197 protein-coding genes and 2 pseudogenes (1 of these 199 running past the window's edge) are annotated in these 191401 nt (G+C 72.6%); 102 read left to right on the forward strand and 97 right to left on the reverse strand.

The window, feature by feature from the left end:
- Positions 1–1424, forward strand: partial view of an alpha-L-fucosidase gene (locus ACH4RC_RS04930; protein ID WP_398195165.1) — the 3' portion only. Its footprint begins 73 nt before the window's first position; the window shows 1424 of its 1497 coding nt (coding positions 74–1497); the start codon falls outside the window, past its left edge; it ends in the stop codon at positions 1422–1424.
- Between the two features lie 103 nt (positions 1425–1527).
- Complete coding sequence (locus ACH4RC_RS04935) at positions 1528–2487, forward strand: formylglycine-generating enzyme family protein (RefSeq protein WP_398195168.1); 960 nt, start codon at positions 1528–1530, stop codon at positions 2485–2487.
- Between the two features lie 218 nt (positions 2488–2705).
- Here the strand turns inward: ACH4RC_RS04935 and ACH4RC_RS04940 are convergent, their stop codons facing one another.
- Positions 2706–3404 (reverse strand): FadR/GntR family transcriptional regulator, encoded by a 699-nt coding sequence (locus tag ACH4RC_RS04940; protein WP_398195170.1) that lies wholly within the window; start codon positions 3402–3404, stop codon positions 2706–2708.
- A gap of 130 nt (positions 3405–3534) precedes the next feature.
- On the opposite strand from ACH4RC_RS04940, the pseudogene ACH4RC_RS04945 reads away from it, so the two are divergent.
- From ACH4RC_RS04945 to ACH4RC_RS04970, 6 genes and pseudogenes are all read left to right on the forward strand, one after another.
- A pseudogene (locus ACH4RC_RS04945) lies at positions 3535–3855 on the forward strand (sugar ABC transporter substrate-binding protein); the annotation flags it as partial.
- 87 nt (positions 3856–3942) lie between these two features.
- Entirely contained in the window at positions 3943–5298 is a 1356-nt protein-coding gene (locus ACH4RC_RS04950) for an enolase C-terminal domain-like protein (RefSeq protein WP_398195173.1), read from the forward strand.
- Positions 5295–6068: an SDR family NAD(P)-dependent oxidoreductase gene (locus ACH4RC_RS04955; protein ID WP_398195176.1), complete on the forward strand. Its 774-nt coding sequence runs from the start codon at positions 5295–5297 to the stop codon at positions 6066–6068. Before ACH4RC_RS04950 ends, ACH4RC_RS04955 begins: the two co-directional genes overlap by 4 nt.
- 5 nt (positions 6069–6073) lie before the next feature.
- The gene (locus tag ACH4RC_RS04960) at positions 6074–7069 is read left to right on the forward strand and encodes an aldo/keto reductase (protein WP_398195178.1); all 996 of its coding nucleotides are present in this window, start codon (positions 6074–6076) and stop codon (positions 7067–7069) included.
- Complete coding sequence (locus ACH4RC_RS04965; protein WP_398195181.1) at positions 7066–7269, forward strand: hypothetical protein; 204 nt, start codon at positions 7066–7068, stop codon at positions 7267–7269. The genes ACH4RC_RS04960 and ACH4RC_RS04965 overlap by 4 nt, the downstream gene beginning before the upstream one ends.
- Positions 7266–8138, forward strand: coding sequence for an amidohydrolase family protein (locus tag ACH4RC_RS04970; protein ID WP_398195184.1), 873 nt, complete (start codon positions 7266–7268; stop codon positions 8136–8138). The genes ACH4RC_RS04965 and ACH4RC_RS04970 overlap by 4 nt, the downstream gene beginning before the upstream one ends.
- On the opposite strand, the gene ACH4RC_RS04975 is transcribed toward ACH4RC_RS04970, so the two are convergent.
- Positions 8099–9508 carry a lipase maturation factor family protein gene (locus tag ACH4RC_RS04975; protein ID WP_398195187.1) on the reverse strand — a complete coding sequence of 470 codons (1410 nt, stop codon included), beginning with the start codon at positions 9506–9508 and terminating at the stop codon, positions 8099–8101. The genes ACH4RC_RS04970 and ACH4RC_RS04975 overlap by 40 nt on opposite strands.
- A gap of 122 nt (positions 9509–9630) precedes the next feature.
- Here ACH4RC_RS04975 and ACH4RC_RS04980 point away from each other — a divergent pair, with 122 nt between their 5' ends.
- The 3 genes from ACH4RC_RS04980 to ACH4RC_RS04990 all read left to right on the forward strand — a co-directional run bounded on the left by ACH4RC_RS04980 (position 9631) and on the right by ACH4RC_RS04990 (position 13795).
- Positions 9631–11745, forward strand: coding sequence for a SpoIIE family protein phosphatase (locus tag ACH4RC_RS04980; protein ID WP_398195189.1), 2115 nt, complete (start codon positions 9631–9633; stop codon positions 11743–11745).
- A 191-nt stretch (positions 11746–11936) separates the two neighbouring features.
- Entirely contained in the window at positions 11937–12854 is a 918-nt protein-coding gene (locus ACH4RC_RS04985) for a DUF2382 domain-containing protein (RefSeq protein ID WP_398195190.1), read from the forward strand.
- Between the two features lie 80 nt (positions 12855–12934).
- A complete protein-coding gene (locus ACH4RC_RS04990) occupies positions 12935–13795 on the forward strand; it encodes an Fpg/Nei family DNA glycosylase (protein WP_398195193.1) in 861 nt (286 codons plus the stop codon).
- Positions 13796–13880: 85 nt separating this feature from the next.
- Here the strand turns inward: ACH4RC_RS04990 and ACH4RC_RS04995 are convergent, their stop codons facing one another.
- The gene (locus tag ACH4RC_RS04995) at positions 13881–14540 is read right to left on the reverse strand and encodes a zf-HC2 domain-containing protein (RefSeq protein WP_398195194.1); all 660 of its coding nucleotides are present in this window, start codon (positions 14538–14540) and stop codon (positions 13881–13883) included.
- 79 nt (positions 14541–14619) lie between these two features.
- On the opposite strand from ACH4RC_RS04995, the gene ACH4RC_RS05000 reads away from it, so the two are divergent.
- From ACH4RC_RS05000 to ACH4RC_RS05015, 4 genes are all read left to right on the forward strand, one after another.
- The gene (locus tag ACH4RC_RS05000) at positions 14620–15369 is read left to right on the forward strand and encodes a LytR/AlgR family response regulator transcription factor (protein WP_398195197.1); all 750 of its coding nucleotides are present in this window, start codon (positions 14620–14622) and stop codon (positions 15367–15369) included.
- Between the two features lie 64 nt (positions 15370–15433).
- Positions 15434–15802 (forward strand): hypothetical protein, encoded by a 369-nt coding sequence (locus ACH4RC_RS05005; RefSeq protein WP_398195199.1) that lies wholly within the window; start codon positions 15434–15436, stop codon positions 15800–15802.
- Positions 15799–17565: a cation acetate symporter gene (locus ACH4RC_RS05010; RefSeq protein ID WP_398195202.1), complete on the forward strand. Its 1767-nt coding sequence runs from the start codon at positions 15799–15801 to the stop codon at positions 17563–17565. Before ACH4RC_RS05005 ends, ACH4RC_RS05010 begins: the two co-directional genes overlap by 4 nt.
- Entirely contained in the window at positions 17562–18755 is a 1194-nt protein-coding gene (locus ACH4RC_RS05015; RefSeq protein ID WP_398195205.1) for a sensor histidine kinase, read from the forward strand. Before ACH4RC_RS05010 ends, ACH4RC_RS05015 begins: the two co-directional genes overlap by 4 nt.
- Before the next feature lie 11 nt (positions 18756–18766).
- Here the strand turns inward: ACH4RC_RS05015 and ACH4RC_RS05020 are convergent, their stop codons facing one another.
- Together ACH4RC_RS05020 and ACH4RC_RS05025 are read right to left on the reverse strand one after the other, a co-directional pair.
- Complete coding sequence (locus tag ACH4RC_RS05020) at positions 18767–19252, reverse strand: hypothetical protein (protein WP_398195208.1); 486 nt, start codon at positions 19250–19252, stop codon at positions 18767–18769.
- Positions 19253–19407: 155 nt separating this feature from the next.
- On the reverse strand, positions 19408–19944 hold the full coding sequence (locus ACH4RC_RS05025; protein WP_398195210.1) for a sigma-70 family RNA polymerase sigma factor: 537 nt from the start codon (positions 19942–19944) through the stop codon (positions 19408–19410).
- Between the two features lie 222 nt (positions 19945–20166).
- On the opposite strand from ACH4RC_RS05025, the gene ACH4RC_RS05030 reads away from it, so the two are divergent.
- Together ACH4RC_RS05030 and ACH4RC_RS05035 are read left to right on the forward strand one after the other, a co-directional pair.
- Positions 20167–21354, forward strand: a complete 1188-nt coding sequence (locus ACH4RC_RS05030; RefSeq protein WP_398195213.1) for a CapA family protein — start codon at positions 20167–20169, stop codon at positions 21352–21354.
- A gap of 64 nt (positions 21355–21418) precedes the next feature.
- Entirely contained in the window at positions 21419–21790 is a 372-nt protein-coding gene (locus ACH4RC_RS05035; RefSeq protein WP_398195215.1) for a VOC family protein, read from the forward strand.
- On the opposite strand, the gene ACH4RC_RS05040 is transcribed toward ACH4RC_RS05035, so the two are convergent.
- The 3 genes from ACH4RC_RS05040 to ACH4RC_RS05050 all read right to left on the reverse strand — a co-directional run bounded on the left by ACH4RC_RS05040 (position 21787) and on the right by ACH4RC_RS05050 (position 24532).
- On the reverse strand, positions 21787–23235 hold the full coding sequence (locus ACH4RC_RS05040; protein WP_398195218.1) for an amino acid permease: 1449 nt from the start codon (positions 23233–23235) through the stop codon (positions 21787–21789). The genes ACH4RC_RS05035 and ACH4RC_RS05040 overlap by 4 nt on opposite strands.
- Before the next feature lie 97 nt (positions 23236–23332).
- Entirely contained in the window at positions 23333–23794 is a 462-nt protein-coding gene (locus ACH4RC_RS05045) for a universal stress protein (protein WP_398195221.1), read from the reverse strand.
- A 75-nt stretch (positions 23795–23869) separates the two neighbouring features.
- Complete coding sequence (locus tag ACH4RC_RS05050; protein WP_398195223.1) at positions 23870–24532, reverse strand: class F sortase; 663 nt, start codon at positions 24530–24532, stop codon at positions 23870–23872.
- Between the two features lie 182 nt (positions 24533–24714).
- On the opposite strand from ACH4RC_RS05050, the gene ACH4RC_RS05055 reads away from it, so the two are divergent.
- Positions 24715–24975: a hypothetical protein gene (locus ACH4RC_RS05055; RefSeq protein ID WP_398195226.1), complete on the forward strand. Its 261-nt coding sequence runs from the start codon at positions 24715–24717 to the stop codon at positions 24973–24975.
- 62 nt (positions 24976–25037) lie between these two features.
- Here the strand turns inward: ACH4RC_RS05055 and ACH4RC_RS05060 are convergent, their stop codons facing one another.
- The 3 genes from ACH4RC_RS05060 to ACH4RC_RS05070 form a co-directional block, all read right to left on the reverse strand.
- Complete coding sequence (locus tag ACH4RC_RS05060) at positions 25038–25547, reverse strand: hypothetical protein (RefSeq protein ID WP_398195229.1); 510 nt, start codon at positions 25545–25547, stop codon at positions 25038–25040.
- Between the two features lie 143 nt (positions 25548–25690).
- Positions 25691–26452, reverse strand: coding sequence for a hypothetical protein (locus ACH4RC_RS05065; protein WP_398195232.1), 762 nt, complete (start codon positions 26450–26452; stop codon positions 25691–25693).
- A gap of 17 nt (positions 26453–26469) precedes the next feature.
- Entirely contained in the window at positions 26470–27069 is a 600-nt protein-coding gene (locus ACH4RC_RS05070; RefSeq protein WP_398195234.1) for a hypothetical protein, read from the reverse strand.
- Between the two features lie 250 nt (positions 27070–27319).
- On the opposite strand from ACH4RC_RS05070, the gene ACH4RC_RS05075 reads away from it, so the two are divergent.
- From ACH4RC_RS05075 to ACH4RC_RS05085, 3 genes are all read left to right on the forward strand, one after another.
- Positions 27320–28300, forward strand: a complete 981-nt coding sequence (locus ACH4RC_RS05075; protein WP_398195236.1) for an SCO0930 family lipoprotein — start codon at positions 27320–27322, stop codon at positions 28298–28300.
- Positions 28301–28623: 323 nt separating this feature from the next.
- Positions 28624–29439 (forward strand): SAM-dependent methyltransferase, encoded by an 816-nt coding sequence (locus ACH4RC_RS05080; RefSeq protein WP_398195238.1) that lies wholly within the window; start codon positions 28624–28626, stop codon positions 29437–29439.
- A complete protein-coding gene (locus ACH4RC_RS05085) occupies positions 29436–31583 on the forward strand; it encodes a putative bifunctional diguanylate cyclase/phosphodiesterase (RefSeq protein ID WP_398195240.1) in 2148 nt (715 codons plus the stop codon). The genes ACH4RC_RS05080 and ACH4RC_RS05085 overlap by 4 nt, the downstream gene beginning before the upstream one ends.
- Before the next feature lie 186 nt (positions 31584–31769).
- Here the strand turns inward: ACH4RC_RS05085 and ACH4RC_RS05090 are convergent, their stop codons facing one another.
- Positions 31770–32669 (reverse strand): LysR family transcriptional regulator, encoded by a 900-nt coding sequence (locus ACH4RC_RS05090; protein ID WP_398195243.1) that lies wholly within the window; start codon positions 32667–32669, stop codon positions 31770–31772.
- Positions 32670–32802: 133 nt separating this feature from the next.
- Here ACH4RC_RS05090 and ACH4RC_RS05095 point away from each other — a divergent pair, with 133 nt between their 5' ends.
- From ACH4RC_RS05095 to ACH4RC_RS05110, 4 genes are all read left to right on the forward strand, one after another.
- Entirely contained in the window at positions 32803–33474 is a 672-nt protein-coding gene (locus ACH4RC_RS05095; protein ID WP_398195727.1) for a succinate dehydrogenase, read from the forward strand.
- Between the two features lie 8 nt (positions 33475–33482).
- The gene (locus tag ACH4RC_RS05100) at positions 33483–35441 is read left to right on the forward strand and encodes a fumarate reductase/succinate dehydrogenase flavoprotein subunit (protein WP_398195244.1); all 1959 of its coding nucleotides are present in this window, start codon (positions 33483–33485) and stop codon (positions 35439–35441) included.
- Complete coding sequence (locus ACH4RC_RS05105) at positions 35438–36184, forward strand: succinate dehydrogenase/fumarate reductase iron-sulfur subunit (RefSeq protein WP_398195245.1); 747 nt, start codon at positions 35438–35440, stop codon at positions 36182–36184. Before ACH4RC_RS05100 ends, ACH4RC_RS05105 begins: the two co-directional genes overlap by 4 nt.
- A 142-nt stretch (positions 36185–36326) precedes the next feature.
- The gene (locus ACH4RC_RS05110; protein ID WP_398195248.1) at positions 36327–37856 is read left to right on the forward strand and encodes an acyl-CoA synthetase; all 1530 of its coding nucleotides are present in this window, start codon (positions 36327–36329) and stop codon (positions 37854–37856) included.
- 10 nt (positions 37857–37866) lie between these two features.
- Here the strand turns inward: ACH4RC_RS05110 and ACH4RC_RS05115 are convergent, their stop codons facing one another.
- Entirely contained in the window at positions 37867–40239 is a 2373-nt protein-coding gene (locus ACH4RC_RS05115; protein ID WP_398195251.1) for an ATP-binding cassette domain-containing protein, read from the reverse strand.
- Between the two features lie 174 nt (positions 40240–40413).
- Between ACH4RC_RS05115 and ACH4RC_RS05120 the strand changes: the two genes are divergently transcribed.
- The gene (locus ACH4RC_RS05120) at positions 40414–41646 is read left to right on the forward strand and encodes an acyl-CoA dehydrogenase family protein (RefSeq protein WP_398195253.1); all 1233 of its coding nucleotides are present in this window, start codon (positions 40414–40416) and stop codon (positions 41644–41646) included.
- On the opposite strand, the gene ACH4RC_RS05125 is transcribed toward ACH4RC_RS05120, so the two are convergent.
- Together ACH4RC_RS05125 and ACH4RC_RS05130 are read right to left on the reverse strand one after the other, a co-directional pair.
- On the reverse strand, positions 41601–42176 hold the full coding sequence (locus ACH4RC_RS05125) for a TetR/AcrR family transcriptional regulator (RefSeq protein WP_398195255.1): 576 nt from the start codon (positions 42174–42176) through the stop codon (positions 41601–41603). The genes ACH4RC_RS05120 and ACH4RC_RS05125 overlap by 46 nt on opposite strands.
- A gap of 35 nt (positions 42177–42211) precedes the next feature.
- Positions 42212–43243 carry an LLM class flavin-dependent oxidoreductase gene (locus tag ACH4RC_RS05130; protein ID WP_398195256.1) on the reverse strand — a complete coding sequence of 344 codons (1032 nt, stop codon included), beginning with the start codon at positions 43241–43243 and terminating at the stop codon, positions 42212–42214.
- Positions 43244–43302: 59 nt separating this feature from the next.
- Between ACH4RC_RS05130 and ACH4RC_RS05135 the strand changes: the two genes are divergently transcribed.
- The gene (locus tag ACH4RC_RS05135; RefSeq protein ID WP_398195259.1) at positions 43303–43791 is read left to right on the forward strand and encodes a hypothetical protein; all 489 of its coding nucleotides are present in this window, start codon (positions 43303–43305) and stop codon (positions 43789–43791) included.
- Positions 43792–43817: 26 nt separating this feature from the next.
- Here the strand turns inward: ACH4RC_RS05135 and ACH4RC_RS05140 are convergent, their stop codons facing one another.
- Positions 43818–44033 (reverse strand): dodecin, encoded by a 216-nt coding sequence (locus ACH4RC_RS05140; protein WP_398195262.1) that lies wholly within the window; start codon positions 44031–44033, stop codon positions 43818–43820.
- 214 nt (positions 44034–44247) lie between these two features.
- Between ACH4RC_RS05140 and ACH4RC_RS05145 the strand changes: the two genes are divergently transcribed.
- The gene (locus ACH4RC_RS05145; protein WP_398195263.1) at positions 44248–45531 is read left to right on the forward strand and encodes an extracellular solute-binding protein; all 1284 of its coding nucleotides are present in this window, start codon (positions 44248–44250) and stop codon (positions 45529–45531) included.
- Positions 45532–45550: 19 nt separating this feature from the next.
- Here ACH4RC_RS05145 and egtD read toward each other — a convergent pair whose 3' ends face one another.
- From egtD to ACH4RC_RS05170, 5 genes are all read right to left on the reverse strand, one after another.
- On the reverse strand, positions 45551–46519 hold the full coding sequence (gene egtD / locus ACH4RC_RS05150) for an L-histidine N(alpha)-methyltransferase (RefSeq protein ID WP_398195265.1): 969 nt from the start codon (positions 46517–46519) through the stop codon (positions 45551–45553).
- Entirely contained in the window at positions 46516–47271 is a 756-nt protein-coding gene (egtC, locus tag ACH4RC_RS05155) for an ergothioneine biosynthesis protein EgtC (protein ID WP_398195268.1), read from the reverse strand. Before egtC ends, egtD begins: the two co-directional genes overlap by 4 nt.
- Entirely contained in the window at positions 47271–48620 is a 1350-nt protein-coding gene (gene egtB / locus ACH4RC_RS05160; protein ID WP_398195270.1) for an ergothioneine biosynthesis protein EgtB, read from the reverse strand. Before egtB ends, egtC begins: the two co-directional genes overlap by 1 nt.
- Entirely contained in the window at positions 48617–49903 is a 1287-nt protein-coding gene (egtA, locus tag ACH4RC_RS05165; protein WP_398195272.1) for an ergothioneine biosynthesis glutamate--cysteine ligase EgtA, read from the reverse strand. Before egtA ends, egtB begins: the two co-directional genes overlap by 4 nt.
- 183 nt (positions 49904–50086) lie before the next feature.
- A complete protein-coding gene (locus ACH4RC_RS05170; protein ID WP_398195274.1) occupies positions 50087–50557 on the reverse strand; it encodes a type II toxin-antitoxin system PemK/MazF family toxin in 471 nt (156 codons plus the stop codon).
- Between the two features lie 641 nt (positions 50558–51198).
- Between ACH4RC_RS05170 and ACH4RC_RS05175 the strand changes: the two genes are divergently transcribed.
- The gene (locus tag ACH4RC_RS05175; protein WP_398195277.1) at positions 51199–52272 is read left to right on the forward strand and encodes a LacI family DNA-binding transcriptional regulator; all 1074 of its coding nucleotides are present in this window, start codon (positions 51199–51201) and stop codon (positions 52270–52272) included.
- Positions 52273–52318: 46 nt separating this feature from the next.
- Here the strand turns inward: ACH4RC_RS05175 and trxA are convergent, their stop codons facing one another.
- On the reverse strand, positions 52319–52723 hold the full coding sequence (gene trxA, locus ACH4RC_RS05180; RefSeq protein WP_398195280.1) for a thioredoxin: 405 nt from the start codon (positions 52721–52723) through the stop codon (positions 52319–52321).
- Positions 52724–52866: 143 nt separating this feature from the next.
- Here trxA and ACH4RC_RS05185 point away from each other — a divergent pair, with 143 nt between their 5' ends.
- Positions 52867–54294, forward strand: a complete 1428-nt coding sequence (locus ACH4RC_RS05185; RefSeq protein WP_398195281.1) for a dihydrolipoyl dehydrogenase family protein — start codon at positions 52867–52869, stop codon at positions 54292–54294.
- 6 nt (positions 54295–54300) lie between these two features.
- Here ACH4RC_RS05185 and ACH4RC_RS05190 read toward each other — a convergent pair whose 3' ends face one another.
- The 6 genes from ACH4RC_RS05190 to ACH4RC_RS05215 form a co-directional block, all read right to left on the reverse strand.
- Positions 54301–55506 (reverse strand): VWA-like domain-containing protein, encoded by a 1206-nt coding sequence (locus ACH4RC_RS05190; protein WP_398195729.1) that lies wholly within the window; start codon positions 55504–55506, stop codon positions 54301–54303.
- Positions 55507–55550: 44 nt separating this feature from the next.
- Positions 55551–56786: an AAA family ATPase gene (locus ACH4RC_RS05195; protein ID WP_398195284.1), complete on the reverse strand. Its 1236-nt coding sequence runs from the start codon at positions 56784–56786 to the stop codon at positions 55551–55553.
- A 314-nt stretch (positions 56787–57100) separates the two neighbouring features.
- On the reverse strand, positions 57101–58414 hold the full coding sequence (locus tag ACH4RC_RS05200; protein WP_398195287.1) for a hypothetical protein: 1314 nt from the start codon (positions 58412–58414) through the stop codon (positions 57101–57103).
- Positions 58415–58520: 106 nt separating this feature from the next.
- Positions 58521–59198, reverse strand: coding sequence for an AIM24 family protein (locus tag ACH4RC_RS05205; RefSeq protein WP_398195289.1), 678 nt, complete (start codon positions 59196–59198; stop codon positions 58521–58523).
- 69 nt (positions 59199–59267) lie between these two features.
- Positions 59268–60458 (reverse strand): methyltransferase, encoded by a 1191-nt coding sequence (locus ACH4RC_RS05210; protein WP_398195731.1) that lies wholly within the window; start codon positions 60456–60458, stop codon positions 59268–59270.
- A 138-nt stretch (positions 60459–60596) separates the two neighbouring features.
- Positions 60597–60887, reverse strand: a complete 291-nt coding sequence (locus ACH4RC_RS05215) for a tetratricopeptide repeat protein (RefSeq protein WP_398195734.1) — start codon at positions 60885–60887, stop codon at positions 60597–60599.
- A gap of 280 nt (positions 60888–61167) precedes the next feature.
- Between ACH4RC_RS05215 and ACH4RC_RS05220 the strand changes: the two genes are divergently transcribed.
- From ACH4RC_RS05220 to ACH4RC_RS05230, 3 genes are read left to right on the forward strand one after another with little or no spacing between them, the layout of a single operon-like run.
- The gene (locus ACH4RC_RS05220; RefSeq protein ID WP_398195292.1) at positions 61168–64359 is read left to right on the forward strand and encodes an amidohydrolase family protein; all 3192 of its coding nucleotides are present in this window, start codon (positions 61168–61170) and stop codon (positions 64357–64359) included.
- A 28-nt stretch (positions 64360–64387) separates the two neighbouring features.
- Complete coding sequence (locus ACH4RC_RS05225) at positions 64388–65185, forward strand: N-formylglutamate amidohydrolase (RefSeq protein WP_398195295.1); 798 nt, start codon at positions 64388–64390, stop codon at positions 65183–65185.
- A complete protein-coding gene (locus tag ACH4RC_RS05230) occupies positions 65178–65675 on the forward strand; it encodes a flavoprotein (protein ID WP_398195298.1) in 498 nt (165 codons plus the stop codon). Before ACH4RC_RS05225 ends, ACH4RC_RS05230 begins: the two co-directional genes overlap by 8 nt.
- A 292-nt stretch (positions 65676–65967) precedes the next feature.
- Here the strand turns inward: ACH4RC_RS05230 and ACH4RC_RS05235 are convergent, their stop codons facing one another.
- The 3 genes from ACH4RC_RS05235 to ACH4RC_RS05245 form a co-directional block, all read right to left on the reverse strand.
- The gene (locus tag ACH4RC_RS05235) at positions 65968–67131 is read right to left on the reverse strand and encodes an alpha-hydroxy-acid oxidizing protein (RefSeq protein WP_398195301.1); all 1164 of its coding nucleotides are present in this window, start codon (positions 67129–67131) and stop codon (positions 65968–65970) included.
- 124 nt (positions 67132–67255) lie between these two features.
- Positions 67256–68134 carry an alpha/beta hydrolase fold domain-containing protein gene (locus tag ACH4RC_RS05240; RefSeq protein WP_398195304.1) on the reverse strand — a complete coding sequence of 293 codons (879 nt, stop codon included), beginning with the start codon at positions 68132–68134 and terminating at the stop codon, positions 67256–67258.
- On the reverse strand, positions 68131–68688 hold the full coding sequence (locus ACH4RC_RS05245) for a quercetin 2,3-dioxygenase (protein ID WP_398195307.1): 558 nt from the start codon (positions 68686–68688) through the stop codon (positions 68131–68133). Before ACH4RC_RS05245 ends, ACH4RC_RS05240 begins: the two co-directional genes overlap by 4 nt.
- A 97-nt stretch (positions 68689–68785) precedes the next feature.
- Between ACH4RC_RS05245 and ACH4RC_RS05250 the strand changes: the two genes are divergently transcribed.
- On the forward strand, positions 68786–69244 hold the full coding sequence (locus tag ACH4RC_RS05250; RefSeq protein WP_398195310.1) for a MarR family winged helix-turn-helix transcriptional regulator: 459 nt from the start codon (positions 68786–68788) through the stop codon (positions 69242–69244).
- Positions 69245–69262: 18 nt separating this feature from the next.
- Here the strand turns inward: ACH4RC_RS05250 and ACH4RC_RS05255 are convergent, their stop codons facing one another.
- Complete coding sequence (locus tag ACH4RC_RS05255; protein ID WP_398195312.1) at positions 69263–70543, reverse strand: phytase; 1281 nt, start codon at positions 70541–70543, stop codon at positions 69263–69265.
- A gap of 234 nt (positions 70544–70777) precedes the next feature.
- Between ACH4RC_RS05255 and ACH4RC_RS05260 the strand changes: the two genes are divergently transcribed.
- The 7 genes from ACH4RC_RS05260 (at position 70778) to ACH4RC_RS05290 (ending at position 76889) form a co-directional block, all read left to right on the forward strand.
- A complete protein-coding gene (locus ACH4RC_RS05260; protein ID WP_398195315.1) occupies positions 70778–71431 on the forward strand; it encodes a GntR family transcriptional regulator in 654 nt (217 codons plus the stop codon).
- Positions 71432–71475: 44 nt separating this feature from the next.
- The gene (locus tag ACH4RC_RS05265) at positions 71476–72228 is read left to right on the forward strand and encodes a PIG-L deacetylase family protein (RefSeq protein ID WP_398195318.1); all 753 of its coding nucleotides are present in this window, start codon (positions 71476–71478) and stop codon (positions 72226–72228) included.
- On the forward strand, positions 72228–72941 hold the full coding sequence (locus tag ACH4RC_RS05270) for a 4-carboxy-4-hydroxy-2-oxoadipate aldolase/oxaloacetate decarboxylase (protein WP_398195320.1): 714 nt from the start codon (positions 72228–72230) through the stop codon (positions 72939–72941). The genes ACH4RC_RS05265 and ACH4RC_RS05270 overlap by 1 nt, the downstream gene beginning before the upstream one ends.
- Positions 72938–74035, forward strand: coding sequence for a 4-oxalomesaconate tautomerase (locus ACH4RC_RS05275; RefSeq protein ID WP_398195322.1), 1098 nt, complete (start codon positions 72938–72940; stop codon positions 74033–74035). Before ACH4RC_RS05270 ends, ACH4RC_RS05275 begins: the two co-directional genes overlap by 4 nt.
- Complete coding sequence (locus ACH4RC_RS05280) at positions 74032–74997, forward strand: catechol 2,3-dioxygenase (protein WP_398195324.1); 966 nt, start codon at positions 74032–74034, stop codon at positions 74995–74997. Before ACH4RC_RS05275 ends, ACH4RC_RS05280 begins: the two co-directional genes overlap by 4 nt.
- 121 nt (positions 74998–75118) lie before the next feature.
- Positions 75119–76453, forward strand: a complete 1335-nt coding sequence (locus ACH4RC_RS05285) for an MFS transporter (RefSeq protein WP_398195327.1) — start codon at positions 75119–75121, stop codon at positions 76451–76453.
- A gap of 10 nt (positions 76454–76463) precedes the next feature.
- Positions 76464–76889 (forward strand): glutaredoxin domain-containing protein, encoded by a 426-nt coding sequence (locus tag ACH4RC_RS05290; RefSeq protein WP_398195330.1) that lies wholly within the window; start codon positions 76464–76466, stop codon positions 76887–76889.
- 50 nt (positions 76890–76939) lie between these two features.
- On the opposite strand, the gene ACH4RC_RS05295 is transcribed toward ACH4RC_RS05290, so the two are convergent.
- Together ACH4RC_RS05295 and ACH4RC_RS05300 are read right to left on the reverse strand one after the other, a co-directional pair.
- Entirely contained in the window at positions 76940–78532 is a 1593-nt protein-coding gene (locus tag ACH4RC_RS05295) for a DHA2 family efflux MFS transporter permease subunit (protein WP_398195332.1), read from the reverse strand.
- Between the two features lie 121 nt (positions 78533–78653).
- Positions 78654–79127: a MarR family winged helix-turn-helix transcriptional regulator gene (locus ACH4RC_RS05300; RefSeq protein ID WP_398195335.1), complete on the reverse strand. Its 474-nt coding sequence runs from the start codon at positions 79125–79127 to the stop codon at positions 78654–78656.
- Between the two features lie 334 nt (positions 79128–79461).
- Between ACH4RC_RS05300 and ACH4RC_RS05305 the strand changes: the two genes are divergently transcribed.
- Positions 79462–81675, forward strand: coding sequence for an MMPL family transporter (locus ACH4RC_RS05305; RefSeq protein ID WP_398195337.1), 2214 nt, complete (start codon positions 79462–79464; stop codon positions 81673–81675).
- 218 nt (positions 81676–81893) lie between these two features.
- Here the strand turns inward: ACH4RC_RS05305 and ACH4RC_RS05310 are convergent, their stop codons facing one another.
- The 5 genes from ACH4RC_RS05310 to ACH4RC_RS05330 form a co-directional block, all read right to left on the reverse strand.
- The gene (locus ACH4RC_RS05310) at positions 81894–83342 is read right to left on the reverse strand and encodes a glycoside hydrolase family 43 protein (RefSeq protein ID WP_398195339.1); all 1449 of its coding nucleotides are present in this window, start codon (positions 83340–83342) and stop codon (positions 81894–81896) included.
- A gap of 103 nt (positions 83343–83445) precedes the next feature.
- Positions 83446–84387, reverse strand: a complete 942-nt coding sequence (locus tag ACH4RC_RS05315) for a carbohydrate ABC transporter permease (protein WP_398195342.1) — start codon at positions 84385–84387, stop codon at positions 83446–83448.
- 2 nt (positions 84388–84389) lie between these two features.
- Entirely contained in the window at positions 84390–85298 is a 909-nt protein-coding gene (locus ACH4RC_RS05320) for a carbohydrate ABC transporter permease (RefSeq protein ID WP_398195344.1), read from the reverse strand.
- Between the two features lie 27 nt (positions 85299–85325).
- Positions 85326–86669 (reverse strand): extracellular solute-binding protein, encoded by a 1344-nt coding sequence (locus ACH4RC_RS05325; protein ID WP_398195346.1) that lies wholly within the window; start codon positions 86667–86669, stop codon positions 85326–85328.
- A 90-nt stretch (positions 86670–86759) separates the two neighbouring features.
- Positions 86760–88586 carry a glycoside hydrolase family 2 protein gene (locus tag ACH4RC_RS05330; RefSeq protein WP_398195348.1) on the reverse strand — a complete coding sequence of 609 codons (1827 nt, stop codon included), beginning with the start codon at positions 88584–88586 and terminating at the stop codon, positions 86760–86762.
- Between the two features lie 149 nt (positions 88587–88735).
- Here ACH4RC_RS05330 and ACH4RC_RS05335 point away from each other — a divergent pair, with 149 nt between their 5' ends.
- From ACH4RC_RS05335 to fxsT, 5 genes are all read left to right on the forward strand, one after another.
- Positions 88736–89758 carry a LacI family DNA-binding transcriptional regulator gene (locus tag ACH4RC_RS05335; protein ID WP_398195350.1) on the forward strand — a complete coding sequence of 341 codons (1023 nt, stop codon included), beginning with the start codon at positions 88736–88738 and terminating at the stop codon, positions 89756–89758.
- Between the two features lie 94 nt (positions 89759–89852).
- Positions 89853–91055: a hypothetical protein gene (locus ACH4RC_RS05340; RefSeq protein WP_398195352.1), complete on the forward strand. Its 1203-nt coding sequence runs from the start codon at positions 89853–89855 to the stop codon at positions 91053–91055.
- A gap of 6 nt (positions 91056–91061) precedes the next feature.
- Entirely contained in the window at positions 91062–92705 is a 1644-nt protein-coding gene (locus ACH4RC_RS05345) for a hypothetical protein (protein WP_398195355.1), read from the forward strand.
- Positions 92702–93778: an AAA family ATPase gene (locus ACH4RC_RS05350; RefSeq protein ID WP_398195357.1), complete on the forward strand. Its 1077-nt coding sequence runs from the start codon at positions 92702–92704 to the stop codon at positions 93776–93778. Before ACH4RC_RS05345 ends, ACH4RC_RS05350 begins: the two co-directional genes overlap by 4 nt.
- Complete coding sequence (gene fxsT, locus ACH4RC_RS05355) at positions 93771–98252, forward strand: FxSxx-COOH system tetratricopeptide repeat protein (protein WP_398195359.1); 4482 nt, start codon at positions 93771–93773, stop codon at positions 98250–98252. Before ACH4RC_RS05350 ends, fxsT begins: the two co-directional genes overlap by 8 nt.
- Here fxsT and ACH4RC_RS05360 read toward each other — a convergent pair.
- The 4 genes from ACH4RC_RS05360 to ACH4RC_RS05375 form a co-directional block, all read right to left on the reverse strand.
- Complete coding sequence (locus ACH4RC_RS05360) at positions 98249–100093, reverse strand: HEXXH motif domain-containing protein (protein WP_398195361.1); 1845 nt, start codon at positions 100091–100093, stop codon at positions 98249–98251. The genes fxsT and ACH4RC_RS05360 overlap by 4 nt on opposite strands.
- 41 nt (positions 100094–100134) lie before the next feature.
- Positions 100135–100302, reverse strand: coding sequence for a hypothetical protein (locus ACH4RC_RS05365; RefSeq protein ID WP_398195364.1), 168 nt, complete (start codon positions 100300–100302; stop codon positions 100135–100137).
- 100 nt (positions 100303–100402) lie between these two features.
- Entirely contained in the window at positions 100403–101506 is a 1104-nt protein-coding gene (locus tag ACH4RC_RS05370) for a hypothetical protein (RefSeq protein WP_398195366.1), read from the reverse strand.
- A gap of 116 nt (positions 101507–101622) precedes the next feature.
- A complete protein-coding gene (locus ACH4RC_RS05375) occupies positions 101623–102051 on the reverse strand; it encodes a helix-turn-helix transcriptional regulator (RefSeq protein ID WP_398195368.1) in 429 nt (142 codons plus the stop codon).
- A gap of 337 nt (positions 102052–102388) precedes the next feature.
- Here ACH4RC_RS05375 and ACH4RC_RS05380 point away from each other — a divergent pair, with 337 nt between their 5' ends.
- The 6 genes from ACH4RC_RS05380 to mgtA all read left to right on the forward strand — a co-directional run bounded on the left by ACH4RC_RS05380 (position 102389) and on the right by mgtA (position 108427).
- Positions 102389–102787 carry a hypothetical protein gene (locus ACH4RC_RS05380; RefSeq protein ID WP_398195370.1) on the forward strand — a complete coding sequence of 133 codons (399 nt, stop codon included), beginning with the start codon at positions 102389–102391 and terminating at the stop codon, positions 102785–102787.
- Between the two features lie 317 nt (positions 102788–103104).
- Complete coding sequence (locus ACH4RC_RS05385) at positions 103105–103623, forward strand: lytic polysaccharide monooxygenase auxiliary activity family 9 protein (RefSeq protein ID WP_398195373.1); 519 nt, start codon at positions 103105–103107, stop codon at positions 103621–103623.
- A 122-nt stretch (positions 103624–103745) separates the two neighbouring features.
- Positions 103746–104468, forward strand: coding sequence for a chitinase (locus tag ACH4RC_RS05390; protein WP_398195375.1), 723 nt, complete (start codon positions 103746–103748; stop codon positions 104466–104468).
- Positions 104469–104593: 125 nt separating this feature from the next.
- A complete protein-coding gene (locus ACH4RC_RS05395) occupies positions 104594–105415 on the forward strand; it encodes a GNAT family N-acetyltransferase (RefSeq protein WP_398195376.1) in 822 nt (273 codons plus the stop codon).
- A 40-nt stretch (positions 105416–105455) separates the two neighbouring features.
- A complete protein-coding gene (locus ACH4RC_RS05400) occupies positions 105456–105842 on the forward strand; it encodes an ArsR/SmtB family transcription factor (protein WP_394428607.1) in 387 nt (128 codons plus the stop codon).
- A gap of 8 nt (positions 105843–105850) precedes the next feature.
- A complete protein-coding gene (gene mgtA / locus ACH4RC_RS05405; RefSeq protein ID WP_398195379.1) occupies positions 105851–108427 on the forward strand; it encodes a magnesium-translocating P-type ATPase in 2577 nt (858 codons plus the stop codon).
- Here mgtA and tatA read toward each other — a convergent pair.
- Positions 108387–108548, reverse strand: coding sequence for a Sec-independent protein translocase subunit TatA (tatA, locus tag ACH4RC_RS05410; RefSeq protein ID WP_398195380.1), 162 nt, complete (start codon positions 108546–108548; stop codon positions 108387–108389). The two genes, mgtA and tatA, sit on opposite strands and share 41 nt — an antisense overlap.
- A gap of 172 nt (positions 108549–108720) precedes the next feature.
- Here tatA and ACH4RC_RS05415 point away from each other — a divergent pair, with 172 nt between their 5' ends.
- On the forward strand, positions 108721–110286 hold the full coding sequence (locus tag ACH4RC_RS05415) for an LCP family protein (RefSeq protein WP_398195382.1): 1566 nt from the start codon (positions 108721–108723) through the stop codon (positions 110284–110286).
- A gap of 12 nt (positions 110287–110298) precedes the next feature.
- Here the strand turns inward: ACH4RC_RS05415 and ACH4RC_RS05420 are convergent, their stop codons facing one another.
- Positions 110299–110511, reverse strand: coding sequence for a hypothetical protein (locus ACH4RC_RS05420; RefSeq protein WP_394428603.1), 213 nt, complete (start codon positions 110509–110511; stop codon positions 110299–110301).
- A 140-nt stretch (positions 110512–110651) separates the two neighbouring features.
- On the opposite strand from ACH4RC_RS05420, the gene ACH4RC_RS05425 reads away from it, so the two are divergent.
- On the forward strand, positions 110652–112238 hold the full coding sequence (locus ACH4RC_RS05425; protein WP_398195385.1) for a glycosyltransferase family 39 protein: 1587 nt from the start codon (positions 110652–110654) through the stop codon (positions 112236–112238).
- A gap of 36 nt (positions 112239–112274) precedes the next feature.
- Positions 112275–112493, forward strand: a complete 219-nt coding sequence (locus ACH4RC_RS05430; RefSeq protein ID WP_398195388.1) for a hypothetical protein — start codon at positions 112275–112277, stop codon at positions 112491–112493.
- On the opposite strand, the gene ACH4RC_RS05435 is transcribed toward ACH4RC_RS05430, so the two are convergent.
- A complete protein-coding gene (locus ACH4RC_RS05435) occupies positions 112490–112909 on the reverse strand; it encodes a carboxymuconolactone decarboxylase family protein (protein WP_398195389.1) in 420 nt (139 codons plus the stop codon). The two genes, ACH4RC_RS05430 and ACH4RC_RS05435, sit on opposite strands and share 4 nt — an antisense overlap.
- Before the next feature lie 42 nt (positions 112910–112951).
- Between ACH4RC_RS05435 and ACH4RC_RS05440 the strand changes: the two genes are divergently transcribed.
- The gene (locus tag ACH4RC_RS05440) at positions 112952–113344 is read left to right on the forward strand and encodes a VOC family protein (RefSeq protein ID WP_398195392.1); all 393 of its coding nucleotides are present in this window, start codon (positions 112952–112954) and stop codon (positions 113342–113344) included.
- Positions 113345–113351: 7 nt separating this feature from the next.
- Here ACH4RC_RS05440 and ACH4RC_RS05445 read toward each other — a convergent pair whose 3' ends face one another.
- Positions 113352–113711, reverse strand: coding sequence for an ArsR family transcriptional regulator (locus tag ACH4RC_RS05445; RefSeq protein WP_398195395.1), 360 nt, complete (start codon positions 113709–113711; stop codon positions 113352–113354).
- A gap of 155 nt (positions 113712–113866) precedes the next feature.
- On the opposite strand from ACH4RC_RS05445, the gene ACH4RC_RS05450 reads away from it, so the two are divergent.
- From ACH4RC_RS05450 to ACH4RC_RS05465, 4 genes are all read left to right on the forward strand, one after another.
- The gene (locus tag ACH4RC_RS05450; protein WP_398195397.1) at positions 113867–114574 is read left to right on the forward strand and encodes an ANTAR domain-containing protein; all 708 of its coding nucleotides are present in this window, start codon (positions 113867–113869) and stop codon (positions 114572–114574) included.
- A 137-nt stretch (positions 114575–114711) separates the two neighbouring features.
- A complete protein-coding gene (locus ACH4RC_RS05455) occupies positions 114712–115095 on the forward strand; it encodes a nuclear transport factor 2 family protein (RefSeq protein ID WP_398195737.1) in 384 nt (127 codons plus the stop codon).
- Positions 114987–115463: an MSMEG_6728 family protein gene (locus tag ACH4RC_RS05460; RefSeq protein ID WP_398195400.1), complete on the forward strand. Its 477-nt coding sequence runs from the start codon at positions 114987–114989 to the stop codon at positions 115461–115463. Before ACH4RC_RS05455 ends, ACH4RC_RS05460 begins: the two co-directional genes overlap by 109 nt.
- 92 nt (positions 115464–115555) lie before the next feature.
- On the forward strand, positions 115556–117337 hold the full coding sequence (locus ACH4RC_RS05465; RefSeq protein WP_398195402.1) for an ABC transporter ATP-binding protein: 1782 nt from the start codon (positions 115556–115558) through the stop codon (positions 117335–117337).
- Between the two features lie 81 nt (positions 117338–117418).
- On the opposite strand, the pseudogene ACH4RC_RS05470 reads toward ACH4RC_RS05465, so the two are convergent.
- Positions 117419–117601: pseudogene (locus ACH4RC_RS05470) on the reverse strand (DUF5133 domain-containing protein); the annotation flags it as partial.
- 84 nt (positions 117602–117685) lie between these two features.
- A complete protein-coding gene (locus ACH4RC_RS05475; protein ID WP_398195404.1) occupies positions 117686–118876 on the reverse strand; it encodes a PP2C family protein-serine/threonine phosphatase in 1191 nt (396 codons plus the stop codon).
- Positions 118877–119336: 460 nt separating this feature from the next.
- Here ACH4RC_RS05475 and ACH4RC_RS05480 point away from each other — a divergent pair, with 460 nt between their 5' ends.
- Positions 119337–120218, forward strand: coding sequence for an SDR family oxidoreductase (locus ACH4RC_RS05480; protein ID WP_398195407.1), 882 nt, complete (start codon positions 119337–119339; stop codon positions 120216–120218).
- Positions 120219–120294: 76 nt separating this feature from the next.
- A complete protein-coding gene (ligD, locus tag ACH4RC_RS05485; protein ID WP_398195740.1) occupies positions 120295–121155 on the forward strand; it encodes a non-homologous end-joining DNA ligase in 861 nt (286 codons plus the stop codon).
- Positions 121156–121187: 32 nt separating this feature from the next.
- On the opposite strand, the gene ACH4RC_RS05490 is transcribed toward ligD, so the two are convergent.
- Complete coding sequence (locus ACH4RC_RS05490; protein WP_398195409.1) at positions 121188–122159, reverse strand: Ku protein; 972 nt, start codon at positions 122157–122159, stop codon at positions 121188–121190.
- A 103-nt stretch (positions 122160–122262) separates the two neighbouring features.
- Between ACH4RC_RS05490 and ACH4RC_RS05495 the strand changes: the two genes are divergently transcribed.
- Positions 122263–122976 (forward strand): Asp/Glu racemase, encoded by a 714-nt coding sequence (locus ACH4RC_RS05495; RefSeq protein ID WP_398195411.1) that lies wholly within the window; start codon positions 122263–122265, stop codon positions 122974–122976.
- Here the strand turns inward: ACH4RC_RS05495 and ACH4RC_RS05500 are convergent.
- Entirely contained in the window at positions 122948–123754 is an 807-nt protein-coding gene (locus ACH4RC_RS05500) for a VOC family protein (protein WP_398195414.1), read from the reverse strand. The two genes, ACH4RC_RS05495 and ACH4RC_RS05500, sit on opposite strands and share 29 nt — an antisense overlap.
- Positions 123755–124037: 283 nt before the next feature.
- Here ACH4RC_RS05500 and ACH4RC_RS05505 point away from each other — a divergent pair, with 283 nt between their 5' ends.
- Positions 124038–124364, forward strand: a complete 327-nt coding sequence (locus tag ACH4RC_RS05505) for a plasmid stabilization protein (protein ID WP_398195417.1) — start codon at positions 124038–124040, stop codon at positions 124362–124364.
- A 132-nt stretch (positions 124365–124496) separates the two neighbouring features.
- Here the strand turns inward: ACH4RC_RS05505 and ACH4RC_RS05510 are convergent, their stop codons facing one another.
- Together ACH4RC_RS05510 and ACH4RC_RS05515 are read right to left on the reverse strand one after the other, a co-directional pair.
- Positions 124497–126773, reverse strand: a complete 2277-nt coding sequence (locus tag ACH4RC_RS05510; protein WP_398195420.1) for a catalase — start codon at positions 126771–126773, stop codon at positions 124497–124499.
- Between the two features lie 104 nt (positions 126774–126877).
- On the reverse strand, positions 126878–128218 hold the full coding sequence (locus tag ACH4RC_RS05515; protein WP_398195423.1) for an APC family permease: 1341 nt from the start codon (positions 128216–128218) through the stop codon (positions 126878–126880).
- Positions 128219–128338: 120 nt separating this feature from the next.
- On the opposite strand from ACH4RC_RS05515, the gene ACH4RC_RS05520 reads away from it, so the two are divergent.
- Entirely contained in the window at positions 128339–128584 is a 246-nt protein-coding gene (locus ACH4RC_RS05520; protein WP_398195426.1) for a DUF6479 family protein, read from the forward strand.
- Here the strand turns inward: ACH4RC_RS05520 and ACH4RC_RS05525 are convergent.
- On the reverse strand, positions 128575–129186 hold the full coding sequence (locus ACH4RC_RS05525; protein WP_398195427.1) for a chemotaxis protein CheB: 612 nt from the start codon (positions 129184–129186) through the stop codon (positions 128575–128577). The two genes, ACH4RC_RS05520 and ACH4RC_RS05525, sit on opposite strands and share 10 nt — an antisense overlap.
- Positions 129187–129195: 9 nt before the next feature.
- Positions 129196–129651, reverse strand: coding sequence for a MerR family transcriptional regulator (locus ACH4RC_RS05530; RefSeq protein WP_398195430.1), 456 nt, complete (start codon positions 129649–129651; stop codon positions 129196–129198).
- 133 nt (positions 129652–129784) lie between these two features.
- Here ACH4RC_RS05530 and ACH4RC_RS05535 point away from each other — a divergent pair, with 133 nt between their 5' ends.
- The 3 genes from ACH4RC_RS05535 (at position 129785) to ACH4RC_RS05545 (ending at position 133618) form a co-directional block, all read left to right on the forward strand.
- On the forward strand, positions 129785–131290 hold the full coding sequence (locus ACH4RC_RS05535) for a SulP family inorganic anion transporter (RefSeq protein ID WP_398195432.1): 1506 nt from the start codon (positions 129785–129787) through the stop codon (positions 131288–131290).
- A gap of 145 nt (positions 131291–131435) precedes the next feature.
- Positions 131436–132707, forward strand: coding sequence for a phosphatase PAP2 family protein (locus tag ACH4RC_RS05540; protein ID WP_398195741.1), 1272 nt, complete (start codon positions 131436–131438; stop codon positions 132705–132707).
- Between the two features lie 116 nt (positions 132708–132823).
- Entirely contained in the window at positions 132824–133618 is a 795-nt protein-coding gene (locus ACH4RC_RS05545) for a VOC family protein (RefSeq protein ID WP_398195434.1), read from the forward strand.
- A 9-nt stretch (positions 133619–133627) separates the two neighbouring features.
- Here ACH4RC_RS05545 and def read toward each other — a convergent pair whose 3' ends face one another.
- Complete coding sequence (gene def, locus ACH4RC_RS05550; RefSeq protein ID WP_398195436.1) at positions 133628–134275, reverse strand: peptide deformylase; 648 nt, start codon at positions 134273–134275, stop codon at positions 133628–133630.
- Positions 134276–134464: 189 nt separating this feature from the next.
- Here def and ACH4RC_RS05555 point away from each other — a divergent pair, with 189 nt between their 5' ends.
- Positions 134465–135202, forward strand: a complete 738-nt coding sequence (locus tag ACH4RC_RS05555; RefSeq protein ID WP_398195439.1) for a GNAT family N-acetyltransferase — start codon at positions 134465–134467, stop codon at positions 135200–135202.
- Positions 135203–135206: 4 nt separating this feature from the next.
- Here ACH4RC_RS05555 and ACH4RC_RS05560 read toward each other — a convergent pair whose 3' ends face one another.
- Entirely contained in the window at positions 135207–135656 is a 450-nt protein-coding gene (locus ACH4RC_RS05560; protein WP_398195442.1) for a MarR family winged helix-turn-helix transcriptional regulator, read from the reverse strand.
- A gap of 138 nt (positions 135657–135794) precedes the next feature.
- On the opposite strand from ACH4RC_RS05560, the gene ACH4RC_RS05565 reads away from it, so the two are divergent.
- The 3 genes from ACH4RC_RS05565 (at position 135795) to ACH4RC_RS05575 (ending at position 138813) form a co-directional block, all read left to right on the forward strand.
- Positions 135795–136070, forward strand: coding sequence for a hypothetical protein (locus tag ACH4RC_RS05565; protein WP_398195443.1), 276 nt, complete (start codon positions 135795–135797; stop codon positions 136068–136070).
- Between the two features lie 125 nt (positions 136071–136195).
- On the forward strand, positions 136196–138211 hold the full coding sequence (locus tag ACH4RC_RS05570) for an FAD-dependent oxidoreductase (protein ID WP_398195445.1): 2016 nt from the start codon (positions 136196–136198) through the stop codon (positions 138209–138211).
- 71 nt (positions 138212–138282) lie between these two features.
- Positions 138283–138813 carry a PadR family transcriptional regulator gene (locus ACH4RC_RS05575; protein ID WP_398195447.1) on the forward strand — a complete coding sequence of 177 codons (531 nt, stop codon included), beginning with the start codon at positions 138283–138285 and terminating at the stop codon, positions 138811–138813.
- Positions 138814–138841: 28 nt separating this feature from the next.
- On the opposite strand, the gene ACH4RC_RS05580 is transcribed toward ACH4RC_RS05575, so the two are convergent.
- The 7 genes from ACH4RC_RS05580 to ACH4RC_RS05610 form a co-directional block, all read right to left on the reverse strand.
- Positions 138842–139942 carry a Gfo/Idh/MocA family protein gene (locus ACH4RC_RS05580; RefSeq protein WP_398195448.1) on the reverse strand — a complete coding sequence of 367 codons (1101 nt, stop codon included), beginning with the start codon at positions 139940–139942 and terminating at the stop codon, positions 138842–138844.
- 93 nt (positions 139943–140035) lie between these two features.
- Positions 140036–140605: a hypothetical protein gene (locus ACH4RC_RS05585; protein WP_398195451.1), complete on the reverse strand. Its 570-nt coding sequence runs from the start codon at positions 140603–140605 to the stop codon at positions 140036–140038.
- A 93-nt stretch (positions 140606–140698) separates the two neighbouring features.
- Positions 140699–141700 (reverse strand): fibronectin type III domain-containing protein, encoded by a 1002-nt coding sequence (locus ACH4RC_RS05590; protein ID WP_398195452.1) that lies wholly within the window; start codon positions 141698–141700, stop codon positions 140699–140701.
- Positions 141701–141813: 113 nt separating this feature from the next.
- Complete coding sequence (dhaM, locus tag ACH4RC_RS05595) at positions 141814–142227, reverse strand: dihydroxyacetone kinase phosphoryl donor subunit DhaM (RefSeq protein ID WP_398195455.1); 414 nt, start codon at positions 142225–142227, stop codon at positions 141814–141816.
- Entirely contained in the window at positions 142224–142832 is a 609-nt protein-coding gene (dhaL, locus tag ACH4RC_RS05600; RefSeq protein ID WP_398195457.1) for a dihydroxyacetone kinase subunit DhaL, read from the reverse strand. Before dhaL ends, dhaM begins: the two co-directional genes overlap by 4 nt.
- 47 nt (positions 142833–142879) lie before the next feature.
- Positions 142880–143872 carry a dihydroxyacetone kinase subunit DhaK gene (dhaK, locus tag ACH4RC_RS05605; RefSeq protein WP_398195459.1) on the reverse strand — a complete coding sequence of 331 codons (993 nt, stop codon included), beginning with the start codon at positions 143870–143872 and terminating at the stop codon, positions 142880–142882.
- A gap of 86 nt (positions 143873–143958) precedes the next feature.
- Positions 143959–144135, reverse strand: coding sequence for a hypothetical protein (locus ACH4RC_RS05610; protein ID WP_398195461.1), 177 nt, complete (start codon positions 144133–144135; stop codon positions 143959–143961).
- Positions 144136–144260: 125 nt separating this feature from the next.
- Here ACH4RC_RS05610 and ACH4RC_RS05615 point away from each other — a divergent pair, with 125 nt between their 5' ends.
- Both ACH4RC_RS05615 and ACH4RC_RS05620 read left to right on the forward strand, forming a co-directional pair.
- Positions 144261–145811, forward strand: coding sequence for a hypothetical protein (locus ACH4RC_RS05615; RefSeq protein ID WP_398195464.1), 1551 nt, complete (start codon positions 144261–144263; stop codon positions 145809–145811).
- Between the two features lie 28 nt (positions 145812–145839).
- Positions 145840–146580: a hypothetical protein gene (locus ACH4RC_RS05620; protein WP_398195467.1), complete on the forward strand. Its 741-nt coding sequence runs from the start codon at positions 145840–145842 to the stop codon at positions 146578–146580.
- 41 nt (positions 146581–146621) lie between these two features.
- Here ACH4RC_RS05620 and ACH4RC_RS05625 read toward each other — a convergent pair whose 3' ends face one another.
- The 3 genes from ACH4RC_RS05625 to ACH4RC_RS05635 are packed head-to-tail and all read right to left on the reverse strand — an operon-like array spanning position 146622 to position 149043.
- Positions 146622–146966: an STAS domain-containing protein gene (locus ACH4RC_RS05625; protein ID WP_398195468.1), complete on the reverse strand. Its 345-nt coding sequence runs from the start codon at positions 146964–146966 to the stop codon at positions 146622–146624.
- Positions 146963–148240, reverse strand: a complete 1278-nt coding sequence (locus ACH4RC_RS05630; RefSeq protein ID WP_398195744.1) for a PP2C family protein-serine/threonine phosphatase — start codon at positions 148238–148240, stop codon at positions 146963–146965. Before ACH4RC_RS05630 ends, ACH4RC_RS05625 begins: the two co-directional genes overlap by 4 nt.
- On the reverse strand, positions 148240–149043 hold the full coding sequence (locus ACH4RC_RS05635) for an alpha/beta fold hydrolase (RefSeq protein WP_398195471.1): 804 nt from the start codon (positions 149041–149043) through the stop codon (positions 148240–148242). Before ACH4RC_RS05635 ends, ACH4RC_RS05630 begins: the two co-directional genes overlap by 1 nt.
- A 186-nt stretch (positions 149044–149229) precedes the next feature.
- Here ACH4RC_RS05635 and ACH4RC_RS05640 point away from each other — a divergent pair, with 186 nt between their 5' ends.
- A complete protein-coding gene (locus ACH4RC_RS05640; protein ID WP_398195472.1) occupies positions 149230–150024 on the forward strand; it encodes a SigB/SigF/SigG family RNA polymerase sigma factor in 795 nt (264 codons plus the stop codon).
- 4 nt (positions 150025–150028) lie between these two features.
- On the opposite strand, the gene ACH4RC_RS05645 is transcribed toward ACH4RC_RS05640, so the two are convergent.
- The 11 genes from ACH4RC_RS05645 to ACH4RC_RS05695 all read right to left on the reverse strand — a co-directional run bounded on the left by ACH4RC_RS05645 (position 150029) and on the right by ACH4RC_RS05695 (position 157137).
- Entirely contained in the window at positions 150029–150517 is a 489-nt protein-coding gene (locus ACH4RC_RS05645; RefSeq protein WP_398195475.1) for an Asp23/Gls24 family envelope stress response protein, read from the reverse strand.
- Positions 150518–150680: 163 nt separating this feature from the next.
- Positions 150681–150962, reverse strand: a complete 282-nt coding sequence (locus ACH4RC_RS05650) for a gas vesicle protein K (RefSeq protein WP_398195477.1) — start codon at positions 150960–150962, stop codon at positions 150681–150683.
- Positions 150959–151186 carry a gas vesicle protein gene (locus ACH4RC_RS05655; protein WP_398195480.1) on the reverse strand — a complete coding sequence of 76 codons (228 nt, stop codon included), beginning with the start codon at positions 151184–151186 and terminating at the stop codon, positions 150959–150961. The genes ACH4RC_RS05650 and ACH4RC_RS05655 overlap by 4 nt, the downstream gene beginning before the upstream one ends.
- A gap of 5 nt (positions 151187–151191) precedes the next feature.
- Positions 151192–152046, reverse strand: a complete 855-nt coding sequence (locus tag ACH4RC_RS05660; protein WP_398195482.1) for a GvpL/GvpF family gas vesicle protein — start codon at positions 152044–152046, stop codon at positions 151192–151194.
- Positions 152043–152387 (reverse strand): gas vesicle protein, encoded by a 345-nt coding sequence (locus ACH4RC_RS05665; RefSeq protein WP_398195484.1) that lies wholly within the window; start codon positions 152385–152387, stop codon positions 152043–152045. Before ACH4RC_RS05665 ends, ACH4RC_RS05660 begins: the two co-directional genes overlap by 4 nt.
- On the reverse strand, positions 152384–153535 hold the full coding sequence (locus ACH4RC_RS05670) for an SRPBCC family protein (RefSeq protein WP_398195486.1): 1152 nt from the start codon (positions 153533–153535) through the stop codon (positions 152384–152386). The genes ACH4RC_RS05665 and ACH4RC_RS05670 overlap by 4 nt, the downstream gene beginning before the upstream one ends.
- Positions 153536–153541: 6 nt before the next feature.
- Entirely contained in the window at positions 153542–154768 is a 1227-nt protein-coding gene (locus ACH4RC_RS05675; RefSeq protein ID WP_398195488.1) for a histone protein, read from the reverse strand.
- A gap of 7 nt (positions 154769–154775) precedes the next feature.
- Entirely contained in the window at positions 154776–155036 is a 261-nt protein-coding gene (locus tag ACH4RC_RS05680) for a gas vesicle protein GvpG (RefSeq protein ID WP_398195491.1), read from the reverse strand.
- A gap of 2 nt (positions 155037–155038) precedes the next feature.
- Positions 155039–155749: a GvpL/GvpF family gas vesicle protein gene (locus ACH4RC_RS05685; protein ID WP_398195746.1), complete on the reverse strand. Its 711-nt coding sequence runs from the start codon at positions 155747–155749 to the stop codon at positions 155039–155041.
- 494 nt (positions 155750–156243) lie between these two features.
- Entirely contained in the window at positions 156244–156774 is a 531-nt protein-coding gene (gene gvpJ / locus ACH4RC_RS05690) for a gas vesicle protein GvpJ (RefSeq protein ID WP_398195492.1), read from the reverse strand.
- A 39-nt stretch (positions 156775–156813) separates the two neighbouring features.
- The gene (locus tag ACH4RC_RS05695) at positions 156814–157137 is read right to left on the reverse strand and encodes a gas vesicle protein (RefSeq protein WP_398195494.1); all 324 of its coding nucleotides are present in this window, start codon (positions 157135–157137) and stop codon (positions 156814–156816) included.
- Positions 157138–157325: 188 nt separating this feature from the next.
- On the opposite strand from ACH4RC_RS05695, the gene ACH4RC_RS05700 reads away from it, so the two are divergent.
- Positions 157326–158501, forward strand: a complete 1176-nt coding sequence (locus ACH4RC_RS05700) for a PP2C family protein-serine/threonine phosphatase (RefSeq protein WP_398195497.1) — start codon at positions 157326–157328, stop codon at positions 158499–158501.
- Positions 158502–158519: 18 nt separating this feature from the next.
- Here the strand turns inward: ACH4RC_RS05700 and ACH4RC_RS05705 are convergent, their stop codons facing one another.
- The 7 genes from ACH4RC_RS05705 to ACH4RC_RS05735 all read right to left on the reverse strand — a co-directional run bounded on the left by ACH4RC_RS05705 (position 158520) and on the right by ACH4RC_RS05735 (position 163630).
- Entirely contained in the window at positions 158520–159239 is a 720-nt protein-coding gene (locus ACH4RC_RS05705; protein ID WP_398195499.1) for a glycosyltransferase, read from the reverse strand.
- On the reverse strand, positions 159236–159853 hold the full coding sequence (locus ACH4RC_RS05710) for a class I SAM-dependent methyltransferase (protein WP_398195502.1): 618 nt from the start codon (positions 159851–159853) through the stop codon (positions 159236–159238). The genes ACH4RC_RS05705 and ACH4RC_RS05710 overlap by 4 nt, the downstream gene beginning before the upstream one ends.
- The gene (locus tag ACH4RC_RS05715) at positions 159850–160629 is read right to left on the reverse strand and encodes a PIG-L deacetylase family protein (protein WP_398195749.1); all 780 of its coding nucleotides are present in this window, start codon (positions 160627–160629) and stop codon (positions 159850–159852) included. Before ACH4RC_RS05715 ends, ACH4RC_RS05710 begins: the two co-directional genes overlap by 4 nt.
- A 131-nt stretch (positions 160630–160760) precedes the next feature.
- On the reverse strand, positions 160761–161807 hold the full coding sequence (locus tag ACH4RC_RS05720; RefSeq protein WP_398195504.1) for an acyl-CoA dehydrogenase: 1047 nt from the start codon (positions 161805–161807) through the stop codon (positions 160761–160763).
- Between the two features lie 99 nt (positions 161808–161906).
- Positions 161907–162170: a DUF5133 domain-containing protein gene (locus ACH4RC_RS05725; protein WP_361078795.1), complete on the reverse strand. Its 264-nt coding sequence runs from the start codon at positions 162168–162170 to the stop codon at positions 161907–161909.
- 133 nt (positions 162171–162303) lie between these two features.
- Entirely contained in the window at positions 162304–162492 is a 189-nt protein-coding gene (locus tag ACH4RC_RS05730; protein ID WP_398195506.1) for a hypothetical protein, read from the reverse strand.
- A gap of 145 nt (positions 162493–162637) precedes the next feature.
- A complete protein-coding gene (locus ACH4RC_RS05735; RefSeq protein ID WP_398195508.1) occupies positions 162638–163630 on the reverse strand; it encodes an SDR family NAD(P)-dependent oxidoreductase in 993 nt (330 codons plus the stop codon).
- Between the two features lie 285 nt (positions 163631–163915).
- Between ACH4RC_RS05735 and ACH4RC_RS05740 the strand changes: the two genes are divergently transcribed.
- The 5 genes from ACH4RC_RS05740 (at position 163916) to ACH4RC_RS05760 (ending at position 167212) form a co-directional block, all read left to right on the forward strand.
- Positions 163916–164044, forward strand: a complete 129-nt coding sequence (locus tag ACH4RC_RS05740) for an LPFR motif small protein (protein ID WP_388971974.1) — start codon at positions 163916–163918, stop codon at positions 164042–164044.
- Positions 164045–164175: 131 nt separating this feature from the next.
- Entirely contained in the window at positions 164176–165045 is an 870-nt protein-coding gene (locus tag ACH4RC_RS05745) for a SigB/SigF/SigG family RNA polymerase sigma factor (protein WP_398195510.1), read from the forward strand.
- Positions 165046–165181: 136 nt separating this feature from the next.
- A complete protein-coding gene (gene dps / locus ACH4RC_RS05750) occupies positions 165182–165736 on the forward strand; it encodes a DNA starvation/stationary phase protection protein Dps (protein ID WP_398195512.1) in 555 nt (184 codons plus the stop codon).
- Between the two features lie 160 nt (positions 165737–165896).
- Positions 165897–166817, forward strand: coding sequence for a Rieske 2Fe-2S domain-containing protein (locus ACH4RC_RS05755; RefSeq protein ID WP_398195515.1), 921 nt, complete (start codon positions 165897–165899; stop codon positions 166815–166817).
- A 5-nt stretch (positions 166818–166822) separates the two neighbouring features.
- Entirely contained in the window at positions 166823–167212 is a 390-nt protein-coding gene (locus ACH4RC_RS05760; protein WP_398195517.1) for a VOC family protein, read from the forward strand.
- Positions 167213–167235: 23 nt separating this feature from the next.
- Here ACH4RC_RS05760 and ACH4RC_RS05765 read toward each other — a convergent pair whose 3' ends face one another.
- On the reverse strand, positions 167236–169203 hold the full coding sequence (locus ACH4RC_RS05765; RefSeq protein WP_398195519.1) for an acyl-CoA dehydrogenase: 1968 nt from the start codon (positions 169201–169203) through the stop codon (positions 167236–167238).
- Positions 169204–169271: 68 nt separating this feature from the next.
- Entirely contained in the window at positions 169272–169640 is a 369-nt protein-coding gene (locus ACH4RC_RS05770) for an STAS domain-containing protein (protein ID WP_398195522.1), read from the reverse strand.
- A gap of 263 nt (positions 169641–169903) precedes the next feature.
- Here ACH4RC_RS05770 and ACH4RC_RS05775 point away from each other — a divergent pair, with 263 nt between their 5' ends.
- Entirely contained in the window at positions 169904–170320 is a 417-nt protein-coding gene (locus tag ACH4RC_RS05775) for an ATP-binding protein (protein WP_398195525.1), read from the forward strand.
- Here ACH4RC_RS05775 and ACH4RC_RS05780 read toward each other — a convergent pair.
- The 5 genes from ACH4RC_RS05780 to ACH4RC_RS05800 form a co-directional block, all read right to left on the reverse strand.
- A complete protein-coding gene (locus tag ACH4RC_RS05780) occupies positions 170306–170539 on the reverse strand; it encodes a DUF5133 domain-containing protein (protein ID WP_398195526.1) in 234 nt (77 codons plus the stop codon). The two genes, ACH4RC_RS05775 and ACH4RC_RS05780, sit on opposite strands and share 15 nt — an antisense overlap.
- A gap of 80 nt (positions 170540–170619) precedes the next feature.
- Positions 170620–170805, reverse strand: a complete 186-nt coding sequence (locus ACH4RC_RS05785; protein ID WP_398195528.1) for a hypothetical protein — start codon at positions 170803–170805, stop codon at positions 170620–170622.
- A gap of 125 nt (positions 170806–170930) precedes the next feature.
- On the reverse strand, positions 170931–171074 hold the full coding sequence (locus ACH4RC_RS05790) for a hypothetical protein (RefSeq protein WP_398195529.1): 144 nt from the start codon (positions 171072–171074) through the stop codon (positions 170931–170933).
- Between the two features lie 54 nt (positions 171075–171128).
- The gene (locus ACH4RC_RS05795) at positions 171129–172202 is read right to left on the reverse strand and encodes a YihY/virulence factor BrkB family protein (RefSeq protein WP_398195531.1); all 1074 of its coding nucleotides are present in this window, start codon (positions 172200–172202) and stop codon (positions 171129–171131) included.
- 28 nt (positions 172203–172230) lie between these two features.
- The gene (locus ACH4RC_RS05800) at positions 172231–173091 is read right to left on the reverse strand and encodes a restriction endonuclease (protein WP_398195532.1); all 861 of its coding nucleotides are present in this window, start codon (positions 173089–173091) and stop codon (positions 172231–172233) included.
- Between the two features lie 273 nt (positions 173092–173364).
- On the opposite strand from ACH4RC_RS05800, the gene ACH4RC_RS05805 reads away from it, so the two are divergent.
- From ACH4RC_RS05805 to ACH4RC_RS05860, 12 genes are all read left to right on the forward strand, one after another.
- Complete coding sequence (locus ACH4RC_RS05805; RefSeq protein WP_398195534.1) at positions 173365–173817, forward strand: gas vesicle protein; 453 nt, start codon at positions 173365–173367, stop codon at positions 173815–173817.
- A gap of 41 nt (positions 173818–173858) precedes the next feature.
- Positions 173859–174275, forward strand: a complete 417-nt coding sequence (locus tag ACH4RC_RS05810; RefSeq protein ID WP_398195537.1) for a gas vesicle structural protein GvpA — start codon at positions 173859–173861, stop codon at positions 174273–174275.
- Positions 174272–175018, forward strand: coding sequence for a GvpL/GvpF family gas vesicle protein (locus ACH4RC_RS05815; protein ID WP_398195539.1), 747 nt, complete (start codon positions 174272–174274; stop codon positions 175016–175018). Before ACH4RC_RS05810 ends, ACH4RC_RS05815 begins: the two co-directional genes overlap by 4 nt.
- Positions 175019–175025: 7 nt before the next feature.
- The gene (locus ACH4RC_RS05820) at positions 175026–175271 is read left to right on the forward strand and encodes a gas vesicle protein GvpG (RefSeq protein WP_398195540.1); all 246 of its coding nucleotides are present in this window, start codon (positions 175026–175028) and stop codon (positions 175269–175271) included.
- A 65-nt stretch (positions 175272–175336) separates the two neighbouring features.
- Entirely contained in the window at positions 175337–176056 is a 720-nt protein-coding gene (locus ACH4RC_RS05825) for a DNA primase (RefSeq protein ID WP_398195543.1), read from the forward strand.
- Positions 176049–177311 carry an SRPBCC family protein gene (locus tag ACH4RC_RS05830; protein WP_398195544.1) on the forward strand — a complete coding sequence of 421 codons (1263 nt, stop codon included), beginning with the start codon at positions 176049–176051 and terminating at the stop codon, positions 177309–177311. Before ACH4RC_RS05825 ends, ACH4RC_RS05830 begins: the two co-directional genes overlap by 8 nt.
- Positions 177311–177682 (forward strand): gas vesicle protein, encoded by a 372-nt coding sequence (locus ACH4RC_RS05835; protein WP_398195547.1) that lies wholly within the window; start codon positions 177311–177313, stop codon positions 177680–177682. Before ACH4RC_RS05830 ends, ACH4RC_RS05835 begins: the two co-directional genes overlap by 1 nt.
- 17 nt (positions 177683–177699) lie before the next feature.
- Entirely contained in the window at positions 177700–178563 is an 864-nt protein-coding gene (locus ACH4RC_RS05840) for a GvpL/GvpF family gas vesicle protein (protein ID WP_398195549.1), read from the forward strand.
- The gene (locus tag ACH4RC_RS05845) at positions 178560–178748 is read left to right on the forward strand and encodes a gas vesicle protein (RefSeq protein ID WP_324768917.1); all 189 of its coding nucleotides are present in this window, start codon (positions 178560–178562) and stop codon (positions 178746–178748) included. The genes ACH4RC_RS05840 and ACH4RC_RS05845 overlap by 4 nt, the downstream gene beginning before the upstream one ends.
- Positions 178745–179068 carry a gas vesicle protein K gene (locus ACH4RC_RS05850; RefSeq protein WP_398195552.1) on the forward strand — a complete coding sequence of 108 codons (324 nt, stop codon included), beginning with the start codon at positions 178745–178747 and terminating at the stop codon, positions 179066–179068. Before ACH4RC_RS05845 ends, ACH4RC_RS05850 begins: the two co-directional genes overlap by 4 nt.
- A gap of 54 nt (positions 179069–179122) precedes the next feature.
- The gene (locus tag ACH4RC_RS05855; RefSeq protein ID WP_398195554.1) at positions 179123–179362 is read left to right on the forward strand and encodes a hypothetical protein; all 240 of its coding nucleotides are present in this window, start codon (positions 179123–179125) and stop codon (positions 179360–179362) included.
- Between the two features lie 84 nt (positions 179363–179446).
- Positions 179447–180496, forward strand: coding sequence for a YihY/virulence factor BrkB family protein (locus ACH4RC_RS05860; protein ID WP_398195556.1), 1050 nt, complete (start codon positions 179447–179449; stop codon positions 180494–180496).
- 28 nt (positions 180497–180524) lie between these two features.
- Here the strand turns inward: ACH4RC_RS05860 and ACH4RC_RS05865 are convergent, their stop codons facing one another.
- On the reverse strand, positions 180525–182588 hold the full coding sequence (locus ACH4RC_RS05865) for a restriction endonuclease (protein ID WP_398195559.1): 2064 nt from the start codon (positions 182586–182588) through the stop codon (positions 180525–180527).
- A gap of 196 nt (positions 182589–182784) precedes the next feature.
- Here ACH4RC_RS05865 and ACH4RC_RS05870 point away from each other — a divergent pair, with 196 nt between their 5' ends.
- From ACH4RC_RS05870 to ACH4RC_RS05880, 3 genes are all read left to right on the forward strand, one after another.
- On the forward strand, positions 182785–183750 hold the full coding sequence (locus ACH4RC_RS05870) for a GlxA family transcriptional regulator (RefSeq protein ID WP_398195561.1): 966 nt from the start codon (positions 182785–182787) through the stop codon (positions 183748–183750).
- Between the two features lie 110 nt (positions 183751–183860).
- Positions 183861–184859 (forward strand): type I glyceraldehyde-3-phosphate dehydrogenase, encoded by a 999-nt coding sequence (gene gap / locus ACH4RC_RS05875; RefSeq protein WP_398195562.1) that lies wholly within the window; start codon positions 183861–183863, stop codon positions 184857–184859.
- A 59-nt stretch (positions 184860–184918) separates the two neighbouring features.
- Positions 184919–185362: a hypothetical protein gene (locus tag ACH4RC_RS05880; RefSeq protein WP_398195565.1), complete on the forward strand. Its 444-nt coding sequence runs from the start codon at positions 184919–184921 to the stop codon at positions 185360–185362.
- A gap of 82 nt (positions 185363–185444) precedes the next feature.
- Here the strand turns inward: ACH4RC_RS05880 and ACH4RC_RS05885 are convergent, their stop codons facing one another.
- On the reverse strand, positions 185445–186797 hold the full coding sequence (locus tag ACH4RC_RS05885) for an MFS transporter (protein WP_398195567.1): 1353 nt from the start codon (positions 186795–186797) through the stop codon (positions 185445–185447).
- Between the two features lie 134 nt (positions 186798–186931).
- Here ACH4RC_RS05885 and ACH4RC_RS05890 point away from each other — a divergent pair, with 134 nt between their 5' ends.
- Positions 186932–187291: an ArsR/SmtB family transcription factor gene (locus ACH4RC_RS05890; protein WP_398195569.1), complete on the forward strand. Its 360-nt coding sequence runs from the start codon at positions 186932–186934 to the stop codon at positions 187289–187291.
- Between the two features lie 47 nt (positions 187292–187338).
- On the opposite strand, the gene ACH4RC_RS05895 is transcribed toward ACH4RC_RS05890, so the two are convergent.
- Positions 187339–187899 (reverse strand): hypothetical protein, encoded by a 561-nt coding sequence (locus ACH4RC_RS05895; RefSeq protein WP_398195572.1) that lies wholly within the window; start codon positions 187897–187899, stop codon positions 187339–187341.
- A gap of 246 nt (positions 187900–188145) precedes the next feature.
- Here ACH4RC_RS05895 and ACH4RC_RS05900 point away from each other — a divergent pair, with 246 nt between their 5' ends.
- The gene (locus ACH4RC_RS05900; RefSeq protein WP_398195575.1) at positions 188146–188532 is read left to right on the forward strand and encodes a hypothetical protein; all 387 of its coding nucleotides are present in this window, start codon (positions 188146–188148) and stop codon (positions 188530–188532) included.
- On the opposite strand, the gene ACH4RC_RS05905 is transcribed toward ACH4RC_RS05900, so the two are convergent.
- Positions 188516–189619, reverse strand: coding sequence for a D-alanyl-D-alanine carboxypeptidase family protein (locus tag ACH4RC_RS05905; protein ID WP_398195577.1), 1104 nt, complete (start codon positions 189617–189619; stop codon positions 188516–188518). The two genes, ACH4RC_RS05900 and ACH4RC_RS05905, sit on opposite strands and share 17 nt — an antisense overlap.
- A 167-nt stretch (positions 189620–189786) precedes the next feature.
- Here ACH4RC_RS05905 and ACH4RC_RS05910 point away from each other — a divergent pair, with 167 nt between their 5' ends.
- Both ACH4RC_RS05910 and ACH4RC_RS05915 read left to right on the forward strand, forming a co-directional pair.
- A complete protein-coding gene (locus ACH4RC_RS05910) occupies positions 189787–190236 on the forward strand; it encodes a cyclic nucleotide-binding domain-containing protein (protein WP_398195580.1) in 450 nt (149 codons plus the stop codon).
- Between the two features lie 199 nt (positions 190237–190435).
- Positions 190436–190954, forward strand: coding sequence for a hypothetical protein (locus ACH4RC_RS05915; protein WP_398195583.1), 519 nt, complete (start codon positions 190436–190438; stop codon positions 190952–190954).
- Positions 190955–190960: 6 nt separating this feature from the next.
- Here ACH4RC_RS05915 and ACH4RC_RS05920 read toward each other — a convergent pair.
- Positions 190961–191401: electron transfer flavoprotein subunit alpha/FixB family protein (locus ACH4RC_RS05920; protein ID WP_398195586.1), on the reverse strand; the 441-nt coding region annotated here is incomplete at its 5' end.

The raw sequence follows: 191401 nt of genomic DNA on the forward strand, positions 1-191401 counted from the left end.
ACAGCCCCGAACGCCTCGTCGCGAAGGCGGCCCGCGTCCGCCCCACCGAACGCCAACTCGCCTGGCAGAGACTGGAGAAAACGGCTTTCCTGCACTTCGGCGTCAACACGTTCACCGGCCTCGAATGGGGCACCGGCGACGAGGACCCGGAGATCTTCCGGCCCACCGGGCTCGACACCGACCAGTGGGCACGCGCCCTGCGCGACGGCGGCTTCAGGCTCGCCGTCCTCACCGCCAAGCATCACGACGGCTTCGTTCTCTACCAGTCCCGCTACACCAGGCACAGTGTGGCGAGCAGCAGCTGGCGCGGCGGCAAGGGTGACGTGCTGCGCTCCTTCGCCGACTCCATGCGCAAGTACGGGATCAAGGTCGGCGTCTACATCTCGCCCGCCGACGAGAACCAGTACCTCGACGGCGTCTACGCCAACGGCAGCGCCCGCACCGCCCGCACCATCCCCGCCCTCGTCGACGGCGACGACCGCGCGGACCGCACCGACCTGCCCACGTACGACCTCGACGCCACCGACTACGGCGCCCACATGCTCAACCAGCTCTACGAGGTCCTCACCGAGTACGGGCCCGTCGACGAGGTCTGGTTCGACGGTGCCCAGGGCCGTATCCCGCCGGACAAGGTGGAGGCGTACGACTGGGACAGCTGGTACGCACTGGTCCGCGCCCTCGCCCCGGACGCCTCGATCGCCGTGTCCGGGCCCGACGTGCGCTGGGTCGGCAACGAGGACGGCATGGCACGCGAGAACGAGTGGAGCGTCATCGCCGTCAAGGACAGCGGCAACGGCAAGTACGACCGTGTCCTGCCCTACGACGCCGCCGACGAGGGCAGCCGCGACGCCCTGACCGAGGCGCAACCCGACGCGGCGGCGCTCCAGTGGTGGCCCGCCGAGTGCGATGTGTCGATCCGGCCCGGCTGGTTCCACCACGCCGACGAACAGCCCAAGTCGGTCGAGCAGTTGACGGACATCTGGTACCGGTCGGTGGGCCGGGGCGCCGTGCTCCTGCTCAACATCCCGCCGGACACGGACGGCCTGCTGCCCGCCGCCGACGTCGTACGGCTGCGGGAGTTCCGCGAGCGCACCGACCGCGAGCTGCCCAGGGACCTGGCCCGGGGCGCCCGCGTACAGGAGGACCGGGCCGGTACCCGTACCGTCGATCTCGGGCGGCCCACGGCGGTCGACCGGATCCGGATCGCCGAGGACATCCGGCACGGGCAGCAGGTCGAGCGCTTCGTCGTCGAGGCGTGGGCCGACGGCGCGTGGACCACCGTCGCCGAGCTGGGCACCATCGGCGCGGCCCGCATCCTCGCGCTGCCGGAGCCGGTCACGGCGCGGCGCTGGCGGCTGCGGATCACGCAGGCGCGGTCGGCCGTGCGCATCAAGGAGTTCGGCCTGTACAAGGCGCAGGTCTGACCTGGTGTCCGGGTGGGCGGCGTCGGCCGCGACCCTGCCCCCAGCCCCCTGCCGCCCCGTGCGAAGATCGGTTCGAACCACCCCGTTCGCGCAGGAGGCACAGATGACCGCGCAGGAGCCGACCGTGTCCGCGTGCTGCGCGGCGCCGCGCGGGGCCGCCGCCCCGGCCCTGCCGCTCGCCGCCCCGCCGAAGCCCGCCCGCCGCAAGCCGCTGGGCAAGGGCATGGTCACCCTGCACGGCGGCACCTTCCTCATGGGCAACGAGGACGAGCGGGCCAACCCGGGGGACGGCGAGGGACCCGTCCGCGAGGTCACCGTCTCCGCGTTCCGCATCGACGAACACGCCGTCACCAACGCCCAGTTCGCCACCTTCGTGAAGGAGACGGGGTACGTCACCGCCGCCGAGCGGTTCGGCTGGTCCTACGTCTTCGCCGGGTTCCTCGCCCCCGAGCTGATGCGGACCACCCGGGCCCCGGCCGGCACCCCGTGGTGGCGCGGCGTCGAGGGCGCGATGTGGCGGGCGCCCGAGGGCCCGGGCTCCGGTGTAGGGGACCGGGCCCGCCACCCCGTCACCCATGTGAGCTGGGACGACGCGAGCGCGTACGCGGCCTGGGCGGGCAAGCGGCTGCCGACCGAGGCCGAGTGGGAGTTCGCGGCCCGCGGCGGCCTCGAACAGGCCCGCTACCCGTGGGGCGACGAGCTGACCCCGCGCGGCCACTGGCGCTGCAACATCTGGCAGGGAGAGTTCCCGAGGCGCAACACGGGCGAGGACGGGCACGTGGGTACGGCGCCGGTCGACACGTACCGGCCCAACGCGTACGGCCTGTACAACGTCGTCGGCAACGTGTGGGAGTGGGTCGCCGACCGCTTCACCGCCACCCACGACGCGGTCCCCGCCACCGATCCCCGGGGTCCGGCGGAGGGGGAGAACCGCGTCATGCGCGGTGGCTCCTACCTGTGCCACGACTCGTACTGCAACCGCTACCGGGTCGCCGCCCGCACCTCCAACACGCCGGACTCCAGCAGCGGGAACTGCGGCTTCCGCTGCGCGGCCGACACGTAACCGCTCCGCTCTGTGCGTTGCCGTTGCCGGGTGCGGCGTGCGTCGTGGCTGGTCGCGCAGTTCCCCGCGCCCCTGGAGCATGCGGCTTCGCCGCAGCTCCATAGGGCGCGCTGCACGCGCGCCTTCCTGAGATGGCGCACGAAGTGCGCATCTCAGGGGCGCGGGGAACTGCGCGACCAGCCACGACGAGAGCCGCGCACGTCAAAGATGCGAACGGGTCAGTCCAGTTGGGCCCGCAACCAGGCCTCCACCTCACCCACATGCCCAGCGGCAGCGACCCGCGCGGCCTCCGGGTCGCGGGCCACCAGCGCCTGGTGAATACGGGAGTGCTCGCGCCGGGTCCGTTCGAACGCGCCCTCCTCCTGATAGCCCCGCCAGACCCGCGCCCGGAACGTCCGTGACGACAGGCCCTCCAGGATCGCGGCCATCGTCTCGTTCCCGGCGGCGGCCACGATCGCCCGGTGGAAGGCGAGGTCGTGGGAGAGGATCTCCTCGGGGTCGTCGGTGGCCTCCATCGCCGCCAAATGGCTCTCCACCCCGGCCAGTTGCGGCCCGGTGATCCGCGCAGCGGCAAGCGCCGTCGCCGTCGACTCCAGAACGCGCCGTACCTCGAGCAGCTCCACGAGCCGAGGCCCCCGCGAAAGATCCGCGACGACCCCGAAGGTCTCGAGGAGGTCCCCGGCCTCCAGCTGCGTGACATAGATTCCGCTGCCGTGCCGCGCCTCGAGCACCCCGAGCACGGTGAGCGCGCGGATCGCCTCCCGCATCGAGCTGCGGGAGATGCCGAGCTGGGCCGCGAGGTCCCGCTCGGTCGGCAGCCGCTGGCCGGGTTCGAGCCGGCCGCCGCCGATCATCGCCTTGATCTGTTCGATCGCCCGCGCCGTGACGGTGCCCTTCTGGGGGGCGGTCTGCTCCACGATGACGTCCTCCCGGGTGCGGGTCCTCGGCCGAAGTCTAACCAGCGATGTGGTCCGACCACTATGGGCGTGGACGCAATTAAACCCGTGCAGAAGGGTGTCGCCGTGGCCAAGTGGTCTGATAAATATCGACTACGTGCCGAAGATGGCGAAGTCCGAGGAGGTCGACGCGCTGAAGACGGTCAACTCCGACAGCGACCCGTCCCAGCAGATCACCGACATCAACAACCAGCTCGACCAGGGTGTCGATGGCCACGTCGTGGCCCCGCTCGACAGCGCCGCCACCGCCGCCGGACTCGACCAGGCCGAACGCGAGGGCGTGCCCGGCGTCGCCGTGGACGTGGCGCCCGAGAAGGGCAAGGTCGCCATGGTCGTACGGGCCGACAACGTCGCGTACGGCGTCAAGGCGTGCGAGTTCTGGATCCAGGCGATCTACGGCGGGAGCATCCTGCTCGCCCTGATGATCGCCCGCGTCACCACCGGCCGCGCCCAGGACTGACCCTAGCCGCTCTTTTCCACACCCGCCCGAAAGGCAACCGTGTCCGCAATCACCCCGCGCGTCACCGCGGTCGACACCTACGACATCCGGTTCCCGACCTCCCGGGAACTGGACGGTTCCGACGCGATGAACCCCGACCCCGACTACTCCGCCGCCTACGTCGTCCTGCGCACGGACGCCGCCGACGGGCACGAGGGGCACGGCTTCACGTTCACCATCGGCCGCGGCAACGACGTGCAGGTCGCCGCGGTCCGCGCGCTCAGCCCTCACCTCGTCGGGCGCTCCCTCGACGAGCTGTGTGCCGACCCGGGCACTCTCAGCCGTGACCTGATCGGCGACAGCCAGCTCCGCTGGCTGGGGCCCGAGAAGGGCGTGATGCACATGGCGATCGGCGCCGTCGTGAACGCGGCGTGGGACCTCGCCGCCAAACGGGCCGCCAAGCCGCTGTGGCGCCTCCTCGCCGAGGCCGAGCCCGAGTGGCTCGTCCGGCAGATCGACTTCCGCTACATCGCGGACGCGCTCACCCCGCAGGAGGCCCTGCGCATGCTGGAGGAGGGGCGGGCGGGCGCCGCCGAACGCACCGCCCGCCTCATGGCGCGCGGCTACCCCGGCTACACCACCTCGCCCGGCTGGCTCGGCTACTCCGACGAGAAGCTCACCCGCCTCGCCCGGCAGGCCGTCGCCGACGGCTTCACCCAGATCAAGCTGAAGGTCGGCGCGGACCTCGCCGACGACATCCGGCGCTGCCGCACCGCCCGCGAGGCCATCGGCCCGGACATCCGGATGGCCATCGACGCCAACCAGCGCTGGAACGTCGACGAGGCGGTCCGCTGGACCACCGCCCTCGCCGCGTTCGACCCGTACTGGGTCGAGGAGCCCACCAGCCCCGACGACATCCTCGGCCACGCCGCGGTCCGCGCGGCCGTCGCCCCCGTCAAGGTCGCCACCGGCGAACACGTCCACAACCGCGTCGTCTTCAAGCAGCTCCTCCAGGCAGGCGCCATCGACGTCCTCCAGATCGACGCCGCCCGCGTCGGCGGCGTCAACGAGAACCTGGCGATCCTGCTGCTCGCCGCGAAGTTCGGCGTGCCCGTCTGCCCGCACGCGGGTGGCGTAGGACTGTGCGAGCTGGTCCAGCACCTGTCGATGTTCGACTACGTCGCGCTGACCGGCACCACCGACGACCGCGTGATCGAGTACGTCGACCATCTGCACGACCACTTCCGCGACCCGGTCGTCATACGTGAAGGTCACTACATGGCACCGGCCGCGCCCGGCTTCTCCGCCACCATGCGGCCGGAGTCCATCGCCGAATTCACCTACCCGGACGGTGAGTTCTGGTCGAAGGACCTTGCCGCGCCCGAACCGCCCCACACGAACGGAGCCGCAGCATGACCCAAAGCCCAGACGGCACGGATTTCGCCGGGCTCAAGGCCCTCGTCACCGGTGGCGCCTCCGGCATCGGCCGCGCCACCGCCGAACTGCTCGTCGCACGCGGCGCCGACGTCGCCGTCCTCGACCGCGACATCTCCGAGGTCGACAAGCCGCTGCGCGGGTACGCCGCCGACGTCACCGACGACGTGACCGTACGGGCCGCGGTGGCCGCCGCGATCAGCGGCCTCGGCGGGCTCGACATCCTGGTCAACAACGCGGGCATCGGCGCCCAGGGCACCGTCGCCGACAACGACGACGCCGAATGGCACCGCGTCCTGGACGTCAACGTGGTCGGCATGGTGCGCGTGGCCCGCGCCGCCCTGCCCGCGCTACGGGACTCCGCCCACGCCGCGATCGTCAACACCTGCTCCATCGCCGCCACCGCCGGGCTGCCGCAGCGCGCCCTGTACTCGGCGTCCAAGGGCGCCGTGTACTCCCTGACCCTCGCGATGGCGGCCGACCACGTCCGCGAGGGCATCCGCGTCAACTGCGTCACCCCCGGCACCGCCGACACCCCCTGGATCGGGCGGCTCCTCGCCAAGGCGGACGACCCGGCCGCCGAACGCGCCGCCCTCGAAGCCCGCCAGCCCACCGGACGCCTCGTCTCCGCCGACGAGGTCGCGGGCGCCGTCGCCTATCTGGCGGGCCCGCTCTCCGGCGCGACCACCGGCACCTCCCTCGCCGTCGACGGCGGCATGCAGGGGCTGCGCCTGCGGCCCGCGGGACAGTGACACCGATGCGGACCCGCACCCTGGGCCGGAGCGGCGTCCCGGTCACCGCGCTCGGCTTCGGCGCGGCGGGCATCGGCAACCTGTTCACACCGGTCCGCGACGACGAGGCGTACGAGGCGCTCGACGCCGCCTGGGACGCGGGGATCCGGTACTTCGACACCGCCCCGCACTACGGCATCGGCCTCTCGGAACGCCGCCTCGGCGAGTTCCTGCGCTCCCGCCGCACCGGCTCCTACACCCTGTCCACCAAGGTCGGCCGCCGCCTGGAACCGTACGAGGGCGGGGGCGACGACCTGGCCGACGGGTTCGCCGTCCCGGCCACGCACCGCCGCGTGTGGGACTTCAGCGCCGACGGGGTCCGCCGCTCCATCGAGGAGAGCCTCGGCCGGCTCGGCGCCGACAAGATCGACGTGGTGTACCTGCACGACCCGGACAAACACGCCGAGCAGGCCTTCGGCGAGGCGTACCCCGAGCTGGAGCGGCTGCGCGGCGAGGGGCTCATCGACGCCATCGGCGCGGGCATGAACCAGGCGCGGATGCTGACCCGGTTCGTCACCGACACCGATGTCGACGTGGTCCTGTGCGCGGGCCGCTACAGCCTCCTCGACCAGGGCGCCCTGCCGAAGCTGCTCCCCGCGGCGGCCGCGCGCGGCGTCTCCGTCGTCATCGGCGGCGTCTTCAACTCGGGCCTCCTCGCCGACCCGCGACAAGGCGGCACGTTCGACTACATGCTCGCCGCGCCGGTCATGGTCCGCAAAGCGCTGAAGCTGAAGAAGCTGGCCGAGCGCCACGGCACCACTGTGCGCGCCGCCGCGCTCGCCTTCCCGTTCGGCCACCCGGCCGTCACGGGTGTCCTGGTCGGCACCCGCTCGACGGCCGAAGTCCTGGACACCGTCGAGCAGTTCCGGACTCCGGTCCCGGACGGTTTCTGGGCTGAGGCCCGCGCCCGCCACCTTCTCGACCCCGACGCCCCCGTCCCCGTACAGAAGGAGGGCGCGTGAGAGTCGCCCTGCACACCGAGGTCCGCGCCGACCACGTCGAGGAGTACGAGGCCGCCCACCGCGAGGTGCCCGCCGAACTGGAGAAGTGCCCGGTGAACGTGGAGTGGCAGGCCCGCATGGACGAACTCCTGGACGTGGCACACGACTACTCGGCGCAGGGTGCGGGCGCGGGGCTGCCGGTGGTCCGGGAGCTGCCGTGACCCCGCCGCTCCCCGTCGTCATCGACGCCCACCACCACGTCTGGGACCTCTCCGTCCGCGACCAGGACTGGATCACCGGGCCCGCCCTCGCACCCATCCGGCGCACCTTCACCCTCGACGATCTCGCCCCGGACGCGCGGGCCGCCGGTGTGGGGGCGACCGTTCTCGTGCAGACGGTCACCGTCGCCGAGGAGACGCCCGAGCTGCTGGCGCTCGCCGACTCCAGTGACCTGGTCGGGGCCGTCGTCGGGTGGGCCGATCTGACCCGCCCCGACGTGGGCGAGGCCCTGGAGCGGCTACGTGAACTCAGCGGCGGGCACCACCTCGTGGGCATCCGGCACCAGGTGCAGGGCGAGCCCGACCCCGAGTGGCTGCTCCGCCCCGACGTGCACCGGGGGCTGTCCGCGCTCGCCGCGGCCGGGCTGGTCCACGACCTCGTCGTACTGCCGCGTCAACTGCCCGCCTGCGTCAAGGCGGCCGCGGACCACCCCGACCTCACCTTCGTCCTCGACCACGCCGGAAAACCCCCGGTCGCGACCGGGGAGACCGAACCCTGGCGCAGCCACGTGCGGGCGCTCGCCGCCCTGCCCAACACCGTCTGCAAGCTCTCCGGGCTGATCACCGAGGCCGACCGGACGGCCTGGCGCGTCGACGACCTGCGGCCCTACGCGGACACGGTCCTGGACGCCTTCGGTCCCGGCCGCGTCATGTTCGGCTCGGACTGGCCCGTGTGCACGCTCGCCGGGACGTACGGCCAAGTGCTGGACACCGCACAGGAGTTGGTGGGCGGGGCCGATCCCGACGTGTTCGCCGGGACCGCCCGGCGCGTCTACCTCAGCCGCGTCGGTGCCAGGAACTCCCGTACGTAGGTCCGCTCCCACCAGGCGCCCGTCGTCCGCAGCTCGCGCCACGTCGAGAAGCGGTAGCGGTACACCCGGACCCGGATGTGGGCGGGCGGTTCGTCGGGGAAGGGGCAGTGGCGCAGCAGGCGGAGCGTGTCCCGGTCGTTCTCCAGGAGGCGCTCGACGAAGCCGTTGAACCAGGGGCGGGCGTACGCGGGCGAGAGCGCGGCGAACCACATCATCCAGTCGAGCCGCAGATGGTAGGGGGCGAACTGGCGCGGAAGGCGCCGCGGATCGCCCGGCTTGCCCTTGAACTCGTAGGCCCGCCAGTCGGAGTCGGTCCGCGGCTTCGTGTCCGCCGTGCCCTCGATCACCAGCTCCTGCCGGACCCGGCCGACCGTGCCGAAGGCCCCGTACGTGTTGACGAGGTGCAGAACGTCGTACGAGCGGTTCATGGACTGGCGGCGGGAGAGCAGATTGCGTGCCGGGCGCCGGCTCAGCACCGCGACCAGGACGACCAGGGCGAACACGAGGATCTCGTACCAGAGCGGGGCCCTGGCGGGCAGGTCGGGCGGTGTGTGCAGCGGGGTCAGGTCGAGCGCGGCGGCGGCGATCACGACCGTCAGCCAGTTCAGCCAGGCGAAGTTGCCCGACAGGATCAGCCACAGTTGCGTGACGATCATGATGGCGGCGGCCACCGTGGCGATCGGCTGCGGCGTGAAGAGGAGGAACGGGACGAGGAGTTGCGTCACGTGGTTCGCCGCCGCCTCCACGCGGTGCAGCGGACGCGGCAGGTGGTGGAAGAACCAGCTCAGCGGGGAGGGCATCGGCTGCGTCTCGTGGTGGAAGTACAGGCAGGTCAGCTTCTGCCAGCACGCGTCGCCGCGCCACTTGATCAGGCCCGCGCCGAACTCCAGGCGGAACAGCAGCCAGCGCAGCAGGAACAGGACGAGGACCGGCGGGGCCACCTCGTCGTTGCCGAGGAACACCGCCAGGAAGCCGACTTCGAGGAGCAGGGACTCCCAGCCGAAGCCGTACCAGGTCTGGCCGACGTTCACGATCGAGAGGTACAGCGCCCAGGGCGCCAGCCAGAGCAGCATCGCGGCCCACAGCGGCAGCCGGCCGTCCGCGCCCGCGAGCAGCGCCACGGCGAGGGCGGCGCCGGTCCACGCGCACCCGGCGAAGAACCGGTCCGAGTAGTGCAGCCGGAACAGGGTCGGCGCCCGCCGCCACTCCACCTGTTCCAGGAGCCGTGGCACCGGCTGCATGCCGCGCTCCCCGATCAGGGCGCGGAACTGCAGCGCGGCGCCGACGAACGCGGCCAGATAGACCGCGGCGAGACCGCGCTGGAAGACCAGGCGGCTCAGCCAGTAATCCCCGTCACCGAACCAGTTCACGTCCTTCAGTGTGCGCCGCGCCGCCCGCCGAGGCCGGGAAGCGCAGCCGCGCGTCCCCGACCGGCCGCGAGGCGCGCTCGTCCCGCATGCGGGGCCCGGGGGCCCGGCCTAGCGTGGGCTCCATGGACGCGGGTGACGGGGACGGCGAGGAGTCCGGGGAGGGGCCGGAGGAGCACGCGCGCGGATTTCTCGAGGCATACGGGCGCGGGCTGCGCATGGGCGGCTTCGAGTGGGACCTGGACTCCGGCCTCATGCACATGGACTCCAACGCGCACGACGTCTTCGACATCCGGGCCGACGAATACGACGACCGGCCCGAGACCCTCCAGATGCGCGTCCCGCCCGGCGAGGGCGGCCGCCTCGACGCGCTCGTCTCCCAGGCGCTCAAGAGCGGCGAGGAGAACTACGGCGCGTACTTCCGCATCCGCACGCGCGCGGGGGAGCTGCGCTGGACCCACACGCGCGGGTACATCCGCCGCGACGACAGCGGACGCCCGCGCCGCATCGTCGGCATCGTGCGCGACGCCACCGACGAGCTGAACGACGCCACCGTGCAGCGCGAACGCGCGGCCCGCGAGGCGCTGCGACGCCGCGAGACCAGCGTCGTGCAGTCCACCACCGCCGCCCTGGCCCACGCCCGCACCGTCACCGAGGTGATCGACGTGCTGCGCGAGACGCACGGCGTGGAGCACCTCGGCGCGACCAGCTTCGTCATGGGCCTGGTCCGCGCGGGCCGCATCCACCTCGTCGCCGAGGGGCCCGCGGGCAGCTTCGTGCCCGGCACGCACGTCACCCGCGTCGACGACCCGTACCCGATGGGCGAGGTCGTGCGCACCCTCAAGCCGCGCTTCATCGAGTCGCCCGAGGACTTCGCCGCGTCCTTCCCGATCCTGTGGCCGCACATCACGCACCTCCATATCCGCTCGGCCGCCTACCTGCCGCTCATCGCGCAGGCCCGCCCCATCGGCGCCGTCGGCCTGCTCTACCACGACCGCCAGGGCTTCACGCAGTCCGAACGCAACGTGCTCGTCGCCCTCGGCAGCACCATCGCGCAGAGCCTGCAGCGCGCCATGTTCTACGAGCAGGAGAAGGACCTCGCCCACCACCTCCAGCAGGCGATGCTGCCGCGCACCATCCCGGCCGTGCCCGGAGCCGACATCGCCGTGCGCTACCGCGCCGCCTCCGGCCACGCCCTCGGCCGCGACATCGGCGGCGACTGGTACGACGTCATCCCGCTGCCCGGCGGCCGCGTCGGCGCCGTCATCGGCGACGTCCAGGGCCACGACACGCACGCCGCCGCCGTCATGGGCCAGCTGCGCATCGTGCTGCGTGCCTATGCCGCAGAGGGCCACACGCCCGCCACCGTCATGGCCCGCGCCTCCGTCTTCCTGCGCGAACTCGACACCGCGCGCTTCGCGACCTGCCTGTACGCCGAGGCCGACCTGTCGACCGGCGTCGTCCAGATCGTGCGCGCCGGACACCTCGACCCGCTGCTCCGCCTGGCCGACGGCTCCTGCCGCAGACTGCCCGTCGACGGCGGTCTGCCGCTCGGTCTGTCCGCCGAGTTCGGCCGTCTCGCCTACCCGGTGACCACCGCCGAACTCGACCCGGGACAGACCTTGCTGCTGTGCACCGACGGCCTCGTCGAACAGCCCGGCGCCGACCTCGACGACGGCCTCGACGCCCTGACCGCGCTCATCGCCGCCGGGCCCGCCGACGTCGACCAGCTCGCCGACCGGCTGTGCTCCGCCGTCGCCGAGGGCGGCGGCGAGGACGACGTGGCCCTGCTCCTTCTGCGCCGCCGCGAGGAGTCCACCCCGCTCAGCGGCAGCCGCCTCACCGAGCACGTGCCGCCCGGCGATCCGGAGGCGCTGCGCGCGGCCCGGCACATGATCCGCGCCGCCGTCCGCGCCTGGGGCGCCCGGGACAGCGCCGACGAGATCGAGCTCGTCGCCGACGAACTCGTCACCAACGCCCTCATGCACACCGAGGGCCCGGCCGTCGTCACCCTGCGCGTGCTCACCGGCGCCGAACGCAGGCTCCGCGTCGACGTCGAGGACACCTCCAGCGCCCTGCCCCGCCGCCGCGACGCCGGTGACGCGGGCGTGTCCGGGCGCGGGCTGTTCCTCGTCGACCGGCTCGCCGACGTGTGGGGCGTGGAGGCGCGCGGCGGCGGCAAGTGTGTGTGGTGCGAGTTCGTCGTACCCGCGCGCGTGTCACCCGTATGGCCTAATTGACGGTATTGCCCGTGAGCGGGGCCACATCCGCTCTGCCGCACCGGGAGAGCCCGTCTCGCTGCTCCGTTCGGTCACCCGCTGTGAAGCCCCGCGTTGCACGGGCGCGGACGAGGCCGCGCCATGGAACCGAGGCACATGGTCGAAGCGGCGACCTCCGTTCGCCCCCATGTTCCCGGAGGGAGTGATCACGCATGACGCAGGGCGAGACCTTCAACACCCCCGATGCCCTCGTGGGACTCACGGCGTACGACCGCACGGGAGAGAAGATCGGCAGCGTTGAGCGGGTCTATCTCGACGACGCCACGGGCCGCGCCGACTGGGTGACGGTGAAGACCGGCCTCTTCGGCATGAAGGAGAGTTTCGTGCCGCTGGCGGGCGCCAGCCGCGCGGAGGACCAGCTGAGGGTGGCGTACACCAAGGAGGCGGTCAAGGACGCGCCCCGCGTCGATGCCGACCAGCACCTCGACCAGGACGAGAAGCAGGAGCTGTACCGCCACTACGGCCTCTCGTCGCCGTCCGCCGCCAAGGGTGACACCGGGCGCACCGGTATGCGGGGCGACGCCGCCGCCACCGGTACCGCCGCGGGCATGGGCGCGGGCACGCGGGGCGACGAGCCCCACGGCCGCCACGCCGCCGCCGGTGCGGGCGCCGGGCATCGTGAGCCCGCCATGCGCTCCGGCGCAGGGACGGACGGCAAGGACGAGATGATCCGCTCCGAGGAGCGGCTCCGTGTCGGCACCGAGGAGCACGAGGTGGGCCAGGCCCATCTGCGCAAGGTCGTCGAGACGGAGAACGTCAGCACGTCCGTGCCGGTCTCCCACGAGGAGGTTCGCGTCGTACGTGAGCCGATCCGCGAGGGTGACGTCAGGCGGGCCGACATCGGCGAGGCCGAGGCCGAGGTGACGCTCCACGAGGAGCGGGCCGTCGTCAGCAAGGAGACCGTCCCGGTCGAGCGGGTCCGCCTGGAGACCGAGAAGGTCACCGAGACCGACGAGGTCACCGGCACCGTCCGCAAGGAGCGGATCGAGTACGACACCCCCGAGTCGACCGACCGCAAGGGCATGCCGCGCGACGGCAAGTCCGGCCCGGGCCACGGCCCGCGCCACTGACGCCTCCCTCCGGCGGCAGGCGGGCCCGGTCGGTCACTCCGGCCGGGCCCGCCGGTATGTGCCGTGGCATTCTTGTACGTATGCCGGAATTGCCCGAGGTCGAAGCGTTGACGGACTTCCTCACCGAGCATCTGGTGGGGCGCGAGATCACCCGCGTCCTGCCGGTCGCCATCAACGTCCTGAAGACGTACGACCCTCCGCCCATGGCCCTCGAACGCCGCACCGTGACCTCCGTGGCCCGGCACGGCAAGTTCCTCGACATCGACACCGGCGGCCTCCACCTCGTCACCCATCTGGCCCGCGCGGGCTGGCTGCACTGGCGCGACCGGCTGCCCGACGACCCGCCCAGACCGGGCAAGGGACCGCTGGCGCTGCGCGTCGCGCTGGAGACGGGGGAGGGCTTCGACCTCACGGAGGCCGGCACGAAGAAGGGCCTGGCCGTCTACGTCGTCGCGGACCCCGGCGACGTACCGGGCGTCGCCCGCCTCGGCCCCGACCCGCTCGCCGACGACTTCGACGAGGCCGCCTTCGCGAAGCTCCTCGACGGCGAGCGCCGCCAGATCAAGGGCGCCCTGCGCGACCAGAGCCTGATCGCGGGCGTCGGCAACGCCTACAGCGACGAGATCCTGCACGTGGCCCGCATGTCCCCCTTCAAACAGACGGCGACCCTGAAGCCCGACGACATCCACACCCTCTACGAGGCGCTGCGCACCACCCTCAAGGACGCCGTGGAACGCTCGCGGGGCGTAGCGGCGGGCCGCCTCAAGGCGGAGAAGAAGACGGGCCTGCGCGTCCACGGCCGCACCGGCGAACCCTGCCCCGTCTGCGGCGACACGATCCGCGAGGTCAGCTTCAGCGACAGCTCCCTCCAGTACTGCCCGACGTGCCAGACGGGCGGCAAGCCCCTCGCCGACCGCCGGATGTCGAGGCTGCTGAAGTAGGGCGGCTACGGACCCGGACCCGGCGACGGCGGGCGACGCGTCAGCCGGCGGTCACCGGCGGGTTCGGCAACCGGCCGGCGCCGCGTCAGCCGCCCACCGGCAACGTCAGCAACCGGCCACCCTCGACGGCTCGTACCTCGAACCTGCGGATCTCGGCGGGCCGGTCCGCCGCGCCGCCCCGCACCTTCACCCGGTCACCGCTGTGCACCGTCCAGCTCGCCACCGTCTGTTCGGAGCCGTTCCTGGCCACCGCCACCAGTTCGCAGACCCGGGGGCCGTCCGGGTCGCGGATGTCGAGGGCGACCTGCGTGCCCCAGCCGCGTTCGTCGGCGGTGAGGGTCGCCGCCACCCCGGTCGCGCGGTCACGGCCGTGCAGGGTCAGCGGCGCCGGACCGTCACCAGAACCCCCGGAGAGGATCGCCGCGCCCTGGCCCGCCGCTCCGAGCAGCACCGCCGCCGCCACGGCCGCACTCCACAGCCGTCGCCGCATCCTGCGATGCAGCGTGGCAAGGCGGTCCACGGCCTGCTCCACCAGCGTCGGAGCGGGGCGGGCGAACAGCTCCACACAGCGCGGCGTCGCCCGCGCATACACGTCGAGGACATCGGCGGCGGGCCCGAGTTCACGCAGGCGCGCCGCGCACACCCCGCACTCGGCGAGGTGGTCCTCGAAGCGGAACCGGTCCGCCGCGTCCAGGACCCCCAGCGCGTAGGCGCCGGCGTCACGATGCCGTTCCAGGGACCTCATGCGTTCCTCCCGCTCTCGCCCACCGGTACGCACCCGGCACCCGAATCACTCAAGCGACCGCCCGGTTACACTCCGCCGCATGCTGCGCGTACTGGCCGTCGACGACGAGGAGCCCGCCCTCGCCGAACTCCTCTACCTTCTGCGCGCCGACCCGCGCGTGCGCACCGCCGAGGGCGCCACCGACGCCACCGAGGCGCTGCGCCGCATCGGCCGCGCGCTGGAGGAGGGCCCCGGCGGCGACGACGCGGTCGACGTCCTCTTCCTCGACATCCAGATGGCGGGCCTGACCGGGCTCGACGTGGCCCGCCTGCTCGCCGGTTTCGCCCGCCCGCCGCTCGTCGTCTTCGTCACCGCCCACGAGGACTTCGCCGTCCAGGCCTTCGACCTCAAGGCCGTCGACTATCTCCTCAAGCCGGTCCGCCGGGAGCGGCTCGCCGAAGCCGTCCGCCGCGTCGCCGAACGGGCGGCCAGCGCCCCGCCCCCGGCGACCGTCCCCGACCGCATCCCCGTCGAACTCGGCGGCGTGACCCGCCTCGTGGCCGTCTCCGACATCACGTACGCCGAGGCGCAGGGCGACTACGCCCGCCTGCACACCACGGACGGCGCGAGCCACCTGGTCCGTATCCCGCTGACCACCCTGGAGGAGCGCTGGCAGCCGCTCGGCTTCGTCCGCGTCCACCGCAGCCACCTCGTCTCCCTGCACCGCATCGCCGAACTCCGCCTCGACGGCGGCTCCATGACCGTCCTCGTCGGCGCCGCCGAGATCGCCGTGAGCCGCCGCCACGCCAGCCGCGTACGGGAGCTGCTGATGCGCCGGGCCACCGGCTGACCTGCGCACCCCTTCCCTTCACCGCCTCTTCCTTCACCACCCCGCGCCCGCCTACACTCCGCCCGTGTCCGAACCACGGCGGCAGGTGGTGACCGGCGAGCCGCGCACCGTGCACGGCGCGACCGGTCCGCCAGGGCTGCGCACCCAGGGCGAGATCGACGAACAGACACCGCTCGGCGCGGCCTACGTACGCTCGTTGATGCGCAGCCAGCTCCGCGCGGCGACGGCGGCGTTCGCGGTCCTGGCGCTCCCGGTGGCGGTCCTGCCCCTCTTCTTCGGCGCCCTGCGCAACACAGCGGTGGAGTGGCTCGTCCTGGGCGTCGGCTGTTACCCCTTCCTCACCCTCATCGCGTGGTGGTACGTGCGCCGCGCCGAGCGCAACGAACGCGACTTCGCCGACCTGGTCCGCGGCCGCGACGGCGGAGCGCCGTGAACGAGGCGTACGCGATCCCCGCGGTGGCCGTCGTCGTCCTCGCCACCGTCCTCATCGGCGGCTTCGGCCTGCGCATCTCCCGCACCACCTCCGACTTCTACGTGGCCTCGCGCACTGTCCGGCCACGCCTCAACGCGGCGGCGATCAGCGGCGAGTACCTCTCGGCGGCGTCCTTCCTGGGCATCGCGGGCCTGCTCCTCGTCCACGGCCCCGACATGCTCTGGTACCCGGTCGGCTACACGGCGGGCTACCTCGTCCTCCTGGTCTTCGTCGCGGCCCCGCTGCGCCGCTCGGGCGCGTACACGCTGCCCGACTTCGCCGAGGGCCGGCTGGAGTCGCGGCAGGTGCGGCGCGTGGTCAGCGTGTTCGTCGTCGGCGCGGGCTGGCTGTACCTGGTGCCGCAGCTGCAGGGCGCGGGCCTGACCCTGCAGATCCTCACGGGGGCGCCGCGCTGGTTCGGGGGCGCGCTGGTCGCCGCGGTGGTCGTGCTCGCGGTGGCGGCGGGCGGCATGCGCTCCATCACCTTCGTGCAGGCGTTCCAGTACTGGCTGAAGCTGACGGCGCTCCTCGTCCCGGCGTTCTTCCTGCTCCTGGCCTGGCGGGGGAGCGGTGGCCCGCCGGGCGACGTGGTCCCGGCCGACCTGCCCTCGGCGGGCGTCGGCGCGGGCCGGCCCCTGGCCACCAGCCGCGCCGACCACCCGCTCTACGCCACGTACGGGCTGATCGTCGCGACGTTCCTCGGCACGATGGGCCTGCCGCACGTCGTGGTCCGCTTCTACACGAGCCCGAACGGCCGCGCGGCGCGCCGTACGACGGTGGTGGTTCTGGCGCTGATAGGCGCGTTCTACCTGCTCCCCCCGCTGTACGGCTGGCTGGGCCGCCTGTACGTGCCCGGCCTGGCCGCCACTCATGACGCGGACGCGACGGTGCTGCTGCTGCCGGGTCTGGTGGTGGACGGCGTGGCGGGGGAGCTGCTGGGCGCGCTGGTGGCGGGCGGCGCGTTCGCGGCGTTCCTGTCGACGGCGTCCGGCCTGACGATGGCGGTGGCCGGGGTGGTCAGCCAGGACGTGCTGCCGAGGCGCGGGGTACGCCACTTCCGTCTGGCGGTGGCGCTGGCGATGGCGGTGCCGCTGGCGGGAGCGCTGCTGGTGGACGGGGTTCCGGTGGCGGATGCGGTGGGCATGGCGTTCGCGGTCTCGGCGTCCTCCTTCTGCCCCCTCCTCATCCTGGGCATATGGTGGCGCCGCCTCACCCCTCCGGGCGCGTTGGCGGGCTTGTTCCTGGGCGGCGGCTCGGCGTTCGTGGCGGTGACCTCGACGGTGGCGGGCGCGGCCACGAACGGCTGGCTCCACACCCTCCTGGCCTGGCCGGCCCTCTGGTCGGTCCCGGTCGGCTTCCTGACCATGATCCTGGTCTCCCTGGCGACCCCGCACACGATCCCACCCCACACCACGGCCACAATGACCCGCCTCCACCTCCCGGAGACCCTGAGACCGGGCGCCCTGAAGGCGCGCGAGGACCGGCGCGAGCAACCACAGCCAACCCGCACCCGCGAAACAACCGACCCCCCCTCGACGAGTGGCGCCCTGAAGGCGCGCGGGGAACGGCGCGAGCAACCACAACCTTCCCGCACCCGCGAAACAACCGAACCCCCCTCGACGAGTGGCGCCCTGAAGGGGCGCGGGGAACGGCGCGAGCAACCACAGCCGACCCGTACCCGCGAAACAACCGCCCCCCCCTCGACGGAAGGCCACGCCCAGTGACCGGCACCGTCACGGCAACCCTCCTGGCCCTCTGCCCGGCCCTCCTGGCAGCGGGCTTCCTCGTCGGCAGACGAACCGCCCACCCCGCCGGCCGCAGCGACGTAGGAACCCCGGTGGAACGCGCCACCTTCGAGACCCTGCACACCGCCTCCCTGGCCGCCCCGGCCCTGCGCGCGGGCCTGACGGAGGACACCGCCCGCAAATCCGCCCGCAGCCTGCGCACGCTGCTCGGCACGGACGCCCTGGCGCTCACCAACCGCTCGACGGTCCTGGCCTGGGACGGCGCGGCCCAGCACCCGCACACGGCACACGTCATGCCGCACATCGCCCCGGTCCTGGCCGGAGGCCGCTCCGTCGCGTTCGACTGCGGCTGCGACGACCTCGACTGCACCCTGCGCTGGGCGGTCGCGGCCCCGGTCGTGGCGGACGGCCGCGTCCTGGGAGCGGTCGTCGCCTACGCGCCCCGCGAATCCGCCGTGCTCGCGCGGGCCACGGACGAGGTGGCCCGCTGGGTCTCGGTCCAGCTGGAACTCGCCGAACTGGACCGCTCCCGCACCCGCCTCATCGAGGCCGAGATCAAGGCGCTGCGGGCCCAGATCTCCCCGCACTTCATCTTCAACTCCCTGGCGGCGATCGCCTCGTTCGTCCGTACGGACCCGGAGCGCGCCCGCGAACTGCTCCTGGAGTTCGCCGACTTCACCCGGTACTCGTTCCGCCGCCACGGCGAGTTCACGACGCTCGCCGACGAGCTCCACTCCATCGACCAGTACCTGGCCCTGGTCCGCGCCCGCTTCGGCGACCGCCTCTCCGTGACCCTCCAGATAGCCCCGGAGGTCCTCCCGGTCACGCTCCCGTTCCTGTGCCTGCAACCGCTCGTCGAGAACGCGGTGAAGCACGGCCTGGAGGGCGCCGTGTCGAACAGCCGCATCACGATCGGGGCGAAGGACGCGGGTGCCGAGGCGGAGGTCGTCATCGAGGACGACGGCGTCGGCATGGACCCCGACGAGCTGCGGGCGGTCCTGCGCGGCGAGGGCGGCGCCTCGCACGGCATCGGCCTCTCGAACGTCGACGAACGCCTGCGGCAGGTGTTCGGCGACGCGTACGGCCTGGTGATCGAGACGGGCGTCGGCGCGGGCACGAAGATCACGATCCGCATCCCGAAGTACCGGGCGGGCGTCTACGCGCCCTGAGGCGCTCGGCGTCAGAACAGATGGATGGCCAAGTGCCCGAGCGGCAGACCCAGTTGCCACGCCGGAGTCCACACCTTCGGCCCGTCCTCCTCGTCCGGCACCGGCACGGCGTCGAGGTCGGGAGCGAGAAGCTCCGTCTCCTCCAGCCACCGCCACGCGGCGGCGGCCAGCTCCAGATCCGCCGACGGGATCGCGGCCCGCTCCGCGAACCGCTCCCGTACCCACTCCTGCCACGGCTGGTCGTACGCCGTCAGCGACGACCACGTCTCCAGTTGCGACACCACCCGGATCCCGGACAGCTCGTCGTCCGAGTCGGACAGGAAGATCGTCAGGGCGAGCGCGTCGCGCCCGGCCCGGAACTCGAAGGACGTGGGGGGCATCAGATCCCCGGTACGCAACAGTTCGTCCGCGATGTACTCGGCGTACAACCACGCCATGGGAACGACGAGTTCCCCGCCGTCGGCGCCCGAGGCACCGCCCTGGCTCTCGTGCAACATCCTTTCCTGCCTTCCTCCGGTCCGTGCGCTTCGCCGGCCCCCGGGCCCCACCCGTGCAACTCGTCCAACTCGCCGGGGAGGACAGCGGATTACTCAACCGAGGAAACACCGCGCCGGGCAAGGCGCTTTACCGATACTTGACCTGACCCACAGTTTCACCGCAGGTCAGGCGCGTATCCCGGAAGCACCCTGCGCAGCGCGCGCAACGCGTAGTACGCGCGGGACTTCACGGTACCCGGGGGGATGCCGAGCGCTCCTGCGGCCTCCGCCACACTGGCGCCCTTGAAGTAGACCTCGAGGAGCACGGCCCGGTGCTCGGGGCTGAGCGTCGCCACCGCCTCGCGCACGTCGAGCGCGGCGGCGGATCGCTCGGCGTGGTCGGCGCAGACCCGCGCGCTGTCGAGGACGGCGTCGCCCACCTCGGCGGGCCGGGCGAGCCGGGCGCGGCGGGCGTCGATGGCGAGCCGCCGCCCCACCGTGAAGAGCCAGGGCCGTACCGACTCGTACCGGGAGTCGAGCGCCTCCGGATGCTGCCAGGCCCGTACGTACGTCTCCTGGACCAGGTCCTCCGCGCGCTGGCGGTCCCCGTCGCACAGCCGCAGCAGGAACGAGAACAGCGGCCCGCCGTGCTCCCGCTGGACCTGGGCGAGGTCCTCCTCAGGGGTCGTGGATGTCGTGAGCGCCGTCGTCATGCGCGTATGCCAACGCAGGGCGCCGGTCGCGCCCAGGGGGCACGCGCGGCTCTGCGGCAGGCGGTCGATGCCGTCGACGAACGGTGCGGTGAACGGGCCGGGTGGCGCAGCGCGGCGCCACCCGTTCGGGGAGGCACCCGGTATGGGTACTTGCGCCCGCCCTATGTACGTATATCCATATGTGTACACATGCATACGTGCATACGTACAGGGAGACGCTCCATGCCACCGACGACGCCGAGTTCACGGAGTACGCGCAGGACGGCCGGGGCCTGCCTGGCCGCGCTGCTCGCCCTCGGCGCCGCCTGCGCCGCGTGTGCCGCCCCGCGGTCCGCCCCGGCCCGCACCCCGGGCGCTGCCCCCGCGGCACCCCACGAGGGCCTCACCCTGGCCGCGTCCGGCGACGTCCTGCCGCACAGCTCGATCATCGAACGGGCCCGCGCGGACGCGGGCGGCCACGGCTACGACTTCCGCCCGATGCTCGCGGGCGCCAGATCGGTCGTCGCCCCGGCCGACCTGGCGATCTGCCACATGGAGACGGTGTACGGAGCACACGGCGACTACAGCGGCTACCCGGCGTTCAAGTCCCCGCCGCAGGTCGCCGCGGGTCTGCGCGCCACCGGCTACGACTCCTGCTCCACCGCCTCGAACCACACCCTCGACGCAGGCGGCGCCGGTGTCGACCGCACCCTGGGCGCCCTAGACCGCGCCGGGATCACCCATGCGGGCTCGGGCCGTACGGCGGCCGAGGGACGCGGCCCGGCGCGGCTGCACGCGGGCGGCGCCGAGGTCGCCCAACTCGCGTACACCTACGACACGAACGGCTACGCGCCGCCGCCCGGCCGCCCCTGGACGGTCAACCTGATCGACCGCGGGCGGATCGTCGCCGACGCCCGCGCCGCGAGGCGGGCGGGCGCCGACATCGTCGTGGTGTCGCTGCACTGGGGCACCGAGTGGCAGGACGAGCCGAACGAGCAGCAGCTGACCCTCGGCAGGGAACTCACCGCGTCCCGCACGCGGGGCCGCCCCGACATCGACCTGATCCTCGGCACCCACGCCCACGTCCCGCAGGCGTACGAGAAGGTCAACGGGGTCTGGATCGTCTACGGCATGGGCGACCAGATCGCGGGTGAGATGTTCAACCCCGCCGGCGCCGTGGACGTCCGGGGCAACCTGGGCACGATCGGCCGCTTCACCTTCACCCGCCCCGCGCGGCCGGGCGGCCGCTGGCCGGTGACGAGGGCCGAGTTCGTCCCCATGCGGTTCGACCTGCGCACCGACCGCGTCGTGAACCTGAACCACGCACTGGCCCGGGGAGCCGGCCGTGACGTGAGGGTCCTGCGGGACAGGATCCGCCGCGTCGTCCTCGGCCGGGGCGCCGCCCAGGACGGCCTGACGATGGGGAAGTAGTGCAGTAACCCTGACGACGGAAAGCAGCCGCCGCACCCCGGGCTCCGCGGGCACACTGACCCGCATGCCCCTAGCCCTGCACCACATCGTCATCGACGCCCACGACCTCCCCGCTCTGGCCCGGTTCTGGGCGGCGGCCCTGCGCTGGCGGATCCTGTCCGAGCGGGAGCGGGAGGTCGTGATCGGCCCGGACGCGCACGCGCCGGTCGGCATCTGCTTCATGCCGGTCACCGACCGCAAGACCGTCAAGAACCGGCTCCACCTCGACCTGACGTCCGCCGCCGAGGACCGGGACGCCGAGATCGCACGCCTCCTCGCCCTCGGCGCCCGACGGGCGGACGTCGGCCAGAGCGGCGAGGAGTCGTGGACCGTACTGGCCGACCCGGAGGGCAACGAGTTCTGCGTGGTCCGCCCGAAGACGACCCTGACCGGTTAGGGCTTGTCGGCCGGCTCGGTGCCGCGCGCCAGCTCCGACCTCTTGTACGAGTACCCGAAGTAGATCACCAGGCCGATCAGGAACCACACGGCGAACCGCACCCACGTCTGCCACTGCAGGAACGTGATCAGCCAGATCGAGAAGACGACCCCCACCGCGGGCACGACCGGCATGCCCGGTGTGCGGAACGTGCGCGGCAGCTCCGGCTGGCGGTAGCGAAGGACGATCACCGCGACGCACACCACGACGAACGCCAACAGGATGCCGATGTTGGTGAGTTCGGCCGCCTCGCCGATCGGCAGGAACCCGGCGATGGCGGCGGACGCGAAGCCGACGATCCACGTCACACGTGTGGGCACGTGCCGCGTCGGGTGTGTCTTGGCGAACCACTTCGGCAGCAGCCCGTCCCGGGACATGGAGAACCAGACACGTGTCACACCCAGCATGAAGGTGAACATGACGGTGAGGATGCCGATGATGGCGCCCACCGCGATCACGTCCGCGAGCCCGCTCAGCCCGGCCGCCTTGAACGCCGTCGAGAACCCGCTCTCCGGGTCGATGTCCTTGTAGTTCTGCATGCCGGTCAGGACCAGGCAGGCGAGCACGTACAGCACCATCGAGACGGCGAGCGAGTAGAGGATCGCCTTCGGCATGTGGCGCTGCGCGTCCTTGGACTCCTCCGCCGCCGTCGACATGGCGTCGTAGCCGAAGACCGCGAAGAAGACGGTGGCCGCACCCGTGAACGCGCCGCTCACCCCGAACGGGAAGAACGGCGTGTAGTTGCCGGTGTTGATGTGGAAGACGCCCACCCCGATGACCAGCAGCACCACGAGCACCTTGAGGACGACGACGACCGTCTCGAAGCGGGCCGCGTTGCGGATGCCGAGGGTGAGCAGGTAGGCGATGAGCAGGCACAGCACGGCGGCGAAGAGGTCGACCTTGTGGCCGTCGCCGGTGCCGGGCGCGCCCAGCATCCAGTGCGGCAGGTCCAGGCCCATCTCACCGAGCAGGAAGCTGAAGTATCCCGAGATGCCGATGGCGACGACCGCGACGATCGCCGTGTACTCCAGGAGCAGGTCCCAGCCGATGAACCAGCCCGCGAGCTCTCCGAGGACCGCGTAGCCGTACGTGTAGGCGGACCCGGCCTTCGGGATGAGCCCGGCGAATTCGGCGTAGGAGAGGGCGGCCGCGGCGCTCGCGACGCCCGCGATGAGGAAGGAGATCAGGACGGCGGGTCCCGCCGTGCCGTTGGCGACGGTGCCCGCGAGCGTGAAGATGCCCGCGCCGATGATGCCGCCGACGCCGATCGCGGTGAGCTGCCACAGGCCGAGCGTGCGGGTGAGCTGCGAGGCGCCGCCCGCCCCGCCCTCGGTGTCATCGATCAGTTCGATGGGTTTGCGGCGCAGCACGCCCTGTCCCATGCGCGGGCGTGGGGGAACGGCCATGAGCTCACCTCTTCGCGGACGTGACGGCTGACGGCCGATCATGATGCACCCGCGGCGGCGGTGACGGAAGACGACGCGCGCCCCCGGCCCTGGCCCCTTACGGCACGACCGTGACGGGCCAGCGCCCGGCCTTCACCAGACGCACCGCGACCGAACCGACGATGCGGTGGCCGGCCTGCTCGGAGGCGCCCACCACGACCGCGTCGGCCTTGAGGTCGTCCGCGGCGGTGACCAGGCCGTTGAACGGGTCGCCGCGGAAGGTGTGGAACTCCCAGCGCACGTCGTATATGTCCTTCACCCGCTCCGTGGCCTCGCGGATCTCCGCGATGAGGCTCTCGGCGATCTCGTCGGTCGTCTCGGCGACGGGGACGCCGAGCGCGGCGCCGCCCGCGAGGACGGGCTGCACGTAGACGACGGCGAGCAGCGCACGCTGGCGCCGGGCCAGCCCTCCGGCGTAGGCGGCGGCGCGGAAGGAGGAGTCGGAGCCGTCGACCCCGACCACGATCACCTTGGGCCCGTCGGTGCCGCGCTCGAACTGATGTGGCTGCTGATCGGTCACGCGCAGAGGCTAACGGAAACCCCAGGTGAGGGAAGCGGCGGGGCGCCCTCCGGATCCGCCCGGGGTTCACCGGGGTCAGCGTACGGACGCCAGGCGGGCGAAGACCACGACATTGCCGTCGTAACCGTGCTGCCTGGAATAGCCGCCGCCGCAGGTGATGATCCGCAACTCCGGTGCGCCCGTGGGACCGTAGACCTTCCGGCCGGGGAAGTGCGCCTTGTCGAAGACCTCGATCCCGTAGACCTCGAAGACGGCGGTCCTGCCGTCCTCGCGCCCGACCTCGACGTGGTTGCCCTTCTTCAGCGAGCCGAGCCCGTAGAAAACGGCTGGCCCCTGGAGGTTGTCGACGTGTCCGACGACGACGGAGGTGCCGTTCTCGCCGGGGGAGACCGCTCCGGTGAACCAGCCCGCCAGGTTGGGATCCTCGGGCGGCGGCGCGTCCACCCATCCGTCCGCGTCGAGCCCGACCTGCGTGATCGGCGCGTCGACCTGTATCGCCGGGACCCGTACGCGCTCGGCGGGCGAGAACGGCAGCGGCTCCGCGGCCGTCGACGTGGGCCGCGCCGGGGTGCGCGCGTCCGCGGCGGCGGCCGACGCGGGCTGCGGCGGCCCGGCGTCGGTCTCGCCCGAGCCGTTGCGGATCAGCGCGAGACCGGCGAGCAGCACCAGCGCGAGGACGCCCCACGGCGCACGCCCCCGGGGCCGCTCCGCCGCCTCGTCGGGATCTGTGTCGGACATCGGCTCATCCCCTTCCGGGCGTGGCGGCGCGGCTCCGCGGTCCTGGGCCGGTGCGCCATCCGGCCCAGCCCCGAAATGCGGGATCGCACACGCCGACTGATGGTGCGTCTGACAACTGTTCGCTGTTCTCGCCCCCGTCCCCGCGGCCGTCGCCCGGGTTCGCTTCCTCGCGGAGGATTTTCATGCGTTGCATCCGTGCCCTGGCCGTGTCCGCCGTCGCCGCCTTCGCGGTCACGCTGCCCGCTTCCGTCGCGTCCGCCGCGTCCGCAGCGGCCGAGCCGCGCGAGCACGTCCGGCACAGCCGTGACAGTGACGACTTCGACGGCGCGCGCCGCCCGGAGGCCACCCCCGCCGACATGGCGATCGGCGGGGCCCTCGTCGCCTCCGGCCTCATCGGCGGCGGCGCGTTCTGCCTGCGCCGCCGCGCGGAGAGCAGACGGTGACGGGCCAAGGGCTACGGGCCAAGGGCTTCCAGCCGACGGCTAGGGGGCCGTCGTGGGCGCCGTCAGCTCTTGTCGTCGCCGGTGCGGCGGCGCGCGAAGTAGTAGGCGGTGCCGAACGCGCCCGTGAGCAGGGCCGCGCCGAGGCCGATCTCGCGCAGGTCGAAACCGCCGACGCTGCCGCCGGCGCCCGCCTTGACGCCGTGGTCGGCGGGCTGGTGCGTGGGCTCGTCGGGCCGGCCGCCCGCGATGGTGAGGTCCACGGACCGGTCGGGGCGGCCCTCGCAGGAGAACGTCACCGAGTACATGGCGCTCTGCTTGGCGTCCCAGTCGACGGTGACCGCTTTCGAACCGCTTCCGCCGCCGAGCTTCACGGTGTCGAAGATCCCCGCGGTCACCGTGGTCTCGCCGGGGCAGCCGCTCTGGGTGAGCGTCACCCGGCCGCCCGCCGAGATCGTGGTGGGCGAGGCGCTGACGTCGAACGACCGGTCGTCCCCCGCCGTGGCGGACGGGGCGGCGAGGGTGAACGCGGTGAGGCCGAGCACGGCGGCGGAAGCGGCGCGTATCGGGTGCATGGGGATTCCTCCGGTCCACGAGGGGCGGCCGCGGACCGTTTCCGCTCGTTGGGACAGCACCTCGTGGCCGAAAGCCTATGGATTGCCCCAAATGGGCGCGATTTTTGTCGGGCGAACGGGGGACGGCCCCCGTGCCACCGGGATCAGCCGGCCCCCGGGAAGAGCATCAGGAACGGCTCCGCGGTGGCCGCCGCGCCACGGCTGTACGGGGCGTCGAAATCCCAGATCAGGAAGAGCAGGAAGGCGATCAGGGACGAGAAGAGGCCGGCCAGGACGATCTCGCGGCGGGTGCGCCGGATCTGCAGCGCGAAGATCATGCCGATCGTCACCAGGCCGCCGACGATCAGACCGAACCAGACGACGCCGGGCATCGTGGCCCCGGTCGAGTCCGCGCGGGCGTTGCGCGCGTCGTCGGCCGCCGTCACCTGGTCCAGGAGCGGCTGGTAGGCCTGGGCCTGGAAGTCGTTCTCGGGCTCGAAGTCCGTCACGTCGTGGCGCACCTTGTCGAACAGCCGCGTGCCCGCGTCCGTCAGCTCGCCCTTGGTCCGCATCGCGTGCCACTCCGTGGTCACGACATGGCTGACATACGTGTCGACATCCGTCCGGATCCGGTCGCGGACGTCGTCCGGGTAGACACGGACACGCTCATGGATCTCGTGCAGCGCCTGCGCCTCGTTGCGCACACTGTCCTCGGCCGCACTGCGCGCCTCCCAGGCGCCGGCGATGGCCAGGCCGAGGACGATCGCGTAGACCACGCCGATCATCATCGTCATGTACTCGATGACGTCCGGCGTCTCGGACGGATCGTCGTCCTCACCGATCCTCCGCTGTTGCAGAACTTGGACGACGAGCACGACCGCGCACACAGCGATCATCGCGAGGGCGAGAACAAGCCATTCCGACATGGAATCTCCACACAGGTTCAGCGGGGGCGCAGTGCGGCGACCGCGAGGATCGCGGGCGCGGTGATGAGCAGGGTGACCGTGACGAGGGACGGGCCGCCGCGGGGCGGTGCGCGGTGCACCGTGGGCCGATGGGCGGGGTAGTGGACTTCCGGTGTCGGCTTCGGCTTCGGTGTCGGCGTCGGTGACGGTTCGGGAGTCGGCTTCGGCGTCGGCTTGGGCGTCGGCTTCGGTGTGGGCAGTGGCGGGGGCGCGGGCTTCGCGGGCGCGGCACGCGTCGGGGGCGGGGTCGGCGCGGGGGTCGGCGGCGGTGGCGCCGGTGGCTCGGGCGCCGGGGGCCGCGGGGGAGCGGGCGGCGGCGGGGCCGGTTTCGGCGGGGGCGGCTTCGGTGTCGGCTTCTGCGGTGGGGGCGTGCTGGGCCCCGCACTGCAATCGACGTCGGAGCCCGCGACCGCGACGGCGCCGCCGCTCGCCCCGCCGTCGACCGAGGCCCACGCGCAGGCGTCGGCCGGCACGAGAGCGGTCGCGGCCCCGGCGGGCACGCCGCACAGCCAGGCGGCGGCCACCATCGCGAGGACTCGGGTGACCAGGGCGGACCTGGCCCGCTGGGTTCGATGCACGACGGAGATGATGAGCGCCCGCGCGGTACGGCACGCCGTTTGCGCGCCGCAATGCCCCGAACGGGGGGAACGGTCGCGTTCGAGGTTTGCGCCCCGCCATGTCCCTCGTCCGTGTGGTGCCGCGGGCGGACCCGTACCGCGAGATTTCTGGGCCCGCGTTGAACACACCCACCGTCCCCGCCCGTACCTAGGGCCATGTGCGGACCCGACCGGGCTCCCACAACACCCAAGCAACACACGGGAGTTGACGATGAAAACCTCCTGGCGGAACGCCTCGCTCGTAGCGACAGCCGCTGCCCTGCTCGCGCTGACGACGGCGTGCGGTCAGGACAAGGGCGACGGGGCCTCGAACGGTCAGAACGTGGGCAACGCCGCGCCCGCGCAGGGCGGTTACGGCTCGGACGGTTACGGGTCCGACGGGTCCGACGGGTCCGGCTCGGCGGGGAAGGAGGGGGCCGACGCGGCCGACGCGCCCAAGGCCAAGGCCGCCGGCCAGCTGACCGTCTGGGACAGCAAGAAGCTCGGCAAGGTCGTCACGGACAGCGCCGGGTTCACGCTCTACCGCTTCGACAAGGACACGGCGCAGCCGCCCAAGTCGAACTGCGACGCGACCTGCCTGAAGGCCTGGCCGGCCGTCCCGGCGAGCGGCGCCAAGGCCGCGCCCGGCGTCGACGCCGCCCTGATCGGCGAGGTCACCGCGGCCGACGGCACGAAACAGCTGACCATCGACGGCTGGCCGATGTACCGCTACGCGATGGACGCCGCGCCCGGCGACGCCAAGGGGCAGGGTGTGGGCGGCACGTGGTACGCGGCCGCCCCCGACGGCAAGAAGGCGAGCCCGGCCGCCGCCGCGCAACCCGCCGACCTCGCGGGACTGTCCACGCGCAAGGACCCGGAGCTCGGCGAGATCGTCGTCGACAAGAACGGGATGACCGTCTACCGGTTCCTGAAGGACTCGGCGTGGCCGATCAAGTCCAACTGCGTCGGCGCATGCGCGAAGAAGTGGCCCGCGGTCGCACCGGTCGCGAAGAACGACACCGAGAACATTCCCCTGAAGGGCTACATGACCTTCGACCGGCCCGACGGCACCCAGCAGCAGACGCTGAACTGCTGGCCCGTGTACACGTTCTCCGGCGACAAGAAGCCCGGTGACACCAACGGGCAGGGCGTGGGCGGCACGTGGTACGCGGCCGCGCCCGACGGCAAGCCGGTGGGCCGCCCCGCGCAGTAGAAACCGCCCGCAGATCCCCCCGCAGATCCCCCCGCAGATCCGCCCATAGACCCGCCCATAGATCCACCGGAAGAGCCGCTGACAGATCGGTCGAATGCCGGTCCGTTCCCCGTATGGCCGTGAAAGGGCCGTGCGCCGGGAACGGACCGGTTCTTTTCGTTTGGGAAAGAGGCGGTTTCGGGGCGGTTTCGGAACCTTTTTTTGGCACGTGCCGCAGGCAGTGACCGAGAACGGATGGTCAATTTCCGTTTCGGCTCGCTCCTTTGGCGGCTGATCAGTAGCCTCTGCTCGAACACCGGCTCGCCTACGCCTTGGAGAGAGTGATGGATCGTCCTGCCTGGGCCCCGCAGGGCATCGACATCTCGGTGCCCAGCGTGTCCCGGATCTACGACTACTACCTGGGCGGTTCGCACAATTTCGAGGTCGACCGGGAGGCCGCCCGCAGGGCCATGGAGTTCCTGCCGGGCCTGCCCAAGATCATGCAGGCGAACCGGGCGTTCATGCGACGCGCCGTGCGGTACGCCGTCGACGAGGGCATCACCCAGTTCCTCGACATCGGCTCCGGCATCCCGACCTTCGGCAACGTCCACGAGGTGGCGCAGCGGGCCAGCCCCGGCGCCCGTGTGGTCTACGTCGACCACGACCCGGTCGCCGTCGCGCACAGCCGGGCCGTCCTCGAAGGCAACCCGGACACCGCCGTCGTCGCCGCCGACCTGCGCAAGCCGCGCGAGATCCTGCGCAGCCCCGAGGTGACCGGCCTCCTCGACCTGGAGCGCCCGGTGGCGCTGCTCCTCGTCGCCGTCCTGCACTTCATCGAGGACGCCGACGATCCGTACGCGGCGGTCGCCGAACTCGGCGAGGCGCTCGCCCCGGGCAGCATGCTGATCGTCACGCACGCCACCTACGAAGGCATGCCGATACCCGAGGAACAGGCCGGCGGGGCGGTCGACGTCTACCGGAACGATGTCCGCAATCCGCTGATCATGCGCGGCCGCGACGAGATCGGACGGTTCTTCCAGGGGTACGAGGTGGCCGAGCCGGGCATCGTGCCCATGCCGGTGTGGCGGCCGCAGACCGCGCCCGAGGACGAGGACCCGTTCACCTTCGCGGGCTATGTGGGAGTGGGGCGCAAGCCGTGAGCACAGAGCCGGGCGGACCGGAGGACAGACTGCGCAGGTTCGCCACCATCTGGAGCCGGGCCATCTACCCGGTGACGGCGACCTCCCTGACCAGGCCCGAGTTCGAGCAGGAGCTCGTGCCGCTCGCCCGCAGCATGCGCGACGCGCTCGCCGCGCGGGCCCTGGACGCCGCGCGGGGCCAGGCCGTCGGCGCGGCCCTCATCGACGTGCACTGCACCGACCCCGAGGCGCTCAGCCGCACCCTCGACGTCGTCGACGCCTACCTCGTCCTGTACTGCGGCGAGGAGGCGCGTACCGCCGAGCGCGACGACGACCTGCGGGCCCGCTGCGCCCGCCTCCAGCACACCGTCGCCGCCGGTTTCGCCGCCGCGCTGCGCGAACGGACCCGCACCGAGCAGGAGGCCATCTCGCTGGCGGCGCTCAACGCCCGCAGCGCCGTCGCCGAGGCGCTGCACGCCAGCGAGGCCCGGTTCCGCGCCGTCTTCCACGGCGCCGCGATCGGCATCAGCATCGCCGCGCTCGACGGCACCGTCCTGGAGGTCAACGACGCCCTCGTGCGGATGTTCGGCGGCGCCGAGGGCATGCTGCGCGGGCGCAACGTCGCCGAGTGGACCCATCCCGAGGACGCCCCGCAGGTCTGGCACCTCTACCACGAGCTGGTGCGCGGCGAGCGCGAGCACTACCGCGTCGAGAAGGCGTTCCACCGCCCCGACGGCACCGCCCTGTGGACCAACCTCACGGTGTCCCTGCTGCGCGACGCCGACGGTGTGCCCCAGTACCAGCTGGCGCTCCTGGAGGACACCACCGAGCGCCGCCTGCTCAACCTCCGGCTCCGCTACGAGGCCACGCACGACGCCCTCACGGGACTGCCCAACCGCACCCTGTTCTTCGAACGCCTGGAGAAGGTGCTCGGCGCGGGCGAAGGCATGCGCTTCGGCCTCTGCTACCTCGACCTCGACGGTTTCAAGACCATCAACGACAGCCTCGGCCACGCGGTCGGCGACCGGCTCCTCGTCGAGGTCGCCGACCGGCTCCAGGCCTGTGCTACCGCGCCCGGCGAGATGGTCGCCCGGCTCGGCGGCGACGAGTTCGTGGCGCTCACCACCGGCCGGGACACCCGCACGGAGGTCGACGAACTCGCCGACCGCATCATGGGAGCGCTTGCCACGCCGATCCGGATCGACAACCGCGAGCTGACGGTGCGCGGCTCCATCGGCATCGTCGAGGGGCCGGTCGGCGACCGCAGCCCCGCGGAGGTGCTCCGCAGCGCCGACATCACCATGTACCGGGCCAAGTCCGCGGGCGGCAACCGCTACGAGCTGGCCGATCCCGAGGCCGACGCCCGCGCCATCACCCGGCACGGGCTGACGACGGCGCTGCCCGCCGCCCTCGACCGCGGTGAGTTCTTCATCGAGTACCAGCCCCTCGTCCACCTCGGCGACGGCAGCGTGCGCGGCGCCGAGGCGCTGGTGCGCTGGCGCCATCCGCAGCACGGCGTCCTCGGACCGGACCGCTTCATCCCGCTCGCCGAGCACACCGGGCTCATCGTGCCGCTCGGGCGGTGGGTCCTGGAGGAGTCGGTGCGCCAGGCCCGCGTCTGGCAGGAGCGCCACTCCGACGCGGGGCCGCTCCGCATCAACGTGAACCTTTCGCCGATGCAGCTCACGCATCCCGGGCTCGTCTCCGACACGGTCGACATCCTTGAGCGGTCCGGGCTCGCGCCGGGGGCGTTGTGCCTGGAGGTGACGGAGTCGGCGCTGATCGGGGCGGACGATGATCTGCTGAAGCCTCTGCGACGGCTGTCGGAGATGGGGGTCGACATAGCCCTCGACGACTTCGGTACGGGGTACTCGAACCTGGCGAATCTGCGGCGTCTGCCGGTGAATGTGCTGAAGCTGGACCGGTCCTTCACGCAGGGCATGCAGCAGTTCCCGGCGGATCCGGTGGACCTGAAGATCGTCGAGGGCATCGTGTCGCTGGCCCACTCGCTGGACCTGGCGGTCACGGTGGAGGGGGTCGAGACGGGGGCTCAGGCCGAGCAGTTGCGGGAGCTCGGCTGTGACACGGCCCAGGGCTGGTACTACGCGCGTCCCGGGCCGCCGGACCGGTTGCATGAGCTGGCCCTGGCCGACGCGACCGGCTAGCCGCCGTGGAGCGAGTACCGGGTGCGGCGCCGTGGTGGCTGGTCGCGCAGTTCCCCGCGCCCCTGAAGGCATGCGCTCCGCGCAGCCTTCCCCCTGGAGGTAGCGCACGCAGTGCGCATCTCCAGGGGCGCGGGGAACTGCGCGACCAGCCACGACGAAAGCCGCACCCGGCGACGAGACACCCCCCTACGGCGCGCCGCCTTCCCGCTCGAAAAGCATCCGCTGCAACTCCCGCGCGGCCCGGGGCGGAGCCACATCGCTGCGGTGGGCCAGCGCGATCGTCCGGTGCAGCCCGGGCCGTGCCAGAGGCGTGACGTGGAGGCCGGGCCCCGCTCGGAGCGCGACCATGCGGGGGACGACCGCGACCCCGAGCCCGGCCCGGACAAAGCCCAGGACCGCGTCCATCTCACCCCCTTCGACCGCGAAATCCGGCTCGAAGCCCTCCGCCCGGCACGCCGCCACCGTCAGCTCCCGGAGGTCGTAGCCGTGCCGGAACATGACGAGCCGCTCACCCTCCAGATCGCAGACGCGGACCGACTTCCGCCCCCGGCCGGGTCGTGGCGCGCTCGGTGACGAGACCACCACCAGCTCCTCCCGCAACAGCTCCACCGTCGTCAGCGCGGGCGCCGGCGCCGGCAGCGGAAGTACCACCAGTGCGAGATCCACCGCTCCGCGCGCCAGCTCCCGTACGAGATCGAGCGAGCCGCCCTCCTCGATGAGCAGCTGGATACCGGGGTAGCGGTCGTGGAAGGCGCGGAGCACGTCCGGGAGCAGGCCCGTGCACAGGGACGGGGTCGCCCCGAGACGGACCCGCCCGCGCCGCAGCTGCGCCAGTTCCTGGACCTCGTACCGAGCCGTGTCCGCGTCCGCGAGGATCCGCCGGGCCGGCGGCAGCAGCGCCTCACCGGCGTCCGTGAGCGTGATGTTGCCCCGGGCGCGGTGGAACAGGTCCGCCCCCAGCTCGCGCTCGAGCGCCCGGATCTGCTGGGACAGCGACGGCTGCGCCACATGGACCAGTTCGGCGGCGCGCGTGAAGTGCCGGGTCTCCGCCACCGCGACGAAGTACTGAAGCTGCTGGAACTGCATGACGGCCACGATAGTTCCCCGCATAGGCAATGCCTATGGAAATGAGCTGCTCCATGTCTTGGACCGATCGGGTCCTCCGGCCCTACCGTCTGGTCTCATGGCTCTGGCAACGCGGACGGACCGACGACCGTCCATGACGCGCACGATGTGGGACAGCTCCCTCGGCAAGAAGACCGTGATGGCTGTCAGCGGCATCGTGATGCTGCTCTACCTGGTCGCGCACATGATCGGAAACCTCAAGATCTTCTTCGGCCCCGAGGAGATCAACCACTACGCCCACTGGCTGCGTGTCATGGGCGAGCCGGTGCTCCACCACGAGTGGGGCCTGTGGCTCGTACGCGTCGTGCTCGTCGTCGCCGTCGTGGCCCACGCCACCTCCGCGTACCAGCTGAGCCGTCGCGACATCAAGGCGCGCCCGAACAAGTACGTGCACAGGAAGCCGGGCGCGAGCTACGCCACCCGCACGATGCGCTGGGGCGGGATCATCCTCGGCCTGTTCATCGTCTGGCACATCCTCGACCTGACGACCGGCACCGTGCACCCGGGCGGCTACGAGCACCTGCACCCGTACCAGAACATCATCGACACGTTCTCGACCTGGTACAGCAACGTCATCTACATCGTCGCGATGCTCGCCCTCGGCTTCCACGTCCAGCACGGGTTCTGGAGCGCCGCGCAGACACTCGGCGTCGGCAGCCGGACCCGTGACCGCGTCCTGAAGACCGTCGGCAATGTTCTCGCCGTACTGCTCACGCTCGGTTTCATCGCCGTGCCCGTGGGCGTCATGACCGGATTGGTGAGCTGAGGAACGACATGAGTGACATCAGCAGCTACGCGGAGTACTCCACCGGCGAACCCGTCGTCGATGCCAAGGCCCCGGCCGGGCCGGTCCAGGAGCGCTGGGACACCCGCCGCTTCGAGGCCAAGCTGGTCAACCCCGCCAACCGCCGCAAGCACACCGTCATCGTCGTCGGGACCGGCCTGGCGGGTGGCAGCGCCGGCGCCACCCTCGCCGAGCAGGGGTACCACGTCGTCCAGTTCTGCTACCAGGACTCGCCGCGCCGCGCGCACTCGATCGCCGCGCAGGGCGGTATCAACGCCGCGAAGAACTACCGCAACGACGGCGACTCCGTGCACCGCCTCTTCTACGACACCGTCAAGGGCGGCGACTTCCGCGCCCGCGAGTCGAACGTGCACCGGCTCGCCCAGATCTCCGTCGAGATCATCGACCAGTGCGTCGCGCAGGGCGTCCCGTTCGCCCGCGAGTACGGCGGTCTCCTCGACACCCGTTCGTTCGGCGGTGTGCAGGTCTCCCGTACGTTCTACGCCCGCGGTCAGACCGGGCAGCAGCTGCTGCTCGGCGCCTACCAGGCGCTCAGCCGCCAGGTCGCCGCCGGGAACATCGAGCTTCACCCCCGTACCGAGATGCTCGACCTCGTGATCGTCGATGGGAAGGCGCGCGGCATCGTCGCCCGCGATCTCATCACCGGGAAGATCGACACGTACTTCGCGGACGCCGTCGTGCTCGCCTCCGGCGGCTACGGCAACGTCTTCTACCTCTCCACCAACGCCATGAACTCCAACGCGACCGCCATCTGGCGGGCGCACCGGCGCGGCGCCTATTTCGCCAACCCCTGCTTCACGCAGATCCACCCCACCTGCATCCCGCGCACCGGTGACCACCAGTCGAAGCTCACGCTGATGAGCGAGTCGCTGCGCAACGACGGGCGGATCTGGGTGCCGAAGGCCAAGGGCGACGACCGCCCGGCCAACAAGATCCCCGAGGACGAGCGCGACTACTACCTGGAGCGCATCTACCCGTCCTTCGGCAACCTCGTCCCCCGCGACATCGCCTCGCGCGCCGCGAAGAACGTGTGCGACGAGGGGAGGGGCGTCGGCCCCGGCGGGCAGGGTGTCTACCTCGACTTCGCCGACGCCGTCAAGCGCATGGGCCGCAAGGCCGTCGAGGCCAAGTACGGCAACCTCTTCGACATGTACCAGCGGATCACCGACGAGGATCCGTACAAGGTGCCCATGCGGATCTACCCGGCCGTGCACTACACGATGGGCGGTCTGTGGGTCGACTACGACCTCCAGACCACCGTCCCCGGGCTCTTCGCGATCGGGGAGGCCAACTTCTCCGACCACGGCGCCAACCGGCTCGGCGCCTCCGCGCTGATGCAGGGCCTCGCCGACGGCTACTTCGTCCTCCCCGCCACCATCAACGACTACCTCGCGAAGAACCCGCACAAGGAGGAGGTGAACGCCGAGCACCCCGCGACCGTCCAGGTCGTGCGCGAGACCGAGGAGCGGCTCGCGAAGCTGCTCGCCGTCGACGGGGACCGCACCCCGGACTCCTTCCACCGCGAACTCGGCGAGCTGATGTGGGAGTTCTGCGGCATGGCGCGCACCGAGACCGGTCTGCGCAAGGCTCTTGAGCGGATCCCGCAGATCCGCGAGGAGTTCTGGCGCCGCATCAAGGTCCCGGGCACCGGCGAGGAGTTCAACCAGTCGCTGGAGAAGGCGAACCGCATCGTCGACTACATCGAGCTGGCCGAGCTGATGTGCCTCGACGCGCTGCACCGCGCCGAGTCCTGCGGCGGCCACTTCCGCGAGGAGTCGCAGACCCCGGACGGCGAGGCCGAACGCCGCGACGAGGAGTTCTCCTACGCCGCCGCCTGGGAGTTCACCGGCACCGGCGAGGCTCCCGCCCTGCACAAGGAAGACCTCGTCTTCGAGTACGTCCACCCCACTCAGCGGAGCTACGCATGAAGCTCACCCTGCGCGTCTGGCGCCAGAAGAACGCCGGTGCCGAAGGCGCCATGTCCACGTACGAGGTGGACGGGATCTCCCAGGACATGTCGTTCCTGGAGATGCTCGACACCCTCAACGAGGAACTCATCGTCAAGGGCGACGACCCCGTCGCCTTCGACCACGACTGCCGCGAGGGCATCTGCGGCGCCTGCTCGCTCGTCATCAACGGCGACGCGCACGGCCCCGAGCGCACCACCACATGCCAGCTCCACATGCGGTCCTTCGAGGACGGCGACACGATCGACATCGAGCCGTGGCGCGCCTCCGCGTTCCCCGTCATCAAGGACCTCGTCGTCGACCGCTCGGCCTTCGACCGGATCATCCAGTCCGGCGGCTACATCACCGCTCCGACCGGCGCCGCCCCCGAGGCGCACTCCACGCCGGTGCCCAAGCCGGACGCGGACTTCGCCTTCGAGAACGCCGAGTGCATCGGTTGCGGCGCCTGTGTCGCCGCCTGCCCCAACGGCGCGGCGATGCTCTTCACCTCCGCCAAGATCAACCACCTGAACGTGCTCCCGCAGGGCGCCCCCGAACGCGAGACCCGCGTCCTGGACATGGTGGCGCAGATGGACGAGGAGGGCTTCGGCGGCTGCACGCTCGCCGGCGAGTGCGCGACGGCCTGCCCGAAGGGCATCCCACTGTTCTCCATCACCAGCATGAACAAGGAGTGGCTGCGCGCCAACCGCAAGGTCAGCCGCTGAGCGCCGCTTCCTGGGAGAGGACGTCCCGCGAAGAGCGCGGGGTGGGCGGGGCCGGGAGCTGGTGCTCTCCCGGCCCCGTCATCGTCTTCGCCCGCCGCACACGCCTGACGAAGCGTCACGTCCGGGCGGTAGCGTCGCGTTCATGTACCCGGGAGCGTACGACCGAGCCAGGCCGGCCGTCGTCACGGCAGACGGCGACACCACCCTCACCTACGGCGCGCTGGAGGAGAACTCCCTGCGCCTCGCCGACCATCTGCGCACGGCGGGGCTGCGCAGAGGCGACCACCTCGCCCTGCTGTCCGACAACGACCCGCGCGTGATGGAGGTGTACTGGGCCGCAGTGCGCTCGGGCCTCTACCTCACCGCCGTCAACCATCATCTGACCGCCGACGAAGCCGCCTACATCGTGCGGGACTGCGGGGCGCGGGCCCTGATCGTGGCCGACGGGGCGCTCGGCGAACTGGGCGCGCGCATCGCGGAGTCGGTGCCCGGGGTGACGCACCGGCTCGGCTTCGACGACGGGACGTACGACGCCGCCCTCGCCGCCGCCTCGCCCGAGCCGCCCGCGCATCAGCCGCGCGGCACCGACATGCTCTACTCGTCCGGCACGACGGGCCGCCCCAAGGGGGTGCAGCCCACGCTGCCCGAGGGCGACATCCGCACCGACCCGTCCATGTACCAGCTGCTCTTCCAGCCCATGTACGGCTTCGGCGAGGACAGCGTCTACCTCTGTCCGGCGCCGCTGTACCACGCGGCGCCGCTCCGCTTCTGCCACACGGTCACGGCGACGGGCGGCACGGTCGTCCTCATGAAGTCCTTCGACGCGGAAGGCGCGCTGGCGGCGATCGAGCGCCACCGGGTCACGCACAGCCAGTGGGTCCCGACGATGTTCGTGCGCATGCTCAAACTGCCCGACGCCGTGCGCGAGCGCTACGACACCTCGTCCCTGAAGGTCGCCGTGCACGCCGCCGCGCCGTGTCCGGTGGAGGTGAAGCGGCGGATGATGGACTGGTGGGGCCCGGTCCTGTACGAGTACTACGCGGCGACCGAAGGCAACGGCATCACCTTCGTCGGCCCGGACGAGTGGCTGCGCAAACCCGGCTCCGTGGGCCGCGCCGGGCTCCTCGGGGAGCTGCGGATCTGCGACGAGGAGGGGAAGCTCCTGCCGCCGGGGGAGACGGGCATCGTCTACTTCGAGCGGGACGAGCTGCCGTTCCGCTACCACCACGACGACGACCGCACGCGCGAGGCCCAGCACCCCGTCCATCCGCACTGGACGACCACGGGCGACATCGGCCACGTCGACGAGGACGGCTACCTCTTCCTCACCGACCGCCGGGCCTTCACGATCATCTCCGGCGGCGTCAACATCTACCCGCAGGAGATCGAGGACTGCCTGGTGCTGCACCCCGCCGTCGCCGACGTCGCGGTCATCGGGGTGCCGGACGAGGAGATGGGAGAGGCGGTGCAGGCATACGTGCAACCCGCCGAAGGGGCCGAGCCCGGCTCGGAGTTGGCCGCTGAACTGACCGCATACGTACGCGCCCGCATCGCCCACTACAAGGTACCGAGGCACATGGAGTTCGTGCCCGCCCTCCCGCGCACCCCCACAGGAAAACTGGCGAAAGGCAAACTCCGCCCAGGGGCGCGACAAGCCACGGAGCACCTGTAGTCGAAGACGCTCAATCACCCAGTAGACGCTGGAGGTAGGGAGCCGTGCGGCTCATGGCGGCAGCGGCCACCACCGCAGGCGGCCCGGCGGCCACCACGAGCCCACCCGCACCACCCCCGCCGGGCCCCATGTCGACCACCCAGTCCGCCCCGGCGACCACCGACATGTCATGCTCCACGACCACCACGGAGTGCCCCGCGTCGACAAGGCCGTGCAGCTGGCGCAGGAGCACCTCCACGTCGGCCGGGTGCAGCCCGGTGGTCGGCTCGTCGAGGAGGTAGAGGGTGTGGCCGCGCCGAACCCGCTGCAACTCGCTCGCCAGCTTGATGCGCTGGGCCTCGCCGCCGGACAGCTCGGTGGCGGGCTGTCCGAGCCGCAGATAGCCGAGGCCCACGTCGAGCAGGGTACGCAGGGAGCGGAGGACCGCCTTGGCCGCGTCGTCGTCGGCGAAGAACCCGGCGGCGGACTCCACGGTCAGGTCGAGCACCTCGGCGATGTTCCGTCCCCGGTACGTCACTTCCAGTGTCCGCGGGTTGTAGCGCGCCCCGCCGCAGTCCGGGCACGGCGCGTACGTGCTCGGCAGGAAGAGGAGTTCGACGCTGACGAAGCCCTCGCCCTGGCAGGTCTCGCAGCGGCCGCCCGCGACGTTGAAGGAGAAGCGGCCGACGCCGTAGCCGCGCTCCTTCGCCTCGTCCGTGGTGGCGAACACCTTGCGCACGACGTCGAACAGGCCGGTGTAGGTGGCCAGGTTGGAGCGCGGCGTCCGGCCGATCGGCTTCTGGTCGACGACCACGAGCCGTCCGACGCCCGGCAGCTCCACCGAGACCTCGCCGATCAGCGTCGACTTGCCGGACCCGGAGACACCGGTGACGGCGGTGAACGCGCCGACCGGGAGCTCCGCCGTCACGTCGTGGAGGTTGTGCCGGGTCACCGGGCCGACCTTCAGCCAGCCGCGCGGCTCGCGGACCCGGCGTTCGGCGCGCGGCCCGTCGTCGAACAGGAAGCGGCCCGTCGCCGAGCCCTCGACGCCGCGCAGGTCCGCCACGGGGCCGCTGTGCAGCACCTGCCCGCCGTGCTCCCCGGCCAGCGGTCCGACGTCGACGAGCCAGTCCGCGTGGCGCATGACGTCCAGCTGGTGCTCGACGACGAACACCGAGTTGCCCGCTGCCTTGAGCCGGTCGAGGACCGTCAGGAGCGACTCCGTGTCGGCCGGGTGCAGTCCGGCGGACGGCTCGTCGAGCACGTACACGACGCCGAACAGTCCCGACCGCAACTGCGTGGCCAGGCGGAGTCGTTGCAGCTCGCCTGAGGAGAGGGTCGGTGTCGGGCGGTCGGGGCTCAGGTAGCCGAGGCCCAGCTCCGTGATGGTCGCGATGCGGGAGCACAGGTCGTCCGTGAGTACCCGTGCCGTCTCGGAGTCGCCCTCGTGGGCCGACAGGATCTCGGCCAGCTCCGTCAGCGGAAGCCGGGCCATGTCCGCGACGGTCCGGCCGCCGAACGTCACCGCGAGCGCCTCCGCCCGCAGCCGCGCGCCCCCGCAGACCGGGCACGGCTCGCTGCTCAGGAACTTCTCCGCCTTCGCGCGCAGCGCCTGGCTCCTGGAGTCGGCGAAGGTCTTGAGCACGTACCGGTTCGCGCTCATGTACGTGCCCTGGTAGGGGCGCTGGATGCGGTCCGCGTCCCGCACGGGGTGCACGGTGACGACCGGCTGCTCGTCGGTGAACAGGATCCAGTCGCGGTCCGCCTGCGCGAGGTCCCGCCAGGGGCGGTCCACGTCGTACCCGAGGGCGTCGAGGACGTCGCGCAGGTTCTTGCCCTGCCAGGCGCCCGGCCACGCGGCGATCGCGCCCTCGCGGATCGACAGGGACGGATCGGGGACGAGCAGCTCCTCGGTGGTGCGGTGGACCTGGCCGAGTCCGTGGCAGTGCGGGCAGGCTCCCGCGGCCGTGTTGGGCGAGAAGGAGTCGGAGTCGAGCCGCTCGGCGCCCGGCGGGTAGGCGCCGGCCCGCGAGAACAGCATGCGCAGGGAGTTCGAGAGCGTGGTGACCGTGCCGACCGAGGAGCGGGACGTGGGCGCCGAGCGGCTCTGCTGAAGCGACACCGCCGGGGGCAGCCCGCTGATCGCCCCCACCTTCGGGGCGCCGACCTGGTGGATGAGGCGGCGCGCGTACGGGGCGACCGACTCGAAGTAGCGGCGCTGCGCCTCCGCGTAGATCGTGCCGAACGCCAGGGACGACTTGCCCGAGCCCGACACCCCCGTGAAGACCGCGAGGACGTCGCGGGGCACGTCCACGTCGACGCCCTTGAGGTTGTGCTCGCGGGCCCCGCGGACCCGGACGAAGCCGTCGTGGCGTGGGTCGGACGAGGACGGCGGCAGCGACATGGACGCGGCTCCTGAGGTGGGTGGGGCGGGTCGGATGAGCGAGAGGCGGGCAAATCACACGATTCTAGGCCGCCGCGCTCCGGACTCCGGACGAGGCGTCGCCGAAGGTGGTTTCCAGTACCGATATTGATACTGCGGTGCTATTCTCCGTATCATCGAGACGAGGGAGAGGCCATGCCCGCTGACCGTGCGTTGCCCGGCCCCGACGCCGTCGAGCTCATCGGCCGCGTCCGGGACCTGGCCGCCGATGTGCTTACCCCGTACGCCGCCGAGGCGGAGGCCGCGAGCGCCTTCCCCCGCGACGCCTTCCGCTCCCTGGGCCGCGCCGGACTGCTCGGTCTGGCGTACGGCAGGGAGTACGGGGGCGGCGGCCAGAGCTACGAGGTGTACCTCCAGGCGCTCGAAGAGGTGGCGTCCGCCTGGGCGAGCGTCGGCGTCGGCGTCTCCGTGCACGCCATGTCCTGCTTCCCGCTCGCCGTCTTCGGCACCGAGCAGCAGCGCCGCCGCTGGCTGCCGGATATGCTCGGCGGCGACCTCCTCGGCGCCTACTGCCTCTCCGAGCCCGAGGCGGGCTCCGACCCGGCCGCGATGCGCACCCGCGCCGTCCTCGACGGCGACCACTACGTGCTGAACGGCGTGAAGGCCTGGACGACGCACGGCGGCCACGCCGACTTCTACACCGTGATGGCCCGCACCTCCGACGACCGCTCGCACGGCATCTCGTGCTTCCTCGTCCCCGCCTCCGCGCCCGGCCTGAGCGCAGACCCGCCCGAGCGGAAGATGGGTCTCACCGGCTCCGCGACGGCGGCCATGCGCTTCGAGGACGTCCGCGTCCCCGTCGAGCGGCGCATCGGCGGCGAGGGCCAGGGCCTGCGGATCGCCCTCGCCGCGCTCGACTGCGGCCGCATGGGCATCGCCGCCGTCGCCACCGGGCTCGCGCAGGCGGCCCTGGACGAGGCCGTCGACCACGCCCGCGACCACGAGTTCGCCGGGCAGCCGCTCATCGCCCAGCAGGGTCCCGCCTTCGCGCTCGCCGACATGGCCGCGTCGGTCGCCGCCGCCCGCGCCACCACGCTCGCCGCCGCCCGCCGCAAGGACCAGGGCCTCACCTTCGGGCAGGAGGCGTCCATCGCCAAGCTGGTCGCCACCGACCAGGCCATGAAGGTCACCAGCGGCGCCGTGGACCTCCTGGGCGAAGACGGTTGGTCGAGCCGGTACCCCGTCGAGCGCTACCTGCGTGAGGCGAAGGTCATGCAGATCTTCGAGGGCACCAACCAGATCCAGCGCCTCGTCATCAGCCGCGCCCTCGCCAAGGCCGCGCCGGGCGCGCTGAACGCCCCGCCCGTCCGCCGGGAGCCGCGTCAGGAAGCGACGGCGTGGACGATGAGGGAGGCCAGCTCGGCGTAGGCGTCGGAGTCGCTGAGCCCGGTGCGGTGGGTGACCTCGCCGCGCTGGATCGCCTGCATGGTGGCGGCGGCGACCTCGCCCACGAACGCGGCGTGCACCTCGCGGAAGGCGCCCGCCGTGACGCCCTCCGTGATCAGCTGCCGGATGCGGTCGGCGGCGAGCCGCGTGTTGGCCTCGTAGACCTCGCGGGTGGCGTCGAAGTCGGCCATGTCGTCGAGGAACCGCCGCGACAGCGGCCGCAGTTGCTCCGCGACCGCCGTCAGGTACACGACGACCCGCTCGGCCGGTGCGGTGGTGTCGGCGACCTGCTTCTCGACCGCGGCCGTCGCGTTCTTGAAGTAGTGCTTCACCGCCTCGCGCACCAGGCCCTGCTTGCTCCGCGCGAGCTGGTACAGCGTCGTCTTCGAGCAGCGAAGGCGTTCCGCCAGGTCGTCGAGGGTGAAGGAGGCGAACCCCTCCGCGACGAGGAGCGTCACCAGCCGTTCGAGCAGGTCTGTCTGGCGTGCTGTACGGCGGGCGGCTGGTGGCATGTCCACAAGAATATCCGTCCCGCCCATACCCACGATCACGGGCCGGACGAAGGCCCCGCCGGGCTCAGACGGGCGACCCGCGCGAGGCGCCGGTACGACTCCAGAAGGTCCTCCCGGTCGTACGTACTGGTCGTGACCAGGACCTCCTGCGCCCCGCTCTCCTTGATCACGCTCTCCAGCTCGTCCGCGACCTGCTGCTCGGTGCCCGCGATGTGGCCGCGCAGACCGGACTCGTACAGCTCGCGTTCCTTGGCGGTCATCTCGAGGCCCGCGATCCGCTCGGCGGGCGGCAGCGGCGGGAAGGTGCCGTGGGTGCGCGAGTACGCCATCGACCACGCCTCGGGGACGAGCAGGCGGCGGGCCTCCGGTTCGCTGCCGGCCACGGCGACCGTGCCCGAGATCACGACGTACGGTTCCCCGGCCCAGGGCGAGGGGCGGAACTCGGCGCGGTAGCGGTCGATGCCGCTCAGCATCTTCTCGCGGTCGCGGAGGTCGCCGATGACCATGGGCAGGCCCGCGCGGGCCGCGATCGAGGCGCCCTCGCCCATGGCCAGGACGTACGGCGGCACGGTCAGGCCCTCGCTGGGGCGGGCATGGGCGTGGGTCGGGGAGGTGCCGGTGAAGAAGGCGAGGAGTTCGTCGAGCTGCCCGGCGAAGCTGTCCGCGTCGGCGGCGTCCTTCTCGCGGCCCAGCGCCTTGCGGACGCCGTCCGTGAACCCGACGGAGCGGCCGATCCCCATGTCGACCCGGCCGGGGAACAGGGACTCCAGGACCCCGAACTGCTCGGCCACGACGAGCGGCCGGTGGTTGGGCAGCATGACGCCGCCCGTGCCCACCCGGATCGTGCGGGTCGCCGCCGCGACGGCCGCCGCCAGGACGGTCGGGGCGGACCCCGCGACCCCGGGCACGCCGTGGTGCTCGGCGACCCAGAGGCGGTGGTAGCCGAGGCGCTCCAGATCCTGGGCGAGCGCGACGGTGTCCCGCAGCGCCTCCGGTGCGGTGGAGCCCTCCCGGACGCGCGAGCGGTCCAGGACGGAGAAGCGGGTCGTCTCGATCACGGTGGTCACGTTCGTTCCAACACGGTGGCTCCGCAGGGATTCCCGGCCGTGCGCCGTAGGGTGCGCTCATGACCCGGGACGCGCGGCCGCTGGCCGTATTCGATCTGGACGGCACGCTCGCCGACACCGCCCACCGGCAGCGGTTCCTGGAGCGCAGGCCGCGGGAGTGGGACGCGTTCTTCGCCGCGGCGCCCGCCGACCCGCCGCTCGCGCGGGGCGTCGCCATGGTCCTGGACAGCGCGCGCGAGTGCGAGATCGTCTACCTGACCGGGCGCCCCGAGCGCTGCCGCGCCGACACCGAGGCGTGGCTCGCCGCACAGGGCTTGCCGGCCGCCACGCTGAGGATGCGGCGCGACGACGACCGCAGGCCCGCCCGCCGCACGAAACTCGACGTACTGCGCCGCCTCGCCCGCGGCCGCACCGTCCGGATGCTGGTGGACGACGACGAACTGGTCTGCGACGACGCGGAGCGCGCCGGTTTCACCGTCGTACGGGCCCGCTGGGCGAGCACGTCGGCGGCGCTGAGGGACGCCCAGGAGCGCGAGGGGCGGACCTGACGGGCCCTGGAGCCCGCCGCACGGCCTCAGACGTCGCCGTCCAGGCGGAAGCCCACTTTGAGGCCCACCTGGTAGTGCTCGACGTCCCCGTCGACGATCTGCCCCCGGACCTGCATGACCTCGAACCAGTCGAGGTTGCGCAGGGTCTGTGAGGCGCGCGCGATCCCGTTGCGGATCGCCTGGTCGACACCCTCGTGGGAGGTGCCGACGATCTCCGTGACGCGATAGGTGTGATTCGACATGTCTCCACCGTGCCCCAGGGTGCCCGTGCGCGCGAGAGGGCGGACACCGCGCCGACCGGACGCAGGGATTCCGCGGGACTGCGACTTACTTTCCGGTAACCCTTGACCGCCTCATTGGTACATACCAAAATCCAGCCACATACCCGTACGAGCTGACTGCTCCTCCCCCCACGTCGGGCGATCCGACCTGTTCGCAGGCAGAAAGTGACCCCCCGTGAGATCCCGCCGTGGCGTGCTGTCCCTCTGTTCCCTCGTCGTCGTGACCGGCACGCTCGTCAGCGCGTGCGGCGTCCTGCCGGGCGGCGACCCCGAACGGCGCACGGTCACCGTGTGGCTGATGCGCAACAGCGCGTCGGACACGTTCATCGAGCGCTTCACCAAGCAGTTCGAGGCCGAGCACACCGACCTCCGCCTCGACGTCCGCGTCCAGGAATGGACCGGGATCGGCGAGAAGGTCTCCGCCGCCCTGAAGGACGACAAGGGCGGCGACGACGCCCCCGACGTCATCGAGGTCGGCAACACCCAGGTCCCGCAGTACATCGACCAGGGCGGGCTGCTCGACCTGTCCCTGGAGTCCGCCCGCGACCTCGGCATGCAGGACTGGCTCCCCGGCCTCGCCGAGCCCGGCGTCGACAACGCCCGCCAGTTCGGCATCCCCTGGTACGCCGCCAACCGCGTCGTCATCTACAACAAGGACCTCTTCGAGCAGGCGGGCGTGGAGAAGCCGCCGAAGACCCGCGACGAGTGGCTCGACCTGACGAGCCGTCTCGACACCGGCTCCACCCAGGGCATCTACCTCGCCGGACAGGACTGGTACAGCCTCGCCGGATTCATCTGGGACGAGGGCGGCGAGCTGGCCCACGAGACGACCGGCACCTGGACCGGCGCCCTCGACTCACCGGCCGCACTGCGCGCCATGGACTTCTACGAGCGGCTCCAGGCCCTCGGCGACGGGCCGAAGGACGCCGACGAGGAACACCCCTCCCAGGCCGACCAGTTCGCGAAGGGCGGCATCGCGCAGATCATCTCGGTCCCCGGCGCCGCCCAGCAGATCGTCAACAAGAACCCGGAGCTCAAGGGCAGGCTCGGCTACTTCCCGATCCCGGGCAGGACGGCCTCGCGCGCGGGCGCCGTCTTCACCGGCGGCTCCGACCTCGTCGTGCCGGGCAACACCGACGACCGGCCGGGCGCGATCGCCGTCGTGAAGGAGCTGGCCGGCGAGAAGTGGAACACCGACCTCGCCAAGACCATGAACTACGTGCCGAACAAGACGACCCTCGCCGACGCCGTCAGCGGCGAGCCGGGCGTCGCCGCGATGGCGGTCGGCGCCGCGCACGGCAAGGCGACCCCCGCGTCGCCGCTCTGGGCGAACGTGGAGGCCGCCGACAACCCCATCAAGGCCTACATGTCCCGGGTCCTCGCGGGCGCGGACCCGGCCACCGAGGCGAAGAAGGCCGCCCGGGAGATCACCCGCCGCCTGGACGACAGCGCCGAGTGACCATGTGAGGACCGGCGTGTCAGGTGGACGGAACGGTGCTCAACGACAGGGCGAAACGGCCCTCCGTGTCCGTCCACCACTGGACCGGCTCAAGCCCCGCGGCCCCCAGTTCGCTTCGCACGCCCTCGCGCCGGAACTTCGCCGACACCTCCGTGCGCAGCTCCTCGCCCGCCGCGAAGGTCACCGCGAGATCGAGCGCGGGGATCTTCACGGCCAGCGCGACGGCCGAGCGCAGCCGCATCTCGATCCACTCGCGTTCGGCGTCCCACACGGCCACGTGCCGGAACGCGTCGAGGTCGAAGTCGGCGCCGAGCTCGCGGTTGACCACGCTCAGGACGTTCTTGTCGAACGCGGCGGTGACGCCCGCCGCGTCGTCGTAGGCGGCGACCAGCGTCGCCTCGTCCTTGACCAGATCGGTCCCGAGCAGGAAGAAGTCGCCGGGGGTGAGCAGAGCCCGTACGGAGTCGAGGAACGCGGCGCGCTCCTCGGGCAGCAGGTTGCCGATCGTGCCGCCGAGGAACGCCACCAGACGCGGGCCCGGCGTCGCGGGCAGCGCGAGCGTGCGCGTGAAGTCCGCGACCAGGGCGTGGACGGCGAGCGAGGGGTGCTCGGCGAGCAGCAGTTTCGCCGCCCCCCGCAGCGCGCTCTCGCTCACGTCCACGGGCACGTAGTGCGTGAGCTGCGTGAACGAGTCGAGGAGGTGGCGGGTCTTGTCGGAGGAGCCCGAGCCCAGCTCGACCAGGGTCCGAGCCCCGGTCGCCGCCGCGATCTCGGGGGCGCGCGCGAGGAGGATCTCGCGTTCGGCGCGGGTCGGGTAGTACTCGGGCAGGGTGGTGATCTCGTCGAAGAGGTCGCTGCCGCGCGCGTCGTAGAACCACTTCGGCGGCAGCGTCTTGGGTGTGCTGGACAGGCCGTGCAGGACGTCGGCGCGCAGGGCGGCGCCGGTGGCGTCCTCGGCAAGGGTGCGGGTCAGTGCGTACGGGCTCACGCGGGAGGCTCCTTGAGCGGGGTCAGGAGGACGTCGGTGCGGCCGGCCGCGAGCAGCGTGCGGTCGGGCACCTCGGTCCAGCGCGGGTCGTCGTCGTACGGCTCCGAGGCGACGACGGTGCGCCGCCCCGGCTCGGACAGGTACCAGAGGGTGTCGCCCCAGGCGGTCGCGGTGATCGTCTCGCCGTTGGAGAGAAGGAAGTTGAGGCGGGCGCCGGGTGTGATCCCGGCGACTTCCAGGACGGTGTCGGCCAGCGCCTGCGCCTCGTCGTCCCCTGCCCGCAGCCTGCGCAGGATCAACGCCCACAGGAACGCCGCGTCGCAGCGGGCCTCCATGGAGAGCAGGTCGGTGGCGGGCAGCGTGGGCACCAGTGGGGTCAGCGAGCGCGGCCAGCCCGGCACCGCGCCGTTGTGGCTGAACAGCCATGGGCCGGACGCGTACGGCGCCGCCGCGGCCTCCTGGTCGGCGCCGGCGACGGTGGCGTCCCTGACCGCCGCGAGCAGCGCACCCGAACGGACCACACGGGCCAGGTCCGCGTAGGACGGGTCGGCCCAGATGGGTCCGGCCCGGCGGTACCGGGCGGGCACCGGGTCGCCGTCCGCGTACCAGCCGACGCCGAAACCATCGGCGTTGACCGTGCCGTGCCGCTGTCTGCGCGGCGCCCACGACTGCTGGAACAGGCTGTGCGACGGCGCGTCGAGCACCTCGCCGAGCGCGACGGGCGGCCCGAGGTAAGCCAGGTGGCGGCACATCAGGCGGCCTCCCGCGCATCGGCGTCGCGGGCCGTGCGGAACCCCGCGAAGATCTGCCGCCGCACGGGGAGGTCCCAGTTGCGGAACGTGCCCCGGCAGGCAACCGGGTCGACCGCGAACGAGCCGCCGCGCAGCACCTTGTGGTCAGGGCCGAAGAACACCTCCGAGTACTCGCGGTACGGGTAGGCGACGAAGCCGGGGTAGGGCAGGAAGTCGCTCGCCGTCCACTCCCACACGTCGCCGATCAACTGCCGTACGCCGAGCGGGGATTGGCCGAGCGGGTAGCTGCCCGCCGGGGCCGGGCGCAGATGGCGCTGGCCGAGGTTGGCGCGCTCCGGCGTCGGGTCGGAGTCGCCCCACGGGTAGCGCAGCGAGCGGCCCGAGGCGGGGTCGAAGCGGGCGGCCTTCTCCCACTCCTCCTCGCTCGGCAGGCGGCGCCCGGCCCAGCGGGCGTAGGCGTCGGCCTCGTACCAGCTCACGTGCAGCACCGGCTCGTCCGGCGGGACGGCCTCCGTCACCCCAAACCGGCGGCGCAGCCACTGGCCCGCCTCGCGCCGCCAGAACCGGGGCGCCTCGAAGCCGCCCTCCTGGACCATGGCCCAGCCGGCCGGCGCCCACCAGCGGGGCTCGCGGTAGCCGCCGTCGGCGATGAACTCCAGGTACGCGGCGTTCGTCACCGGCACCGTGTCGATGTGGAAGGCCGGGACGAACCGGGCGTGCGCGGGGCGCTCGTTGTCGAGCGCCCACGGCTCGGCGGTCGTGCCCATGGTGAACGGGCCGCCGGGGACGAGGACCTCGGCCGGACCGGCGAACGGTTCGCTCAGGGGCTCGGGGTCGGGTGCGGTGAGCGCGGCGGCGCCGGTCCGCAGCTGGTGCGTGATGAGCATGGTCTCGTCGTGCTGCTGCTCGTGCTGGGCGATCATCCCGAAGGCGAAGCCGGACCGGGTCAGCCGCTCCCCGCCGTCCGCCTCGAACGACGCTCCGTCCAGGATGTCCAGCGCCCGGCCGCGCACCTCGGCCGCGTAACCGCGCGCCTCCCGCGGTGCGAGCAGCGGCAGCCGGGGCCGTTCGGCGCGCGGGTGCTCGAAGGCGTCGTACAGCGGGTCGATCTCGGGCCGTATCGCCTCGCGGCCCGCGACCGCCCGCAGCAGCCACTGCTCCTCCTGGTTGCCTATGTGGGCGAGGTCCCACACCAGCGGCGACATCAACGGCGAGTGCTGCGCGGTCAGTTCGGGCTCCTCGACGCAGCTGGTGAGGAGGGTGGTGCGGCGGCGTGCGGTCAGCAGGGCGTCGGCCGCGCGACGGCGCAACGCCTCCGGATCCGTGGTGACGTTCTCCTCGATGGTCATGAGTGGACGGACCTCCCCGGGGCGGGTTCAGAGAGCTGTTCGAGCACGTCGTCGGCGGGACACCGGCCGCGCAGGACATGGCGGTGCGTGAAGTCCGCGACCGCCTCCAGTACGCGGCTGTCGGCGCCGAGCCCGGGCAGCGCTTCCAGCGCCGTCGTGAAGCAGGCCGCGGCCGCCTCGCGCAGCTCGGGGTCGGCGAGGCCGGTCCGGGCCGCGTCCCGCCACAGCGGGTTGTGCGGCGCGGGCGTCGCGCCGGCGCGCTCCGCGAGCGGTTTGACGGCCCGGTACGCGGTCTCGGCCGCCTGCGGGTCGTCGAACAGCGCGGTCGTGACGGCGAGCGGCAGGATCCACCCGTCGTCGCCCGGCTGCGCGTCGATCATGCGCAGTTCGAGGTGGCCGCGCGGGCGGACCGGCGGGAACAGCGTGGTCAGGTGGTAGTCGAGGTCGGAACGGGTCGGTGGCCGTGGCCCGCCGCCCCGGGTCCACTCCCGGAACGACATGGCCTCAGGGACGTGCCAGGGGCCGCTGTCGGTGCGTACGCACATCACGGGCGCGTCCAGCACGTGCCGTGTCCAGGCGGCGCGCGGCTCGCCGTCGAGCGGCGGCGCGCCGGAGCGGCCCACCGCGATGCGGTCCCACAGCAGCTGGCGCGTGGAGCGCCAGCCCGTCGAACGGCCGGACAGCATCGGCGAGTTGGCGAACGCGGCGACCAGGACGGGCCCAAGGAGATGCGCCAGGCGCCAGCGCCTGCCGAAGCCGAGGGGGCCCGGCTCCTCGTACCCGGCGTCCAGGCACACCTGCACGGAGGCGGAGGAGCACATCATGGACCGCCCGGCCGGACCGGCGCGGTCGAGGGACGCCTCCAGGGCGTCGTAACGGGGCTGGCGCAACAGGCGCCGCGGGGGCCGCCACGGATCGGTGCCGTGGCCGGACAGGACGAGTCCGTGGCCGCGGAGCGAGGTGCGGACGGCGGTCAGATCGGCCCGCATGGCCGAGACACATTCCATCAGCGAGGCGGCGGGGAGCGAGCTGAGCTCCAGCTGGCCGCCGGGTTCCACGGTGAGCGCCGAGCGCAGCGGCAGGGCGCGCAGTGCGGCGTACGCCGCGTCGAGCCGCTCGGGGGGTATCGGGAGCCGCGGCCGCCGCGGCTCGTGGACGATCCACTCCAGCTCCACCCCCACCGTGCGGGGCGGTCCGGTCTTGAAACAGATGCCCTGTACCAGGGCCTCCGTCCCCGCTTCGGTGATCCGCTCACCGAGCGCCGTACAGTCTCCCTCGCCCATGTCGGGCCTCCCGTCCTTGGGACTCCATGGTCGCCGGTGGCGACCTTGCCGTCATGTCGGTCCGGCGCGGAGCCGTCCCGGGCGACGCTCGTACCACCCAAGACGCTCGCGGCGGTCCGCACAAGAGTGCCCCGGGGCGCCGCCGGTAAAGCCTGGGCGGCGCCGACGTGGACGGCGGAGGGATCAGTTCCAGCCGTAGCGCTCGCGCAGCCGGAGGACGACCAGGTTGAAGCGGCCCCGGTCCAGGGCGCACGCCTCGCGCCGCATCCCGCGCTCGTGCACGCGCAGCACCCGGTCCACGTTCACCCACGAGTTCCGGCCGCCGCGGTCCCACGGCCCCGCGCCGATCGCGACCCATTCGCGGTCGTCGTCGTGGCGCTTGCTGGACAGCTGCACGGCGAGCAGCGTGCCCGCCGCCTCGCGCGCGACGACGAGCACCGGCCGGTCCTTGCCGCGCCCGTCGTTCTCCTCGTAGGGCACCCACGTCCAGACGATCTCGCCGGGGTCCGGGTCGCCGTCGTGCTCGGGCGCGTACTCGGTCCGCACCCGCCCGACCTGGCGCGGCTCGGCCTCCACCGTGGCCGTCGAGCCGTGGCGGCCAGGGTTGTCGTACGCGTTCTCGCCGGTGGCGCTGTCATCCGTGAAGGCAGTCACGCGGGTCACGTTAGAGCCTGGACGGCGCGATCCGCGCGGCGGGTGCGCCGGGCGCCCCTGAGGCCCACCGGACGCCACCTACGCGGCCGTACGCGACGGCTACGCCGCCTTCGTCACCGACCTGTGCGCGAAACCGCACGCCCTGCGCAAACAATGCTTCGTCACCGTCACCCCCAAGACCCGCATCAGCGGCCGCGTCCGGGACTACGAGAAGCTCGGCGCCGCCGCCGACCGGCTGCGCATCATGGCGTACGACCCGCACCACGCCCAAGGCGCACCCGGCCCGCTCACCTCACCCGCCTGGTACGACGGGAGTCTGACCCCGAGCCACCGCCGAAGTCCCGCTCGCCAGAGCGGAGTTGGGCCTCCCGGCGTACGGCGGGGACTGGGCCGTCGGCAGCAAGGCGCGGGCGAAGACCGTCACGACGCGGGAGGCCGAGGCGCCGCGCCGGCGGGACGCAGCGCGTCGTCCGGTGCCAGGACGCTCGCGGCACCGCCGCCCACCTGCCCGTTCCGTGCAAGCACAAGGGGGTGAACACCGTGCCGCGGGCCCTCGGCTCCGAGCAGCCCGAGCTGTGGAGGACGCCGACGACGAGGTAGCTGCGAGGCCGCGGGACCGGTCTGGAAAGATGCCGGGGGTCATGGTGCAGATACCCGAGCAGATACCCGAGCAGCAACCCGCCCCGGCGCCCAGTCCCGCCGCCCCCACCGGCCCCGCCGTCCCGGCCAGGGCCGCCCGGGGCACCGTGCCGACCAGCGCCGACGTCGCACGCCTGGCCGGGGTCTCGCGCGCCACGGTCAGCTACGTCCTCAACAACACCAGCGCCGTCCGCATCAGCGAACCCACCCGCCGCCGCGTCCACGAGGCCGCGAAGGAGCTCGGCTACGTCCCGCACGCCGCCGCCCGCAGCCTGCGCGCCGGGCACACCCGCATCGTCCTGATGCCGACCCCCGACGTGCCCGTCGGCCCGCTCTACAGCGGCTTCCTCAACGCGCTCCAGTGGGCTCTCAGCCGCCTCGACTACACCGTCGTGCAGTACGGGAGCGTCGGCCTCGGCGGCGAGGAGGCGGCCCGCGCCTGGGCCGAGCTGCGCCCGGTGGCCGTGCTCGCCCCGGCCGCCATGGGCGCGGCCGGCGTCGGCCTGCTGCGCCGCTCCGGGGCCCGGGCGGTCATCACGCTCGGCCCCGAACCCGTCGAGGGCGCCCACGCACTGATCATGGACCACCGCGAGGTCGGCCGCGCCGCCGGCGCCCACCTCCTGGACCGCGGCCACACCCGCATCGGCGTCGTCATGCCCGCGGAACCAGGCCTCGGCGCGTTCGCCCTGCCCCGCCTCGCGGGCGTCCAGGAGACCGCGGCGGAGGTCGTGCCCCTGCCGCTCGCGTACGAGGAGGAGGACGCGGCCCGCGTCGCCGGACACCTGCGCGACCTGGGCCTGCGCGCCGTGTTCGGCTACAACGACGAGTACGCGATGCTCCTGATGCGCGCGCTCCAGGACGCGGGCGCCGACATCCCCGGCGACATCGCCGTCATCGGCGCCGACGACCTCATGCTCGGCCGTCTGCTGCGCCCGCGCCTCAGCACCGTACGGATGGATCTGCCGTCGGGCGAGGAGCTGGCCGAACTCGTCGACGGCCTTGTGCGCGACCCGGCGGCACAGCCGGAGGTACGGGACGTGCTCGGCGCGACGGCGGTACCCCGCGACTCCACATGAGAAAGGGGCGGTCGCCGCTGACGACCGCCCCTTTCTCCTTGCCGCTTCAGCCCTGCTCCGGCTGCCCGCCCTCCTGCGCCGCCTGGGCCTGCTGCTCGGCGACGGACTTGCGGACCTCGTCCATGTCGAGCTGCCGGGCCTGGCCGATCACGTCGTCCAGGGCGTCCTGCGGCAGCGCGCCGGGCTGCGCGAACACGGCCACCTGGTCACGGACGATCATCAGCGTGGGGATCGACTGGATGCCGAACGCGGCGGCCAGCTCGGGCTGCGCCTCCGTGTCGACCTTGCCGAAGACGAGGTCGGGGTTGGCCTCGGCGGACTTCTCGTAGACCGGGGCGAACTGCTTGCACGGCCCGCACCAGGACGCCCAGAAGTCGATCAGCACGAACTCGTTCTCCGTGACCATCTGATCGAAGTTGTCCTTGGTCAGCTCCACGGTGGTGCTGCTCATGGTGTTTCCCTCTTCCTGCTTCCTGGGATCTCGGGGCGAAGCCGCAAGGGGCAAAGCCGCTGGGGACAACGGTCCGCGATGCGGACGTATTCCGCGCACGTACCCATGTGGCTCACCGGCACACCTACCGTCACACTGACGGTATGACGGAAGCTATCGAGTACGACGTTGTTGTGGTGGGAGCGGGACCGGTCGGCGAGAACGTCGCGGACCGGGCACGGGCGGGCGGACTGAGCGCCGCGATCGTGGAGAGCGAACTGGTGGGCGGCGAGTGCTCCTACTGGGCGTGCATGCCCAGCAAGGCCCTCCTTCGCCCCGTGATCGCCCGCGCGGACGCCCGCCGCGTACCGGGACTGCGCCAGTCGGTGCAAGGACCGCTCGACACCGCCGCCGTGCTCGCCCACCGCGACTACTTCACCTCCCACTGGAAGGACGACGGCCAGGTCGGCTGGCTGGAGTCCATCGGCATCGACCTGTACCGCGGCCACGGCCGCCTCGCCGGACCGCGCCGCGTCACGGTCACCGCCGACGACGGCACGGTCACCACGCTCGCCGCGCGCCACGCCGTCGCCGTGTGCACCGGCACCCGCGCCGCCCTCCCCGACCTGCCAGGGCTTGCCGAGGCCAAGCCCTGGACCAGCCGTGAGGCCACCAGCGCCGACCACGCGCCCGGCCGCCTCGTCGTGGTCGGCGGCGGCGTCGTCGCCACCGAGATGGCCACGGCCTGGCAGGCGCTCGGCTCCCAGGTCACCCTGCTCGTACGCGGCGACAGCCTGCTGAACCGGATGGAACCGTTCGCCGGGGAACTGGTCGCGGACGCGCTGCGCGAGGCGGGCGCGGACGTCCGTACGGGCGTCTCGGTGAAGGCCGTGCACCGCCAGGGCGCCACGGTCACGGTCACCCTCGACGACGGGTCGGCCCTGGAGGCCGACGAGATCCTCTTCGCGACCGGCCGCGCCCCGCGCACCGACGACATCGGCCTGGACACGGTGGGCCTGAAGCCCGGCTCCTGGCTGAGCGTCGACGACACCCTGCGCGTCGAGGGCCACGACTGGCTCTACGCGGTCGGCGACGCCAACCACCGCGCCCTCCTCACCCACCAGGGCAAGTACCAGGCGCGCATCGCGGGCGCCGCGATCACCGCGCGGGCCGCGGGCGTCCCGCTCCTGGAGACCGACCGCTGGGGCGCCCACGTCGCCACCGCCGACATCTCCGCCGTCCCCCAGGTCGTCTTCACCGACCCGGAGGCGGCGAGCGCGGGCCTCACCCTCGCCGAGGCCGAGCAGGCGGGCCACCGCGTCCGCGCCGTCGACTACGACATGGCGAACGTCTCGGGAGCGGGCCTCTACGCCGACGGTTACACCGGCCGCGCCCGCATGATCGTCGACCTCGACCGGGAGATCCTCCTCGGCGTCACCTTCGTCGGCCCCGGCGTCGGCGAACTCATCCACTCCGCGACGATCGCCGTCGCGGGCGAGGTCCCCATCGACCGGCTGTGGCACGCGGTGCCGTCGTACCCGACGGTGAGCGAGGTGTGGCTGCGGCTCCTGGAGACGTACCGGGACCAGTAGGACGGCTCAGCCGATCGTGACGACCCGCGCCCAGGGCGGTGGAGTGCCGGGTACGTAGTCGGGGTCGTCCTCGTCCGCCGCGCCGGCGGGGCGGGGGAAGAGGCCGACCACGGTGCGGCAGGGCGGCGGGGCGGACGGCCACGGGGTCTGGCCGTCCGTCAGGGCGACGATCACGTCCGGACGGGGCCGGGAGCGCAGCGCGCGGGCGAAGCCGGAGCGCAGGTCCGTTCCGCCGCCGCCGACCAGCTCCAGGCTCTCGGCGCGGCAGACCGGGACGGCGATCCCGGCGGCCGCGTCGCAGGAGATCACCGACACCAGATCGCGCCGCCCGCCCACCGCGCGCGTGATCGCGGCCACCTCCAGAAGCGCGCCGCCGAGTTCCGCGTCGCTCACGGACCCCGACGTGTCGATCACCACGCACACCCGGGGCGGCGTGCGGCGCAGACTCGGCAGCAGCACCCCGGGGACGCTCGCCGAACGCCGGGACGGGCGCCGGTAGCTGTGGTTGTCGCCAGGACCCGGCGCGGCCGCCGCCGAACGGACCGCCGCACCGAGCAACTGCCGCCAGGGCTGCGGCGGTTGGAACGCCGTGTCCGCCCAGCGGCGCCATCCCTGCGGCGCGTCGCCCGGCCGCCCCTTGATCCCCTCCGCGACCCGGAACCTGACCCGGTCCCGCTGCTGCCTGCTCAGCCCGTGCGCCCCGCCGGGCCCCAGCTCCCACGGCCGCTCCCGTCCGTCGGCGGCGCTGCCGCAGTCCAGCCACGCCAGCTCGGTGGTCAGCGCGGACATCGACGACATGTGCAGGTACTCCTCCATGAGCAGGCCGGTGGGCAGATCGAGGAGGGACGGCATGACCGCGCCCTCGGGCCGGGGCAGCCCGTCGCCGTAGATGTCGTCGTTGATCTCGAAGTCGGCGGCGATGTTGTGGCGCAGCCGCGCGCCGGCCCCCTGGTCGCCGTGGTCCCGCGCATACCGGTCGCCGCGCCCGTGATGGTCCCGCAGGAGGTGGGAGACCTCGTGCACCCAGACGCCCGCCAGCTCCTCCACCGGGGTGCGTGCCACGAACCCGGGGGAGACGTAGCAGCGCCAGTACGCGTCCACCGCCATCGTCGGCACGGCCCGGTCCTCGATCACGTGCAGGGCGAAGAGGGCGTCCGCCAGATAGGGCCGCACCTTCACCGCGTGCAGCCGGGCGGCCAGCAGCTTCTCCATGTCCAGGGGGAGAGGCACCACGGGCGCACCGCTACGAGGGCCGGTCATCGGCGGGACCCCGCCGCTCGGGCCACGGACCCCGCCGCTCGGGCCACGGACCGGTCCGACCGGCGGGCGACGCCCACGACCCCGGTCAGACGCTCCACCGAATCGGGCACCTCCCAGTCGTCGCGGCGCAGCGCGGCCAGCGTCGCCGCCGGGGCGACCAGCAGGTCCGGGGCGCCGGTCTCCAGGGCGCGCGCCAGCACCGCCCAGCCGGCCTCCCACCGGTCCCGCTCCGGCCGCGCGCCGACGGCGGCCACCACCGCCTCCAGCGCGGCCTGGCGCAGATCGCCGCGCGCGGGCAGCTCGGCCGCGGCCGGGTCGGCCAGGAGCTTCTCCGGGTCGGGCAGGTCCATCCGGTCCAGGTGGGCGAGGAGTTCGAGCCCCGGGCCGTCACCCACCGCACCCCGTACGAGAAGCGCCAGCACATCGCGCGACACGCCGGCCGCCGTGCCGAAGGCCAGCAGCGTCATGGCCGCCTCCCAGCTGCGCGGGGAGGGCCAGGCGCTGCCGCGCCGCGTCTCCGTGCTCGGCAGCCGGTGGATCAGCGTCGGCCGGGCTTCCAGGAACCCGCAGACCACCTGGCGGGCGAACGCGACGGCCTCCGTCAGCCGCTCCGGCGCCAGGCTGGGAAGTTCGGCCCTCGGCCAGACGCCGCCCAGGCCGCGCACCACCACGTCCCGGTCGTGCACCCAGTGCAGGTGCACGAACCGGTTCGCCAGCGGCGGGCTCAGCTCCCAGCCGTCCGCCGCCGACGCGCGCGGGTTGGCTGCCGCCACGATCCGCACACCCGGGGGGAGCTGAAGGGTGCCTACCCGTCGCTCCAGGACGACCCGGAGGAGTGCGGCCTGGACCGCCGGAGTGGCGGTGGAGAGTTCGTCCAGGAAGAGGAGGCCCCGGCCGGCCCGTACGAGTTGTACCGCCCACTGCGGTGGTGCCATCGGTACGCCCTGCTCCGCGGGGTCCTCGCCGATGATGGGCAGGCCGGAGAAGTCCGACGGTTCGTGCACGCTGGCGATCACGGTGGTCAGTGGCAGATCGAGTGACTCGGCGAGCTGTGTCAGTGCCGCCGTTTTGCCGATGCCGGGCTCGCCCCACAGGAGTACGGGGAGGTCGGCGGCGACGGCGAGGGTGAGGGCTTCGAGCTGTTCGTCGGGGCGGGGTTCCGTACGGGTGCTCCGCAGGAGGGCCAGGAGGTCGTCGGCCAGGGTCAGTTGGGTGCGGGTGGTTGAGGTCATGGGGCATCACCTGTGCGGGGTCTGGAACGGGCGGGCCGTTCGGGTGGGCGGCGCTTGGCGCCAGGGTTTTTGGCCGCGGGTCGGTGGGGGCTGGGCGCGCAGTTCCCCGCGCCCCTGAAATGCGCACTTCGTGCGCCATTTCAGGGGTCTGGCCGTCAGGGGTCTGGCCGTCAGGGGTCTGGCCGTCAGGGGTCTGGCCGTCAGGGGTCTGGCCGTCAGGGGTCTGGCCGTCAGGGGTCCGGCCGTCAGGGGTCCGGCCGTCAGGGGTCCGGTTTCTGAGGCGCGGTCTTTGAGGGGCCGGATGCTGGGTGGGTTCAGCAGGCCAGTGCTGAACGCGGGTGGCCGCGGCCGGGCTGTTTGTTGGGGGGTGCGTCCCATGGCCGTGATCGTCGTCGGGTCGCGTCCCAGGAGGTCAGGCCCGCTCGGAAGAGGCCCGCGTCGACGTGGCGGGTAGCCGCGGTGGTCAGGGCGTCGCGGAGCGGGCCGTCGCGCAGGAGCGCGGCGCGGCCGAGCAGCCCTTCGACCACGGTGAGCGCCCCGGCGACGTCACCGTGGAGGAGGCGTTCACGGACGGCGGGCAACGCCTCCGGGCTGCGGTGTGCCGCGTCGATCGCCCGCAGGCAGGGCAGCCCAGGACCGCCGAGCGCCACCAGCAGCTCCTCCCGGCGCAGTTGCGCCGGGTCGTGGTCGATCGCCGTCAGCACCTCGTCCCGTAGCGCGATCCGGTGGATCTCGCCCCGGCACTCCACCCGGTGCGGATCACCCGGCTCGGGCCCGGGGACAGCGGCCCGTACCTCGCCGGACGGCGCCAGCGCGGCGGCGACCAGCGGATGCAGCCGCTCCGCCGGGACCAGCCCGGCCCGGAGGAGTTCGACGTCCGGCAGCGGCCGGGTTGCCGCCTCCGGCAGCAGGGGAAGCCCCGTGACCGGCGGACCGGGCAGGGAACGGAGCGTCGGGGCATGGCCGTCGTCGGGGGCGACGAGTTCGAACACCGCGTGCTCGCGCGCGGCGAGCCGCACGGCGAAGGCCCCGCGAGCCGACCGGCCTTCGGCCCGCAGCAGCACCTCCGCCTCGGCCGCCAAGCCCGCCGCCGCCCTGCGCGCCAGCTCTCCGCCGCGACCGGCGTCCCAGAGGTGCCGGTGCAGGTCGAGCCGGAAACGCCGGTCGGGGTGGGGGTGCGGATGGAGCGCGGCGGCACCCTCGTGCGCGGCCCCCTCCCACAGGTCGAGGGAGATGCGCTGCCCCCCGTCCGCCCAGGCCGGAGGCGTACGCACCACCAGATGGAGTGGCCCGGCGCCGGACCGCTCGTACCGGGCGAGGGAGACGGTGAGGCCGGGCCGCAGGCGCCCGTCGGGGGCGATCCTGGGCATGTGCCAGCGCAGCAGGTCGGGTGCGAGGCGACGCAGATCCGTACGGACACGATGGAAGAGATCGGTGCCGTGGCGGACGCGGACGGCGCGCGGATCGAGGGCGACATCGACGCGGGCGGCGGCGCAGGCCCCCGCCCAGTCGCCGGCCGCACGTCGTGCGGTCGCGGTCTCGATCATGGACGGAGGGACGGCGTACTCGCGTACGCGCTGCCACATCAGCAGGTGGGACGGGATCTCGTCGGCGAAGTGAGGTGCCATCAGCACTCACCTTGCGCGGACGATTCCCCCATTCCGGACGAGGAGGAGTTCTCGGAGTTCTTCATCGCCGGCATCGTAGGCACCGCGCGCACGCCCTGTCATCCGCTTAATGCTGCTGCGGCTTCTGCGCCGTGGCCTCGCTCGGGCGGATCACCACGAAACCCTCGCCCTCCAGCATCAGCTGCACCGCCTCGCCGGAGCCGCCGCGCAGCATCGAGCCGACGGACTGGGAGCGGTGCAGGGAGGTGCGGAGGTTGGCGCTCCAGCCGACCACCGCGTCCGTGTCGACGTAGACCGGCTGCTGCGGCGAGACCGGCAGGACGAGCGGGTTGCCCTCGCAGACCAGGCCCAGCTTGCCGTTGCCGGTGAAGACGCTGTTGAACAGGCCGCCGCCGGTCATGCCCGCGCCCTTCACCGTCTTGATCTCGTAGGACAAGGTGGGATCGAAGCACAGGACGTTGCGGCCGTTGACCGTGAACACGTCGCCGGGTTCGATGTCGACCACGAAGACGTTCTGCGCCTCCTGCGCGAACCACGCCTCGCCCTGGCCCTTCACCTTCATCAGGGCCAGGCCCTCGCCGGTGACGGCCCGCTTCAGCATGCCGCCGACGCCCTGGCCCTTCCGTTCGAACTGCAGGTTCCCCCGGTAGGCGATCATCGATCCCTGGCGGGCCAGCATCTCGCCGTTGACCACGTAGCGGATCGACTTGGCGTTCTGGACGGTCATGCCGGGCGCGACAGCGGCCTGCACCATGTACTCACTCGCGAAAAGATCACCCTTCATGAGGGCATCGTCGCCCGGAGGGATCCGTTCCCACAAGCAGGGCGACGCGTGCGGCGCCGGTACGGCTGATCAGCCGCGCCGGGCTCCACGCGCGCGTGCCCCCTCGCGCTCGCGCCGTACCGCCTTCAGGACCACGAACTTCGGGCCGCTCGCGACGAGTTCACTGTTGCCGAAGAGGCGGCGCAGCTTCAGGTGATAACCGAGATGGCGGTTGCCGACGACCCACAGTTCACCGCCGGGGCGCAGCGCCGCGTGGGCCTGGCGGAACATGCGCCACGCCGTCGCGTCCGTCGTCGCCTGGTGCGAGTGGAACGGCGGGTTGTTGAGGACCAGGTCCACGCTCGCGCCGGGCACGCCCGCGAGACCGTCGCCGACGCGGAAGACGGCCTTGCCGGGGCGGTCGGCACAGTTCCGCGCGTACGTCGCCTCGGCCGAGGCCACCGCCTGGTGCGACTCGTCGGTGAACAGGATCTCCGCGTCCGGGGCGGTGAGCGCGGCGCTCGTCCCGACGACGCCGTTGCCGCACCCGAGGTCGACGACGCGGGCGGCGCCGGTCGCTCGCGGCAGGTGCTGGAGGAAGAACCGCGTCCCGATGTCCAGACGCTCGGCGCAGAACACGCCCGCGTGGTTGACGACCGTGCGGCCCGCCATGACGCCGATGTCGTCGGGGAGTTGATAGGAGTGCGGCCACGGGTCGGGCCCGGGGGAGGGGGCGGCCGGGTCCGGCGTGCTGAAGACGAGCCGCGCCTTCTTCTCGGCGAGGGAGGTGCGGGTCGGGCCGATGATCCGCTCGAACAGGTCCAGCGTCGAGGTGTGGATCTCCTTGACCATGCCGGTGCCGACGACCACGGTGCCCTCGTGCAGCGCGGGCCGCAGCCGGTGCAGCTGGTCCTCGAGCAGGGCGAGGCTCTTCGGTACGCGGACCAGGAGCACGTCCACGCGTTCGGGCGGGGTGTCCTGCGTGGTGAGCAGCCGGACCCCGGCGCCGTCGGCTCCCGCTCGCGCCAGGTTCTCCTCCGCCGCCCGCTGCCCGAGGTACGAGTCCGAGATCAGCGTCGGCGCGCACCCTTCCGCCAGCGAGAGCGCCGTGCCGATCGCCCCCCACCGGTCACCGGCCACCACGACCGCGCCGGACAGCTCCGTGCCGCTCTCGGCGAGGTGCTTCAGCAGGTACGAGTCGGCGGCGTCCCAGGCGCGCAGCGGGTCGCGGGGGTCCGCGGGGTATCGGGTGAGGTGAAGCTCGCCCCAGGGCGTGCTCATGCGCTCGACAGGGGCCGGGGCGGGTGTGGACTGATCGGTGCGGTTCATCGTCCGACCAGGCTAACCGAGCGGCCTCGCGGAAGGAGCCGCAGCTCACAGCGGTGCGTCGCTGTGCGCTGCGGCTCCGACGGGCTCGGCTCAGTCCTGCGGGAAGTCGCCGGCGAGGACCCCCGCCATCCGCAGGTGCGGCGCCGCCTCCGCGTCCCGTCCCTGGCGCTCCAGGGTCCGCCCGAGCATCAGCCGGGCGTAGTGCTCGACCGGGTCGCGCTCGACGACGATCCGCAACTGGTCCTCCGCGCGCCGCAGTTGCGCCGAGTGGTAGTAGGAACGGGCGAGCAGCAGCCGCGGCCCGACCTGCTCCGGGACCTCCTCGACGAGGCCGTCCAGGATGTCGGCGGCCTTGCTGAACTCCTTCGCGTCGAAGAACATCCGCGCCCGCTCCCACCGCTCCGCGGCCGTCCCGTGCGTGTAGTACTTCTGCTCCACGATTGCCTCCTCGTCGTTCGGGGGCGTCAACCCGGGGTGCGTCCGGCATATTCCCGTGGCCTCGCGGGGGCCTCCCGGGGGCCTCGCCGTGCGGTCGCAAGGATCCGGCCGTCCCCGCGCGGGAGGCCCCCGCCGCGTGCGTCCGCCCCGTATGTTGCTGTCAGTCCCCTCTTCACCTTGCGCATCCTCCGGCCCCGCACCCCTCTGCGCCCTGGGAGCCCCCATGGACACGCCCCGCCTCTGCGGCCCCGCCCTCTCGCGTCGCCGTTTTCTGCAGAGCACCACCGTCGCGGCCGGTGCCGTCGCCGCGGGGGCCGCCCTCGAAGCGCCGTCGGTCGCGGCGGCCGGTGCGCGCTCCGTCGTACTGTCGTTCACCGCCGCCACCAACGGCGCCGCCACCCTCGCCCCGTCCGGCGACCGGCTCGTCGCGGAGATCCAGAACGTCCTGTGGTCGATCCCGCGCGACGGCGGCCCCGCGACCGCGCTCACGACGCCCGAACTGGAGCCCACCAGGCCGCAGTTCAGCCCGGACGGCGAGCGGATCGTCGTCTGTGCGTACCAGGACGGCGGGTTCCACCTCTGGCTGCTCGACGCCGACGGGTCCGCGCCGCGCCGGCTCACCGACGGGCCCTGGGACGATCGCGGGCCCGCCTGGTCGCCGGACGGCACCCGCGTCGCGTTCGCCTCCGAGCGCGGCGGTGACCCGGTCGCCGGGAGCCCGTACCGGATCTGGGTCGTCGACGTACGGGACGGGAAGCTGACCCGGCTGACCGGTCTGCCCGGTCAGTCCGGCCCCGGGCAGGGCGGCGCCTGGGAGGACTTCGACCCCACCTGGTCCACCGACGGGTCGCGGGTTCTCTTCGTCCGCGGCGTCGTCCCCGCGCCCGGCGCCACCTTGCGGGCCACGACCATCGCCTCCGTCGGCGCGGACGGCGCCGGACCCGTCGCGGTCGAGCGCGTCGACGGATCCGGCGCCCAGGTCATGACCCCGGCGCTCTCGCCGCGCGGCCGCCTCGCCCACCTCCGTACCACCCCGTCACCCGCCGCGAGCTGCACCCTCGTGGTCGACGGCGAAGAGGTCGAGGTGGGCGGCGACCTCGCGCCCGTACCGCCGCGCTGGACCGGGGACGACACGCTGCTGCTCACCGTGGACGGCACGTTCCGCCTCGTACGCCCCGACAAGCCCGCAGACGCCGAACGCATCCCCTTCCTCGCCCGTCACACCGTCGACCGGCCCCACTATCGCGTCAAGCGCTACGACTTCGAGGCCGGGGGAGTACACCCCGTGCGCGCCCCGCATCTGCCCGCCCTGTCGCCCGACGGCCGATCGGTCGCCTTCGCCGCCCTCAACTCCCTGTACGTGGGCTCCACTTCGGTCGGCAGAGCGCCCCGCCGCATCGTCCGTGCCCCCGCGACGCGCTATCTCCTCGCTCCCGCCTGGGCCCCCGACGGCAAGGCGCTCCTGTACGCGGACGACCGCGCGGGCCTCCTCGCCGTGCGCCGCCACGACCTCGCCACCGGCAAGGAGACCGTCCTGGCGGAGGGCGGCCGCGTCTTTCCAGCGCTGTCGCCGGACGGCACCCGTCTCGCCTGCCTCGACATGTCGGGGAACCTCGTGGTCCGCGACCTCGCGGCGGGCACGGAGCGGGTCCTCGCGCAACCGCTGGGCGGCGGTGGACTGCCCGGCCGGCCCTCCTGGTCGCCCGACGGCCGCCATGTCGCCCTGTGCGACCGGGGCCGTCTCAACCAGCGCTTCCGCGAGGGCTACAACCTCATCCGCGTCGTCGACACGGCCACCGGCACGGCTGAGCCGCACGCGGTGGCCCCGCACGTGTCGATCGCCGACCGGTACGACTCAGGGCCCGTCTGGTCCCCCGACGGCCGCACCATGGCCGTCGTCGTCGAGTCCGCGCTGTGGCTGCTCCCCGTCCGCCCCGACGGCACCCCGGACGGGCCGCCCCGCCAGGTCACCGAGGAGGCCGCGGACCATCCGAGCTGGGCCGCCGACAGCCGCCGCCTGCTCTACCTGTCGGCGGGAAAGCTCCGCCTCCTGGACGTGAAGCGCGGCACCGCCCGTACCGTCCGCGTCCCGCTCGACCGGCGCCGGCCGCGCCCCGCCGACACCGTCGTGCACGCGGGCCGCCTCTGGGACGGGACCGACGGGGCCGGGGGCGCCGTCCGCGACGACGTCGACATCACCGTCGAACGCGGACGGATCACCGGCGTCGCCCCGCACCGCGCCGGAGCCCGGCGCCCCGCCGCACACCGCATCGACGCCTCCGACCGGACCGTCCTGCCGGGCCTGTGGGACGCCCACACCCACCCCTGGCAGTCCACCTACGGCGGCCGCCAGACCGTCCTGCAACTCGCCTACGGCATCACCACCGCCGTCTCCCTCGGCGGCTTCGCCTACGAACAGGCCCGCATCCGGGAAGCGGTGAACGCCGGGGCGCTCGCCGGCCCCCGTCTCCTCGCCACCGGCGAACTCCTGGACGGGGCCCGCGTCGCCTACAGCATGGGCCGCGCCCACCGCACCCGCGCGGGCCTGCGCCGCTCCCTCGACCGGGCCGCCGCGCTCGACTGGGACTTCGTGAAGACGTACGTACGGGCGCCGGGCTGGGTCATGGAGGAGGCGGCGCGCTTCGCGCACGAGCGGCTGGGCGTACGCAGCGGAAGCCATCTCTGCACCCCCGGTGTCCAGCTCGGGCAGGACCTGACGACCCATCTGCAGGCCACGCAGCGCCTGGAATACGGGCACGCCACGACGGCGGGCGGCCGTTCGTACCAGGACGTGCGGGAGATCTGCACCCAGGCGGGCTTCCACCTCGTCGCGACACCCTTCACGGCGGCGCCGCTGCTCGGCGCCGACCCCTCCCTCGCGGACGATCCGCGCGTCACCGCGCTGATGCCGCCGTGGGACACGGTCGTCGTGGACCAGCTGGCGGCGGCCCCGCCCACCGACGCCCAACTCGCCACGCTGCGGCGCGAGACCGACAACTACCGGCGGATCCTGGCCGACGGCGGACTGGTCGCCCTGGGCACCGACCAGCCCCTGGTCCCCGTCGGCCTCCACCTCCACCTCGCCCTGCGCGCCCTGCATCGCGGCGGCCTCACCCCGGCGCAGGCGCTGCGCACCGCGACCGTCCTGCCCGCACGCGTCTTCGGCGCGGACGCCGACCTGGGCACGGTCGAGGAAGGGAAGCTCGCCGACCTCACCTTCGTCGACGGTGACCCGTTCACCGACTTCGGCGACCTGGTCCGTACGACGGACGTCCTGCGCGGCGGGCTCCTGTTCCGGCAGGCCGACCTCGTGGGGGCCTTCGAACCGGTCACCGCGGACGCGCACACCGGTCACTGGCTGGAGGTGAGCCGCCGCATGAGGAAGGACGGCTGCTGCGACCCCGGCCTCCGGTGACGTGCCGGGGACGGGGGAGAGTAGGGACATGGACAGTCCCGCCCACCGGCTCCTGCCCGGCGATCCCGCCTCGCCCGTCCTCCTCCACGTGCCGCACGGCTCCCGTACCGTCCCCGCCGGCGTACGGGCCGGGCTGCTGCTCGACGGCGTCGCCCTGGAGCGCGAGCTCGACCTCATCACCGACGCCCGCACCCAGGACATCGCCGAGCACGCCGCGCGCGCCGCCGCCGTGACCCCGTGGCGGTTCGTCAACGAACGGTCCCGCCTCGTCGTCGACCCCGAACGGTTCCCCGACGAGCGGGAGGAGATGCGGGCGGTCGGTATGGGCGCCGTCTACACCCGCACCACCCGGCGCGAGCCCCTGCGCCCCGAGCCGCCCGCCGACGAGGCCGAACTCCTCGCCACCTACTTCCACCCCTACGCGGAGGCGATGACCCGGGCCGTCGAGGACCGCCTCGCGGCGACCGGCCGGGCCGTGATCATCGACGTCCACTCCTACCCGAGCCGCGCCCTGCCCTACGAACTGCACGGCACGGACCCGCGCCCCGCCGTCTGCCTCGGCACGGATCCCTTCCACACCCCGGACGCGCTGGTCCGTCTGGCCCGCGAGGCGTTCGCTCCGCTGGGCGAGACCGGCCTGAACACCCCGTTCGCCGGGGCCTACGTACCCCTGCGCCACTACACGAAGGACACCCGCGTGCACGCCCTGATGCTGGAGCTGCGCCGCGACGTCTACCTCGACGAACCCGTCACCCCGAACGACGCCGGTCTGCTCAAGGTCGCGGAGTGCCTCGCGGCGCTGATCGAGGAGGCACACCATGGCTGAGCCGTTCCTGTACGTGATCGTCAGCGCGGCCGGGGCCGCGGACGGCGTCGGCGGGCTGATCGGCGACGCGCGGGCCGCGGGGTGGGAGGTCGGCGTGATCGCGACGCCCACCGCGCTCGGCGGCTTCTTCGACCGGGCCGCCGTCGAGGAGCGGACGGGGCGCCCGGTGCGGTCCGCATGGCGCTCGCCCGCGACGCCTCGGCCGTTCCCGCCGGCGGACGCGATCGTGGTCGCGCCCGCCACGTTCAACACGGTCAACAAGTGGGCGGCGGGCATCGCCGACACCCTGGCCGTGGCGACCCTCTGCGAGGCGTACGGCGCGGGCACCCCCGTCGCCGCCGCCCCTTGCGTGAACGGACAACTGGCCCTGCACCCCGCCTACCAGGACAGCGTGCGGCGGCTGCGGGGGATGGGCGTACGGTTCGCCTCCGGCGACTTCAGCTGGCCCGCGACGACGGAGCTGCTCGCGCACCTGCGCAAGGGTGAGTGAGGCCCCGCCTCGAACGGCGTCCGGGGCCGGCGGGACGCCCGACGCGGCTCCGCCACAGGCACGGCGGTCGACCGGCCCCGGCGGGCTGCACAAGACCCGCCGTCGACGGGCCCCGGCGGACTGCACAAGACCCGCCGTCGACGGACCCTGGCGGGCTGCACAAGACCCGCCGTCGACGGACCCCGGCGGGCTGCACAAGAGCCCGCCATCGACCAGTCTCGGCGGGCTTCACACGACCCCGCCGTCGACCGGCACCGCCGCACCGCGCCCCGATGCTTCGATGTCCGGGCCGTCAGGCCCCCGCCACCCTCACCAGGGTCTCCGGTGTCAGGTCCGCGAGCGTCGGATACCCGTCCACCGCCATCAGCAGATCCGCCTCCGCGAGCAGCGTCCGCAGGACGTGGACCAGGCCGTCCTCCCCGCCGACGGCGAGCCCGTACGCGTACGGGCGTCCGACGCCGACCGCCGTCGCGCCGAGCGCCAGCGCCTTGACGACGTCCGTGCCGGAGCGGACGCCGGAGTCGAAGAGGACCGGGAGGCCGTCGGCGGCCTCGACGACGCCGGGCAGGGCGTCGAGCGCGGGCAGGCCGCCGTTGGCCTGGCGGCCGCCGTGGTTGGAGCAGTAGATGCCGTCGACGCCGCCGTCGCGGGCCCGGCGTACGTCCTCGGGGTGGCAGATGCCCTTGAGGAGCAGCGGCAGGTCGGTCAGGGAGCGCAGCCAGGGCAGGTCGTCCCAGGTGAGCGGGGAGCCGAAGAGGCCGACCCAGGCGGAGACGGTGTCCATGGGGTCGGTGCCGGGGACCAGTTCCCGGAAGCGCGGGTCCGAGGTGTAGTTGGCGAGGCAGTGGCCGCGCAGCTGGGGGAAGTTGGACGTCGACAGGTCGCGCGGGCGCCAGCCGGTGATGAAGGTGTCGAGCGTGACGACGATGCCCCGGTAACCCGCGGCCTCGGCCCGCTTGACCAGGCTTTCCGCGAGCTCCCGGTCGGTCGGCGTGTAGAGCTGGAAGAAGCCCGGGGTGTCACCGAACTGGGCGGCCACGTCCTCCATCGGGTCCACCGACAGGGTCGAGGCGACCATGGGCACGCCCGTGCGCGCAGCGGCCCGCGCGGTCGCCAGATCCCCGTGCCCGTCCTGCGCGCACAGCCCGATGACGCCGACCGGCGCCATGAAGAGCGGAGAGGGCAGGCGCAGTCCGAACAGGTCGACCGACAAATCCCGCCGGGCCGCGCCGACCATCATGCGCGGCACGAGCCCGTACCGCCGGAACGCCTCGACGTTCGCCCGCTGCGTGTGTTCGTCACCGGCGCCCCCGGCCACGTACGACCACACGGACTCGGGCAGCGCCGCCCGTGCCCGTGCTTCCAGGGCGTCGTGCTCCATCGGCATGGTGGGCACGACGCCCCGCAGTCCGTCGAGGTAGATCTCGTACTGGTAGTCGCCGAACTGCGGGCTCATGCGCACACCTCGTCATCGGGGTTCTGTGGTGGAGCACCCCAATCTGCCAGCACTTTCGTGCCCGGTACAGAGATGCCCGCTACAGAGGTACCCGGTACAGAGATGCCCGTTACAGAGACGAGGATCATGCGGTGCGGCGCGTGAACTCCAGCGACGCGCGGAAGATCTCCGCCACCTCGTCCTCGTCGGCGCCGACCCAGCCGTGCTCCGCCCCGGCCACGATCCGCAGCTCGGCCTCCGCGCCCGCCGCCCGCAGCGCCGCCGCCAGGTCCCGGCCGTGCCCGCACGGCACCATCGTGTCGGCCTCGCCGTGCACGATCAGGAACGGTGGCGCGCCCGCGTGCGCGCGGCGGACGGGGCTCGCCGCGGCGGCGCGTTCCGGGACGGTCGAGGGCGCCGCGCCGAGCAGGAGCGCCTCCATCGACGAGGGGTCGGCGGGGTCGAACGGCGGTCGCGGTGTCTCCAGATCCGACGGCCCGTACCAGACGACCGCCCCGGCGAGCGGCGGCTCCGGGTGCGTGAGCGCGAGGAGCGAGGCCAGGTGACCGCCCGCGGACTCGCCCCAGACGACGACCCGCTCCGAGTCGATGCCCAGCTCGTCGGCGCGCAGCCCCAGCCAGCGCAACGCCGCGCGTACGTCGTCCAGTTGAGCCGGGAACAGTGCCTCGCCGCTCAGCCGGTAGTCGACGCAGGCGACGGCGAGCCCGGCCGCCGCGATCCGCTCGAACGGGCCCGGCTCCCAGGCCCGGGTGCGCACCCCCATGTCGTCCCGGCGGCCACGTCGCCACGCGCCGCCGTGCAGGAAGAGGACCAGGGGAACGGGGCGCCGGGCCTGCGCCGCGGGCAGCCACAGGTCCAGTTCCAGCGGACGGCCGCCCTCGACCACCCCGTACGGCACACCTCGCAGCACACGTGTCCCGGCCCCGCGCTCCGCCGCCGGAGGCAGCGGCGCGACGTCCGGGTGCGGCGCGGCGATCAGCGCCCGCACCTCGGCCGCTGTCACGAGGTCCGCCACTGCTGGTCGGGCAGGAACCGGACGTCGTACTCCCGCGGCACGGTACCGAACTTGTGCGGCTCGGGGACGAACGGCCGCTGCGGCAGGCCGTGTGCCTCCGCCGGGGTGCCGAGGCTCTCGAAGAACCGCTCGAAGGTGCCGCCGGGGCCGGCCGCGACGCCGACGATCTGCGTGTGGTGGCGCTCCATCCGGTAGGCGTGCGGACAGTTCTTCGGTACGAAGCCGAAGTCGCCCGGTGTGAGCAGGCGTTCGGTCTGCTCGCCCTCGGTGTCCTCGACGAACAGGCGGACCGCGCCGTGTGTCACGTAGAAGACCTCATACGTGTCGGCGTGCAGGTGCGCCGGGATGATGTCGCCCTTGGGTCCTTCACAGGTGAAGAAGTTGAAGGTGTTCTCGGTCTGCTCACCGCCCGCGTAGACGGTGATCAGGTCACCGAAGAGGTGGGCCCGGTCGCCCTCGCCCTTCTCGATGAAGTACGGCTTTCCCGGCTCGGGCGGGATGCGGGACGCGTCCCGGTAGCGTGTCGCGAACTCGATGGTCATGTGGGGCCCACCTTCACGTGCCGACCTGCGCTTTGTCAGGTTGCCTGACGATGTACGTCAGGTAGCCTGACATCTCGATGAGGAAGAAGGCAAGACGATGACCGGGGTCCGGCGCGACCGGCGTGATCTGCCGCAGCTGCTCGGCGAGGCCAGACGCTGGTTCGAGGAGGGGCTGCTCGCCGAGGTGGGCGGCGACGGCGGGCCCGCGGTGACGCCGCCGCAGGTGCAGCTCTTCGCGCAGCTCGACGAGGAGGGCACCACCGTCGCCGAGCTGGCGCGGCGGATGGGCGTGACACGGCAGACCGTTCATCAGGCCGTGCACGCGCTGGTCGCGGCTGGGCTGCTCGAACAGGTGCCGGACCCGTCGTCGGCGCGGCAGCGGCTCATTCGCCGCACCGCCGAGGGGCGGCGCGCCCACGAGCGGGCGCGCCGCGCGCTGGAGCGCCTGGAGGAGCGGCTCGCCGACCGGATCGGCGCGGCGGCGGTCGCGGCGCTGCGGTCCGCTCTCGAATCGGCCTGGGGCGAGCCGCCCACCTGTTCGGACAAGCGGCCTTAGTCGTGCCTTAGTCGTGCCTTAGTCGTCGATCGCGGCCGTGACCTTGCCCAGGTCCACGAACTTGAAGTCGGTGGAGGGGCGGTCCGGGTCGCCCGGCGCGTCGTGGCCGTCCTGGACGACGAGGAGGCCGTGCGGGTAGCGGCGGCCGAGCGGGGCGTTCAGCGCGGCGGCGCCGTCGCACTCCTCGGAGCCGTCGAGCGCCGCCGAGGCCGGGGTGATCCGGAAGCCGCCCGCGTACTCACCGGCGTCGGACGCCTCCCGGTCGTACGCCGCGAAGGTGTTGTCGCCCTGGCTGGAGGCGAGCAGGAGGCCGTCGCCGTCCTTCTCGGTGACGAGGGTCAGGCCCTCGACGTCGGCGGTGAGGTGCGTGCCGCCGAAGCCGGGGTCGGCGCCCGCGACGCACTCCTCGGTGGCCTCGTCGTAGGTGCCGGGAACCCCGTACTCGCGCACCTTGTCGACCAGTTCCGGGGCGCCCTCGAGGTCGGCGCGCAGGCGCCAGATGCCGACGTCCTCCTGGCCCGCGTACAGCGTGCCGTCGGCCGGGTCCACCACCATGCCCTCGACCTGCGGGAGTTCACCGGGCTCGGCGCACGGTGACCATGACGCCCCGTTCGGCAGGCGGAAGGCGGAGGGCAGGTCGAGGGTCCGTACGGGGCGGTAGCCGACGGTGCCGTCGCGTTGCGCGGTCAGTTCGAGGAGGGCGAGGCGCGTGCGCTCCCGCTGACTGACGAGCGCGTACGAGCGGCCCGTCCGCTTGTCGGTCCAGGTGGCCAGGCCGTACGCGGTGCGCTGCTCGTCGACCTCTTCCTGGGAGGTGGAGAAGACCAAGGGTGCCCGCGGGTCGGTGACGTCCTTCAGCGGGCCGCCACGGCGGTCGCGGTCGACGCGGTAGATCCTCAGCCGGTCGCTGCCCCGGTCCGTGGTGACGGCGAGGTCGGGCAGGCGGGCGCTGTCCACCAGGTCGACGTTGTTGAAGCGGCCGGGCGCGTGGTCCGGGCCCGGCGCGGCGGGCGCGGGTATCGACTGCACCTCGCGCGCGTCCAGGTCGTACACGCGCAGCCCGCCCTGCTTGGCCGTGGCGATGACGAGGCTGCGGTCGGGGTCCGCGTCGTTCCGCCAGATCGCGGGGTCGTCGGCGTCGGCGTCGCCGCCCGCGGCGTCGTCGTGCAGGGCGGCCGTCTCCGCGCGCGGCGGCACGGCGGGCAGCGGGGCGGTGGCTCCGGCCGGGGCGGTGGCGGTCACGGCGAGCGCGGCGACGGCGGTGGCGAGGAGAGCCAGGGGTGTCCGGGTGCTGACCACGGGAGAGCTCCTTCATGTCGGGAACATGCCGGGAACATGACGGCAGCATCGTGTGATCTTGGCGTGAGACGGAAGGGGTCGGTGCGTGAACCGGACCCGTACGGGGTGTGAACGCCTGGGCAGGGCAGGGGCGAGATCCGGAGCGTGCCCGGAGCCGGAATTATGCGAACAAAATCGTTGACAATCTTGTTGGCCTAGATTTAGCGTCGACAGGCACTCACTCAGGGAGGGCAGATGCCGAAGGAAGCCCGTCCAGGCTCCGGAGAGCAGGCCAAGCAGTACGCGCTGGAGCGGCTCAGGCAGGCGATCCTGCGCGGCGAGATGTCACCGGCCCAGCGGCTGGTGGAGAACGAACTCGCCGAGCAGTACGACGTCACCCGCGCCAGCATCAGGGCGGCGCTGCTCGACCTCGCCGCCGAGGGGCTTGTCGAGCGGATCCGCAACCGCGGATCGCGAGTGCGCGTGGTCACGGTCGAGGAGGCCGTGGAGATCACGGAGTGCCGGATGGTGCTCGAAGGGCTGTGCGCGGCCAAGGCGGCGAAGGACGCCACCGACGCCCAGCTCGACGAGCTGACCGCGCTCGGCGAAGCCATGTCCAAGGCGGTCGCCGACGGCGATCCGCTCTCCTACTCCGACCTCAACCACGACCTGCACGCCCGCATCCGGGACATCTCCGGCCAGCACACGGCCGTCGGTCTCCTGGAGCGGCTCAACGCCCAACTGGTGCGCCACCGCTTCCAGTTGGCGCTGCGCCCGGGGCGTCCGCAGCAGTCCCTGAGTGAACACCTGGCGGTGATCGAGGCGATCCGCGCCAGGGACCCCGAGGCGGCCGAACGGGCCGTCCGCGCCCACCTCGGCAGCGTGATCGACGCCTTGCGCGCCGGCTGACGCCGCCAGGGCGGGCGCCTTCCTCGCAGTCAAGGAGACGCAGCATGACCCAAGGCAACCCGCCCGCCGCCCCATCACGCTCGACACTGGTGATCACCGCCCACGCGGGGGACTTCGTGTGGCGGGCCGGTGGCGCCGTCGCGCTGGCCGCCTCCCGGGGCGAGAAGGTCACCATCGCGTGCCTCACGTTCGGCGAGCGCGGCGAGTCCGCGAAGGCCTGGCGCGAAGGCAGGAAGCTCGACGAGATCAAGGCGATACGCCGCGACGAGGCCGAGCGCGCCGCCGCCGAACTCGGCGCCGACGTCCGCTTCTTCGACGCCGGGGACTACCCCCTCGTCCCCACCGCCGAGCTGACCGACCGGCTCGTCACCGTCTACCGCGAGACGCAGCCCGACGTCGTCCTCACACACCCCGTCGAGGACCCGTACAACGGCGACCACCCGGCCGCGAACCGTATGGCCCTGGAGGCGCGCGTCCTCGCGCAGGCCATCGGCTACCCCGGCGAGGGCGAGATCATCGGCGCCCCGCCCGTCTTCTACTTCGAGCCGCACCAGCCGGAGATGAGCGGCTTCAGGCCCGAGGTGCTCCTCGACATCACCGAGGTGTGGGAGACCAAGCGCCGCGCCATGGAGTGCCTCGCCGCGCAGCGGCACCTCTGGGACTACTACACCGACCTCGCCGTGCGCCGGGGCGTGCAGCTCAAGCGGAACGCGGGCCCGAACCTCGGGCTCACCCACAAGACCATGGCCGAGGCGTACATGCGCCCGTACCCGCAGATCGCGAAGGAGCTCGCCTGATGCCCGGCGTCATCGTCACCGACCCACCCAAGGCCACCCGCGAGGAGGTCGCGGAGCTTGCCCGGTACGGCGTCGCCACCGTCCACGAGGCGATGGGCCGCACAGGTCTCCTCGGCAGCCGGCTGCGCCCCAACCAGCAGGACACCCGGGTCGCCGGTACCGCCGTCACCGTCCTGTCCTGGCCCGGCGACAACCTCATGATCCACGCGGCGGTCGAGCAGTGCGGCGAGGGCGACCTCCTCGTCGTCACCACCACCTCGCCGTCCACGGACGGCATGTTCGGCGAGCTCTTCGCCACCGCCCTCAAGCAGCGCGGCGTACGCGGCATCGTCACGAACGCCGGCATCCGCGACACCTCCGAGCTGCGCGAGATGGGCTTCCCCGCCTGGTCGGCGGCCGTCTCCGCGCAGGGCACCGTCAAGGCGACGGGCGGCAGCGTCAACGTACCCGTCGTGATCGGCGGCGAGATCGTCCGCCCCGGTGACGTGATCGTCGCCGACGACGACGGGGTCGTGGTCGTCCCCCGCGAGGGGGCCGCGGAGGCGGCCCGCAAGTCGCGGGCCCGCGAGGAGAAGGAGGCCGCCACGCGCGCCGCCTTCCTGGAGGGCCAGCTCGGCCTCGACCGCTACGGATTGCGCGACACGCTCACGCGGCTCGGCGTCGAGTACCGCACCTACGACGAGCAGACGAAGCACACGGGGGCCGGTTCGTGACCGCGCCCACCGAGGTGCGCTGCATGCTGATGCGTGGCGGCACCTCCAAGGGCGCCTACTTCCTCGCGGACGACCTCCCCGCCGACCCGGCCGCCCGCGACGACCTGCTCCTGCGGATCATGGGCAGCCCCGACCCCCGCCAGATCGACGGCCTCGGCGGCGCGCACCCCCTGACCAGCAAGGTCGCGGTCGTCGCACCCTCGCAGGACCCGCAAGCCGATGTCGACTACCTCTTCCTCCAGGTCGGCGTCGACAAGGCCGAGGTGTCGGACCGGCAGAACTGCGGGAACCTCCTCGCGGGCGTCGGGCCGTTCGCCGTCGAGCGCGGACTGGTCGCCGCCGGTTCCGCGGAGACAGCCGTCCGCATCCGCATGGTCAACTCCGGGGACTCCGCCACGGCGACGTTCCCGACCCCGGGCGGGCGCGTCGACTACACGGGGGGCACGGAGATCTCCGGTGTCCCGGACACCGCCGCGGCCGTCGTCATCGAGTTCCCGCCCGGCAGTGCGCCCTTGCTGCCCACCGGCCACGTCCGCTCCACCGTCACCGGCATCGAGGTGACGTGCGTGGACAACGGGATGCCGACCGTCCTCGTCGACGCCCGGTCCCTGGACGTCACCGGCTACGAGGATCCGGAGGAGCTGGAGGGGAACGCCGAACTCGCGGACCGCGTCCGTCATCTTCGGCTGGCCGCGGGCGAGTTGATGGGCCTCGGCGACGTCTCCGCCGCGACCGTGCCCAAGGTGACCCTGCTCGCCCCGCCCCGGCACGGCGGCGCCGTCACCACCCGCACCTTCATCCCCGTACGCTGCCACACCTCGATCGGCGTCCTCGGCGCCGCGAGCGTGGCCGCGGGTCTGCTCCTGGACGGGGGCGTCGCCGCGAGCGTCGTCCGGCCTCCCGCCACGGACCGCGTACGCATCGAGCACCCCACCGGCTTCACCGACATCGAGAGCAGCCTCGCCGAGGGGCCCGACGGGCTGCCCCGCGCCCGCCGCACCGCTGTCGTCCGTACCGCCCGCAAGATCTTCGACGGCACCGTCTTCCCCCGCCCCGCCACCGCGCCCGCACCCCCTTCAGGAGGTCCCCGATGACTCCGCCCCTCGGCGACATCGCCCACGTCGGCCACGCCCAGCTGTTCACCCCCGACCTGGACGCCAGCGTCGCCTTCTTCACCGACTTCCTCGGCCTCACCGTCAACGGCCAGGACGGGGACACGGTCTATCTGCGGACCTTCGACGACTACGAGCACCACAGCCTCGTCCTCACCGCCCGCGAGCAGCCCGGACTCGGCCGGCTCGCCCTGCGCACCTCCAGCGAGGAGGCGCTGCGGCGCCGGGTGGGGGCGGTGGAGGCGGCGGGCGGCAGCGGCCGGTGGGCCGAGGACGAACCCGGCCTCGGCAAGCTGTACGTCACCACCGACCCGGACGGCCACGAACACGCCCTGTACTGGGAGAGCGAGTACTACCAGGCGCCGGATGAGCTGAAACCGGCGTTGAAGAACCAGCCGCAGGCCAAGCCCAACCGGGGCGTCGGCGTGCGCCGCCTCGACCACATCAACTTCCTCGCCGCCGACGTGCTCGCCAACGCCGAGTTCCAGCAGAACGTGCTCGGCGCCCGGCCCACGGAACAGATCCGCCTCGACACAGGGCGCGTCGCGGCCCGTTGGCTGACCTTCGGCAACAAGTCGTACGACGTCGTCTACACCGAGGACTGGACCGGCAGCGAGGGCCGTCTGCACCACATCGCCTTCGCCACCGACACCCGCGAGGACGTCCTGCGCGCCGCCGACCTGGCCATCGACTCCGGCGTCTTCATCGAGACGGGCCCGCACAAGCACGCCATCCAGCAGACGTTCTTCCTCTACGTCTACGAGCCCGGCGGCAACCGCATCGAGCTGTGCAACCCGCTCACCCGGCTCGTCCTCGCGCCCGACTGGCCGCTGATCACGTGGACCGAGGCGGAGCGCGCCAAGGGACAGGCGTGGGGGCTGAAGACCATCCAGTCGTTCCACACGCACGGCACCCCGCCCGTGCGGCCGCCCGTCCAAGGCTGAGCACTCATGGATTGTTCCTGAGATTGTCAACAAAAGTGTTGACGAAGGGCGGCACGCGTTTCTAGCGTGCCGCTCACACATATCGCTCCAGGGACTCCCCACCCTGACGAGAGGAACAACGATGTCCTCCTCCGCCACCCCGCCCGCCGCCGCCCGCCGCGGCGTGAGAATGGCCCGGCTCGTCTTCGCCCTGTGCTGGCTCGCCGTCCTCTTCGACGGCCTCGACATGTTCATCTACGGCTCCGTGCTGCCGCACATGCTGGAGTCGAAGGCGCTCGGCCTCGACCCCGACCAGGCCGGTGACCTGGGCAGCTACGCCACCTTCGGCATGCTGATAGGCGCCCTGACCGCAGGCACGGTCTCCGACCGGATCGGCCGCAAGAAGATGATGGTCGGCTGCGTCACCGTCTTCTCGCTCGCCTCCGGACTGTGCGCGCTCGCCCCGGACGTCGCGACGTTCGGCCTCGGCCGCACCCTCGCCGGCATCGGCCTCGGCGGCCTGCTGCCCACCGCGATCACGATGGTCTCCGACTACGCGCCGCGCGGACGCGGCGCCCTGATCGTCGGCGGCCTGATGACCGCGCACCACGCGGGCGGCATCCTCTCCGCGTACGTGGCGACCTGGGTGGTCGAACCGCTCGGCTGGCGGGCCGCGTTCTGGTTCTGCGTGCTCCCGCTGCTGTTCGTGCCGGTCATCGCGAAGGTCATGCCGGAGTCCCTGAGCTTCCTCGTCGCCAGGGGCCGCACCGAGGAGGCGCGGCACCTGTCCACCACGTACGACGTGGAGCTGCCCGCCCTGAAGGAGCGGCGGCCGGAGGGCGCCGGGCGCTGGGACGCGCTGACCGACCTGTTCCGCGCCCACCAGTGGGTGCAGACGCTGCTGTACTGGGTGGCCTCGTTCGGCGGTCTGCTCCTGGTCTACGGCGTTGCGACCTGGCTGCCCACGCTGATGCGCGCCGAGGGCTACGACCTGGGCTCCTCGCTCCAGTTCGTCGTCGTCTTCAACCTGGGCGGCATCGCGGGCATGCTCGTCGCGGGCCGCGCCGCCGACCGTTTCGGCGCCCCGCGCATCTCCGCGATCTGGTTCCTGCTGACGGCGGTCAGCGTCTACCTGCTGAGCATCCACATGGCGCTCGCGCTCACCTTCGTGGTGGTCTTCCTCGCGGGCGTCTTCCTCAACAGCGCGCAGACCATGATCTACGCGACGGTGTCGATCCGCTCCGCGCCCGAGAGCCGGGCCACGGCGGTCGGCTGGACCTCCGGCATGGGCCGCTTCGGCGCCGTCTTCGGCCCCTGGCTCGGCGGCCAGCTCCTCGCCTCCGGCAACGGCGACTGGGGCTTCACGGCCTTCGCCCTGACCGGTCTCTTCTCGATGGTGTTCATCGGCATCGCGTCCCTGCGCAAGGCGCCGCAGGTCACGCCCCGGACCGCGGACCAGCCGGTGGCCGCCGCGTAGTCTGCGGATCATGACACGCGCCTTGATCCTGCCGATACTCCTGGTGCTCTGCGGCGCTCTCGCCGCGACCGGCCCGGCCCTGCGGGGAGACACCGGGACGGCCGTGGCGTACGTGCTGGTCTTCCTTGTGCTCGCGGGCGTGTGCTCGCCGCTGATCTTCCCCAGGTCGGTCGGCTCGGCCGAGGCGCGACGGCGCGGCGCGGCCGACGGGCGGCCCGTCGTCTACTGGCGCCCCGGCTGCGCGTACTGCATGCGGCTCCGCCTGCGACTCGGCCGCCGGGCCCGCCGGTTGCACTGGGTGAACATCTGGCGCGACCCGGCGGGCGCGGCCGCCGTGCGGGCGGTCAACGACGGCAACGAGACGGTGCCGACCGTCTTCGTCGCGGACCGCCCGCATACCAACCCCGACCCCCGCTGGGTACGGGAACAGCTCTGAGCGCAGTGCTCATGGAGCGGTGCTCCGCTCCGGGAGCACCGCCGCGGACCTCAGTGCTGCACAGGGGCGCCCTGCTTGCGCAGCACCGCCGCCGAGGCCAGCGCGCCGAGCGCGCACAGCACGCCCATCACCAGGACGGCGGTGTGCACGCCGGTCATGAATGCCGCGTGGCTGCCCTCGACCACCGCCGCCTTCAGCTGCGCGGGCATCGACTCCGAGACCGGCGCCGCGCCCATCGCCACCGCGTCCTTCGCCTCCGCGAGCTGCCCGGTGGCCCGCTCGGGAACGCCCGCAGAGGTCAGCTCCGAGCCGAGCGTCGAGCCGACCCGGCTGCTGATCAGGGACACGAGCACGGACGTGCCGAGCGCGCCGCCCACCTGCAGCGCGGTCGCCTGCAAGCCGCCGGCCACGCCCGCGTCCTCGACCGGCGCGTTGCCCACGATCGCGGCGGACGACGCCGACATCACCATGCCGACGCCGAGACCGAGCGCGACGAACGGCGGCCACAGCGCCCCGTACCCCGACTCCGCCGACCACGTGAGCATCAGGAACGACGCCGCGCCCTGGAGCACCATGCCGAGCGGCATCGTCAGCCGCGGCCCGAACCGGTCGGTGAGCGCCGCGCCCAGCGGCGACGCGACGACGGACGCGAGGCTCAGCGGCAGCGTGCGGACACCGGCCTCGACGGGCGAGAACCCGCGCACGTTCTGCAGGTAGAGCATCACGAAGAAGATGCCGCCGAGCAGGACGAAGAAGTTCAGCGCGGTGACGACCGTGCCGACGGTCACCGCCGAGCTGCGGAAGAGCCGCATCGGAAGCAGCGGGTGCGCGACGCGCGACTCGTACGCGCCGAAGAGGACGAGCAGCACCACACCGGCGACGATCGCGCCGAGGGTGCCCGCCGAGCTCCAGCCCCACGTCTCGCCCTTGACCACGCCGAACACCACGACCAGCATGCCGAGCGCGAGCAGGACGACACCGACGACGTCGAACTTCTCCCCGGCCGCCTTCGCGTTCCTGCTCTGCGGCAGCACCAGCGCGCTGACGACGATCGCGATGATGCCGACGGGCGCGTTGATGTAGAAGACGGACTCCCAGTTGACGTGCTCGACGAGCAGGCCGCCGACGATCGGGCCGAGCGCCGTGGAGACCGAGGAGACCATGGCCCAGATGCCGACGGCCATACCGAACTTGCGCGGCGGGAAGACCGCGCGCAGCAGGCCGAGCGTGTTCGGCATGAGCAGCGCGCCGAAGAAGCCCTGCGCGGCGCGGAACGTGATGACGAGCTCGATCGACCCGGACAGGCCGATCGCCACCGACGCCACGGTGAAGCCCGCGACGCCGACGAGGTAGACGGTGCGCCGGCCGAACCGGTCACCGAGCTTGCCGCCGAGTATCAGTGCGGCGGCGAGGGCCAGCAGGTAGGAGTTGGTCACCCACTGCAGGCCCGCGGTGGAGGCGTTCAGGTCGCGGCCGATCGCCGGGTTCGCGATGGAGACGACCGAACCGTCGAGCCCGACCATGAACAGGCCGAAGGCGACGGCGATCAGCGTCAGCCAGGGGTTGGCGCGCCGCCCCGAGGGGGCCGCGTCCGGTGGCGGAGACACCTGGGCGGGGGAGGGGGCGACAGAAGGGGAGGACATGCGTGTGCCTTGTCTGGGACGAGGGTCAACGAGGGGCAGTGAAAAAAGGGGCACGGAAAGCGCCCCGCCCCCGGCACAGGCGTGACGGGAGCAGGGCGCGTGCGCGGCGGACCGGCGGGCGTCAGCCCGCGGTCGGCCGCAGAAACGTGTCGAGCGAGTTCAGCGCGCCCAGGGCGGAGCCGAGCGCGTCCAGCTCACCGCCGGTCAGATGGCGCAGCGCCGCCGCGAGGTGGCGCCGGGCGATCCCCTCGGCCTCGGCGATCCGCTCCCGGGCCACGGCGGTGGTGTGCAGATGGGCCACGCGCCGGTCCGTGTCGTCGCCGCGGCGTTCGAGCAGTCCGGAGCGGGTGAGGTGGGAGACCAGCGCGCTGACGTTGTTCGGCTGCATCAGCAGCTCGTGCGCCGCCTCGCGCACCGTGATGCCGTCCCGCTCCGCCACCAGACGGAGCAGCGCGATCTGTGCCTCGGGCAGCCGGTCGTGCGGGAAGTCCCCGAGGATCCGGCGGTCGAGGGTCCGGTGCAGCGTCGGCAGGGACACCGCGAGCGCACAGGCCACGCGGTCGACGTCCTTACGGGCGGCACGGGAGACGGGCATGGCACCCAAGATAGGTATGAGGCCATAGGTATGTCAAAGCGGATACCTCCAGGTACCTGACTGACACGTGTCCCGCCTGCGTTTCCGGCTTGTCGGGTGTACCCGCATCTGCACCCGGGGTTCTACACACACCGCACATCACTCCTCCCCGGGGATGACACGCGCGGACCGCGCCTACCGCGAACGCGGGCCCGTACTCCGGCTCAGAGGCTTACCGAATGGCTCCGGGCAGCGGAGACGATGGAAGCCGATCCTGCCGACCGTCCTGACGTGCGACGACGCACGCCCGGGTAGTCGCTCCTGCCTCACGATCCCGACGGGAGCCCATTTCGCCGTGGCTACGTTCTTGTACAAACTCGGGCGGCTGTCCTTCCGGCGCCGCCGCTATGTGGCGCTGCTGTGGGTGCTGCTGCTCGGCGGGATCGGCTTCGCGTCGTCGGCCGCGCCGGCCCCGCCCGCCGACACGTTCTCGATGCCGGGCACCGAGGCGCAGAAGGCGTTCGACCTGCTCGACGAGAAGTTCCCGGCCGCCGGGGCCGAGGGCGGGACGGCCCGCGTCGTCATCCGCGCCCCGCAGAGCGAGAAGCTGACCGACCCGGCGCCCAGGGCCGACGTCGAGAAGCTGGTGACCGCGCTCGGCAAGGGCCCGGACGTCTCCTCCGTCGCCGACCCGTACAAGGCGAACGCCGTCAGCAAGGACGGCTCGACCGCCTACGCCTCCGTCTCGTACAAGGTCGCCTCGACCGAGCTGACCGACGCGTCGCACGAGGCGCTGACCAAGGCCATCGACGACGCCCGCGCCGACGGCTTCACCGTCGAGGCCGGCGGTGACGCCGTCGAGTCCGAGCAGGAGATGGGCGGCAGCGCCGAGCTCATCGGTATCGCGATCTCCGCGGTCGTCCTGCTCATCACCTTCGGTTCGATGGTCGCCGCCGGTATGCCGCTGCTCACCGCGATCATCGGCGTCGGTATCGGCATCTCCGGCATCACGGCGCTCGGCAGCGTCCTCGAGCTGTCCTCCACCACGTCCACGCTCGCGACGATGATCGGCCTCGCGGTCGGCATCGACTACGCCCTGTTCATCGTGAGCCGCTACCGCGCCGAGATAGCCGAAGGACGCGAGCGCGAGGAGGCGGCGGGCCGCGCGGTCGGCACGGCCGGTTCCGCGGTCGTCTTCGCCGGACTCACCGTGATCGTCGCCCTCGCGGGCCTGTCCGTCGTGAACATCCCGCTCCTGACGAAGATGGGGCTGGCCGCTGCCGCGACCGTCGCCATCTCCGTCGTCATCGCCCTCACCATGATCCCGGCGCTGCTCGGCTTCGCGGGCAAGAAGGTGCTGCGCCGCAAGGACCGCAAGGCCGCCGCCCCGACGCCGGACACGCCCGAGAGCAAGCCGAACCTGGGCACCCGCTGGTCCCGCTTCGTGATGCGCCGCCCGCTGACCGTGCTGCTCGTCGCCGTGATCGGCCTCGGCGCCGTCGCCGTCCCGGCCACCAGCCTGGAGCTCGGCCTGCCCGACGAGGGCACGTCCGCGCCGGACAGCACGCAGCGCAAGGCGTACGACATGCTGTCCGAGTCGTTCGGCGCCGGGTTCAACGGCCCGCTGATGGTGACCGTCGACGGCAAGGGCGCGGAGGCCGCCGCCAAGTCGGTCGGCGACTCGCTCGCCAAGGTCGACGGGGTCGCCGCGGTCGCTCCCGCGCAGGTCAACGAGGCGGGTGACACCGCCATCATGTCCGTCGTCCCGTCGACGGGCCCGAGTGACCACAAGACCGAGGAGCTGGTCAAGGAGATCCGCTCCGAGGCCGGGGCGTGGGGCGCGGACACCGGCTCCGACGTCCTGGTCACCGGCCAGACGGCCATGACGATCGACTTCTCGCAGACCCTCAACGACGCGCTCGTGCCCTACCTGCTGCTCGTCGTCGGCCTGGCCTTCCTGCTCCTGATGCTGGTGTTCCGCTCGATCCTGGTCCCGCTCAAGGCGGCGCTCGGCTTCCTCCTGTCGGTGGCGGCGGCGCTCGGCGCCGTGGTCGCGGTCTTCCAGTGGGGCTGGCTCGCGGACCTGGTCGGCGTCGACCAGCCGGGCCCGATCATGTCGATGATGCCGATCTTCATGATCGGTGTGGTCTTCGGTCTCGCCATGGACTACGAGGTCTTCCTCGTGACCCGGATGCGCGAGGCGTACGTCCACGGGGCGCGGCCCGGCGAGGCCATCGTGACCGGGTTCCGGCACGGCGGCCGGGTCGTCGGCGCCGCCGCGGTCATCATGATCAGTGTCTTCTCCGGCTTCATCATGGAGGACAACGACATGATCAAGATGATGGGCTTCGGCCTCGCGATCGCCGTCCTCTTCGACGCGTTCGTGGTCCGGATGGCGATCGTGCCCGCGGTCATGGCGCTGCTCGGCAAGGCCGCCTGGTGGCTGCCGCGCTGGCTGGACAAGGCGCTGCCGAACGTCGACGTAGAGGGCGAGAAGCTGCGGAAGTCCCTGGCCGAGCCCCGGCTCGCCGAGGACGAGGACCGGGAGCTCGAGCCCGTACGCGGCTGAGCACCGTAACGTCAACAAGCGGCGGCCACGTCGAACACACCCGCACAGTGCCGTGGCCGCCGCTCAGGACGCGCACGCCCGACGATTCGCCGGGGCGCGTCCACGGACCTCAACGGACGCGCCGGGCCCGGGGTGACGGGTGCCCGGCGCGTCCACTCAAACGGTTGTGTGGTCGGTCAGCAGTGCGATCCCGTGCGATCCCATGTGCTCCACGGGTCTCAGTCCGTATAGACCTCGGCCCGGTCCACGCTCACGAACGCGGCGCCGGACGACCCGTTCCGCTCACCCGTCACCCGCACCTTCAGCGTGTGCTTGCCGTTGGCCAGGCGGGGGCTCAGATACTGCAGCGTCTCCCCGGTGCGGATCGCGCCGTAGAAGTCGACCCGCCGCTCGGGGCCGCCGTCGACGCTGATCCCCGCGATCCCGTTGCCGGTGTCGCGCACCGAGAGCAGCGCGATCCGGGTGCCGGTGAAGGAGTACGTGGCGGTGTTGCCCGCCCGGTCGCTCCAGTGGTCGTCGCTCCAGAAGCACTGGGCGGCGCAGCCGGTCCCGGAGTTCCAGGTGCCGGTGTACGCGAGCGATCCGGCCCCGCTGGAGCGGCCGTCGTCGTTGATCCAGTAGTTGCCCGAGCCGGGGTCGCCGGAGGGCAGGTCCTGGGTCGCGCCCATAGCGAGCGGCGCCCCGAGGTTCGGGCTGCCGTCCGCGTTCCAGGTGATCTTCTGGGCGCGGGTCGTGCGGTCGGAGTACGTGTTCACCGACGTGGTCTTGGCGTGGTGGATCAGCCAGTCCTGGGTGCCGTCGGGAGACTTGAAGAACGCGTGGTGGCCGGGGCCGAAGACGCCGCGGTCGTCGGCGCGCGAGAAGACCGGGCCCGAGCGCTGCACCCAGTTGCCGGGCACGAGCGGGTCCGCCCCGTCGGCCAGGGACATCTGCCAGACCTGGTAGTCGGGCTTGCCCGTGTCACACGTGGAGTACGTCATCCACGTACGCCCGTTGCGGTTGAGGAACTCGGGGCCCTCGCGGACCTCGGGGCAGCCCCCCGCCGCGTTGATCGCGACCGCGTCGCCGGAGACGGTGTACGGGTTCGGCATCGGCGCGATGTTCAGCCCGTTGTGCTGGTACGGGTTGATGCCGCTGTACGCGAGGTAGAGCCGGCCGTTGTGCTGGAGGATGCCCGGGTCGATGGCGAAGTCGTTCGCGTGGTTGGGCGGGGCGAGCTTCGCCTTGAAGTGGTACGGGCCCGCCGGGTCGTCCCGCTCCGACTCCAGGACGTACAGACGGTGGTGGTCGTCGGTGCCGTCGTCGGCGGTGTAGTAGAGGTACCAGCGGTTGCCGAAGCGGTAGAACTCCGGCGCCCAGATGTGCTGGTTGCGGGATGCGTCGGTGTCCGTCCACACCGTGATCGGATCGGCGTCGAGGAGCGTGGCCAGGGACGGCGAGCGCCACATCCTGATGCTGTCGCCCTGGGTGGTGGTGAGGTGGTAGGCCCCGTTCGCGTAGGCCAGATACGGGTCGGGTCCGGTGTTCAGCGGGTTCCGGAAGGTATCCGAGGCGGCCGCCGCCGTTTCGGGCGCCGGTCTCGCCGCACCGGCCTGCGGAGCGCAGACCAGTCCGACGAGCAGCGCCAGAAGTGCGGTGACCAGAGCGGTACGGGGCCGGGTGCGCATGAGCGGCTCCTTACATCGATGTAAGTCTCACGGCTCTCAGGACGGTAGGGAAGGGGTGCGGGGCTGTCAACGGGGCGCCGCCACAGTCGAGTTGCGGGTCACCTCACTGGCCGCCGAGACCGGTGGTCGCCACCGACTTGACGATGTGCCGCTGGAAGAAGAGGAACACCACGACGAGCGGCAGCGCGGCGAGCACGGCCGACGCCATCGACTGCGCGTACTGGATGCCGTACGCGTCCTTCACCGTGGTGATGCCGACGGGCAGCGTCATCAGGGACGGGTCCGAGGTCGACACGAACGGCCACAGGAAGTTGTTCCACGCGCCGATGAACACGAAGATCGCGACGGCGGCGAGCATCGGCCGTGACAGCGGGAGCAGCACCGACCAGAAGATCCGCCAGTGTCCGGCGCCGTCGATCCGGGCGGCCTCCTCCAGCTCCTTGGGCAGCGAGTCGAAGTGCTTCTTCAGGATGAACACCATCACGGGCGCCACCGTCTGCGGCAGGATCACCGCCGCGTAGGTGTCCAGCAGGTGCAGCGTCAGCATCTGCTGGAACCACGGCACGATCAGGATCTGCGGCGGCACGAGAACGGCCGCGATCGTCAGCGCGAACAGCCAGCGGCGCCCGGCGAACAGGGTGCGCGAGAACGCGTAACCGGCCATCGCGGAGACGAGCACCGTGACCACGGTGACGGCGGCCGAGATGATGAGGCTGTTGAGCATCCACAGCGGCAGGTCGCCGCGCTCCCACACGGCGCTGAACCCGTCGAAGGTGAACCCGTGCTCCGGCCACAGCCAGTGCAGCGGGTCGCTCGCGTCCTGCTCGGTCTTGAACGCGGTGAGCAGCGCCCACGCCATCGGGAGCAGCCAGATCAGCGCGCCGACGGTGAGGACGGCGAGCGCGAGCACCCGGGCGACGCGGCTCTCGCCGAGCGTCAGGTTCGTGCGCGAGCGCTCGGTGCGCCGCGGCGGTCTCGGCGGCGTGACCGGCCTGCGCACTTGCGGCTTGGTGGCCCTGCGGGCCGGTGCTTCGGTGGAGGTCATGGTCACTTCTCCCGGCGGCGGAGTGCGAAGAACTGGGCGGCGGAGGCGAGGACGACGAGGGCGAAGAAGATGTAGCTGATCGCCGAGGCGTAACCGAGCCGGTAGCCGGTGAAGCCGACGTCGTAGACGTACTCCACGATGGGCCGCGTCGAGTTGTTCGGGCCGCCCTTGGTGAGCAGGTAGACCTGGTCGAAGACCTTCAGGGACGCCAGGAGTTGCAGCACGGTGATCACGACGGTGATGCGGCTGAGCTGCGGCAGCGTGATCGAGAACAGTCGGCGCCACGCGCCCGCGCCGTCGATCGCCGCGGCCTCGTAGAGGTGGTCGGGGATCGACTGGAGCGCGGCCAGGTACAGCAGGAAGTTGAAGCCGACCGTCCACCACAGGGTGGCGAGGGCGATGGCCCAGACGGCCACCGACTCGTCGCTCAGCCAGGCGACCTGGCCGAGGCCCAGCTTGTCCAGGAGGTGGTTGTAGAGGCCGAGGTCGGGCTGGTACAGCCAGATCCACAGCAGGCCGACGACGCCGACGGGCAGCAGGTACGGCGCGAAGAACGCGAGCCGCCACACCCACTGGCCGGGCACCCCGGTGTGGACGAGCAGCGCCATCCCGAGCGCCACCACGACCAGCGGGACCGTCGAGATGAGCGTGAAGAGGACCGTGTGCCAGAGCGCCTTCCACATCTCGGCGTCCTGGAACGCCTCGGTGAAGTTGTCGACGCCGATGAAGGACGGGGTGTGCGCGGACAGGGCGCGGTCGGTGAGGCTCATCCAGAGCCCCTGGCCGAGCGGCCAGATCATGAACACCGCGAACAGGACGAGGAAGGGCAGCGCGAAGAGCAGTCCGGGGGAGAACAGCCGGCGCGCCGCGGGCACCCCTGGCCGGGGCGAGGCGTGAGGAGAAGAGGACATCGTTGTGCCTCCTAGGGGCGCGGCCGGTCAGGCCGGGCTGGGCTTGGCGAGGAAGGTGTTGAGGCGCCGCACCATCGCGCGCGCCGCACGGTCGGGGGCGAGACCGTCGAGCAGGGCCTGCTGGAGCACCTGCGACATGGCGTTCTGGAAGTCGGAGCCTGCTCCGGCGAACCAGGCCGCCGGGTCGAGGACGACGTGGTCCGCGGCCGTCTTGTAGTGCGCCTGCGGCAGCAGTCGGGCGTACTCCCCGGTCTTCGTGATGGGCCCGTAGGCGGGGATGTGGCCCGCGGTCGCCCAGATCTGGCCGGCCTTCAGGAGCGCCGCCACCGCGCGGTGCGTCCGGCGCCGGTGTCCGGTGTCGGGGCTCTCGCGACGCGGGAGCACGAAGGAGTGCGAGTCGGCGTAGACGGCCGGGGTGCCGAAGACCGTCGGGAACGGGGCCGCGCCCACGTTCTTGTCCGCGCCCCGGTAGGTGCCCAGCTCCCACTCACCGGAGAGGATCATCGCGGTCTGCCGGTTGTTGAACGCGGCCATGCCCGCGAAGTAGTCGAGCCGCTTGGGGTTCACGCGGCCGTCGACCAGCTTGGCCATGAACGCGATGACCTCCGCCATCCGGTCCACGTCGACCTTGGCCGGACCGCCCGGCGGCACCTCGAAGACGCCGCCGGTCTGCTTGTAGAGGCCGTAGAAGAGGCGCCAGCCCTGCGCGGGGTCGGTCACGTACCCGAAGGCGATGCCCTGCTTGCCGGACGCCTTCGCCAGCTCCTTGGCGGCCGCGAGGAACGTGTCCGGAGAGGAGAACGCGTCGGCGTCCAGCGTGCCGTCCGCCGTCAGCAGCCCCGCCTTCTTCACCGGCTCCGGGTGGAAGAACACGATGAACGGGTGGGTGTCGAGGGGGATCGCGTACGTCTTCCCCTCGTACTGCGTACGGGACCACACCGCGTCGGTGAAGTCCTCGCGCCGCACGCCGTACTCGGCAAGGAGGTCCAGGTCCCACGGGTCGACGAGCCCGGTGGGCGCGTACCCCGCGAGCCGCGACATGTGCGAGACGGCGACGTCGGGGCCGCGTCCGCCGGCCGAGGCCATGGCGAGCTTCGTGTAATAGGGGGTGCCCCACTCCAGGACGGTGCGTTCGATGCGGGTGCCCGGCATGTCGGGCCGCGCCTTCTTCACCATGTCGTTGAGCAGGCCGCCGTCGGCCCCGCTGAACAGGTCCCACAGGCGGACGGTCGACTCGTCGGCCGCCAGCGCGCTGCCGCAGCCGCTGAGCGCTCCGGCGCCGAGGACCGTGGCCCCGGCGGCGAGCGCGGCCGTCAGCGCGCGTCGTCTGGTGAGTGCGGGGCGACCGACGGGTGCGGGTGTGCCGGTCATCTGGCTCCTTCCCCGGGCGACGGCGGCGGCGTCATCGGCCGCCGCCTCACCTCGGAACATACATCGATGTAAAAAACGGGTACGACGGAGTCAGCGCGGGCCCTCGAAGGCCGCGTGGCGGCGCTGGGCGTCGCGCAGCAGCTTGGTGTCGACCTTCTCGCTGCGGTCGAAGCCGTAGACGCCGTTGCGCTCCTGGAAGACGTCCGTGAGCTGCGTGTAGCAGTAACCGAACATGTCCGGGTCGTCGAGCAGGACGCCGGTCAGGCCGATGAACCGCTCCACGAACTCCTCGGCGCTGCGCGGCCGTTCGCCGTAACCCCACGACTCGTCGCGCGCCTCGCCCGACACCTCGGCGGCGGCCTGCGCGTCCCACCAGATGCCGCCGAACTCGCTGCAGAAGTACGGCTGCCCGGCGTACGGCACCGACCAGGGGCGGCCGTCGGGCCCGGCGTTCACGTACGGCTCGTCCTCGGCGAGCCCGGCCATCACCTTCGCGAACTCGGCCGGGTCCTGCTCGTAGCAGTGCGAGTCGTACACGTCGGTGTGCGGGACCCGGTGGGCGTAGCCGGAGGCGTCGATGACCGGCCGGGTTCCGTCGGCCTGCTTCGTGGCCAGGAACATCGCGTGCGTCACGTCGTCGAGCTGGGTGATGCGGTCGTGCAGGTGCTGGTACGTCTCGTTGAGCGGGCACCAGCCGATGACCGAGGGGTGCGAGTAGTCGCGCTCCACGGCCTCCAGCCACTGGGTGACGTAGGAGGCGTCGGGCCGCTGGTTGTCGTCGCGGACGCCGACCTCGCAGCCCCAGTCGCCGAACTCGCCCCACACCAGGTAGCCGAGCCGGTCCGCGTGGTACAGGAACCGCTCCTCGAAGACCTTCTGGTGCAGGCGGGCCCCGTTGAACCCGGCGGCGAGGCCCAGCTCGATGTCGCGGACGAGGGCGGCGTCGCTCGGCGCGGTCATCAGGCCGTCCGGGTAGTAGCCCTGATCGAGCACGAGCCGCTGGAAGACGGGCTCGCCGTTGAGGAGGAGCCGCTTGCCGTCGATGGAGACGGAGCGCAGACCCGCGTAGGACCGCACCTCGTCCACCACCCCGCCCTCCGCGTCGAGGACCTCGAAGGTGAGGTCGTACAGGTGCGGGTCCCGCGGCGACCACACGCGCAGCCGGTTCGCCGGCAGGGTGAGCGCCAGGCGGGGCGTGAGGTCGAGGTCGGCGCGGGCCTCGGCGGTGACGACCGTGCCCTGCGCGTCGCGGAGGGTGGCGCGGACCCGGTGGCCCGGCGCGGTCCCGGTCAGCGGCAGCTCCAGGAAGAACGAGCCGGAGGCCAGGTCGGGCGTGATGCGCGGGCGCTGCAGGGCGACGGTGCGCGGCACCGGCTCCAGCCACACCGTCTGCCAGATGCCGGTGGTGCGGGTGTAGTGGCAGTGCGTGTTGGCGTACCAGGTGGCCTGCTTGCCGCGGGCCTGCGGGCCGTGCCGGGTGTCCCGGGCCCGTACGACGAGCGTCACCTCGCGCCCCGGCGCGGCGACCTCGCTCAGGTCCGCGGTGAACGGGGTGAAGCCGCCGCGGTGCCGCGCCACCTCGATGCCGTCGGCCCAGACGGTGGTGTCGTGGTCCACGGCCCCGAAGTGCAGGAGCACCCGGGAGCCGGTCCACTCGGCCGGCACCGTCACGGTCCGCCGGTACCAGACGGCCTCCAGGAAGTCCGTGTCGCCGATACCGGACAGCTCCGACTCCGGGCAGAACGGCACGGTGATCCGCCCGGTCAGGTCGCGTTCGCGCAGTCCGCGTTCGAGGCCGGTGTCGGCGCGGTCGACCTCGAACTGCCACTCACCGTTGAGATTGAGCCAGGCCTCACGGGCGAACTGCGGCCTCGGGTACTCGGGCCGCGGCAGGTCCTGGTGGTGCGGGACGGGCATGGTGCTCCTTGCCTCCGGGGGCTGCTGCTGTCGTGCGGGGCTCATGGCACCATGGCGATTACATCGTTGTAAATATCCGGGACGGTGCGAGATCCGGCCCGAAACCGATTCGTGATGCTCGATACGATCGCGGGTGGCAGACGGAAGGAATGAACAGCGTGGCGGCCAGACCCAGGATCAAGGACGTGGCGGAGTACGCGGGCGTCTCGCCCAAGACCGTCTCCAACGTGATCAACGATTACGAGCATGTGTCGGACCGCACCCGTGAAGTGGTGCGGGAGGCGATCGACGCCCTCGGCTACCGCGTGAACATCGCGGGCCGCCAGCTCCGCCAGGGCCGCACCGGCATGATCACCCTGGCCGTGCCCGAGCTGGACGTCGCCTACTTCTCCGAGCTGGCCAAGCACGTGATGACCGAGGCCGACAAGCGCGGGCAGACCGTCCTCCTGCACCAGACCGGCGGCGTCCGCGAGCGCGAGCTGGCCGCGCTGCACGGCTTCGACGCCCGCTTCACCGACGGCGTCATCCTCAGCCCGCTCGCCCTGCACCCCCGCGACCTGGCCACCCGCGACCGCGCGCTCCCGGTCGTCCTCCTCGGCGAGCGCCCCGCCGAGGGCACCACCGACCACGTCGCCGTGGACAACGTACGGGCGGCGCGCGAGGCCACCGAGCACCTCCTGGCCCGCGGGCGGCGCCGGATCGCCGTCATCGGCGGCCGGGTCCGCGGGCCCCAGGGCACCGACCGGCTGCGCACCGACGGCTACCGCGAGGCGCTCAAGGAGGCCGGGGTCGCCTTCGACAGCGCCCTGGTGGTCCCGGTGGACGCCTACCACTGGCAGGACGGGGCGCGGGCCGCCGCCGCGCTCATCGACGCGGGCCCCGACCCCGACGCCCTGCTCTGCCTCAACGACCACCTCGCCCTGGGCGCCCTTCGCGCCCTGCACGAGCGGGGCCGCGCCGTCCCCGAGGACCTCGACGTGGTCGGCTTCGACGACATCGAGGCGTCCCGGTTCAGCGTGCCGAGCCTCACCACGGTCGCCCCGGACAAGCGGGAGATCGCGCGGGCCGCCGTCGCCCTCCTCCTGGACCGCATCGAGGAACCGGCGGCCGAAGCCCTCCAGGACCACGTGGTGGGCCACGAGCTGAAGGTGCGCGAGAGCACCGGAGGCTGATCGACGGCTGTTCGACGTGGACCGCGCGACGGTAGGATGCCCTCCTGAGTGAGCCTCAAATGCCGTGGCTTGCGGGGGAGTTCGCGGAGGACGATTGACGAGCGTGCTGTTCATCCACGGCACCGGGGTGCGCGCGCCGGGCTACGCGGAGGCGTTGCGTGCGGTGCGCGCGGGCCTGGCCGGCGTGCGGCCCGACGTGACCGTGGCGGAGTGCGACTGGGGCTCGGCCCTCGGCTCCTACCTGCGCGCCGACGGCGCGTCCATACCCGGCTACGTGCCTCAGGATCCGGCGCGGGCGCCGCGCCCGCACGACGAGGAGCGCGCCCGCTGGGCCCTCCTCTACGTCGACCCGGCAGCGGAGCTGCACCTGTTCGCGCTGGCCGGACAGCAGACGACCGCACCGTTCCTGCCGGGCGCGCTCCCCGCGGGGCGGCAGCTGTGGGCCTGGACGCAGGAGCTCGTGGAGGCGCCCGCCGTCCGCGCGGCGTGGCAGGCGGCCGGCCTCGACGCCCACCTGGCCGCCGACGTGAGCGCGCTGCTCGCCTCGGACACCTTCCGGCGCGCCTGCGACGCGGCGGACGGCACCGGAGCGTCGGGCCTGGCCCGGCTGACCGCCCGCGCCCTCACCGCCCGCGCACTCGCCGGACACCCCGGCGGCCCCGGCGCGGTCCCGGCCGACGCACGGGACGCCATGGTCGCCGCCGTGGTCGATCGACTCGGCGGCGAGGAGCGCGGGCTGAGCGACGGGGTGAGCCGGGCGCTCGGCGCCTCCGCACGCCTCCTGGAGCGGGCGGGCGGCTCCCGGTTCGTGGTCGGCCGCCGCAGCCGGATCAGCGAGCGCTCCCTCGGCTTCGCCGGGGACATCCTCAGCTACCTCGTACGGGGCGAGGCGGTGCGCGCCTACGTGGCCGACCTCGCGCGCCAGCTCACGCCCCCGGTGGTGCTCCTCGGGCACAGCCTCGGCGGCATCGTCGCCTTCGACCTGCTCGCGGGCGGCGCGGCGGGCACCACCCCCGACGTGGCGCAGCTGGTGACCGTCGGCTCCCAGGCCCCGGTCCTCTACGAACTGGACGCCCTGCCCTCACGCCCGTACGGCACCGGCCTGCCCGCCGGTTTCCCGCGCTGGCTCAACGTCTACGACCGGCGCGACCTGCTGTCCTTCGTCGGCGCGGAGGTCTTCGGGCCGGGCGTGCGCGACGTCGAGGTGGACAACGGCCAGCCGGTGTCGGCCGCCCACAGCGCGTACTGGACCAACCGGCACCTGTACGAGGTCCTCGCACAGGAACTTCCCGGGTGACGCCGGATGGGACGCAGTGCGCAGGGGGCGCACGTGCCGCGGGGCACGGGGGAGCGGCAGGAGCGGCAGCGGATGCTGCGCGAGATGGTCGAGGCGCTCGCCGCCTCCACCCCGCTCGCCGACGAACGCGGCCGTCTGCAATGGGCTCGTGAACTGGCCGACGAATTCCCGGATCTGGACCTGGAGGGATTCCGCACCGCACGGCAGGCGTTCGCCGAGGCGATCCGGCACTGCAGCCGCGTGGCGGAGGACGGGCTCGAACGGCTCGTGGAGGCCACCGAGTTCGTGGCCCCCGGCGTCGCCACCAAGCTGCGGCCGATGCTCGACGAGTGGCACGCCCTCGACCTCTACCGCGGCCGCGACTGGACCCCCCTGCGCGAAGGGCTCGGCCTCGCCCTGCCCGAACTGCCCGCCCTGGTCGCCGCCGCCACCCAGGACCGCGTCCGCCTGCCCCGGCACTGCCGCACGGCCTGGCACGCCTTCACCCATCTGGCCTGCCACAACGCACCGGTCGGCGGGCTCGAACCCAGCATGGTCCTGCTTGAGCATCTGATGCTGCGGAGCGAGGCCGCGCACGTGATCGGTGAGATACGCGCGTGGAACGACCACTTCGCGGGGGAGTGGGGCGCGAGCGAGGGGGCGCAGGGGTTGCGAGCCCTGCGCGCACGGCTCACCGGACGCCCGGATCCGGCCGCGCAGACGCCCACGGAGCACACGACGGCGGCGGGAGCCGACGGGCTCGGCGAGCCGCGCGTACCGGTCATACGCCTGTTCATCAAGGTCGCCCCGGACCTGCGCCCCTCGGACGCACAGGCCGCCCGGCAAGGGAGGCACGAGGCGCACTACCGGATCTCGTCCCGCGTCCGGTACGCCGAATCCGTGCGACTGCACCGGGAGGACTGCGACCCCGTGGATCCCGTGCCACGCGGCAGGCTCCCGTACGCCGTCGCTGACCTCCTGTCCGCGACGGCCGAGCTGTGGCAGTCTCGGGACGAGAACGTGGTCCTGGAATTCTTCCTGCCGGCGGAGTTGCTCACGGAACCCGTCGAATGGTGGGACCGGAATCCCCGGCTCGGGCATTCCAACCCACTGCTGAGCAAATACCCGTGGGTGTACGTGCACAGCCTCGAACGGATGCAGCGGCGCGATCTGCACCACGCCTGGCGCAGACGGTGGACGCGCTTCAGGAGCGACCCGGGCCGCGGGCGCGCCCACTGGTGCGACCCGGAGGGCCGGCCGGACCCCGAGCACCTCGCGCTGCTGGATGCCCGGATCGGCAAGGAGGAGGGGGTGGTCTGCATGGTCCTCAGCGACACTCCGCGGGCCGGTGACGGCACGGGCGCGCGCGAGCTGCGGCTCGGCCTGGACCTCGGCGTGCCCGTGGTGATCTTCCACCGGGCCCCCGAACCGTCCGGGGCGTCGGAAGCCTCCGTGGCTTTTCGCGGTCTGGTGAAGGAGTTGTTGGCCGGTGAGGGTCTGGCGAACCTTCCCGCCGCTGCCCGACAGTGGAGGAGCGACGCGGCGGCGGGGACCGCGGACGTGCGCGACAAGGCGTTGATCCAGCAACTGGGCGTGGTCTGGGACGATCCGCAGCAGCTCCTCGACGGTGACGCGTGCGCCCCCGCCGCCTTCGTAGGGGGTACCGAGTGAACGCGCAGGAGACGAACGGACTGCCGTACCGGGGCAGCGGAGCCCCGCGCCCGCAGGGACCGTACGAGGAGCGCGGCTGGCCCGAGGGGCCGCGCTGGCGCAGCTTCGACGGGGGGCCTGTCCAGCCCGGGCCGCCGGACGAGGACGAGGCGGACCGCAGGCTCGGCCCGGCCGGCGCGCCGCGCACACCCCCGCCGGACGAGGTGCGCCTGGTCAACGCGGCGATCCTGCTGCGCCGCCCCCTGCTGGTCACGGGCCGTCCCGGCGTCGGCAAATCGGCCCTCGCCTTCCGCATCGCCCGCGAGCTGAACCTGGGCCGGGTCCTGCAGTGGCCGGTCACCAGCCGCACGACCCTCACCTCCGGGCTGTTCGAATACGATGTGATCGGCCGGGCGCAGGCGGGCCAGGCCTGGTACCTGGCGCAGCAACAGCAGCCGGCCACCGCCGCGGCGGGCGAACTTCCGTCGGACGTGGGGGAGTTCGTGCAGCTGGGGCCGCTCGGCACGGCGCTGCTTCCGCACCGGATCCCGCGCGTGCTGCTCATCGACGAGATCGACAAATGCGACGTCGACCTGCCGCACGACCTGCTGTCGCTGTTCGAGGACGGCCGGTACGCCGTGCCCCCACTGGTCCGGGTCAGTAAAAAACAACCCCTGGTCACCGTGCACACCGCCGATCCGCGAGGAACCGCTCAGATCACGGACGGTATCGTTCACGCCCGGGCGTTCCCGATCGTGATCATGACCTCAAACGGGGAACAGGAGTTCCCCGAGGCCTTTTTGCGTCGCTGCCTGCGTTTGGACATGCCGGACCCCGATGCGGAAGGGTTGGGCGAACTGCTCTCCGCCCACTTCTCCGACCGACTCGGTGACATGCACTCCAAGTTGATCCAGGACTTCACGTCCCGCAGCGAGCGCACCGACGGTCTGGCCGCCGACATGCTGCTGAACGCGGCGCATCTGGCGACCTCGGGCGCCTACACCCACGAGGACGGCGACGACGCCGAGTGGCAAGCGGTCCTGCGCGCCATCTGGCACTCGCTGAAGGCCGACGGGGCAGAGATCGGTGACTGAAGGCCCGCCCGCTCCCGAGGGCCGGGGGCCGGACGCGCACGGCCCGCGTCCGCCCTCCGGCCGCTCACGCCTGCCCGTGGGCGAGCTGCGCTGGTGGGAAGTGGCGGACGCGCTGTGGATGGCCGAGCACCACCCCGAACTCCTGGACCCGCACAAGGAACCCGAGCCGCCGCCCGCCGCCGCGCGACGGCCCGCGCCGCCCCCGGAAACGCCGCGGACGCCCGAGGAGCCGTCACCGGACGCCCCCGGACCCGTACGAGAGGCTGAGGCCGATGCGCCGCCGGTCGGCATCGGCCCCTTCCAACCGCCGGTCGCACAGGAGCAGTCGACGCACGAGGCGAGCGGCTCCTACGGGACCGACGACGCCGCGACGCCGCCCCCGGGCGCCGGCCGTCGGCGCCCCGGCCGCCTGCGGCGGCGTGGGACCTCGGCCAGGAACCTGGGGCGCGCGTTACGGCCGTTCCGGCAGATCCGCCGCACCTCGCCCGTCGAGGAGGTCGACGAGGACCGTACGGGGGAACAGTTCGCCGAGGCGCCCTGGCTGCCCCCGGCCATGCGGCCCTCGCCCGAGGCGCGCTGGGACGTCGTGCTCGTCGTCGACAGCGCCCCGCAGATGGCCGTCTGGCGGGCCACCGCCGACCGGCTCGCCGCCGTGCTGCGCCGCTACGGCGGCTTCCGCGACATCGTGCTGCGCTGCCTCGACACCGACTCCACCGGCGGCGTCGTGCTGCGCGCCCCCGGAAGGCGCGGCGCCACCCATCCGGTGCGCAGCCTCGTCGACCAGTCCGGGCGGCGGATCGTGCTCGTCCTCACCGACGGCGTCGCCGCCGCGTGGCGCAGCGGCGCCGTGGACGCCGCGCTCGCCCTGTGGGCCAGGCACCAGCCGCTCGCGATCCTGAGCACCCTCCCGCAGCGCCTGTGGCACCGCACCGGGCTGCGCCCCGAGCGGGTCCGGCTGCATCTGTCCGGGCGCGGGGCCGCGGGCGAGGCCGTCCACTGGGAGCCCGCGCAGCCCTACGGTGCCGACGCGTGGGTGACGCCGTTGCGCCGGGCGCGCGCGTTGCCCGTCCCGGTCCTGGAGGTGTCGGGGGAGTGGCTGTCGCCCTGGGCCCGATTCGTGGCCGGGGAACAGCCGCGCTGGACCGAGGTCGCCGCCCTGATGGTGCGGCCGGACGCGCGCCCCCTCGAACCCGGGCCCGCGCCCCGGGACGCCTCGGCGGCGGAACAGGTCGCCCACTTCCGCGTCTGGGCCTCGGCCGAGGGCTTCGAGCTGGCCGTGCGGCTTGCGGCAGTGCAGTTGGATCTTCCGGTGATCGCCGCCGTGCAGCGCGCGATGCTGCCCGAGTCGGCGCCCGTGCACCTGGCTGAGCTGCTGATGAGCGGCCTGGTCGAGGCGGTCCCGGGGGACGGGAGCGCGTACGTGTTCCGGCCGGGTGTGCGCGAGGAACTGCTCGCCGCCGGGACCAAGCGCACCACCTTGCAGGCCTCGCGCCGGGCGGCGGAGGTGCTCGCCTCCCGCAGCGGCGCGGCCCGTGAGCTGCTCGCCCACTACGAAGGGCGCGAGCAGGAGCCCGAACCGGAAGTGACGGCGGAGAACGCGCGCTTCCGGGCGGTCGAGCACGCGGTCCTCAGCGTGCTGGCCGGAGAACATCTGCCGAGGGCGCGACGGCTCGGGCGGCTGATCGCGGCCCACACAAGAACGGCACCACCGACGGACGCTGGGGAGCGTGGCGGAGTGATATCGGACGAATCATCGCAAGGCAGAATGAATCTTGACAATTCGCTCGATGGTCCGCGTCGCACCGATCCCCCGTATCCCCCGCAGTCCGCGTCCGCCGGGACCGGCGGCGGGGGACCGGGTGCGCCCGGCCCGCACCAAGGAGGCACGCCAGTGACCACGGTCGTCCCCGGGACCGCCGCCCCCGCCACCCCCGCCTGGGAGGAACCGGCGGGCGCCGCGCCTCAGACGCGCGCGGTCCGCCCCGCGATCCTCGGCAACATGCCGCCGCGCAACCTGGTCTTCACCGGCCGCGACGACCTGTTGCTGCGCCTGGAGGCGGATCTCGGCGAGGGCCCCACCGCTGTGCTCCCGCACACCCTGCACGGTATGGGCGGCGTCGGGAAGTCGCAGCTCGCACTGGAGTACGTCTACCGCAACGCGGACCGCTACGACGTCGTGTGGTGGATCCCCGCCGAGCGCCCCACCCAGATCGCCCAGGCCCTCGTCGAACTCGCGCTGCGGCTGAACCTGCCGGTCACCGCCGAGGCGAACACCGCCGTCCCCGCCGTCCTCGAGGCGCTGCGAACGGGTGTTCCCTACGCCAACTGGCTCCTCGTCTTCGACAACGCGGAGAGCCCCGAATCGGTGCAGAGCTACTTCCCGCTCACCTCGGGCGGCGGCTCCGCCGGATCCATCCTCGTCACCTCGCGCAACCCGCAGTGGAACACCCTCGCCCACCCCCTTGAAGTCGATGTCTTCAAACGGTCCGAGTCGATCCAGCTGCTCCAGCGCCGCAACCCCGACCTGGCCGATGCCGAGGCCGACCAACTCGCCGCCGTGCTCGGCGACTTGCCGCTCGCCGTCGAGCAGGCGTCCGCCTGGCGCGCCGAGACGGGCATGCCGGCCGAGGAATACCTGCGCCTCTTCGAGGAGAAGCGGGCCGAACTGATGGCGGTGTCCCCGCCCACCCAGTACGAACAGACCGTGGCGACCGCGTGGAACGTCTCGCTCGACCACCTGGAGGGTAAGAACAGCGCCGCCCTCCAACTCCTTCAGGTCTGCTCGTACTTCGCGCCCGAGCCGATCGCGCGCTCGCTCTTCTCCGGCGCCCCCGTCGAGCCGATCGCCCCCGACCTGGACCGCTCGCTGACCGACCCGCTGCGCCTGGGCCGCGCCATCCGCGAGATCAACCGCTACTCCCTCGCCAAGATCGACCACCGCACCAACTCGATCCAGATGCACCGCCTGGTCCAGGCCGTGCTCAACGCCCGTATGTCGCAGGAACAGCGCGACCGACTGCAGCACGGAGCGCACCTCCTGCTCGCCGCCGCCACCCCGCGCGACCCGCAGGACCCCTCGCACTGGGCCAGGTTCGCCGAGCTGTACCCGCACGTCGTCGTCTCGGACGCGATGCGCTCGCCCTCGCGCCACGTGCGGCAGATGGTCCACGCCGTCGCCGAGTACCTCTACTACTGGGGTGACCACGAGGGATCGCGGGACTTCTCCCAACGCGCCTACGACGTCTGGACCGAGCTGCACGGCGAGGACGACCGGCAGACCCTGCTGCTCGGCCGCCACCTGCGGTACGTGCTGTGGGCGCTCGGCCGGTTCGGTGAGGCCGCCGCCCTCAGCCGCCGGATGCTCGCCGTCCTGGAGGCGCGGCCCGGCTCCGACGTGGACGACGAGTTCCTGCGCGTACGCGGCCTCGCCGCCTCCGACAGCCGGGCCGGCGGCGCCTTCCCCACCGCCCGCGAGATCAACGAGGAGGTCTACGAGCGCGCCGTACGGGCCTACGGCGACGACGACCCCGAGACCCTGATGCACGCCCACAACCTGGGCGTCAGCCTGCGCGTCAACGGCGACTTCCGCGGCGCCCTCGAACTGGACCGGCAGACCTGGCAGCGCAGGACGCAGATGTTCGGCGAGGACTCGCTGTCCAGCATGCTCACCGAGTCCAGCGTCGCGCTCGACCGCCGTGAAATGGGTGAGTACGTCGAGGCGGTCCGGCTCTTCGAGGACATCACGGAGCGGTACCGGCTGCGGATCGGCGCCAACCACCCCAACACCCTGCGCAACGTGGCCCGGCTCGGGGTCTCCCTGCGCAAGGCGGGCCATCACGCGGCGGCCGCCGAGCTGACCCGGCGGGCCCGCAAGGAGCTGATCAGCCGCTACGGGCCGGAGCACCCGGACTCCCTCGTCGCCTCCCTCAACCTCTCGGTCGACCTGCGCCAGTCGGGCGAGCTGACCGACTCGATGAAGCTCGGCGAGGCGACCCGGGACCTGTTCGCGCAGGTCTTCGGCGCCGACCATCCGCACACCCTCGAAGCCGAGATGGATCTGGCCATCACCTACCGGCTCCTGGGCAAGGTGGACGAGGCCCGCGCGCTCAACGAGTCGGCCCTGGAGCGGTGCGCGGCCCAGTTGGGCGGTGGCCACCCCGACACGTTGGTGTGCCGGATCAACCTGGCCAGCGATCTGTTCGCGCAGGGCGACACGGCCGGGGCCCTCGCCCTGGACGAGGCGACACTGGCCGCCGCCAAGGACACCCTCGGCGACGACCACCCGACGGTCCTCGTGCTGACCAGCAACCTCTCCCAGGACCTGCGGGCGCTCGGCCGCCTCATGGAGTCCGAGGAGCTGCGCCAGGCCGCCGTCGAGGGCATCGCCCGGATCCTCGGCGATCAGCACCCCGCGTACGCCGACGCGGTGGCCTCGCGCCGGGCCAACTGCGACATCGACCCGATGCCGATCTAGTCACCGACAGGCTCTCGAGGGGCGGGCGCGAGTCCGTCCAGCCAGGTGACGAGCGCGACGGGGCCGGGGCCCGCCCCGTCGCGGCGGCTCAGGGCGCGGTCCACGGCCCGCGCCAGCTCCGGCTGCTTGCGCGCGACACGGCCCGGCGCCCCGGGCCCCTGCGCGCGCAGGGCCAGCAGGAGATCGGCCCATGACGACCGCTCCGCGCCGCCCTTCACCAGCGCGGCGACGGCGGCCCCCACCGCCCCCGCCGCGTCCCCGCGTACGTGGAGGGTGTGGGCCGGGCGGGTGCCGCGCGGCAGTCCGCTCGCGGGTCCCTCGGGCTCGGCCAGGCGCGAGCGGTACAGCGCGGCCATGACGTCCAGACGCGGCACCCCGGTGTCCGGGCACAGCCGGGCGGCGGCGGCCGGCATCGGGGTGAGCGGCGCGGGCCAGGCGCCGGCGAGCGCGGTCACCGTGGCGGGGTCGGGCTCCAGGTGGTGCAGGCGCCAGCTCATCGTGTGGTGGTCGGCGGCGTCCCGCGCCATCGCGTCCACCGGGCCGAACCGCGCCGGATGCTCGCCTTGCGCCACGCTCTCGCCGAGCCGCCGCACCAGCCTGCGGCCCAGCTCGGTCAGGCCCTTGTGCGTCTCGAAGTCGCGCAGGACGCGCAGTAGTTGACGCCGCCACAGGGCGTACTCGAAACCGGCCGTGGCGTGGTCGTCCACGGGGGAGAGGGCGCGGCCGCGCCAGAAACGGGTCACCGCCGTGAACGCGTAGACGCCCTGGAGCAGCCCGCGCAGCGGCCGTGGCTCGTCGCGCCAGGGTGTGTAGAAGAGGGTGTCGTCGTCGGGCTCGTACAGCTGGTACAGGTGCATGAGCATGCTCAGCTTGGTGTGCTGGATCTCGTGCGCGAGGACCGCGGCGAGCTGCTCGGCGTCCGGCGGCCGGGCGGATGCCAGGCGCCCCGCGCCGTCCCCCGAGGTGGCGCTGGGCAGGCGCTCGACGCCCTTGCGCTCCACCGGTTCGAGGCTGCGAAGGAGCACCCCGACGTCCGTGGCGGACTGCGCGTCGGCCGCCGCCAGCAGGGGCGCGGCCTCGTGCAGCAGCTCGGTCCAGCGCTCCGCCTCGTCGGCGGGCAGCCGGCCCGGCGGCCGGCCCTCGGCGGTCGGCACGATGCGGTGCGGGCCGAGATCGTCGAGGAGGACGGAGCGCGGGGCGCCGGGCGAGACGAGCGTGATCGTGCGGGCCGGTTCCCAGCCGGGGCCCGGCGCCGTGTACGGGGCGGTGACCCGGACCGTACGCCCCTCGATCTCGACGGTGACCTCGTCCGCGCCGGCCGTGACGCGGGCCCGGCCCCAAGGGGCCGCGCCGGGCACGACGGCGCGGCCGACGCCCGGCAGCGACACGGTGCCGTACCGCGAGGGCACGCCGAGCGTGAACGCGGCGCCGGTGCGCAGCGCCGCCGCGGCGGCCAGGGCGTGGAAGTGCCCGGCCTCCACCCACAGCGGCTCGGAGGCGGGCGGAGCGGTGGAGCGCAGGGCGCGCAGGGCGCCGCCGAGCCACAGACCGGTCTCGGGCGCCATGAGGAGCTCCTCGACCGTGTCGTGCGCGCGCCGGTCCGCCTCGACGAGCAGGCGCCACGGTTCGTCCGTCGCCTCCAGCGGGCCGACCAGCCAGGGGCTCTCGCGCAGCAGGTCGAGAAAGAGGTCGATCATGAGGAGGCGGTGGCTGCGCTCGGCCTGCCACAGGCCGTGCAGCACGCGCGTGCTGCCGCCGCCACCGGCCAGGGCGTCGAAATCCGCCTCGGAGAACCCGTGCCGCCGCAGCGCGGTGGCGGGGGCCGCGGGCTCAGCGGGCACGATGCGGCTCCGGACCTCCGCCCGGTCCTCGCAGGGGCGGCTCAACTCCCGTCGTCGCCGCCGAAGTTGACGTCGGGGTCGTCCAGCTTGCGCAGGAGTCGCCGTTTGCCCAGCGCCCGTTCGGCGCCGGTATGCGCGCGTAGCTGCTCAAGCGTCCATCCCCCGAGGTCCACAAGTTCCGACTCGACCGCAGTGTCGGCGTGATCCATGGTGCCCTTGCCCTCCCAGCATCCGGGCCGCCGGTGACGCCGACGCCGACCCCTGTTGCTTCATCATGTCCCCTGCACTCATGCTCGGGAACCCCGTGTCTCAGACATCCTTTCCGGACAACTCGTGTGCTCTGGCCGAGAATTCGTTGTACGCGCGTGTCCCGGCGTCGACCATCTCCAGCGCCGCGCACAGCTCGTCGAGCCCCCCGGGAAACTCCAGGCACGTGTCGACGAGGTCGAGCAGAGCCGGTCTGGTGATCGCCGACTGGGGCACGCTCGCGGCGATCTCGGGCGGCAGCTGCCGGATCACCCGGGCCCGCGCCTCGGGCTCCCGCATCGCCGGTACCCGTTCGAGCGCCACGACCAGCTCACGGCGCTCGGCCCGCGTCGGTCCGGCCCCCGTCCTGGTCGGGCGCCGCCACTGCTCGCCCTGGCCGGCCGGCCCGGAGTGCCAGAAGTAGGTGGGGGTCTGCGCCGCGCCGCCGCGCGCCGCGACCCGCTCCCGCAGCCGCTCGGCGAGGCCCCGCGGATCGGCGAACCAGCCGCCCTCCGCGCCTCTCTCGTCCCAGACGTCGTGCACGGCGGCGGTGAAGACACCGGGCCCGCCGGTGCGGCTGCCGCGCGCGGACTGGCCAGGCGCGCACGCGAACAAGGCGTGCTGGCCCGGCCGTTCCCGCAGCGGCCGTACGGGGACGGGGTCGGGCGCGAGGGCGCCGTCGAGCCGGGCCGGGTCCGCGAACAGCTGGCAGGCGTCGAGCAGCCACAGCTGGTGCGGGAAGGACGGGACCAGATCGGAGCGCCAGGCGGCGAGCGCCGCGTCGAGGTCCAGGCTGCGCAGGTCCTGGCCGGTGGCGTCGGCGTACAGCAGGCGGCGGTGCCCGTCGGCGTCGACGAGTCCGTGCCCGGACCAGGCCACGAACAGCAAGTCACCACTCTCGCGCGGAAGTTCCCGGAACAGGGCCCGGTGTACGTCCTCCCGTCCGGCGCCGCGGACCGTCAGCCCCGTCGCCTTCGCGAGTCCCTCGTTGTGCGGGGCGGGGGAGAGGAGCAGGGTGATCCGCTCGGGCGCCACCCCCGCCTTCAGCAGGCGCTGCGCGTGACCGACCGCGTCGCGCACGGGCCCGTCGAGGTCCCAGTCGGCACCGCCGTCGTAGCGCTCCACTCCTACGATGACGGCGTGCGTCGACGGTGTCCGGTCCGGCATGGAGGATTCCTCCCCGGGAAACGGCGGGGCGAATCGCGGGCCGCGCCACGCAGCGGCCGTCCAGGGACCGTTTCGGGCCCGTTCCGGTGCCGCCTCAGTGCCGACTCGGCGCCGCTTCAGGGCCGGGGCGCGGCGCCCGGCGCGCCGTTCCTGACCGGCCTGGAGTGGATCTTCGTGATGCATGCCGGGACCGCGACCGCGTCGTCGTGGACGCGTGCCCGGTACGCGCTCGGCGTCTCCCCGACCAGCTCGGTGAAGCGCGAGCTGAACGAGCCGAGGGACGTACACCCCACGGCGAAGCACACCTCGGTCACCGTGAGGTCGCCGCGGCGCAGCAGCGCCTTCGCCCGCTCGATGCGGCGTGTCATGAGATAGCTGTACGGGGTCTCCCCGTACGCGGCGCGGAAGCTGCGGGAGAAGTGGCCCGGGGACATCAGCGCGACCTGTGCGAGCGCCGTCACGTCGAGCGGCTCGGCGTAGTCCCGGTCCATCCGGTCCCGGGCCCGCCGCAGGCGCACGAGGTCGTCGAGCTCGAGCTGTTTCACCCCACGAGTCTCGCACAGGGGCGCGCACGGGGGCGCGGATCGGTGGCACGGTGCGGTGACCGACCGACGTACGGGTTCCACCTCGCGCGGGTCGTACGACACCCGCCCCGACATGCCCGTGGCGCCTCCGGGGCCGGTCGCGCCCCCACCGCCCGCCGCGCCGCCGCAGCGCTGACGCGACGGTGTGCGCCGCCCCGTGCCTCAACCGCCGCCCAGGCGCTCCGCGCCCTCTCTCTGCGCGTGCTGTGCGCCCCCGCGAAGAGGTTCGCTCCCGTCGGACGCTGGTCATAACCGTGGAGACACGGGTCCGGCGAACGGGGTGATGAAAGGAATCGGCATGGCACCTCAGGCAGTTCTCGAGGCGGGTCGTCTTTCCGCCATAGCGAAGATTCTGGACCGGGCGGGCGGGCACCTGAGCGCAGCGGTCCACGACGACGCGGAGATCTCGGGGATCCAGTCGCTCCTCGCCCTCTCGCGCAGCGCCTCCTACGACGTGACGTGCGCGGTGCGGCACACGGTCACCGGTGAGATCAATCTGGCCCACGCCCACCTGGAGGCGGCGCGGACCGCGCCCGACCAGCACGCGGTGGCGGCCGCGGGCATGCCGACGCCGCTGCCCGCGAAGGTGCGTACCGCGCTCCAGCTCCTGCGCGGCATCCAGGGTTTCTTCAGCTCGGAGACCGAGGACGCCATCGTCCGCGCCCTGAGCCTCGACGTCGGCGCGAGCCGCGTGTAGCGCTCGCCCCATGACCCGGAGACCTCCATGTGGTGTGGCGGTGGACAACCACCACGCGGAGGTCTTCGCCATGCCCGGACGCCCCCGGTCCGCTCCTCGCTCTCCTCACGGGTCTCTTGACAGGGACACGGCCGCTTGTATGGTCTAGGCCAAGCAGTAACGGCCGTTCCGCTTACGGGAATTCGTCCCGCGCCGATGTGCGCGGACGCGTTCCCCTGTCCCTTCGCGCCTCTTGGCCCCACCCACGAGAGGCCGACCTGACCGCGCGCCCCCACATCTCGCGCGCCGCCAGGAAGACCTGAGTGAAGGAAGTACACATGAACGCCAGAAGGAAGACCGCTGCGCTCATCGGCGCGGCCCTGGCCCCGGCCATCGCCCTCAGCCTCCCCGCCTCCTCGGCGAGCGCCCACGGGTACATCGACAGCCCGCCCAGCCGCCAGGCCCAGTGCGCGGCCGGCACGGTGTCCTGCGGTGACATCACGTACGAGCCGCAGAGCGTCGAGGGTCCGAAGGGGCTGACCAGCTGCAGCGGCGGCAACAGCCGGTTCGCCGAGCTCGACGACGACTCCAAGGGCTGGGTCGCCACGCCCGTCCCGAAGAACGCCAGTTTCCAGTGGAAGCTGACCGCGCAGCACGCGACCAGCACCTGGCAGTACTTCGTCGGCGGCCAGAAGATCGCCGAAGTCGACGACAACGGTGCCAAGCCGGGCGCGACCGTCACCCACCAGGTCGACTTCGGCTCGCTGACCGGCAGGCAGAAGGTGCTCGCCGTCTGGAACGTCGCGGACACGACGAACGCGTTCTACGCCTGCATCGACGTGAACGTCGGCGGCTGACCCGCGTCCCCAGGGCCTGCCAGGACCGGTGGCGCCGCGAGCCACCCCCCACGGCGCGTACCCGCGCGTCCGGCTCGCGGCGCCCCGCAACCCCCCACCTCCGCACCCGTTAGGAGCGCTTCATGCGCCGCCGCATCCTCGCTCTGCTGACCGCCACCGCCTCGGCCGCCGCTCTCGGCTTCACCCTGGCCGCGCCCGCCTCCGCCGAGAAGGCCGACGCGCAGGCGGACTTCGTGGTCAGCCAGGCCCAGTTCGACCAGATGTTCCCGGGCCGGAACAGCTTCTACACGTACGAGGGCCTGAACGCCGCCCTCAGCGCCTATCCGGAGTTCACCGGCACGGGCAGCGACACGGTGAAGAGGCAGGAAGCCGCCGCCTTCCTCGCGAACGTCGGCCACGAGACCGGCGGGCTCGTGTACGTCGTCGAGCAGAACACCGCCAACTACCCGCACTACTGCGACACCTCGCAGTCCTACGGCTGTCCCGCGGGCAACGACAAGTACTACGGGCGCGGGCCCATCCAGCTCAGCTGGAACTTCAACTACAAGTCGGCCGGTGACGCCCTCGGCATCGATCTGCTGCACAACCCCGACCTCGTCCAGAACGACGCGGCGGTCGCCTGGAAGACCGGCCTGTGGTACTGGAACACCCAGACCGGGCCCGGCACCATGACGCCGCACAACGCGATGGTCAACGGCTCTGGTTTCGGCGAGACCATCCGCAGCATCAACGGCAGCATCGAGTGCAACGGCGGCAACCCGGGCCAGGTCCAGAGCCGTATCGACAACTACAAGAAGTTCGCGCAGATCCTCGGCGTCGACCCCGGCGCCAACCTGAGCTGCTGACCGCGGGTCACACGTGTGAGGGCCGACCGGCCCTCACACCGGCGCTCACAATGGAAAACACGCGGTCGATCCGGGCGGATGTGATGTGATCGACCACTATGAGTGCGCAGCAGGACACATGTGACATGACCGACCTGGCGGGCAGGGCGGAGCGCAACCTCGCCGAGCACGCCGCCCACCTGCACCGCGGCCTGCAAGGTGCGACGGTCACCACGGCCGACGACCTCGTGGTCGCGGACAGCGGTCTCGACGACGACACCTTCAACATCGTCGCCGCGGCCCGCTTCACACCCGACACCGCCCCCGCCCGGATCGCGGCGACGACCGCCGCCCTCGCCGCCACGGGCCGCCCCTTCACCTGGTGGGTGGGGCCCGCCTCGACCCCGCCCGACCTGTCGGCCCGCCTGGCGTCCGCGGGTCTGCCTCCCGCCCAGATCGGCACGGCGATGTGGGCCGGGCTGACCGACATACTGCCGCAGCCCTACGTGACCGGCCTGGACATCCACCCCGTGACGACGCCGGAGCGGCTGCGCGACTACGCCGCCGTGCTCTGCGCCAACTGGGAGCCGCCCGCCGCCACCGTCCGCCGCTTCTTCGAACGCGTCGCGCCGCGGGCGCTGGCCGCCGACTGCCCCGCCCGCCTCCTCGTCGGGTACGCCGACGGCCGCCCGGTCAGCACGGCCGAGGTCTTCCTGCACGCGGACGTCGCCGGGGTCTACAACATCAGCACCCTGACCGCCCACCGCCGCCGCGGCTACGGCGGCGCCATGACGCTCGCCGCCCTGCACACGGCCCGCAGGAGCGGCCACCCGCTCGCCGTCCTCCAGGCATCGGCCGAGGGTGAACCCGTCTACCGGCGTCTCGGATTCCGCGCCTTCGGCCACGTGACCGAGCACGCGCTGATGCCCGGAACGACGCCTTCCGCCGGTGTCGGACCCAGGCTCTAAACTGGGACGTCGGTCAGCGCGGAAGGGACGGAGAACCACAGTGGCGGCAGGTGCAGGAGGGTCGGCCGAGGCCGGTTACAGCGATCCCTCCGCCGAGGTCCTCGACCGTGCGGCCGAGGCGTTCGGGCTGCTCGCCGCCCCCACGCGGCTGCACATGATGTGGGCTCTCGCCGAGGGCGAGTGCGATGTGACCGGGCTCGCCGAGCGGGTCGGCGGCGCGCTGCCCGCCGTGAGCCAGCACCTGTCCAAGCTCAAGCTCGCCGGGCTCGTACGGGCCCGCCGCGAGGGCCGCCGCCAGGTGTACTACGTCGACGACCCGGACATCGTGACCGTCGTCCGGCTCATGGTCGGCCAGCTCACCGAACGCGCCGAACAGGCGGAACAGGCCGACGCGACGGTGCGCCGGCTGCGCGGCACCGGAACCTGAAACACCCCGTGCCCCTCCACGACCCCGCCGTCCCCCGCACCACCGAGGCGCCCGCCCCGGGCCCCGCCCCGGGCGATCCGACCGCGCTGCAGGTGCTGCGCGCCCTGGACGGCTCCCCGCGCGGCCTCACCGAGGCGGAGGCGGGGGAGCGGCTCGCACTCCACGGATCGAACGAGCTGCCCCGGCACCGTCCGCCGTCCAGGGCCGCCCGTCTGTGGCGCAGCCTGCGCGACCCGTTCACCGCCGTCCTGTTCACCCTGGGCCTCGTCTCCGCGCTGGTCGCCGCATGGGGCACCGCCTGGGTGATCCTCGCCCTGGTCGCCGTGAGCTGCGTGCTGCGCGCGCAGGGCGAGCACCGCGCCGACCGCTCCATGGACCGCCTGCGCGGACTCGTCGCCACCACCGCGAGCGTGCAGCGCCGCACCGCCCTGGACGCCGCGCCGAGGGTCCGCGAGATCCCCGTCGACGATCTCGTCCCCGGCGACGTGATCCGGCTCGCCCCGGGCGACCTGGTCCCCGCCGACGTACGGCTGCTCAGGGCGCGCGGTCTGACCGTGCACCAGGCGGCCCTGACCGGCGAGTCCGCGCCCGTGCCGAAACAGCCGGTGGACCTGCCGGACGCGGGCGACAGCGGGCACCTGCTCTTCCAGGGCAGCAGCGTCGCCTCCGGCGCCGCCACCGGCATCGTCGTGGCGACAGGACCCGACACCCGCTTCGCCGCCGTCCGCACCGCGCGCCGCCGCACGGCGCCGAGCGCCTTCGACCGCTCGGTGCACGGGATCTCCTGGGTCCTGATCCGCTTCATGCTGCTCACCCCGCCGCTGGTCCTCATGGCGAACGCGGCGCTGCGCGGCCGGGGCCTGGAGACCCTCCCCTTCGCGGTCGCCGTGGCCGTCGGGCTCACCCCGGAGATGCTCCCGGTCATCGTCACCACGTGCCTGGCGCGCGGCGCGGCCCTGCTCGCCCGCGCCCACGGCGTCATCGTGCGGCGGCTGCCCGCCCTGCACGACCTCGGCGCCGTCGACGTCCTGTGCGTCGACAAGACCGGCACCCTCACCCAGGACCGCCCCGTCGTCGACCCCGACCGCACCGAAGCCGAGGCCCTGCACTGGGCGGGCGCGTCGGCCTGGTGGACGCTGCAGACCGCCGGGCCCGCCGACCCCGACCCGCTCGACGAGGCGCTCCTGGCGGCCACCGGCCCCGAGGACTGGGAGGCGTACGACGGCGTCGACGCGCTCCCCTTCGACCCGGTACGCCGCCTCGCCACCGCCGTCGTACGGGAACCCGGCGCCCTGGGCACCCACACCCTCGCCGTGAAGGGCGCGGTCCCCGACGTCCTGGAACGCTGCGCCCTCGACGCGGACGAGCGGGCCGAACTGCTGCGCCGGGCGGCCGGCCGCGCGGGCGACGGCGTCCGCCTCCTGGCCGTCGCCACCTCGCGCCGCACCGCGCGCACGCGCGCGTACACGCCCGCCGACGAGCGCGGCCTCACCTTCCGCGGCTTCGTCGCCTTCCACGACGCCCCGGCCGACACCGCGCGGGACGCCGTACGCGCCCTCGCCGCGCGGGGCGTCGAGGTCAAGGTGCTGACCGGCGACGACCCGGCGACCGCCGTCCGCGTCTGCCGCGACCTGGGCATCGAGCCGGGCGAGCCGGTCCCGGGCGAGCTGATCGAGGACCTCGGCGACGGACGGCTCGGCGCGCTCGCGGCCCGTACGACCGTCTTCGCCCGCTGCACCCCCGAGGACAAGGCCCGCGTCGTCGCGGCCCTGCGCGGGAGCGGTCGCACCACCGGCTATCTCGGCGACGGCGTCAACGACCTGCCCGCCCTGCACGCCGCCGACGTCGGCATCTGCCCCCGCGACGGCGTGGACGTGGCCCGTGAGAGCGCCGACGTGGTCCTCGCGGGCAAGGACCTCACGGCCATCGAGCACGCCGTCGTGGCCGGACGGCACAGCAGCGCCAACATCGCCTCGTACCTGCGCATCACGCTCTCCAGCAACCTCGGCAACGTGATCGCGATGCTCGCGGCCGCGCTCCTGCTGCCGTTCCTGCCGATGCTCCCCGCCCAGGTCCTCGTGCAGAACCTGTGCTTCGACGGCGCGCAGCTCGCCCTCGCCCACGACCGCCCGGACCCGGCCGTACTGCGCCGCCCGACCGTCCTGCGGCCGCGCGCCTTCCTCCGCTTCATCACCGCTTTCGGCGCGCTCGGCGCCCTGGCGGACCTCGCCACCTTCGCGGTGCTCGCCCTGTGTCTGCCGGGCGCCCTCGACGCGCGCGACGAGTCGGCCTTCCACGGCGGCTGGTTCACCGAGAACCTGCTCACCCAGGCCCTCGTCATGCTCCTGCTGCGCACCGGCCGCCGCGCGGCCGAGGGCCGTGCCCCGGGCCCCGTGCGCTGGGCCGCCACCGGCCTCGCGGTCATCGGAATCCTGCTTCCGCCGACCCCGGCAGGCCCCCTTCTGGGGATGACGGGCCTGCCCGTCCTGTACTACCTGCTGCTCGCCGTCGTCCTCACGCTGTACGCGGCGGCGCTGCGCCTGCTCAGCTCTCCTCGTCCTTCATGGCCCTGGTCTCGCTCTTGAGGATGCGCAGGGACTTGCCCAGGGAGCGTGCGGTGTCGGGGAGTTTCTTCGAACCGAACACCAGGATGACGACCAGCCCCAGAATGAGCAGGTGCCAGGGCTCCAGTGCGTTGCGGAACATGGTGGGCCTTTCCGTTCGTTGGCATGACGAGGCTCGTCGGCACGACGGGGTGCGTCGACATGGCGCGGTGGCCGCCTGACGCAGGTACCGCATCCTCGGCATTACTTGCTACATTGCGCAACCGTACAACCCTTTGGGCTGAAAGAGGGACGCAGAGGATGAGGGCACGTCGATGACGCAGACTCCCGAGGCGCCGGCCGGGCGCTCCCGCCACAGGGGCCGGACGGCGCCCGGCGACACGCCCCGTCGCGACGGGCGCCGCCGCAAGCGGAAGCGCAGCAAGCTGCGTATCGGCCTCGTCATAGGTCTGTCGTTCCTCGTCCTGGTCGGGGCCGGCGCGGGCTGGCTGTACCTGCGCCTCAACGGGAACATCGACACGTTCTCCGACGACGGCGTCTCCAAGAACCGGCCGGACGCCGCGGCGTCCAAGGGTGAGAACGTCCTGATCATCGGCACGGACGCGCGCACCGGCGGCAACGCCGAACTCGGCGGCGGCGACAAGGACGACATCGGCCGCTCCGACACCGCGTTCCTGCTGCACGTCTACGCCGACCACAAGCACGCGGTCGGTGTCTCCGTCCCGCGCGACAGCCTGGTCACCATCCCGCCGTGCAAGCTCCCCGACGGATCGTGGAGCGAGACGCGGACGAACACGATGTTCAACGCCGCCTACTCCACGGGCGAGACCGCCGAGGGCAACCCGGCGTGCACCCAGAACACCATCGAGAAGCTGACCGGCCTGCGCGTCGACCACACGGTCGTCATCGACTTCAAGGGCTTCTCGCAACTGACCGGGGTGGTCAACGGGGTGAAGGTCTGCGTCCCGAACGACGTCTACCAGAACGACCTCAATCCGAAGCGCTCCACCCGCGGCAAACTGATCTTCAAGAAGGGCGAGCAGACGGTCGCCGGGCAGAAGGCCCTGGACTACGTCCGCCTGCGCTACGGCATCGGTGACGGCTCGGACATAGGCCGCATCAAGCGCCAGCAGGCGTTCATCTCCAGCCTCATCAAGAAGATCAAGGACGACGGGTTCACCCCCACCAAGCTGCTGCCGCTCGCCGACGCCGCCACCGAGTCGATGACCGTCGACTCCGGCCTCGGCTCGGCGGACAAGCTGCTCAAGTTCGCGATGGGCATGAAGAACGTCGACCTGCACAACACCAAGTTCGTCACCGTCCCGTGGCGGTACGAGGGCAAACGCGTCGCCATCGTCCAGCCGGACGCCGACGCGCTGTGGGCCGCGCTCAAGGACGACCGCACCCTCGACGGCAAGGACGCGAGCGGCAAGAAGAAGGGGCAGGACGGGCAGAAAGCTTCCGCCTCGCCCTCGCCCTCCGCGCAGTCGACCCCGCAGGTCTCCGGCACGGGCGTGGCCGTCGCCGTCTACAACGGCACCCTGACCAAGGGCCTGGCCTCCACCGCCGCCGAGACGCTGACCGGCCACGACTTCACCGTCACCGGCACCGGCAACGCCCGCACCCAGGACCACGCCACCACCGCCGTCGAGTACGGCGCGGGGCGTGAGGCCGACGCCGCCAAGGTCGCCCTGCTCTTCCCCGGCGCCGAACTGCGCGCAGTAAGTACTGCGGGCGTCGCCGTCGTCCTGGGGGCGGACTACACCGGCGCCGAACCGCCGGCGGCAGCCTCTACGGCGCCCACGACCGTCCCCTCCGGCGTCGCCGACGACGCCCGCTCGGCCGACGAGGACCTCTGCTCGAACCTGACCTACGGGTAGCCGGCCGCCGCGCTACCAGGGGGACGGCCAGGTGCCCGGGCCGCCCCCGCGCCAGTCGATGAGGGCGGACGACTCCACGTCGGTCTCGTCCATGTCGAGCCCGGCCCGCCGCAGCAACTCGGCGACGTCGCGCACGTCATGGGCGAGCCCGAGGATCTCGCCGTCCACACGGACCCGGCGCCCTCCGGAGGTCGACGGCTGATAGACGGTGATCGGTTTGTCCATGCCCCCACGGTCGGGCGTACGGACGCCTCGTGCATCCCGGACACGGCCACGGCCGCCGCGCGGCGGGGCGGCTGGGCGCTTCGGGTGACCCGCCGCGCGTGGCGCCATGCGCGGCAGTCTGAAATTCACACAATGAGCCGGTGGCCGTCACCGTCCTGCACAACGATCCCGCTCCCGCCCCCGACCCCCTGCACACGAGCCCGCGCCACGAGGCGCTCGGCACTCTCGCGGCCGTAGCCCTCCCCGCCCTGGTGATGGCCGCGCTGGGCCTCTGGGGGCTCGACCGGAACGCGGTCTGGCGCGACGAGGGCGTCACGCTGGAGATGGCGTACCGCTCGCTGCCGCAGATCGCCCACCTGGCGTCGCACATCGACGCCGTGCACGGCCTCTACTACGCGCTGATGCACTTCGTCCTCGCCCCCGGCCCCGGCGAGACGCTGCTGCGCCTGCCCTCGGTCCTCGGCGCCACCGTGGCGGCCGGCCTCGTCGGCCTGCTCGGCACCCGCCTCGCCCGCCCGCGCGTCGGCCTGTGGGCGGGGCTGCTCTTCGCGGTCACCCCCTTCGTCGGCCGCTACGCGCAGGAGGGCCGGTCCTACGCCCTGGTCGCCGCCGGGGCGCTCGCCGCGACCCTCGCCCTCGTACGCGCCGTACAGGGCGGTGGCCGCCGGCGCTGGCTGCTCTACGCGCTGTCGACCGCCGGGACGGCCTGGCTGCACGAGCTGTCGGTGCTCGTCCTCGCGGCCCACGCGTGCACCCTGTGCTGCACGCGGGCGCCCTGGAGGGTGTGGCGGGCATGGCTCGCGGTGGCGGCGTGCGTCCTGGTGTCGCTGGTGCCGCTCGTCCACCTCTCGCGGACGCAGAGCGCCCAGGTCGGCTGGCTCGGCAAGCCGGGCCGGGAGCAGGTGCGGGGGCTGATCGAGGCGTTCGCCGGGCCCGCCGAAGGGGTGTGCGCGGTGGTCCTCGCGCTCGCGGTGGTGGGGGCGTGCGCGCGGACGCCGCACCCCGGGCGGGTGTCATTGCGCGCCGTCGCGCTGCCGCTGGCGGTCGTGCCGCCCGCGCTCCTGCTCGGCGTCTCCCGCTACGAGCCGCTCTACTACGACCGTTACGTGCTGTTCTGCCTGGCCGGGGTGCCGCTGCTCGCGGCCGCCGGCGCTGACCGGATCGTCTGCCTGCTGCCCGCCGGGAGGAGCCCCCGCACGTCGGGGGCGCACGGCCTCCTCGCGGCGGGCGGCGCCGCCCTGGCCTGCGTCGCGTTCGCCGCGCAGCTGCCGGTGTACGCGCACGAACGCGGCCCGCACGCGCGCCCCGACGACCTGACCGGCATCGCGGTCCTGGCCGCACGCGAACTGGAGCCGGGCAGCGCCCTGCTCTTCCAGCCGTCGCCGAACGCCCGCCGCGCCGCGGCCGCCTACCCCGCCGCCTTCCACCGCCCGTACGATGTCGCGCTGGCCCGCAGCGGCGCGCGGGCGGGCCAGTTGTACAGCCAGGAGACCGACGCGGCGACGCTGGCGCGCCGGCTGCGGTCGGTGGACCGGGTGTGGATGGTCGTCGACTCCCGCGCCCTGCGCCCCGGCTGGACCCCGTGGGGCGAGGCCGAGCGGACGAAGGCCGACATCCTGCGGCGCCACTTCGTCCTGCGCGAGGAGCACGCGGCGCGCAGCGGCGTACTACGGCTCTACGAGCGACGGTCCGCGGCCACCGCCAGGACGCAGCGGGTGCCGCGGTAGATGGTCGGTATGCACGTGTCGCATTGATGCACCGGCATGCACGTGTCGCAGTGGATGCGCAGCGACCGGGTCCGCGGGTCCTTCGCCCCCCCCCGGTCGATCCGGTCCGGCTCGCGCAGCAGGGCCCGCGCCACCGCGACGAACCCGTACCTTTCGGCCGTCGCCCGCTCCGCCGTATCCCGCCGCGAGGCCGTCGTCTTCGGCACGGCGGGCCTGACCGCGCCGTCGCTCCGGCGCGCCGACGACGGGCCCTAGTCGGGCGTCACCGGCAGCAGACCGCGCTCGGCGAACACCTTCTTCGCCACGGCGGTGGCGTTCAGGGCCTTCGGGAAACCGCAGTAACCGGCCGCGTGCAGCAGCGTCTCGACGATCTCCTCGGGCGTGAGGCCCACATTGAGGGAGGTGTTCACATGCACCTCCAGCTGGGCCTCGCAGCCGCCCAGGGCGGTCAGGATGCCGAGCGTGACCAGCTGCCGGTCACGCGGCGGCAGGGCGGGGCGGTCGTAGATCTCCCCGAACCCCCAGGCCACGACCTGGTGGGCCAGCTCGGGGCTGACATCAGCGAGCGAGGCGGTGAGACGCGGGCCGATCTCGGCGTTGACCCCGTTCAGCACCTCCATGCCGCGCTCGAAGCGGGCTGCGCGGCTCTCGCCGCCGGGCTCCGTGCTCATATCCGGTACGTCCGTTTCCGTAGGCGGGTAAGGAGCGATGCCATGGGCAACCGTAGGAGCATGACAGCGACGCTCGGTGCCTTCGTCCTCGGTACGCCCGACCCGCCCGCGCTGGCCGACTTCTACCGCGCACTGCTCGGCTGGGAAGAGGTCGTCCGCTCACCGGAGTGGGTCCGGCTGCGCGCCCCGGAGAAGGAGCGGCCCAGTCTGAGCTTCCAGCTGGAGACGGACCACACGCCCCCGGTGTGGCCACAGGCCCCCGGTACGCAGCAGATGCAGGCGCACCTGGATCTGGAGGTCCAGGACCTGCCGGCGGAGACGGAGCGCGCCTGCGCACTCGGCGCGACGCTCGAGGACCATCAGCCGCAGGACGGCGTACGCGTTCTGCGTGACCCGCACGGTCACCCGTTCTGCCTCTTCCTGCCGGGCTCCTGAGCCGCCCTCACGCCTGGTCGGCGCTCTGTCGTGGGCCGGGGCGCAGCTGGTCGGCGCGGTGCGCCTCGTCCTGGGCGAGCAGCGCGAGGAGGGACGCGACGGTCAGGCCCGCCTCCGCCTCGGCGGGGTGGCGCAAGGTTTTTCCCGGCGTGATGCGGTAGGCGTTGCCCCGCCCCTCACGTGTGTGGGAGAGGAAGCTGCTGGCCTCCAGATCCGCGATGATCTTCTGGACGGCTCGTTCGGTGAGCCTGCAATGCGCGGCGATGTCGCGGATCCGCGCGTTCGGATCGTCGGCGATAGCTGCCAGCACCCGAGCGTGATTGGTGATGAACGTCCATCCAGCATGCGGTTCCGGCACTCCATCCATGCCCGAATCGTAGGCCCCACGCTTCGTGTCTTTGAACCCCTGAACTTCGTTTCAGGTATCGCTTGACGTATGTTGCCGCAGGGCGGGAATCTGAGAGCGGACCGCCGGGCCGCAGTGAGGGAGAGGCCATGCCAGAGTCTGCACAGCCTGGGAGCGTGGTAGCCGCCACCTGCGCCGATCCGGACGCCAAGGCCGACGCCCTTCGGCTGACCGGGCTCACGCTCTTCAACCACTGGGACGGCGAGCAGATGGTCGTCAGCGTGCGCGGCGATCTCCACCTGCACGAGGAGCAGGAGCTGAACAGTGTTCTGCGGCCGCTTCTGCTCGCCTCGGACGGCAGCGTCGGCCTCGACCTGAGCCGCGTCGAGCCCTGCGGCTGCTCGGCCGTCAACGTCTTCCTGAGCGTCGACCCCCTCGCCGAGGACCCGGCCTGCGAATCGGTCGACGGGCACCGCGCGGATCTGGGCCGGGAGGTCGCGCAGCTGCGGCGGGCGATGCAGAGCCGCGGCACGATCGACATGGCCCGGGGCGTCCTCGTTGCCGCGTTCGGCATCAGCCCCCAGGACGCCTGGGAGGCGCTGGTCGACGTCTCCCAGCGCACCAACATCAAGCTGCACCTGGTCGCGCAGCACCTGGTCGATTCCACTGCCGGCGATCGCGCCCTGCCGAAGAACGTGCAGAGCCAGATGTCCGCCGTGATCGCCCGGATAGAGGCCAGGGCCGCCCGCCCGGACGCGCCGGACACCCCGGCCGATCCGGTCGACAGCCAGGCATGGGACTGGGACGACACGGGCGACGCCACACCGGAGGCGGTCATCGCGGGCCTGGCGGACGCGTCGGCGGACAACGGGGGCGGCGCGTAAGAGCAGGGACGCGGCGCGTCAGAGCAGGGGCACACCGGCGCCGGTCGCCTTCGGCCGCCGCCCCCCGCCGCACGTGAGAGGCCACGCTCCTGTCCGCCCCAGCCTCCGGCGCCCGCGCGCCCAGCCCCCACCACGCGATCGCGTACCTGGGCGCCACCTACGCGGAACTCGTCGACGCCGACGAGGCGACCGGCACCGCGGCCGCCCGCTCGTACGTCACCGTCCTCCAGGCCGTGGACGGGCTGCCCCCGCAGGCGGTCGCCGCGGGCCGCCACCACGACCGGTTCGCCCGCCTGGGCGGCGCCTGGCGCTTCACCGAACGGCGCGTCCACATCCGCCTCGTCAGGGACACCAGCCGCCATCTGCGCCGATCTCTCGTATGGGAACGCGCGCCGCGCGGTAGGCATGCCGCGTGCAGACCTTTCTCCCGTACCCCGAGTTCACCCGGTCCGCCGCCGTACTGGACCGCGCCCGCCTGGGCAAACAGCGTGTCGAGGCGCTCCAGGTGCTGCGCGGTCTGACCGTGCCCGGCTACGGGTGGCGCAACCACCCGGCCGTACGCATGTGGATCGGCTACGAGGAGGCCCTGGTCCGCTACGGCCTCGACGTGTGCGCGACCTGGGTCGCCGAGGGGCGGGCCGACACCTGCGCCACCACCATGATCACGGACTTCACCAGGCACCACCCGGGCGTCCCCGTCCGCGAACAGGAGCAGCTCGCCGCCGACGGGGAGCTGCCGCCCTGGCTGGGGGAGCCCGCCTTCCACCGCAGCCACCGGTCCGCCCTGCTGCGCAAGGCGCCGGAGATCTACGCGCCGGTCTTCACGGACGTCCCCGACGACATGCCCTACTTCTGGCCGGCCTCCGACCGCGACCCCGCGGCGTCCTGAGGCCACGCGCCCACGGCCCCTCCGTCCAGTATTTACGCCAGAGTTACCGGGAAGCGCTTACCCGTACGCCGTAGATGCGGTGGGATCGGATCATGCACCGACCCGTCCCCGACCACCTCGACCACCAGTACCGCGGCGAGCACCCCCTGCGCACCCTCGGCCACCTCTTCCGCCCCGACCGGAGCAAGCTGCTCCTGGCGATACTTCTCTTCGCCGTCAAGCACAGCCCGATCTGGCTGCTGCCGGTCATCACCGCCACCGTCCTCGACGTCGTCGTACGCCACGGCGGGCAGGCGGAGCTCTGGCAGGCCACCGGCCTGCTGCTGTTCATCCTGGTGATCAACTACCCGCTGCACCAGTGGTACGTACGTCTGCTCGGCGGCAGCATCCGCCGCATGGGCACGACCCTGCGCTCGGCGCTCTGCCGCCGCATGCAGCAGCTCTCCATCGGCTACCACTCCCGCGTCAGCTCCAGCGTTCTGCAGGCCAAGGTCGTGCGGGACGTGGAGGCGGTGGAGCAGATGGTGCAGCAGAGCGCCGACATGGGCCTGGGCGCCGTGACCACCCTCATCGGCGGGCTCGTCCTGATCGGCTTCCGCACGCCCGAGTTCCTGCCGGTGTTCCTCGTCGTCGTCCCCGTGGCGGGGCTCCTGGTGATGCGGCTCCGCGGCCGTCTGCGCAGCCACAACGAGGACTTCCGCCGCGAGGTGGAGCACCTCTCCTCCCGCGTCGGCGAGATGACCACGCTCATCCCCATCACCCGCGCCCACGGCCTGGAGCGCACCGCGCTCGGCCGCGTCGACGGCTCCCTGCGCCAGGTCTTCGCGGCCGGGCTGCGCCTGGACACCATGAACGGCCGCTTCAACTCGGCGGCCTGGGTGCTGCTCAACATCCTCGGCGTCTGCTGTCTGACCGGCTCGGCCCTGGTCGCGTACCACGGCTGGCTGGGCGTGTCGGCGGGCGACGTCGTCATGCTCAGCTCCTTCTTCACCCTTCTGACCGGCTCGGTGACGACGCTGCTCGGCCTGGCCCCGCAGATCAGCAAGGGGCTCGAGTCGGTGCGCTCGGCCGGTGAGGTGCTGCAGGCGCCCGACCTGGAGAGCAACGCGGGCAAGGCCGAGCTCCAGCGGGTGACCGGCCGGATCGCCTTCGAGAAGGTCGGGTTCTCCTATGCCGGGGCGGACGGCGAGGCGGACGGCGTCGCCGTCGACGACTTCACCCTTTCCGCCCGGCCCGGCGAGACCGTCGCCCTCGTCGGCGCGTCCGGCGCGGGCAAGTCGACGGTCCTGAATCTGCTCATCGGCTTCATCCGGCCCACGGCCGGGCGGATCCTGCTCGACGGCGTCGACATGGCCACCCTCGACCTGCGCAGCTACCGGCGGTTCCTGTCGGTGGTGCCGCAGGAGTCGATCCTCTTCGAGGGCAGCATCCGCGACAACGTGACGTACGGGCTCGGCGACACCGACGAGGAGACCCTGCTGCGGGCGCTGCGCGACGCCAACGCCCTGGAGTTCGTCCGGCGCCTGCCGGACGGCCTGGACACGGTGGTCGGTGAGCGCGGGGCGCGGCTCTCCGGCGGGCAGCGGCAGCGCCTGGCCATCGCCCGCGCGCTGATCCGCGACCCCCGCGTCCTGGTGCTCGACGAGGCGACGTCAGCGCTCGACAACCGCTCCGAGGCGCTGGTCCAGGAGGCCCTGGCCCGCCTGGTGCACGGCCGGACCGTCTTCGTGGTCGCCCACCGGCTCTCCACGATCCAGGGCGCCGACCGCATCGTGGTGATGGCGGACGGCCGGATCGCCGAGACCGGCACGCACGCCGAGCTGGTCGCCCGCGGCGGCGTGTACGCGGGGCTGCAGCCCGCCGCGGCGGGCTGACGCGGAGGAGGGCGCCGTCCGCACGCCACCGGCGAGGGCGGTGAGTTCCGCGGCCCGGACGGGGCGGGGGTGCAGGAGGGCGTGCGCCGCCCGGCGCGCTTCCTCGACCCCGCTCGTCCCGGTCAGGACGCACAGCGTGTAGGCGCTGTCCTCGCGGGCGCGGGCCGTCTCCGGCGTGGGCCGGCTCTCGTGCAGGCCGGTGGTCTCGTCGTGGCGGATCAGCGCCCGGCGCAGCTCGGAAGCCGTGGGAAGCAGCGTGGCCATGTCTTTTTCTCCCTGTTTCGTCACCTTGTCTTCCTGTGTTCTGCCCACCCGAACGGGTGTATACCGGGACTTTCGTCCCGACCGTCAGCGGGAGGCCGGGCGCCACTCGAACATGACGATGGTCGCGTCGTCGCGCAGCCGGTTGTCCTGGGCGTCGACGACGGAGTGGATGAGGCGGCGCAAGGTCTCCGCCGCCAGCTCGCCCGCGGCGGTGGCCCGGATGACGTACTCGGCGAACCGGTCGAGGCCGAGTTCGCCACCGTTCTGGGTGCGGGCCTCCGTGACGCCGTCGGTGTACATCAGGACCCGGTCGCCGGGTTCCAGATCCATCTCGTGCACCCGGCGCGGGGTGGACGAGAGAGCGGCCGGGAGGCCGAGGGGCGGGTCGGCGTCACGCTCCATCGCGGCGGGCAGCAGCCGGTCGTCGCGTAGGAGAAGCGGCGCGGGATGCCCGCAGTTGATCCAGCGGAGGCCGCCGGTGGCGAGGTCCAGCTGGGCGAGGATCGCGGTGCAGAACTGGTCGGGCAGCCACTGCGACAGGGCCGCGTCCACGGACTCCACGAGGTCGGGCAGGTCGGCGCCGGTGCGGCGGGCGTTGCGGCAGGCCGCCAGGGAGACCACCGTGGTGAGGCCGGACGCCAGGTCGTGCCCCATGGCGTCCATGATCCCGGCATGCAGCGTCGTCTCGGTCAGCGCGTGGTCGAAGGCGTCGCCCCCGACCTCGTAGGCCGGTTCCATGACCGCGGTGGAGACGGCGTGGGTCGTGCCGATCGTGCGCGGCGGCAGATAGGCGCGCAGCATCTCGGCGGGCAGTTGCATGGGCTTCGTACGGGCCCTGCGGACGTAGGTGTCCTTGAACGCCCGTTTGGAGGTGATCATCATGGCGCACAGATGGGCGAGGGTCCGCCCGCGCCGCAGGGTGAGCGGATCGAGGGCGGGGGAGCGCACGGCGAGGACGCCGATCCGCTCGGCGCCGTCCACGAGCGGCAGCCAGGCCGTCATCCCGCCGAGGTCGGACTCCTCCACGCGCAGGGACTCCGTGCGGTACGTCCAGCCCGCCAGCGAACCGTCGATGGGGAGGGTCGGCGCCACCTCGTTCAGCGGGGCCAGCTGGCGCTGCTGCAGATCGGCGAGGTAGATCACGGCGCCCTGCAGACCGAGCGCCTTGGAGCAGCGGGCCACCGTAGTGGTCAGGTCCAGGGGCAGGTTGCGGGGGTCGGCCAGGAACTCGCCGAGAACGCTGTCCCCCGTACTCGTGGCCTCGGGTGCCGTCACCTCATCACTCCTTGCTCGGCCCGCGCGGACGACTCCCCGGGCAGTCTCGCACCGCCGTGCGCGGCCCGCCTCCGGTGACGATCCGGCCGGGCGGCGTTCGCGTTCGTGGGCGTTCGCGAGGTGTGGGGCAACGATCTGCGGGACACCCGATGTCCCGAGATGTGCGTTCGCGCAGGCCGGCCGCGACGAGTGGACGGGACGCGCGACCGCGGGCATCCCGGCACGGACAGCGAGCCACGAACCGTACAGAGCACGAACCGGCTCGAGAGCACGAACCGTACAGAGCACGAACCGGCTCCAGAACACGAACCGGACAGAGAGCGAACCGGCTCGAGAGCACGAACCGTACAGAGCACGAACCGGCTCCAGAACACGAACCGGACAGAGAGCGAACCGGCTCGAGAGAACGAACCGGCTCCAGAGCACGAACCGGCTCCAGAGCACGAAAGGAACAGCACCGATGGGCGGCACCCCGCAAGACCCCACGACCAAGCACCCGCAGCCGGACTTCCCCCAGCAGGACCAGGAGCACCCCGGCACCGGCAGGGCCATGGACCCGCAGCCCGACCACGGCGAGGACTCCTACCGGGGCAGCGGCCTGCTGCGCGACCGGGCCGCGGTCGTCACCGGCGGCGACTCCGGGATCGGCCGCGCCGTCGTCCTCGCCTACGCCCGCGAAGGCGCCGACGTCCTCTTCACGCACCTGCCCGAGGAGGCGGAGGACGCCAAGGAGACGGCCCGCCTCGTCGAGGAGGCGGGGCGCAAGGCCGTCCCCGTCGAGTGCGACATCCGCGAGGAGGAGCAGTGCCGGCGGCTCATCGAGCGGGCCGTCGGTGAGTTCGGCCGGATCGACGTCCTGGTCAACAACGCGGCCTACCAGATGTCGCAGCCGGGCGGCATCGAGGACATCACGACCGAGCAGTTCGACCGGGTCGTGCGCACCAACCTGTACGGCATGTTCTGGCTGTCCAAGACGGCCCTGCCGCACATCCCCGAGGGCGGCTCCATCATCAACACCACCTCGGTGCAGGCCTACAAGCCGAGCCCGCACCTGCTCGACTACGCGACGACCAAGGGCGCCATCGTCACCTTCACGCAGGGCCTCGCGCAGATGCTGGCCGAGAAGGGCATCCGGGTCAACGCGGTCGCGCCCGGACCGGTGTGGACCCCGCTCATCCCCGCGACGCTCCCGGACACCGAGGAGTTCGGCAAGCAGGCGCCGCTGGGCCGCCCCGCGCAGCCCGCGGAGATGGCGCCCGCGTACGTGTTCCTCGCCTCGGAGCAAGCGAGCTTCATCACCGCCGAGATCATGAACGCGACCGGGGGCACGCCACTCCCGTAGACCTCCGGAACCAGCGGAAGGAGACGGTCACGTGAGTTCCGACGCCGAACTACGCATCGGCCGCCACACGATCGCGATGAAACGGCCCGACAAGGAGCTGTTCCCACAGGACGGCATCACCAAGGCCGACCTCGTCGAGCACTACCGCCGGGTCGCCCCGCGCATGGTGCCCGAGCTGCGTGGCCGGCCCCTCATGCTGGAGCGGATGCCGGACGGCATCGACAAACAGCGCTTCTACCAGAAGGAGGTCAGCGACTACTTCCCCGACTGGATCCACCGCGCGTCGGTGCCCAAGGAGGGCGGCGAGGTCACGCACGTCGTGTGCGACGACGCCGCGACGCTCGTCTACCTCGCGAGCCAGGCGTGCATCACCCCGCACCGCTGGCTGAGCCGTGCCGACCAGCCGCGCCACCCCGACCGCCTGGTCTTCGACCTCGACCCGCCCGCCGACGACTTCGAGCCGGTACGCCGGGCCGCCCACCGCCTGCGCGAACTGCTCGACGACCTCGAACTCGCCTCGGCCCTGATGACCACGGGCTCGCGAGGGCTGCACGTAGTGGTGCCGCTCAGCCGGCGCGACGACGCCGACGACGTGCTCGCGTTCGCCCGCGCCGCCGCCCGCGAACTCGCCGCGCGCCACCCGGAGGAGCTGACGGTCGAGCCCCGCAAGGACGCCCGCAAGGGCCGGCTCTACCTGGACGTCGCCCGCAACGGCTACGCCCAGACCGTCGTCGCCCCGTTCGCCGTCAGGACCCGGCCGGGCGCCCCCGTGGCCGCGCCCCTCGACTGGGACGAACTCGACGACCCGGAGCTGACCGCCCGCCGATGGACGGTGGCCGACCTCGGCGACCGCCTCGACAAGGACCCCTGGGCGGGGCTCGGCCGCCACGGCGGCGGTGTGGCGGCGGCCGCGCGGCGCCTGGAGAAACTGTCCTGACGCGACCCGGCCCCATGTGCCGCCGCCTCTTCCTACGCCGCGTTCTCCTGCCGCGTCAGGGCCTTGACGAGTTCGTCCCGGGTCATGGCGGAGCGGCCCGGGACGCCCGCGTCGGCGGCGCGGCGGTACAGCTCGGCCTTGGTCAGCCCGTCGAGCGCCGCCTTGCCGGTCTCGGACGTGCCGCTGCCGCGCTTGGCGGACTTGCCGCGCGCGGTGGACCTGGCGGGCTTCTTCGCCCGGTCGACGCTCGCCCGCAGCGCGTCCATCAGCTCGACCACATTGGTCGACTCGGCCGGCGGCTCCGCCTTGCCCTTCTTCCTGCCGCTCCGCTTGGCCTCGATGAGCGCGTTCACCTGCTCCTGGTACGTGTCGTGGAACTCCTCGGGCTTCCACTCCATGCCGAGCGTGTCGACGAGTTGCCGGGCCATCTTCAGCTCGCGGTCGGTGACCTCCGTGCGGCCCGGCAGGTTGTCGATCTCGCTGCGCGGGTCCCGGATCTCGTCGGCCCAGTGCAGCGTGTGCAGGGTCAGAAGCCCCGCCTCCGCCTTCACCGCGACCAGGTACTGATGGTTGCGCATGACGAACGTGGCGATCCCCGCCCGGCCCGCCTCGGCGAGGGCCTTCTCCAGGAGCGCGTACACCTTCGTGTACTGCTCGCCCTTCGGGCCGAGGTAGTACGTCTTGTCGAAGAAGACCGGCTCCACGTCCTCCAGGTCCACGAACCCCGTGATCTCGAGGGACTTGGAGCGGCCGGGCGCGATGTCGTCCAGCTCGTCCTGCTCGACCACCACGTATTGGTCGCCGTCGTCGAACGCCTTGACCACCTCGTCGAGCGGCACCTCCTCGCCGGTCCGCTCGTTCACCCGTTTGTTGCGCACGCGGTCGGAGGTGCCGCGCTGCACCTGGTGGAAGCGCACGGTGTGGTTCTCCGTGGCGGTGTACATCTGGACGGGCAAGGACACCAGACCGAAGGTCAGCGTGCCGCTCCACACCGGACGCGCCATGCGCGAGGCCCCTTCCTGTTCCGCTCCGCTTCCCCTCATGGCACCCCGGGCGACGGCCCGGCGCATCCCGGGGCCGCGTCCGCGCCCCGTTGGCCTCGGACGCATGGCTGAACCACGACCTCGTCCCGTCGGTGTGCTCGCCTCCTACGACTTCGACCAGAGGGAGGAGCTGCGCCGGTGGCTCGCCCCCCGGGCGGAGTACACGCTCGCCTTCACCGACGAGGTGCCGTACCGGGACAACCTGGAGCTGGTCTCACGCCTCGGCCGGCCGGCCTTGCTCGCGGAGCCCGTACGGGAACTCGTCGCACGGGGCGCGGAGGCGGTTGCTTACCTCTGCACCGCGTGCAGCTTCGTCGACGGTGTGGCGGGGGAGCGGGCGCTGCGCGCGGCGATGCTCGGGTACGGGGCGCCGCGCGCCCTGACGACCAGCGGCGCGGCCGTCGACGCGTTGCGCGCGGTCGGTGCCCGGCGGGTCGCGGTCGTCCACCCCTACCAGGAGCCGGTAGGCGCCCGGCTCGCCGCCTACCTCGCCGAGTGCGGCCTCGACGTCGTGGGGCTCACCGCGCTGGGGCTCGACGCCGTCGAGGATGTCTACACCGTGGCGCGGGAACAGGTGGTGGACGCGGTCGTCGCGGGGGACCGGCCCGAGGCGGACGCGGTCTTCGTCAGCTGCACCTCACTGCCCACCTACGACGCGCTGCCCCACCTTCGTGAGCACCTCGGCAAACCCGTCGTCAGCGCCGTCCAGGCCACCGCGTGGGCGCTCCTGGAGGATCCTCCCGCCCGGCTCACCGCGTCGTGCGCCAGTCCGAGTTGACGGCGAATTGAGCCCCGTCGGGGTCGCACAGCACCGCTTCCGTCCCGTCGTCGGCCATCCGCAGGACGCTGCCGCCCCGGTCTTGCGCCGCCTCGGCGCACGCCCGGACGTCGGGCACCGAGAAGTGCACCTGCCAGCGCGGCCGGATCGACGGGTCGGGCGCGGCCTCCACCGCCCCCGAGTGGATCCGGGCGACGATGTCGCCCCGGCTGCGCAGCACGACCTCCTCGTCCTCGTACTGCACGTCGCAGGAGTCCGGGGCGTCGGAGGCCCAGCCGAGCACCTCGCCGTAGAAGATGGCCGCGTCGAAGGCGTTGCGGGTGTACAGCGCCACGAAGGCGGGGGCGGCGCGGCGCCACTCCTCCCACCCCGCGACCAGCGCGCCCTCCCAGATCCCGAAGACCGCTCCGTCGCGGTCGGCGAGGAGCGCGGCACGGCCCGGCGGGAAGGAGATCGGCCCGATCGCCGTGGTCCCGCCCCGCTCGTGGCTGCGCGCCACCGTCTCGTTGGCGCTGGACGCGGCGAAGAACGGGGTCCAGGCGACCGACGTCTGCCCCATGCTCTTCGCCTCGGACACACCCGCGACCGGCACCCCGTTCACGCTCGCGAACCGGTACTGCTCGCCCATCTCCCCGGTGTGCCATTCCCAGCCGAGCACGGAGTGGTAGAAGTCCTCCGCGACCCGCAGGTCGTACGTGGACAGGCTGACCCAGCAGGGGGCGCCGAACACCGACCTGCTGGCCGGGGTCCCGCTCACGGGTGTGTTCTCGCTGCTCATGTACGTACCGTTCCGAGGTCGAAGGAGGCCCCCGCCCGTGTTCCCGCCACCGGACGCCCCGCCCGCGGCTGCCCGGACCACACCCATTAGACACTGGCGGCTCCTTGTCCCGCCTCCGCTGAGGCTCATCCGTTCGGGCACTGCCCGCTCGCACACACGCCGTGCCGCGCGTCAGATGGGAGCAATCCGGATCCGGGTGGGAGACCCGCCGGAGGGTACGCGGAAGGTCATCGCACAGCGCGGCGGACGAGTGAGCCGCGCCCGGTCCGGAAGGAGAACATCCATGCCCCGAGGTTCCAGCCCGAAGCGTGAGCGCCAGTACGAGCACATCAAGGAGGGCGCGGAGAAGCGCGGCACCTCCGAGGGGCGCGCGGAGGAGATCGCGGCGCGCACCGTCAACAAGGAGCGGGCCCGTTCCGGCGAGTCGAAGCAGGCGAGCAAGGTGTCGACCCGGGACAAGAAGTCCGCGCCGCAGCGCGGCGGCGAGCGCTCCCACAGCGGGGCCCAGGGCCCGACCAGGGACCAGCTGTACGAAGAGGCGAAGAAGAAGAACATCGAGGGCCGCTCCTCCATGAACAAGGAGCAGCTGGCGAAGGCCGTGGGCCGCTGAGCGCGATACGGCACAGCGCCCAGCGCCCAGCGCCCAGCGCCCAGCGCCCAGCGCACCGCGCACCGCGCACAGGGGCCGGGCTCCGCGGAACACGATCCGCGGAGCCCGGCCCCTGTCATGGCGCCACCCGTGTCACACGGTGGTGCCGAACCGCTCCCAGACGCGGTGCTTGGAGAGCAGTTCCTTCATCTGGGTGAGGACCGCCGAACCGCTGTCGCCGAGCACGATGCCCGGGTCGGCGGCAGGAAGCCCCGCGGCTTCGATGGTCTGCTCGGCGCCCGCCCAGCCGCCGATGGCCTTGCCGTGGCGGTACGCCTCCTCCAGGAGGAGCCGCACGCGCGGGTCGAGCGTCGCGGTCGCGCTGTCCGCCTTCGCGTCCCGCGCCGGGATGGCGTCGGCGCCCGCGGCGGGCACGCCGACCACCAGGAGGGCGTCGAACTCGATGGAGCGCGCCGTGGCGAACGTCCGCTGGACCGTCACGGGGTCGCCGTCCGGGTCCAGCTTCCCGCCCGCCGGGGCGATGACCAGCGGCACCATCCCGCCGTCGAGCAGGGTCCGACGGACCGTGCGCACACCCTCCAGGTCGCCCGTCCCGTCGGTCACGATGCCGATGAGCCGTCCGTCCGTCGGCCACTCCTGGCCGATCTGGGAGAGCGCCGGGCTCGGCCGCGGGTCGCGCAGCGGCTCGGTCGGCGCGGGCGCGGGCAGCCCGAGCGAGGCGGCGACCTGCGCGCACAGCTCCGCGTCGATGTTGGCGAGGACCTGAAGCCCGCGCTCCTTGACCGCCTGCTCGTAACACTTGCCGAGCTCGAACGAGTAGGCGTTGACGATGTGCTCGCGCTCGGGCGGCGTCATGCTCAGCCAGAAGAGCCGCGCCTGGCTGAAGTGGTCGTCGTAGGAGGCGGGCGCCTCACGGACCTTGCGGGACGCGGGCAGCTCGGCCGGGACCTCGATGTCCGCGCCGTTCGCCGCGCCCGCCAGGAACGGGCAGCCCCCGTCGAGCGAGTTCGGGCGGTACGGCGCGACGCCGCGGTGCACGGCCGTCTGGTGCATGCCGTCACGCAGCATGTCGTTGACGGGGGCGTGCGGGCGGTTGATCGGCAGCTGGGCGAAGTTGGGGCCGCCGAGCCGGCTGATCTGGGTGTCCAGGTAGGAGAAGAGGCGGCCCTGGAACAGCGGGTCGTCGGTGACGTCGATGCCGGGGACGAGGTGGCCGAGGTGGAAGGCGACCTGCTCGGTCTCGGCGAAGTAGTTCGACGGGTTGCGGTTGAGGGTGAGCAGTCCGATCGGCTGTACCGGGGCCAGCTCCTCCGGCACGATCTTCGTCGAGTCGAGCAGGTCGATGCCCTCGAAGGTCTGCTCGGGGGTGTCGGGGAAGGTCTGGATGCCCAGCTCCCACTGCGGGTAGGCGCCCGCCTCGATCGCGTCGGCGAGGTCGCGGCGGTGGAAGTCGGGGTCGACGCCGCCCGCGATCTGCGCCTCCTCCCAGACGAGGGAGTGCACGCCGAGCTTCGGCTTCCAGTGGAACTTGACCAGGGTCGTCTCACCGGCCGCGTTCTCCAGGCGGAACGTGTGGACGCCGAAGCCCTCCATCATCCGGTAGGAGCGCGGGATGCCCCGGTCGGACATGTTCCACAGCGTGTGGTGCGTGGCCTCGGTGTGCAGGGTGACGAAGTCCCAGAACGTGTCGTGCGCGCTCTGCGCCTGCGGGATCTCCCGGTCCGGGTGCGGCTTGCCCGCGTGGATGATGTCCGGGAACTTGATGGCGTCCTGGATGAAGAAGACCGGGATGTTGTTGCCGACGAGGTCGAAGGTGCCCTCGGAGGTGTAGAACTTCGTCGCGAAACCACGGGTGTCGCGGACCGTGTCCGCCGAGCCGCGGGAGCCGAGGACGGTGGAGAACCGGACGAAGACGTCGGTCTCGACGTCCTTGCCGAGGAAAGCGGCCTTCGTGACCCCCGCCGCGTTGCCGTAGCCCTTGAACACACCGTGGGCGGCGGCGCCGCGGGCGTGGACGACGCGCTCCGGGATGCGCTCGTGGTCGAAGTGGGTGATCTTCTCCCGCAGGTGGTGGTCCTGGAGCAGGACCGGCCCGCGCGGGCCCGCTTTGAGCGAGTGGTCCGTGTCGTAGAGGCGGTCGCCCTGCGCGGTGGTGAGGTACTCACCCTGCTGGGCGACGGCGTCCTGGCCGTCGCGGGACGGGGAGCCGGTCGGGCTGGTCGGCCGCGGCCCGCTCTGGTCGGCCTTGGGGGGCAGGGGCCCGCGCGGTTCGGTGGGTTCGGCGACCGTGGGCGACTCGACGCCCGGCTTGCCGGGGACACCGTCCTCCGGGCCTTCGGGGGCCGTCGCGCCGGTCACGGTCTCCTTCACCTTCTCCGCCGCGTCCCGGAAGGGGTGGCCGTCGTCCATCTCTGTCTCTCCTTCGGTTGCGCCGCGCGTCGTGATCCAGAGGCGGCCTTCATGAAGCGAACGGATCAGGGGTACCCGAATCCGCCCGTATCGCACGGGGCTGTTCAGTTAGCTTTGCCCGCGGCGTCCCGCCGCCGGTGCAGCGCGGCCACAGCGCCCAGGACCACGCCGACCGCCAGGACGATCAGCCCCCGCAGCCACACCTCGCCCTCGATCTGCGTGGCGAGGACGACGCAGGAGGCGGCGCCGAGTACGGGGATCACGGTCCACGCGCGGAAGTGCGGCGGTGTCGAGGTGTCGCGGCGCAGCACGAGCACGGCGGTGTTCACGAAGAAGAACACCACGAGCAGCAGCAGGACGAGCGTGGAGGCGAGGGTCTCCACGTCACCGGTGAGGGCGAGGAGGAAGGACAGCAGCGTCGTGACGGTGATCGCGGCCCACGGGGTGCCGCGGCCGGGCAGTACGTGGGTGAGGACGCGCGGCAGCAGACCGTCCCGCGCCATGCCGAAGGCGAGCCGCGAACTCATGATGCCGGTGAGCAGGGCACCGTTGGCGACGGCGACGAGCGCGATGGCGCTGAACAGCTTCGGCGGCACCCCGCCCGCCTCCCTGACCACTTCGAGCAGCGGTCCGCTGGAGTGCGCGAGGGTGTCGGTGGGCACGGCGGCCGAGGCGACGATCCCGACGAGGGCGTAGACGACGCCCGCCGTGACCAGGGCGCCGAAGAGCGCACGCGGGTAGGAGCGGCGCGGATCGCGGGTCTCCTCGGCGACGTTCACCGAGGTCTCGAAGCCGACGAAGGAGTAGTAGGCGAGCACGGTCCCGCTCAGGACACCGGCGGCGGCGCCCGTCTCGGAGGTGCCGAGCTGGACGAGCCGTCCCGCGTCGCCGTCCCCGCGCACGAACAGGACCACGCCGAGAGCGACCACGATGAGCAGCCCGCCCACCTCGATGACGGTCGCGGCGACGTTGGCGCGGGTGGACTCGCTGATCCCGCGCGCGTTGAGCAGCGCGAGCGCGCACAGGAAGACGGCGGCGACCAGGACGACGGGCAGGCTGATGAAGGCGGTCAGGTAGTCACCGGCGAACCCGCGGGCCAGCGCGGCCACCGAGACGATGCCGGCGGCCAGCATGCAGAACCCCGCGAGGAACCCGGCGAAGGGACCGTAGGCGAGCGTCGTGTAGTGCGAGGCGCCACCGGCCCTCGGGTACTTGGTGGCGAGTTCGGCGTACGAGGCGGCCGTGAGCAGCGAGAGCAGGAGCGCGAGGACGAGCGGCACCCACACGGCGCCGCCGGACTTCGCGGCGACCTGCCCGACGAGCACGTAGACGCCCGCGCCGAGCACATCGCCGAGGATGAAGAAGTAGAGCAGTGGGGTCGTCAGCGTCTTCTTCAGCCCGCTGTCCTGCCCCGCGGCCGTGGACGGGCCGGCCGGGGCCGTCACCGCCGAGCCTCATCGCGTACGTCCATGGTGATCACCCTGCGCCGGATTCCCGGCGGCGGCCACCCGAAACGATCAACGTCCGTGTGCGGGGTTCGGCGCGGAACGGGGTAGAGGGGCCGCATGCACACTCACAGCCGAATCGTTCTGGCCGCCGAGGGCGGGGGCTCACTCGTCTTCGTCATCGTCGGCGTCGTCGTGGTCCTCGGGCTGCTCGCCATGTTCGTCGCGGGACGCCGCCGCGCGGCCCGGCGCACCCAGCCCAGCAGGCCCGCCCCCGGTACGCCCGTCGAGGGCGCGGAGGCGCAGCGCGGAACCACCTGGCAGACCCCCGGGGACGACCCCGACCAGGGCCACCCTCACCCGTGACGGCGGGCGGGGCTGTCGACCAGGCGGTTGATGGCCGGCCCCATCTCCTCCAGGGTGAGCACGAGGTCGACCTTGCCGGTGCCGATGGCCGACTTGGGCATGCCGCGGAACTCGGCGGTCTCCGGGTCCTGCACCAGGACCGTCCCGCCGTGGGCCTTGACCGCCTCGATGCCCCGGGCTCCGTCACTGTCCGAACCGGTGAGGACGCAGCCGACGAGCGGCCCGAACGCCTCGGCCGCCGACTCGAAGAGGGGGTCGGCGGCGGGGCGGGCGTAGTTGACCCGCTTCTCGCGCGTGAGGGAGAGGGCGCCGTCCGAGCCCACGCACAGGTGCCGGTCGGGCGGGGCGATGTAGACCGTCCCGGTCCGCGGGCGCTCCCCGTCCTCGGCGAGCTTGACCGCGAGGGAGGTGGCGCGGGACAGGATGGCCGCGATGCTGGTCTCGCGGGAGCGGTTGAGGTGCTGGGCGACCAGGACCGGCACGGGCAGCGCGTCGTCGAGGCCGCCGAGCAGCGTGACGAGCCCCTCGATGCCGCCGGCCGACGACGCGATCACCACGGCCGCGCACCGGCCCCCGGTCCTGTCCCGCATGCCTGTCTGCACCCGTGCAGACTAACGCGATCCCGGCTCCCGGCACGGTTCGGCCTCGTCGGGTGAGTGGCGGAAACGGGCCAGCGTGCCGGCGAACTCCTCGGCGCGGGCCAGCTGTGTGCGCAGGTCCGCGATCCGGTCGAGGGTCGCCTGCTCGAACTCGCGGACACGGTCGAGCAGTTGCTCGCGTGCGTCGTCGCCGTCGGTGAGGTCGTCGTCGGCGGCGTCGAGCCGGTCGGTGACCGTCAGGAGGTCGCGCATCTCGTCGAGGGTGAAGCCGAGCGGCTTCATGCGGCGGATCACCATGAGCCGGGCGACATCGGCCTCGGTGTAGAGACGGAAGCCGCCCTGGGACCGGGCCGAGGGGATGACCAGGCCGGTCTCCTCGTAGTGCCGGATCGTGCGCAGGGACAGCTCGGTCCGTGCGGCGACCTCGCCGATCTGCATGTGCCCGCCGCTCACGTGCTCGCCTCTCATGGTCGTTTCGCCCCGAACCCTACTCTAACGTTAGGGTAGAGTTCCCCGTCTTCCGCACATCCGCACATCCGCTTATCCGCATGCCCGCTCACACTGTCGCCGGGTGTGCCCGAGCCGACAGGTACCGCTTCCCTTGTCCCCCGCGTCCCCCGCCGCTGCCGCGCGCCTGCGCGCCCTCAAGCCCGACTGGCTCTCCGACCCCAAGGTGTGGCGCACCGAGGTGCTCGCCGGTCTCGTCGTCGGGCTCGCGCTGATCCCCGAGGCGATCTCCTTCTCCATCATCGCCGGGGTCGATCCGGCGATCGGTCTCTTCGCCGCGTTCACCATGGCCGTGACGATCTCGATCGTCGGCGGGCGGCGCGCGATGATCTCCGCCGCCACCGGCGCCGTCGCGCTCGTGATCGCGCCGCTCAACCGCGAGCACGGCTTCGGCTACCTCGTCGCGGCGGTGATCCTGGCCGGTGTCTTCCAGATCGTGCTCGGCGCGCTGGGCGTGGCCAAGCTGATGCGGTTCGTGCCGCGCTCGGTGATGGTCGGGTTCGTCAACGCCCTCGCCATCCTGATCTTCATGGCGCAGGTCCCGGAGATGCACGACGTGCCCTGGGCCGTCTACCCGCTGATCGTCGGCGGCCTGCTGCTCATGGTGTTCTTCCCCAAGGTCACCAAGGTGGTCCCGGCGCCGCTCGTCTCGATCACCGTCCTGACCGTGATCACCGTCGCGGCCGGGATCGCCGTGCCGACCGTCGGCGACAAGGGCGAGCTGCCCTCCTCGCTGCCGGTGCCGGGCCTGCCCGACGTGCCGTTCACCCTGTCCACGCTCACCACGATCGCCCCGTACGCGCTCGCCATGGCCCTCGTCGGCCTCATGGAGTCGCTGATGACCGCGCAGCTCGTCGACGACATCACCGACACCCGCTCCAACAAGACCCGCGAGTCCATCGGCCAGGGCATCGCCAACATCGTCACCGGCTTCTTCGGCGGCATGGGCGGCTGCGCCATGATCGGCCAGACGATGATCAACGTACGGGTGTCCGGCGCGCGGACCCGGCTCTCCACCTTCCTGGCGGGCGTCTTCCTGATGATGCTGTGCGTCGTCTTCGGACCGGTCGTCTCCGACATCCCGATGGCCGCGCTCGTCGCGGTGATGGTGATGGTCTGCTTCGCGACGTTCGACTGGCACTCCATCGCCCCGAAGACGCTGAAGCGGATGCCCGCGGGCGAGATCACCGTCATGGTGATCACCGTCGTCATCGTGGTCGCCACCTCCAACCTCGCCATCGGTGTGGTCGTCGGTTCGGTCACCGCCATGGTGATCTTCGCCCGGCGCGTCGCCCACCTCGCGGAGGTCACCCCCGCACTCGACCCGGACGGCGACCGGGTCGTCTACTCGGTCACCGGCGAGCTGTTCTTCGCCTCGTCCAACGACCTCGTGACGCAGTTCGACTACGCGGCCGACCCCGACAAGGTCGTCATCGACCTGTCCGCGACCCACATCTGGGACGCCTCCTCGGTCGCGGCGCTCGACGCCATCGAGACCAAATACGCCCAGCGCGGCAAGAGCGTCGAGATCATCGGCCTCAACGAACCCAGCGCCGACCTGCACAGAACGCTCAGCGGCACGCTCGGCGGGGGCCACTGAACCGCTCGGATAACATGATCGGCCGCACAGGCAACGCCAAGCCACCTCTCACCAGACGGCCAGATACGTGAACACGAAGACCCCGCGAATACCCTCGCGTCCAGCAGAGACAACCTCGCCGTCCAGGTGGCGCCGGCCGCGGGTCCTGCTGTGGGGCGCGGCGGGGGTGGCGACCCTCGGGTTCCTCGTCGCCCTGGAGATCGCCGCCCGCCGCTACGACACGGCGGGCCCGATCACCCACCAGGCGCGCGAGGTGATCTTCGCCCCCGAGTCGGGGCCGCTGCTCTACGCCGGTATGGCGCTGATGCTCGTGGTGCTCACGTGGCGGCAGCGGTTCATCGCGGTGGGCGCCGCGGTCGGCATCGACCTCGTCCTCCTCCTCGTACGGTGGCTGGCAGGGGCCCGCATCGAGTTCGGCAACGGCGCGCTGTGGGTGATCCTCGGCTGCGCGGTCATCGCCGTCACGCGTCGTACGGGAGCCGAGCGGACCCTGCTCCTCAAGGGCGTCGGCCTCGGCCTCCTCCTCATAGCCGGGCACAAGACCGGCGACACCTGGCTGCTCATCACGTCGAAGGAGCGCCCGAACGTCCTCGACCCGTACGTGGCCACCGCCGACCACGCGCTCGGCAATCCGTCCTGGCTCGTCGGCCAGTTCGTCGAGGCCACGGGCCCGGTCGGGGAGGGCATCCTGCACGCCGTCTACGGCCAGCTCCCGCTCGCGGCGGCCATCATCGCCCTGTACCAGCTGCGCAACGTGGGGGCAGAACGCCGCTTCCCCGGCCACCACCTCGTACGCACCTTCCTGGTCATCGGCCTGCTCGGCCCCGCCATCTACATGATCTTCCCGGTGGTCGGCCCGGTCTTCGCCTACGGCGCCGACGGCGGGCAGTGGGCCGTCGCCAACCTGTGGCCCGACACGGCGACGGCGATCGCCGCTCCGCACCCGATCCCGTTCGACGGCATCACGCCGCGCAACTGCATGCCCAGTCTGCACACCGCATGGGCCGTCACGATCTTCATCCACTCCCGCCAGGGGGCCCGGTGGCTGCGGTACGCCGGCACCTTCTGGCTGGTCGCCACGCTCACCGCGACGCTGGGCTTCGGCTACCACTACGGCGTGGACCTCGTCGCGGGTGTCGTCTTCGCCCTCACCGTCGAGGCCGCCATGCGGGCGTTCGAGCGCGGCTGGGACACCGAGGCCGTCCGCCTGATCTGCCACGGCACGGGCGTCCTCGCGCTGCTCCTCGCCGCGTACCGCTACCTGCCGCTGCGGATGGCCGAGCACCGCTGGATCTTCGGACCGCTGCTCCTGCTCGCGATGGGCTCCGTGATCTACGGCTACGTACGGACCACCAAGCACTGGCAGCCGAAGGCCGCCCCCGCCCCGCTCCCGGAGCCGCAGCTCGCGCAGGCGTGACGGTGTCGGCCGCGCGGATGGCGGAGGGAGTGCTACCGGCCTAGCTTGGAGGCCCGATGCGCCGGGCCGCCGCCGTGCGGGCCCGGCGAACCCGGCCGACGGAAGGGTTGCGAACCATGCCCGCACCGCCCGATGGCGCGCCCGTCTGGGCCGACGCCATGTTCCTGGACCTGGAGGCGGCCAAAGCCTTCTACACCGAGCTGTTCGGCTGGTCGTACGACCCGGGAGCCGAGGAGCACGGCGACTACACGCAGGCGACGACGGCGGCCGGCAAGCACGTCGCCGCGCTGATGCCGCGGATGCCCGGAGGGGAGAGCGTCCCGCCCGCCTGGAACCTGTACTTCGCCACCTCCGACATCGCGGCCACGGCCGAGCGCGTCGAGCAGGCCGGCGGCGTCCTCGCGGCGGAGCCCACGCAAGTCGGCGATTTCGGCACGATGGTCACCGCCCAGGACCCGGCGGGCTGCTCCTTCAGCCTCTGGCAGCCCGCCGGGCTGGAGGGGTTCGAGACGGTCAACGAGCCCGGCGCGTTCTGCTGGGCCGAGATCAACTCCCGGGACGCCGCGAAGACCGACGCCTTCTTCACCGCCGTCTTCCCGTACGAGGTGAAGAAGGTGGCGGACGAGCACGTCGACTTCCATGTCTGGCAGCTCGGCGGCCACCCGGTCCTGGGCCGCATGCGGATGACCGACGCGTTCCCCGAGCACGTGCCGTCGTACGTCAACGTGTACTTCGTCGTCGAGGACTGCGACGCGGCGCTCGCCACCGTCCAGCGCCTCGGCGGCACACTGCACTACGGGCCGATGGACAGTCCCTTCGGCCGCTTCGCGGCGGTCGCCGATCCGCAGGGCGTGGCGTTCACCGTCATCGACGTCACCGCGGCCGAGGGACGGATGCCGGACTTCGCCTGACGGCGGCCGTCAGCCCTCGTCGGGGAGGAGGAAACCCAGCTCCCGCGCGGCGAGCCGGGGTGTGGGGTGCGCCCACCGCTCCACCGCCTCCCGCGTCAGCGTGGAGGAGAGGGAGCGCAGCTCGGCGCGGTCCAGGTAGAGCGTGCCGTTCAAGTGGTCGGTCTCGTGCTGGACGATCCGGGCCGGCCAGCCGGTGACCTCCTCGTCCACCGGGCGCCCCCGCTCGTCGAGGGCGCGCAGCCGCACCCGCTCGTGCCGGGCGACCACGGCCTGGTAACCCGGCACGCTCAAGCACCCCTCGTAGAACGCGACGTGGCGCCCGCCCGCGTCCTCGTACGCCGGATTGACCAGCACCCGGAACGGCTGCGGGGTGCGGCCGCGCGCCTCGCGCACCTCCTCCGGCACGGTCGCCGGGTCCTCGATCACCGCGAGGCGCAGCGGCACGCCGATCTGCGGGGCGGCGAGGCCCACGCCCGGCGCCGCGCGCATCGTGCGCCGCATCGCCTCGGTCAGGCGGGCCAGCAGATCGTCGGAGAGCTGGCCGTCGTACGGCTCGGCCGGGCGGCGCAGGACGGGGTCGCCCGCGGCGACGATCGGCAGCGGGGCCTCGTCGGCGAGCAGGGCCTCGACGCGGTCGGTCAGTGGCGTGGACGGCATCGCGCCAGCATGCCAACAACGATCGCCGCGCGGCAACGCGGACCCGCGCCGGAACGCGTACAGGTGTGTTGCGCGGGTGTGAACACGTTGCGACCCCATGAACACTGCATGTGCTCGGGAATGTCGGCTCTGACCTGGGAGTTTCATGGCTCGGTAAGTGACGGGCCGAGGGACGGGAGACAGGTCGGGATGACCGGCACGCAGACGTACGAGGGGCTCGGTGCGGGGAACAGCGCGCCCCACCCGCTCGACAATCCGGCGTACGCGTCGCTCACCGGACCGCACGCCCGCTTCGCCGAGCGGCGCGGCCGGGTGCTGCGCTACCCCCTCGACGTCTCGCCCTGGCTGGCGCTGCCCGACGACCCGGACCCCGGGGACTGGGAGGACCTCGCCGCGTTCGCCGGGCCCGACGCGGAGGTGCCGTTGCCGGGCACGACCCGCGAGCTGCCGGACGGCTGGGAGCTGACGCAGGACGTGCCGGGCGTGCAGCTCGTCGACGTGAGGGTGGACGCGGCGCACGACCCGGAGGCGGTCCGGCTGACCCCGGCCGACGTCCCGGAGATGCTCGACCTGGTGGCGCGCACCCGGCCGGGACCGTTCCTGCCGCGCACCATCGAGCTGGGCACCTACCTCGGCATCCGGCGCGGCGGCGTCCTCGTCGCGATGGCGGGGGAGCGGCTGCACCCGCCGGGCTGGACCGAGATCAGCGCCGTGTGCACCGACGCCGGCCAGCGCGGACAGGGGCTCGCCGGGCGGCTCGTACGGGCCGTCGCCGCCGGGATCAGGGAGCGCGGCGAAACCCCGTTCCTGCACACGGGGGAGGGCAACACGACAGCGATCCGGCTCTACGAGTCCCTCGGCTTCGAGCTGCGTCGCAGGACCCGCTTCCGTGCGGCGCGCGTGCCCGAACTCGTGGCCCGGGTGTGAGAGTTCAGTCCTCGCGCGAGACCTCGTTGTAGTGCGTGAGGTACGCGGCGAACCGCGTCAGGTCCTGCTCGGACCAGTCCGCCAGGCGCTCGCCGAACATCTTCCGGCGGCTGACCGTCACCTGCGCCAGGATCTCCGCGCCCGCGGGGGTCGGGAGCAGGACCTGGACGCGGTGGTCGTCCGGGTCGACGCGGCGCATCACGAGACCGGCCCGCTCCAGGGCCGCGACCTGCCGGCTGACCGTGGACTTGTCGAGGGCGTAGTGCGCGGCGAGATCGGTGGCGCGGCAGCCGCCCCGCTCGTCGAGATGGCTGAGCAGGGTGAACGAGACGAGGGACAGCTCGGGGTGCATCCGGGCGGCCGTCGCGCGGGCGCGGCGCGCGAAGGAGGTCAGCTCCCGCTGGATGGTCTCGACGGCCGACGCGCGGTCGGCGGCACGGTCGGGGTCTGCCACGTGCGGTTCCTCTCGGACGTTCACTGCCGCGCACTGCGCCGGTCGCTGTCGCTGATTTCTGGTTGCACTCTACAACCCCGTAACGGCCCCGGGCCGGACGGCGGGCGCGGCCGTGCCTCGCCCACTAGCCTCCGGAGCATGAGCCACATCAGCGATACGACGCCCGAAGCGCCCCGGTACACCGTCGTCCTCAAGCCCCGGCTGGCCGACGCCGAGGGCCGTCCCGACCACGGCAACCCGCTGCGGACCGTGCCGGTGACCGCCACGGGCGAGGAGGGCGCGTCCGGCTATCCGCGCTATGCGGGCGAGGGTGTGCAGGCCGACATCGACCCGCGTACGCGCACGGTGGAGGCGGTGACCGTCGACGGCGAGGAGCTGCCGGTCGGGTGGGTGGCGGAGGTCGCCGACGAGTAGAGCGCCGACGGGAAAGCTCGGGTAAGGGTCGCCTTCCGTGGCGCAGGTCTCTTATGCAACTTGTTGCAAAAGAGACGTGGCGTCGTCTACAACAGTGACGACGTTCGCCGCGCCCGGAGGCCCCCATGACCCGTTACCCGCACCTGCTCGCCCCGCTCGACCTGGGCTTCACCACCCTGCCCAACCGCGTCCTGATGGGCTCGATGCACGTGGGTCTGGAGGAGGCGGAGAACGGCTTCGCCCGCATGGCCGAGTTCTACGCGACCCGCGCCCGCGGCGGCGTCGGCCTCATGGTCACCGGCGGCATCGCCCCGAACGAGGCCGGACGCCCCTACGACGGCGGCGCCAAGCTGACCACCGAGGCGGAGGCCGAGCAGCACCGCGAGGTGACCGGCGCCGTGCACGCCGCGGGCGGCAGGATCGCCCTGCAGATCCTGCACTTCGGGCGGTACGCCTACCACGAGAACCTCGTCGCGCCGAGCCCGCTCCAGGCGCCCATCAGCCCGTTCGTGCCCCATGAGCTGACCGGCGCCGAGGTCGAGCAGACCATCGAGGACTTCGCGCGCGCCGCCGAACTCGCCAGGGCGGCCGGTTACGACGGCGTCGAGGTGATGGGCTCCGAGGGCTACCTCGTCAACGAGTTCATCGCCGCCCCGACGAACCAGCGCACCGACCGCTGGGGCGGCTCCTACGAGAACCGCATCCGTTTCCCCGTGGAGATCGTGCGGCGCGTCCGCGAGCGTGTCGGCACCGACTTCATCGTCATCTACCGGCTCTCCATGCTGGACCTGATACCCGGCGGCTCGACCTTCGACGAGGTCGTGCACCTCGCCAAGGAGATCGAGGCGGCGGGCGCCACGATCATCAACACCGGCATCGGCTGGCACGAGGCCCGCATCCCGACCATCGCGACGTCCGTGCCGCGCGGCGCCTACACCTGGGTCACCAAGAAGGTCATGGGCGAGGTCTCCGTCCCCCTCGTCACCACCAACCGCATCAACACCCCGGAGCTGGCCGAGGAGTTGCTCGCCGACGGCGCCGCCGACATGGTCTCGCTCGCGCGGCCGATGCTCGCCGACCCGGACTTCGTGAACAAGGCCGCCGCCGGGCGCCCCGAGGCGATCAACACCTGCATCGGCTGCAACCAGGCCTGCCTCGACCACACCTTCAGCGGCAAGATCACCTCCTGCCTCGTCAACCCGCGCGCCTGCCACGAGACCGAGCTCGTCCTGTCGCCGACCCGGCTGCGCAAGCGCGTCGCCGTCGTCGGCGCGGGCCCCGCCGGTCTCGCCTGTGCCACCACCGCGGCCGAGCGCGGCCACGACGTCACCCTCCTCGACGGCGCCGCCGAGATCGGCGGCCAGCTCGACGTCGCCCGCCGCGTCCCCGGCAAGGAGGAGTTCGACGAGACGCTCCGCTACTTCCGCACACTCCTCGCGGAGCACGGTGTGCGCGTCGAGTTGAACACGCAGGTGAGCGCCGCCGACCTGGACGCGTACGACGAGGTCGTCGTCGCCACCGGCGTCGGGCCGCGCACCCCGGCCATCGACGGCGTCGACCACCCCAGCGTCGTCGGCTACCTCGACGTACTGCGCGGCGGCGCGCCCGTCGGCGACCGCGTCGCCGTCATCGGCGCGGGCGGCATCGGCTTCGACGTCGCCGAGTACCTCACCGACGGCGGCGAGAAGGCGAGCCAGGACCCGGCCACGTACTTCCGGCTCTGGGGCGTCGACATGGACTACACCGACCGCGGCGGCCTCACCCGCCCCGAGCGGCCGACGCCGCCGCGCCAGGTCCACCTCGTCCAGCGCAAGACCTCCAAGGTCGGCGCGGGTCTCGGCAGGACCACCGGCTGGATCCACCGCACCGAGCTGCGCCATCGCGGCGTCACGATGATCGCGGGCGCGACGTACGACCGGATCGACGACGCGGGCCTGCACATCACGCTCGACGGCGAGCCCACGCTGATCCCCGTCGACACGGTGGTCCTCTGCGCCGGCCAGGAGCCGGAGCGCTCCCTCTACGACGACCTCGTCGCCGCGGGCCGCACCCCGCACCTGATCGGCGGCGCCGACGTGGCCGCCGAACTGGACGCGAAGCGCGCCATCAAGCAGGGCACCGAGATCGCCGCGTCCCTCTGAGCCGGGTGGTCACGTGGCCGGGCCCGCCGGCCGCGTGACCATCCTCACAGTCACTGGCTTAGGGTTGCCTCATGTCACTGCCGCACGCGATCCTCACGGCTCTCCTGGAGAAGCCGTCGTCGGGGCTCGAACTGACCCGCCGCTTCGACAAGTCGTTCGGCTACTTCTGGTCCTCCACGCACCAGCAGATCTACCGGGAGCTGGGCAAGCTGGAGCGCGACGGCCTCATCCGCGTCCTGCCCGCACCGGTCCCCGCGCGCGGACAGAAGAAGGAGTACGAGGTCCTGGCCGAGGGCCGCGTCGAACTGGCCCGCTGGACGGCCACGCCGCAGGACCCCAAGACCATGCGGGACCCGCTCCTGCTGCGGCTGCGCTCCGCCGCCGTCGTCGGCACGGCCGGGGTCGAACCCGAGCTGCGCCGCCATCTCGATTTGCACCGTGGGCAGTTGGAGACCTACCTGGCCATCGAGAAGCGGGACTTCCCGCCGGAGAAGGACACGATGCCGGACCGGCTCCAGCACGCGGTGCTGCGCGCCGGGATCGATCTGGAGACGTTCTGGGTGGAGTGGCTGGAGCGGACGCTGGCCGACCTCCAGCGCTGACGGAGCCGGTTCTCTCGCAGCCAGGTGTTCACAGCGTCCGGCTCGTCGGGTCCCAGTCCGCCGGGAGCGGCGCCGGTCGCACCACCCGCTCCGCCAGGCGCGTGAACTCCCCGCGGGACGCCGAGTCCGTCACCGCCGCCATCGTCCGCAGCACATGCAGTGCGAGCGCCCCGGAGGCCCGTGGCACGGAACCCGAGCGGATCGCCCGCGCCATGTCGACGACGCCCAGACCGCGGCCGTCCGTACGGCCCTGAACGGGCAGTTCGGCCCAGTCGGACGCGGCGTTGGGACGCAGCCGCAGCGGCCCGCCGAACGAATTGGGGTCCGGGACGAAGAGGGTGCCCTCCGTGCCGACTATCTCGAAGTGGATGTGCGGATGCGCCGAGTCCCAGCTGAACACGGACGTCGCGGTCGGTCCCGAGGCGAAGTCGAGCAGCGCCGAGACATGGGTGGGCACGGCGACGGGGAACGTCCGCCCGGCCGTCGGCCCCGGCCCGGCCGACCGGATGTCGCGGGCCCTGCGCACCGACGCCGCGACCCGCTCCACGCCGCCGAACAGCGCGACCAGCGCCGTCAGGTAGTACGGGCCGAGGTCGAACAGCGGCCCGGCGCCCGGCTGGTAGAAGAACGCGGGGTCCGGGTGCCAGCGCTCGGGGCCCAGGCTGCGCAGCGCCGTCGACGCGGCGACCGGCGCCCCGATGTGCCCGGCGGCGACGGCCCGCAGCGCGGACTGCAGGCCCGCGCCGAGGAACGTGTCGGGCGCGCTGCCCACGAGCAGACCGCGTTCGGACGCCTCCGCGAGCAGCTTCTCGCCCTCGCCGGGCAGCAGCGCGATCGGCTTCTCGCCGTACACGTGCTTGCCCGCGCGGAGCGCCGCCCACGCCACCTCGACGTGCGCGGCCGGAACCGTGAGGTTCACGACGATCTCGGCCTCGGGCACGGCGAGGACGGTGTCCACGTCCCCGGCGAGCGGGATGTCATGAGCCTTCGCCGCGGCCTCGGCGCGGCGCCCGTCGAGATCGGCGACGGCGAGGACCCGTACGTCCGGAAAGGCGGACAGGGTCGTCAGATACTCCTTGCTGATCACGCCCGCCCCGACGACGGCGACCCCCACCGGTCCTGAACCCACGTTGCCCCCAGGGATGTTCGCGGACGATCACTCGGCTCCGGGGACGGTAAGCCGGGGTGCGCCGCGCCCACAAGAGGGCCTCCGCGGGGCGGGTCACCGGTGGCGCAGGTACCAGGCCCCGCCCGCCGCGGCGGCGACGAGCAGCGCGCTGCCCACCGCGTACCGGAAGGGGAGCGGGTCCTTGAGGGCGCCGCCGAGCCCGCCCCGTACGCCGCCGACCGGGTGCGGTGTCGCGGAGGCGGAGGGCTTCGGGGAGGCCGGGGCGGGGGCTGTGGCGGAGGGGCTGGCGGAGGGGTTGGTGGAGGTGGCCGGGGAGGTGGTCCTGCTCGCCGGCACGGTCACCGGGACCGGGCCCTGGGTCGTGCCGTCGGGGCAGACGATCACCACCTGGTACAGGCCCGCGCCCAGGTTCCGCCAGGTCGCCGTGCCCGCGCGGAGCGGCGTCCGCCGGCCCTGGGCGGCGTCGGCCTGGCCCGAGGCGAGGAGTACGGCGGTGCCGTCGTACGGGCAGGAGTCCGCCGCGGCCGTCACCGTCGAGCCGTCGGCATGGACGTCGACGCCGTCGGCGAAGGCGGGGGTGGAGGCGGCGAGCGTCCAGGGCAGCGCGGTCAGCGCCGCGACGGCGAGGGCGCGGCGGACGGCTGGCGGGGCGGCGGTGCGCATGACGCCCAGCCAACCGCGCGGACGCGGGCGGGCGCATGCGCACCGCCGCCGGGCAGGTGACGGGCTCCGCCGTCCGGGCCCCGCCGCCGCCCCTCACCCGCCGGTCGTCACCGTCCGCTCCGGCGAGAAGGCGCCCCATGTGCCGTCGGGCAACTGCGCGCGCAGCTTCACCCGGTGCCGGGCGCCTTCCTCCTTGCCGATGTAGAAGCTGTACGCGGACCCGCCCTGCGGCGCGCTGTCGCCCCACATCACGGTCGTCGCCTGCTCCCCGTCCAGGTACACCTGGTACGCCGGGACCTCGCCCCCCGTCTGCGGCGGCGTCCACTTAAGGTCGATGTAGTACGCGCCGTCCGCCCGTCGCGTCGCGGCACGGAAGTCGTCCGGCGCGGTCCCGGGGCCCTCGTCCTTGCCCTGTGCCGTGGTCAGCCGCACGGTGTCGCTCGCGGGGGAGACGTTGTCGGCGGCGTCCCGCGCCCGCACGCTGAACCGGTAGGCGGTGCCGGGCCGGAGGCCGGTGAGCAGAGCCCGGGTCTGGCCCCCGTCGACGCTGTGGATCTTCGTGGTGCCCTGGTAGACGTCGTAGGAGACGACGCCCTTGTCGTCCGTGGCCCTGCGCCAGGTCAGGGTCGCCGCACGGCCGCCGTCCACGTGTCCGCGCAGCCCCTCGGGCCTGCCCGGTGCCGAGCGGTCCGCGGCGACGGTGGCCGGGGTCCTGACGCTGACGCGGCGGCTCACCGGTCCGAGGGAGCCGTCCTCGCCGCGGGCCCGGACCGTGAACTCGTAGCGCGTCTTCGCGCGCAGGCCCGTGACGTCCACCATGTGCTGCTGTGCGGTCAGCTCCTTGACGCGCACGGAGCCCCGGTACACCTCGTACCCGGTGATCTCCGTGGTGCTCACCGGCCGGTTCCACATGACGTGCACGGAGGTGGGGCTGCCGGCCTGCGCCGTGACGCCGACCGGTGCGGACAGGGCGGGCCCGTCGGCCTCGGCGTCGCCGTCCGGGAACGGCCCGCAGCCGGTCAGGGCCGTGAGGAGGGCGGCGGCGCAGGCCGCCCGGGGGAGCAGAGTGCGTGGGGGGACGCGTCGCACGGGCATGCCTTCCGCCAGGACCGCAATGGGTCGACCGCATTGGTACAGACCTCTACGGAACCTGTATGGCACGAGTGACGCGTCCCCATCAAGAGGCCGGTGCCTGCCTCTTGCAGTACTTACTGCTTGCGGTACGTGTACGCCTCCTGAGCCGACGCCACCACCGCCTCCAGGTCCGCCCCCGCCGAGGCCGACACCACGGCGGCGATCGCGCCCTCCACGAACGGGGCGTCCACCAGGCGGGTGTCCTCCGGGAGTTCGTCGCCCTCGGCGAGCAGCGCCTTCACGGTGAGGACCGCGCTGCCCAGGTCGACGAGGACCGCGACACCCGAGCCGCGGTCGACCTGCGCCGCGGCCGCCGAGATCCGCTCGGAACTCGTCCCGAGGCCGCCGTCCTCGGTGCCGCCCGCCGGGGCCACGGGGGCGGTGGCGCCGCCCCCGGCGAGCCCGGCCGCCAGGCGCGCCACGGACTCCGCGACTTCCTGGCTGTGCGACACGAGCACGATGCCGACGGGCTTGTCGGGGGCGCTCACGCGGCGGCCTCCGCGGTCTCGGCCAGCGCGCCGATGAGCAGCGCCGACGACGTGGCCCCGGGGTCCTGATGGCCGACGCTGCGCTCGCCCAGGTAACTCGCCCGGCCCTTGCGGGCCTGGAGCGGCGTCGTCGCCTCCGCGCCGTGCTCGGCGGCGGTCCGTGCCGCGCCGAAGTCGCCGCCGTTCAGCGCGTCCACCGCGGGGATGAGCGCGTCCAGCATCGTCTTGTCGCCCGGCGCGGCCCCGCCGAGCGCCGCCACCGCGTCCACCCCGGCGCGCAGGGCCTGCGCGAAATCGGCCTCGCCGACCTCGGCCGCGTCGCCGAGCGCCTTGCCGGTGCGGCGCAGCAGGGTCCCGTACAGGGGCCCGGACGCGCCGCCGACCGTCGAGATCAACTGCCGTCCGGCGAGCATGAGTACGGCCCCGGGCGTGTCGGGCGCGTCCTTGTCGAGGGCGGCCCGTACGGCGGTGAAGCCGCGCTGCAGGTTGCTGCCGTGGTCGGCGTCGCCGATGGGTGAGTCGAGATCGGTGAGGCGGGCGGCCTCGCGGTCCACGGCGGCGGCGGTCGCCGCCATCCAGCGCCGGAAGAAGTCGGCGTCGAGCACAGGGTCTCCTTGCGTGAGAGGTACGAGGGTCGAGGAGGTGCGGGGTGTCACATGCCCCAGCGCAGGCCCGCCGTGCTGACCGGCGCGTCCCACAGGCGCAGCAGCTCCTCGTCCGCCTGGCAGAGCGTGACGGAGGCACCGGCCATGTCGAGGGACGTGACGTAGTTGCCGACGAGGGTGCGGGCGACGGGCACCCCGCGCTCGCCGAGCACCCGCTGCACCTCCGCGTTGAACCCGTACAGCTCGAGCAGCGGCGTCGCGCCCATGCCGTTGACCAGGGCGAGCACGGGGCTGGTCGGGTTCAGGTCCCGCAGGATCGCGTCGACGGCGAAGTCCGCGATCTCCCCGGACGTCATCATGGGGCGGCGCTCGCGGCCCGGTTCGCCGTGGATGCCGATGCCCAGCTCCAGTTCGCCGGGCGGCAGGTCGAAGGTGGGCGAGCCCTTCGCGGGCGTGGTGCACGCGCCGAGCGCCACGCCGAAGCTGCGCGAACTCTCGTTGACCTGCCGGGCCAGCGCCTCGACCCGCTCCAGAGGCTGCCCCTCCTCGGCGGCGGCGCCCGCGATCTTCTCGACGAACAGGGTCGCGCCGGTGCCGCGCCGTCCGGCGGTGTAGAGGCTGTCGACGACGGCGACGTCGTCGTTCACGAGCACCTTGGCGACCTGGATGCCCTCGTCCTCGGCGAGTTCGGCCGCCATGTCGAAGTTGAGCACGTCACCGGTGTAGTTCTTCACGATGAACAGGACGCCCGCGCCGCTGTCCACGGCCGCCGCGGCCCGCACCATCTGGTCCGGAACCGGCGACGTGAACACCTCGCCGGGACAGGCCGCGGAGAGCATCCCGGGGCCCACGAACCCGCCGTGCAGCGGCTCGTGCCCCGAGCCGCCGCCGGACACGAGGGCCACCTTCCCGGCGACCGGCGCGTCCCTGCGCACGATGACCCGGTTGTCGACGTCCACGGTCAGCTCCGGGTGGGCCGCCGCCATCCCGCGCAACGCGTCGGCGACGACGGACTCGGCCACATTGATCAACATTTTCACAGGTGCCTCCGGGTGACGTGAGCAAGGCGGTGCACGGCGCGGGGCGACCGCGTCGTGCTGGTCCGACGCCAGTATCGACCGTCTGTTCAATCGTGGGCCAGGTCCGCAGCCTCCACCGCGTCGCCGCGCGGCGTGGACGTGCCGTTGGCGTTGACGTGGTCGGCCTCCTCCGGGGCCACGCCGGCCTCGGCGAGGGCCGTGCGCAGAGCCCGTTCGGCGTGCCGGCCGGGAGCGCCCGGCGCGCGCGGTGCCTGGTCCGTCACCTGCAAGCAGTGGAACCGGCGCCGGGCCGCTCGGCAGGGCCGCTGCCGCTGCTCGGGTGAATCACCGGGCGTGTACGCGCGCGGGGGCCGTGCGGCGGCCCGGGTCCGTGCTCAGCATGGCCGGTGTGATGATCGGAGCGGAGTGTGCGAGGTGGCGGACGGCGGCGCGATGGCTGCTCGCCGGTCTCCTGCTCGCCGGGAGCTGCTGGTCCGCCGGGCCCGCCACCGCCGACGGCGCCGGGACGCGCGGGCTCGCCCTCACCGTCAGCGTGAACACCCGGCCCGGGGTGGGCGCCCTACGCCCCGGCATCCGCGTCGGCGACCCCGTCGTCAAGTCGTACCGCCTGGTCAACCGGGGCGGCGCCGACCTGCACGACGTACGCCTCTGGGACCCCGCGCTGCCGGGCGTCCCCATCCGCTGCCCCGGCGCCACGGGCCGGGTGCCGCTGCTCACCGGTCTGCGCTCGGCGCGCTGCACGGCCACCGGGACCGCGCGCCCCGGGAAGTGGACCGGCGACGTACGGGCGGCGGGCCAGGCCAACCTGCGCGCCCTCGTCCAGGCCAGTGCGCGGTCCGGCTACGCCGGGGTCGGCGCCGCCCTGGCCCTGACCGAGACGGCGCGCGTCACCGGGCCCCGGCGGGCCGAGGTCCGCTACACCGTCACCAACACCGGCAACCGCACCGTCCACGGCGTCCGGCTCACCGACCCCGTGCTCGCCCCCGACCGGATCGGCTGCCCCGGCGGGCCGCCCGTCGTCGCCCACCTCGCCCCTGGGGCGAAGGCGACCTGTGCCGCCGTGGTGCGGCGCGGGCCCGGCACGTACGAGAGCCGGGGCCGGGCCGACGGCAGCGACCGCGTCCGCACGCTCGGCCCGCGCGGCGGGCTGGTCCCGGCCCCGCTCCTCACGGCGCGCGGGGCGGCGCGCTTCACGCTCCGCGCCCCGGCGGCCCCTGCGAAACCCCGGCCCCCGAAGCCCGCGCCGCCGAAGCCCGCACCCGCGGCCCCCGTGGAGCCCGGGAAGGGCCCGCTCGTCGGGCCGCCCGCGGCCGCGGCGCCCGCGGGCGGGCTGGCCTCCCTGCCGCTCGCACCGGCGGTGCCACCGGGCGGCGAGGCGCCGGGTACGGCGGTACCGGGCATGGCGCAACCGGGCATGGCGCAACCGGGCATGGCGCAACCCGGCCGGACGGAACCGGGCGCGGCCGGGCGGATGTTCACGGCGCCGGGCCTCGCCCCCGGCGTGCCCGCGACGCCCCCGGGAACGGGGACGGTGCCCGGCGGGCTGCCGCCCGGGGCCGTCGCACCGAACGCGGCGGGACGGCCCCTCGGCGCGGTGCCACCGCCCGGCGACCGACCCGCGAAACCACCCGCCGCCGAGCCGCCCGTGAAACCGCCTGCCAAGCCCCCTGCCAAGCCCCCTGCCAAGCCCCCTGCCAAGCCCTCTGCCAAGCCGCCTGCCAAGCCGCCCGTGAAGCCGCCCGCGGAGCCGCCGTCGGCCGAGCGGCCGGACCAGGTCCCCAGGGACGTTCCGAGCGCGACGCCGTCGCAGCGCTCACTGCTCGGCCGCTTCATGCGCGAGGACCACACCCCCACCGACCTGGGCGTGCTCACCGCCCTCTTCCTCATCCTGCTGCCCGCAGCCATCGCGGCCGCCGTCTTCGGCTCCCGCAGACTCTGACCGCGCCCCCACGAACCGGGACCCACCGATGATCGAAACCCTCGCCATCGTCCTGGGCGTCGCCCTGCTCGCCGGGGTGGTCGTCCTGGTCAAACACCGCTTCCAGCCGATCGGTCCCGACGACGAACCCCGCGAGGACGTCGCCGAGTACATCTCGATGATGGTCGGCGTCCTGTACGCGCTCGTCCTCGGCCTCGCCCTGGTGTCGGTCTGGGACATGCACTCCAGCGCCGAGGACCACACGGCCACCGAGTCGAGCGCCGCGCACCAGATCCATCTGCTCGCCGCGGGCCTGCCCGCCGAGCAGGCCGGACGGATGCGCGGCGAGATCGAGACGTACATGCGGCACGTCACCGACACCGAGTGGCCGGCGATGGCCGAGAAGGCTCCGCTGGGCTCGGCCGGCTGGCGCATCCTGAACGAGGTGCGGGCGACCGGTCAGGTCCCGGCGGACGCCACCCCGGCCCAACAGGCCACGGGGCAGGAGACGTTGGCGCAGCTGAGCACCTTGAGCGAGGCGCGCCGCGGCCGGGAGTCCGACGCGGGGGACGAGCTGTCACCGGTGATCTGGCTCGGCCTGATCGTCGGCGGTGTCCTCACCATCGCGTTCATGTTCATGTTCGGTGTGAAGCGCAGCTTCAGCCATGTCGTGATGGTGATGGGCCTGTCCGCGCTCATCACCTTCACCGTGCTCCTCATCCACCAGCTGAACAGCCCGTTCGACGGGATGTTCGCGGTCGACCCGAGCCCGTTCTCCCCGTCCTCCTGAGTGACTCGTCCTCCTGAGTGACCTCGTATTCCTGAGCGACTTCAGGAGGCGGCGCGGGTCGCGCTCGCGCTGTCCGGGTGGAGCGCGAAGACCTGGTCGAGGCCGACGATGCGCAGGATGCGCAGCGTGTTGGCAGGGACGGCGGCAAGCGCGATGCCGGCGCCCGCGGCTTCGGCGTGGTTGCGCGCGGCGATCAGGGCGCTGATGCCGCTGGAGTCGCAGAACGGCATCCCGGCGAGGTCCAGGACGAGCAGCGCACCCGGTCGCAGGGCGACGGTGGGCAGGTAGGTGCGCAGCGTCGGGGAGCTGTCGTGGTCGAGGTCGCCGACGACCTCGACCACGGGCCCCGTGGCGCTCTGTCTCGTGGTGATCTTCAGCGGGCTCATGGCGTGCCCTTCGTGGTCGCGGTGGTGAGGGGCACGCCCAGGGCGAGCAGGGCGGTGTCGTCGTCGAGCCCTTCGCCGAGTCCGCTCAGCAGGCCGCTCAGCGCGGCGATGACGGACTCGGCGGGGCCCGCGTGCTCGGCGGTGAAGGCGCGCAGGGCGTCGTCGCCGAAGAGGGTCGAGCGGTCGGGGCCGGTCCGGGCCTCGAGCACACCATCGGTGTAGAGCAGCAGGGTGTCGCCCGGGGCGAGGGTCGTGGTGGCGACGGCGAACCGGGGGGAGGGCAGGGCGCCCACGAGGAGGCCGCCCGGGGTGGGCAGGTAGTCGGCGGTGCCGGAGCCGCGCAGGACGAGCGCCGGCGGATGGCCGCCCGAGGCCAGTCGGACCCTGACGTGACCGGGCTCCGGGCCGGGTTCGAGGAAACCGAGGATCGCGGTGCAGAACCGCGGGTCGACCCCCGAGTAGCGCTCGTACAGGACCTGGTTGAGCGTGGTCAGCGCGGCCACCGGGTCGGTGTCGTGCATCGTGGCCGCGCGCAGCGTGTACCGGGTCAGCGAGGTGACCGCGGCCGCCTCGGGACCCTTGCCGCACACGTCGCCGAGGAAGAACGCGAAGCGCTCCCCGTCCAGCGGGAAGACGTCGTAGAAGTCGCCGCCGAGCCGGTCGGGGGAGGCCGTGTGGTAGTACGCGGCCGCCTCCATCCCGGGGATCTCGGGCAGCGACGCGGGCAGCAGCGACTGCTGCAGGACGGCGAGGGCCTGCTGCAGTCGGGCCCGGTCGGCGCGGGCCTGACGCGTGGACTCCTCGGCGGCCTTGCGGGCGCGCAGCAGCTCCGTCTCGTAGGCGCGGCGGTCGGTGGCGTCGAAGACGGTGAGGCGGGTCAGCAGCGGTGTCCCGGTCGAGCCGTACTTGACCACCGCGGAGACCAGCACCGGCAGCCGGGAGCCGTCGGCCCGCCTGAGCTCCAGAGCCACCCCGCTGATCTCGCCCTGCATCTTCACCAGCGGCGCGAAGTGCGTCTCGTGGTACAACCGGCCGCCCACCGTCAGCAGGTCGGCGAAGCGCAGCCGCCCCACCACCGCCTCCCGGTCCAGGCCCAGCCAGGCGAGAAGGGTGTCGTTGAGCTTGACGACGGTGCCGTCCATCAGAGTGGAGAGATAGCCGCACGGCGCGTGGTCGTACAGGTCCTCCGGGCTGTCCTCCAGGAGCGCCGCGAAGCTGACCGCCGCGGCCGTCCCGCCGTCCGGTCCCTCGGCGCCGCCGCCGGTGCGGCACATCATCGCAGCCCCCCGAGGAACGAGGTCAGTGCCGCGTTGGTGGCCTCCGGCGCGGACAGGTGCGGGCAGTGCCCGGTCGCGTCGAGCGTGACGAGTACCGACCCGGGGATCGCCTCGTGCACGTAGGCGCCGACCTCGCGCGGGGCGATGGCGTCCTGGGCGCACTCCAGGATCAGTGTCGGCACCCGGACGTCCTTCAGGTCGTCGCGGGCGTCGGAGAGGAACGTGGTCCGCGCGAACACCCGCGCCATCTCCGGATCGGTGGCACAGAAGCTGTTGCGCAGCTCCTCGCCCAGCTCGGGACGGTCCGGGTTGGCCATGATGAGCGGGGCCATCGCCGCCGACCAGCCCAGGTAGTTCGCGTCCAGGGAGTCCAGGAGCTCCTCGATGTCGCCCTCGCTGAACCCGCCCCGGTACCCCTCGTCGTCGATGTAGCGCGGGGACGGGGCGACCATCACGAGCGCACCGATCCGCCCGGGGGCGCGCCGCGCGGCCAGCACACCGATCATCGAGCTGACCGAGTGGCCGACGAGGACCGCGTCGCGCAGGTCGAGCCGTTCGCACACCTCCACCACGTCCCGCGCGTACCCGTCGAGGGAGCCGTAGCGCTCCGCGGAGAACGCGGACAGGTCCGAGCGGCCCGCGCCGACGTAGTCGAAGAGGATCACGCGGTGGTCGCGCTCCAGAGCGGGCACGGTCAGCCGCCACATGTTCTGGTCGCACCCGAAGCCGTGCGCGAGGACCACTGCGGGCCCCTCCGGGTTACCGGTCACGGTGACATTGTTCCTGTGGAGGATGTCCATGCCGACCATGATCTCAGCCTTCCGAGAACGATGGCCATCGGCCTTGTTTGCGTCCCGGGGCCTCGGGCAAGTGGGCGTGAGTGCTTGGGACCACAGGCCTCTGTGAGGGGCGCTGTGCCCGGACGCCGGTCCCGCCGCCGCCCTCACGGTCACTTCAGCCGGAAGCAGGGACAGGAGGACATCCAGATGGCAGCCGTACGCCGCCCGCACGATGACGCGCCCGAGACCACCGAGGCTTTCCACCGGCTCGCCGCCGCTCCCGACGGACCCGAACGCGACCTCCTCCTCCAGGAGTTGGTGGAGGCGTGGCTGCCCATGGCGCACCGGCTCGCCATGAAGTTCCGCAACCGGGGCGAGAACACGGACGACCTCAAGCAGGTCGCCGCCATGGGCCTGGTCAAGGCCGTCGACCGCTACGAGCCGGGGCGCGGCGCCTTCGAGTCCTACGCGGTCCCCACCATCACCGGTGAACTGCGCCGCCACTTCCGCGACCACACCTGGGACGTCCGCGTCCCGCGCCGCGTCCAGGACCTGCGCAACAAGGTCCGCGTCGCCCGCCGCGAGGTCATGGACCGGCCGGGCCACGCCGGTGAGGCGGCCCTGGAGGAGATCGCCGCACAGGCGGGCCTCACCCCGGACGAGGCCCGCGACGGCATGGAGGCCCTGGAGAGCTACCGCTGCCTCTCCCTCGACGCCGAGGCCGCGGGGGCCGCGGGCGACGGCGAGGGGCTCAGCCTCGCCGACACCCTGGGGCACACGGAGAGCGGCTTCGACGTCATCACCGACCGCGAAGCCGCCAAGGAGGGCCTGCGGGCTCTGCCCGAGCGCGAGCGCACCATCCTCTACCTGCGCTACTTCGAGGACATGACCCAGGCGGGCATAGCCGAGAAGGTCGGCATCTCCCAGATGCACGTCTCCCGGCTCATCAACCGCTCTTGCGCCCAGGTCCGCGCCCACGCGGGCGGTCAGGCCGCCGCCTGACCCGTCAGCGCAGACGTGCACCGGCGCCGCTGCCGCCCCCACTGCCAGCGTCGTCGTCATCGTCGTCGTCGTCGTCCGGGACATGTACGTCGAAGACGTTGATGTCGATCTCGGTCACGTCGAGCCCCGTCATGGTCTCGACCGCCTCGACGGCACGGCTGCGGATGTCCTTCGCCAGTTCGTGGATGGGCACGCCGTACTCGACCTCGACGTCGACCGAGATCGACACCTTCTCCTCGTCCACCTCCGCCTTCACGGAGCGGCCGGGGGACGAGGAGGAGCCGGGCATGCGGTTGGAGACCGCCCCCAGCGCCTTGGACGCGCCCTTGCCGACGGAACGGACGCCGTCCGTCTCCCGGATCGCTATCCCGGCGATGGTGGCCACCACACTGTCGGCGATGGTCGTCGTACCGCGCGTGCCGCTGCTCTGACCGTTCTTCCGATGCGCGCCCGCTGTCGTCGCGCTGGGGGTTCCGGTTCCGATGTCGGACATGGCCGCCTCACAATGAGTCGCCGGCACGGACGGAGGAGCCCGCCCGTGAGGTCCCCTTCCTCACTGTGCGCCCGCGCGGCGCGGGCTGCCATTCGAGTGACGCTCAGTCGCGTGCTGCTCAGCCGTGTGCTGCTCAGTCGCGTACTGCTCAGCCGTGTGCTGCTCAGTCGCGGGGGAGGAGCGAGCCGAGCGGTCCCAGGTCCAGGTTGAGATCGTCCGGGCTCAGCCCGTGCTGCTCGCACAGTTCCCGCATGCGCTGGTCGAGCAGCATCAGCGTCGTACCGATCTCGTCGACCTTCGCGTCGCTGAGATCACCCTGCTCGACGCGGCGGATGGCCTGCCGCTCCATCAACTGCCGCAACAGCTCGACCACGGTGAGCACCAGCGCCACCAGATCCCGGCCCACCTTCTCCGAGTCGAGGTCGACCCGCGCGCCGTCCGTCACAGCGGGCCCCCGTCCGCCCACGGCGCGGGCACACGCTCGCTCACCGACGACAACAGCGCGTGCAGCGAGAGCCGTACGAGCGGCACGTCCGCGATGGCGATGACGAGATCCCCGCTGACCACCACCCCCGTCGCGAGCACCCGGTCGAGCAGGTCGACGAGCGGCACCCCGATGGGTCCGCTCAACGGCTCCGGGGTGTCCCAGGGCACTACGTCGCGTTCCACGCCGCTCACACCTCGCCGACGAAGGAGTACGGGACCCAGGGCCCCGACAGCTCGATCCGCGCTCCGGTCCGCTCGCGCAACGACCCGACCCGGGCCCGGAGTTCGTCCGCCCGGTCCTCCGCGACGAGATACGTGGCGTTGAGTACGTGTACGCGCCGCTCGCCCACCAGGGCGGCGCCGTGCGTACGCAGCCGGCGGGACGCCGCCGCGAGCGGACGCAGCTCGGCGTCGACCGACTCCGCGACCTCCAGCGCCTCCTCCCGGCCGCGCTCCCGACGCTCGTGCAGACCGCGCTTGCGGTGCAGATAGGCGAGACCGGCGCCCGGCGCCGGATGTCCGGAGGGTGTGGCCGTGGTGGCGGCCGGGGCCCGGCGTTCCGGTGACGGCGCGGGCCGGAACACCTTCACACCCCACTCCGTGTGGTGCGCGACGCGCTTCAACGCCTGGTGGAACCGTGCGCCCTCGTCGTCGAGGACGGCGCGGGCCCGTTCGTCGTCGTTGTACAGCGTGGCGAGCGGCAGCGGCACCGTCGCGCCGTGCGCGGCCACCGCGGACACCACCTCGTGATGGGACCGCGCGTACCGCTCGAGCTCCGCGCGGTCCGAAAGACGGACCTGCCACACGTCGTCGGTGAAGTCGGCGGCCGGCACCGACTGGACCACGGCAGCCAGCGCGCCGGACGACAGCAGCCGCACCGGTCCGCCGCCGGGCATGCCCGCGAGGGCGGAGTGGTCGGCCGTGCTGACGGCTCTGGTGGGGCGACACACGGCGAACACGTAGGTGGCGGAGGCAGGTGCGGCGGGGGCGGGTGCGGGGGCGGGTGCGGCGGGGGCGGGTGCGGCGGGGGCGGGGTGTGTCATGTCTGGCCTTGCTCCTCTTCTTCCCTTTCTTCCCTGTCCTCCAGCGCGTCCAGCCGCGCGCGCAGCTCACGGTTCTCGTCGCGCAGCGCGTCGCGGGCCGCGTGTGAGCTGAGCGCCGGGTCCGTCTCCCACCAGTCGATGCCCGCCTTCTTCGCGGTGTCGACGGAGGCGACGAAGAGGCGGAGCCGGATGGTGAGCAGCTCGATGTCGAGGAGGTCGATCTTGATGTCCCCGGCGATGACGATTCCCTTGTCGAGTACGCGCTCCAGGATGTCGGCGAGGTTGGTGCTCGGGGGGCCGGGCACCGGGGACATCTCGTGCCGGTGATCGAGGTCGGTCACCTGGACGCTCCTGCCCGGCGCTTACGGCTCGGGCGTCTGGGCGGGTCCTCCCAGTCGTCCTCGTTCTCGTCCTCGTTCTCGTCGGCCTCTTGGTCGTCGTTCTCGTCCTCGTCCTCGCCGTTGTAGGCGTCCGCGTCCTCGTCGTCCTCGTCGTCCTCGTCGTCCTCGTCGGCCTGGTCGTCTTCCTCGTCCTCTTCGGGCTCGTCCTCGCCGGTTCCGTCCTCGTAGCCCTCGTCGTCGTCCTGGTTCTCGTCGTTCTCCTGATCCTCCTGCTGTGCCTGCTCCTCCTGCTCCTCCTGTTCGACGGCGTCCTCGTGGGAGAGGACTACCTCGCCGTCCCGGATCTCGCCGCGCCAGCCCTCCGGCTCCTCCTCGGTGAGCGTGACGTAGCGCTGGAAGTGCTTGAAGTCCAGGCGCATGCGGCGGCCCTGGGCGCGCCACAGGTTGCCCGTCTTCTCGAAGAATCCGGACGGGTAGTACTCGACGACCAGGACGATCCGTGTCAGCGTCGGTGCGAGTTCATGGAAGCTGACCGCGCCGCGCGTGCTGCCCTTCGCGCCCTCGGAGGTCCAGACGATCCGGTCGTCCGGGATCTGCTCCTGCACCGTGGCCTTGAAGCTCCGTGAGGAAGGGCCGATCTTGACCTTCCAGTCACTCTCCGTCTCGTCGCTCTTCGAGACGTCTCGCACTCCCTTGGTGAAGCCGCTGAACTGGTCGTACTCCGACCAGGCGTTGTAGGCGGTACGCAGCGGCACGCCCACGTCGAGGACCTCGATGATGTTCATGACCTTGTTGTCGCCGGACTTGCGGCCGCCACCGCCACCGCCACCGCCGCCGCCACCGCCGCCCCCGCCTCCGAAGGCCTGCTTCGCCTTGTCCACCACCGCGTCCTTGGCGCCCTTGGCCTTGTCGGAGACGAACGCCTTGACCGGCGACTCGCCCTGGAGCACGCGGGAGCCGATGGAGGCCAGTGAACCCGGGTTGTCGGCCGCGTCGCTCAACTTGTCGGTCAGGCCGGTGAGTTTGTCGCCCGCCTTCTCGGCCAGATTCTGGACCTGGGCACCAGCGAATTTCGTCAGCTCGTCCTTGAGCCGGCCGAGCCCCGACTCCTCGGACGTGCCGGACTCGTCCCTGTCGTTCTGTGCCATGACGGGTTACCTCCGCCGATCGGCGCGCTTGGAGGGTGCGCGCTTGGCTGACGCCGACTTCTTAGCGGCGGATTTCTTGGTGGTCAACTTCTTCGCCGGGGACGTCTTCTTCGCGGCGGTCTTCTTGGCGGGCGGCGACTTCTTGGCCGGCGCGGACTTCTTCGCGGGGCTGGTCTTCTTCGCCGCGGACTTTTCGGGCGACGACTTCTTGGCCGGGGCCGACTTCTTCGCCGGAGCGGATTTCTTGGCGGGGGCCGACTTCTTTGCCGTCCCCGTCTTCTTCTCGGCGGTCTTCTTTGCCGGGGCGGATTTTTTGGCCGGTGATGACGTCTTAGGTGGCGGCGCTTTTTTGGCTGGTGGTGACTTCTTGGCTGGCGGCGCTTTCTTGGCCGGTGGTGACTTCTTCGCGGGGGCCGACTTCTTCGCCGACCCGGTCTTCTTCGCCGGGGCGGCCTTCTTCGCCGACTTCTCGGCTCGGGCGGGCCTCTTGGCGGGGGACTTCCTGGGCGCGGCGGGCGTCCGCTTCGAGGGGGCGTGGCGGTGGGGCGTTCCGCCGCGCTCGGACGGCGCGGCGGGGGCCCTCCTGCGGTGGGGGCCGCGCGGGGCGGGGGCGTCCTCCTCGGGCTCGTCCTCGTCCTCCTCCGCGTCCTGGTCATCCTCGTCCTCGTCGTCCTCCCCTCGGGGCTCGTCCTCGTCCTCGTACGCGTCCTCGCCGTCCTCTTCGCCGTCCTGGTCCTCGTCCTCGGCCAGGTCGTCGTAATCGTCCTCGTCCTCGTCCTCGTCGTCGTCCTCGCCGGAGGCGGCTCGCTGCCCGTACCCCCCGTCCTCGTCCTCGTCGTCGTAGTCGTCCGAGTCCTCGCCGTCTTCGCTGTCCTCGTCGTACTCGTCGTACGCGTCCTCGTCGTCCTCGGAGTCCTGCGACCCGGTGAGCCGCGCCGTCCGGTCGCCGATCGCGTCCGCGAGGGAGTTCATGCCGCGGTTGGCGGCGGCGGTGAGGGCCTGGCGGCCCGCGCCGAGGACCTCGCCCCTGAGCTGGTTCTGGAGCTCCGCGAACTGGGGCGTCTCGCTGAGTTTGCGCATGCCCTGGGTGGCCAGTTGGCGGGGGTCGAGGGCGAACCGGCGGCCCGCCAGATAGGTCGCGACGGTCAGAGCCAGCCGGCCCTTCTTGGTCCGGCCCAGTACGTACCCGCCCACCACGGCGGTCGCGAGCGCCACTTTGCTCTGGTCGTCCATGCGTGTGTCACCTTCTGTGTGTCGGCGTCGGGCGGGTCCGGGTCTGCGCGGCGTACAGCCGGTCGAGCAGCCGCTCCTCGCGCTTCTCGAACTCCGGGAGGGAGATGAACCCTTCGTCCAGCTCCTGGTTGAGCTGGGCGAGCTGCGCGCGGATCACCCCGGGGTCGTACAGCTCGCGCTCGGCGGCGTCCCTGAGCCGTTCGGCGACCCAGACGACGCCGCGCGCCGGGGCGAGGGGGAGGAGCAGCACTCCGGAGATCAGCCCCATCGTCAGGCCCCGGTGCCGACGAAGCTGTAGCAGGGGAGCGGTCCGGCGAGGCGGAGCTCGACGTGCTCGCGGTGCGCGGCGGCGAACCGTTCGGCGGCGGCGCGGAACCGCTCGGTGTCCGAACGGGCCACGAGGAACGACACGTTGAGCGCGCACCCCGGTACGTCGGGCCCCGTGGTCACCGCGCGGGCCATCGAGGCGAGGCCGTGCAGCGCCTGCCGTCCGGCGTCGGCCGCGCGGCGGGCCAGGGCGGCGGCGACGGCTTCGCCCAGGCGCACGTTGGCCTCGTAGCCGGGGCGTCGGCGTGCCGCGTCGCGCAGCCGTCGTACGGTCGGCTCACCGGCGACGAGCGCGGCGAGGGCGTCGTCGGCGGGCAGAGCCTTGACGTTGATCTCCACGTGCCCGGCGAGGCGTTCGAGGGTGGCCAGGTGTTCGGCCTCGGCGGCGCCTAGCTGGGCGCGCAGGGCGTCCTCGTCCGGTGCCACGGCGCCGAAGCGCATCGGGAGGACGGGTCCGGCCTCGGCGAGCGCCGTCAGCAGGTTCTGGTGGGCCATCAGGTCGCGGCGCCGGGCGCGCAGACGTGCGGGTGCGGCGCTGACGACCGCGGCGAGTGCGCCCGCGCGCAGGGTGCGTGGTGCGGCGGGCGGCTCGCCCACGCCGGTGGCGTCGGCGGGCAGCGGAGTCCCGGCGGGAACGACCGCGTAGACGTACAGGGCCCTACCCGCCTCATCCGTCCCGGCTTGTCCGGCCGCCCCGGCTTGTCCGGCCGCCCCGGCTTGTCCAATCGTCCCGGCTTGCCCAATCGCCCCGGCTTGTCCGGTCGTCCCGGCCCGCCCGGCCCGCCCGGCCCGCCCGGCCCGCCCGGTGCTCCCGGCTCGTCCGGCCGCGTCGGCTCGTCCGTGTGCGCCACCCTGTCCCGTCGTCCTGACCCGTCGGGTCTTCCCGGCCTGTCCGGGTGTGCCGGTTGGCTCGGTGGTCCCGACTCGTCCGGTGGTTCCGGCCTGTCCGGGTGTGCCAGCTCGCTCGGCGGTCCCGGTTCGTCCGGTGGTCCCGGCCTGTCCGGGTGTGCCAGCTCGCTCGGCGGTCCCGGTTCGTCCGGTGGTCCCGGCCCGTCCGGGCGTGCCAGCTCGCCCGGTTGTCCCGGCCCGTCCGCTGGTCCCGGCCCGTCCGGGTGTGCCGGCCCGTCCGCTAATCTCGCTCGGTTTCGTCATGCTTCCGCCCTGCGCCGTCGAGCCGTACCGCTGCCACTGCCGGACCTGCTGCCGCTGCGGGCGGGGGCCCGGCGCTTCCTCGGGCGCTCCTCCCGCTCGCCGCCCGAGTCGTGCATGTCGTCCGAGCCGTCCGCGTCGTCCCTGTCATCGGACTCGTCGTCGTGGTGGCCGCTGCCGCCGCCGACCACCTTGCGGACGGTGTCGCCGACGGACTCGGCGGCGTTGCGCACCTTGCGCTTACCGATCTTCTTCGCGGCGCCGCCGCCGATGAGTTCGGGGACGGTGGTGGAGCCTGAGTCACGTTCGAGGTCGAGGCGGTTGCACGCCTCCGCGAAGCGGAGATACGTGTCCACACTCGCCACGACTATGCGGGCGTCGATCTTGAGGATCTCGATACCGACCAGGGAGACCCGCACGAAGACGTCGATCACCATGCCCCGGTCGAGGATGAGTTCCAGGACGTCGTAGAGCGTGCCGGCGCGAGGCGGGCAGGGGGCGATCTCGTCGGCATAGGTCGTGCTCGTCATCGGGGTCCTTCCATGGACGGGGTGGCGTGCGGAGGTGTGTCACTCGTCGGCGGCGCCCCGCCGGTACCGCCTCACCCGGCGGTACTCCTGGAGTTCGCCGTCCGCGTCGAGCAGCACCTCGTAGGAGGCGAGCAGGCTCGTCGTGTCCGGGATGCGGGCCACTTCGAGGACGTCCACGACCACGTACCAGCCGCCGTCGTCGGAGCGCTGCACGGCCGAGACGCCCTCGGTGCGGTGGCCGATCAGTTCCTGGAGGGTCCGGCAGGCCGTGCGGGCGGCGTGGGCCGGCCCCTTCGCGGGCGCGGATCTTTTCCGGGTCGCCGTCGGTGAGGCCGCGGCCCGTGCTGAACGTTGCTCTGCCATGACCTCCAGTGTTGTCACGGTGACGCGCGCCGCATCTCGGGAGAGCCACACGGAGACACGTGCACGGACGTGTGCGCGTACGGCCATCCGGGTCACACGTGTGTGCACGCAGGCGGCCGTGGCCCGAGGGTGTGAGACTGCGAGGGGCGGCCACGCCCGCGGGACGGTGCGGCGGAGAGGAGCGGGGCGTGATCCCTGAGTCGGCGGACGGCGCCCTCGGCGAGTTCCTCGCCGACCCCGCCAACCTGCCGCTGGACCTGGCGACTTCCGTGGCCGGCAGCGCCAACGCGCTGGGGCTCGCCAACGCGGTGGTCTACCTTGCCGACCTCCAGCAGCGACAGCTCACCCCGCTCAACGCCACGGTGCCCGCCCTGCCGATCGACGGCTCGCTCGCGGGCTGGAGCTACCGCACGCAGTCCCTGCGCGTGGACGAGCACCACCACGGCGGCATGGTGGCCTGGCTGCCGCTGGTGGACGGGGCGGAGCGGCTCGGCGTCCTCGAGGTGACCGCGCCCGCGCTCGATCCGCAGGCGCTGCGGCGCGGCCGGACGCTCGCGGCGCTGTGCGCCCTGATGATCGCGTCGAAGCGGGCCTACGAGGACTCCTTCGTCCGCACCGCGCGCACCGACACCATGACGCTGCCCGCGGAGATGCTGCGCGCCTACCTGCCGCCGCGCACGATCGGCTGCACCCGCGCCCTGTCCACCGCGGTCGTGGAGCCGGCCTACGAACTGGGCGGTGACGCCTTCGAGCACGACCTGACCGACACCGCGCTGCACGCCGGGGTCCTCGACGCGGTCGGGCACGATCTGGCGTCGGGGCTCGTCGCCGTACTCGCGCTGGCCGCCGCCCGCAACGCCCGGCGCGTCGGGGCCGATCTGCACGACCTCGTCGGCTCGGTCGACGCGGCCCTGTCCCGGTGGCTGCCCGACAAGTTCTGCACCGCGATCTTCGCCCGGCTCGACCTCACCACCGGACGGCTGAGCTGGATCAACTGCGGGCATCCGCCGCCGCTGCTCATCCGCGACCGGCGCCTCGTCGCGCACGCCCTCGACCGCGACCCGGAACCGCCGATGGGGCTGCCCGCGGTCCTCGCGTCCGTACCGCGTCATGTGCACGAGACCACGCTCGAACCGGGCGACCGGGTGCTGATGTACACCGATGGGGTGACCGAGGCGCGTACCGGGGACGGCAGCCGGTTCGGGCTCGACCAGTTCGCCGACTACGTCATTCGGGCCACCGCCTCGGGCGAGCCGCCCGGGGAGACGCTGCGCCGCCTCATCCACTCGCTCCTGGCGGCGCAGGAGCGGCTGCGGGACGACGCGACGATCGTCATGTTCGAGTGGTGCCCGCAGCCGGACTGAGCCGATCCGGTCCCGTCGTCAGAGTGTGGGGCTGTCCTCCAGGGCGAGCCCGGCGAGGTGGTCGCCGAAGCCGCCGCGGGCGCGCGGGGTGAGGCGGCCCGAGGTGGCGACCGGGCAGTCGGCGGTGCGCAGCACCCGGTGCCCGGTGGCGTCGAGCGCGTCGACGAGAGCGTGGTCCTCGCTCACCCGCACGGGCGGGAAGCCGCCGACCGTGGTGTACGCGTCGGCGCGGACGCCCAGGTTCGCGCCGTGCACGTGCGGGTGGTGCCAGGGTCCGCGGGCGGGACGGGTCGCCGTGTACTCGAGCTGGTGCCGGGCCGCGAGCCCGGGCACGGGCTGCGGCCACCGCTTGACGTCGACGGTGCCGACGACCGCGTCCCAGCCCTCGACGGCGCGCGCGTACTGGAAAGCGAGCCAGCGGGGCGGCACGGTGCTGTCCGCGTCGGTCGACGCGAACCAGACGCCCGCCGGGCCGTTCAAAATCTCCAGGGCGCGCTCGGCCGCCACCGCACGCGCCACCCCTACGCTGCCGCTCGCGATCCGCACCGTCTGGGCGCCCGCGCGGAGCGCCGCCGCGACCGTGCCGTCCGAGCAGGTGTCCGCGGTGACCACGGTGAGCACCCGCACGCGCCGCAGAGCGGGGTGACGTGCCGCGGTGCGGATCGCGTCCAGGGCGCCGGGGAGCAGCGCCTCCTCGTTGTGGGCGGGGACGAGGACGGCGAGGGCACGCGGCCTCACACCAGGCCTTCCGCGGCGGCGGGGGAGGGGGGCGGCGTGCCGTCGTCCGCGCGGCGCCCGTACGTCTGCAGGACGAAGTCCGGTTCGCGGTGGTCGGAGGCGAGCGCGAGCTCCGGGACCGCGCCCAGGACGCCGGCGAGTTCGTCGCCCGCGTAGAGGTGTTCGGCGACCGGGTGGTTCCAGTGGACGGTCACGAGGGTGCCGCCCGGTTCGAGGGCGTCGACGGCGTGCTTGAGCACGAGGTCGAGTTCGGCGCGGTCGAAGTAGTAGAGCAGTTCGGAGAGGACGACGAGGTCGAAGGTTCCGGCCGGCCACTGCGCGGGCAGCGTGAGGTGGCGGACCTCGACGTGCGGCAGGTCCTCGGTGCGGCGGGCCGCCGTGCCGACCGCGGACCGCACACGGTCGCAGGCGAGGAGGGCGTCGCAGCGTCCGGCCAGGCGTACCGTCAACTCACCGACCGAGCAGGCCGGTTCGAAGGCGCGGCGGTAGCGCGGGCGGGGCAGCGCGGCGAGCGTGAGGTCGTACTTGCGCCGCTCGTACCAGCGCTCGGCCAGGTGCCAGGGGTCGGCCGCGCCGCGGTACATCTCCTCGAAGTACGAGGGCGGGGTGCTCACTGGAACAGGACCTCCGTGGGGCGCAGATGGTGGGCGAGCTCCTCGGGCGGCAGCACCGCCGCCTCCCCCGGGCCCGGTCCGAGGGGATGGATCTGGGTGGTGAACCGGTCGATCGCGGCCCGCTTCAACTCCTGTACTCGGGCGGGCAGTTCGACGCGGCGTGCGGACTTCCACGGCACTCGTGGGTCGTCCGGCCGCGCCCAGTGCCACATCCAGACCGGGTACAGGGAGCAGGGTGTGCCCGTGCGTCGCGCGGCCGTGCGGGCGGCGCGGCCCGCCGCCTCGTGGTCGCCGTGCACGTCGCCGGTCCACGGCGCGGCGACCATGTCGGCGCCGCGCAGCAGTCGGGCGAGGGCGTCGGCGAGCTGCTCCTCGTGGTCGGCGACGCCGGTGTCCGGCACTCCCAGACGGACGATCTCGGCCTGTCCCGCGCCCAGTTCGGTGAGGGCGGCGCGGAGTTCGTCGGCGCGCAGCCGGGCCAGGGAGGCGGGGGTGACGATCCGGCTGCCGGGGTGCGAGCCCTCGCCGTCGGTGACCGAGACGACGGTCAGCCGCACACCACGCCCGGCAAGGAGCGCCATCGTGCCGCCGAAGCCGAGCACCTCGTCGTCCGGATGGGCGGCCACCACCACGACGCGGCCGCTCTCCGGCAGGCTCGCGGGCTCCATCGCGTCCCATCCGTCCCAGGCGCGCCAGAGGGCCTCGTCGGTGCCCGGGGCCTGGATCGCGTTCGCGGGCGCGTCCTGGTGACCGTCGGACAGGCGACCGCCGGACATGTGGCCGCCGGACATGCGGTCCTCGGATACGTGGGCGTCGGGTACGTGGCCCTCGGATACGTGGGCGTCGGATACGTGGGCGTCGGGTACGTGGGCGTCGGACATGCGGGCGTCGGATATCGCGGGGCGGGTCACGCGGACTCCTCGGGGCGGGCGAGGAGCGCACCGAGCGCCGCCAGATCGCGCTCGCCGTGGTGCTGGCGCACGTAGACGGTCAGATCGGCGACGGCGCGTGCGTGGCGCGGGTCGTGACAGAGGGGGCCCGCGCCGGTGGCCCGGCCGACCCGGGTCAGGACCTCGGAGCACACGGACTCGACGAAGGCGCGTACCCGCATGGTCCGAACGCGGGCCTCGCCGGCGCTGTCGAAGGGGTCGGCGTCGATCTCCGCCGCGGCCCGGTGCAGGACCGCGCCCGCCGCGTGCAACTGGACGTCGACGGCGCCGAGATGGGCGTCGGTGTGCGGTTCGGGGCGCCGGGCCGCGGCGTCGCGCAGCGCGCGGGCGACGGCGACCGCGCCGCCGTACCAGCAGGCGGCGACGCCGATGCCGCCGTGTTCGAAGCCGGGCCGTCGCACGTACGACTCGACGTCCCCGACGGCGACGGCCGGGACCTGGTGGAAGCGGACGTCGGGCGTGTCGCTGCCCGCCATGCCCACGGCCTGCCACGTGCCTCGCACGGGCACACATGTGGCGGGGTCGATGGTGACGGCGAAGAGGCGTCGGCCCTCCGCCGTCCGCGCCGTGACAAGTGCGTGGGTACAGCTCCGCGCGCCCGAGCAGTACGGCTTGAGTCCGTCGAGGACCCAGCCGTCGCCGGAGCGCACGGCTTCGAGCGTGGTGCCGGGGGGCTCGGCGGCCCACACGCCCCAGCGCCGGCCGGGCCGGGGCGAGGGGCCGTCGAGTTCGGCGAGGATGGCGAGGGCGTCGACGTGCCCCTCGACCAGTCGCGCCAGACAGAGATCGTCCTCGGCGACGGACTGCAGGGCGGCGAGGCGTTGGGCGGTGCGCCCCGAACCGGGGAGCGGGAACTCGAGCTTTCCCCGGTCCATGAGGCCGACCACCGAGGCGAACCCGGCGGCGCTCTCCCGCCTGGCCTCGTCCGGCGCGACACCGTCCCGGACCTCTTCGTCCGGTCCGCCGACGCGACCCGTCTCGGGCGTCAACGTGCTGTCCGTCATAGGTGTGTTGTTCCTTGCCACTCAGAAAGCTGATCAGGAAGCTGACCGGAAAGCTGATCAGGAAGCTGATCGGAAAGCTGGGCCGGGACCGGAGCCGGCTCAGGCGACCAACGTCTGATCGGCCTGCTCCTGGCCGGCCGCCGTACCGGCGACCGCGGCGTCGGCCGGCTCGACGGTCAGGAAGCGTTCGGCCGTGGCGAGAGCGTCCTCGATCTCGCGGGTACCGGTGGTGACGCACAGCGTGTAGGCGACGTCCTCGAGGAGGCGCCGGTTCGCGAGGGTGTCGTTCTCGACCAGCTGGACGCGTGCCGTCGCGTAGCGGGACAGCAGCGAACGCAGGATCTGCGGGTGCGGAGTGATCATTTCCGAGAGGCTCCTTTTTGTTAAAGCAACTCGTTTCCCGAGTGTCCCCGTCCGCACATTTCATGCACGTGTGCTTCATACGGACACGGGAGCGCACACGGGCCACAGGGCACGGGTGCCCCGGGCCCGCCCGTCAGTCGCCCTCCACGTCCTTCTGGGCGTCGACGTTGGGCGAGGTGGCGTCGGCGCTCTCGCCGCGGTGCGGGGCCTCCTTGTCGTCCCGCAGCGGGTCGGTCTCCGCGTCCTCGATCTCGTCCAGGACCTCGTCCGTCGCGGTCTGGGCGGGGCGGGTGGTGTCGTGCCGGTCGCGGTCGCGCGTCATGATGGCTCTCCTTCGCAAGGCGTGGTGATACGTGTTACGTGTGTGCCGGTGGGTGTGCCGGTGGGTGAGCGAGGGTGTATCGGTGATGGGACGGTGCGGGTGTCGGTGACGGGACGGTGCGGGTGTGTCGTGAGCGCCTCGCGCGTTACGACTGCAACCGTTCCTGTGCGGTCCGTCGCCGCTCGTTGTTCGCGCGCGCCGCCCGGTCGTTCAAGGCGCTGCCCAGCGAGCGCAGCCGCTCGCCGAAGGTGCGCGGGCCGGGCGGCTCGACGTCGATCCCCGGACGCAGCTCGGGCTCGCCGTCCGCCGACGGCAGGAACAAGTTCACGGCATGGCTGAGCCGCGCGGTGAGCGCCGGGGCGAGCCCGTGCACCTTGTCGGCGGCGATCGCCGCCGGGGTGAGCACGAGCCGGACGCGGCGCCGCTCCACGGCGGTGACGATGCGGTCGGCGGCGCGGCGCGCGTCCATCGAGACGACCGGGGTGCCCGCCAGGGCGGAGAACCAGGCGAACTCGCGCCGCCGGTCACCGCCGAAGACGGCGTGCAGGTGCGAGCCCGTACGCATGAGACCGGGGTGCACGGCGGTCACGGAGACACCGTCCCGCGCGGCCTCCACGTGCAGCCCCTCGGCCAGCGCGCCGACGGCCGCCTTGGCGCAGGAGTACGGCAGCAGATGCGGCACGGCGAGCAGGCCGCCCACCGATCCGATCAGGGCGAGCCTGCCGCCCGCCCGGCTCTCGCGCAGGTAGGGGAGTGCTTCGAGGCTGGTGTGCAGTGCGCCCTCGAAGATGGTGCCCATCGCGTCGTCGAAACCGGCCTTGCCGACGGCCTCCGCCGGGGCGACCTGGATGATGCCCGCGTTGGCGACGGCGATGTCCACGCCCCCGCAGGCCTCCGCCGCGTCCCGGAACAGGTCTGCGACGCTCTCCTTGTCGCGTACGTCGGTCACGGTGGTCCGCACGGCCGCGCCGGGCCGCCGCTTCTGAAGCAGTTCGGCGGCGCGCTTCAGCTCGGCCGCGTCCCGGGCCGCGAGCGTGACGCGGCAGCCGCGCCGCACCAGTTCGTCGGCGATGAGCAGGCCCAGGCCGCGAGAGCCGCCGGTGACCACGGCGGACAGGCCGTGCAGGGATGCGGGCATGGAGGTCACTCCCAGGTTTCAAGGGGGATGGGGGCCGCTGCCGCCCAGTACCCGATGGCCGCGCCACCAATCTGCCGTCACCTTAAGTCCGGCCGCCGGTGACCGCATCGTGTGCGGGACCCCCGTGCGCTGTGCGCGGAGTGCGCATGTGCGTCGAGCAATGTGCGTGCGCGCTGAGGTCAACGTGTTTGAGAAGTCTTCGTCAGGACACCCAGTGCAGTGACCGCCCGGACGGCACGGAGACCCGTGCCCGCTCCGGGCTCGGCACCAGGAGAGGAGACCGTCATGTTCAAGGCCATCGCTGATGTACTGCGCTCGATCGGTGGCGCCATCGCCACCGTCGTCACGCTTCCCTTCCGGGCCGTCGCGCGACTGTTCGGCGGCGCCTCGTCCAGTGCGCACGGACACCACTGACACACCCACAGACACCTCCGGGGGTCCGCAAGGATTCGTCGGCACATGAGTAGAAATATGCGTGTGCAGCGAAGAGAGGTGTGCCGGCACCGCACATGGGGCCGGCGCCACACACGAGAAGGGGCGGACACATGATCACCGTGACGGCGCAGGACCAGAGCCTGGCACCGGCCTCGGCGGCCGAGGAGGATCTGGTCGCGCGCGCCTATGCGGACCCGACGTCACTCGCGCCCAAGGACGCGCGTGAGGTCGGCAGAAGGTTCTTCGACCGGCTCGCCGAGCTGGAGGAGGGCACGCCCGAGTTCAGCTATGTGCGCAACTGCCTCATCGAGATGAACCTGTCGCTCGTGCGGTATGCGGCCTCGCGTTTCCGCCACCGCGGTCAGCAGGAGATGGAGGACATCGTCCAGGTCGGCACCATCGGCCTGATCAAGGCGATCGACCGGTTCGAGCTGACCCGCGAGGTGGAGTTCACCTCGTTCGCGGTGCCCTACATCACCGGCGAGATCAAGCGGTTCTTCCGCGACACGTCGTGGGCCGTGCACGTGCCGCGACGGCTCCAGGAGGCGCGGCTCGAACTGTCCCGGGCCACCGAGGAGCTGCGTACGCGACTCGGCCGTTCCCCCTCCACGGCGGAGCTGGCGGAGCTGATGCAGCTGGAGCCCGCCGAGGTCGCACAGGCCCAGATGGCCTCCAACGGCTACAACAGCGTGTCCCTGGACGCCGCCGTCAGCGGCAAGGACGACGAGTCCGACACGATGCTGGCCGACTTCATCGGCTTCGACGAGGGCCGCTTCGAGCTGGTCGAGAACTTCCACTCGCTGGCCCCGCTGATCGCGGACCTCGACGACCGTGAGCGCACGATCATCCACCTGCGCTTCGTCGAGGAGCAGACCCAGCAGCAGATCGCCGACGCCCTGGGCTACTCCCAGATGCACGTCTCCCGGCTGATCTCGCGCGTGCTCGCCAAGCTGCGCGCCGGTCTGCTGACCAACGACTAGCGGCCCCGGCCGGTAAGGCCCCCGTTCGCCCCCGGTCTGTGAGCAGACCGGGGGCGGTTCGCTCGAAGAGTGGGGTTAAGCCGAGGAAACGGGGTACCGAAACAGCACAAACCGGTATGAGACAGGAGGCTGGACGTTGACTTCCAAGACCACCACCCCCCGCTACACCGTCCCTGGCATCACGGTGAAGGACGCCGCCTCGGTCATCGAGGTGCTTCAGGAGCGGCTGCACAGCCTGAACGACCTGCACCTGACGCTGAAGCACGTTCACTGGAACGTGGTCGGCCCGCACTTCATCGCCGTGCACGAGATGCTCGACCCGCAGGTCGACCGCGTCCGTGACATGGCCGACGACGTGGCCGAGCGCCTCGCCGCCCTCGGCGGTGTCGCGCAGGGCACGCCCGGCTCCCTGGTCGCCGCCCGCAAGTGGGAGGACTACAGCGTCGGCCGCGCCGACGCCATCGCCCACCTCGGCGCCCTCGACCTCGTGTACACGGGCCTCATCGAGGACCTGCGCAAGGCGATCAAGTCGGTCGGGGAGATCGACCCCGCCACCGAGGACCTGCTGATCGAGCAGCTGCGCGACCTGGAGCAGTTCCAGTGGTTCGTGCGCGCGCACCTGGAGACGGCGGGCGGCACGCTCACCACGGCCGGGGCCACCAGCGAGAAGGAGGCCGCGAAGTCGGCGTGACGCCGCGCGCGGCGCCCGCGGCGCGGGCACCCGCTTGAGAGAGGGCGTGACCGGTCACCGGTCACGCCCTCTCTCGTGTGTGGGCCGTTGCGGTACACCCGCCGCCCATCGCCGACGGCCTACGAAGTTTGACTCGGAGTCGACGGGAGAATCGCCAGCCATGACCACTGCCCCCGGCGCCCGGACGCCGACCGTGCCCCTGAGCGTGCGCGTGCCGCGCCTGCTCCGCTCCGCTCTCGACGCCCTCGACAAAGTCGAGAACGCCGAGTCGCTCGACCGGGTCGTCGCGCCCGTGCAGAAGGCCGTGCAGGCGCTGCCGCTCGGCGGGCTCCGCGACGTGCTCCACGGCCGCCAGCTGGGCCATCCGCTCCACCCGCTGATGGTGCAGCTGCCGATGGGTGCCTGGCTGTCGTCCGCGGTCCTGGACTACGTGCCCGGCGCCCGCCGCTCCGCCCGGCTCCTCGTCGGCCTGGGTACGGTGACGGCGCTGCCCGCCGCGCTGGCCGGCTGGGCGGACTGGGCCGAGCAGCACGAGCAGCAGATGCGTACGGGGCTCGTGCACGCCGCCGCCAACGCCACCGCCGTGACGCTGTACGGGGCCTCGTTCATCGCCCGCGGACGCCACCCCCTGCGCGGCCGGGCGCTCGGCCTCGCCGGGCTCGCCTGCGCGGGCGTCGGCGGGTTCATCGGCGGCCACCTCGCCTACCGGCAGGGAGCGGGCGCCAACAAGACGGAACCCGTGCCGCACCTGGTCGAGCCCGGCTGGCACCGGCTGCGCCCCGTCGCCGAACTGACCCCCGGCAAACCGGCGCGCTGGATGCTCGGCGAGGTGCCGCTCCTCGTGGTGCGCGGCGAGGACGGCGCGGTCGACGTCATCGCCGACCGCTGCAGCCACCTCTCGGGCCCGCTGTCCGACGGGGAGCTCGCCGACGGCTGCGTGACCTGCCCCTGGCACGGCAGCGTCTTCCGGCTCTCCGACGGTTCGGTGGAGCGGGGGCCCGCGACCGCGCCGCAGCCGAGCTTCGAGACGCGGATCGAGGAGGACGGCGTCCTCTCGGTGTCCCTGCCCGGGGCGGGCTGACCGCCATGGCACGGCTGCGGATCGACTGCCTCATCATCGACGCCGCCGACCCCGAGCGCCTCGCCGCCTTCTGGTCGGAGGTGCTCGACCGGCCCGTCGTGGGCCGCACCGGCCCCTACGTGTGGCTGCGCCGCGAGAACGGCCTGGGCATCGGCATCCAGCGCGGCGCCGCCCCCCAGCCGGGCAAGAACCGCCTCCACCTCGACCTCGCCTGCGCCGACCCCGTCGCGGAGCAGTCCCGCATCGAGGCCCTCGGCGGCCACCGCCTCCACGCCTACGACGGAGCCGGTTTCCTGGTGATGTCCGACCCCGAGGGCAACGAGTTCTGCGTCATCCCGGAGGGAGAGGGCGCGGTCGGCCTCGACGACGAGGGCAGGGCGCACTACCTGGACTGACGTCGGCCGCCGCCGGACGGCGGTCAGACGTCGCGCCCCACCAGGTCCGGTGCCCGCAGCATCTCCGGCGGAACGCCCCACGCGTCGACCAGGTCGAGGGCCAGGGGGCGGACCTTGCGGCAGAGGTCGTTGATCTCGCGGCTGATCGCCTTGGAGCGCTGGCCCGTCAGGCGGCCGTGCTCCATGAACCAGGCGCGGTCCGACTCGATCGTCGTCAGGGCGAAGAGGTCGCACAGGAGGCCGAGTGCCACCTTGTTGTCACCCTCGGGGAGGGTGCGCAGCCTCTCGACGAACGCCTCCAGGACCAGTCGCTCCACGTGGGCGTGGGCCACCGCGATGACGTGGTCCTGCACCTGGGAGAAGACCGCGCCGGGGCTCGCCTCGCCGTCCATGCCGCGCTTGAGACGCCGGGCCGCGCCCGCGAGCATGTGCTCCTCGCGGAAGCGCAGCATGGCGAGGTGGTACTCGGAGTCGAGGAGCCCCGCCTCCTGGTCCCACGCGTCGCCGCCGGGCAGCAGGTCACGTACGCGTTCGAGAAGCTTGTGCGCGGACGTCTTCTCGATGACCGTCTCGACGGCGAGCCCGGTGACGTAGCGGACCATCTCCAGCTGGTCCATGTCCCCGAACTCGTGCGCGTAGCCGGTGAGCAGGCCCTTCGCGACGAGCTGGAGCAGGACGTGGTTGTCGCCCTCGAACGTCGTGAAGATGTCGCTGTCGGCCTTGAGCGCGGCGAACCGGTTGACGGCGAGGTACCCCGCGCCGCCGCACGCCTCGCGGCACTCCTGGATCACCCGGGTGGCGTGCCAGGTGCCGAGCGCCTTGGTGCCCGCGGCCCGCGACTCCAGCTCCCGCCGGCTCCGCTCGTCGTCCGTACGGCCGGAGAACACGTCGTGCAGCTGCGTGCGGACGACGTCCTGCGCGAAGTGCAGCGCGTAGGTGCGGGCGAGGAGCGGCAGCAGGCGGCGCTGGTGAAGGCCGTAGTCGAGGAGGACCTGCTCCTCCTCGTCGGAGGCGGCCCTGAACTGGCGACGCCGCTCGGCGTACTTGACGGCGATGGCGAGCGCGACCTTCGCCGCGTTGATCGCGCCGCCGCCCACGCTGACCCGCCCCTGGACGAGCGTGCCCAGCATGGTGAAGAAGCGGCGGCCCGGGTTCTCGATGGCGCTCTCGTAGACACCGTCGGGCGTGACGTCGGCGAACCGGTTGAGCAGGGCCTCGCGCGGCACCCGTACGCCGTCGAACCGGATCCGTCCGTTGTCGACCCCGTTGAGACCCATCTTGCGGCCGTCGTCCTCGATGCGGACGCCGGGCGCGGGTACGCCGTCGGTCCGCACGGGGACGACGAAGGCGTGCACGCCGTGGGCTTCGCCGGCCACCTCCAGCTGGGCGAAGACGACCGCGAGTTCGGCGTGGCGGGCGGCGTTGCCGATGTAGTCCTTGCGCGCCTGGTCGTCGGGGGTGTCGAGGACGAACTCCTGGGTCGCCGGGTCGTACGTGGCGGTGGTGGCTAGCGCCTGGACGTTGGAGCCGTGGCCGGTCTCCGTCATCGCGAAGCAGCCCATCAGCTTCCCGGTGATCAGGTCGGGGAGGTAGGCGTCGTGGTGGCGCTCCGTGCCCAGTTGCAGGAGGGCGCCGCCGAACAGACCGAACTGCACACCGACCTTGACGAGGACCGACAGGTCACCGAATGCCAGCGTCTCGAACGCGGCGATCGAGGCACCGATGGAGCCACCGCCCCCGTACTCCGCCGGAAACCCCATGCCGGTCTGGCCGGTCGCGGCCATCTCGACGACGAGTTCGCGGACGCGTTCGCGGTACGCGTCGATGTCGAGCGTCTCGGCCTCCTCGAGCACGGAGGCGTAGGTCGCCAGGTTGGCGCGGACCAGATCGCGGATCTCGGCGTACTCGCCGTCGAGGACCGCGGAGAGGGCTCGGACGTCGACGGCGGGCTGCACGTAGCCGCTCGGGGGAGTGGCGATATCGGTGGACATGCCGCTCTGCTACCCGTCCGTAGGACGATCAAGCGGCGCCGTCCGTGGGACGGTCGGGCCGCCGACGATCAGGCCGTGAGCGTCTTGACGCGGCGCAGCGCCTCCTCGTACGAACGGGTCGACCCCAGGACGTCGGTGACGCCCGTGATGTCGAACAGCCGCTCCACGGCGCTGCCCGCGGCGACCGCCGGGACGAAGGGACGGTGCGCCTCGTCGTGCTCGGCCTTCGCGCGCAGGATCAGGTTGAGCAGGGTGCTGTCGGCGAAGTCGAGCTCGCTCAGGTCGAGCAGGGTCGCCGCGGTCAGGGAGTCGGTACACGCGCGCCGGAAGACCTCGGTGACCTCGTCCGCGTCCTCGAGGTCGATGTCATGGCGCAACGTGACGACCGCCACCCGCTCCCGCAGGGTGAGTTCGATGCTCTCGTTGTTACTGACCATGCCCCGACCTTGTCATATGCCCGCGCCTCCCAGGGACGGGACGGCTGTGTTCTTCACTACCCGGTTTTTCACTACCCGTCTCCCGCGGAAAACGCCAGGTCGGGCGGGATTTCACGGCTGTGAACGCACCACCTGGGAGTGGTCCGTCCGCTCGGGTGTGCGGATAGCGGCGCTGGGCAAGCGGAACGGAGCGGAACGAAGCGGAACCGAGACAGCGATGAAGTGCAGTATTTGCACGTGTACAGAGAGAGGATCACGTCTTGATGAGTGTCCCCGGGACACCCGCCCCCGAGCGCACGACGTGTGCGCAGGCGCGGGCGGAGGTCAGCTGGGTCCTGCTCGAGGTCTGCTGCGGGCTCCCGCTGGAGCAGGCGCGACGGCTGCACGACGACGCGCTCCTGGTGGCCACCGAGCTGACGTCCAACGCGATCCGGCACGCGGGCGGCACGACCGCGTTCGGCGCCGGTCTGAGCGGTGACTCCCTCTGGATGAGCGTGAGCGACCACAGCGTGGAGGTGCCGCGGCGGATCTCCTCACAGGCGCGGACGCCGGGCGGGTTCGGCTGGATGGTGGTGCAGCGGCTCAGCTCGCAGGTCATGGTGGACGTGGCCGGCAACGGCAAGACGATCACCGCCGAACTGCGGCTGCCCGCCGCACCCGGTGGCTCAGGCGGCCTGTGACTCGTCCCCGGAGCGCTCCGCCGCCGCACGCTCCAGAACGCCGTCCGCGGCCATGAGCGCTTCGTGGACCGTCCGGGTGCCGGTGCTGACGCAGAGCGTGTAGGTGACGTCGTCGAGCTGCCACTGCAGTTCCTGCGTCGGACGCTCCGAGAAGCGCAACTGCACATCGGCGTAGCGGCTCAGAAGGGTCCGGATGAACATCGGATCGGGGTTCAGCACGAAACGCTCCCGGTGAGGGCTCTGTTGTCCGGTGGGTCGACAGAACTTCAACTGCCCCGGATCTGCCCGGACATGCCTCTTCAGGCCGCGCCGAGTCGCGCGGCCCGCGTCACACAGGTGACCTCGTGTTCCGTGCTGCGCGACACGAACCAGACGGAGCAGCAGGCGGCTTCGAGCTCGGCGCCCGCGTCCGCGTCGAACTCGGGCGGCGACGGTATGAGGGCGGTCCGGCCGACGAGGGATCGGTGCGGGCTACGGGTCGTCATCTGCGTTCCTCACTCATCGGCTCGGGGTCTGCCGCCCGGTGCGGCGGCATCCGAGTGCCCCCGATCAGCCCGCCGACGCCGCTCACTCCTGTGAGCAGCGCAACTTTTTGATCACATCGGCCGTATCAGCGGCGGCGCAGCTTGCCGAGCAGCCGTCGGGCCTGCCCCCGCTTGCGCGGGTCGGCCGCCGCGCGCCGCGCCGACGCGACGGTCCGCTGCCCCTGCGGGGTACGGCTGTACTGCTTGATCCGGTTGAGAATGCCGGCCATGACGCCTCCGATGACGGTCGGGTTCCTGCGCTGACTTACGGCTTCTGCGCTGACTTACGGTGCGGTTACCCCCTTATCGGGGCGGGACACGCTCGGTTGCACCTGCTGCACGTCGTCCTCGTCCCACGCGCTGGTGTCCCGCGGCTCGACGAAGAGCTCCTCGTCGCTGGAGTGCCCGCCGCTGATGGCCCGCTGCCGCGCGATCTCCGCGTCGAACTCGAGCCCGAGCAGGATCGCCAGACTGCTCAGCCACAGCCATACGAGGAAGACGATGACGCCGGCCATGGTGCCGTAGGTCTTGTTGTAGGACGCGAACCCGGCCGCGTACAGCGTGAAGCCCGCCGAGGCCACCAGCCAGACGAACAGGGCGAGGAAGCCGCCCGGGGTGACCCAGAGCCAGCCGCGCCCCTTCACGTTCGGCGCGGCCCAGTACAGCAGGGCGATCATCAGCACCAGCAGGATCGCGAGCAGCGGCCACTTGGCCACGGACCACACGGTGAGGGCGGTGTCCCCGACCCCGAACACGGAGCCGACGCGGCGCGCGATGCCCCCGGTGAAGACGACGACGAGCGCACTCAGCGTGGCGAGCAGCATCAGCGCGAGGGTGATGCCGAGGCGCAGCGGAAGCAGCTTCCACAGCGGGCGCCCCTCGGGCACGTGGTAGATCTGGTTGGCCGTCCGCATGAACGCCCCCACGTAACCGGAGGCGGACCAGACGGCGAGCAGGATGCCGACGACGGCCATGACCGAGCCGGTGCCCGCGCGGCCCTGCAACTGCTCGACCGCGTTGGTGAGGATCTCGCGCGCGGCGCCGGGCGCCAGCTTCTCCACATTGTCCAGGACCTTCTGCGTGGCGGATTCGCCGACCACGCCGAGCAGCGCCACCAGGACGAGCAGAGCGGGGAAGAGGGAGAGGACGGCGTAGTACGTCAGGCCCGCGGCCCGGTCCGTCAGCTCCTCCTTCTGGAACTCGCGCAGACTGTGCCGCAGCACCTGGCCCCAGGCGTGCCCGGACAACTCGGTGGGCTTGTCGGGGGCGGCCTCCTCCACCTCGGGGGAGGGGCCGAAGGCCTCCGGCTGGTCGTTCTCGCTCCGCTGTTCCGGCACGGGACTCCGCTGTTCTGGCATGGGGTCCGGATGTCCGCCGCGGCGGAATTCAGACCTGCCCCACCTGCCCGGCCCGCTCTGGTCCGGTCCACACCGGCGTCGGGCCCCACGGCGTCGGGCCCGAGCCGTCCGCCCAGGCGGTGAGTTCCGCGCCGTCGAAGCAGCGGATTCCGCACCCGTCGGCGTACTCCGCGGCCGGTGCGGTGAACTCACTGGTCGTCACGACCACCGCGAGCTGCGCCCCGTGCACCGACCAGCAGGTGCCGCCGAAGCGCTGGAGGTCCTGGGAACCGACCTTGTTCGTAGGTCCGTACTGCTTGCACTGCACGACGACGCGGCGGCCGTCGGGCGCGGTGGCGAGGACGTCGGCGCCCAGGTCGCCCGCGCCGCCGACGACCTGGACGTCCGTGCAGCCGTCCCGTTCGCAGAGCGCCGCCACGGCCGCCTCGAAACCGTCGGGGTCGAGAGCCGTGAAGTCGGGCGCGGCGTCCGGGAGTACGGCGGTGAGGCCGTCCCGCGCGGGCGCCACGGCCGTGCCGGTGCGCAGCCGGACGGTGTCCCGGTCCTGTACGGGGGCCGCCGGATCCGCGGTCGGCGCCGTCTCGGCCAGCTCACGGTCGGCCTGGGCCGCGCCCGCGCGTGCGGCGCGGCGCAGTTCGCGGGTGCGCGGCATGGCGCGGAACAGGATGTAGAGGACGGGGACGGCGAACAGTGCCAGGAGCACGGCGGCGAGCGGGTGCGCGCCGGCCCACGCGGCGAAGCGCAGGAAGACGAGGACGACGGCGCAGATCAGCGCGCCTATGAGGGCGAGCGCGACGAGGGGACCGGAGAGCCGGGCCGGGGCCGTGGTCGGCGGATGGCCCGCGGTCCGGGGGCGGGCCGCGGCGCTCCTGGTTTTCCGTATGGGCACGGGGCCTCCTGCGTGTCGTCGCTGACTTCTTGATCGACGTGTGCCCCGACCGGCGAGTTCCATGATCGTTGTGCGCGATCCGTGCGCCAAGTGGGCTCTTCGGGGGCCGAGTTGAATACCCGTCACCCAACTGTGAGTCGTAACACCGTGGTTGTGGGGCATTCGGTGGCCGAGGCCGGGGACGCGGAACGCACCCGGTGAACGGTCCAGAAAAATCGAGCGAACTGTGAAGGTTTGGCCAGGGATTCGCGGGCACGCGGGGTGGAGATCGCTATGACCAACACATCGAATACATCAAATTCATCGAACGCATCGAAGGCATCGAACGCATCGAAAGCTGCGAACGACGAGTCCGACGACACTTCCGGGGCAACCGCCAAGAAGAGCAGCGGTAGTAGCGCCGGGACCGGCACCGGGGCCCGGACGCGCAAGCGCGCCGCGGCCGAGCGCCCGCAGCGTCCCAAACGCCTGCGGCCGACCGAGGCGCTGCGCGAGGCGCGCGAACAGCTCATGGAGCTGACCGGCAAAGAGGTCGACTCGGTCTCCTCGTTCCGCGCCACCGACGACGGGTGGGTGCTCGAGGTCGAGGTACTGGAGCTGTCCAGGGTGCCCGACACGATGAGCCTGCTCGCCAGCTACGAGGTCGCCCTGGACCACGAGGGGACCCTCACCGGCTACCGGCGCGTCCGGCGCTACGAGCGCGGTCGCTCCGACGACCGCCGCTGACCTGCGGGTACCCCGGGAAGCGAACGACAGGGAGGAAGCACATGACAGTCGCAACGACCCAACAGGGCGGCGGAGGCGGCGGGACCAGTGGTCTCTACGACGTCCTCGAGCTGGTTCTCGACCGCGGCCTGGTGATCGACGCGTTCGTCCGCGTCTCGCTGGTCGGCATCGAGATCCTGAAGATCGACATTCGAGTCGTGGTCGCCAGCGTGGACACGTATCTGCGCTTCGCCGAGGCCTGCAACCGCCTCGACCTGGAGACCGGCAGCAAGAAGCCCTCGGGCCTGACGGACATCATCGGCGACACCATGGAGTCCGGCGCCCGCGGCAAGTCCAAGGGCGCGCTCTCCGGCGCGGCGGAGACCATATCCGACGCCTTCTCGCAGGCCCGCGAGGAGAACAAGGCCCCGCGCCAGCGCCGCACCTCGTCGAGCCGTCGTAAGGAGGAGCAGGAGTGAGCACGTACGTCTACGGCATCGCCGACGCCGACCACCCGAGCCTGCCCGAGGGGATGGAGGGCCTCGGATCCCCGGCGCTGACCGTCCGGATCGTCAAGGGCGGCGGCCTGGCCGCGATCGTCAGCGACGCGCCCGACAACCTCCGGCCCAAGCGGCGCGACCTGCTCGCCCACCAGAACGTCCTGTCCGAGGCGGGTGGCGGCGGCACCGTCCTGCCCATGCGCTTCGGCAGCGTCGCCGAGGACGACGCCGCGGTCGCGACGGCCCTGGAGGAGCGGGTGTCGCACTACCGGGAGCGGCTCGCCGCGCTGCGCGACCGCGTCGAGTACAACGTCAAGGTCCAGCACGAGGAAGAGGCCGTGCTGCGCACCGTCATGGCGGAGAACGACGACGTACGCGCCCTGGCCCTGCGCAACCGCGACGCCGGCGGCGGCAGCCACGAGGACAAGCTCCAGCTCGGCGAGGCCGTCGCGAAGGCCGTGCAGGCGCGCGAGGCGCACGACGGCGCGCTGGTCCGCGCGACCCTCGAACCGCAGGCGGACGCCGTCAGCGAGGGACCCGAGTCCACGGGCTGGATCAGCAACCTCTCCTTCCTCGTCGACCGCGGCTCCTCCGAGCGCCTCCTCGGCGCCATCGAGGAGATCCGGAAGTCCGCCCCCCACCTTGTCTTCCGGGTCAACGGGCCGCTGCCGCCCTACAGCTTCGTGGAGGAGACACCCGCGACCTCCGTCACCTCGGGGTGAGAACCCCATGGGGTTGCTGAGTGAGGTGCTCCTGCTGCCGCTCGCACCCGTACGGGGCTCCATGTGGGTCCTCGAACAGGTGGTCGCGCAGGCGGAGAGCGAGTACTACGACCCTTCGGCCATACAGGCCCAACTGGCCGCCCTCGAAAAGCAGTTGGAAGAGGGCGAGATCGACGAGGAGACGTTCGACCGGATGGAGGACGAACTTCTCGACCGGCTCGAGGCCAGCCGTGACAGACAGACAGGCGCGTGATGCCGGAAGACCTCCGGCGTCACCTCTAAGCGCGTGAGCCCTACGTGCAGGAACGGACACACACCATGAACCGAACAGCAGTCGGCCTCGCGGTAGGCGCCGGGTACGTCCTCGGGCGTACCAAGAAGATGAAGCTGGCCTTCGCCGTCGGCACCATGGTCGCCGGTAAGAAGCTGCAGCTCAGTCCCAAGGCGGTCATGGACCTGGTCCGCACCCAGTTGGACAAGAATCCTCAGTTCCAGGAGCTCGGCGGACAGCTGCGCAACGATTTCCGGGGCGTCGGCAAGGCCGCCACCGGGGCCATCCTGGAGCGGCAGATGGAGGGTCTGGCCAACCGGCTGCACAGCGGTACGGCCGGCGTCCGAGACCGCCTCCAGGGCGGCGTCGGCGGCCGTGACGAGGCGCAGGACGCCGAGGACAGCGCCGACGACAGGGACGACAGGGACGACGAGGGCCGCGACGAGCGCGATGAGCGCGACGAGCAGGACGCGCCCGAGCAGAACGACGAGGACCAGAACGACGAGGACCAGAACGAGGAGCGCCCGGCGCCGCGCAAGCGAGCCCCGGCCAAGAGGTCCGCCTCGTCGGGCTCGGGCTCCTCGGGTGCGTCCGGTCGCCGCAAGTCGGACCAGGGCACCCGGTCGCGCTCCACCGCCGCCAAGAAGACCGCCAAGAAGACGACCGCGTCGAAGGCGTCCGGGACGTCCGGCGCGGCCGACAAGACCGCCGGGACCGCTCGCCGGTCCTCGCGCACCACCGCGAAGGGGGGCCGCAGCAATGGCTGAGCAGTCCAAGGCGAACCCGCTCAAGGACCTCGCCCACAGCGAGGCGGCCGACCGCCTGAAGGCCGAGGCGCAGGACTACCTCGCCGCCAAGGCGACGCACCTGCTGACCGGGGTCGGCCGCAAGCTCGGCCAGACCACGGGCAAGCTCAACGACATAGCCGACGGCAACAGCCCCGGCTTCGCCAAGATGGCCCTCAACGGCGGCCGCAAGCTCGCCGAGGGCAAGGGCCCCGTGCGCACGGCCGTCGAGACCGGCGCGGGCCACCTCAAGGACAACGTGGTCGAGGGGGTGAAGGGCATCTTCGGCAAGGGCGGCAAGGGCAAGGGCAAGTCCAAGTCCGGCGGCGGCCAGAAGCCGACCGTCATCCTGGAGAGCATCGACGTCGGTGTCGACCTGCGGACCGCCTACGACCAGTGGACCCAGTACCAGGAGTTCTCCACCTTCGCGCGCGGCGTCAAGAACGCCAACCGCGCGGACGACGTGACCTCCGACTGGCAGATGAAGATCTTCTGGTCCAGCCGCAGCTGGAAGGCGCACACCACCGAACAGGTGCCTGACCAGCGGATCAGCTGGAGCTCGGAAGGCGCCAAGGGCACCACGAAGGGTGTCATCACCTTCCACGAACTGGGCGAGAACCTCACCCGGGTGCTGCTGGTCATCGAGTACTACCCGAAGGGCCTCTTCGAGAAGACGGGCAACATCTGGCGGGCCCAGGGCCGCCGCGCCCGCCTCGACCTGAAGCACTTCGCGCGCTTCATCACCATCAAGGGTGAGGCGACGGACGCCTGGCGCGGTGAGATCCGTGACGGCGAGGTCGTCCGCAGCCACGACGACGCGGTGGCGGCGGAGGAAGAGGAGCGCTCGCAGGACCAGGACGGCCAAGACCAGGACGATCAGGACCAGGGTGAGGACGAGCAGGCCGAGGACGCGTACGAGGACGAAGAGGAGGAGGACGCCGAGCCGGAGGACGCCGAGGGCGAGTACGCCGACGAGGACGCCGAGTACCTCGACGAGGACGCGCCCGCGGACGGGGAGGCCGACGACGGTGAGTACACCGACGAGGCCGACGAGGCGGACGAGGACGCCGAGTACGCGGACGAGGTCCCGGAGGACGACGCCGAGGACGCCGACGAGGCGCCGGAGGAGGAGGCCGAGGAGGCCGAGTACCTCGACGAGGACGAGCCGGCCGACGAGGAGCCCGACGCCGACGAGAAGTCCGGCCGGCGCGAGCACGCAGCCGCCCGGAGCCGTTGATGACTACCGCGAGCAGGTTCCCCGACTCCCCCCTGCAAGGGGGGAGTTCGGGGGCCAATCTGGCCGACATCCTGGAGCGGGTGCTCGACAAGGGCATCGTGATCGCGGGTGACATCCGCATCAACCTGCTCGACATCGAGCTGCTCACGATCAAGCTGCGGCTGATCGTCGCCTCCGTCGACAAGGCGAAGGAGATGGGCATCGACTGGTGGGAGGACGACCCCGCGCTGTCGTCCGGTGCCCGCCGCAAGGAACTGGCCCGGGAGAACGCCGAGTTGCGGGAGCGGCTCGCCGCCCTGGAGGGCGGCAGCACGTCCGGGGTGCTCGACGAGGCCCCGTCGTCCCGGCAGAAGGAGCCGCGTGATGAATGAGCAGGAGGAGCCGCGCGATGAGTGAACTGCGGTACGTCTACGCGGTGTGCGGCGCTCTCGAAGCCCCGTTGGCGGCGGACCTGTCCGGCGTCGGCGGGGCCGCGCCGCGCCTTGTCGAGCACGCCGGCCTGACCGCCGTCGTGAGCCATGTGCCGGCCGATGAGTTCTCCGAGGCCGCACTGCGGCGCAACCTGGAGAACCTCGACTGGCTCTCCGGTACCGCACGCGCCCACCAGGCCGTCACCGCGGCGCTCGCCTCGGTGACCAGCCCGCTGCCGTTGCGCCTCGCGACCGTGTTCCGCGACGACAGCGGCGTGCGCGCCATGATGGAGGCGGAGCAGGAGCGCTTCCGTACGTCGCTCGCGCGCATCCGGGACCGGGTCGAGTGGGGCGTGAAGGTCTTCGTCGAGGACCAGCCGAAGGAGACCCCCGCGCCCGCCGCCGACACCGCGCCCGCCGCCGACACCGCGTCCGGGCGCCGCGAGCGCGTCACCGCGCAGGCCCTCGGCGCCGGTTCCGGCCGCGACTACCTGCGCCGCCGCCGCGCCGAACGCGAGGGCCGCGACCAGGTCTGGCGGAAGGCGGAGACCTTCGCGCAGGAGCTGCACGACCGGCTCGCGGAGCGCAGCGCGGAGACGCGGGTGCACCCGCCGCAGAACCCGGAGCTCGCCAAGAGCTCGGGGCGCAATGTCCTCAACGGGGCCTACCTGGTGCCCCGTGCGGAGTCGGAGGCCTTCGTCGAACTGGTCGACGCGACCAAGGACGGAGACCATCCGGGCCTGCGGGTGGAGCTGACCGGGCCCTGGGCCGCGTACTCCTTCTCCGCACCGCCCGAGGAGCGCGAGGACCCGGCCGAGCCGTCGCTGGGAGGCGCGTCATGACCGTCATCGAACGCCGCGAGGTCGCCCTCGTGGACCTCCTCGACCGGCTGCTCGCCGGGGGAGTGGTCCTCGCGGGCGACGTCACGCTGCGCATCGCCGACGTGGATCTGGTGCGCATCGACCTGAACGCACTGATCAGCTCGGTGAACGAGAACGTACCTTCCCCGTTCGAGGACATGCTGTGAGCACGCACGACGACAGCCCCGCGCCCACCGCCCAGCCCGCGGAGAAGGCGCGCGGGCGCATCCAGATCGAGCCCGACACGGTGGAACGGGACCTGATGAAGCTGGTCCTGACCATCGTGGAGCTGCTGCGGCAGCTGATGGAGCGGCAGGCCCTGCGCAGGTTCGACACCGGAGACCTCTCCGAGGAGCAGGAGGACCGCATCGGCCTCACACTGATGCTGCTGGAGGACCGGATGGAGGAGCTGCGCGAGCGCTACGACCTGAAGCCCGAGGACCTCAACATCGACCTCGGACCGCTCGGACCCCTGCTGCCGCGCTGAGGAAACACGGGGCGGGCGGCGGCGCTCGGCGCGCAGAGCGGGCTCTGCGTGCGCATGGGCGCCGCGGTCGTCGCTCTCTCGGTGATCGCGGCGCGCTCGGCCGCCGTCTTCCAGACCATCAGGCTCCTCGGCGCGGCGTACCTCGTCCACCTGGGTGCCCGAAGGCGGCGCTCTTCTTCCTCGGCGTCCTGCCGCAGTTCGTGCACGGCGGATCCTCGGCGACCCGGCAGGTCCTCTTCCCGGGCACCGTGGACATCGATCGCCGTCGGCGGAGGCGTCGCCGCATCGGCCTGACCAGCGGGATCAGCGTCGGCCGCACATTCTTTATCTCACCCGGACGGCGGGCGTGTTCGCGGGCGAAGTGGTTACCCGCAGTTCATGGGCAAGCGAACTGATCTCGGTGACGAGCATGACGAGTACGGCGGCGCGAACGCCGGCGCAGACGGCTTCGGCCCGTCCGAGCAAGTAGAGCGGCGCGCCCCCGACACCCCCACCGACCTGCCCAAACGGTCATGGATGGCGGTGTTCAAAGGCAGCCTGCGCGAGTTCAAGGACGACGAGCTGACCGACCGGGCCGCCGCGCTGACCTACTACGGGGTCCTCGCGCTGTTCCCGGCGCTCCTCGTACTCGTCTCCCTCCTGGGCATCGCGGGCAAGTCCACCACCGACAAGGTGCTCGACAACCTGCGGCAGCTGGCGCCCGGCTCGGTGCGGGACATCATCACGCAGGCGGTGCAGCAGTTGCAGGGCAACGCCGGCACGGGCTCGCTGGTCGCCGTCGTCAGCCTGCTCCTGGCGGTGTGGTCGGCGTCCGGCTACGTAGCCGCGTTCATCCGCTCCGCCAACGCCGTCTACGACATGCCCGAGGGCCGCCCCGTGTGGAAGGTCCTGCCCGTACGTGTGGGTGTGACCGTGGTGCTCATGATCCTGGCCGTGGCCAGCGCCCTGATCGTGGTGTTCACCGGCGGCGTGGCCCGTCAGGCGGGCGACATGCTGGGCATCGGCGACACCGCGCTCACGGTGTGGTCGATCGCCAAGTGGCCGGTCCTGGTCGTCCTGGTCACGATCATGATCGCGATCCTCTACTGGGCCACCCCGAACGCCAAGGTCAAGGGGTTCCGGTGGATCACGCCGGGCAGCGTCCTCGCCCTGGTGGTCTGGCTGGTCGCCTCCGCCGCGTTCGCCTTCTACGTAGCGAACTTCGCCTCGTACAACAAGACCTACGGGACGATGGCCGGAGTCATCGTCTTCCTGATCTGGCTGTGGGTCACCAACCTGGCCATCCTGCTCGGCCTGGAGTTCGACGCGGAGACCGCACGCCAGCGGGCCGTCGCGGGCGGCCACCCGCCGGAGGCGGAACCGTACGTCGAGCCGAGGGACACGCGCGCGTGGGACGAGCAGGACAAGCGCCGGATGGACGAGGTCTGACCCAAGGACGGGAACAGCCTTCCCGGCCCTAATCCACCTCGACTCCATAGTCCCGCAACAGTTCCTCCAGGCCGCCTGGGTAGCCCTTGCCACCCAGGACGAAGTCCCAGTCGCCGCTCTGCCGACGGCGGAACGAGCCGAGGACGAGGGCCGTCTCGCCGGGGCGGCCGTCGGAGACGTCGAGTTCGCCCAGCTCGGCCAGGTGCGGGTCGAGGAGGCGGATCCGGGCGTCGGAGAACCCGGCGAGGTCGGCGCCCGGATCCACCGCCGGATCGACGGCCGCGACGAGGACGAAGCGGTCGGCGGCGGCGGGCAGGCTGTCGAAGGAGACGCGGACGGCCGCCTTGTCGCGCCCCGACGGCGGCATCTGCTGGACCGACCCGTCCGGGGTGCGGGGGTTGTTGTAGAAGACGAAGTGGTCGTCGCTGAGGACGCGGTTGCCGCCGCAGACGAGGGCGCAGATGTCCAGGGCCACCGGCCCCGACCAGGACATCCCCAGGACGTTGTAGTCGGCCGGGAGCTGTGCCGGATCAGGTGCGGCGGTCGTGGACGGGGCCGGGGGAGTGGCGTCCCGTGGGCCGAGGCGGCCGCGCAGCCCGTGCCGGTGCAGCAGGTCGACGAGTTCCTCGCCGGAGATCAGCTCCAGCGGCTTGCCGTTGGCGAAGGTGTGGGAGCCGGGGCCGAACCTCGAGGTCGTCACGAGAACGCCCTTGTTGGCCCCGGCGTCCTGTACGGTCCCGAACAGATCGCGCACGGCGGTGGGCGGCACCGTGTTGCGGTACCGCTTCACCTGGACGACGATCTTGCCGCCGCGGATCGGGGCGGGGTCCAGCGCGTCGACGTCCACACCTCCGTCGTTCGACCGCTGCGTCGTGACCGCCTGCATCCCCATGGCCCGGAACAGCTCCGCGACGAGCGACTCGAAGGCGACCGGGTCCATCGCGTACAGGTCGGGTTCGGTGTCGCCGCCGTGGCTGACCACGCGGTTGCCGACCTCGTCCGGACGGCGCGCGGGCCGGACGGCGGCCAGCTGGTCCGGGCGGGGCGAGAGCTGACCGCGCAGTCCGTCGGCCAGACAGCTGACCGGGTCGACCTGCGCGAGATGCAGGCCCTCGAACGCCGCCCGCGTGGCCATCACCGTCGCGAGCACGATCTGTCCGGGTCTGCCGGTCACCGGGTCGTGGTCGTCGACGAACCCGTTCAGCGCGACCGAGTCCAGGGCGCCGAGGCCGTCGGCGGCGAACAGGTCGTGCAGCGCCAGCAGCACACACTGCGCGACGACCTCGCGGTAGAGGCCCCGCCGCTGGCCCGCCGGGCGCGGGCTCTCCTTGTCCTGGTCGAGGGAGGCGACGTACCGCACCGCCTTCGCCTCCGGGACGACCGCGTACCCGGGCAGCTCCCAGTCCAGGACCAGCTGCCCCGCGGCCGCGTCGTACGCCGCCGCGACCCGGCGCGGGAACCCGTCCGGCCAGGCGGTGGAGGAGTAGAGCGCGGCCGAGAAGTACTCGACGACCGCCTCGGGCTCACGGCGGCGGACACCCTCGACGACCGCCGCGACGCCCGCGTTGTGCCCCCGTACCTCGGCCCGCCGGGACCCCGCCCACGCGTCGTACTGACCGCGGTACGCCGCGAGATCCTGCCTGCGCCGGGCCTCGGCCGCCTGCGCGACGAGCAGGTCCCGCTCGTAGCGGGCGTGCGCCTCGGCCTGCGCCTGCGCGCGGCGGTTCGCCGTCCATCCGCTCTGCGCCTGGTAGAGGGCGGGATCCGGCATCGGCACGGGGTGGGCGAGGGGGCCCGGCGCGAACGGCTCGGTCTCCTCCGCGCGCAGCAGCGACTCGGCGCGGAACGCGGGCGCCAGACACCCGGCCGCGAGCAGCCCCTGCAACGAGGCGACCTGCGCCTCGAGCTCCTCCGTACGCCGGTGGGCCTCCGCCTGCCGGTACTCGCGGTGGCTCTGCGCGATCCGGCGCTGATAGGCGCGCGCCTGCTGCGCCTCCAGCCTGCGCGCCCTGGCCTCGGCCTCGGACTGGCGCTGCTGCTGTCGCTGCATCTCGGCCCAGACACCGACGACACCGGTGGAGCGACGACTCATGGATGTAAGAACCTCCCCCGCGCACATCACCGCCGACGGTCCCGGGCTGCCCCCACAGCCGGACGGTGACCTCTTGACCTTACCCAGCAAACCCGGCCACGCATATCCACCTGTCACGAACAACCTGCCTCAGCCGTACGGGCCTTGGCGGGTGTGCCACGGCCCCGCCGATGATCACCCCACGTACCCTCGACCCGTGCCCACACCCCGCTCCCCCCGCCCGCACCACGTCGCCGTCCTCGTCAGCGAAGGGGCCAAACCGCTCGACGTCGGCATCCCGGCGCAGGTGTTCACGAAGCGGGCGAGCATGCCGTACGAGGTACGGGTGTGCGGGGCCGCCCGGGGGCCCGTGACCGGTGGGGACGGGCTGTCGTACGTCGTGGAGCACGGGCTCGAGGCGCTGGAGTGGGCCGATGTCGTGTTCGTGCCGGGGTACCGGTTCCCCGACCGGGACGACCCGCCCGCGGCCGTCGTCGACGCGCTGGGCGGTGCGCACGAACGGGGCGCGCGGCTCGCCGCCATCTCCACCGGGGCCTTCACGCTCGCCGCGACCGGGCTGCTCGACGGCAGACGGGCCACCACGCACTGGCACTACACCAAGGCGCTCGCGGCGAAGCACCCACAGGTGCGGGTCGACGAGAACGTGCTGTTCGTCGACGAGGGCTCCGTGCTGACCTCGGCCGGCGCCGCCTCCGGCATCGACCTGTGCCTGCACATCCTGCGCGGCAACCTCGGCGTGGCCGCCGCCAACCATGCCGCCCGGCGCCTCGTCGCGGCCCCCTACCGCAGCGGCGGCCAGGCCCAGTACGTGCCGCGCAGCGTGCCCGAGCCGCTCGGGGAACGGTTCGCCGCCACCCGTGAATGGGCGCTGCGCAAGCTCGGTGAACCGCTCACCCTGGAGGCGCTCGCCGGGCATGCGGCCGTGTCGCCGCGCACCTTCTCGCGGCGCTTCGTCGACGACACCGGTTACACACCCATGCAGTGGGTGATGCGGGCCCGTATCGACGTCGCCCGTGAACTGCTCGAACGGTCGCAGCGCGGCGTCGAGCAGATCGCCGCCGACGTCGGTCTCGGCACCGGCGCCAACCTGCGCCTGCACTTCCAGCGCATCCTCGGGACCACGCCGAGCGAGTACCGCCGTACTTTCGCCCGCGGGGAATGACGCGCTGGCGAGATACTTTCGGACCATGGCGATCGTGCCGCTGTCAGCGGCGTCCGCCGCGCGCGAGCCTTGAGGTCAGCGAACGGCTGAGAGAGAAGGGACCTCACCTCATGACACGTATCGCCATCAACGGGTTCGGCCGCATCGGACGCAACGTCCTGCGTGCGCTGCTCGAACGGGACGGCACCCTCGAAGTCGTCGCCGTCAACGACCTCACCGAGCCCGCCGCCCTCGCGCGGCTGCTCGCCTTCGACTCGACGGCGGGCCGCCTCGGCCGCCCGGTCGGCGTCGACGGCGACACGCTCGTGGTCGACGGCCACCGCATCAAGGTGCTCGCCGAGCGCGAACCCGCCCAACTGCCCTGGGCCGACCTGGACGTGGACCTCGTCCTGGAGTCGACCGGCCGCTTCACCTCGGCCAAGGCCGCCCGCGCACACCTCGACGCGGGCGCGCGCAAGGTGCTCGTCTCCGCGCCCTCCGACGGCGCCGACGTCACGCTCGCGTACGGCGTCAACACCGACGCCTACGACCCCGAGCTGCACACCGTCGTCTCGAACGCCTCCTGCACGACCAACGCGCTCGCCCCGCTCGCCGCCGTCCTCGACGAACTCGCGGGTATCGAGCACGGGTTCATGACGACGGTGCACGCCTACACCCAGGAGCAGAACCTCCAGGACGGCCCGCACCGCGACGCCCGCCGGGCCCGCGCCGCCGCCGTCAACATCGCGCCGACGACCACGGGCGCCGCGAAGGCGATCGGCCGCGTCCTGCCGAACCTCGACGGGAAGCTGTCCGGCGACTCGATCCGGGTGCCGGTCCCCGTCGGTTCGATCGTCGAGCTGAACACGACGGTCGCGCGCGACGTGACCCGCGAGGACGTGCTCGCCGCCTACCGGACCGCCGCCCAGGGCACATTGGCCGGAATTCTCGAGTACTCGGAGGACGCGCTCGTCTCGTCCGACATCACGGGCAACCCCGCGTCGGCCGTCTTCGACTCCGAGCTGACCCGTGTCGACGGCCGCCACATCAAGGTCGTCGCCTGGTACGACAACGAGTGGGGCTTCTCGAACCGGGTCATCGACACGCTCGAACTCCTGGCGCGCCGCTGAGGGTTGACACGATGCGCTGTCGTCTGTTTGTGCGAGCGGATTGCGGCAAACCGCAGACCATGGCTACTCAACGAGGCAACAACGACAGCGCCAACGACAACAGCACGCAGAGCAAGGCGAAGACGGCGGCCAAGACGGCCACCAAGGCCGCGACCGGCACCGCCTCGAAGGCGGAGTCCGCGGGCGCCAAGGCCGGCCGCGCCGCCGAGTCGGCGGGCTCCGGCACCGCGCGCGCCGCGACCGGCGCGGGCCAGGCCGCGGGCCGCGCCGCCCTGACCACGGGCGCCGCCCTGAACACGGCGCGCGAGGGCGTCACGACCGCGGCCACGCAGGTGGCCTCCGTCGCCACCACGGCGTGGACGGTCCTGAAGAACCGCAAGCTGATCGCGGCGGGCGCCACCGCCGGGGCGACCGCCCTGACCGTGGCCTCCTACGCGGCCGGCCGTCGCGCCGAGCGCGGCAGCCAGGGCCCGCTGACCCGGCTCACCGGGGGCCGCGTCTGACGGGGCCGCTCCTGTGGCCCTACGCCGGCTGCGGTACGCGTCGCGGGGGTGGCGGGGGTGTGACGGGGCGGGGCCTGCGGCGTCACGGCCCGGCCGGGTGGAGAGCGTCCAGGGCGTGCCGGTGGCTGTGGCGCCAGCCGGTTGTGGTGCGTACCGCGTTCCGCAGATGCGGGTGGTCCGGGGCGAGCCCGATGTGGTCGTGCTCGTGGTCGGGCCCGGCCTCGATGCCCTTGCCGCCGCCCGCCGGCCACAACCGCACCGCCAGCACCGCCGCGCCCGACGTCACCGCCCCCAGAACGAGCACCGCCCACGCCAACCCGGCCGCCGCGCCGACGCCACCGGCCAGCGGATACGTGAGCAGCCAGCACGCGTGTGACAAGGAGAACTGCGCGGCGAACGCCGCCGTGCGCTCCCGCTCGGGCGCGGCCCGCCGCACGAGGCGCCCGGTCGGCGTCAACACCATGGACCCGGCGGCGCCGAACGCGCACCAGGTCACCAACAGCGCGACCGTCCGCCAGCCGCCGCCGCCCGACACCGTGACGACGCCGAGCGCCGCGAACACGACGACCATCAGCAGCGCCCCGCGCAGCATCACCGTACGGTCGCCGACCCGGTCCAGAATCCGGGGCAGCGCGAGAGCGACGAGCATCGACCCGGCCCCGTACGCGCCGAGCGCCACCGGCACCACGGCGGCGGACCGGCCGAGGAACTCCCGTACGTACACGACGGTGTTGACCGTCACCATGGCGCTCGCGGCGGCCACGGCGAGGTTCAGCGCGAGCAGCGACCGCAGCGCCGGGACCGTCAAAAACAGCCGGATACCGGCCGTCGCGCGGCGTCTCCCGGGCGAGGCCGGGGCGGGCGCGGCGCGTGGCAGGGCTACGGAGACGACGAGGGCGGCGGAGACGAGGAACCCCGCCATGGTGCCGAGGAAGAGCCGGTTGTAGGTGACCACGGTGAGCAGCGCGGCGGCGAGCGCGGGGCTGAACAGGCTCTCCAGGTCGTACGCGAGCCGCGCCATCGACAGCGCCCGCGTATAGGTACGTGTGTCGGGCAGTACGTCCGGAATGACGGCCTGGAACGCAGGTGTGAACACGGCCGACGCCGACTGCAGCGCGAACACCAGCACATACACCTGCCCCACCTGGTCCACGAAGGGCAGCGCCGCCGCGACCCCGGCCCGCACCAGATCCGCGCCCATGAGCAGCGCCCGCCGCGGCAGCCGGTCGGCGAACGCCCCGACGAGCGGGGCCACCGCGACGTACGCCGTCATCTTGACGGCAAGCGCGGTCCCGAGGACGGCCCCCGCGTCGGCCCCCGCCAGGTCGTAAGCGAGCAGCCCGAGCGCGACGGTGGCCAGACCCGTCCCGACGAGGGCGACGACCTGCGCGGCGAAGAGCCGGCGGTAGATGCGATGGCGCAGAACGGCGAGCATGCGGCGGCCTCATCCGGGGGGAGGTGAACGGGGGCGGCGGTACGCGCGGGCGAGCCCCAGCCTACGCGCACATGTGCGCACCCGTGCACATATCTCGCGGACCGGTGCCGCGATCCGTCGCCTACCCTTGCCCCATGCCTCCCCGCGACCCCCTGCCCGCCGCGCCGGGCGCCCATCTGCGCGAGCCGGACGGCGCCCGACTCGCGGAGGCGACGCGGGTGTTCGCGCTCCTGTCGGACGCCACCCGGTTGCACCTGCTGTGGCTGCTCGCGATCGAGGAGTCGGACGTCGGCTCGCTGGCCGAACGGGTCACGGCCTCCCGCACGGCGGTCAGCCAGCACCTGGCGAAGCTACGCCTCGCGGGCCTGGTGGAAGCGCGCAGGGAGGGCCGCCACATGCACTACCGCCTCACCGACGGCCATCTGCGCCGCCTGGTGATGGAGTCCCTCAGCCACGCGGACCACCGGGTGAGCGGAGCGGCCCCGCACGACTGACGACGCCGTCAGGGCCCGCCGTCGGCGCGCGGTGTCAGCACGCGATGTCAGTGTTCGGTGTCGCGTTTGCGCAGGTGGAAGCAGGCCGCGCCGAGCGCGCCCGCGATCAGCGCGGCGCCTCCCACGAGGAGAGCCGGATCGGTGCCGCCCGCGCTGCCGCCGACGCCCGCTTTCACACCGTGGTCCACGCCGGGGGAGGAATGTCCGTCGCCCGTGGCGATGGTGAGGGTCGTCGTGCCCTTTTCGCCGTCGCAGTCGAAGGTGACCTCGTACTGGGCGCCGGGCTTCGCGTCCGGATAGACCTCCGCGGTGGCGGAGTGTCCTTCTTCGAGTTCGGTGTCGTCGAAGACCGGGGCTGTCACGCGCACCGTGGGGACTTCGCATTCCGTGGAGCTGAGAGTGACCGTGCCCCCGGCCGCGACCGTGCTCGGCGAGACGGTGAAACCGAAGGACGTGACGTTCGGCTCCGTGCCTCCGCCGTCGCCTCCGTCGTCCGCCACGGCGACGGGCGTGACCAGGCCGATAGCGGCCAGCGAGACGAGTGCGGACGACAGCGCCGCTATACGGGGCGACGTACGGAGCGACGTACGGGACGACAGGGGGCGCATGCGGGTCCTCCGGGGAATGGGTGACCCCTTCGACGCTAGGCGCGGCGTTCCGTCCCGACCATTTCGTAGGGCCGAACGAGGGACGCTCCGAGCGGAATGCGACGGGCATTTGCCGGGGTGTGCGTGTTGCTGTCGCGGGCGGACTTCCCGATTTGCATATGTTTTGTGCGCGCCATGAGGCGCCCCCGACTTCCGCAATTCTGGCAATCACCGTACGAGAACAGCGAGTTGATTCAGTTGATTCACATGAACCGCATGAAATACGCGTCCGCAGCCGGCCTCTCCGCCCTGGCGGTGCTGGCCGCTCCCGCGGCCGCGGCGACATCCGCCCCGCCCGCCTCGGCGGTCCGGACCGCGCACCCGTCGATCAGCGCGAAGGCGACCGTCGGCAGCGTACGGGCGTGGCAGCAGTTCCGGGTCTACGGCACCACGCAGCACCTGCGAGCGGGCACCCGGGTGACGCTGCAGCAGATGCAGGGCAAGCGCTGGGTGTCGCTCCCCATCACCATGACCACCAACAGCGGCGGCGCCTACAACCTGCGCGTCAAGCTCGGCCTGGTCGGGCAGAACTCCCTGCGCATCGTCGGCGGCGGCGCCACCTCCCCGGTCGTGAAGGTCAACGTCCACCGCTGAAACTCCGCCGCCTGCGCAGATGCATGCGGACGAGCAAGGGCGCGCAGCACAGAGCGAGCAGCGCGCCCGCCGCGCCGAGGTGCCGGGTGAGCCCCGGCCCCGCGTCGGACGGCCGCGGCGAGGCGGACGGCGCCGCGGCGGCGACGGCCGAGGAGGTCAACTCGCTCGCGCCGTCCGGGTGTTGCGGCCCCGCCCCGTGGACGCGGTGCAGCGGCGCGGCGACGAAGCCCCAGTCGAGCAGGGTCCGGCTCTCCTCGTAGACCGCGTTGAACGAGCCCTGCCGCGGATTCATCACCGTCACCAGGATCGTGCGGCCCTCGCGGCTCGCGGCGCTCACCAAGGTGGACCCGGCCTGCGACGTGTACCCGTTCTTGACGCCGATGAGCCCCGCGTAGGGCGACACGCCGTGCGAACCCACGAGGAGCCGGTTGGTGTTCTGGATCCCGAACGCCTTCGGGCCGCCGGACGCCGGGAACCGCGCCCACTTGGTGCCCATGTAGCGCGTGAAGTCGGGGTTCTTCAACCCCTCCCTGGCGATGAGCGCCAGATCGTGCGCGGACGAGTACTGCCCCGGCGTGTCGAAGCCGTCCGGCGAACGCACCTGCGTGTCGCGGGCCCCGATGCTGCGCGCGGTGGCCTGCATCTCGGCGAGGGTGCGCGCCACCCCGCCGTTCATGTGCGCGAGGGTGTGCACGGCGTCGTTGCCGGAGCTGAGGAACACCCCGCGCCAAAGATCCGCGACCGTGTACCGGCTCCCCTCGTCGACCCCGACCAGGCTGCTGCCCGCGGCGACCTCGGCCAGATCCGTGTACGTGGCCCGGTGCACGGCGTCCTGGCGCAGCTTCGGCAGGAGCGCCACCGCGAACAGTGTCTTGAGCGTGCTCGCGGGCGGCAGACGGCGGTGCGGCGCCTTCGCGGCAAGGACCTCGCCCGAGTCCGCGTCCATGACCTCCCACGCCAGCGCCGACAGCGAGGGCACGGCGGGCGGCGCCGGAGCGCCGGCGTGGGCCGGGGCGGGCCCGGCGACCGCACCGACGGTGACCGCCGCGAGCAGCGCGGATGTCGCAGAGCCGAGGAAATTCGCCATGCCGGAAACGTAGAAGCGTGACCGCCACCTCGCTCCCCGCTTACGCCACATGGTCCAGGTGCGCCGAACGGGGGAGGGAACTACCCTTTTCGGGCGACGGTTCGCCCCCTCGGCAACGGGCGCGGCGTACGTACGCTGGAGAGACACGACGGTGGAGGTGTGGCGCCATGACGGCTCGTACACGACTGCTGAACCGGCTTCCGCGTGCGTATCGCGACCGGCTGATGGCCCTGGCCACGGAAGTCTCCTTCCCCCAGGACACCCGCATCTTCGAGGAGGGGGACCGCGCCGAACGGTTCTGGATCATCAGGACCGGCATGGTCACCCTCGACGTACGGGTCTCCGACCGGACGACCCTGCCCATCGACCCGCTCGGCCCGGGTGACCTGCTCGGCTGGTCGTGGCTCTTCCCGCCCTACGAGTGGGACTTCGGCGCGGAGGCGTTCAGCCCGGTGCGCGCCTACGAGTTCGACGGCGGCGCGGTGCGCGGCCTGTGCGACATGGAGCCTGCCCTGGGAATGACGCTGCTGCACGGTGTGGCCGAGGTGATGGCGCACCGGCTCGAATCGGCCCGTACGGCACTGGTCGAGGCGCACCGGACGCACGGCCACCTCTGAGCGGTCCCGCGACTGGCGGGCGGTGTGTCACGCGAGGTCACTCGCGACTGCCCCGGCCTCACCCCGGGTGCGCCGTGGTGGTCACCCGCCTGTGCGCCGTCCGTCACCCGCCTCGACGCCCCGACAGGCGGCGCGCGCCCCGACGGGGTTGGCTCGGCCGGGAACACCGTCCGTGGTCACACCGCCCGAGGGGCCCCGCATGCGCCGCACCACATCCTGGCCCGCCACCGCCGTCGCCACCGCGGCGGCGCTCATGCTCGCCCTCCCGGCGTGCGGACCGGCCTGGGCGGGGGAGGAGGACCAGGGGCTCCTGGAGCTCGCCCCCGCCGGCGCCGGCCCCGGCGCCACGGTCACGGCGAACACCCCCGCGTGCGGCGACGACGGACGCGCGACCGGCGACGCGAACAGCCTCGGAGCCGGTGACTTCCCCTTGCGGACGGGCGCGCACGAGGGCGATGTGGTGGGCCGGTTCCAGGTGCCGTCCGGGGCGCGTCCGGGAACGTACCCCGTCACCGTGGACTGCGAGAGCGGCACCGTCGTACGGCGGCTCCTCACCGTGTCGGCCCGGGGCTCCACCGAACTGCGCGGCGTGCGCGCGGGCGACGGCGGTTCGCTGGGCCGCTTCGGCACGGCCCAGCTCGTCCTCGGCGGCCTGCTGGTCGTGGGCTCGCTGGGCGCGGGCGGGTACTACGTACGCCGCCGCGTCCAGGAGCGGTGAGACCGGTCAGCCCTTGCGGGTCTTGACCTCTTCGGTGAGCTGCGGGACGACGTCGAAGAGGTCGCCGACGACGCCGTAGTCGACCAGGTCGAAGATGGGCGCCTCGGCGTCCTTGTTCACCGCGACGATCGTCTTCGAGGTCTGCATACCGGCCCGGTGCTGAATCGCCCCGGAGATGCCGTTGGCGATGTACAGCTGCGGCGACACACTCTTGCCGGTCTGGCCGACCTGGTTGGAGTGCGGGTACCAGCCCGCGTCCACCGCGGCGCGGGAGGCGCCGACGGCCGCGCCGAGGGAGTCGGCGAGCGCCTCGATGAGCGCGAAGTTCTCCGCGCCGTTCACACCCCGGCCACCGGAGACCACGATCGCGGCCTCGGTCAGGTCCGGGCGGCCGGTCGACTCGCGCGGCGTGCGGCCGGTGACCCTGGTGCCGGTCGCGGCGTCCGA

It is taken from the genome of Streptomyces sp. NPDC016845 (genome assembly GCF_044332585.1).
In the GTDB taxonomy this organism is placed as follows: domain Bacteria; phylum Actinomycetota; class Actinomycetes; order Streptomycetales; family Streptomycetaceae; genus Streptomyces.

Bases quoted from the DNA above. Each gene is read 5' to 3' on its own strand.
- ACH4RC_RS05090 (WP_398195243.1), bottom strand. From the start codon at position 32,669: ATGCAGTTCCAGCAGCTTCAGTACTTCGTCGCGGTGGCGGAGACCCGG.
- gap (WP_398195562.1), top strand. From the start codon at position 183,861: ATGACACGTATCGCCATCAACGGGTTCGGCCGCATCGGACGCAACGTC.
- ACH4RC_RS05020 (WP_398195208.1), bottom strand. From the start codon at position 19,252: ATGTTGCACGAGAGCCAGGGCGGTGCCTCGGGCGCCGACGGCGGGGAA.
- ACH4RC_RS05120 (WP_398195253.1), top strand. From the start codon at position 40,414: ATGCCCGCTGACCGTGCGTTGCCCGGCCCCGACGCCGTCGAGCTCATC.
- ACH4RC_RS05205 (WP_398195289.1), bottom strand. From the start codon at position 59,198: ATGAAGGGTGATCTTTTCGCGAGTGAGTACATGGTGCAGGCCGCTGTC.
- ACH4RC_RS05215 (WP_398195734.1), bottom strand. From the start codon at position 60,887: ATGTTCTTCGACGCGAAGGAGTTCAGCAAGGCCGCCGACATCCTGGAC.
- ACH4RC_RS05770 (WP_398195522.1), bottom strand. From the start codon at position 169,640: ATGGTCAGTAACAACGAGAGCATCGAACTCACCCTGCGGGAGCGGGTG.
- ACH4RC_RS05435 (WP_398195389.1), bottom strand. From the start codon at position 112,909: ATGAGCACGGAGCCCGGCGGCGAGAGCCGCGCAGCCCGCTTCGAGCGC.
- ACH4RC_RS05660 (WP_398195482.1), bottom strand. From the start codon at position 152,046: ATGACACACCCCGCCCCCGCCGCACCCGCCCCCGCCGCACCCGCCCCC.
- ACH4RC_RS05840 (WP_398195549.1), top strand. From the start codon at position 177,700: ATGAGTGAACTGCGGTACGTCTACGCGGTGTGCGGCGCTCTCGAAGCC.
- ACH4RC_RS05200 (WP_398195287.1), bottom strand. From the start codon at position 58,414: ATGGCACCTCACTTCGCCGACGAGATCCCGTCCCACCTGCTGATGTGG.
- ACH4RC_RS05385 (WP_398195373.1), top strand. From the start codon at position 103,105: ATGAACGCCAGAAGGAAGACCGCTGCGCTCATCGGCGCGGCCCTGGCC.
- ACH4RC_RS05430 (WP_398195388.1), top strand. From the start codon at position 112,275: ATGCACGTGTCGCAGTGGATGCGCAGCGACCGGGTCCGCGGGTCCTTC.
- ACH4RC_RS04990 (WP_398195193.1), top strand. From the start codon at position 12,935: ATGCCGGAATTGCCCGAGGTCGAAGCGTTGACGGACTTCCTCACCGAG.
- ACH4RC_RS05370 (WP_398195366.1), bottom strand. From the start codon at position 101,506: ATGCCGGACCGGACACCGTCGACGCACGCCGTCATCGTAGGAGTGGAG.
- tatA (WP_398195380.1), bottom strand. From the start codon at position 108,548: ATGTTCCGCAACGCACTGGAGCCCTGGCACCTGCTCATTCTGGGGCTG.
- ACH4RC_RS05080 (WP_398195238.1), top strand. From the start codon at position 28,624: ATGGATCGTCCTGCCTGGGCCCCGCAGGGCATCGACATCTCGGTGCCC.
- ACH4RC_RS05195 (WP_398195284.1), bottom strand. From the start codon at position 56,786: ATGACCTCAACCACCCGCACCCAACTGACCCTGGCCGACGACCTCCTG.
- ACH4RC_RS05260 (WP_398195315.1), top strand. From the start codon at position 70,778: ATGCCGAAGGAAGCCCGTCCAGGCTCCGGAGAGCAGGCCAAGCAGTAC.
- ACH4RC_RS05855 (WP_398195554.1), top strand. From the start codon at position 179,123: ATGGGCGCCGCGGTCGTCGCTCTCTCGGTGATCGCGGCGCGCTCGGCC.
- ACH4RC_RS05510 (WP_398195420.1), bottom strand. From the start codon at position 126,773: ATGGACGACGGCCACCCCTTCCGGGACGCGGCGGAGAAGGTGAAGGAG.
- ACH4RC_RS05290 (WP_398195330.1), top strand. From the start codon at position 76,464: ATGACACGCGCCTTGATCCTGCCGATACTCCTGGTGCTCTGCGGCGCT.
- ACH4RC_RS05380 (WP_398195370.1), top strand. From the start codon at position 102,389: ATGGCACCTCAGGCAGTTCTCGAGGCGGGTCGTCTTTCCGCCATAGCG.
- ACH4RC_RS05185 (WP_398195281.1), top strand. From the start codon at position 52,867: ATGACGGAAGCTATCGAGTACGACGTTGTTGTGGTGGGAGCGGGACCG.
- egtB (WP_398195270.1), bottom strand. From the start codon at position 48,620: ATGACCATCGAGGAGAACGTCACCACGGATCCGGAGGCGTTGCGCCGT.
- ACH4RC_RS05555 (WP_398195439.1), top strand. From the start codon at position 134,465: ATGACCGGCACGCAGACGTACGAGGGGCTCGGTGCGGGGAACAGCGCG.
- ACH4RC_RS05585 (WP_398195451.1), bottom strand. From the start codon at position 140,605: ATGCGCACCGCCGCCCCGCCAGCCGTCCGCCGCGCCCTCGCCGTCGCG.
- ACH4RC_RS05865 (WP_398195559.1), bottom strand. From the start codon at position 182,588: ATGAGTCGTCGCTCCACCGGTGTCGTCGGTGTCTGGGCCGAGATGCAG.
- ACH4RC_RS05285 (WP_398195327.1), top strand. From the start codon at position 75,119: ATGTCCTCCTCCGCCACCCCGCCCGCCGCCGCCCGCCGCGGCGTGAGA.
- ACH4RC_RS05565 (WP_398195443.1), top strand. From the start codon at position 135,795: ATGAGCCACATCAGCGATACGACGCCCGAAGCGCCCCGGTACACCGTC.
- ACH4RC_RS05135 (WP_398195259.1), top strand. From the start codon at position 43,303: ATGACCCGGGACGCGCGGCCGCTGGCCGTATTCGATCTGGACGGCACG.
- ACH4RC_RS05065 (WP_398195232.1), bottom strand. From the start codon at position 26,452: ATGTCGGAATGGCTTGTTCTCGCCCTCGCGATGATCGCTGTGTGCGCG.
- ACH4RC_RS05720 (WP_398195504.1), bottom strand. From the start codon at position 161,807: ATGACGGACAGCACGTTGACGCCCGAGACGGGTCGCGTCGGCGGACCG.
- ACH4RC_RS05075 (WP_398195236.1), top strand. From the start codon at position 27,320: ATGAAAACCTCCTGGCGGAACGCCTCGCTCGTAGCGACAGCCGCTGCC.
- ACH4RC_RS05490 (WP_398195409.1), bottom strand. From the start codon at position 122,159: ATGGCGCGTCCGGTGTGGAGCGGCACGCTGACCTTCGGTCTGGTGTCC.
- ACH4RC_RS05625 (WP_398195468.1), bottom strand. From the start codon at position 146,966: ATGAGCCCGCTGAAGATCACCACGAGACAGAGCGCCACGGGGCCCGTG.
- ACH4RC_RS05330 (WP_398195348.1), bottom strand. From the start codon at position 88,586: ATGCCCGTCCCGCACCACCAGGACCTGCCGCGGCCCGAGTACCCGAGG.
- ACH4RC_RS05575 (WP_398195447.1), top strand. From the start codon at position 138,283: ATGTCACTGCCGCACGCGATCCTCACGGCTCTCCTGGAGAAGCCGTCG.
- ACH4RC_RS05000 (WP_398195197.1), top strand. From the start codon at position 14,620: ATGCTGCGCGTACTGGCCGTCGACGACGAGGAGCCCGCCCTCGCCGAA.
- ACH4RC_RS05035 (WP_398195215.1), top strand. From the start codon at position 21,419: ATGCCCCTAGCCCTGCACCACATCGTCATCGACGCCCACGACCTCCCC.
- ACH4RC_RS05725 (WP_361078795.1), bottom strand. From the start codon at position 162,170: ATGATCACTCCGCACCCGCAGATCCTGCGTTCGCTGCTGTCCCGCTAC.
- ACH4RC_RS05795 (WP_398195531.1), bottom strand. From the start codon at position 172,202: ATGCCAGAACAGCGGAGTCCCGTGCCGGAACAGCGGAGCGAGAACGAC.
- ACH4RC_RS05095 (WP_398195727.1), top strand. From the start codon at position 32,803: ATGACGCGCACGATGTGGGACAGCTCCCTCGGCAAGAAGACCGTGATG.
- ACH4RC_RS05635 (WP_398195471.1), bottom strand. From the start codon at position 149,043: ATGGACATCCTCCACAGGAACAATGTCACCGTGACCGGTAACCCGGAG.
- ACH4RC_RS05590 (WP_398195452.1), bottom strand. From the start codon at position 141,700: ATGCCCGTGCGACGCGTCCCCCCACGCACTCTGCTCCCCCGGGCGGCC.
- ACH4RC_RS05110 (WP_398195248.1), top strand. From the start codon at position 36,327: ATGTACCCGGGAGCGTACGACCGAGCCAGGCCGGCCGTCGTCACGGCA.
- ACH4RC_RS05440 (WP_398195392.1), top strand. From the start codon at position 112,952: ATGGGCAACCGTAGGAGCATGACAGCGACGCTCGGTGCCTTCGTCCTC.
- ACH4RC_RS05830 (WP_398195544.1), top strand. From the start codon at position 176,049: ATGGCTGAGCAGTCCAAGGCGAACCCGCTCAAGGACCTCGCCCACAGC.
- ACH4RC_RS05785 (WP_398195528.1), bottom strand. From the start codon at position 170,805: ATGACGACCCGTAGCCCGCACCGATCCCTCGTCGGCCGGACCGCCCTC.
- ACH4RC_RS05245 (WP_398195307.1), bottom strand. From the start codon at position 68,688: ATGACCATCGAGTTCGCGACACGCTACCGGGACGCGTCCCGCATCCCG.
- ACH4RC_RS05235 (WP_398195301.1), bottom strand. From the start codon at position 67,131: ATGAGCCCGCAGTTCGGCGACTACCAGTACGAGATCTACCTCGACGGA.
- ACH4RC_RS05115 (WP_398195251.1), bottom strand. From the start codon at position 40,239: ATGTCGCTGCCGCCGTCCTCGTCCGACCCACGCCACGACGGCTTCGTC.
- ACH4RC_RS05220 (WP_398195292.1), top strand. From the start codon at position 61,168: ATGGACACGCCCCGCCTCTGCGGCCCCGCCCTCTCGCGTCGCCGTTTT.
- ACH4RC_RS05100 (WP_398195244.1), top strand. From the start codon at position 33,483: ATGAGTGACATCAGCAGCTACGCGGAGTACTCCACCGGCGAACCCGTC.
- ligD (WP_398195740.1), top strand. From the start codon at position 120,295: ATGAAACGGCCCGACAAGGAGCTGTTCCCACAGGACGGCATCACCAAG.
- ACH4RC_RS05320 (WP_398195344.1), bottom strand. From the start codon at position 85,298: ATGTCCTCTTCTCCTCACGCCTCGCCCCGGCCAGGGGTGCCCGCGGCG.
- ACH4RC_RS05295 (WP_398195332.1), bottom strand. From the start codon at position 78,532: ATGTCCTCCCCTTCTGTCGCCCCCTCCCCCGCCCAGGTGTCTCCGCCA.
- ACH4RC_RS05025 (WP_398195210.1), bottom strand. From the start codon at position 19,944: ATGACGACGGCGCTCACGACATCCACGACCCCTGAGGAGGACCTCGCC.
- ACH4RC_RS05365 (WP_398195364.1), bottom strand. From the start codon at position 100,302: ATGGATCACGCCGACACTGCGGTCGAGTCGGAACTTGTGGACCTCGGG.
- gvpJ (WP_398195492.1), bottom strand. From the start codon at position 156,774: ATGACGAGCACGACCTATGCCGACGAGATCGCCCCCTGCCCGCCTCGC.
- ACH4RC_RS05765 (WP_398195519.1), bottom strand. From the start codon at position 169,203: ATGTCCACCGATATCGCCACTCCCCCGAGCGGCTACGTGCAGCCCGCC.
- ACH4RC_RS05465 (WP_398195402.1), top strand. From the start codon at position 115,556: ATGCACCGACCCGTCCCCGACCACCTCGACCACCAGTACCGCGGCGAG.
- ACH4RC_RS05500 (WP_398195414.1), bottom strand. From the start codon at position 123,754: ATGAGCAGCGAGAACACACCCGTGAGCGGGACCCCGGCCAGCAGGTCG.
- ACH4RC_RS05835 (WP_398195547.1), top strand. From the start codon at position 177,311: ATGACTACCGCGAGCAGGTTCCCCGACTCCCCCCTGCAAGGGGGGAGT.
- ACH4RC_RS05790 (WP_398195529.1), bottom strand. From the start codon at position 171,074: ATGGCCGGCATTCTCAACCGGATCAAGCAGTACAGCCGTACCCCGCAG.
- ACH4RC_RS05825 (WP_398195543.1), top strand. From the start codon at position 175,337: ATGAACCGAACAGCAGTCGGCCTCGCGGTAGGCGCCGGGTACGTCCTC.
- ACH4RC_RS05345 (WP_398195355.1), top strand. From the start codon at position 91,062: ATGGGACGCAGTGCGCAGGGGGCGCACGTGCCGCGGGGCACGGGGGAG.
- ACH4RC_RS05325 (WP_398195346.1), bottom strand. From the start codon at position 86,669: ATGACCGGCACACCCGCACCCGTCGGTCGCCCCGCACTCACCAGACGA.
- ACH4RC_RS05420 (WP_394428603.1), bottom strand. From the start codon at position 110,511: ATGGACAAACCGATCACCGTCTATCAGCCGTCGACCTCCGGAGGGCGC.
- ACH4RC_RS05040 (WP_398195218.1), bottom strand. From the start codon at position 23,235: ATGGCCGTTCCCCCACGCCCGCGCATGGGACAGGGCGTGCTGCGCCGC.
- ACH4RC_RS05250 (WP_398195310.1), top strand. From the start codon at position 68,786: ATGACCGGGGTCCGGCGCGACCGGCGTGATCTGCCGCAGCTGCTCGGC.
- ACH4RC_RS04955 (WP_398195176.1), top strand. From the start codon at position 5,295: ATGACCCAAAGCCCAGACGGCACGGATTTCGCCGGGCTCAAGGCCCTC.
- ACH4RC_RS05860 (WP_398195556.1), top strand. From the start codon at position 179,447: ATGGGCAAGCGAACTGATCTCGGTGACGAGCATGACGAGTACGGCGGC.
- ACH4RC_RS05905 (WP_398195577.1), bottom strand. From the start codon at position 189,619: ATGGCGAATTTCCTCGGCTCTGCGACATCCGCGCTGCTCGCGGCGGTC.
- ACH4RC_RS05530 (WP_398195430.1), bottom strand. From the start codon at position 129,651: ATGAGAGGCGAGCACGTGAGCGGCGGGCACATGCAGATCGGCGAGGTC.
- ACH4RC_RS05735 (WP_398195508.1), bottom strand. From the start codon at position 163,630: ATGCCCGCATCCCTGCACGGCCTGTCCGCCGTGGTCACCGGCGGCTCT.
- ACH4RC_RS05175 (WP_398195277.1), top strand. From the start codon at position 51,199: ATGGTGCAGATACCCGAGCAGATACCCGAGCAGCAACCCGCCCCGGCG.
- ACH4RC_RS05190 (WP_398195729.1), bottom strand. From the start codon at position 55,506: ATGGAGAAGCTGCTGGCCGCCCGGCTGCACGCGGTGAAGGTGCGGCCC.
- ACH4RC_RS05755 (WP_398195515.1), top strand. From the start codon at position 165,897: ATGACCACTGCCCCCGGCGCCCGGACGCCGACCGTGCCCCTGAGCGTG.
- ACH4RC_RS05225 (WP_398195295.1), top strand. From the start codon at position 64,388: ATGGACAGTCCCGCCCACCGGCTCCTGCCCGGCGATCCCGCCTCGCCC.
- ACH4RC_RS05760 (WP_398195517.1), top strand. From the start codon at position 166,823: ATGGCACGGCTGCGGATCGACTGCCTCATCATCGACGCCGCCGACCCC.
- ACH4RC_RS05680 (WP_398195491.1), bottom strand. From the start codon at position 155,036: ATGGGGCTGATCTCCGGAGTGCTGCTCCTCCCCCTCGCCCCGGCGCGC.
- ACH4RC_RS05890 (WP_398195569.1), top strand. From the start codon at position 186,932: ATGCCTCCCCGCGACCCCCTGCCCGCCGCGCCGGGCGCCCATCTGCGC.
- ACH4RC_RS05820 (WP_398195540.1), top strand. From the start codon at position 175,026: ATGGGGTTGCTGAGTGAGGTGCTCCTGCTGCCGCTCGCACCCGTACGG.
- egtA (WP_398195272.1), bottom strand. From the start codon at position 49,903: ATGGGCGAGGGAGACTGTACGGCGCTCGGTGAGCGGATCACCGAAGCG.
- ACH4RC_RS04985 (WP_398195190.1), top strand. From the start codon at position 11,937: ATGACGCAGGGCGAGACCTTCAACACCCCCGATGCCCTCGTGGGACTC.
- ACH4RC_RS05050 (WP_398195223.1), bottom strand. From the start codon at position 24,532: ATGTCCGACACAGATCCCGACGAGGCGGCGGAGCGGCCCCGGGGGCGT.
- ACH4RC_RS05570 (WP_398195445.1), top strand. From the start codon at position 136,196: ATGACCCGTTACCCGCACCTGCTCGCCCCGCTCGACCTGGGCTTCACC.
- ACH4RC_RS05675 (WP_398195488.1), bottom strand. From the start codon at position 154,768: ATGGACGACCAGAGCAAAGTGGCGCTCGCGACCGCCGTGGTGGGCGGG.
- ACH4RC_RS05395 (WP_398195376.1), top strand. From the start codon at position 104,594: ATGACCGACCTGGCGGGCAGGGCGGAGCGCAACCTCGCCGAGCACGCC.
- ACH4RC_RS05265 (WP_398195318.1), top strand. From the start codon at position 71,476: ATGACCCAAGGCAACCCGCCCGCCGCCCCATCACGCTCGACACTGGTG.
- ACH4RC_RS05270 (WP_398195320.1), top strand. From the start codon at position 72,228: ATGCCCGGCGTCATCGTCACCGACCCACCCAAGGCCACCCGCGAGGAG.
- ACH4RC_RS04995 (WP_398195194.1), bottom strand. From the start codon at position 14,540: ATGAGGTCCCTGGAACGGCATCGTGACGCCGGCGCCTACGCGCTGGGG.
- ACH4RC_RS05125 (WP_398195255.1), bottom strand. From the start codon at position 42,176: ATGCCACCAGCCGCCCGCCGTACAGCACGCCAGACAGACCTGCTCGAA.
- ACH4RC_RS05730 (WP_398195506.1), bottom strand. From the start codon at position 162,492: ATGACGCGCGACCGCGACCGGCACGACACCACCCGCCCCGCCCAGACC.
- ACH4RC_RS05105 (WP_398195245.1), top strand. From the start codon at position 35,438: ATGAAGCTCACCCTGCGCGTCTGGCGCCAGAAGAACGCCGGTGCCGAA.
- ACH4RC_RS05230 (WP_398195298.1), top strand. From the start codon at position 65,178: ATGGCTGAGCCGTTCCTGTACGTGATCGTCAGCGCGGCCGGGGCCGCG.
- ACH4RC_RS05505 (WP_398195417.1), top strand. From the start codon at position 124,038: ATGCCCCGAGGTTCCAGCCCGAAGCGTGAGCGCCAGTACGAGCACATC.
- ACH4RC_RS05880 (WP_398195565.1), top strand. From the start codon at position 184,919: ATGGCTACTCAACGAGGCAACAACGACAGCGCCAACGACAACAGCACG.
- ACH4RC_RS05630 (WP_398195744.1), bottom strand. From the start codon at position 148,240: ATGTGCCGCACCGGCGGCGGCGCCGAGGGACCGGACGGCGGGACGGCC.
- ACH4RC_RS05805 (WP_398195534.1), top strand. From the start codon at position 173,365: ATGACCAACACATCGAATACATCAAATTCATCGAACGCATCGAAGGCA.
- ACH4RC_RS05670 (WP_398195486.1), bottom strand. From the start codon at position 153,535: ATGGCACAGAACGACAGGGACGAGTCCGGCACGTCCGAGGAGTCGGGG.
- ACH4RC_RS05695 (WP_398195494.1), bottom strand. From the start codon at position 157,137: ATGGCAGAGCAACGTTCAGCACGGGCCGCGGCCTCACCGACGGCGACC.
- ACH4RC_RS05445 (WP_398195395.1), bottom strand. From the start codon at position 113,711: ATGGATGGAGTGCCGGAACCGCATGCTGGATGGACGTTCATCACCAAT.
- ACH4RC_RS05140 (WP_398195262.1), bottom strand. From the start codon at position 44,033: ATGTCGAATCACACCTATCGCGTCACGGAGATCGTCGGCACCTCCCAC.
- ACH4RC_RS05520 (WP_398195426.1), top strand. From the start codon at position 128,339: ATGCACACTCACAGCCGAATCGTTCTGGCCGCCGAGGGCGGGGGCTCA.
- ACH4RC_RS04980 (WP_398195189.1), top strand. From the start codon at position 9,631: ATGGACGCGGGTGACGGGGACGGCGAGGAGTCCGGGGAGGGGCCGGAG.
- ACH4RC_RS05315 (WP_398195342.1), bottom strand. From the start codon at position 84,387: ATGACCTCCACCGAAGCACCGGCCCGCAGGGCCACCAAGCCGCAAGTG.
- ACH4RC_RS05335 (WP_398195350.1), top strand. From the start codon at position 88,736: ATGAACAGCGTGGCGGCCAGACCCAGGATCAAGGACGTGGCGGAGTAC.
- ACH4RC_RS05390 (WP_398195375.1), top strand. From the start codon at position 103,746: ATGCGCCGCCGCATCCTCGCTCTGCTGACCGCCACCGCCTCGGCCGCC.
- ACH4RC_RS05895 (WP_398195572.1), bottom strand. From the start codon at position 187,899: ATGCGCCCCCTGTCGTCCCGTACGTCGCTCCGTACGTCGCCCCGTATA.
- trxA (WP_398195280.1), bottom strand. From the start codon at position 52,723: ATGAGCAGCACCACCGTGGAGCTGACCAAGGACAACTTCGATCAGATG.
- ACH4RC_RS05280 (WP_398195324.1), top strand. From the start codon at position 74,032: ATGACTCCGCCCCTCGGCGACATCGCCCACGTCGGCCACGCCCAGCTG.
- ACH4RC_RS05310 (WP_398195339.1), bottom strand. From the start codon at position 83,342: ATGCGCACCCGGCCCCGTACCGCTCTGGTCACCGCACTTCTGGCGCTG.
- ACH4RC_RS05645 (WP_398195475.1), bottom strand. From the start codon at position 150,517: ATGTCCGACATCGGAACCGGAACCCCCAGCGCGACGACAGCGGGCGCG.
- ACH4RC_RS05640 (WP_398195472.1), top strand. From the start codon at position 149,230: ATGGCAGCCGTACGCCGCCCGCACGATGACGCGCCCGAGACCACCGAG.
- ACH4RC_RS05060 (WP_398195229.1), bottom strand. From the start codon at position 25,547: ATGCACCCGATACGCGCCGCTTCCGCCGCCGTGCTCGGCCTCACCGCG.
- ACH4RC_RS04960 (WP_398195178.1), top strand. From the start codon at position 6,074: ATGCGGACCCGCACCCTGGGCCGGAGCGGCGTCCCGGTCACCGCGCTC.
- ACH4RC_RS05910 (WP_398195580.1), top strand. From the start codon at position 189,787: ATGACGGCTCGTACACGACTGCTGAACCGGCTTCCGCGTGCGTATCGC.
- ACH4RC_RS05480 (WP_398195407.1), top strand. From the start codon at position 119,337: ATGGGCGGCACCCCGCAAGACCCCACGACCAAGCACCCGCAGCCGGAC.
- ACH4RC_RS05745 (WP_398195510.1), top strand. From the start codon at position 164,176: ATGATCACCGTGACGGCGCAGGACCAGAGCCTGGCACCGGCCTCGGCG.
- ACH4RC_RS05845 (WP_324768917.1), top strand. From the start codon at position 178,560: ATGACCGTCATCGAACGCCGCGAGGTCGCCCTCGTGGACCTCCTCGAC.
- ACH4RC_RS05915 (WP_398195583.1), top strand. From the start codon at position 190,436: ATGCGCCGCACCACATCCTGGCCCGCCACCGCCGTCGCCACCGCGGCG.
- ACH4RC_RS05495 (WP_398195411.1), top strand. From the start codon at position 122,263: ATGGCTGAACCACGACCTCGTCCCGTCGGTGTGCTCGCCTCCTACGAC.
- ACH4RC_RS05415 (WP_398195382.1), top strand. From the start codon at position 108,721: ATGACGCAGACTCCCGAGGCGCCGGCCGGGCGCTCCCGCCACAGGGGC.
- ACH4RC_RS05545 (WP_398195434.1), top strand. From the start codon at position 132,824: ATGCCCGCACCGCCCGATGGCGCGCCCGTCTGGGCCGACGCCATGTTC.
- ACH4RC_RS05900 (WP_398195575.1), top strand. From the start codon at position 188,146: ATGAACCGCATGAAATACGCGTCCGCAGCCGGCCTCTCCGCCCTGGCG.
- ACH4RC_RS05740 (WP_388971974.1), top strand. From the start codon at position 163,916: ATGTTCAAGGCCATCGCTGATGTACTGCGCTCGATCGGTGGCGCCATC.
- ACH4RC_RS05715 (WP_398195749.1), bottom strand. From the start codon at position 160,629: ATGTCCGGCGGTCGCCTGTCCGACGGTCACCAGGACGCGCCCGCGAAC.
- egtC (WP_398195268.1), bottom strand. From the start codon at position 47,271: ATGTGCCGCCACCTGGCTTACCTCGGGCCGCCCGTCGCGCTCGGCGAG.
- ACH4RC_RS05885 (WP_398195567.1), bottom strand. From the start codon at position 186,797: ATGCTCGCCGTTCTGCGCCATCGCATCTACCGCCGGCTCTTCGCCGCG.
- ACH4RC_RS05810 (WP_398195537.1), top strand. From the start codon at position 173,859: ATGACAGTCGCAACGACCCAACAGGGCGGCGGAGGCGGCGGGACCAGT.
- ACH4RC_RS05030 (WP_398195213.1), top strand. From the start codon at position 20,167: ATGCCACCGACGACGCCGAGTTCACGGAGTACGCGCAGGACGGCCGGG.
- ACH4RC_RS05620 (WP_398195467.1), top strand. From the start codon at position 145,840: ATGATCGAAACCCTCGCCATCGTCCTGGGCGTCGCCCTGCTCGCCGGG.
- ACH4RC_RS05775 (WP_398195525.1), top strand. From the start codon at position 169,904: ATGAGTGTCCCCGGGACACCCGCCCCCGAGCGCACGACGTGTGCGCAG.
- ACH4RC_RS05210 (WP_398195731.1), bottom strand. From the start codon at position 60,458: ATGAGCACGCCCTGGGGCGAGCTTCACCTCACCCGATACCCCGCGGAC.
- ACH4RC_RS04935 (WP_398195168.1), top strand. From the start codon at position 1,528: ATGACCGCGCAGGAGCCGACCGTGTCCGCGTGCTGCGCGGCGCCGCGC.
- ACH4RC_RS05300 (WP_398195335.1), bottom strand. From the start codon at position 79,127: ATGCCCGTCTCCCGTGCCGCCCGTAAGGACGTCGACCGCGTGGCCTGT.
- ACH4RC_RS05055 (WP_398195226.1), top strand. From the start codon at position 24,715: ATGCGTTGCATCCGTGCCCTGGCCGTGTCCGCCGTCGCCGCCTTCGCG.
- def (WP_398195436.1), bottom strand. From the start codon at position 134,275: ATGCCGTCCACGCCACTGACCGACCGCGTCGAGGCCCTGCTCGCCGAC.